The sequence below is a fragment of the Nonomuraea sp. NPDC049486 genome (assembly GCF_040676925.1).
GTDB lineage: Bacteria > Actinomycetota > Actinomycetes > Streptosporangiales > Streptosporangiaceae > Nonomuraea > Nonomuraea ferruginea.
This window is the reverse complement of record NZ_JBFAPV010000005.1, coordinates 449877-643470: the sequence shown is the minus strand read 5'-3', so window position 1 is coordinate 643470 and position 193594 is coordinate 449877. Positions and strand designations below refer to the sequence as shown.

General features: G+C 72.2%; 142 protein-coding genes, 1 tRNA gene and 1 pseudogene (1 of these 144 running past the window's edge). 81 read left to right on the top strand and 63 right to left on the bottom strand.

Going from position 1 to position 193594, the window contains the following annotated elements; genetic code table 11:
• The first annotated feature begins 4 nt into the window (after positions 1–4).
• The 9 genes from AB0K05_RS18810 to AB0K05_RS18770 all read left to right on the top strand — a co-directional run bounded on the left by AB0K05_RS18810 (position 5) and on the right by AB0K05_RS18770 (position 25016).
• On the top strand, positions 5–5080 hold the full coding sequence (locus AB0K05_RS18810; RefSeq protein ID WP_364230433.1) for a type I polyketide synthase: 5076 nt from the start codon (positions 5–7) through the stop codon (positions 5078–5080).
• Between the two features lie 33 nt (positions 5081–5113).
• Entirely contained in the window at positions 5114–10039 is a 4926-nt protein-coding gene (locus tag AB0K05_RS18805; RefSeq protein WP_271279997.1) for a type I polyketide synthase, read from the top strand.
• Between the two features lie 8 nt (positions 10040–10047).
• Positions 10048–19716 (top strand): SDR family NAD(P)-dependent oxidoreductase, encoded by a 9669-nt coding sequence (locus tag AB0K05_RS18800; RefSeq protein ID WP_364230397.1) that lies wholly within the window; start codon positions 10048–10050, stop codon positions 19714–19716.
• Positions 19717–19760: 44 nt separating this feature from the next.
• Positions 19761–20612 (top strand): 3-hydroxyacyl-CoA dehydrogenase NAD-binding domain-containing protein, encoded by an 852-nt coding sequence (locus AB0K05_RS18795; protein WP_148030048.1) that lies wholly within the window; start codon positions 19761–19763, stop codon positions 20610–20612.
• Between the two features lie 15 nt (positions 20613–20627).
• Positions 20628–20882 (top strand): acyl carrier protein, encoded by a 255-nt coding sequence (locus AB0K05_RS18790; RefSeq protein WP_148030049.1) that lies wholly within the window; start codon positions 20628–20630, stop codon positions 20880–20882.
• Positions 20879–22045, top strand: a complete 1167-nt coding sequence (locus tag AB0K05_RS18785; RefSeq protein WP_364230394.1) for an acyl-CoA dehydrogenase family protein — start codon at positions 20879–20881, stop codon at positions 22043–22045. Before AB0K05_RS18790 ends, AB0K05_RS18785 begins: the two co-directional genes overlap by 4 nt.
• Positions 22036–23115 (top strand): HAD family hydrolase, encoded by a 1080-nt coding sequence (locus tag AB0K05_RS18780; protein WP_148030051.1) that lies wholly within the window; start codon positions 22036–22038, stop codon positions 23113–23115. The genes AB0K05_RS18785 and AB0K05_RS18780 overlap by 10 nt, the downstream gene beginning before the upstream one ends.
• Positions 23116–23124: 9 nt before the next feature.
• Positions 23125–23919, top strand: coding sequence for a thioesterase domain-containing protein (locus AB0K05_RS18775; protein WP_219547797.1), 795 nt, complete (start codon positions 23125–23127; stop codon positions 23917–23919).
• A gap of 323 nt (positions 23920–24242) precedes the next feature.
• Entirely contained in the window at positions 24243–25016 is a 774-nt protein-coding gene (locus tag AB0K05_RS18770) for a 4'-phosphopantetheinyl transferase superfamily protein (protein ID WP_364230391.1), read from the top strand.
• Here the strand turns inward: AB0K05_RS18770 and AB0K05_RS18765 are convergent.
• From AB0K05_RS18765 to AB0K05_RS18745, 5 genes are read right to left on the bottom strand one after another with little or no spacing between them, the layout of a single operon-like run.
• Entirely contained in the window at positions 24979–26136 is a 1158-nt protein-coding gene (locus AB0K05_RS18765) for an acyl-CoA dehydrogenase family protein (RefSeq protein WP_219547799.1), read from the bottom strand. The genes AB0K05_RS18770 and AB0K05_RS18765 overlap by 38 nt on opposite strands.
• A gap of 7 nt (positions 26137–26143) precedes the next feature.
• Positions 26144–30064 (bottom strand): SDR family NAD(P)-dependent oxidoreductase, encoded by a 3921-nt coding sequence (locus tag AB0K05_RS18760; RefSeq protein WP_364230389.1) that lies wholly within the window; start codon positions 30062–30064, stop codon positions 26144–26146.
• The gene (locus AB0K05_RS18755) at positions 30061–34761 is read right to left on the bottom strand and encodes a type I polyketide synthase (RefSeq protein ID WP_148030056.1); all 4701 of its coding nucleotides are present in this window, start codon (positions 34759–34761) and stop codon (positions 30061–30063) included. The genes AB0K05_RS18760 and AB0K05_RS18755 overlap by 4 nt, the downstream gene beginning before the upstream one ends.
• A 43-nt stretch (positions 34762–34804) precedes the next feature.
• A complete protein-coding gene (locus tag AB0K05_RS18750; protein WP_219547802.1) occupies positions 34805–35590 on the bottom strand; it encodes an ABC transporter permease in 786 nt (261 codons plus the stop codon).
• The gene (locus AB0K05_RS18745) at positions 35580–36377 is read right to left on the bottom strand and encodes an ABC transporter ATP-binding protein (protein ID WP_261808843.1); all 798 of its coding nucleotides are present in this window, start codon (positions 36375–36377) and stop codon (positions 35580–35582) included. The genes AB0K05_RS18750 and AB0K05_RS18745 overlap by 11 nt, the downstream gene beginning before the upstream one ends.
• Before the next feature lie 220 nt (positions 36378–36597).
• Between AB0K05_RS18745 and AB0K05_RS18740 the strand changes: the two genes are divergently transcribed.
• From AB0K05_RS18740 to AB0K05_RS18730, 3 genes are all read left to right on the top strand, one after another.
• On the top strand, positions 36598–37335 hold the full coding sequence (locus AB0K05_RS18740) for a phosphotransferase (RefSeq protein ID WP_364230386.1): 738 nt from the start codon (positions 36598–36600) through the stop codon (positions 37333–37335).
• A 68-nt stretch (positions 37336–37403) separates the two neighbouring features.
• Positions 37404–38594: an acyltransferase family protein gene (locus tag AB0K05_RS18735; protein ID WP_364230384.1), complete on the top strand. Its 1191-nt coding sequence runs from the start codon at positions 37404–37406 to the stop codon at positions 38592–38594.
• Between the two features lie 460 nt (positions 38595–39054).
• Entirely contained in the window at positions 39055–40359 is a 1305-nt protein-coding gene (locus AB0K05_RS18730; RefSeq protein ID WP_345483182.1) for a hypothetical protein, read from the top strand.
• Between the two features lie 112 nt (positions 40360–40471).
• Here AB0K05_RS18730 and AB0K05_RS18725 read toward each other — a convergent pair whose 3' ends face one another.
• Positions 40472–41089: a hypothetical protein gene (locus AB0K05_RS18725; RefSeq protein WP_271280121.1), complete on the bottom strand. Its 618-nt coding sequence runs from the start codon at positions 41087–41089 to the stop codon at positions 40472–40474.
• 79 nt (positions 41090–41168) lie between these two features.
• On the opposite strand from AB0K05_RS18725, the gene AB0K05_RS18720 reads away from it, so the two are divergent.
• A complete protein-coding gene (locus AB0K05_RS18720) occupies positions 41169–42659 on the top strand; it encodes an MBL fold metallo-hydrolase (RefSeq protein WP_271280120.1) in 1491 nt (496 codons plus the stop codon).
• Complete coding sequence (locus tag AB0K05_RS18715) at positions 42656–43255, top strand: TetR/AcrR family transcriptional regulator (protein ID WP_261808377.1); 600 nt, start codon at positions 42656–42658, stop codon at positions 43253–43255. Before AB0K05_RS18720 ends, AB0K05_RS18715 begins: the two co-directional genes overlap by 4 nt.
• On the opposite strand, the gene AB0K05_RS18710 is transcribed toward AB0K05_RS18715, so the two are convergent.
• The 5 genes from AB0K05_RS18710 to AB0K05_RS18690 form a co-directional block, all read right to left on the bottom strand.
• Positions 43249–43443 (bottom strand): DUF4236 domain-containing protein, encoded by a 195-nt coding sequence (locus tag AB0K05_RS18710; protein WP_148030064.1) that lies wholly within the window; start codon positions 43441–43443, stop codon positions 43249–43251. The genes AB0K05_RS18715 and AB0K05_RS18710 overlap by 7 nt on opposite strands.
• Before the next feature lie 63 nt (positions 43444–43506).
• The gene (locus AB0K05_RS18705) at positions 43507–45339 is read right to left on the bottom strand and encodes a beta-L-arabinofuranosidase domain-containing protein (protein ID WP_364230379.1); all 1833 of its coding nucleotides are present in this window, start codon (positions 45337–45339) and stop codon (positions 43507–43509) included.
• Positions 45332–46096, bottom strand: coding sequence for a carbohydrate ABC transporter permease (locus AB0K05_RS18700; RefSeq protein ID WP_148030066.1), 765 nt, complete (start codon positions 46094–46096; stop codon positions 45332–45334). The genes AB0K05_RS18705 and AB0K05_RS18700 overlap by 8 nt, the downstream gene beginning before the upstream one ends.
• Positions 46093–47010, bottom strand: coding sequence for a sugar ABC transporter permease (locus AB0K05_RS18695; RefSeq protein ID WP_271280118.1), 918 nt, complete (start codon positions 47008–47010; stop codon positions 46093–46095). Before AB0K05_RS18695 ends, AB0K05_RS18700 begins: the two co-directional genes overlap by 4 nt.
• Positions 47007–48272: a sugar ABC transporter substrate-binding protein gene (locus tag AB0K05_RS18690; protein WP_271280117.1), complete on the bottom strand. Its 1266-nt coding sequence runs from the start codon at positions 48270–48272 to the stop codon at positions 47007–47009. The genes AB0K05_RS18695 and AB0K05_RS18690 overlap by 4 nt, the downstream gene beginning before the upstream one ends.
• Positions 48273–48392: 120 nt before the next feature.
• Here AB0K05_RS18690 and AB0K05_RS18685 point away from each other — a divergent pair, with 120 nt between their 5' ends.
• The gene (locus tag AB0K05_RS18685; protein WP_148030069.1) at positions 48393–49397 is read left to right on the top strand and encodes a LacI family DNA-binding transcriptional regulator; all 1005 of its coding nucleotides are present in this window, start codon (positions 48393–48395) and stop codon (positions 49395–49397) included.
• 41 nt (positions 49398–49438) lie between these two features.
• Here AB0K05_RS18685 and AB0K05_RS18680 read toward each other — a convergent pair whose 3' ends face one another.
• Positions 49439–52846 carry an alpha-L-arabinofuranosidase C-terminal domain-containing protein gene (locus AB0K05_RS18680; RefSeq protein ID WP_364230373.1) on the bottom strand — a complete coding sequence of 1136 codons (3408 nt, stop codon included), beginning with the start codon at positions 52844–52846 and terminating at the stop codon, positions 49439–49441.
• Between the two features lie 233 nt (positions 52847–53079).
• Between AB0K05_RS18680 and AB0K05_RS18675 the strand changes: the two genes are divergently transcribed.
• The 12 genes from AB0K05_RS18675 (at position 53080) to araA (ending at position 67760) form a co-directional block, all read left to right on the top strand.
• Entirely contained in the window at positions 53080–54063 is a 984-nt protein-coding gene (locus AB0K05_RS18675) for a LacI family DNA-binding transcriptional regulator (RefSeq protein ID WP_364230430.1), read from the top strand.
• A 74-nt stretch (positions 54064–54137) separates the two neighbouring features.
• The gene (locus tag AB0K05_RS18670) at positions 54138–55127 is read left to right on the top strand and encodes an ABC transporter substrate-binding protein (protein WP_222708856.1); all 990 of its coding nucleotides are present in this window, start codon (positions 54138–54140) and stop codon (positions 55125–55127) included.
• Positions 55128–55185: 58 nt separating this feature from the next.
• Positions 55186–56691 carry a sugar ABC transporter ATP-binding protein gene (locus AB0K05_RS18665; RefSeq protein ID WP_364230370.1) on the top strand — a complete coding sequence of 502 codons (1506 nt, stop codon included), beginning with the start codon at positions 55186–55188 and terminating at the stop codon, positions 56689–56691.
• On the top strand, positions 56691–57704 hold the full coding sequence (locus AB0K05_RS18660) for an ABC transporter permease (protein ID WP_364230367.1): 1014 nt from the start codon (positions 56691–56693) through the stop codon (positions 57702–57704). Before AB0K05_RS18665 ends, AB0K05_RS18660 begins: the two co-directional genes overlap by 1 nt.
• On the top strand, positions 57701–58687 hold the full coding sequence (gene yjfF, locus AB0K05_RS18655) for a galactofuranose ABC transporter, permease protein YjfF (RefSeq protein ID WP_148030074.1): 987 nt from the start codon (positions 57701–57703) through the stop codon (positions 58685–58687). Before AB0K05_RS18660 ends, yjfF begins: the two co-directional genes overlap by 4 nt.
• A 197-nt stretch (positions 58688–58884) precedes the next feature.
• Complete coding sequence (gene chvE / locus AB0K05_RS18650) at positions 58885–60003, top strand: multiple monosaccharide ABC transporter substrate-binding protein (protein ID WP_364230363.1); 1119 nt, start codon at positions 58885–58887, stop codon at positions 60001–60003.
• A 59-nt stretch (positions 60004–60062) separates the two neighbouring features.
• Positions 60063–61604, top strand: a complete 1542-nt coding sequence (mmsA, locus tag AB0K05_RS18645) for a multiple monosaccharide ABC transporter ATP-binding protein (protein WP_271277122.1) — start codon at positions 60063–60065, stop codon at positions 61602–61604.
• Between the two features lie 6 nt (positions 61605–61610).
• Positions 61611–62873 carry a multiple monosaccharide ABC transporter permease gene (gene mmsB, locus AB0K05_RS18640; protein WP_222708857.1) on the top strand — a complete coding sequence of 421 codons (1263 nt, stop codon included), beginning with the start codon at positions 61611–61613 and terminating at the stop codon, positions 62871–62873.
• Positions 62874–62947: 74 nt separating this feature from the next.
• A complete protein-coding gene (locus tag AB0K05_RS18635; protein ID WP_148034375.1) occupies positions 62948–63940 on the top strand; it encodes a LacI family DNA-binding transcriptional regulator in 993 nt (330 codons plus the stop codon).
• 45 nt (positions 63941–63985) lie between these two features.
• Complete coding sequence (gene araB, locus AB0K05_RS18630; RefSeq protein WP_364230427.1) at positions 63986–65665, top strand: ribulokinase; 1680 nt, start codon at positions 63986–63988, stop codon at positions 65663–65665.
• On the top strand, positions 65662–66309 hold the full coding sequence (locus tag AB0K05_RS18625) for an L-ribulose-5-phosphate 4-epimerase (RefSeq protein WP_148030078.1): 648 nt from the start codon (positions 65662–65664) through the stop codon (positions 66307–66309). The genes araB and AB0K05_RS18625 overlap by 4 nt, the downstream gene beginning before the upstream one ends.
• A complete protein-coding gene (gene araA, locus AB0K05_RS18620) occupies positions 66306–67760 on the top strand; it encodes an L-arabinose isomerase (protein WP_364230358.1) in 1455 nt (484 codons plus the stop codon). The genes AB0K05_RS18625 and araA overlap by 4 nt, the downstream gene beginning before the upstream one ends.
• Positions 67761–67802: 42 nt before the next feature.
• Here araA and AB0K05_RS18615 read toward each other — a convergent pair whose 3' ends face one another.
• Complete coding sequence (locus AB0K05_RS18615; RefSeq protein WP_364230356.1) at positions 67803–69179, bottom strand: DHA2 family efflux MFS transporter permease subunit; 1377 nt, start codon at positions 69177–69179, stop codon at positions 67803–67805.
• 80 nt (positions 69180–69259) lie between these two features.
• On the opposite strand from AB0K05_RS18615, the gene AB0K05_RS18610 reads away from it, so the two are divergent.
• On the top strand, positions 69260–69919 hold the full coding sequence (locus tag AB0K05_RS18610) for a TetR/AcrR family transcriptional regulator (protein ID WP_364230354.1): 660 nt from the start codon (positions 69260–69262) through the stop codon (positions 69917–69919).
• Here AB0K05_RS18610 and AB0K05_RS18605 read toward each other — a convergent pair.
• Together AB0K05_RS18605 and AB0K05_RS18600 are read right to left on the bottom strand one after the other, a co-directional pair.
• The gene (locus AB0K05_RS18605; protein WP_364230351.1) at positions 69880–70857 is read right to left on the bottom strand and encodes a pyridoxal-phosphate dependent enzyme; all 978 of its coding nucleotides are present in this window, start codon (positions 70855–70857) and stop codon (positions 69880–69882) included. The two genes, AB0K05_RS18610 and AB0K05_RS18605, sit on opposite strands and share 40 nt — an antisense overlap.
• Before the next feature lie 30 nt (positions 70858–70887).
• Positions 70888–71604, bottom strand: a complete 717-nt coding sequence (locus AB0K05_RS18600; protein ID WP_364230348.1) for a TetR/AcrR family transcriptional regulator — start codon at positions 71602–71604, stop codon at positions 70888–70890.
• A gap of 79 nt (positions 71605–71683) precedes the next feature.
• On the opposite strand from AB0K05_RS18600, the gene AB0K05_RS18595 reads away from it, so the two are divergent.
• On the top strand, positions 71684–73306 hold the full coding sequence (locus AB0K05_RS18595; protein ID WP_364230345.1) for an ATP-binding cassette domain-containing protein: 1623 nt from the start codon (positions 71684–71686) through the stop codon (positions 73304–73306).
• 14 nt (positions 73307–73320) lie between these two features.
• Here the strand turns inward: AB0K05_RS18595 and AB0K05_RS18590 are convergent.
• The 3 genes from AB0K05_RS18590 to AB0K05_RS18580 all read right to left on the bottom strand — a co-directional run bounded on the left by AB0K05_RS18590 (position 73321) and on the right by AB0K05_RS18580 (position 75764).
• Positions 73321–73393: transfer RNA gene (locus AB0K05_RS18590), tRNA-Ala, on the bottom strand.
• A 54-nt stretch (positions 73394–73447) separates the two neighbouring features.
• On the bottom strand, positions 73448–74296 hold the full coding sequence (locus tag AB0K05_RS18585) for an alpha/beta hydrolase (protein ID WP_219547848.1): 849 nt from the start codon (positions 74294–74296) through the stop codon (positions 73448–73450).
• Between the two features lie 40 nt (positions 74297–74336).
• On the bottom strand, positions 74337–75764 hold the full coding sequence (locus tag AB0K05_RS18580; protein WP_364230342.1) for a von Willebrand factor type A domain-containing protein: 1428 nt from the start codon (positions 75762–75764) through the stop codon (positions 74337–74339).
• 122 nt (positions 75765–75886) lie between these two features.
• Between AB0K05_RS18580 and AB0K05_RS18575 the strand changes: the two genes are divergently transcribed.
• On the top strand, positions 75887–77677 hold the full coding sequence (locus tag AB0K05_RS18575) for a hypothetical protein (protein WP_364230340.1): 1791 nt from the start codon (positions 75887–75889) through the stop codon (positions 77675–77677).
• On the opposite strand, the gene AB0K05_RS18570 is transcribed toward AB0K05_RS18575, so the two are convergent.
• Genes AB0K05_RS18570 through AB0K05_RS18555 form a run of 4 tightly spaced genes read right to left on the bottom strand, consistent with a single transcriptional unit; the run spans position 77678 to position 81960 of the window.
• Positions 77678–78733, bottom strand: a complete 1056-nt coding sequence (locus AB0K05_RS18570; RefSeq protein WP_364230337.1) for a 3-oxoacyl-[acyl-carrier-protein] synthase III C-terminal domain-containing protein — start codon at positions 78731–78733, stop codon at positions 77678–77680. It lies immediately after the preceding gene.
• 9 nt (positions 78734–78742) lie between these two features.
• Entirely contained in the window at positions 78743–80281 is a 1539-nt protein-coding gene (locus AB0K05_RS18565) for a carboxyl transferase domain-containing protein (RefSeq protein WP_364230334.1), read from the bottom strand.
• A gap of 33 nt (positions 80282–80314) precedes the next feature.
• On the bottom strand, positions 80315–80722 hold the full coding sequence (locus tag AB0K05_RS18560) for a DUF3224 domain-containing protein (protein WP_148030088.1): 408 nt from the start codon (positions 80720–80722) through the stop codon (positions 80315–80317).
• 35 nt (positions 80723–80757) lie between these two features.
• Positions 80758–81960: an FAD-binding protein gene (locus AB0K05_RS18555; RefSeq protein ID WP_308249102.1), complete on the bottom strand. Its 1203-nt coding sequence runs from the start codon at positions 81958–81960 to the stop codon at positions 80758–80760.
• Positions 81961–82017: 57 nt separating this feature from the next.
• Here AB0K05_RS18555 and AB0K05_RS18550 point away from each other — a divergent pair, with 57 nt between their 5' ends.
• Positions 82018–82953: a DUF5996 family protein gene (locus AB0K05_RS18550; protein ID WP_364230330.1), complete on the top strand. Its 936-nt coding sequence runs from the start codon at positions 82018–82020 to the stop codon at positions 82951–82953.
• Positions 82954–82976: 23 nt separating this feature from the next.
• Here the strand turns inward: AB0K05_RS18550 and AB0K05_RS18545 are convergent, their stop codons facing one another.
• Both AB0K05_RS18545 and AB0K05_RS18540 read right to left on the bottom strand, forming a co-directional pair.
• Positions 82977–83900: a DMT family transporter gene (locus AB0K05_RS18545; protein ID WP_364230327.1), complete on the bottom strand. Its 924-nt coding sequence runs from the start codon at positions 83898–83900 to the stop codon at positions 82977–82979.
• Positions 83901–83980: 80 nt separating this feature from the next.
• Positions 83981–84931 carry a helix-turn-helix domain-containing protein gene (locus AB0K05_RS18540; RefSeq protein ID WP_148030092.1) on the bottom strand — a complete coding sequence of 317 codons (951 nt, stop codon included), beginning with the start codon at positions 84929–84931 and terminating at the stop codon, positions 83981–83983.
• A gap of 71 nt (positions 84932–85002) precedes the next feature.
• On the opposite strand from AB0K05_RS18540, the gene AB0K05_RS18535 reads away from it, so the two are divergent.
• The 8 genes from AB0K05_RS18535 to AB0K05_RS18500 all read left to right on the top strand — a co-directional run bounded on the left by AB0K05_RS18535 (position 85003) and on the right by AB0K05_RS18500 (position 93405).
• The gene (locus AB0K05_RS18535) at positions 85003–86268 is read left to right on the top strand and encodes an MFS transporter (protein WP_219547866.1); all 1266 of its coding nucleotides are present in this window, start codon (positions 85003–85005) and stop codon (positions 86266–86268) included.
• Positions 86265–86945, top strand: coding sequence for a peptidyl-tRNA hydrolase (locus AB0K05_RS18530; protein ID WP_219547868.1), 681 nt, complete (start codon positions 86265–86267; stop codon positions 86943–86945). The genes AB0K05_RS18535 and AB0K05_RS18530 overlap by 4 nt, the downstream gene beginning before the upstream one ends.
• A gap of 164 nt (positions 86946–87109) precedes the next feature.
• Complete coding sequence (locus tag AB0K05_RS18525) at positions 87110–87970, top strand: hypothetical protein (RefSeq protein WP_364230324.1); 861 nt, start codon at positions 87110–87112, stop codon at positions 87968–87970.
• A gap of 38 nt (positions 87971–88008) precedes the next feature.
• Positions 88009–89952: an ATP-dependent zinc metalloprotease FtsH gene (gene ftsH / locus AB0K05_RS18520; RefSeq protein WP_148030096.1), complete on the top strand. Its 1944-nt coding sequence runs from the start codon at positions 88009–88011 to the stop codon at positions 89950–89952.
• Positions 89953–90019: 67 nt separating this feature from the next.
• Positions 90020–90568: a DUF937 domain-containing protein gene (locus AB0K05_RS18515; RefSeq protein ID WP_187281024.1), complete on the top strand. Its 549-nt coding sequence runs from the start codon at positions 90020–90022 to the stop codon at positions 90566–90568.
• A gap of 16 nt (positions 90569–90584) precedes the next feature.
• Positions 90585–91166 carry a nucleoside triphosphate pyrophosphatase gene (locus AB0K05_RS18510; RefSeq protein ID WP_271277107.1) on the top strand — a complete coding sequence of 194 codons (582 nt, stop codon included), beginning with the start codon at positions 90585–90587 and terminating at the stop codon, positions 91164–91166.
• A gap of 10 nt (positions 91167–91176) precedes the next feature.
• Positions 91177–91905, top strand: a complete 729-nt coding sequence (locus AB0K05_RS18505) for an EI24 domain-containing protein (RefSeq protein WP_187281025.1) — start codon at positions 91177–91179, stop codon at positions 91903–91905.
• Between the two features lie 144 nt (positions 91906–92049).
• Complete coding sequence (locus tag AB0K05_RS18500) at positions 92050–93405, top strand: DUF4192 domain-containing protein (protein ID WP_364230319.1); 1356 nt, start codon at positions 92050–92052, stop codon at positions 93403–93405.
• A gap of 909 nt (positions 93406–94314) precedes the next feature.
• Here AB0K05_RS18500 and AB0K05_RS18495 read toward each other — a convergent pair.
• The gene (locus tag AB0K05_RS18495) at positions 94315–94662 is read right to left on the bottom strand and encodes a hypothetical protein (RefSeq protein WP_148030100.1); all 348 of its coding nucleotides are present in this window, start codon (positions 94660–94662) and stop codon (positions 94315–94317) included.
• Between the two features lie 182 nt (positions 94663–94844).
• Here AB0K05_RS18495 and AB0K05_RS18490 point away from each other — a divergent pair, with 182 nt between their 5' ends.
• Complete coding sequence (locus tag AB0K05_RS18490; RefSeq protein ID WP_261808380.1) at positions 94845–95396, top strand: DUF1707 and DUF4870 domain-containing protein; 552 nt, start codon at positions 94845–94847, stop codon at positions 95394–95396.
• A gap of 205 nt (positions 95397–95601) precedes the next feature.
• The gene (locus tag AB0K05_RS18485) at positions 95602–96900 is read left to right on the top strand and encodes a transposase (RefSeq protein WP_364230316.1); all 1299 of its coding nucleotides are present in this window, start codon (positions 95602–95604) and stop codon (positions 96898–96900) included.
• On the opposite strand, the gene AB0K05_RS18480 is transcribed toward AB0K05_RS18485, so the two are convergent.
• Positions 96834–97610: an alpha/beta fold hydrolase gene (locus AB0K05_RS18480; RefSeq protein WP_345483199.1), complete on the bottom strand. Its 777-nt coding sequence runs from the start codon at positions 97608–97610 to the stop codon at positions 96834–96836. The two genes, AB0K05_RS18485 and AB0K05_RS18480, sit on opposite strands and share 67 nt — an antisense overlap.
• A gap of 57 nt (positions 97611–97667) precedes the next feature.
• On the opposite strand from AB0K05_RS18480, the gene AB0K05_RS18475 reads away from it, so the two are divergent.
• On the top strand, positions 97668–98132 hold the full coding sequence (locus AB0K05_RS18475) for a MarR family transcriptional regulator (RefSeq protein WP_148030103.1): 465 nt from the start codon (positions 97668–97670) through the stop codon (positions 98130–98132).
• Between the two features lie 48 nt (positions 98133–98180).
• On the opposite strand, the gene AB0K05_RS18470 is transcribed toward AB0K05_RS18475, so the two are convergent.
• The 4 genes from AB0K05_RS18470 to AB0K05_RS18455 all read right to left on the bottom strand — a co-directional run bounded on the left by AB0K05_RS18470 (position 98181) and on the right by AB0K05_RS18455 (position 102984).
• Positions 98181–99605 carry an L-fucose/L-arabinose isomerase family protein gene (locus tag AB0K05_RS18470; protein ID WP_364230311.1) on the bottom strand — a complete coding sequence of 475 codons (1425 nt, stop codon included), beginning with the start codon at positions 99603–99605 and terminating at the stop codon, positions 98181–98183.
• A gap of 14 nt (positions 99606–99619) precedes the next feature.
• Positions 99620–100525 carry a discoidin domain-containing protein gene (locus tag AB0K05_RS18465; protein WP_148030105.1) on the bottom strand — a complete coding sequence of 302 codons (906 nt, stop codon included), beginning with the start codon at positions 100523–100525 and terminating at the stop codon, positions 99620–99622.
• Between the two features lie 12 nt (positions 100526–100537).
• Complete coding sequence (locus AB0K05_RS18460) at positions 100538–102106, bottom strand: alkaline phosphatase D family protein (RefSeq protein WP_364230308.1); 1569 nt, start codon at positions 102104–102106, stop codon at positions 100538–100540.
• Between the two features lie 92 nt (positions 102107–102198).
• Positions 102199–102984: a DeoR/GlpR family DNA-binding transcription regulator gene (locus tag AB0K05_RS18455; protein ID WP_271279191.1), complete on the bottom strand. Its 786-nt coding sequence runs from the start codon at positions 102982–102984 to the stop codon at positions 102199–102201.
• A gap of 213 nt (positions 102985–103197) precedes the next feature.
• Here AB0K05_RS18455 and AB0K05_RS18450 point away from each other — a divergent pair, with 213 nt between their 5' ends.
• The 4 genes from AB0K05_RS18450 to AB0K05_RS18435 are packed head-to-tail and all read left to right on the top strand — an operon-like array spanning position 103198 to position 109899.
• Entirely contained in the window at positions 103198–104502 is a 1305-nt protein-coding gene (locus AB0K05_RS18450; protein ID WP_364230306.1) for an extracellular solute-binding protein, read from the top strand.
• The gene (locus AB0K05_RS18445) at positions 104499–105413 is read left to right on the top strand and encodes a sugar ABC transporter permease (protein ID WP_364230304.1); all 915 of its coding nucleotides are present in this window, start codon (positions 104499–104501) and stop codon (positions 105411–105413) included. The genes AB0K05_RS18450 and AB0K05_RS18445 overlap by 4 nt, the downstream gene beginning before the upstream one ends.
• Complete coding sequence (locus AB0K05_RS18440; protein WP_148030109.1) at positions 105410–106222, top strand: carbohydrate ABC transporter permease; 813 nt, start codon at positions 105410–105412, stop codon at positions 106220–106222. Before AB0K05_RS18445 ends, AB0K05_RS18440 begins: the two co-directional genes overlap by 4 nt.
• A complete protein-coding gene (locus AB0K05_RS18435; RefSeq protein WP_364230300.1) occupies positions 106219–109899 on the top strand; it encodes a hypothetical protein in 3681 nt (1226 codons plus the stop codon). The genes AB0K05_RS18440 and AB0K05_RS18435 overlap by 4 nt, the downstream gene beginning before the upstream one ends.
• Here AB0K05_RS18435 and AB0K05_RS18430 read toward each other — a convergent pair.
• Entirely contained in the window at positions 109889–111415 is a 1527-nt protein-coding gene (locus AB0K05_RS18430; RefSeq protein ID WP_364230297.1) for an ATP-dependent DNA ligase, read from the bottom strand. The two genes, AB0K05_RS18435 and AB0K05_RS18430, sit on opposite strands and share 11 nt — an antisense overlap.
• A 498-nt stretch (positions 111416–111913) precedes the next feature.
• Positions 111914–112288: an FKBP-type peptidyl-prolyl cis-trans isomerase gene (locus AB0K05_RS18425; protein ID WP_148030111.1), complete on the bottom strand. Its 375-nt coding sequence runs from the start codon at positions 112286–112288 to the stop codon at positions 111914–111916.
• Positions 112289–112355: 67 nt separating this feature from the next.
• Between AB0K05_RS18425 and AB0K05_RS18420 the strand changes: the two genes are divergently transcribed.
• On the top strand, positions 112356–112982 hold the full coding sequence (locus AB0K05_RS18420) for an SDR family oxidoreductase (RefSeq protein ID WP_364230294.1): 627 nt from the start codon (positions 112356–112358) through the stop codon (positions 112980–112982).
• A gap of 123 nt (positions 112983–113105) precedes the next feature.
• Here the strand turns inward: AB0K05_RS18420 and AB0K05_RS18415 are convergent, their stop codons facing one another.
• Positions 113106–114545: a GuaB1 family IMP dehydrogenase-related protein gene (locus tag AB0K05_RS18415; RefSeq protein ID WP_364230292.1), complete on the bottom strand. Its 1440-nt coding sequence runs from the start codon at positions 114543–114545 to the stop codon at positions 113106–113108.
• Between the two features lie 98 nt (positions 114546–114643).
• Here AB0K05_RS18415 and AB0K05_RS18410 point away from each other — a divergent pair, with 98 nt between their 5' ends.
• Positions 114644–115096: a GyrI-like domain-containing protein gene (locus tag AB0K05_RS18410; RefSeq protein WP_364230290.1), complete on the top strand. Its 453-nt coding sequence runs from the start codon at positions 114644–114646 to the stop codon at positions 115094–115096.
• Here the strand turns inward: AB0K05_RS18410 and AB0K05_RS18405 are convergent.
• Positions 115093–115620 carry a TetR/AcrR family transcriptional regulator gene (locus tag AB0K05_RS18405; RefSeq protein WP_148030115.1) on the bottom strand — a complete coding sequence of 176 codons (528 nt, stop codon included), beginning with the start codon at positions 115618–115620 and terminating at the stop codon, positions 115093–115095. The two genes, AB0K05_RS18410 and AB0K05_RS18405, sit on opposite strands and share 4 nt — an antisense overlap.
• Before the next feature lie 91 nt (positions 115621–115711).
• Between AB0K05_RS18405 and AB0K05_RS18400 the strand changes: the two genes are divergently transcribed.
• Positions 115712–116941 carry an FAD-dependent monooxygenase gene (locus AB0K05_RS18400; protein WP_364230288.1) on the top strand — a complete coding sequence of 410 codons (1230 nt, stop codon included), beginning with the start codon at positions 115712–115714 and terminating at the stop codon, positions 116939–116941.
• A gap of 71 nt (positions 116942–117012) precedes the next feature.
• On the opposite strand, the gene AB0K05_RS18395 is transcribed toward AB0K05_RS18400, so the two are convergent.
• Complete coding sequence (locus AB0K05_RS18395) at positions 117013–118134, bottom strand: CaiB/BaiF CoA-transferase family protein (protein WP_271279198.1); 1122 nt, start codon at positions 118132–118134, stop codon at positions 117013–117015.
• A gap of 152 nt (positions 118135–118286) precedes the next feature.
• On the opposite strand from AB0K05_RS18395, the gene AB0K05_RS18390 reads away from it, so the two are divergent.
• The 4 genes from AB0K05_RS18390 (at position 118287) to AB0K05_RS18375 (ending at position 123560) form a co-directional block, all read left to right on the top strand.
• On the top strand, positions 118287–119837 hold the full coding sequence (locus AB0K05_RS18390; RefSeq protein WP_364230286.1) for a protein kinase: 1551 nt from the start codon (positions 118287–118289) through the stop codon (positions 119835–119837).
• Positions 119834–120817, top strand: a complete 984-nt coding sequence (locus AB0K05_RS18385) for an NAD(P)-dependent oxidoreductase (protein WP_364230284.1) — start codon at positions 119834–119836, stop codon at positions 120815–120817. Before AB0K05_RS18390 ends, AB0K05_RS18385 begins: the two co-directional genes overlap by 4 nt.
• Before the next feature lie 129 nt (positions 120818–120946).
• A complete protein-coding gene (locus AB0K05_RS18380; RefSeq protein WP_271279376.1) occupies positions 120947–122296 on the top strand; it encodes an FAD-binding oxidoreductase in 1350 nt (449 codons plus the stop codon).
• A gap of 4 nt (positions 122297–122300) precedes the next feature.
• Entirely contained in the window at positions 122301–123560 is a 1260-nt protein-coding gene (locus AB0K05_RS18375) for a cyclopropane-fatty-acyl-phospholipid synthase family protein (RefSeq protein WP_364230282.1), read from the top strand.
• Here AB0K05_RS18375 and AB0K05_RS18370 read toward each other — a convergent pair whose 3' ends face one another.
• Both AB0K05_RS18370 and AB0K05_RS18365 read right to left on the bottom strand, forming a co-directional pair.
• The gene (locus AB0K05_RS18370) at positions 123561–124370 is read right to left on the bottom strand and encodes an alpha/beta hydrolase (RefSeq protein WP_148030122.1); all 810 of its coding nucleotides are present in this window, start codon (positions 124368–124370) and stop codon (positions 123561–123563) included.
• Between the two features lie 102 nt (positions 124371–124472).
• On the bottom strand, positions 124473–126008 hold the full coding sequence (locus tag AB0K05_RS18365; protein WP_364230279.1) for a long-chain fatty acid--CoA ligase: 1536 nt from the start codon (positions 126006–126008) through the stop codon (positions 124473–124475).
• Between the two features lie 148 nt (positions 126009–126156).
• On the opposite strand from AB0K05_RS18365, the gene AB0K05_RS18360 reads away from it, so the two are divergent.
• Both AB0K05_RS18360 and AB0K05_RS18355 read left to right on the top strand, forming a co-directional pair.
• Entirely contained in the window at positions 126157–127698 is a 1542-nt protein-coding gene (locus tag AB0K05_RS18360) for a GMC family oxidoreductase N-terminal domain-containing protein (protein ID WP_364230276.1), read from the top strand.
• A gap of 51 nt (positions 127699–127749) precedes the next feature.
• Positions 127750–128589 carry an alpha/beta hydrolase gene (locus tag AB0K05_RS18355; protein ID WP_364230274.1) on the top strand — a complete coding sequence of 280 codons (840 nt, stop codon included), beginning with the start codon at positions 127750–127752 and terminating at the stop codon, positions 128587–128589.
• Here the strand turns inward: AB0K05_RS18355 and AB0K05_RS18350 are convergent.
• The 5 genes from AB0K05_RS18350 to AB0K05_RS18330 form a co-directional block, all read right to left on the bottom strand.
• The gene (locus AB0K05_RS18350; protein ID WP_364230272.1) at positions 128549–129670 is read right to left on the bottom strand and encodes a methyltransferase domain-containing protein; all 1122 of its coding nucleotides are present in this window, start codon (positions 129668–129670) and stop codon (positions 128549–128551) included. The genes AB0K05_RS18355 and AB0K05_RS18350 overlap by 41 nt on opposite strands.
• A gap of 229 nt (positions 129671–129899) precedes the next feature.
• Positions 129900–132251, bottom strand: a complete 2352-nt coding sequence (locus AB0K05_RS18345) for a penicillin acylase family protein (RefSeq protein WP_364230269.1) — start codon at positions 132249–132251, stop codon at positions 129900–129902.
• An 8-nt stretch (positions 132252–132259) separates the two neighbouring features.
• Positions 132260–134536, bottom strand: a complete 2277-nt coding sequence (locus AB0K05_RS18340; protein WP_364230267.1) for an FtsX-like permease family protein — start codon at positions 134534–134536, stop codon at positions 132260–132262.
• Positions 134533–135243: an ABC transporter ATP-binding protein gene (locus AB0K05_RS18335; RefSeq protein WP_148030129.1), complete on the bottom strand. Its 711-nt coding sequence runs from the start codon at positions 135241–135243 to the stop codon at positions 134533–134535. The genes AB0K05_RS18340 and AB0K05_RS18335 overlap by 4 nt, the downstream gene beginning before the upstream one ends.
• Positions 135240–135767, bottom strand: coding sequence for a PadR family transcriptional regulator (locus tag AB0K05_RS18330; RefSeq protein ID WP_148030130.1), 528 nt, complete (start codon positions 135765–135767; stop codon positions 135240–135242). The genes AB0K05_RS18335 and AB0K05_RS18330 overlap by 4 nt, the downstream gene beginning before the upstream one ends.
• 120 nt (positions 135768–135887) lie before the next feature.
• On the opposite strand from AB0K05_RS18330, the gene AB0K05_RS18325 reads away from it, so the two are divergent.
• A complete protein-coding gene (locus AB0K05_RS18325; protein ID WP_271279369.1) occupies positions 135888–137129 on the top strand; it encodes a cytochrome P450 in 1242 nt (413 codons plus the stop codon).
• Positions 137130–137132: 3 nt separating this feature from the next.
• Here the strand turns inward: AB0K05_RS18325 and AB0K05_RS18320 are convergent, their stop codons facing one another.
• Positions 137133–139394: a hypothetical protein gene (locus AB0K05_RS18320; RefSeq protein ID WP_364230264.1), complete on the bottom strand. Its 2262-nt coding sequence runs from the start codon at positions 139392–139394 to the stop codon at positions 137133–137135.
• Between the two features lie 519 nt (positions 139395–139913).
• Between AB0K05_RS18320 and leuS the strand changes: the two genes are divergently transcribed.
• Together leuS and AB0K05_RS18310 are read left to right on the top strand one after the other, a co-directional pair.
• Positions 139914–142367 (top strand): leucine--tRNA ligase, encoded by a 2454-nt coding sequence (gene leuS / locus AB0K05_RS18315; protein ID WP_364230261.1) that lies wholly within the window; start codon positions 139914–139916, stop codon positions 142365–142367.
• A gap of 178 nt (positions 142368–142545) precedes the next feature.
• Positions 142546–144654, top strand: coding sequence for a transglycosylase domain-containing protein (locus AB0K05_RS18310; RefSeq protein ID WP_364230259.1), 2109 nt, complete (start codon positions 142546–142548; stop codon positions 144652–144654).
• A 2-nt stretch (positions 144655–144656) separates the two neighbouring features.
• Here the strand turns inward: AB0K05_RS18310 and AB0K05_RS18305 are convergent, their stop codons facing one another.
• Both AB0K05_RS18305 and AB0K05_RS18300 read right to left on the bottom strand, forming a co-directional pair.
• On the bottom strand, positions 144657–145625 hold the full coding sequence (locus tag AB0K05_RS18305) for a TIGR03557 family F420-dependent LLM class oxidoreductase (RefSeq protein WP_271280304.1): 969 nt from the start codon (positions 145623–145625) through the stop codon (positions 144657–144659).
• 7 nt (positions 145626–145632) lie between these two features.
• Complete coding sequence (locus AB0K05_RS18300) at positions 145633–146076, bottom strand: hypothetical protein (protein ID WP_148030135.1); 444 nt, start codon at positions 146074–146076, stop codon at positions 145633–145635.
• Between the two features lie 153 nt (positions 146077–146229).
• Between AB0K05_RS18300 and AB0K05_RS18295 the strand changes: the two genes are divergently transcribed.
• Positions 146230–149379 (top strand): PDZ domain-containing protein, encoded by a 3150-nt coding sequence (locus AB0K05_RS18295; RefSeq protein ID WP_364230255.1) that lies wholly within the window; start codon positions 146230–146232, stop codon positions 149377–149379.
• 50 nt (positions 149380–149429) lie between these two features.
• Here AB0K05_RS18295 and AB0K05_RS18290 read toward each other — a convergent pair whose 3' ends face one another.
• The 3 genes from AB0K05_RS18290 to lexA all read right to left on the bottom strand — a co-directional run bounded on the left by AB0K05_RS18290 (position 149430) and on the right by lexA (position 151940).
• Positions 149430–150542 (bottom strand): aminotransferase class I/II-fold pyridoxal phosphate-dependent enzyme, encoded by a 1113-nt coding sequence (locus AB0K05_RS18290; protein WP_364230252.1) that lies wholly within the window; start codon positions 150540–150542, stop codon positions 149430–149432.
• A 34-nt stretch (positions 150543–150576) separates the two neighbouring features.
• Complete coding sequence (locus AB0K05_RS18285; protein WP_271278978.1) at positions 150577–150984, bottom strand: DoxX family protein; 408 nt, start codon at positions 150982–150984, stop codon at positions 150577–150579.
• Positions 150985–151232: 248 nt separating this feature from the next.
• Positions 151233–151940 carry a transcriptional repressor LexA gene (gene lexA, locus AB0K05_RS18280; protein ID WP_148030138.1) on the bottom strand — a complete coding sequence of 236 codons (708 nt, stop codon included), beginning with the start codon at positions 151938–151940 and terminating at the stop codon, positions 151233–151235.
• A gap of 1266 nt (positions 151941–153206) precedes the next feature.
• Here lexA and AB0K05_RS18275 point away from each other — a divergent pair.
• From AB0K05_RS18275 to AB0K05_RS18265, 3 genes are all read left to right on the top strand, one after another.
• Positions 153207–153836 carry a hypothetical protein gene (locus AB0K05_RS18275; RefSeq protein ID WP_271278979.1) on the top strand — a complete coding sequence of 210 codons (630 nt, stop codon included), beginning with the start codon at positions 153207–153209 and terminating at the stop codon, positions 153834–153836.
• A gap of 328 nt (positions 153837–154164) precedes the next feature.
• Positions 154165–154620, top strand: a complete 456-nt coding sequence (gene nrdR / locus AB0K05_RS18270) for a transcriptional regulator NrdR (protein WP_148030140.1) — start codon at positions 154165–154167, stop codon at positions 154618–154620.
• The gene (locus AB0K05_RS18265) at positions 154617–158483 is read left to right on the top strand and encodes a vitamin B12-dependent ribonucleotide reductase (protein ID WP_271278980.1); all 3867 of its coding nucleotides are present in this window, start codon (positions 154617–154619) and stop codon (positions 158481–158483) included. The genes nrdR and AB0K05_RS18265 overlap by 4 nt, the downstream gene beginning before the upstream one ends.
• Before the next feature lie 95 nt (positions 158484–158578).
• Here the strand turns inward: AB0K05_RS18265 and AB0K05_RS18260 are convergent, their stop codons facing one another.
• Positions 158579–158977: an ester cyclase gene (locus tag AB0K05_RS18260; protein ID WP_271278981.1), complete on the bottom strand. Its 399-nt coding sequence runs from the start codon at positions 158975–158977 to the stop codon at positions 158579–158581.
• 137 nt (positions 158978–159114) lie between these two features.
• Between AB0K05_RS18260 and AB0K05_RS18255 the strand changes: the two genes are divergently transcribed.
• Both AB0K05_RS18255 and AB0K05_RS18250 read left to right on the top strand, forming a co-directional pair.
• Positions 159115–160212, top strand: a complete 1098-nt coding sequence (locus AB0K05_RS18255) for a PrsW family intramembrane metalloprotease (RefSeq protein ID WP_187281028.1) — start codon at positions 159115–159117, stop codon at positions 160210–160212.
• Positions 160213–160254: 42 nt separating this feature from the next.
• Positions 160255–160902 (top strand): pyridoxamine 5'-phosphate oxidase family protein, encoded by a 648-nt coding sequence (locus AB0K05_RS18250; RefSeq protein WP_271278982.1) that lies wholly within the window; start codon positions 160255–160257, stop codon positions 160900–160902.
• Here AB0K05_RS18250 and AB0K05_RS18245 read toward each other — a convergent pair.
• Positions 160899–161072, bottom strand: a complete 174-nt coding sequence (locus tag AB0K05_RS18245) for a hypothetical protein (protein WP_187281029.1) — start codon at positions 161070–161072, stop codon at positions 160899–160901. The two genes, AB0K05_RS18250 and AB0K05_RS18245, sit on opposite strands and share 4 nt — an antisense overlap.
• 281 nt (positions 161073–161353) lie before the next feature.
• On the bottom strand, positions 161354–161806 hold the full coding sequence (locus AB0K05_RS18240; protein WP_271278983.1) for a carboxymuconolactone decarboxylase family protein: 453 nt from the start codon (positions 161804–161806) through the stop codon (positions 161354–161356).
• 146 nt (positions 161807–161952) lie between these two features.
• On the opposite strand from AB0K05_RS18240, the gene AB0K05_RS18235 reads away from it, so the two are divergent.
• From AB0K05_RS18235 to AB0K05_RS18225, 3 genes and pseudogenes are all read left to right on the top strand, one after another.
• A complete protein-coding gene (locus AB0K05_RS18235; protein WP_271278984.1) occupies positions 161953–162204 on the top strand; it encodes a hypothetical protein in 252 nt (83 codons plus the stop codon).
• 163 nt (positions 162205–162367) lie between these two features.
• Positions 162368–163501: a Si-specific NAD(P)(+) transhydrogenase gene (gene sthA / locus AB0K05_RS18230; RefSeq protein ID WP_271278985.1), complete on the top strand. Its 1134-nt coding sequence runs from the start codon at positions 162368–162370 to the stop codon at positions 163499–163501.
• 213 nt (positions 163502–163714) lie between these two features.
• A pseudogene (locus AB0K05_RS18225) lies at positions 163715–163867 on the top strand (transposase domain-containing protein); the annotation flags it as partial.
• On the opposite strand, the gene AB0K05_RS18220 reads toward AB0K05_RS18225, so the two are convergent.
• Both AB0K05_RS18220 and AB0K05_RS18215 read right to left on the bottom strand, forming a co-directional pair.
• Entirely contained in the window at positions 163865–164614 is a 750-nt protein-coding gene (locus tag AB0K05_RS18220; protein ID WP_364230242.1) for a DoxX family membrane protein, read from the bottom strand. The pseudogene AB0K05_RS18225 and the gene AB0K05_RS18220 overlap by 3 nt on opposite strands.
• An 8-nt stretch (positions 164615–164622) precedes the next feature.
• Positions 164623–166152, bottom strand: a complete 1530-nt coding sequence (locus tag AB0K05_RS18215; protein ID WP_148030148.1) for an MFS transporter — start codon at positions 166150–166152, stop codon at positions 164623–164625.
• 209 nt (positions 166153–166361) lie between these two features.
• On the opposite strand from AB0K05_RS18215, the gene AB0K05_RS18210 reads away from it, so the two are divergent.
• The 8 genes from AB0K05_RS18210 to AB0K05_RS18175 all read left to right on the top strand — a co-directional run bounded on the left by AB0K05_RS18210 (position 166362) and on the right by AB0K05_RS18175 (position 177373).
• Positions 166362–167258, top strand: a complete 897-nt coding sequence (locus tag AB0K05_RS18210; protein ID WP_364230240.1) for a haloalkane dehalogenase — start codon at positions 166362–166364, stop codon at positions 167256–167258.
• Between the two features lie 66 nt (positions 167259–167324).
• Entirely contained in the window at positions 167325–169667 is a 2343-nt protein-coding gene (locus AB0K05_RS18205; RefSeq protein ID WP_364230237.1) for an AAA family ATPase, read from the top strand.
• Positions 169668–169751: 84 nt separating this feature from the next.
• A complete protein-coding gene (locus AB0K05_RS18200) occupies positions 169752–170738 on the top strand; it encodes an ABC transporter permease (RefSeq protein ID WP_364230235.1) in 987 nt (328 codons plus the stop codon).
• Positions 170735–171646, top strand: a complete 912-nt coding sequence (locus tag AB0K05_RS18195) for an ABC transporter permease (RefSeq protein ID WP_271278989.1) — start codon at positions 170735–170737, stop codon at positions 171644–171646. Before AB0K05_RS18200 ends, AB0K05_RS18195 begins: the two co-directional genes overlap by 4 nt.
• Positions 171643–173652: an ABC transporter ATP-binding protein gene (locus AB0K05_RS18190; protein WP_364230232.1), complete on the top strand. Its 2010-nt coding sequence runs from the start codon at positions 171643–171645 to the stop codon at positions 173650–173652. Before AB0K05_RS18195 ends, AB0K05_RS18190 begins: the two co-directional genes overlap by 4 nt.
• 32 nt (positions 173653–173684) lie before the next feature.
• Complete coding sequence (locus AB0K05_RS18185) at positions 173685–175373, top strand: ABC transporter family substrate-binding protein (protein WP_364230229.1); 1689 nt, start codon at positions 173685–173687, stop codon at positions 175371–175373.
• Between the two features lie 35 nt (positions 175374–175408).
• Entirely contained in the window at positions 175409–176518 is a 1110-nt protein-coding gene (locus AB0K05_RS18180) for a winged helix DNA-binding domain-containing protein (protein WP_364230227.1), read from the top strand.
• A gap of 27 nt (positions 176519–176545) precedes the next feature.
• Positions 176546–177373, top strand: a complete 828-nt coding sequence (locus AB0K05_RS18175; protein WP_364230224.1) for a PhzF family phenazine biosynthesis protein — start codon at positions 176546–176548, stop codon at positions 177371–177373.
• A gap of 21 nt (positions 177374–177394) precedes the next feature.
• On the opposite strand, the gene AB0K05_RS18170 is transcribed toward AB0K05_RS18175, so the two are convergent.
• The 7 genes from AB0K05_RS18170 to AB0K05_RS18140 all read right to left on the bottom strand — a co-directional run bounded on the left by AB0K05_RS18170 (position 177395) and on the right by AB0K05_RS18140 (position 182727).
• Positions 177395–178249, bottom strand: coding sequence for a biotin-dependent carboxyltransferase family protein (locus tag AB0K05_RS18170; RefSeq protein WP_364230222.1), 855 nt, complete (start codon positions 178247–178249; stop codon positions 177395–177397).
• A complete protein-coding gene (locus AB0K05_RS18165) occupies positions 178246–179091 on the bottom strand; it encodes an allophanate hydrolase subunit 1 (protein WP_364230220.1) in 846 nt (281 codons plus the stop codon). Before AB0K05_RS18165 ends, AB0K05_RS18170 begins: the two co-directional genes overlap by 4 nt.
• A complete protein-coding gene (locus AB0K05_RS18160) occupies positions 179088–179282 on the bottom strand; it encodes a hypothetical protein (RefSeq protein WP_364230218.1) in 195 nt (64 codons plus the stop codon). Before AB0K05_RS18160 ends, AB0K05_RS18165 begins: the two co-directional genes overlap by 4 nt.
• Complete coding sequence (locus tag AB0K05_RS18155) at positions 179279–180034, bottom strand: 5-oxoprolinase subunit PxpA (RefSeq protein ID WP_148034384.1); 756 nt, start codon at positions 180032–180034, stop codon at positions 179279–179281. The genes AB0K05_RS18160 and AB0K05_RS18155 overlap by 4 nt, the downstream gene beginning before the upstream one ends.
• A 70-nt stretch (positions 180035–180104) precedes the next feature.
• Positions 180105–180872 (bottom strand): thioesterase family protein, encoded by a 768-nt coding sequence (locus AB0K05_RS18150; RefSeq protein ID WP_364230216.1) that lies wholly within the window; start codon positions 180870–180872, stop codon positions 180105–180107.
• Positions 180873–180882: 10 nt separating this feature from the next.
• Positions 180883–182379, bottom strand: a complete 1497-nt coding sequence (locus AB0K05_RS18145) for a hypothetical protein (protein ID WP_148030159.1) — start codon at positions 182377–182379, stop codon at positions 180883–180885.
• Positions 182380–182502: 123 nt separating this feature from the next.
• Positions 182503–182727, bottom strand: a complete 225-nt coding sequence (locus AB0K05_RS18140) for a hypothetical protein (RefSeq protein WP_148030160.1) — start codon at positions 182725–182727, stop codon at positions 182503–182505.
• A 153-nt stretch (positions 182728–182880) separates the two neighbouring features.
• Here AB0K05_RS18140 and AB0K05_RS18135 point away from each other — a divergent pair, with 153 nt between their 5' ends.
• The 3 genes from AB0K05_RS18135 to AB0K05_RS18125 all read left to right on the top strand — a co-directional run bounded on the left by AB0K05_RS18135 (position 182881) and on the right by AB0K05_RS18125 (position 187641).
• The gene (locus AB0K05_RS18135; RefSeq protein WP_271279507.1) at positions 182881–183450 is read left to right on the top strand and encodes an HhH-GPD-type base excision DNA repair protein; all 570 of its coding nucleotides are present in this window, start codon (positions 182881–182883) and stop codon (positions 183448–183450) included.
• A gap of 194 nt (positions 183451–183644) precedes the next feature.
• Complete coding sequence (locus AB0K05_RS18130; RefSeq protein WP_148030162.1) at positions 183645–185738, top strand: SpoIIE family protein phosphatase; 2094 nt, start codon at positions 183645–183647, stop codon at positions 185736–185738.
• A gap of 241 nt (positions 185739–185979) precedes the next feature.
• Positions 185980–187641 carry an RNA polymerase sigma factor gene (locus tag AB0K05_RS18125; protein ID WP_148030163.1) on the top strand — a complete coding sequence of 554 codons (1662 nt, stop codon included), beginning with the start codon at positions 185980–185982 and terminating at the stop codon, positions 187639–187641.
• Between the two features lie 60 nt (positions 187642–187701).
• Here the strand turns inward: AB0K05_RS18125 and AB0K05_RS18120 are convergent, their stop codons facing one another.
• Positions 187702–188418: a peroxide stress protein YaaA gene (locus tag AB0K05_RS18120; protein ID WP_364230212.1), complete on the bottom strand. Its 717-nt coding sequence runs from the start codon at positions 188416–188418 to the stop codon at positions 187702–187704.
• A gap of 308 nt (positions 188419–188726) precedes the next feature.
• On the opposite strand from AB0K05_RS18120, the gene AB0K05_RS18115 reads away from it, so the two are divergent.
• Positions 188727–189503, top strand: a complete 777-nt coding sequence (locus tag AB0K05_RS18115; protein ID WP_271279510.1) for a GNAT family N-acetyltransferase — start codon at positions 188727–188729, stop codon at positions 189501–189503.
• 679 nt (positions 189504–190182) lie between these two features.
• Here AB0K05_RS18115 and AB0K05_RS18110 read toward each other — a convergent pair.
• A complete protein-coding gene (locus AB0K05_RS18110; protein WP_148030166.1) occupies positions 190183–190413 on the bottom strand; it encodes a hypothetical protein in 231 nt (76 codons plus the stop codon).
• 247 nt (positions 190414–190660) lie between these two features.
• On the opposite strand from AB0K05_RS18110, the gene AB0K05_RS18105 reads away from it, so the two are divergent.
• Entirely contained in the window at positions 190661–192727 is a 2067-nt protein-coding gene (locus tag AB0K05_RS18105) for a DNA topoisomerase IV subunit B (protein WP_148030167.1), read from the top strand.
• 15 nt (positions 192728–192742) lie between these two features.
• On the opposite strand, the gene AB0K05_RS18100 is transcribed toward AB0K05_RS18105, so the two are convergent.
• Positions 192743–193234: a carbonic anhydrase gene (locus AB0K05_RS18100; RefSeq protein ID WP_148030168.1), complete on the bottom strand. Its 492-nt coding sequence runs from the start codon at positions 193232–193234 to the stop codon at positions 192743–192745.
• Positions 193235–193376: 142 nt separating this feature from the next.
• On the opposite strand from AB0K05_RS18100, the gene AB0K05_RS18095 reads away from it, so the two are divergent.
• Positions 193377–193594: the 5' portion of a hypothetical protein gene (locus AB0K05_RS18095; protein ID WP_148030169.1), read on the top strand. It continues 133 nt past the right edge of the window; only the first 218 of its 351 coding nucleotides appear in the window; it begins with the start codon at positions 193377–193379; its stop codon lies off the right edge, out of view.

The window sequence follows — 193594 nt, the reverse complement described above, 5'->3', positions numbered from 1 at the left end:
TCGGTTGTTCTTGGAGTCGTGCTGGGAGGCGTTGGAGCGGGCGGGGATCGATCCGGTGACGCTGCGGGGCAGCCGTACCGGCGTCTACGCCGGCAGTATGTACGAGCACTACTCCACCCGATTCCTGCACAAGGCGCCGGAGTCGGTCGAAGGCACTCTGTTCACCTCCAGCGCGTCCAGCGTCCTGGCGGGCCGCGTCTCCTACACTCTCGGCCTGGAGGGCCCGGCCCTCACCACCGACACCGCCTGCTCCTCCTCTCTGGTCGCGCTGCACCTGGCGGTGCAGGCCCTGCGACGCGGCGAGTGCTCGATGGCCCTGGCGGGCGGCGTGTCGGTGATGGCGACCCCCGCGCCGTTCGTGGAGTTCTCGCGCCAGCGCGCGCTGGCCCCCGACGGCCGCTGCAAGTCCTTCTCCTCGACCGCCGATGGTGCGGCGTGGGCGGAGGGTGTGGGGGTGCTGGTGCTGGAGCGGTTGTCGGAGGCGCGGCGCAACGGCCGGCGGATCCTGGCGGTGGTGCGGGGTTCGGCGGTGAACCAGGACGGCGCCTCCAACGGGATGACGGCGCCGAGCGGTCCGGCCCAGGAGCGGGTGATCCGTCAGGCGCTGGCCGACGCGTTGCTGGATACGCGGGACGTCGACGTCGTGGAGGCGCACGGCACCGGCACGACGTTGGGCGACCCGATCGAGGCGCAGGCGTTGCTGGCCACGTACGGGCGTGGACGTCCGGCTGAGCGGCCGGTGTGGCTGGGCTCGCTGAAGTCGAACATCGGTCACACCCAGGCAGCAGCAGGGGTGGCCGGTGTGATCAAGATGGTGAAAGCGCTGGAGCACCGGACGATGCCGCCGACGCTGCACGTCAAGGAGCCGACCCCGCACGTGGACTGGGAGTCCGGTGGGGTGCGGCTGCTGACCCAGGCGGTGGAGGTGCCGGGCGAGCGTCCGTTGCGGGCCGGGGTCTCCTCGTTCGGGGTCAGCGGTACGAACGCGCACGTGATCCTGGAGGGCGCGCCGGCCGAGCCGGAGGTGCCGGCCGGCGATGGTCCGCTCGTGTGGCCGGTGTCCGCCAGGTCGGCGGAGTCACTGCGGGCACAGGCCGCGCGGCTGGTCGCGTACGCGGAAAGCGCTTCTGACCGGGACCTGCCAGGCGCGGGCCGGGCGCTGGCCCGGCGCGCGAGCTTCGAGCACCGAGCCGTGATCGTGGCCGGGGACCGGCGGGAGTTGCTGGCGGGGCTGGCCGCGCTGGCGGAAGGCGGGTCCGACGCCGCGGTGGTGAGCGGGGTCGCGGCGCCCAACGTCCAGCCGGTGTTCGTGTTCCCCGGTCAGGGCTCGCAGTGGGCGGGCATGGCCGTGGACCTGCTGGACGAGGACGAGACGTTCCGGGCCGCCCTCCGCCGCTGCGAGGAGGCGCTGCGCCCGCACACCGGCTGGTCGGTCGAGGACGTGCTGCGCGGCGCGCCCGGCGCGCGGTCCCTGGACGGCACCGACGTGATCCAGCCCGTCCTGTTCGCGGTCATGGTCGCGCTGGCCGAGCTGTGGCGCTCCCTCGGCGTGCGGCCGTCCGCGGTGCTCGGCCACTCCCAGGGCGAGATCGCCGCCGCGTACGTCGCGGGCGCGCTCTCGCTGGAGGACGCCGCCAAGGTCGTGGCCCTGCGCAGCCAGGTGCTGACCCGGCTCGGCGGCACCGGCGGCATGCTCGCCGTGGCGCTGCCCGCGGCCAGGGCCCAGGAGCGGATCGAACCGTGGGCGGACCGGCTGTGGGTGGCCGTGCACAGCAGCCCCACCGGCTCGGTGGTGGCAGGAGAGGTCGCCGCCCTGGAGGAGTTCGCCGCCACGTGCGAGAACACCGTGCGGGTGCGCCGCATCGCGGTCGACTACGCCTCCCACACCCCGCACGTCGAGGCGCTGCGCGACGAGCTGATGGCCGCGCTGCGCGACGTGCGGCCGCGCGCCGCCGACGTCCGCTTCTGCTCCGCCCTCGCCGGCGCGTTCATCGACCCGGCCGAGCTGACCACCCGCTACTGGTACGACAACCTGCGCAACCCGGTACGGTTCGAGCAGGCCGTCAGTGCCGTCGCCGGAGCGGGCACCCCGCTGTTCGTCGAGGTCAGCCCGCATCCGGTGCTGGGCCCCGACACCGAGGCCATCTGCGAGGCCGCCGGCGTGCCCGCGGGCGTCTGCCACACGCTGCGGCGCGACACGGGCGACCGTCGCCGCTTCCTCACGGCGCTGGCCCACGCCTGGGTGCTCGGCGCCAAGGTCTCCTGGAGCGACGCGCTGCCCTCCGCGCCGCGTCCCCGCCACGAGCCGCCGACCTACGCCTTCGCCCGGCGCAGGTTCTGGCTCACCGGCGACCAGACCGGCCCCGTGTCCGGCGCGGGCATCGACGGCTCCCGCCACCCGCTGCTCGACGCCGTCGTGCCGGTGGCCGGGGACGGCTACGTGCTCACCGGCCGGATCTCCCTGCGCGGCGCTCCCTGGCTGGCGGGCCACGCGGTCGCGGGCCGCGTACTGCTTCCCGGCGCCGCCTTCGCCGACCTGGCCCTGGAAGCCGGCGCCCAGGCGGGCTGCGCCCGGCTCGACGAACTGGTCATCGAGGCTCCGCTGTTCCTTCCCGAGCAGGGCGCGGTCACCGTACAGATCACCGTCGACCCCCCGGACGCGGGACGGCGCCAGATCGCCGTCTACTCCCGCACCGGCGACGAGGACGACGCCTGGACCCGCCACGCCTCCGGTGTGCTCGCCGGGGACGTCCCGGGCCGTGGTGCGTGCGAGTGGGCCGGGGTGTGGCCACCCGTCGACGCGGTGGTGGTGGAGGTCGAGGGGGGTTACGAGCGGCTGGGGGAGCGGGGTTACGAGTACGGTGCGGCGTTCCAGGGGTTGCGGGCGTTGTGGCGTCGTGGTGAGGAGCTGTTCGCGGAGGTGGTGGCGCCGGAGGGCGTGGACGTGACCGGCTTCGGCGTCCATCCCGCCCTGCTGGACGCGTCCTTCCACCCCCTCGTGCTGGCCGTGGAGGACGACGAGTTGCGGCTGCCGTTCGCGTTCGGTGACGTCCGCCTGCACGCCTCCGAGTCCGCCGCGCTGCGCGTACGCCTCACGACCAGCGGCGAGGACGCCGTCGTCGAGGTGGCCGACACCGATGGCGCGCCGGTCCTGTCCATCGGCGCACTGCGCGCACGACCCGCCGACGTCCGCCCGTCCGCCTCGACCGGTCTGCCGCTGTACGGGGTGGAGTGGGCCGAGGTGGCTCCCTCCGTGCCGGGCTCGGTGGAGCCGGAGGTGGTGTGGTGTGTGAGCGGGTCGGCGGACGTTCCGGTGGCGGTGCGGGAGTTGACCTCGCGTGTGCTTGCGGCGGTGAAGGGTGCCGGGGCGTCGCCGGTCGTGTTCGCGACGCGGCCGGGGGATGTGGCCGGTTCGGCGGTGTGGGGGCTGGTGCGGTCGGCGCAGAGTGAGCAGCCGGGCCGGTTCGTGCTGGCGGAGGTGCCGGAGGGGTTCTCGGGCTGGGACGCGGTGCTGGCTTCTGGCGAGCCCCAGGTACGGGTGGTCGACGGCCGCATCCTGGCCCCTCGCCTGACCCGCCGCCCGACACCCACCACTTCCGCCACTCCCGATCAGACCTCCGCCCCAGCTTCCGACCAGACCCCTGTTCCAGCCTCCGACCAGGCCTCTGCGACGGCCTCCGGCCGGACGCCTGCGTCGGCCTCCGACCGGCTGCTCGCTGCGGCGTCCGCTGGGGTTTCTTCCGTGATGGCTGGTGCGGCGTCCGGCGGGGCTTCTTCCGTCAGGTCGGGTGCGGTGCTGGTGACCGGTGGCACCGGGGGACTTGGTGCTCTGGTGGCGCTGCGGCTGGTCGAACTGCACGGGGTGCGGGATCTGGTGCTGGTGTCGCGGCGTGGTCCTCGGGCCGAGGGCGCGACGGAGCTGGTGGCGAAGCTGGAAGGGGCCGGTGCCCGGGTGCGGGTGGTGGCCTGTGACGTGTCCGATCGTGCGCAGCTCGCTGACGTGGTGGCCTCGGCCGGGCCGCTGGCTGGTGTGGTGCACGCCGCCGGGGTGCTGGACGACGGCTTGGTCGAAGGGCTGACTCCCGAGCGAATCAGCGGGGTGCTGGGGCCGAAGGCGGACGCGGCCTGGTTCCTGCACGAGCTGACCCGTGATCTGGGGTTCTTCGTGCTGTTCTCCTCGCTCGCCGGGGTGCTGGGCAACGCAGGCCAGGGCAGCTACGCGGCGGCGAACGCCTTCCTGGACGGCTTGGCCGCCGCCAGGCGTGCGGCAGGGCTGCCGGCGGTGTCCGTGGCCTGGGGGCTCTGGGACGTGGAGTCCGGCATGACCGGCGCGATGGGGGCGACGGACAGGGCACGGCTGGCGCGTGCGGGGATCGCCCCGCTCGCGGTGGAGGAAGGGCTGGCGCTGTTCGACGCCGCCCTCGCGGACGCGGAGTCCGCGGTGGTGGCCGCCCGCTGGGATCCCGCCGGTCTGCGGGCGCGGGCGGAGAACGGTGAACTGCCCGGAATGCTGCGCGGCCTCGTACGCGTGCCGCGCCGTGCGGCGGGAGCCGGGGCCGGGAACGCGGGCCCGCTGGCGGCCCGGCTGCCGGCGCTGGGCAGGGACGAGGCGCTGCGACTGCTCACCGACACCGTACGAGACCACGTCGCGGCCGTGCTCGCCCACGGCGACCCGGCCCAGGTGGACGTGGACCAGGCGTTCAACCAGCTCGGCTTCGACTCACTGACGGCCGTCGAACTCCGCAACCGGCTCAACACCGACACCGGGCTGCGGCTGCCCGCGACGCTGGTCTTCGACCAGCCCACGGTCCGCTCGCTCTCGGCGTACCTGGCCGGAGTGCTCGTCCCGGCGCCGCCCTCGGCCGAGGACACCCTGCGCACCGCCCTGGAACGGGTCGACGACCTGCTGGCCGCGGCCAACGGCGAGGCGGAGAGCATGCGCGACCGGCTCGCCACCATCCTCCAGGGCGCGCTCACCAAGCTCGGCGGCGGCGGACAGCACGATGTCGGCGGCGTCATGGAGAAGATCGACTCCGCTTCCGACGAGGAGATCTTCGCCCTGATCGACAACGACCTGTGACCCATGACCACCTCGACCGGAAAGGCACGAAAGATGGGGACAGAGGACAAGCTCCGCGCCTACCTCAAGCGCGCCACGGTCGAGCTGGCCCAGGCGCGCGGCCGGCTCGCCGAGGCGGAGGAGCGCGCCCACGAGCCCATCGCGATCGTCGGCATGGCCTGCCGCTATCCCGGCGGCGGCGACACGGCCGAGGGCCTCTGGGAGCTGCTCAGCGAGGGCCGCAGCGCGGTGCGCGAGGTGCCGGCGAGCCGGTGGGACATCGACGACTACTACCACCCCGACCCGCGCACCCCCGGCGGCGTCTACACCAGGTACGGCACCTTCCTGGACGACATCACCGGCTGGGACGCCGAGTTCTTCGGCCTCTCGCCGCGCGAGGCGCTGCGCATGGACCCCCACCAGCGCCTGCTGCTGGAGCTGGTGTGGGAGGGCCTGGAGAACGCGGGCCTGTCGCCCGCGCGGCTGGCCGGCAGCCGCACCGGCGTGATGATCGGGCTCATGGACACCCTGCAGTACGGCCGGCTGCAGATCGAGAGGCAGGGCGGCGCCGCGCTCGCCGACCCCTACCTGGGCCAGGGCTCGGTGCCCAGCGTCGCCGCCGGGCGCATCGCGTACCAGCTCGACCTGAACGGCCCCACCCTCACGGTCGACACGGCCTGCTCGTCGTCGCTCATCGCGGTCCACCTGGCCTCCGAGAGCCTGCGCAGGGGCGAGTGCGACCTGGCCGTCGCCGCGGGCGCCTCGCTGACCATGCACCCGTCCCTCTACATCCAGGCGTGCGCGGGCCTGATGATGTGCTCCGACGGCCGGTGCAAGACCTTCGACGAGAGCGCCGACGGCTACGTCATGGGCGAGGGCGGCGGCCTGGTCGTGCTGGAGCGGCTGTCCAGCGCCGTCGCCGCGGGCCGCCGCATCCACGCCGTGCTGCGCGGCTCGGCGGTCAACCAGGACGGGCGCAGCAACGGGCTCACCGCCCCGAGCCGGCGCGCGCAGGCCGACGTGATCGGCCGCGCGCTCGCCGCCGCCCGCGTCTCACCGGACGACGTCGCCTACGTGGAGGCGCACGGCTCCGGCACCCGACTCGGGGACGCCATCGAGCTGTCCGCGCTGCACGACGTCTTCGGCCGTCGCTCGCCCGACCGGCCGCTGCGCGTCGGCGCGATCAAGACCAACATCGGGCACACCCAGGCCGCGGCGGGAGTCGCCGGTCTCATCAAGTCAGTGCTGATCCTGAAAAATGGGCAGATTCCGCCCAGCCTGCACCTGACCAACCCGGCCGCCGCCTTCCCCGAGAACGGCGCCATCCGCCCGGTCACCGGCCTGGAGCCGTTGCCGCAGGGGGACGGGCCGGCCCTGGCCGGAGTCAGCTCGTTCGGGCTGTCCGGCACGAACGCCCACCTGATCGTGGAGAAGGCGCCCCCGCCCGCCCCGCCGGAGACACCGGCGCGCGACACCGTCCACCTCCTGCCGCTGTCGGCCGGCAGCGCCGCCGCGCTGCGCGAGCAGGCCACCCGGCTGGCGGACTGGGTGAGCGCCCACCCCGGTGCGACCGTGCCCGACCTCGCCCACACGCTGCAGACCGGCCGGGCCGAGCTGGACCACCGCCGCGCCCTGGTCTGCGCCGACCTGGACGACGCCGTACGCGGGCTGCGCGCCGCAGCCGACAGCGGCGGGGGCCACCGGGTGAAGGGCCGGCCCCGCGTCGCGTTCCTGCTCCCCGGGGTCGGCGACCAGTACGCGGGACTCGGCCGGGAGCTGTACGCCAAGGAGCCGGTGTACGCCGAGGCGGTGGACAACTGCGTCGAGCTGGTCCTGCGCCGCTCGGGCACGGACCTGCGGCCCCTGTTCCTCGCTGAGACCTCGGCCGCCCCCGGCGATCTCGCCGCCCTGCTCGGCCGCACCGGCGAGGCGCCCGAGGCTCCCGGCCCCCTGGACCACGCCGAGGTGGCCCACCCCTTCCTCTTCACCGCCGAGTACGCGCTGGCGCGGCTGCTCGGGCACTGGGGCGTCACCCCGGACCTGCTCATCGGCTACAGCCTCGGCGAGTACGTGGCCGCGTGCCTGGCCGGGGTCTTCACCTTGGAGGACGCGCTGCACGTCGTGCTCGAACGGGCGCACCTGATCAACGCCGTGCCCGCCGGGCGGATGATCGCCGTCGCCGCGCCCGAGGAGCGCATCGTCCCCGTGCTCGTGAGCGGCGGGATCGACGTGGACGTCGCCGCGGGCAACGGGCCGTCGATGACCGTGCTGAGCGGGAGCCCCGCCGAGATCGAGGCGGCGTCTGCCGCCCTGGCCGGGGAGGGCATCGCCTGCCGGGCGCTGCGCTCCGCCCACGCCTTCCACTCCAGGCTGCTGCAGCCGGCCAGGGAGAAGCTCGCCGCGGTGCTCGACACCGTGCCGAGGCGGGCGCCGGCCGTCCCCGTCGTCTCCAACCTCACCGGCCTGCCGCTCACCGCCGAGCAGGCCACAGGCACCTCCTACTGGGCCGACCAGCTCGTCAGCACAGTCCGCTTCGCCGACGGCGTGCGCCACTGCGTGGACCAGGACGTGGACGCGTTCGTCGAACTGGGGCCCGGCCAGACGCTCGGCGGGCTGGTCAGGCAGAACCTGGCCGGCGGCTCCGGCGTCGCCGTGCTCGGCACCCTGCCGCCCCGCTGGACCGGCGGCGCTCCCCGCGACCCCCACGACGAACTGCTCCGGACCTGCGCCCGGCTCTGGGAGCTCGGCGCCGAGGTCACCTGGGAACGCACCCGCGCCGACGCGGGCCGCGTGCTCAGCCTGCCCACCTACCCCTTCCAGCGCACCCGCTTCTGGCCGGAGCAGATCACCCCAGTCGCCACCAGCCGCAACGGCGTCCCGCCCGCCGGGCCGGACGCCGCTCACGGGGCTCCCGCTGAGTTGGATGCCGCCCGAGGTCCCGCCACTGGCTCGGACGCCGATCGGTACGCCGGGTCCGCTGGGCCGGACGTCGACCTGGACACCGCGTCCGGTGGGGCGGACGACCGGCGCGACGGGGCCGAGCCCGCGGACTACACCTTCGTCCCCTCCTGGCGGCAGGATCCGGTCCGGGAAGCGCCCGCGGCCGGTCTGGACCTGACCGGTCCGCTCGTCGTGTTCGCCGACTCCGGCGGTGTGGGCTCGGCGCTCGCCGACCTGGCCGGCGCCTCCGTGGTCGAGGTGGTCGCGGGCGACGGGCCGCCGCGCCGCGAAGGCCGCCGCCTGACCCTCGACCCCGCCGTCCCCGCCCACTACGGGGCCGTCTTCGCCGACCTGCCGTCCGACGGACCCGTGCACGTCGCGTACCTGTGGAGCCTGGACGCCGGGACCGGCGGCCTCCCCGGCGACGAGGAGCTGAGGGCAGCCGTCGCCCACGGCTTCGACAGCCTCATGCTGACCATCCAGGCACTCGGCGACCTGCCCGCCGAGCGGGAGGTGCGGCTGCTGACGGTGACCGGCGGCGCCGCCGAGATCCTCGGCGGCGACATCCCGGCTCCCCACCAAGCCCTGGCCCACGGCCTCGGCCGCGCGGCCAGGCACGAGTACCCCGCCCTGACCTGGCGAGGCCTCGACCTCGACCCCGAAACCGTCGGCACACCCGCCCACGGACCGGCCCCGGAAGCCGGCACGGCGGCGGGGCAGGTCGCTCGTGAGCTGCTTCGCGAGTGGGACTCCGGCGCGGCGGACGACGATCCGGTGGCCGGGTGGCGGCGCGGGCGGCGCTGGGTGCGGGCGTGGGCCGAGGTCACCGCAGAGCCGTCGGCGTCCCCGGTGTGGCGGGCCGACGGCTCGTACCTGATCACGGGCGGGACGCGCGGGCTGGGCATGGCGCTCGCCAAGCATCTCGTCCGCGCGGGCGTACGGCGGCTCGCCCTGGTCGGCCGCACCCCGCTGGACCGCGAAGCCGGCGGCGAGCGGGCGGAGGGCGTACAGCGGACCCTGCGTGACGTAGCCGAACTGGAGGCCAGCGGGGCGGAGGTGCTGCTGCTCACCGCCGACGCCGGGGTGCCCGAGCAGCTCAGGGAGGCGCTGCGGCGCGGCCGGGAGCGGTTCGGCTCACTGACCGGCGTGATCCACGCCGCCGGGCTGCCCGCCGCCGGCCTGCTGAGCCGGCGCACCGTCGCCGAGGCAGGCCGGGTGCTCGCGCCCAAGGTGCTGGCCATGGGGCCGCTGGCCGAGCTGGTCGGCCCCACGACCCCCGCCGCCGAACGGCCGGAACTGCTCGTGCTGTACTCCTCCGCGGTCACCGCGTTCGGCGGCATCGGCGAGGGCGACTACTGCGCCGCCAACACCGTCCTCGACGCGTACGGGGACGCGCTGGCCGCCACAGCCCCGTCGACCAGGGTCGTGTCGGTCGCCTGGGGCCCCTGGCAGCACGACGTGTGGCAGTCGGAGAACCTCAAGTCGGCGGGCGGGCTGGCCAACCGGGTGGCCGCCTACCGCGCCCGGTACGGCTTCGCCGAGGACGCCGGCTGCGCCCTGCTGGACCGGATCGTGGCAGGCGGCCACGGCAACGTGATGGCGGTGCGACAGCCGCTGCGCGAGGTGCTGGCCGCCTGGACGGGCATGCTCGACCTGGACGACCTGGTCGGCGCCGCCTCCGCCGTACCCGAAGGGGAGCGGTTCCCGCGCCCGCAGCTGCGCACCGACTTCGCCGCGCCGCGCACCGCCGCGGAGGCCGAGATGGCCGAGCTGTGGGGCGCCTACCTGGGCATCGACGGCGTCGGCGTGCACGACCCGTTCTTCGACCTCGGCGGAAACTCGCTGGTCGGCATGGCCATGGTGCTCGCGATCGAGCAGCGGCTGGGGCGCCCGGTGCCGCCCGCGCTGCTGTTCGAGCACCCGACCATCGCGGAGTTCGCCGCCGCGCTCGACGGCGGCGGGGGCCGCCAGGAATCGCTCACCACGAGTTCGGCACGGGGGCAGCGGCGGCGCCGGGCCCGTTCCAGTAACCGGAAATGAGGCCGGAAATGAGGTCCGCAGACGTGATCGACGACATCGAGGCCGAGAGCTCCGGTACCGACATCGCCATCGTCGGCATGTCGGGCCGCTTCCCGGGGGCGTCCGACGTCGCCGAGCTGTGGTCCGCCATCCGGGCCGGCGTGTCCGGGATCACCCGCTTCACCGACGACGAGCTGCGCGCCGCCGGCGTCCCCGACGACCTGCTGGCCGACCCCGCGTACGTGAAGGCCGCACCGGTGATCGAGGACGTCGAGCTGTTCGACGCGGCCTTCTTCGGGTTCAGCCCGAAGGAGGCGCAGATCCTCGACCCGCAGCACCGGCTGTTCCTGGAGCACAGCCACGCGGCCCTGGAGGACGCGGGCTGCGACCCCCGGCGCTTCGACGGCTCGATCGGGGTCTTCGGCGGCTGCGCGCACAGCTCGTACATGCAGAACAACCTGCTGCCCAGCGGCATCGGCGCGGTCATGGGCGACCTCGCGCTCGGGCTCGCCAACGACAAGGACTCGCTGACCACCCGCGTGGCGCACACGCTGGGGCTGTCCGGTCCGACCTACGGCGTGCAGAGCTACTGCTCGACGTCGCTGGTTGCCGTCTGCGCCGCCGCCACCAGCCTGGCCGGCTTCGAGTGCGACCTCGCCCTGGCCGGAGGCGTCGCGGTCAGCGTGCCGCAGCGCGTCGGCTACCTCTACCAGCAGGGCGGCATCTCCCCGCCGGACGGCGAGTGCCGCGCCTTCGACGCGACCGGACTCGGCGCCCCGCTCGGCAGCGGCGTCGGCGTGGTCGCGCTGCGCAGGCTGGAGGACGCGCTCGCCGACGGCGACCAGATCTACGCCGTCATGCGCGGCTGGGCGGTCAACAACGACGCCGGTCGCAAGGCCGGGTTCACCGCGCCCGGCGTGCAGGGCCAGGCCGCCGTGATGGCCGAGGCGCTGGCGAGCGCCGACCTGACGGCCGCCGACATCGACTACGTCGAGGCGCACGGCACCGGCACGGCGCTCGGCGACGCCGCCGAGCTGGCCGCGCTCCAGCAGGTCTTCCACGGGCAGTCGCTGCTGATCGGCTCGGTCAAGACCAATCTCGGCCACCTCGACCGGGCCGCCGGGGTCACCAACCTGATCAAGGCGGCGCTCGCGCTGCGCAACGACGAGATCCCCCCGACACTCAACCTCACCGAGCCCAACCAGCAGCTCGGCGCCGGTGACGCCCGGCTGGAGGTGGTCACCCGGCGGCGTGCCTGGCCGCGCGAGTCGGGACACATCCGCCGGGCCGGGGTGAGCGCGTTCGGCATCGGCGGCACCAACGCGCACGTCGTGCTGGAGGAGGCGCCGCTGGTCCCGAGGACGGAGGAGGAGCCGCGCCCCGAACCGCTGGTGTGGTCGGCCCGCACGGCCGCCGCCGCCGACGAGATGACCGAACGCCTCGCCGCGCACCTCGCCGGGCCGCTCGGCGGGACGCGCCTCGCCGACGTGGCCCACACGCTGCAGAGCGGGCGGCAGGTCTTCGGCCACCGCAGGATGCTGGTGGCCTCGTCCACCGCCGAGGCCGCCGAAGGCCTCCGCGACGGGGCGGTGCTGGGCCGGACGGAGAGCCGCGCCGACCGGCCCGTCGCCTTCCTCATCGCCGGGACCGGCGAGCAGTACCCGGGCATGGCCGCCGAGCTGTACCGCACCGAGCCCGTCTTCCGTAAGGCGCTCGACGAGTGCCGCACCGTCCTGCGGGGCCTGATGGGCGGGACCGACCCGCTCGCCGAGATGCTGGCCCCGCGCGCCGAGGCCGGCGGTCTGGGCGCGCTGCTCGGCCGCGGCCCGGCCACCGCGGCGACCCCGACCGCCGTGCTCCAGCCCGCGCTGTTCGCGGTCGAGTACGCGCTCGCCACCCTCGTGCAGTCGTGGGGCGTGCGGCCCGCCATCCTGGCCGGCTACAGCCTCGGGGAGTACGTCGCCGCGTGCCTGGCCGGGGTGCTGTCGCCGGAGTCGGCGCTGGCCCTGGTGGCGCACCGCGCGCGGCTCATCGGCGCGCTGCCCGAAGGCTCGATGAGCGCCGTCCCGCTGTCGGCCGCCGAGGCCCGCGAGCGCCTGGCGCGGGCCGGGATCGCCGGCGTGGACGTCGCCGCCGTGAGCGGTCCCGAGCTGACCGTGCTGGCGGGCGAACCGCACGCCATGGCGGCCGTGCGGGCCCTGCTGGAGGCCGACGCGGTGCCGTGCCGGCCGCTGGCCACCACGCACGCCTTCCACTCGGCCATGATGGAGCCTCTCCGCGAGCCGCTCACGGCGTGGATCGCGGAGAACGTGACGCTGCGCGCGCCGCGCGTGCCGTACGTGTCCAACGTGACCGGCACCCTGGCCACCGCCGAGCAGGTCACCGACCCTGCCTACTGGGCCGAGCACATGTGCGCGCCGGTCCAGTTCGACGCCGTGCTGGCCACCCTGCTGCGGGAGGAGGACGAGGCGGCGCTGCTGGAGATCGGGCCCGGCCAGTCGCTCGGCGCGATGGCCCGGGGGCACCGCGACTGCGCCCGCGAGCGCTGGCCGCTGGTCGTCGGCACGCTGCCGGGAGCCCAGGACCCGCGCCCGGCCACCGCCGTGCTGGCCGAGGCCGTAGGGCGGCTCTGGCTGGCGGGCGTGCCGGTCGACTGGGCCGGCTACCGTCAGGACCGGCCGGTCGCCAAGGTCGGCCTCCCCACCTACCCCTTCCAGCGCCTCCGCTACTGGGTCGACCCACCCGGTGCCGACCGCCCCGCCACCCCGCACACCGTCGTCCCTGGTGCCGCCACACGCACCGCCGCCGATCCCGCCTCGGGCGTCCTTGGTGTTTCCTCCGGCACCGCCTCGGGCGTCCTCTCCGGCACCGCCTCGGGCGTCCTCTCCAGTGCCGCGTCGGGCGTCGTCAGAGGTGCTGTCTCCGGCGATGGGTACGGTTCCGAGCCGCATGTGCGATTGATGGCCGCGCGGTGGAAGGCTGCGCCGGAGTCGCCGCCCCCGGCCGTGCCGGTTGCCCGCTGCGTGCTGCTGGCGGGCCGCGCCGAGGTGGCCGGGGTTCTGGCCCGTACGCTCGACGCCGACGGGCTCGACGTGGTGACCGTCACCTCGTCGGACGCCTTCGCCGAGACGCCGGACGGTTACGCCATCGACCCCGGGTCGGCGGCCTGCCATGCCGAGCTGGCGGGACGGCTGGCCGATGGCGCCCCCACCGTCCTGGTGGACCTGCGCATCCTCGACAGGGAAGATCCCTCCGCCGACGGCCGCGACGAGCTGCCGCCCCTGGCCCGCCTGCTCGACGCCTGGGGCGACTCCGGCGGCGGGGCCCGGATCATCCTGGCCACCTCGGGCGGCCAGGCCGTCACGGAGGGCGAGGTGCCCCACCCCGCCCAGGCCGCCGCCGCTGCCCTGCCGATGGTCGGCAACCAGGAGTACCTGAACCTCGACTGCGCCGCCGTGGACCTCGACCCGGCGGCGTCCCCCGCCGAGCTCGCCGCCGCCCTCGCCGCCGAGATCCGCCGCCCCTCCGGCGAGGTCTTCACCGCCTACCGCGACGGCCACCGCCTGATCCGCACCTTCACCCCCGAGATCCCCGCCCAGGCTCCGGAAGTCCCCGCCCAGGCTTTCGGAGAGCCCGGGCAGGCGGCCGCGCGGTCGACTGGGCCCGCTACAGCGCCCTCGCGCGCAGCCGCGGAGGTCGGCGCGGGGTTCGCGTCGGAGCCCAGCCAGGGCGGGTTCACGGTTCGCCGGGGTGGGGCGTATCTGATCACCGGTGGGCTCGGGGACGTGGGGTTGCTCGTGGCCGAGCACCTGGTCCGGGCCGGTGCGGGGAGGCTGATTCTGACGAGCCGGGGCGGGGTGCCCGAGGAGGACGGCGACCCCCGCCGGGAGGGGGTGCGCCGGTTGCGGGAGCTGGGCGCCGAGGTGCTCACCCCGCTGGTCGACGTGACGGACGCCGCCGCCATGCGCGCGATACTCGACGGCGACGTGCGGGTGGACGGCGTGGTGCACGCCGCCGCCGACACCGGCCAGGACACCTTCCGCCCGCTGCGCGACCTGGACGCCGAAGCCGTCGAGCGGCACTTCGCCGCCAAGGTGGGCGGCGCGCTGGTCCTGGAGCGGGTGCTGGACGAGCTGCCCGCCGACCGGGCGCCCGGCTTCTGCCTGCTGTTCTCGTCCACCTCCGCCGTGCTGGGCGGCATCGCCTTCGCGAGCTACGCGGCCGCCAACGCCGCGCTGACCGCGATCGGCCGCCGCAACCACTCCCGCCGCACCCGATGGCTGAGCGCCGCCTGGGACACCTGGTCGGTCACCCTCGGCCGGGTGGAAGGCGGCCTCGGCGCGGCGATGGCCGCCCACTCCATGACCGCCGAGCAGGCGCTCGCCGCCTTCGACGAGCTGCTGGCCGCCGCCCGGCCCAGCCTCGTGGTGGCCGCGGGCGGCCTGGACGACCGGCTGCCGCACGCCATGCCCGCCGACTTCGCCGGCCCGGAAACGGGTGCGGGGAGCGGCGACCGGTTTCCCCGCCCGGAACTGCCCCAGCCCTACACTCCGCCGCTGTCCCCGGTGGAACGCGACCTGGCCGGCCTGTGGTCGGAGGTGCTCGGCGTCGAGCCGGTGGGCACCCGGGACAACTTCTTCGACCTGGGCGGCAATTCGCTGGTCGCGCTCCAGATGCTCGCGCTGGTGAAGAAGCGGTTCGGCGTCGCGGTGCCGACCGTCTCGCTGTTCGAGGCGCCGACCGTGGCCACCCTGGCGGCGATCCTCGACGAGCGCGGCGCGAACAAGCCGGCCGCCGCCCGGCCCGCGCTCCGCGTCGCCGAGGCGCCTCCCCGCGACGCGGGCGAGCCCGCCGACGACCGGCGGATCGCGATCGTCGGCATGGCCGGCCGCTTCCCGGGCGCGTCCGACGTCGGCCAGTTCTGGCGCAACCTGCGCGAAGGCGTCGAGTCCATCACGTTCTTCTCCGAGGAGGAACTGCTCGCCGCCGGGGCCGACCCGGAGCAGATCAAGGACCCGGCGTACGTGCCCGCCCGGCCGGTGCTGGACGACATCAGCGGCTTCGACGCGTCCTTCTTCGGCATGAGCCCCCGGATGGCCGCGATCAACGATCCGCAGCAGCGCGCCTTCCTGGAGGTGTGCTGGGAGGCGCTGGAGCAGGCCGGGTACGCCGCGCCCGAGCACCGGGGCCGCGTCGGCGTGTTCGGCGGCGCCAACATCAGCACCTACCTGCTGCGGATGACCGACCACCTGCTCGGCGGCGGCCAGCAGGAGGTCAGCGACTTCGAGGTCATCATGGGCAACGACAAGGACGCCCTGACCACGACCGTCTCGTACCTGCTCGACCTGTACGGCCCGAGCGTGGCCGTACAGACCTTCTGCTCCACCTCACTGGTCGCCGCCCACCTGGCGGTGCGGAGCCTGCGCGACGGCGAGTGCGAGCTGGCGCTGGCGGGCGGCGTCTCGATCCGGGTGCCCGACCGGGTGGGCCACCTGTTCGGCCCCGGCGGGCAGGAGTCGCCGGACGGGCACGTGCGCGCCTTCGACGCCCGCGCCAGGGGCAGCATGTTCGGCGACGGCGCGGCGGCCGTGCTGCTCAAGCGGCTGCCCGACGCGGTGCGCGACGGCGACCACATCTGGGCGGTGATCCGCGGCTCCGCCATGAACAACGACGGCGCGCTCAAGGTCGGCTACACCGCGCCCAGCGTCGTCGGCCAGGCCAGGGTGATCGCCGACGCGATGGCCGACGCGGGCGTCACCGGCGAGGACATCAGCTACGTCGAGGCGCACGGCACGGCCACCGAGCTGGGCGACCCGATCGAGGTGGCCGCGCTGACCCGCGCCTTCGGCCCCACCAGGGACAAGGGGTACTGCCCCATCGGGTCGGTGAAGACCAACGTCGGGCACCTGGACCGGGCGGCCGGCGCGAGCGGCCTGATCAAGACGTCGCTCGCGGCCCGCGAGGGCGTGATCCCGCCCAGCCTGCACTACACCAGCCCCAACCCCGACATCGACTTCGACGACAGCCCGTTCTACGTCAACGCCGAGCTGTCCCCGTGGCGCACCCGCGACGGACGCCCGCGCATCGCGGGCCTCAACTCCCTGGGCATGGGAGGCACCAACGTGCACATGGTCATCGAGGAGCCGCCCCGCCGGCCCGATCCGGGGCCGTCGGCCCGCCGCTACCAGGTGCTGCCCGTCTCGGCCCGCAACGCCCCCGCGGCCGACGTCGCGGTGCGGCGGCTCGGCGAGCACCTGGCCGCCGAGCCGGGTGCGCGGCTGGCCGACGTGGCCTACACGCTCCAGGCCGGGCGCAAGACGTTCGAGCACCGGCGGGCGCTGGTCGCCGCCGACGGCGCCGCCGCCGCGGCCGTCCTCACCGGGTCGCGCCGGGAAGGACTGCTGGGCCGGGTGGAGACCGTGCAGGGCCGCCGGACGGGCTTCCTGCTGGCGGGTGTCGGCGAGCAGTACCCCGGCCTGGCCGGTGACCTCTACCGGCACGAACCCGCCTTCCGCGCCGCGCTGGACGAGTGCCTGGCGCTGCTGGAGAACCACCTCGGCGACGCCGGCCTCGCCGACCTCCTGACCGGCGACCGCGAGGCGGGCGCCGACCTGGCCACCTTGCTCGGCCGTACGCCCACCGGCGGGGCAAGCCCGAACGGCGCGCTCACGAACCGGTCGCCGGCCGGCGGGGAGGGCTCGAACGGCACGTTCGGGGATCGGGCGTCCGCTGGTAGGGAAGGGCGGAACGCGGCGCTGCAGCGCACTGAAGTGGTGCAGCCCGCGCTGTTCGCCGTCGAGTACGCGTTGGCGCGCACCCTGATGTCCTGGGGTCTGCAGCCCGCGATCATGCTGGGTTACAGCCTCGGCGAGTACGTCGCCGCCTGCCTCGCGGGAGTCCTGTCGCTGCCCGACGCCATCGCCCTGGTGACGCACCGGGCGCGGCTGATCTCGGGGCTGCCGCCGGGCGCCATGCTGGCGGTGTCGCTCCCGGCGGACGCCGTGCGCCGGCGTTTCCGGCTGGAGGAGCGCGGGCTCGACGTCGGCGCCGTGAACGGCCCAGGGACGGTCGTCGTCGCCGGGCCGGTGGACGCGGTCGAGTCGCTGGCCGCGGACCTGCGGAGGGCCGGGATCGCGTGCCGCCCGCTGGAGACCACCCACGCGTTCCACTCCCGCATGCTGGAGCCGCTGGGCGACGAGCTGACCCAGTGGATCAAGGCCGAGGTCACGCTCAACCCGCCCGCTCTCCCGTACGTCTCGAACGTGACCGGCGCCCTGGCCGACGCCGAGCTGGTGTGCGACCCCGGTTACTGGGCCAGGCACATGTGCGCGACCGTACGGTTCCAGGACGGGATCGAGACGCTGCTGGCCGAGCCGGAGCTCGCCCTGGTCGAGATCGGCCCCGGACAGTCGCTGGGCGCGCTGGTGCGCGCGGGTGGCTGCCCGGCGGAGCGCTGGCCCCTGATCACCCACACGCTGCCCGCCGCGAGCGACGCCAGGCCGGGCGACGAGGCGCTGGCGGACTGCCTCGCCCGGCTCTGGCTCGGCGGCGTCACCGTCGACTGGGACGCCTATCACGGGCGCGTCGAGGGCGCCGACCTCGCGGGGCTGCCCGGGCGGATCCCGCTGCCCACGTATCCGTTCCAGCGGCAGCGCTACTGGATCGACCCGCCCGCCCGGCGTGAGATCGACCGGGGGGCGGCCGAGCCTGAGGACCTGTTCGAGGCCATCACCAGCCTGCCCAAGCTGCCCGAGGACGAGTGGCTCTACCTGCCCGTGTGGCGGCAGACGGCGCCGCCCGCCCCGGTGGAGCGGACGCCCGGCTCGTGGCTGGTCTTCACCCGCGACGGGCTCGCCGACGAGGTGCTGGCGGCCCTGCGCGGGACCGGCGCCGCCGTCACGCCGGTCCGCCCGGGCGAGGCGTACGCGGCCACCGCCGACGGCCACACGGTCAGGCCGGGCCACGTCGCCGACATGCTCGCCGTACTGCGCGACCTGCGCACCGCAGGACGGCCCCTGGAGCGGGTCCTGCACCTGTGGAACCTGGAGCCTGCGACGCACGAGCCCGGCGTCCAGGACACCGGCGTCCGCGACACCGACATTGCGTACGGTCTGCACACGCTTGTCGCGCTTGCCCGGGCGGCCGGTGAGTCCGGTATCGGTGAATGGTCGCTCGACGTGGCCGTATCCGGGACCCAGCAGGTGCTGGGCCAGGAGGTGGCCCATCCCGCCGGCGCCACGCTGCTCGGGCCGTCCCTGGTGATCCCGCTGGAGTACCCAGGAGTGACCACCCGCCTGATTGACCTCCCGGCGGGCCCGTCCGCGCGTGACCTCAGCGGTCTGGCCGCCGAGCTGGCCCGCCCGCAGGAGGACCGCACGGTGGCGCTGCGCCACGGCCGCCGCTACGTCCCCGACTACGCCCGCATGCCCGCCCCGCCGCTCCCCGCCGGCCCGGCCGCCGACGTCACCGGGCTGCGCCGGGGAGGCGTCTACCTGATCACCGGCGGGCTGGGCGGCATCGCGCTCGGCCTGGCCGGGCACCTGGCCCGTGACTACGGGGCCAAGCTCGTGCTGCTGGCCAGGCGCGGCCTGCCACCGCGAGCCGACTGGCCCGCCGTCCTGTCCGGCGAACGCCCCGCGGACGAGGTCACCCGGGACAGGGTGCGGCAGGTGACCGAGCTGGTCGCGCTGGGAGCGGAGGTCGAGGTCGTCACCGGCGACGCCGCGAGCGCCCGGGACGTGCGCCGGGCCGTCGAGGCGGCGGCCGAGCGCTTCGGCGTGCTGCACGGCGTGCTGCACGCCGCCGGCGTCCCGGCCATGGGACTGATGCAGTTCAAACGGCCCGAAGAGCTGGACGAGGTGCTCGCCCCCAAGATCGGCGGAACGCTGGCGCTGGCCGAGGCGCTGCGCGTCGGCCGGCCGGACGAGGTCGAGCTGGACCTGCTGGTGCTGTTCTCCTCCATCACCTCCGCCACCGGCGGCGGCCCCGGCCAGGTGGACTACTGCGCCGCCAACGCCTTCCTGGACGGCTACGCCTGCCGTCTCGCCGCGACCGGGCGCCGGGTGGTGTCCGTCGGCTGGGGCGAGTGGACGTGGAACGCCTGGGAGGCCGGGCTCGACGGGTACGAGGAGGCGCTGCGCGACTTCTTCAGGAAGAACCGGGCCCGCGTCGGGATCGGGTTCGCCGACGGCTGGCGTTCGCTGCTGCGGGCGCTGGCGACCGGCGAGCCGCGGGTCGTCGTGTCCACGCAGGACTTCCCCACGCTGGTGTCCGGCAGTTCCCGCTTCACCCTGGAGGCGGTCACCTCTCCCGCCATCGGCGGCGGCGGCGAGCGCCATCCCCGGCCCGAGCTGGTCACGTCCTACCAGGAGCCCGACGGGGCCACCGAGGAGGCCATCGCCGCGATCTGGGGCGAGTCGCTCCGGCTCGACCAGGTCGGCGTGCTGGACAACTACTTCGAACTGGGCGGCAACTCGCTGCTCGGCGTCGCCATCGTGGCCGCGGTCCGGCGCGCGTTCGAGCTGCCGGAGCTGCCGCCGCACATCCTCTACGAGGCGCCGACCGTGGCCGCGCTGAGCCGCACCGTCGACGCGCTCGTCTCGGGCGCGGCCACGGCCGCCTCCGACGGCGGCAGCCAGGTGCGGGCCCAGCTGCGGCGTTCGGGCCTGGAGGCCTCGGCCGCCCGCAGACGCCGCTGACCACCGGACCCAAGGAGCGAAACGATGAGCAGAACGGAGATGACATGACTGTGACCGGGGTGATCGGCGCCGGCGTCATGGGAGTCGGCGTCGCCCAGAACCTCGCCGCGACGGGGCACGACGTCGTGCTCGTCGACAAGGACGAGGAGACGCTCGCCGCCGCGCTGGCGGCCATCACGCGCAACACCCGGATGAGCCGCCTCATGGGCGGTCCCGCCCTGGACCCCGACGAGGTGCTGTCCAGGATCACCACCGCCGTCGGGGCCGCAGGCGCGGCCAAGGCGGAGATCGTCATCGAGAACGTGACGGAGAACTGGGACGTCAAGCGGGAGGTGTACGAGACGCTCGACGCCGAGTGCGGCCCCGGCACCGTCTTCGTGGTCAACACCTCCGCCATCCCGATCACCAAGGTCGCCGCCGTCACCGGCCGCCCCGACAGGGTGATCGGCGTGCACTTCATGAACCCGGTGCCGGCCAAGCCGGTCGTGGAGCTGATCCCCGGCTTCCACACCTCGCCGGAGACGATCGAGCGCACCGAGAACCTGCTGCGCGCCATGGGCAAGAAGGCCGTGCGCGTCAAGGACTCGTCCGGCTTCGTCTCCAACCGGGTGCTCATGCTCACCGTGAACGAGGCGGCCTACCTCGTGCACGAGGGCGTGGCGGACGCCGCGTCGGTGGACGAGGTGTTCCGCGGCTGCTTCGGCCACCCCATGGGACCGCTGGAGACCGCCGACCTGATCGGCGTCGACACGATCCTCTACAGCGTCGAGGTGCTCTACGAGCACTACGCCGACAGCAAGTACCGCCCCTGCCCGCTGCTGAAGCAGATGACGGACGCGGGGCTGCACGGCCGCAAGTCCGGCAGGGGTTTCTACACGTACGCGTCAACGAACTGAAAGGGAGCCATATCCATGTCTGCTACCGCGAAGGACCAGATCCTCGCCTTCGTCCGCGAGCGTTACCCGCAGGCGGAGATCGACGCATCGCAGGACATCTTCGCCCTCGGCTTCGTCAACTCGCTGTTCGCGATGGAGCTGGTGATGTTCGTGGAGAAGACCTTCGAGCTCACCATCCCCAACGAGGAGCTGCGGATCGACAACTTCCGCACCGCCGAGTCGATGGCGAGCCTGGTGGCCAAGCTCTCGGCCGACCTGGCCGCCGCGTGACGCTCACCGACCCGGCGCCGGCCCTCGGGACGGGCGCCGGGCAGGTCACCGACCGCCGTTCGGCCCGCGCGTTCGTCGACACGCACGTCGTCCCGTACGCCGACGCGTACGACCGGGTGGGCCGCGTCCCCGAGGAGCTCATCGAACGGGTCGCCGAGGCGGGCCTGTGGGCGCCCTTCCTGCCGCCCGGCTCGGGCGGCGCCGGGATGGACATGGTCACGCTGGGGGAGGTGCACGAGGAGGTGGGGCGCGGCTGCTCCTCGCTGCGCAGCCTCCTCACCGTCCACACCATGGTGGCGTGGACGGTGCAGCGGTGGGGCACCGCCGCCCAGCGCGAACGGTGGACGCCCGCACTCGGCAGCGGCGACGTGCTCGGCGCGTTCTGCCTGTCGGAACCCGGCGCCGGCAGCGACACCTCGGCGATCACCACGACCGCCGTCGAGTCCGGCGGCGGCTGGGTGCTCAACGGGGTCAAGAAGTGGACCACGGGCGGCCAGCGGGCGGACCTGTTCCTGGTGTTCGCCCGCACGGCCGCCAGCATCGGCGCCTTCCTGGTGAGCAGGGACGCGCCGGGGGTCCGGGTCAAGCCCATCGACGACATGCTCGGCACCCGCGCCTCGATGCTGGCGGAGATCTCCTTCGACGACGTCGTGCTCGGGCCGGACGCGCTGCTCGGCCCGAGCGGCTTCACCGCCGGCATGGTGCTCACCGGCACCCTCGACCTGGGCCGCTACAGCGTGGCCGCGGGGTCGGTGGGCATCCTCCAGGCGTGCCTGGAGGCGTCCTCCGCGTACGCCGCGCACCGCAGGGTTGGCGGCTCGGCGCTGCGGGAGCTGCCGCTGATCCAGGCCAAGCTGTCCGACATGGTGACCGACGCGCGGGCGGCCAGGCTGCTGCTCGCCGAGGCCGGCCGCCTGAAGGACGCCGGCGACTCGGCGACGCTCATGGCCACCTGGATCGCGAAGTACTTCGCCTCCACGGCCGCCGTCCGGCACGCGGCCGAGGCCGTGCAGATCCACGGCGCCAACGGGTGCAGCCCGGACTTCCCGGTGGCGCGCCTGTACCGCGACGCCAAGGTGATGGAGATCATCGAGGGCAGCAACGAGATCCAGCGGATCACCATCGCCGGCCAGGCGGAAAGGGAGAAGACGACATGTCCGTGACAACCGCGGCCACCGCCGCGGCCCCGCTCCCGGAGAAGCCGAAACAGGGCCGCATCAAGTGCATCGTGTGGGACCTCGACAACACCCTGTGGAACGGGGTGCTCCTGGAGGACGGCGACGTCACCGTACGGCCCGCCGTCGTCGAGCGGATCCACGAGCTGGACCGCATGGGCATCCTGCACTCCGTCGCCAGCAAGAACGACAGGGACGCGGCCATGGAGAAGCTGCGTGCCCTCGGGCTGGAGGAGATGTTCCTCTATCCGCAGATCAACTGGAACCCGAAGTCCGACTCCATCCGGCACATCGCCAAGGCGCTCAACCTCGGCCTGGACGCCTTCGCGTTCGTCGACGACCAGGAGTTCGAGCGCGCCGAGGTGGCCCACGGGGTCCCCGAGGTGACCTGCGTGGACATCCTGGAGCTCGACGAGGCGCTGGCCCGGCCGGAGTTCCGGCCGCGCTTCGTCACCGACGAGTCGGCGCTGCGGCGCGGGATGTACCGCAGCCAGATCGCCAGGGACGAGCTCGAAGGCGATTTCGTCGGCACGAACGAGGAGTTCCTGGCCGGCCTGGAGATGTCCTTCACCATCGCGCCCGCCAGAAGGGAGGACCTGCAGCGGGCCGAGGAGCTGACGGTGCGCACCAACCAGCTGAACTCCACCGGGCGCACCTACTCCTACGAGGAGCTGGACGCGCTGCGGGAGTCGCCGGACCACCTGCTCCTGGTGGCCTCGCTCACCGACAGGTTCGGCGGCTACGGCAAGATCGGCCTGGCCCTGGTGGAGAAGGGCGAGGACGCCTGGTGGCTGCGCATGATGCTGATGTCGTGCCGGGTGATGTCGCGCGGGGTCGGCATGGTGCTGCTCAACCACATCCTCCGGCTGGCGGTGGACGCGGGCGTGGCCGTACGGGCCGACTTCGTGGAGACCGGCCGCAACCGCATGATGCAGATCACGTACGCGTTCGCCGGGTTCGGCGAGGTCAGCAGGGACGGCGCGCACGTCGTGCTGGAGGCCGACCTGACCGCGGTGCAGCCGCCGCCCGCGTACGTGAGAGTCGAGATCGTCGAGTGAGGGACCGAGATGACCGTCTATGACGAGACGACCGACGGCCTGCTGACCAGCTGGCTGCCGTTCCGCGCCCTGACCGGCGCGGAGCCCGGCGCGCTGCCGCTCTACTGCCTGCCGCACGCGGGCGGCTCGGCGTCGGCGTTCCGGCTGTGGCAGCGCGAGCTGCCGGGGATCGCGGTCCAGCCGGTGCAGCCGCCCGGACGGGAGAGCCGGCACAAGGAGCCGCCCTACCTGCGGATGGAGCCGCTGGTCTCCGACCTGGCCGACGCGGTGCTCGCCGACGTCGACCTGTCGGCGGCGGGCCACAGGTACGCCCTGTACGGGCACAGCCTGGGCGCCATCGTGGCCTTCGAACTGGTCAGGGAGATCAGGCGGCGCGGCGGTCCGCAGCCCGTGCACCTGTTCGTCTCCGGCTCCGACGCCCCGCACGTCACCTACGAGGGCGGGCCGCCGGTGCGCGAGATGACCAGGGCGCAGGTGGTCGCGCTGCTGCGCAAGCTGGGCGGCACGCCGGAGTGGCTGCTGGCCGACCCGGGGGCGCTGGAGATGATCCTGCCCGCCGTGCAGGCCGACTTCACCGTCAAGGAGACCTACCGCTACACGGACGAACCGCCGCTGGCCGTGCCGATCACGGCGATGCCGAGCGGCGCCGACCCGCGGGTCGCGCCGGCGAAGGTGGCGGCCTGGCGGGACCAGACCGCGGACGAGTTCGCCCTGCACCCCTTCGACGGCGGCCACTTCGCGGTCTTCGAACAGGCGGCCCGCACCCGCGGCATCGTGGCGGAGGCACTGCGACCGTGGGTGTGAAGGCGCACCGGGTCGGTCCGGACGGAGGCGCTGCGGCCGTGGGTGCCACGGCTTGGCAGGTCGGTTCGGACGGAGGCGTCGCGGCGGTGGGTGCCACGGCTTGGCGGGCCGGTCCGGACGGAGGCGGCGCGGCCGCGGGCGCGCGGGTCCGGCGGGTCGGTTCGGATGGAGGCGCTGCGGCCGTGGGTTCCACGGCTTGGCAGGCCAGTCTGGACGGAGGCGCTGCGGCCGGAGGTGCCACGGCTTGGCAGGTCGGCCCGGACGGAGGTGTCGCGGCCGGTGGTGCTCGGGTCTGGCAGGCCGGTTCGGGCGGAGATGGCGCGGTGGGTGCGCGGGTCTGGCGGGTCAACGTGGACCGTCCGGAGCGGCCGGGATGGTGGCACTGCCTGTCCGCCGCCGAGCGTGAGAAGGCCGCGGCGCTGGCCGAGCCGCTCGCGCGGCGGCGGTACGTGGCCGCGCACGCGGCCCTGCGCGCGGTCCTCGGCGAGCTGTGCGGCGTGCCCGCCGCACAGCTCGCCTTCGGCACCGACGCGTCGGGCCGCCCGTGCCTGCGGAGCTCGGGGGGAGGGTCCGACTTCAATCTGAAGGGCTCGGGGGGAGGATCCGACTTCAACCTGGAGGGCTCGAGGGAAGGGCCCGACTTCAACCTGTCCCACTCCGGGGAAGTGCCGGACTTCAACCTGTCCCACTCCGGGGAGTGGGCGCTGATCGCGGTGGCGGCGCCGGGCGGCAGGGTGGGGGTCGACGTGGAGCGCGTCCGGGACGACTTCGACCATCTGGAGATGGCGCGGCGGATGTACCAGCCCGAGGAGGCCGCCCGGGTGTGCGCGGCCGGGCCCGGCGCGGGCCTGGCGGAGTACTTCCGGCTGTGGACGGCCAAGGAGGCGTACGTCAAGGCGAGCGGGGCCGGGCTGGCCGGGCTGCGCGACGTCCTCGTGCGCCCGGAAGCCGGCACGTGCGCCGAGAGCCGGGGAGGGAGCGCGCTCTCGCGTTCCCTCCCCGGCTCCCAGGTTCCCGTCCGCTGGCTGGACGTCGCTCCCGGCTACGCCGCGGCGCTGGTCACGACCGCTTCGACACCGGCACCACGTACCGGCTGAAGACCAGGTCGCGCAGCACGTCGTCGCCGCCCTCCACGATCGAGACGTACCTCATGTCGCGCAGCAGCTTGCCGATCACCGCTTCGTGGGTGTAGCCGAGGCCGCCGAACATCTCCGACGCCGCCGAGGCGATCTGCCAGCCGGTCTGGCCGCAGAACATCTTCGTGGTGAGCGCCGACTTCAGCGTGCCCACCCGCATGAACTCCTCGCCGGCGTCGGGCCGGGCCGCGATGGCGTCGTAGGCGCGGGCCGCGGCCAGGCACTGGTTGGTCATGACCTCGATCTGCATCTCGAACTGGCCGAGCCGGCCGGCGAACACCGCGTTCGCCGTCAGCGGGGCGCCCTTCACCGACTTGGACTTGCCGTACTCCATGCACACGTCGCGGATGCGGCGGGCGATGCCCAGCGCGGTCGTGGCGATCAGGATGCGGCTGGCGTTCAGGCCGATCTCCAGCAGGCGCAGCCCGTTCCCGCGCAGGACGTTGCCCGCCGGGACCCGGACGCCGGACAGCGACACCTGGTAGGTCGCCGAGGAGCGCAGCCCGATCACGTCCCAGCGCTTCTCCACGGTCACGCCGGGCGCGTCGCCCGGCACCAGCACCGCCAGGTAACCGGACGGGTCGTCGGCGGCGCGGGCGATCACCACGAGGAACCGCGCGAAGGCGGTGTTGGTGGAGAACGCCTTCTGGCCGTCCAGCACCACGGTGTCGCCCTCGCGCCGCGCGGTCGTGCCGATCCTGGCCAGCTCGCTGCCGGCCGCGTGCTCGCTGCCCAGCGTGGCGGCGAAGCCGCCGCCGGCCAGCCCGCCGAGGTGTTCCTTGCGCAGCTCCTCGCTGCCGTACCACTGCACCATGCTCGTGGTGAGCACCGGGATGAACAGGGTGAACGCCACCCCGGCGTCGGCGTAGGCCAGCTCGGAGGTGATCCTGACGCTCTCCTCCAGGCCGAGGCCGAGCCCGCCGTACTCCTCGGGCAGCCACCAGCCGGCCAGCCCGGTGCCGCCGAACCGCTCGTACAGCGGCAGCGGCGCCTCGGCCAGCGAGTCGAGGTAGGCGTCCTTACCGGTCAGCTCCCGCCGTACGAAGCCCTGCAGGGCCCGGAGGTGGTCGGGACGGTTCATCGCCTGGTCACTCCTCTTCGTCGCGGGCGTCGAGCAGCTCGGCCAGCTGCCGCACGGTCGGGCACTCCAGGAGCCCGGTCACCGGCACCGACGCGTTGAGCGTCTTGCGGATGCGGGTCGTCAGCTCGATCGCCAGCAGGGAGTGCCCGCCCAGCTCGAAGAAGTTGTCCAGGGCCCCGATCGGCTCGATGGCGAGCACCCGCGACCAGATCTCGGCGAGTGTGGCCTCGGTGCCCTCCCGCGGCTCGACGTAGGGGTTGTTCAGCTCGGGGCGCGGGTGGCGCTCCTGGTCGTCGAGGTCCTCGCCGGCCTCGTGGATGTCGCCGGTGACCCACTGCGCGATCCTGCTGTCCAGCGAGCCGGTGGAGATGACCAGGTGCCCGACGCGGTCGGCGGCCGACAGCGCCCGTTCGAAGACGTCCACGCCCTCGGCGGGGGCCATCGCGAAGTCGATGACCGCGCCGCTGTGCCCCTCGACCCGGTCGGGGTCGATGTTCCAGGTGTCCCAGTCGACCGTGACCCACCGCGCCCCGCCCGCGGTGCGGGTGGCGCGGACGTACGCGTCCAGCGCGGCGTTGGCGGCCGCGTACGGCGCGAGCGTCATCCCGCCGAGCACCGCCGCGATCGACGACAGCGTGATCCGGCGGTCCTGGCAGTGGTCGCCGAGCACCTTCTGCAGCACGTGGAACCCGTTCACCTTGGCGGCCAGGTGGGCGTCGCACTGCCGCCGGTCCATGAGGTGGGCGAAGTTGAAGTACGCCCCGTCCTGCACGCCCGCGCCGTGCACCACCACGTCGATGCCGCCGAAACGCTCGACGGCCCGCTCGACGACGGCCCGCATCGCGTCCTCGTCGGCCACGTCGGCCGAGACGGCGAGCACGGTGGCGCCGCGTTCCTCCAGGTCCCTGATGTTGCGGATGTGCCGGGCCGTCCGGTCGCCCGGTGGCGCCGAGGCCAGGTGGTCGTCCCAACCTTCCCTGGGCGGCAGTTCGCTGCGGGCGGTGAGGACCAGGCGGCAGCCGTACGCGCTCGCCAGGTGCCGGGACAGGACCAGGCCGACGTCGCCGAGGCCGCCGGTGATGAGCACCGTGTCGCCGTCGCGGAACGGCCGCCGGTCCGGCTCGGGCGCCTCGATCGGGTACTGCTCGTAGTGCCGCACCCAGGTGTCGTCGCCGCGGATCGCGACCGGTCCCTCGTACGGGCAGACCGCCGCGGCCAGGATGCGGACCGCGGCCGCCGCGGGGTCGAGGCCGCCGCCCACGTCCACGGCGCGGCAGCGCAGCCGGGGGTTCTCCTGGGCGAGGCTGGGCGCGAGCGCCCCCAGCGTGGCGTGCTCGGGGTGGCGCAGGTCGGCCCCGGCCACGCTCACCGCCTCGGGGGTCAGCAGGACCAGCTCGGCGCGGGGGGCCGAGCCGGTGTTGTCGATCAGCTCCCTGGCCAGCGCCAGCGCCGAGGAGAAGCCGCGCCGCTGCTCGGCGGCGAAGTGCGCCACCGGGTCGTCGTCCGGTCCCGCCTCCTCGGCGGCCAGGCTGAACCCGTGCACGATCGCGCGCGGGGCGGCCACCAGCGAGTACATCAGCTCGGCGATGTCGTCGGCGGTGCCGATCCTGACCGCGAAGTCGCCGGCGTCGTCCTGCTCGAACCGGTCGCCAGGACGCACCGTCGTCACCTCGGCCCCGGCCTCGACCAGCCGTCCGACCAGCGCCTCGCCGTGCGGGTCGGCCGCGAACACCAGCCACGGGCCCGCCTCGCGCAGCCGCTCGTCCAGGCCCGCGACGGACAGCGGCCGCTGCCGCCAGCCGGGCAGGTACGTCCACCGCGCCCGGTCGAACGTCTTCCCGGTGCCCACCTGGGCCTGCGCCTGGTCCTTCGGCGGGTTCACCCAGTACCGGCGGCGCTGGAACGGATAGGTCGGCAGCTCGACCCGCCGCCCGGCCCCGCCGTGCAGCTTGACCCAGTCGACGGCGGCACCGGCCTGCCAGAGCCGCGCCACGGCGCCGAGCACCCACCCGGCCGCACCCACCCCGTCACCAGTCCTGTAGCCCGCCCCGTCACCAGCTCGATCGCCTGCCGCGTCACCAGCCCTGTAGCCCGCCGCGTCACCTGCTCGATCGCCTGCTCCACCGCCCGCCCAGTCGCCGGGCGCGACGGTGACCGTCTCGGCCGCGTCCTCGTCGTCGGTCACGTTCACGCCGATCCCGCGCAGCCCTTCGGCCAGCGCGGCCAGCGCCGCCTCGCGTCCCGGCTCGCGTGGCCCGCCCTGGGGAGAACCCGGGCGCAGCACCGCGCCGGCCGCCGCGTGCAGCTCGGCCCACCACTCCTCCGGTACGCCGGAGTCCGGCGCGACCAGCCGCACCCGGGGGTTGCGCCGCTGGGTCTTGCCGTCGATCCAGCGCTCCGGGTCGCCGAGCGCGGCGACGGCGTCCTCGCGATCCCGGCACACCACGGCGCGCCGCCGCGCGAAGCCGCCGCGCGAGACCTGCAATGTGAACGCCACGTCCGCGAGGTCCTCGCCGTCACCGGAGCCGAGGTGGTCGCGGAGCCGCTCGGTGAGCGCGGTCAGCGCGCCGTCGTCGGCGGCGGAGAACACCAGCAGGTGAGGGCCCGGCCGGGGAGGCCCCGCCGGCCGGAGCGGCGCCTGCTCCAGCACCACGTGCGCGTTGGTGCCGCCGAGCCCGAACGAGCTGACCCCGGCGCGGCGCGGGTGCGGGCCCGCGGGCCAGGGCCGGTGCTCCTTCAGCACGGTGAAGCGGTCGTGCGCGGTGGCCAGCGCCGGGTTCGGCGTCTCGTAGCCGGGGGTGCCGGGCAGCAGCTCGTGCTTGAGACTGAGCGCCGCGCGCATCAGGCCGGTGACGCCGGAGGCGCGGTCCAGGTGGCCCAGGCTCGGCTTGACCGACCCCAGCACGCACGGCGTCTCGCCGGCCTGGGTGAACACCCGGTTCATCGCCGCCAGCTCGATGGAGTCGCCCAGCATGGTGCCCGTCGCGTGGCACTCGACGTAGCCGACGGTCTCGGGCTTCACCCCGGCCACGCCCAGCGCCGACTCGATCACCTCGGCCTGCCCGTCCACGCCGGGCGCCGTGTAGCCGGCCCGCAGCCGGCCGTCGTTGTTGGACGCCGAGCCGAGGATCACCGCGTGGATGACGTCGCCGTCCGCGAGCGCGTCGGACATGCGCTTGAGCGCGACCGCGCCCGCGCCGCTGCCCATCACGGTGCCGCTCGCCTCGGCGTCGAAGCTGCGCACCCGCCCGTCGGGAGACATGATGCCGCCCTGCTCGTACAGGTAGCCGGACGGCTGGGGGAGCGGCGTGAACGCGCCGCCCGCCACCGCGACGTCGCACTCGTACGTCAGCAGGCTCTGGCAGGCCAGGTGCACCGAGACCAGCGAGGTGGAGCAGAACGTCTGCACCGACACGGCCGGCCCGCGCAGGCCCAGCTTGTAGGAGACCAGCGAGGCCAGCGAGTCGCGCTCGTTGCCGATCGCCGCCAGCAGCGCCCCGCCCGGCTGGGCGGACAGGTGGCGGATGTTCTGCACGATGTAGTCGGGGAAGCCGCAGCCGCCGAACACCGCGACCTGGCCGGGCACGTCGGTGGGGCAGTAGCCCGCGCTCTCCAGGGCTTCCCACGAGCACTCCAGGAACAACCGGTGCTGCGGGTCCATCATCTCGGCCTCGCGCGGGTTCACCCCGAAGACGGTGGCGTCGAAGGTGTCCAGGCCCTCCAGCGGGCCGCCGACGCGGACGTAGCGCGGGTCGGCCAGCATCCCCGGCTCGACCCCGGCGTCCCGCAGCTCCTCGTCGGTGATCGTACGCAGGCCCTTGACTCCGGCGAGCAGGTTGCGCCACAGGCCGGCGACGTCCGCGGCGCCGGGGAAGCGGCCGGACATGCCGATCAGCGCGACCGCGGAGTCGTAGTCGGTTTCAGTCATGAGGTCCTTCCGCTCCTGAGCATGTTGCGTCGCTGGGCGATGCGGGATCGCTGCTGTTCACGCTCCTCCGCCGGCGGTTCCCCGGACTCCTGGCCCGCGCGGGCCGCCTCGGCGAGCGAGGCGATGGTGGGCGCCTGGTAGAGGATGTGCGGAGGCAGGTACGACAGCTCCAGCGCCCGCCTGACCTCGGCGATGATCTCCATCCCGAGCAGCGAGTTGCCGCCCAGCTCGAAGAAGTTGTCGTGCACGCCGACCTGCTCCAGGCCGAGCGCCTCGGACCAGACACCGGCGATGGTCTCCTCGGTGGGCGACTGCGGCTCCACGTACGCCGTCGACAGGTCGGGTCTGGGGTGCCGCCCGAAGGCGTCCCTGATCTTCTTGACCGTCGCCTGGTGGCTCTCGATGGACGACTTGCGGCTCATCGCCACCATCGGGGCGAAGTCCTGCGTGGAGGCCACCACGTGCCGTTCGCCGCTGGCCAGCACCCGCAGCAGCGTCTGCCAGCCCTGGTCGAAGGTGAGGCCGAAGTTCTCGCGGTACCACTCGAAGTACTGCTTGGAGCCCTCGTCGTAGTTGTCCAGGCCGTCGGTCCAGCCGTTCCAGGTCCACTCGCACCAGTCGATCGAGGTGACCGCCACGCCGGGCAGGGTCCCGGCGAGGGCGAAGGAGTCCAGGAAGGCGTTGGCCGCGCAGTAGTCGACCTGGCCGGCGCCGCCGCCGGTGGCCGAGGTGGTGGAGGAGAACAGCGCCAGGAAGTCCACCGGCACCTCGCGCAGCACCCGCGCCAGGGCGAGGGTGCCGCCGACCTTGGGTGCCAGCACCCGCTCCATGTCGGCGACGGTCTTGAACTGCATCAGCCCGACCGCGGGCACCCCGGCGCAGTGCAGCACGCCGTTCAGCTCGCCGAACCGCTCGATCGCGGCGCCGACCGCGCGGCGCACGTCCTCGACCTTGGACACGTCGCCGGCGGCGGTGAGCACCTCGACGCCGGACGCCTCCAGACGGCGCAGGCCTTCCAGGCGCCTGCGGACCTCGCCCGCGGTGCTCTCCGCGCTCAGGATGGCGTCCCACTGCTCGCGTGGCGGCACCGGCGTGCGGCCGAGCAGCACCAGCCGCGCCTGGTACTGCTCGGCCAGCCGTTCGGCCATCGCCAGCCCGATGCCGCCGAGACCGCCGGTCACCAGGTAGACGCCGCCGCGCCGGACGCTCGCCGCCGGGGCGGCCGCCTCGATCACCGAGGCGTCCAGCGCCTCGTAGTCGGGGATCCAGCGGTGGCCGCCGCGCAGCGCGACGACCTGGTCCTCGGGCTCGGCCCGCAGTTCGGCCAGCAGAGCGGCGCCGCCGCCGGCGTCGAGGTCGATCAGCCGGGTCCGCACCCTCGGGTACTCCACCGGGATCAGCCGGGTCGGGCCGAGCAGGGTGCCGCGCTCGGCGTGCACCGCCTCGCCCGCGTGCACCCGGTGGCTGCCCGCCGTGACGATGTCCAGCGACCATCCGGGCAGGCCGAGGTCACCGGCCGCGCGGGCCAGCGCCACCAGCGTGTACAGGCCGCGCCGCAGGCACTCCTCGGCCGGCGGGTCCTCGGGGCGCGGCGCGGCGTCGTCCGCCGTCCACAGGTGCACGACCCGCTCGGGGAACCAGTCGCGGCCCGCCAGCTCGCGCAGCGCCGTCAGGGTGTCGTCCGGTGAGCCGGGGCGCAGCCGGAAGCCGTCGGGGCCGCTCTCGTAGCGCTCGCCCGGCCGCACCAGCACGACCTCGCGGCCCTGCGCCGCCAGGTGGGCCAGCAGCGGCGCGGCCAGCGTGTCGGCGAACCCCTCGTCGGTGTAGACCAGCCAGCGGGCGGCCTCCTCGGCGCGGGCCGGCCGCGTCGTGGTCTGCCGCCAGGTGGGCAGGTGGATCCAGCGGGTGTCGGGCAGCCTCGGGTACGCCTTGGCGATGCTCGTCGGATCGCTCTCGTCGAACGCGGGAGTCCCGCTCGCCAGCGCGCTCTCGTCGATGTCGAGCCAGTACTCCTGGTGCTCGAACGGGTAGGTAGGCAGCGGCACCCGGCCGGGCGACCAGCCCGCGTCGTCGTGCAGCGCGGCCCAGTCGACGGGCACGCCGGTCAGCCAGAGCTTGCCGACGGCGGTCGCCAGCGCCGCGCCGGCGTCCTGCGGGTCGTTGGCGGCCGGCAGGGTGGTCACGATCAGCGGCCACTGAGCGCGGTCGCAGCCGGGGTGGCCGCGCGTCAGCGCGCCCAGCGACTGCCCGGGGCCGATCTCGGCGAGCGCCAGGTCGGCGCCGAGCACGTGGCCGAGCCCCTGGCCGAACTCGACCGTCTCGCACATGTGCCTGGCCCAGTAGCCGGGGTCGCCCACCAGCTCCGCGGTGGCGAGCTCGCCGGTGACGTTGCTGACGTAGGGCAGCTCGGGCGCGCGCAGCGTCACGTTCTCCTTGATCCAGGCGGTCAGCTCCTCGGCGAGCGGAGCCAGCATCCGGGAGTGGTACGCGTGCGTGGTCTCCAGCCTGCGGTGGCCGATCCGCGCCTCCAGCAGCAGCGCGGCCGCCGCCTCCACGGTCTCGGCCGGGCCCGCGAGCACCACCTGCGAGCCGGTGCGCACCGCCACGTCCAGGTCGCGCATGATCGGCTCGCCCAGCACGACGCGCAGCCGGCGCTCGTCGGCGGAGATCGCGAGCATCGCGCCCTCGGGCTGCGAGGCGATCAGCCTGGCCCGGTGGGCGACCAGCCGCACCGCGTCGGGCAGGGACATGACACCCGCCAGGCAGGCTGCGACGTACTCGCCGAGGCTGTAGCCGATCATGATCTCCGGCGTCAGCCCCCAGCGGATCAGCTGCCGCGCCAGCGCGTACTCCGCGACGAAGATGGCCGGCTGGACCAGATGGGCGTCCGTCGTGGACGCCGGCGCGGGAGCGGCCCTGCCCAGCAGCCCTGCCAGGTCGCCGGCCGCCCGGTCGCGCTCCGCGGGCACGAACACGTCGGACAGCTGCGCGGCCTCGGTGAACCCGAGCACGGCCAGGCACTCGTCCACGTCGGCGCGGAAGGCGGGCTCCTCGGCGTACAGGGAGGCCACCATGCCGGGGTACTGCTCGCCCACCCCGGCGATCAGGAAGCCCACCTTCCTGCCCGTCGTCGCGTCGTTGCGTCCCAGCGGCCCGGCCGGGTCGGCGAGCCGCCCGGCGGCCTCGCCGGTGGAGCCGGCGACCACGAACCGGCGGTGGTTGAAGACCTTGCGGCCGACCTGCAGCGTGTACGCGACGTCGCCGAGGTCGTCCGGCGCGTCCGCCAGCCGCCCGGCGAGCCTGGCGCACGCCTGCTCGGCGGCGGCGGCGGACCGCGCCGACAGCGGCAGGATCTGCCAGCGGCGCGACCGGGTGGTGCGCTCGGCGGGCAGGGGCGCCTCGGTGACGATGGCGTGTGCATTGGTGCCGCCCATGCCGAGCGAGCTGATGCCGGCGATGCGCGGCCGGTCGGGGGTGCGCCGCCAGGGCGTGGTGCCGGCGGTGACCCGGAACGGGCTGTCGCCGAAGTCGATCTCCGGGTTCGGGGAGCGGTAGTGCAGGGTGCCGGGGATCAGCTCGTTCCGCAGCGACTGGACGACCTTGATCAGGCCGGTCACGCCGGACGCCCTGTCGAGGTGGCCGACGTTGGGCTTGATCGAGCCGAGCACGCAGTACTGCTTCTCCTTCGTCGGCCCGAAGGCCCTGGTCAGCGCCGCGACCTCCATGGGGTCGCCGACCTCGGTCGCGGTGCCGTGCGCCTCGACGTAGGAGATGTCGGACGGGTCCACGCCCGCCTTGGCGAGGGCGGCGGAGACGCAGCGGCGCTGGCCGTCGATGCTGGGCGCCAGGTAGCTGAACTTCATCGCGCCGTCGTTGTTGATGGCCGAGGCGCGGATCACCGCGAGCACGGTGTCGCGGTCGGCCACCGCGTCCGACAGCCGCTTCAGCGCCACGACCGCCGCTCCGTCGCCGAACATGCTGCCCCGGCCCTCGGCGTCGAAGGTCCGCACGTGCCCGTCGGGCGACTCCTGCCCGCCTTCCTCCCACAGGTAGCCGGTGCGGTCGGGGATGCGCACGGACACGCCCCCGGCCAGCGCCATGTCGCACTCGCCGCGGCGCAGGCTCTCGCTCGCCAGGTGCACCGCCACCAGGGACGTGGAGCAGAACGTCTGCACGGTGACGCTCGGCCCGCCGAGGTCCAGCCGGAAGGAGACGTTCGTGGCCAGCGAGTCCTTGTCGTTGCCGATCATCAGGGCGGAGGTGTCGATGCCCATCGCGAAGGCCCGCAGGCGGGTGAGCAGGTAGCCGCTGATGTTCATGCCGGCGAAGACGCCCACGGTGCCGCGGCCCTCGGGGGCGGCGTAGCCCGCCGACTCCAGCGCCTCCCACACGCATTCCAGGAAGATGCGCTGCTGCGGGTCGGCCAGGGTCGCCTCGCGCGGGTTGTAGCCGAAGAACCCGGCGTCGAAGCCCCGCACGTCGTCGAGGACGGGCCGTAGCCGGACGTAGTTGGGTTGCTGGTAGACCGCGGCGTCGACCCCGGCGGCGGAGAGCTCCTCGTCGGTGAACCGGGTGAAGGACTCCACACCTGTGCTGATGTTGCGCCAGAACGTCTCGACGTCGGACGCGCCGGGGAAGCGGCCGGCCATGCCGACGATCGCCACGTCTCCCGCGCCCGGTGGTCGGTGCTCATCCATTCGACGTGCCCCTCTTCACTGAAGTCGCCATTGCTTACTCGCCTCAGATCAGCCCGCCGCGGCCCCAGCCGCGGGCCAGCCGCCGGGCCGCGAACGCGCCCGCCGCCAGGCCGATCGCCAGCAGGATCGCGGCGGACGGCAGCATGCCCGCCAGGTCGCCGCGCACCGCGGCCTGCATCAGGGTCAGCGCCCAGTAGCCGGGCGAGGCGGGCGCCACGAGCTGCGCCCACTCGGGCATCAGGCTCAGCGGCACCAGGGCGCCGCCCAGGGAGCTGAGCGTCAGCGCGCCCACGTCGCAGATCACGCTGAGCTCGCCGTGGCTGCGCACGATCGCGGCGAGCAGCGCGCCGAGCGCGAGCAGCGCGAAGGCCCAGATCAGGATCGCCGCCAGCACGTAGTGCGGCGCGCTGGGCACGGGCAGCCCGATGACCAGGCACCCGTACGTCAGCAGCAGCACCTGCTGCACCACCATGATCGCGAAGATCGGCAGGATCTTGCCCACCAGCAGCTCGGCGGCCGCGGCCCGGCTCACGCGCAGCCTGTCCCAGGTGCGCCAGGTGCGCTCGGACAGGATCGCGTTGCCGGCCAGCGAGATCGCGAACACCGAGAACATCACCATGAGTCCGGTGGACACCTGGGTGGCGCCCCCGTCGACCGCCCGCACGTACAGGGGCTTGAGCACCAGCATGAGGACCATCGGCATGACCACGTAGCTGATCGCCTGGCCCGGGTCGCGCAGCCGGATGATCGTGTTGTGCCTGGCCATCGCGGAGATCCGGTAGAGCGCGTCGAACGCGCCCGCCGGGCGCGGCACGCTGTCAACAAGCATCGTGGACCGCCAGGGATCTGTAGAGGTCGTCGAGGGACGGGTGGCGCACGTCGACCGAGCTGATCGGGCGGTCGAGGCGGCCGAGCAGCTCGATCAGCGTCGCCGTGGGCTCGGTGGTGGAGACGGAGATCTCCTCCTCGTCCTCCAGCGTCACCCGGACCTCGCCCGGCAGGTCCTTGGCCAGGTCCTCGTAGGTGCCCCTGGCGATGACCCGGCCGTTCTGCGCGACCGCGATCGTCGCCTGCAGCTCGGTCAGCTCGGGGAGGTAGTGGGTGGTGTAGACGACCGCCGCGCCCTCGCCCGCGCGCTGCTTGACCACGTCGAGCATCGCCTGCCGCGTCTCCAGGTCGGCGCCCGCGGTCGGCTCGTCGAGCAGCAGCAGGGCCGGCCGGTGCACGAGCGCGGTCGCGGCCTGGGTGCGCCGCTGCTGGCCGCCGGAGAGCTTCCCGGTCCGCCTGTCCATGATCTCCGAGAGCCGCAGGATGCCGGCGAGGTCGTCGATGGCCGCGCTCAGCGCCGCCGGCCTCAGCCCGGCGAGCCTGCCGAACAGCTCCAGGTGCTCGCGCACCGTGACGGAGGGATAGAGGGCGATGTGCTGGGGTGCGACGCCGACCTGGCCGCGCGTGGCGGACGGCGGTTTACCGTCAATGGTCACGTGACCGCTGTCGGGGCGGATCAAATCGGAGACGATTTCCACAAAGGTCGTCTTGCCCGCACCATTGTGCCCGACCAGTCCCACGATTTCACCGGCTGCCACATTCAGTGTGAATCCGTCGAGGGCTTGCACCGTGCCGTACCGCTTGACGAGATCGGTTACCACCAGCAATGTGTCACCTCCTCAGATGCCACACCATTAGGATTTGAATAATCCGATATACGCGATCGCCGGATGTTCCCTCTCACGATAGCCACGAACGCGGGCATGGCCGGTGGCAACAAGTTGCCGCAAAAAGCGGTCAACGGCCGTCGATTCCGGCCCGGCATCCTTACTGACTAATCTGACAAATATGCGTGTGGGCACCCTGATCGCATCCGGGCACGACTGCCTCGTCTTCGAGGCGGGCGCGGGCAAGGTCGTCAAGCGTTCCAGGCACGGACGCAGCCTGGAGCAGGAGGCGTCGATCATGCGCCACGCCCGCAGGAACGGGATCCCGACGCCCGAGGTCTTCGACGCCGACGGGCCCGACCTGCTGATGGAGCGCCTGGAGGGCCCGAGCCTGAGGGAGACGGCGCTGCGGCGCCCCGACCGTCTCGCGTCGTACGGCCGGCTCCTGGCCGAGCTGCTGCGCACGGTGGCGCGGGTGCGCGCGCCCGGCTGGCTCCAGGGCGCCGGGGGCTGCCCCGGCAACCGGCTGCTCCACCTGGACCTGCATCCCGCCAACGTCATCGTCACCGCCGCCGGGCCGCGCATCGTCGACTGGGCCAACGCCGCCAGGGGAGCGCCGGGCGCCGACGTCGCCTGCACCTGGCTCATCCTCGCCACCACCGCCGTGCCCGAGGCGCCGGTGCCGAACTGGCAGGAGATCATGCTCGGCGCGTTCCTGGACGCCGTCGACGTCGCCGCCGCGCGGCCGTACCTGCGCGTGACCGCCGCCCGATGGCGCGCGGACCGCGCCATCGAGCCGGCGGAGCAGGCCGAGATCGACGCCTTCCTGTCCGGCGGGAAGCTCTGGGCCGAGGGAGGCAACACGATGAACGAGCAGCCAGGGGCGCCCGCCCGCTACGAGAAGGTCCGGGGCACGTGATCGTGGAACCGCGCCCGGCCTCACCCGCCGACGGGGAGACTGTGCCCCCCGTGCCCCCCGTGCCCCCCGTGCCCCCCGCATCCCCCGCGCGCCGGAGCGAGCTCGACTCGATCCGCGTGCTGGTGGTCGTCGGGCTGGTGTTCTTCCACGCGGCGCTGGTCTTCGACGCCTCCGACGACTTCTACGTACGCAACGCCGAGACCACCGGGGCGTCCATCGTCGTCTCCGCCCTCGGGGTGGTGTGGGCGATGCCGATCCTCTTCCTCATCGCGGGCTTCGGCGCCTGGCACTCGCTGCGCCGCCGCGGTCCGGCGGGCTTCACCGCCGAGCGGCTGCTGCGGCTGGGCGTGCCGCTGGTCTTCGGCACGCTCACGATCGTCCCGGTGCCGCAGTGGCTGCGGCTGCGCGCCGATCCCGGCTACCACGAGTCCTACCTGGCCTTCCTGCCGCGCTTCTTCGAGGCCCGGTTCGACCTGGCCGAGTTCCCCTTCGTGCTGCAGGGCGAGCACTTCGAGACCGGGCACCTGTGGTTCATGCTGCTGCTGCTGGTGTTCGCCCTCATGCTCGCGGCCGTGGCGCGCTGGTTCCCCGCCGGCCGGGCCCGCGCGATCGGCGACCGGCTCGCCGCCGTCGCCGCCGGGCGTCGCGGCGCGCTGCTGGCGGCCGCGGTGCCGGTGTCGCTGCTCAGCGCGCTGGCCGGGCTGGAGCAGGAGTACGCCGGGTGGAGCCGCTGGGCGTACCTGCTGTTCTTCTGCTACGGCTTCGTGCTCGCGGCCGACGACCGCTTCCGCGCCGCGATCCGCCGCGACGCGCCGCTGGCCGCCGCCGTCGGCCTGGCGCTGCCCGTGGCCGGCCTGCCCATGTTCCTGCTCGCCGGCGGCGACCCCTTCACCGACCTGACCCCCATGGCCGCCGTCGCGCGTGCCATGTACGGCGCGGCGGGCTGGTGCCTGCTGGTCGGCATCCTCGGCCTGCTCGACCGCCGCGCCGCCGCCCGGCCCCCCGCCACGCGCCCGCGGGGCGGGGCCCGCCGCCGCGTCTACGCCTATCTGGCGGCGGGCGTGCTTCCTCTGTACGTGCTGCACCAGCCCATCGTGGTCGCGGTCGCGTACGGGGTGGTCAGGCTGGACGCGCCGATCGCCGTCAAGTATCCGCTGATCGTGGCCGCGTCCCTGATCCTCACGGTGGTCGCCTACGACCTCCTGGTACGGCGCACCCGGGTCACCCGTTTCCTGTTCGGCATGCGCGACGGACGCTGACCCCGATCACCTTTTGTCGGGTGTTCACCTGACACGCCGGCATTCGCGCAGTCCGTAGGCTCTGCTGCGGTGCGGGGGTTGACGGCGGAGCGTGCCCGCCGGCCGAGAGACCGTCCGAACCGCTCAGCCGCTGGACGATTCGCGAAAGGTCCCGATGTCCACCCCATACCCGCCCTCCTACGGACAGGGCCCCGGTGCGCAGGGTATGCCCGGTGGGCCTCACGGACACCCCGGCGGTTTCCCGCCGGCCGGAGCAGGGGGACCGGGCGGCGGCCCCGGGGGACGGCACGCCGGGCCGGGAGGACCGGGCGGCGCGCCGGGGGGACGGCACGGCGGGCCGGGGGGATGGCACGGGGGACCGGCCGGGCCGGGCGGGGCCGGTGGGGGGTGGCGGCCTCCGCCGCCCAGAGGGGGCGGGAAGGGCCCGCTGATCGCCGTACTCGCCGGGCTGGCTGTGATCATGCTGATCGGCGCGGTGGTCGGCGGCTGGCTGCTCCTCCGTCCAGACGACGGCGGACGGCCACCCGGCGCCTTCGAGCGCGAGGACCGCCTCCCGACCCTGAAGCGCAAGCCGACGCCGTCGGTCGCGCCGGTGAAGCTGCGGGCGATCACCGGCGATCAGCTCTGCGCGGCCGTGCCGGACGCCTTCCGCAAGAGCCTGGTCACCGACGGCAGGTACGGCGGGAAGGACGCGTCCACCGGGGCGGCCACCGAGAGCGAGAAGCGGGCGGCCTGCTCGTGGAGCGACAACAAGATGGACGTCGGCGGCGGCGTCCTCGGCCACCGCAGCCTGAGCATCTCGGTGGAAGCCCGGAGCGGCGAGCGTGAGAACGCCGTCGAGCGGGCCAAGCGCCGGTTCGCCGACGACAAGAAGGCGCACGAGCGGCGGGTCAACGTCCGGGACGGCAAGCGGGTCGACGGCAGGACGTCCGGCTCCGCGTTCGGCGAGCTCACGCAGTTGCAGTACGGCGACGAGTCGTACAGCCAGAGTTCGATCGGCCACAGCGGGCTCAAGGCCGCCGTCCACATCCGGCAGGGTCCCTGGCTGATCAAGGTCGAGTACGGCGGCAGCAACAGGAGCGGCGCCAAGTACCCCACGGGCGACGAGGTGCGGGCCGCGGCGAACAAGGTCGCCGAGCACGTCACCGCCGAGATGGCCAAGGACGCCGGCAAGGTGAGGATCGACGGACCGTGCGGGATCCTCACGGTCAAGAACGTCGAGTCGGCGTTCTTCCCCGCGGTCTCAGGACCGTCCGTCGGCACCAACGACGGCAGGATCAAGCAGACGGCCTGCACCTGGAACATCCGCGAGCAGGTCAAGCACGAGCCGGGTCAGGAGTACACCGCCCGTGGCGGCGAGCTGACCGCCCGCGTGGTCGACTGGGGCGGCGGCGACACCGGATCGGCCTTCCAGTTCGACCGCGACGCCAAGAAGTACGACCGCTACCGAGCCCAGGGCGGCATCGGCAACGAGGTGACCCACACGACCTTCGAGGCCCGCGAGGAGATCTCCGGCCTCGGCGAGAAGGCGTTCGCCGTGGAGTCGGCCACCACCAGGCCGAAGGAGCCGGACCGCAAGCCCACGCGGGAGATCCTGGTCAAGGTGCTGTCCGGCGAGAAGACGATCGAGTTCACCTTCAGGGGTACGACGACCGGCGGGGGCGTCGTCGAGGCCCCGGGCTACCAGGAGCCGGTCTTCGACCCGGCCGCCGCGCGCAAGGCCGTGATGGAGGTGGCCAAGCCTTTCGTCGACGGCGTGAAGTGACCGCCGGCGCGGGCCGTGCCGGTCGCGCGCTGGATAGGCGCCGCGGTCCGTGGCCCGGTCAGGGCTCCGGCCATGAGGCCGTACCCGCCCGCGGCGGACTGTCGGGCACGCGTCACGGCCAGTAAGGGGCGGAGCGGCGGGCGGCGGAGACGACGGTGGCGCCGTCGAGTTCGGTGAAGGTCAGGCCGATGCCGCCGAGCGGCCATTCGACGGCGAACTCGAAGGGCTCGGCCGGGGGCAGCGGCCACAGCCACAGGGCCATGGAGTTGCCGGCGAGGTCATGCCCGCCGCGCATGGCGCCGCCGACGGGGAGCCAGGAGAGCAGGGGGCCGGCGGGCGGGCCCTGTCCGGGCAGGATGTGCCCGTTCGCCTCGATGGTGGTGGCCTTGGCGCCGCCGGGGTAGCGGACGCCGAACCGCAGCAGCCGGTCGGGCAGCCGGTCGCCCGCCGACCTGATGCGGGCGAAGGGGTAGAGGGACATCTGGAGGTCCCAGAAGACCTCGGGGGAGAGGTCGCCCTGCCGCAGCACCACCTCGACGTTCAGCAGGCAGCCGGTGGAGAACGCGCGGATCGTCGAGAGCGCGACGGCGACGTTCGGGCCGCGGGCGAGCACCCGGTCGGCCGTCGTCGCGGCGCCCAGCTCTGTCCCGGGCGGCGCGGACCAGGCGGGGAGTGCCGGGCGCGGCGGGCTCGTCAGTTCCTCCCGCGCCGGTGGCGGCTCGAAGAACATCTCCTGATCGTACGCGCCGGGCCGCGAAAGGCCTAATATGTAAACGCAGTCGTTTGCGTATACATATTGGAGGGTTCCGATGAAGACGCTGGGCAAGATCGCGCTCGCGGTGCTCGGGCTGCTGATGGCCGCCGTGTGGCTGGTCATCCTGCGGCTGAAGGACGTGCCGCCGGTCGCGCTCGTCACGTACGGGGCCGTGCTCGTCGCGTTCCTCGGCGGCGTGCTGTGGCCGGGGCGGCTCGGGCGGCGGCGGGCGCTGCTGTTCCTCGGCGTCCCGGCCGGGCTGGGCACGCTGGCCCTGTACTTCGCGGTCGTGTTCTACGTCACCGACGCGCCGGTGCTGCTCGGAGCCGTGGCCGTGGCGTGCCTGCTGGCCGCGCTGGCAGGCGGGGTCCGGCGCGGGCGCGGCGGGGCGGGGCCGTCGAGGCGCGCACTGCTGACGGGCGGGGCCGGGATCCTGCTGGGCGCGCTGGCCGGGCTGTCCACCGGCCCGGTCGCCCGCCACCGGAGCGAGATCGAGGCCAGGTGGCGGCGCGAGACGCAGGCGGCGCTGCGCGCGCCCGGGGGGCGGCGGCCCGTCGCCGACGGCCGGGTGCGGGTGTTCCCGCTGCACGTCGGCGACACGGTCGTGCCGTACGGCCAGTTCTACGGCGGACTCGACGGGTGGGAGGGGCTCCCCGGTTACGTCCGCACGCTGGTGGACAAGGCGCAGATCACGGTGCCGGTCCACGCGTACCTGATCGATCACCCGCGACACGGGCTGATGCTGGTCGACACGGGCGTCAACGGGGCGCAGGCCCACGATCATGACGGGTACTATCGGCACAACCTCGCCTCGCGCCTGCTGACCGAGCGGAACGAATACCGGCTGACCCCCGAGCAGGACCTGCGGGTGCGGGTGGCCCGCCTCGGCTACGACCTCAAGGACGTCACCACCGTGTTCCTCACCCACGTGCACGAGGACCACGCCGGCGGTCTCCGTCACCTGGCGCACGCCCGCGTCGTGCTGGACCGCCGCGACTGGGAGCAGGGCACGCTCTACGCGCACACGTTCGAGGAGGTCCAGGACGCCCTGGTGTTCCCCGCGTACGGGTCCGGGCCCTTCCACGCCTTCCCCGAGAGCCACGACCACTTCGGCGACGGCAGCGTCGTCCTGCTGCCCACGCCCGGTCACTCGCCCGGCCACCTGTGCGTGGCGCTGCGCATGGACGGCGGCACCGCGCTGTTCCTGGGCGACACCCTCTACACGCTGCCGCACCTGGCGGTCGGCCAGGTGCGGCAGATGACGGTCGGCGGGCAGGCCACCGCCGACCAGCTAAAGGCCGCCGAGCGGGTGCGGCGCACGCTGGCCGCCGACCCCGCCATGGCGCCGCTGTTCGCGCACGACAACACGGCCTACCAGACCGAGGCGGTCGCCACCGCCTTCCGCGAGGGGCTGCCGGAAGCGGACGGGTTCCGGCGGCTGCGCGACCACCTCGGCGGCGTGCTCACCCCCGACTGGCGGCTGCGGCCGGGGCACGCCCCGGCCTTCGCGCCGGGCGAGGGCGTGGGGCGGGTGGAGTTCCGGTGACGGGCGGCGGTCGCCCCCGCGGCAGGCCGCGCGACCCGGGGGCCGACGACCTGATCATGAAGGCGGCGCTGGAGCTGTTCGCCGAGCGCGGCCTGGAGGGCGCGAACTTCGAGCAGATCGCCAAGCGCGCCGGCGTGGCCAAGGTGACCGTCTACCGGCGCTGGTCGTCCAAGGAGGAGCTGCTCGTCCAGGCGATCGAGCGGGCCCGCACGGTCGCGCCCGAGGAGGAGATCTGGGCCGGCGCCGACGTCCCCGAGCAGGACGGGCGGCTGATGGACTCGTGGGCGACCACGTTCGGCGACGCCCGCTTCCGCGCCGTGCTGGCCCAGCTCATCGGGTCGAGCGTGACGCATCCTTCGCTGCTGGAGACATACCGCGAGACCTACATCGAGCCGCGGCGGCGGCTCGTCCTGGAGACGCTGGAGCGCGCCCGGCGCGACGGGCGGCTGGCCGCCGGCGCCGACGTGGAGGCGGCCGTCGACATGGTGGTGGGCGCGGCCATGTACCGCATGCTCGTCGGCCCCCGCGACGACGACACCCGCCGCTACCTGGAGCGCGTCATCCGCCAGGCCGGTCTGGCGCCCGGGGATCAGTAGCGGCGGCGCCCGCCGAACGTCTTGCCGAGGCGGAAGCCGCCCGGCAGGCGGAGGGTGACGTGACGGCGGCCGTCCGGCGAGGTGGACACGCGGATGCGGCGGTTGCCGACGCTGTGCCCGACGCCGCGCCGCGACAGGTTCACCCGGAAGGGTCCCACCTTGATCGACTTACGGTAGTGCCAGCCCATGTCTCTCCTCCGGCTCCGGATCGTCTATCGGAAGAACGACCGGGGAGCCGGTGAGGGTTCCCGTCAGTCGGCCACCGGGAGCCAGACGCGCATGGTGGCGGGGCCGCGGTTGCCCCAGCGGTGGTACGGGATCAGCCGCAGCGCCGCCGCCGGGCCGCCGTTCCATCCGTGGGGACGGTCGCGGTACGGCCACGGCCCCGCCGGGGAGGCGCCGAGCACCGCCTCGGTCTCCAGCTCGACCACCTCGCCGCGGGCGTGCTCGGTCAGCGGGGCGCCCGGCCGGACGGCCACCTCGGCGAGCGGCGGCTCGTCCCCGACGGACTCGGCGCAGTACACCAGCGGCCCCCGTTCGACGGTGACGCAGCCGCGCAGGGCGTCGATCCGCCGGTCGGGGTAGGTCCAGCGGGGTTCCATCGGCAGCTCCAGCACGAGCGCGTCACCGGCCCGCCACTCCCTCTCCACGTCCGCGTACCCGGGCGCGACCGTGCGGGTCTCGCGGGCGTCCAGGGAGGAGGCGGCGGCCTCCTGGTACGTGAGCGTGGCCGAGGAGGCCCAGGCCGGGACGCGCAGCGAGATCCGGCCCGCCCCGCCCTCCAGCACCCGTACGGTCACCGTGCCGTCCCACGGATAGCCGGTCTCCACCCGCAGCCGCAGGTCACCGTGGCTGATCTCGCCCGGCGTGTACTGGTGGATCCGCACCCCGTCCGCGCCGGACGTCGCCAGGTAGGCGGGCAGCGAGGCCAGCGTGCGGGCGACGTTGTTGGGGCAGCAGGACACGTCGAACCAGGGGGAGCGCAGCCCGCCCTCGGCGGCGTGGTTGACGCCGTCGTGCGGCACCGCGGGCACCCGCACCTGCAGGGGGTTGGCGTAGAAGAACGACCGGCCGTCCAGCGCGACGCCGGTGGCGAGCATGTTGTACAGCGTCCGCTCGGTGAGGTCGGCGTAGCGGACGTCGCCGGTGGCCAGCAGCAGACGGTGCGCCAGCATGATCGAGGCGATGCTCGCGCAGGTCTCGTTGTAGGCCCGGTCCGGCGGCAGCTCGTAGTCCTCGCCGAACGACTCGTCCTGGTGCCGCGACCCCATGCCGCCGGTCAGGTGGGTGCGGCGGGCGACCGTACGCTCCCACTGCGCCTCGACGGCCTTCAGCAACTCCTCGTCGCCGGTCTCGACGGCCACGTCCACCACGCCCGAGGCCAGGTAGAGCGCCCGCACGACGTGCCCGCGGAACACCTGCGCCTGCCGGACCGGCACGTCGTCCTGGAAGTAGCCGCGGCCGAACGGGATGTCGGCGAGGGCGGGCAGGCCGCGCCGCTCCACGAAGCGCCGGGCCATCTCCAGGTAGCGCTCGACCCCGGTCACCCGGTAGAGCTCGACGAGCGCCATCTCGATCACGGGGTGCCCGCAGGTCTCCGTGCCCTCCATGAACCGGCGGCAGACGTGGTCGGCGGCCCGCGTCGCCACCCGCGTCAGCCGGTCCTCGCCGTGCATGCGCAGCCTGGCGACGCCGGCCTGGATGAGGTGGCCGTAACAGTAGAGCTCGTGGCCCCACTCCAGGTCGGTGTAGCGGCTGCCCGACCAGCGGGTGTTGATGTAGCCGTCGCCTTCCTGGACCCGGGCCACGGTCTCGGCCAGCTCGGGCAGGTCCGGATGGTCCGCCCAGGCCATGGCCTCCAGCAGCTTGTAGATCTCCGAGTCGCTGAACTCCCGGCCCCGCCGCGGGCCTTCGCCGCGGAAGTTGCCGATCCAGCCTTCGCGTTCCTCCCACTCCCTGCAGTGCGCGATGGTGACCTCGCGGTTGAGCGCCACCCGGTCGCCCCAGAAACCGGGCGAGATCCGTACCGCGTCGAGGCCGAGGGGAGACAGCACGCCCGAGGAGGGCAGGACAGGGTTAGCCACGCAGAGCTCCTGACATGAATCCGCGCACGTAGTGGCGCTGCAGCACGATGAACAGGATGAGACAGGGGACGGCCATGACCATGACGCCGGCCTGGAGCATGCCGTAGTCGATCGCGCCCATGGTGCGCGAGGTCATGCTGACCACGGCCACCGGCAGGGTGAACGAGGCGCCGTCGTTGAGCAGGATGAGCGGCGCGAAGAAGTCGTTCCACGAGGCGAGGAACGCGAACAGGCCCACGGTGATCAGCGCCGGCCGCACGGCGTGCAGCAGGATCCTGGTGAACGCCAGGAACGTGCCGCACCCGTCCACCAGCGCCGCCTCCTCCAGCTCGCGCGGGATCGCCTCGAACGCGTTGCGCATCATGAACAGCGCGAACGGGAGCTGGAACATGACGAACACCAGCGAGAGCCCGACCAGCGAGTTCTGCAGCCCGAGATAGCCGAGCAGCACGTACAGCGGGATGAGGATCGTCGCGTACGGCACCATGAGGATGGCCAGCGTGGCCAGGAACAGCAGGTTCTTGCCGGGGAAGTCGAAGCGGGCGAAGGCGTAGCCGCCCAGCGCCGACACGACCAGCGTGCCGCCGACGGTCATGACGGCGACGAGCACGCTGTTGGCGGCGTAGGTGCCGACGCCCTCGCCGTAGGCGGCCATCTCGACGTAGTTGGACGGTTCCTCCAGCGAGGCGTAGCCGCTCCACAGCAGCGGGAACAGGAACAGCACCGCCAGCGCCGACAAGGTCGTGTAGTACCTCATCTGAGCCTCCGCATCATCAGGACGTTCAGCCCGACCAGCGCGACCAGCAGCACCACCGACATGGCCGCGGCGCCGCCGAGGTCGAAGCGGAAGAACGCGGCGCGGTAGATCACCATCACCATCGACACGGTGCTGTTGTCCGGGCCGCCGTTGGTGAAGATGAAGAACTGGTCGAAGGCGAGCAGGGAGCCGGTGATGCTGAGGATCAGCATCAGCGCGAGCGTCGGGCGCAGCAGCGGCAGCGTGATGCGGGTGAAGATCTGCCACCGGTTGGCGCCGTCGCTCCTGGCCGCCTCGTACACCTCGGTCGGGATCGCCTGCAGACCGGTCAGCAGGATCAGCATGTTGAACCCGGCGAAGCGCCACAGCACCAGCGCGATCGTGGAGAACAGCGCCATGTTCGGGGTGCCGGTCCACTTGACCGGCTCGTCGGTGACGCCCAGCGCGCGCAGCATCGGGTCGATCGGGCCGAAGTCGGCGTTCAGCATGCCGTAGAACAGCAGCGAGGTGGCGGCGAAGCCGACCGCGCCCGGCAGGAAGAACGCGGTGCGGAAGAACCCGACCCCCGGCCTGCTCTCCTGCACGAGCAGCGCCAGGCCGAGCGCGACCGCCGACAGCAGCACCGTGATGATCACGGTGTACTTGAGCGTGAAGAAGACCGAGTCCACGAAGAGCGCGTTGTCGGCGATCTTCGTGTAGTTGTCCGGCGCGTTGAACGTCGCCTGCCCCAGCAGGGGCCAGCGGTTCAGCGACATCCACAGCACCAGCAGCAGCGGCGCGATGAACAGGACGGCCACGATGACGGCGGTGGGCATGGCGTACAGCCAGCCCTGGGCCTTGCGGCCGCGCCACCATGAGACGGGCGGCGCGCCGTGCCCCGCCCGTCCCCTGGGCCCGCGGACGGTCAACGTCATTGCTGCAGGGACTTCGTGACCTCGGCGTTCAGCTCGCCCGCCTTGGCGGCGTCACCGAACACCGCCTCGCGGGCCAGCCGCAGCCACGGCCCCTGCGGGTCGTTGAACGTCTGCCCGAAACGCAGCGCGTACGGCGTCTCGCCCTTGCCGACCAGCGAGTTGATCAGCACCACGCGCGGGTCCTCGGCCGAGTACTTGTTGTCGGCCAGGTCGGTACGCGCGACCACGTCCTTGTTCTTGGCCATGACCTCGACCTGCGCCTCGTCCGAGACGGTCCAGGACAGGAACTCCCAGGCCGCGTCGGCGTTCTGCGAGGTGGAGGAGATGCCGATCGAGTCGCCGCCGACGAAGGTGGACTCGCCGCCGTCGGGGCCGGCGATCGCGGTGACGCCGATCTTCATGTCCGCCGGCATCGTGCCGAGCGTGGTCGAGGGCATCGGCATGACGCCGATCTCGCCCTTCGGGAAGAAGCCGGTCCAGGTCGGGCCCTGCTCCTCCTTGGTGGTGGGGCCGGTGGCGCCCTTCTCGTGCAGCTCCCGGTAGATCCTGAAGACGTCGGTCATCGCCGGCTGGTCGTTGAGCGACTCGGTGCCCTCCGCGTTCATCACCTGGGCGCCGGCCGCCCAGACCGAGGGCCAGAAGGTGAACACGTAGCAGCCGCCGCAGTTGCCGCCGAAGAACGTGCCGTGCACCTTGCCGTCCTTGCCGAGCTTCTCCTGGACGGTGGTGGCGTGCTGGGCGAACTCCTTGAGCGTCTTCGGCCCCTGCTCGGGGTCCAGCCCGGCCTTCTCGTACAGGTCCTTGTTCCAGAACCAGACCGAAAGGTCGAGCGTGTGCGGCAGCGTGTACTGGCGGCCGTCCTGGGTGCCGAGCTTCATGTGGGACGGGGCCAGGCCGTCCTTGAACGGCAGGGCGGCGATCCGGTCGGTGATGTCCAGGAACAGGCCCTGCGAGGTGTAGTTCGGCACGAAGATGACGTCGGCGGCGAACACGTCGGGCAGCTGCTTGGCGCCCGCGGCGGCGGCGATGCGCGGCTGGTAGTTGTCCGTCGGGATGACCGTCAGCTTCACCTGGTTCTTGTGGCTGCTGTTGTACGCCTTGACCAGCCGCTCGCTCTGCGCCTGGGTGGCGGCTCTGGTCCACATGGTGATCGTCACGGGCTCGTCGGCGGGCTGCTGCCCGCCTCCGCCTCCACCCCCGCCACAGGCGGCGGTGAGCGTTAACAACGCGAGGGTGGCCATTCCGGCCAGCCGTCGTCTCATGGTGACTCCTTCGGTCCCCGCGGACTAAAAGGTTTTCGGAAACGTAGAAGAAACCTCAGGCCATGTCAACGGTGTTAGGGTCTTCTCTAGCTGATCGGTGAGAGAAAAGGGTTTCGAGAGATGGCGGTTAGGCGGGCGACCATCAACGATGTGGCCTCGCTGGCGGGGGTGTCGGTCGCCACGGCGTCCAAGGCGCTCAACGGGCGGCAGGACGTGCGGGCCTCCACCCGGCAGCGGGTGCTGGCGGCCGCGGAGGAGCTGGCGTTCCAGCCGAGCCCGCTCGCGCGCGGGCTGTTGTCCGGGCAGACCCGCACGGTGGGGCTGCTCACTTCCGACAGCGCGGGCCGGTTCAGCATCCCGGTGCTGCTCGGTGCGGAGGACGCGTTCGGCGCGGGGGAGATGGCGGTGCTGCTGTGCGACGCCCGCGGCGACGCGATCAGGGAGCAGCACCACCTGCGGGCGCTGCTGTCGCGGCGCGTCGACGGGCTGATCGTGGTGGGGGAGAGCACCGACCCGCGGCCCTCGGTGAGCAAGGACCTGCCGGTGCCGGTCGTGTACGCGTACGGGCCGTCGGAGGATCCGTCGGACGTCTCGTTCGTGCCCGACGACGTGGGCGGGGCGATGCTCGCGGTGCGCCACCTGCTCGCGCTCGGGCGGCGCCGGATCGCGCACGTCACCGGCCCGGTCGACTACAAGGCCGCTGGCGACCGCGCCGAAGGGCTGGCCGCGGCGCTCGGCGAGGCCGGGGTGGCGCAGGCCGGGGAGACGCTGTGGGGGACGTGGTCGCAGCGGTGGGGGCGGCACGCCGCCGAGATGCTGCTGACGGCGGGCCCCGAGATCGACGCGGTCTTCTGCGGCAGCGACCAGATCGCGGCCGGGTTCGTGGAGGCGGCCCGCGAGCTGGGGCGGCGGGTGCCCGACGACCTCGCGGTGGTCGGCTACGACAACTGGGAAGTGCTGGCCGCCGAGACCCGGCCGCCGCTGACGACCGTCGACCCCAGCCTGGAGCGGCTGGGGCGCACGGCGGCCCAGCACCTGTTCGCGGCGATCGGCGGCAAGGCGACGCCGGGGGTCCACAAGATGGACTGCAAGCTCGTCATCAGGGACTCCACCGCCCGGATGTGAGAGGGCGGCCCGGGCGTGTGCCCCCGCCCGGGCCGCCCGGTTCACCGGTCCCCGCCCAGCCTGATGAAGGTGACCGAGTGGGCCGGGAAGTCGTAGGCGAACGAGCGGGAGAAGCCCGTCACCCGTTGCTCCACCGGCGCGATCCGGTCCGGGTCGGCGATGGAGTTGACGTCCGAGGGCGAGCCGGTCAGCGAGGTGACCGTGGCCGTGCGCCCGACGCGCGCCCGGCCCAGGTCCACCGTGCCGCGCACGGCGGTGTCCTGCGCGTTGACGGCCTTGATCACCAGATCGCCCGACTTCGCGTCCTTCGAGACCACCTGGTAGAGCGGCTCCACCATGGCGTGGTCGGTGAATTCGTTCACCTTCTGCCCGTCCAGCCAGAGCGTGATCTTCCGGCCGGACACCTCCACCTTCAGCCGGTAGTCGCGCCCGGTCTCGATCGTGGTGGCGGACGTCGCGATCGACGCCTTGGCGCCGTCGACCGCCTTCTCCACCGCCGACTGGGTGTTGTTCCAGCCGCCGAGGTTCCACCAGTAGAAGTTTCCGCTGTCGCGGACCCCGAACATCACCAGGAAGCCCTCCGCCCCGCCCACCTTGCGGGCGGTCAGCTCCATCGTGTAGTTCGACCAGTCCGCCGACCCGGCGGTGGACCGGGCGTCCTCCACGAGCGCCGTCTGCGCGTACGCCCCATCTTGGACGGCCCAGGTGCCGACGCCGGGCCGCCACCGGGCGGAGCCCTCGGCGAAGTCGTCCTCCAGCAGGACGGTCCCGTCGGCCGCCGTGACCTTGACGTCGTCGTACCGGACCGAGGTGTTCCAGGAGCCCAGCCCGACCGCGCCGGAGATGTCCTCGACGGGCCGGTTCGTGCCCTCGAACGCGCTCGGCAGCACCGTGTCGCCGACGTTCGTGGAGAACAGCTTCTGCACGTGGTAGCTGGGCGACCCGTACGCCTCGTCGTTGTCGAACCAGATGAGGTCCGGCGTCCAGTCCACGTAGTCGACGTTGGCCAGCAGCGGCGCGTACGCGGCCAGCTCCACCACGTCGGCGTTGCGCTCGATGCCGGTCAGGTAGGACGCCTCGGACAGCGCGTTGAAGAACGTGTTGCCGCGCGAGGCGTACTCGCCGACGAACACCTTCGGCCCCTCGCGGTCGTAGGAGTCGTAGCGCCGGTTGTTGGTCAGGAACCAGTCGGGGTTGTTGTAGTAGTGCTCGTCGACCAGGTCGGCCTTCTGGTCGCGGGCGAACTGCCACATCCGGTCGAACCAGGCGCCCTGCGAGGTCTGCCCCGCGTTACTGATGATCTTGATATCCGGATATTTCGCCTTTATCGCGTTCGCGAACTTCGGGTAGTTGTCGAAGAACTCCGGATAGATCTCCTCGTTGCCCAGCCCGATGTAGTCCAGCCCGAACGGCTTGGGATGCCCCAGCTCGGCCCGCTTCTTCCCCCAGGGGGAGGTGACCGACCCGTTGGCGAACTCGATCAGGTCCAGCGTGTCCTGGACCCAGCGGTCCAGCTTGGCCGGGTCGGTCAGCGGCCGGTTCTCGCCGCAGCCGTTCACGCCCACCGACAGCACCGGCAGCGCCTCGGCCCCGAGGTCCTCGGCGAACTGGAAGTACTCGTAGAAGCCGATCCCGTAGCTCTGGTTGTAGCCCCAGAAGTTGAAGTTCGCCGGCCGCTCCTCGACCGGGCCGATCGTCTCCTTCCACTGGTAGATGCGCCGCCGGTCCTGGTTCTCGCTGTACGGGTCGTACGTGCCGACATTGGTCACGCAGCCGCCCGGGAAGCGCAGGAAGCGCGGCTCCAGGTCGGCGATCAGCCGGGCCAGGTCCTCCCGCATGCCGTTCGGCCGGTTCTTGAACGTCTCACGCGGGAACAGCGAGACCATGTCGAGATCGGTCCTGCCCTCCGGGGCCAGCAGCACGAGCCGGCCGGCGTCGGTGGTGCCGGTCGCCCTGAACGAGGTCTCGTACTTGGTCCAGCCGCCCGCCCGCACCTTGACGGCCGCCTTCCCGTACGCGTCCGAACCGCTCTCGACGGTCACCGTCACCGTGCCGGGGGTGTCGCGGCGGGCCCAGAACGACAGGTCGTAGCGCGCGCCCCGCTTCAGCGGCAGACCGGTGTTGAAGCCCGCGTTCAGCACCCCGGCCGGGCCGCCGGTCACCTCCAGGCGCAGGTAGTTGCGGTTGGCGGGGTTGAGCGGCCGCTCGCCGGAGACCGCCGCTGCGGCGGTGCCGCCGCGCTCGACCTCGCTCCACGCGGTCAGGCCGTGGTAGCTCGGCTCGTCGACCCGGTCGAACTCGAACGAGCGGTTCTGAACCAGCTCGGCGTAGAGCCCGCCGTCGGCGGCGTGGTTGATGTCCTCGTAGAAGACCCCGTACAGGTCGCGGCCGACCTTCTTGCCCTTCGCCCCGGTGTCGACGGACAGCTCGCCGGTGGTGTAGCCCTCGACGCGGAACTTGCCGGCGCCGGCACCGGCCACGAGTCTGCCTCCGCTGACGGCGAGGTGGCGGTCGCCTGAGATGACCGTGACCTTGCCACCGCCCGCGTCGGTGAGCTGGAAAGCCGATCCGGTGGCGCCCAGGCGGACCCGGCTGCCCGAGACCTCCAGGTACTTCCCGGTGTCCGCGTCCTTGAGCTGCCCGCCCGGCTCGGCCGTCAGCGCGAGGCTGGTCATCGGAGGTTTCGCCGTCGCCCGCACGGCGCCGGAGGCGTCGGCCGACAGGTACGGGTCCTCGCCCGCGTGCCGGAGCGTGAACGTGCCCTCGGGCACGACCGGCCGGCCCGGCGCCGCCTTGACCGCGAAGTAGTCGAAGTCGGCCGCCATCGAGGTGCCGTTCTGCGCGGCCAGCGCGAACAGGCCGACCTGCCTGACGTCGATGTCCGCCGTAACCCGGGAGGCCTCCTGCCAGGCGGCGCCGTCCCAGGTGGACGAGACGAACTCGGCGCCGGTCCTGGTCAGCTTGACGATCTCGGCGGAGGAGCCCGGCCGGGCCGAGAAGGCCGCGGTGAAGGCCGCGCCGACCTCGGTGTCGGTCTCGATCACCTGCCCGCCGGCGGAGCCCACGTGGGCCAGCCCGGTCCGCACGTAGTTGTCCCAGTCCTGCCAGGCCAGGATGCCGGCGCTCTGGAAGTCGAGCGCGACCGGCGCGCGGACGCTCGTGACCACCTCGAAGTCGCCGGCGGGGATGTCCATGAGGAAGAGGTTCCTGGCCGTGTTCGTGCCCTGGTAGGTGTCGCCGGGCAGGGCGTGCACGCGCAGCGAGCCGGGCTGCTCGGTGAGCGACCACCGGCTGTCGTCGCGGGAAAGCACGGTCCAGTCGGGGCCGAGCGCGCCGGCGTCGAACTGGTCGACGGCCGCGCCGTCCGGGACCGGTTCCGCCGCCCGCGCGTGCGCCGGCGCGGTGAGCAGCCCCGCCACGAGCATGACGGCCAAGGCGAGTCGGGTCACATGGAGCTCCCTCGGGGGGTGAGATTTGTTAACGCTAACAACCAAGGTTTAGCGTTAACAATGAGCAACAGCGCTTAGTTAAGGGCGCGTCCGGCGGCCCGTCAAGAGTCCGCCGCGTAACGCGACCGTAATCGAAACGATCCTTGACGGACCGGCTTGTTAACGTTCACAGTCGTCCCAAGCCCGAAAGGAGCACGGCCGTGGGAGTTGACCGAGGACGCCGCCCGCCGGTGATGGCGGACGTGGCCAAGGAGGCCGGCGTCTCCCACCAGACGGTCTCGCGCGTCCTCAACGACCATCCCAACGTGCGCACCGAGACCCGGACCCGGGTGCTGGAGGCGATCGACAAGCTGGGCTACCGCCGCAACCTCGTCGCCCGCGCGCTGGTCACCAAGCACTCCAGGACCCTGGGCGTGGTGAGCTTCGACACCACGCTCTACGGGCCGGCCAGCACGGTGTACGGCATCGAGCAGGCGGCCAGGGCGGCCGGTTACTTCATCAGCATCGTCAGCCTCAAGTCCATCGACAGGACCGGCGTCCGCGACGCCCTCGACTACCTGGCCGACCAGGGCGTCGACGGCATCGTGGTGGTCGCGCCGCAGCGGTCGGCCGCCCAGGCGCTGGCCGACCTGCCGCTCGACATCCCGGTGGTCGCGGTCGAGGGCGGCGAGGCCGGCGAGGTGCCGGTCGTCTGCGTGGACCAGGTCGAGGGCGGCAGGCTCGCCACCCAGCACCTGCTGGACCTGGGCCACGAGACCGTCTGGCACGTGCGCGGGCCGGGCGACTGGCTGGAGGCCGAGGGACGGGTCGCCGGCTGGCGGTCCGCGCTCGAACGGGCCGGCCGGGAGGCGCCCGAGCCGCTGGCCGGCGACTGGAGTCCGCGCTCCGGCTACGAGGCCGGGCGCAGCCTGGCCAGCATGGCCGGCGTCACGGCGGTCTTCGTGGCCAACGACCAGATGGCGCTGGGCGTGCTGCGGGCCTTCACGGAGAAGGGGGTGAGAGTGCCCGGCCAGGTGAGCGTCGTCGGCTTCGACGACATCCCCGAGTCGGCGTTCTTCTCGCCCCCGCTCACCACCATCAGGCAGGATTTCGGCGCGGTCGGGCGGCACAGCATCGGGGTGCTGCTGCGGCAGATCGAGGCCGGCGGACCGCAGGCAAGCGGGCGGCTCGTCGTCCCTCCCATGTTCGTCCCCCGCGTCAGCACGGCCGGGCGCTGAGCCCGGCCACTTGCAGGACGGCGCTCGCACGCCCCAGGTGTTAGCGCTCACAACTCAGAAAGGACACCCCCCACGTGTTGAAGAGGATCTCGATGCTGGTCGTCGCCGGGCTCGCCGCGGCGACCCTGGCGGGATGCGGCTCCGAAAGCGGCGGCGGCTCCGAAGCGGGAGGAGGCGGCGGCGGCGACGCGATCGTCATGGGCTTCTCCCAGGTCGGCGCGGAGAGCGGCTGGCGGACCGCGAACACCAAGTCCGTCCAGGACTCGGCCAAGGAAGCCGGCATCACGCTCAAGTTCTCCGACGCCCAGCAGAAGCAGGAGAACCAGATCAAGGCGATCCGCTCCTACATCCAGCAGAAGGTGGACGTCATCGCCTTCTCGCCGGTCGTCGAGTCCGGCTGGGACACCGTGCTCAAGGAGGCCCAGGGCGCCAACATCCCGGTCATCCTGACCGACCGGGCCGTCGACTCGGCGGACACCTCCCTGTACAAGACCTTCCTCGGCTCCGACTTCGTCGAGGAGGGCAAGAAGGCCGGCCAGTGGCTGGTGGAGGAGTACAAGGACGCCTCCGACACCGTCAACATCGTCGAGCTGCAGGGCACGACCGGCTCGGCCCCGGCCAACGACCGCAAGTCGGGCTTCGCCGAGGTCATCGGCGCCGACCCGAAGTTCAAGATCATCGCTTCGCAGACCGGCGACTTCACCAGGGCCAAGGGCAAGGAGGTCATGGAGGCCTTCCTGAAGGCGCATCCGGACATCGACGTGCTCTACGCGCACAATGACGACATGGGCCTGGGCGCGATCGAGGCGATCGAGGGCGCGGGCAAGGTGCCCGGCAAGGACATCAAGATCATCACGGTCGACGCCGTCAAGGACGGGATGCAGGCGCTCGCCGACGGGAAGATCAACTACATCGTGGAGTGCTCGCCGCTGCTCGGCCCGCAGCTGATGGACCTGGCCAAGAAGGTCGTCGCCGGCGAGAGCGTACCCGCCCGCGTGGTGACGGAGGAGACCACCTTCACCCAGGAGCAGGCCAAGGAGGCCCTGCCCAGCCGGCAGTACTGATCGCTGACGACCGGGCCGGCCGCGCGGTCGGCCCGGTCGGGAAGGGAGGGGGCGCCGGATGGACGCACCCGCGCCGATCCTGCGGATGAGCGGGATCGGCAAAGAGTTCCCGGGCGTGCGCGCCCTCGACCGCGTGGACCTGCGGCTGCTGCCCGGCGAGGTGCACGCGCTCATGGGCGAGAACGGCGCGGGCAAGTCCACCCTGATCAAGGTGCTGACCGGCGTGCACACCGCCGACGAGGGCGCCGTCGAACTGGCCGGGAAACCCGTCGCCTTCGGCAGCCCGCTGGAGGCCAGGCAGGCCGGGATCAGCACCGTCTACCAGGAGGTCAACCTCTGCACGAACCTGTCGGTGGCCGAGAACATCCTCATCGGCCGCGAGCCGCGCCGCTTCGGGCGCATCGACTGGCAGCGGATGCGGGCCCGCGCCCGGGAGTTGCTGGCGCGGATGGACCTGGACCTGGACGTCTCGGCGCCGCTGTCGTCGTACTCGCTGGCCATCCAGCAGATGGTGGCCATCGCCCGCGCGCTCGACGTCGAGGCCCGCGTGCTCATCCTGGACGAGCCCACCTCCAGCCTGGACGCCGACGAGGTGGGCCAGCTCTTCCAGGTGATGCGCAGGCTCAAGGACGAGGGCATCGCCATCCTGTTCGTCACGCACTTCCTGGACCAGGTGTACGAGATCTCCGACCGGATGACGATCCTGCGCAACGGGCGGCTGGTGGGGGAGTACCTCACCCGCGAGCTCAGCCAGGTCGAGCTGGTCGCCAAGATGATCGGCCAGGAGCTGGAGGCGCTCGACAAGCTGCACGGCGAGGCGAGGAGCTTCGCCACGCCGCTGGTCGAGGCCCGCGATCTGGGCCGGCCGGGCGCGATCGAGCCGTTCACGCTGACCATCCACGAGGGCCAGGTGGTCGGGCTCGCCGGGCTGCTCGGCTCCGGCCGCACCGAGGTGGCCCGGCTGCTGTTCGGCGCCGACCACGCCGCCGGGCAGCTCTCGATCGGCGGCGAGCCGGTCACACTGCGCACGCCCAGGGCCGCGATGGGCCACAAGATCGCCTTCTGCTCGGAGAACCGCAAGCGCGACGGCCTCATCGAGGACCTCACCGTCCGCGAGAACATCGTCCTCGCCCTCCAGGCCACCCGCGGCTGGACCAGGCCGGTGCCCCGCGAGCAGCAGGACGAGCTGGTGGACAAGTACGTCAAGGCGCTGCGGATCAGCCCGCCCAACCCGGAGATCCCGGTGCGCAACCTCAGCGGCGGCAACCAGCAGAAGGTGCTGCTGGCCCGCTGGCTGATCCTGGAGCCGCGGCTGCTCATCCTCGACGAGCCCACCCGCGGCATCGACGTGGGCGCCAAGACGGAGATCCAGCGGCTGGTCGCCGAGCTGTCCGGTGGCGGCGTGGCGGTGCTGTTCATCTCCGCCGAGCTGGAGGAGGTGCTGAGGCTCAGCCACAAGGTCGCGGTGCTGCGCGACCGCCGGATGATCGCCGAGCTGCCCAACGACGACGAGCTGACCAAGGACGTGATCATGGAGACCATCGCGAGCGGAGGCAGGATCTGATGCGCCGTCTGCTCTGGCCGATCCTGGTCCTGGCCGCGCTGTTACTGGTCAACCTGATCTTCACGCCGGGCTTCTTCTCCATCCAGCTCCGCGAGGGCCACCTGTACGGGAGCCTCATCGACATCCTGCGGTTCGGTGCGCCGCTGATCCTGGTGTCGCTGGGCATGACGCTGGTCATCGCGACCGGCGGCATCGACCTGTCGGTCGGCTCGATCGTGGCCATCTCGGGGGCGCTCGCCTGCCTGCAGATCAGCCAGGACCAGGGCCTGTTCGCGGCCGTGGCGCTGGCGCTCGGCCTGTGCACGCTGCTCGGCGCCTGGAACGGGTTCCTGGTCGCGGCGGTCGGCATCCAGCCGATCATCGCCACCCTGATCCTCATGGTGGCCGGGCGCGGCCTGGCCCAGCTCATCACCGACGGGCAGATCATCACCGTCAACGACCCCGCCTTCAAGCTCATCGGCGGCGGCTACCTGCTGACGGTGCCGTTCGGCATCCTCATCGTGATGGCCGTGCTGGCGATCACCGCGTTCCTCACCCGGCGGCTGGCCCTCGGCATGCTCATCGAGTCGGTCGGCGGCAACGCGGAGGCGAGCCGGCTGGCCGGCATCCGGGCGCGCGGGATCATCGTCATGGTGTACGCGTTCGCCGCCCTGTGCGCGGGCGTGGCCGGCCTCATGATCAGCTCGAACGTGTCCAGCGCCGACGGCAACAACGCCGGCCTGTGGATCGAGCTGGACGCCATCCTGGCCGTGGTGATCGGCGGCACGTCGCTGGCCGGCGGCCGGTTCTCGCTCGGCGGCACGGTGATCGGCGCGCTGATCATCCAGACGCTGACCACCACGATCTACTCCATCGGCGTGCCGCCGGAGACCACGCTGCTGTTCAAGGCGCTCGTGGTGACCGCGGTCTGCCTGATCCAGTCTCAGGCCTTCCGCGACAAGGTGTTCCACCGGCGCGGCCGGGCCGCTCCACCCCGCCCCGTGACCGAGGAGAAAGTACGGGTGAGCACATGACGACGCTCAGCCTCGGTGGGGGCAGGACGATCCCCGCCAAGTACGTGCCGGTGCTGGTGACGGCCTGCCTGTTCGTCGCCATGTTCGTGGCGGGCGGCATCCGCTACGAGGGGTTCGCCACCGGGCAGATCGTGCTGAACGTCTTCATCGACAACGCCTTCCTGCTGATCGTGGCGGTCGGGATGACGTTCGTGATCCTCACCGGCGGCATCGACCTGTCGGTGGGCTCGGTGGTGGCGCTGTCGACGATGATCGCGGCGAGCCTGATGACCGGGCCGGGCTGGCCGCCGTACGTGGTGGTGCCGCTGGTGCTGCTCGTCGGCTCGGCACTGGGCCTGGTGATGGGCTATCTGATCCACGCCTTCGACATCCAGCCGTTCATCGTCACGCTGGCCGGGATGTTCCTGGCCAGAGGGCTCTGCTACACGATCGGCACCGAGTCCATCCCGATCACCGACCCCACGTTCACCGCGTTCGCGCAGACCAGGATCGACCTGGTCGCCGACATGTGGATCTCGCCGAGTGTGATCATCGCGGCGGTGGTGGTGCTGGTGGCCGCGTACGTGCTGCACTACACGCGGCTGGGCCGGGCGGTCTACGCCACCGGCGGCAGCGAGCAGTCGGCGCTGCTCATGGGCCTGCCCGTGGGCCGCACGAAGGTGGCGGTCTACACGATCTCCGGCTTCTGCTCGGCGCTCGGCGGCGTGGTGCTGTCGTTCTACATGCTCTCCGGGTACGGGCTGCACGCGGTCGGCATGGAGCTGGACGCGATCGCGGCGGTGGTCATCGGCGGCACCCTGCTCACGGGCGGAACCGGTTTCCTGCTGGGCACCGTGCTGGGTGTGCTGGTGCTCGGCCTCATCCAGACCGTCCTCAGTTTCGAGGGCACGCTGAGCTCCTGGTGGACCAAGATCGTCATCGGCATGCTGCTGTTCGCCTTCATCCTGCTGCAGCGGTTGTTCTCGGCCCGAACACGGTCCTGACCTGCGAGGAGCGTGCATGTGAACGTTACCAGGAGGTTACGCTCAGATGTTGACACCATGGTTGTTAGCGATAACAATCCTGGTCAACGGATGCGAGTTTTGTTCTGGTTCATCCCCCCTTGTGGTGAACCGTTTCGTTCATGGGCAGCCTTGGCGACTCGCGCTGCCGTGATCTTTCAAGCGAGGAGACACACACGATGAGGTTGGGACGGATCGGAGGCGTGGTCACCGCGATCGCGCTCGCCGCCACCATGACGGCCTGCGGCTCCAGCCAGAAGACCGTCGACGCCGAGGCGTCCTCCGGCGCGGCCGACGGCAACGCCGGCGCGCTGGTCGGCGTCACCATGCCGACCAAGTCGTCGGAGCGGTGGATCCACGACGGCGACAACGTCAAGAAGCAGCTTGAGGCGCTCGGCTACCAGGTCGACCTGCAGTACGCCGAGAACGACATCCCCACCCAGGCCAACCAGATCGAGAACCAGATCACCAAGGGCGCCAAGCTCCTGATCGTGGCCTCGATCGACGGCACGGCGCTCACCTCCCAGCTCCAGCAGGCGGCGGACAACAGCATCCCGGTCATCGCCTACGACCGGCTGATCCGTAACAGCCCGAACGTCGACTACTACGCCACCTTCGACAACTTCAAGGTCGGCGTCCAGCAGGCCACCTCCCTGCTCCAGGGCCTCGGCGTGGACAAGGGCGAGAAGGGCCCGTTCAACGTCGAGCTGTTCGGCGGCTCGCCCGACGACAACAACGCCACGTTCTTCTGGAACGGCGCCATGTCGATCCTCCAGCCGAAGATCGACGACGGCACGCTCGTGGTGAAGAGCGGCCAGACCGACTTCAAGACCGCCGCGATCCTCCGCTGGGACCCGGCCACCGCGCAGCGGCGCATGGAGGACATCCTCACCAAGACCTACACCGGCGACACCAAGGTCGACGGCGTGCTCTCCCCGTACGACGGACTGTCCATCGGCATCCTGTCGGCGCTCAAGAGCAGCGGCTACGGCACCAGCGGCCAGCCCTACCCGGTCGTGACCGGCCAGGACGCCGAGCTCGCCTCGGTCAAGTCGATCATCGCCGACGAGCAGTACTCGACGATCTTCAAGGACACCCGCAAGCTCGCCGAGACCACCGTCAAGATGGCCGACGCCGTGCTCAAGGGCCAGAAGCCCGAGGTGAACAACGAGAAGGACTACGACAACGGCAACAAGGTCGTTCCCTCGTTCCTGCTCGACCCGGTGATCGTCGACAAGACCAACTACGAAGAGATCATCATCGGCGGCGACTACTACACCGAGGACCAGCTCAAGTAGGCGCCGGCGCTCCGGGGGACGGCCCGTCCCCCGGAGCCCCTGACCGAGGGGCTTCGACCATGACCGATCACATTCTGCGGATGACCGGGATCACCAAGACGTTTCCCGGCGTCAAGGCGCTCCAGGACGTCAACCTGTCCGTGCGGCGCGGCGAGATCCACGCCATCTGCGGCGAGAACGGCGCCGGCAAGTCGACGCTGATGAAGGTGCTGTCCGGCGTCTACCCGCACGGCACGTACGAGGGAGACATCCACTTCGACGGGGAGCGGTGCGCGTTCGGCGGCATCCGCGACAGCGAGCACGCCGGCATCGTCATCATCCACCAGGAGCTGGCGCTCAGCCCGCAGCTGTCGATCGCCGAGAACGTCTTCCTCGGCAACGAGCGCGCCAAACGCGGCGTCATCGACTGGAACCGCACCAACTACGAGGCCGGCCTGCTGATGAAGCGGGTGGGCCTGCGGGAGAACCCGACCACCGTCGTCTCCGACATCGGCGTCGGCAAGCAGCAGCTCGTGGAGATCGCCAAGGCGCTGTCGAAGGAGGTGAAGCTGCTCATCCTCGACGAGCCCACCGCGGCGCTCAACGACGACGACTCCGCGCACCTGCTCGACCTGCTGCGCGGGCTGCGCGACGAGGGCATCACCTGCGTGATCATCTCCCACAAGCTGAACGAGGTCACCGCGATCGCCGACTCCGTCACGATCATCCGCGACGGCCGCACCATCGAGACGCTCGACATGGCCGCCGACGAGGTGACCGAGGACCGGATCATCTCCGGGATGGTCGGCCGCGCCCTCGACAACCGCTTCCCCCCGCACGAGCCGAAGATCGGCGAGGAGGCGCTGCGCATCGAGGACTGGACCGTCCACAGCCCCAGCCAGCCAGGCCGCAAGGTCGTCGACGGCGCCTCGCTCACGCTGCGCCGCGGGGAGATCGTCGGACTGGCCGGCCTCATGGGCGCCGGGCGCACCGAGCTGGCGATGAGCGTCTTCGGCCGCACGTACGGGGTCAACATCTCCGGCAAGATCTTCAAGAACGGCCGGCCGGTCGAGATCCGCACCGTGCAGGACGCGATCAGGCACGGCCTGGCCTACGCCACCGAGGACCGCAAGCGGTACGGGCTCAACCTCATCGAGGACATCAAGCGCAACGTCTCCGCCGCCGGCCTGAGCGGGCTGTCGCGGCGCGGCTGGGTGAACGAGCACGAGGAGTACGCGGTCGCCGAGCGCTTCCACAAGAGCATGAACATCAAGGCGCCCAGCGTGTCGAGCGTCGTCGGCAAGCTGAGCGGCGGCAACCAGCAGAAGGTCGTGCTCTCCAAGTGGATCCTCACCGAGCCCGACGTGCTCATCCTCGACGAGCCCACCCGGGGCATCGACGTCGGCGCCAAGTACGAGATCTACACGATCATCAACCGGCTGGCCGACGAGGGCAAGGCGGTGCTGGTGATCTCCTCGGAGCTGCCGGAGCTGCTGGGCCTGTGCGATCGCGTCTACGCGCTCTCCGAGGGGCGCATCACCGGTGAGCTGCCGCGAGGGGAAGCCACGCAGGAACGCCTCATGCAACTGATGACCCAAGCAACGACCACGGGACAGGAGTAGGTCCAGATGAGCAGCACCACGCCCGCCGCCGTGGCGGCCGGCGCCACGGGCGGCGAACCGGAAGAGCCGAAGCGGCCCGGCCGCGTCTCTCTGGGCGGACTCTCGCTCAACCTGCGGTCGAGCGGCATCTACATCGCGTTCGCGCTGATCGTCGCGCTGTTCTCGGTCCTCACCGACGGCGCGCTCCTCACGCCGCAGAACATCTCGAACATCATCGTCCAGAACTCCTACATCCTGATCCTCGCCATCGGGATGATCCTGGTCATCATCGCCGGGCACATCGACCTGTCGGTCGGCTCGGTGGTGGCGGTCACCGGCGCCATCTCGGCCGTGCTCATGGTCAACATGGGCGTGCCGTGGCCGCTGGCTCTGCTGATCACGATCGCGGCGGGCGCCCTCATCGGCGCCTGGCAGGGCTACTGGGTGGCCTACTTCGGCATCCCGGCGTTCATCGTGACGCTGGCGGGCATGCTGCTGTTCCGCGCGCTCACCCTGACCGTGCTCGGCAACCAGGGCATCGGCCCGTTCCCCGACCAGGTCCGCACCCTGGCCAACGGGTTCACCAGCGGCTATCTCGGCAACGTCGGGCTCGGCCCGCTAGGCGGCGCCGACCTGTTCAGCCTGCTGGTCGCGCTGGTCGCCATCGCGGGCATGGTCGTCTCGCAGTGGCGCACCCGGACGGCCAGGGCGGGTTACGGGCAGGCCGTGGAGCCGTTCGCGGTGTTCGTGGTCAAGATGGCCGCGGGGGCCGCGCTCATCCTGTTCCTGGTCGTGCAGCTCGCCCGGTTCAAGAACCTGCCCTGGGTGCTGGTGCTGCTCGCGGTGCTGGTGCTGGGCTACTCGCTGCTGGCCAACAAGACCGTGTTCGGCCGGCAGATCTACGCGATCGGCGGCAACCTGCAGGCCGCGGTCATGTCCGGCGTCAAGGTCAAGAAGGTCGTCTTCTGGATCTTCGTCAACATGGGCGTGCTGGCGGCCATCGCCGGCGTCATCTTCGCCGGCCGGCTCAACCAGGCGGGACCCACCGCGGGCAACATGTTCGAGCTCGACGCGATCGCCGCGGCCTTCATCGGCGGCGCGGCCGTCCAGGGCGGCGTCGGCAAGGTGGTCGGGGCCATCACCGGCGGTCTCATCATGGCCGTGATCAACAACGGCATGTCCCTGATCGGCTCGCCGAGTGAGCGGGTCATGCTCGTCAAGGGCCTCGTGCTGCTGGCCGCCGTCGCCTTCGACGTGTGGACCAAGCGCCGCGCGGGCGCCGCCGCCTGATCGTCCGCCCCGCTCGTCCGTACCGCTGGAAAGGAGAGACCGTGGTAGCGCCACCGAAGCGCCGCCCTCCGGTGATGGCCGACGTGGCCAGGGAGGCCGGCGTGTCGCACCAGACGGTCTCCCGGGTGCTCAACGACCATCCCAACGTCCGGCCCGACACCAGGGCCCGGGTGGAGGAGGCGATCACCAGGCTCGGCTACCGCCGCAACCTGGCCGCCCGCGCACTGGTCACCAAGCGGTCGCGGATGCTCGGCGTGGTCAGCTTCGACACCACGCTCTACGGACCGGCCAGCACGATCTACGGCATCGAGCAGGCGGCCAGGACGGCCGGCTACTTCGTGAGCATCGTGAGCCTGAAGACGCTCGACGTCGACAGCGTCCGCGACGCCATCGACTACCTGTCCGAGCAGGGCGTGGACGGGGTCGTGGTGGTGGCGCCGCGGCGCTCGGCGGGCCCGGCGCTGGAGAGCCTGCCGTCGGGCACCCCGGCGGTGGCGGTCGAGGGCACCCTGCGCGGCGACGTCTCGGTGGTCTGCATCGACCAGGCCGAGGGCGCCAGGCTCGCCACCCGGCACCTGCTGGAGCTGGGTCACCGGACCGTCCACCACGTCACCGGCCCGCCCGACTGGCTGGAGACCGAGGGGCGGCTGGAGGGCTGGCGGGCCGCGCTGGAGGAGGCGGGCCGGCCGGTGCCCGAGCCGCTGCCCGGCGACTGGAGCCCGCACGCCGGCTACGCGGCCGGCCGGAGCCTGGCCGCGATGGACGGCGTCACCGCCGTCTTCGCGGCCAACGACCAGATGGCGCTGGGCGTGCTGCGCGCGCTCTCCGAGGAAGGAGTGAAGGTACCCGACCAGATCAGCGTCGTGGGCTTCGACGACATCCCCGAGTCGGCGTTCTTCTCGCCCCCGCTCACCACGGTCAGGCAGGACTTCGACCAGGTGGGCAGGCACTGCATCGAGGTGCTGCTCCGGCAGCTCGACGCGGGGGCGGGCACGTGTGAGCGCCTCGTCGTGCCGCCCGGTTTCGTCGTCAGGTCCAGCACGGCTGCCGCCGCGCGGGTGCCGTGATATATGCCGTGTTATATCGCAAGGCCCCGTACGAATCCCCTGGAGATCAGTGTGAACGCTAACAAGTTCGTGGTCGGAGTGGACTTCGGCACGCTGTCCGGGCGTGCCGTCGTCGTCCGCGTGTCCGACGGCGCTGAGCTCGGCAGCGCCGTCCACGAGTACGCGCACGGCGTCATCGAGCGGGAGCTGCCCGGCTCCGGCGTGCGGCTCGGCCCCGACTGGGCGCTGCAGTCGCCGCAGGACTGGATCGACGTGCTCCGCGTGGCCGTGCCCGGCGCCCTCGCCGCGGCGGGCGTCCAGGCCGACGACGTGATCGGCATCGGCACCGACTTCACCGCTTGCACCGTGCTGCCCGCCACCGCCGACGGCACCCCCCTCTGCTTCCACACCCCCGAACGGCCGCACGCCTGGCCCAAGCTGTGGAAGCACCACGCCGCCCAGGCGCACGCCGACCGGATCAACGAGCTGGCCGCCCGGCGCGGGGAGAGCTGGCTGCCCCGGTACGGCGGCAAGATCTCCTCCGAGTGGGAGTTCGCCAAGGCGCTGCAGGTCCTGGAGGAGGACCCGGAGACGTACGCCGCGGCCGACCGGTGGATCGAGGCCGCCGACTGGATCATCTGGCAGCTCACCGGGGTGGAGAGCCGCAACATCTGCACTGCCGGATACAAGGGGATTTTTCAGGATGACGGCTACCCGTCCGAGGAGTTCCTCGCCGAGCTGAACCCCGGCTTCTCCGGCTTCGCCGCCAAGCTCGCCACCGGACAGGTCGGCGAGAAGACCGGCGGCGTCACGCTCGCCCCGCTCGGCGGCCTCGCCGGCCCCCTGTCCGCCGAGGCGGCCGCCTGGACCGGCCTGCCCGAGGGCATCGCCGTCGCCGTGGGCAACGTCGACGCGCACGTCACCGCTGCCGCCGCCGACGCCGTCAGGCCCGGCCAGATGGTCGCCATCATGGGCACCTCCACCTGCCACATCATGCCCAGCGACCGGCTCGCCGAGGTGCCCGGCATGTGCGGCGTCGTACGCGACGGCATAGTGCCCGGCCTGTGGGGGTACGAGGCCGGCCAGTCGGCCGTGGGCGACATCTTCGCCTGGTTCGCCGACGCCCACGTCCCCGCCGGGTACGCGGAGGCGGCGGCGGCCCAGGGCATGAACGCGCACGAGTACCTGACCTCGCTGGCCGAGAAGCAGGCCGTCGGACAGCACGGCCTGGTCGCGCTCGACTGGTTCGGCGGCAACCGCTCCGTGCTCGTCGACCACAACCTGTCCGGCGTCATCGTCGGCCAGACCCTCGCCACCCGGCCCGAGGACGTCTACCGGGCGCTCATCGAGTCCACCGCGTTCGGCGCCCGCATGATCGTGGAGACCTTCGAGCAGGCCGGAGTCCCGGTCGAGGAGTTCGTCGTGGCCGGCGGCCTGCTGAAGAACCGCTTTCTCATGCAGGTATACGCCGACGTGCTGCGCCGCCCGCTGTCGGCCATCGGCTCCGACCAGGGCCCGGCGCTCGGCTCGGCCATCCACGCCGCCGTCGCGGCCGGGGTCTACGCCGACATCGAGAAGGCCGCCGCCGCCATGGGCAAGCGCACCGAGGCCGCGTACGTGCCCGACCCGACCAGGGCCGACGCCTACGACCGGCTGTACGCCGAATACCGCAACCTGCACGACCACTTCGGAGACGGACGCATGCTGCACACCCTGCGCGCCATCAGGAACGAGGCCGCCTCATGAGGACCACGGTCGCCTCCCTGCACGCGGAACTGGTCCGCTACGGCCTCGTCGCCTGGACGGCCGGGAACGTCTCCGGCCGCGTCCCCGGCGAGGACCTGTTCGTCATCAAGCCCTCCGGCGTCTCCTACGACGAGCTGACCCCGGAGAGCATGGTCGTCTGCGACCTCGACGGCAACCTCGTCGAGGGCGACCACGCGCCGTCCAGCGACACCGCCGCGCACGCGTACGTCTACCGCCACATGCCGCACGTCGGCGGCGTCGTGCACACCCACTCCACCTACGCCTCGGCGTGGGCGGCCAGGGGCGAGCCGATCCCGTGCGTGCTGACCGCGATGGCCGACGAGTTCGGCGGCGACATCCCGGTGGGACCGTTCGCGCTGATCGGCGACGACTCCATCGGCCAGGGCATCGTGGCCACGCTCGACGGCCACCGCTCGCCCGCCGTGCTCATGCGGAACCACGGCGTCTTCACCATCGGCAAGGACCCCAAGGCGGCGGTGAAGGCGGCGGTGATGTGCGAGGACGTCGCCCGCACCGTCCACGTCGCCAGGCAGCTCGGCGAGCCTCTGCCGATCAAGCCGGAGCACATCGACCGCCTGTACGACCGCTACCAGAACGTCTACGGACAGAGGAGTCCACGTTGAACATCTGGTTTCTGACCGGCAGCCAGGGGCTGTACGGGGAAGACACGCTGCGGCAGGTGGCCGAGCAGTCGCGGCGCATCGCCGAGGCGCTGCCGGTGCCCGTGCAGTGGAAGCCGGTCCTGACCGACGCGGCCGCCATCCGGCGCGTGATGCTGGAGGCGAACGCCGACGACACCTGCGCCGGCGTGATCGCGTGGATGCACACGTTCTCCCCGGCGAAGATGTGGATCGCCGGCCTGGACGCGCTCCGCAAGCCGCTGCTCCACCTGCACACGCAGGCCAACGTGGAGCTGCCGTGGGCGAGCATCGACATGGACTTCATGAACCTCAACCAGGCCGCGCACGGCGACCGCGAGTTCGGGTACGCCCAGACCCGGCTCGGGGTGGCCCGCAAGACCGTGGCCGGGCACGTCAGCGACCCGGCCGTGGCCGAGCGCGTCCTGTCCTGGGTGCGCGCCGCCTCCGGCCTGGCCGAGCTGCGCACGCTCAAGCTGGCCAGGTTCGGCGACAACATGCGCGACGTGGCCGTCACCGAGGGCGACAAGGTGGAGGCCCAGCTCCGCTTCGGCGTCTCGGTCAACACCTACGGGGTGAACGACCTGGTCGAGGCCGTCGACGCGGCCGCCGACGCCGACGTCGACAAGCTGATCAAGGAGTACGAGGAGCTCTACCGGGTGGCGCCCGAGCTGCTCGGCGAACGGCGCGAGTCGCTGCGCTACGCGGCCAGGATCGAGCTGGGCCTGCGCCACTTCCTGGAGAGCGGCGGCTTCAAGGCGTTCACCACCAACTTCGAGGACCTCGGCGGGCTGCGCCAGCTGCCCGGCCTGGCGGTGCAGCGGCTCATGGCCGACGGCTACGGCTTCGGCGGCGAGGGCGACTGGAAGACGTCCGTGCTGCTGCGCACCCTCAAGGCGATGGCGCCCGGCGGCACCTCGTTCATGGAGGACTACACCTACCACCTGACGCCGGGCGAGGAGCTCATCCTCGGCGCCCACATGCTGGAGGTCTGCCCGACGATCGCCTCATGCACCCCGTCGTGCGAGATCCACCCGCTGGGCATCGGCGGCCGGGAGGACCCGGTCCGGCTCGTGTTCGACGCCACGCCCGGGCCGGGCGTCGTGGTGGGCCTGGCGGACATGGGGGACCGGTTCCGGCTGGTGGCCAACGAGATCGACCTGGTCGCGCCGCCGCAGCCGCTGCCCGCGCTGCCGGTCGCCCGCGCGGTCTGGCAGCCCCGCCCGAACCTGCGCACCTCGGCCGAGGCCTGGCTCACCGCCGGCGCCCCGCACCACACGGTGCTGTCCACGGCCGTCGGGGTCGAGGAGCTGACGGACCTGTCCGAGATGCTCGGCGTCGAGCTCCTCGTCATCGACGCCGACACCACCCCGCGCCAGTTCGCCAAGGAGATCCGCTGGAACCAGGCGTACTACCGCCTGGCCCAGGGATTCTGACGTCTTTCCTCCAGGCCACCGCTTCCCGGGGCGGTGGCCGCGTCAGGCTGATCCCGTCCGCTCCGGGGCCGCCCGTGCCTCGGGGGCCGGGCGGCCGGGGAGCAGGGGGGCCGCCGCCAGGATCACGACGACCATCGCCAGGGCGAACCAGAAGACGCCGCGCAGCCCGCGTTGCGGATCACCAGCGGTCTGCACGATGAGCGTGACCACCGCGATGCCCAGCGCCGCGCCGAGCTGGTTCAGCATGTACAGCACGGCGCTGCCCTGCGGGATCAGCGGCGCGGGCAGCAGCCGGTAGAGCGAGCCCATCGTCGGAGCGCCGACGAAGCCCAGCCCGAGCCCCATGGCGCAGCCCGCGAGCACCGGCCACGCCCACCCGGTCTCGGGACCGACCCGGGTGAAGGCCAGCCCGCTGAGCGCCGCCACCGCCGCGCCGCCCAGCGCCAGGCCGCGCGCGCCGAGCCGGTCCGACAGCCGTCCGGCCAGCGGCATCGCCACCGCGGCGCCCGCGCCGACCGGCGCCACCAGCAGCCCGGCGGCCAGCGCGCCCACCCCGTGCACCTGCCGGAAGAACAGCGGCAGCGCGAACAGGGTGGCGAACGTGGCCAGCCCGACCAGCCCCATGACCACCACGGCGGCGCTGAAGGAGCGCCGGGCGAACAGCCGCGGGTCGATCAGCGGCTGTCCACGGCGCGCGTGGAGGCCGTACCCCGCCAGCAGGGCCGTGCCGGCCGCGAGCGGGACGAGCACCTGCCACACCCCGAACGCGGCCTGCTCGGCCGCCTGCGACAGCGCCAGCACGAGCGCCGCGAACCCGGGCGCGAGCAGCACCACGCCGGTCACGTCCAGCCGGTTACGCCGCCCCGCCGGCGGGTCGTCGGCCGGGATCACGCGTAGCGCCAGCAGGTAGGCCACCATCCCGACCGGCACGTTCAGCAGGAACATCCACTGCCAGGAGAACGCCTGCAGCAGCGCGCCGCCGGCCAGCGGCCCGAGCACCGGACCCAGCGACAGCACCACGCCCATCAGCCCCATCACCTGCCCAGCCCGCCGCGGCCCCGCCGCGCGGGCGAGCAGGACGAGCACCAGCGGGTCGAGCACTCCCGCGCCCAGCCCCTGGACCGCACGGAAGGCGATGAGAGCGCCGGTGTCCCAGGCCAGCCCCGCGCCGAGCGACCCGGCGAGGAACACCAGCAGCCCGAAGAGCCACAGCCGCCGCGCGCCGAACCGCTCGACGGCCCACGAGGTGACCGGGATGGCGGCGGTCACGGCCAGCAGGAACCCGGTCGACACCCAGCCGACCGCGCTGAGCGACGTGCCGAACGAGGCGGCCAGGGTGTCGATCCCGACGGCGACCATCGTGCTGTTGAGAATGCCGAGCATCCCGCCCAGCAGGACGACCGAGACCAATCGCGACAAATTTGAACTCACTGGTTCAATCTAACAGCCTAGTCAGTAACACTGAACCCATGAGTTCAGTACGCACCTAGAATGACGTCATGCCCACCACCCGTGGCCGCATCGACAAGCGGCAGGCCATCCTCGACGCCGCGATCACCGTCTTCGCCCGTCGCGGCTACGACCAGGCCTGCGTCCAGGAGATCGCCGACGAGGCCGGGGTCGCCAAGCCCACCGTCTACAACCACCTCACCGACAAGGCCACCCTGTTCCGCGAGGCGATGACGGCCGCCGCCGGCACCGCCGTCGCCCGCCACCTGGCCACCCTCGACCGCCTCACCGACCCCGGCGACGACCTCCGCCCCGTCCTCCGGGAAGTGGCGCTCGACCTGCTCCGCTGCCACTGCGACGACCGCTCCCGCGCCGTCCGCCGCCTCCTCCACGCCGAACTCGCCCGCTTCCCCGACCTGCTCGCCCTCGTACGAGGCCCTTCCGGCCACCGCGTCACCGAAGCCCTCGCCGACCGCCTCGCCCGCCTGACCCTCGCGGGCCGCCTGCGCCAGGCCGACCCCTCGACGGCGGCCGAGCAGCTCCTCGCCCTCCTCACCGGCCCCGCCGACCTGCACTGGCCCCTGGAAACCCCCTCGGACGACGACCTCATCCGGATCACCGACGCGGCCGTGGACACCTTTCTCCGCGCCTTCGCCCCCGGCCCGCCGAGTCAGGACTCGCGGGCGGCCGGGCCGGTCCAGCGGCGGTAGGCGTCCGGGTCGACGTTGCCGCCGCACACGATGGTGACCACGTGCCGGCCGGCGAAGCGGTCACGGTCTTCGAGGATCGCCGCGATGCCGAGCGCGGCCGACGGTTCGACGACGAGGCCGGCATGGTCGAGGAGCAGCCGCATGCCGGCGATGATCGACCTCTCCTGGACGAGGACGGCGTCGTCGGCGACCTGGAGGAGGTCGTCCAGGACGGCCGCGATCGGCAGCCGGCCGGCGACGCCGTCGGCGATCGTGTCGGTCGTGTCGGTGGTGACGACGCGCCGCTGCCGCCAGGAGAGGGTCATCGCCGGCGCGCCCGCGGGCTGGACGCAGATCACCTCGACGCCGGGTGCCAGCGCCTTCACCACGTGGCCCACGCCGGTGGCCAGCGCCCCGCCGCCGAGGGCGATCAGCACGGCGTCGAACGACGGCGCGGCACCGGCCAGCTCCAGGCCGATGGTCGCCGCGCCCTCGCAGGTCTCGATGTCCAGGCTGTCCTCGACCAGCCGGATCCCCTCGTACCGCGCGATGCCGGCCGCCCGCTCACGAGCCAGGTCGAAGTCACCGTCCACCAGCTCCAGCCTGGCGTCCAGCGCGCGGATCCGATCAAGCTTGGCGGCGGGCGCGAAGCGGGACGCCACGACGGTGACGTCCAACCCCCGGCCGCGACCGGACCAGGCGAGGGCCTGGCCGAGGTTGCCCGCGCTGGCGCACACCACGGCTCGCGAGCCGCCGGCGGCGAGCGCGCTCGTCACGAGTTCGGTGCCGCGGGCCTTGAAGCTCCGGACCGGGTTCGCCGTTTCGAGCTTGACGCTCACCGCGCACCCGAGGCCGGGCTCCAGCGCCTCGCAGCGGTAGAGCGGAGTGTCGAGGAAGATCGGGTCGATCATCTCGCGGGCCGCCCGGATCCGGGCGGTGTCGAGGCGCGTCTCAGGCATGGCACAGCAGCGTAGCGCCGCCGGAGAGGATCACTTCCCGGCGATCCCGGCCTGGATGCCGTCGAGAAGCCAGGTCAGGCCGAGGGCGAAGCTGGTGTCCCAGTCGGCCTCCGCGACGTGCGGCCCGTGGGCGGCGAGGGCCGGGTAGCTGTCCCGATGGGCGCGCAGGTGCTCCTGAGCCGCCTGCCGCGCCTCCTGCCCCGCGCCGGTGGGCCAGGTGGCCTGCATCAGCCCGGATCCGATGACGTAGTTGGACAGCCCGTACGCGGCGGCCGTGAGGTGGGGTTCGACGGCCCCGGCCTTCAGCAGGGTCGCGTACAGGAACTCGCTGCGGGCCAGCACGTTGGGCCCCAGCATCGGACGGCTCAGCAGCGCAGCCGACCAGGGATGCCGCAGCAGGACCGCGCGCCATCCGTCGATCAGCGCGGTGATGTCGGCGCGCCACCCCCGGCTTTCCGCCGGTATCCGGACCTCGGCGAAGATCATGTCGAGGGCGAGGTCGAGCACGTCGTCCTTGGTCTTCACGTGCCAGTAGAGCGTGGTCGAGCCGGTGCCGAGCCGTTCGGCCAGGCGGCGCATGGTCAGCCGATCGGCGCCTTCGGCGTCCAAGAGCGCCACGGCCTCCTCGACGATCCGATCCCGGCTGAGCGGCGGGGCGTCGCGTCCCTTGCGCGCGGACGGGCGCAGCCACACGTCCCCCGCGGTCCCTGATCGGCGGGCTCCCGATTCTGCCTTGCTGATGTCCACGTACGTGAGTCTAGTATGGCGATCGGGCACCGGATCATTGATCCAGTGACCGGAACAGTGATCCGGTGAAGGAGGGACCGTGGCAGGACACGTCGAGGTGGACGGGCTGACCTACGTGCTGCCGGACGGGCGGCTGCTCCTGCACGAGGTGTCCTTCCGCGTCGGGGACGGCGTCAAGGCCGCCCTGGTGGGACCGAACGGCGCGGGCAAGACCACCCTGCTGAAGCTGATCGCCGGGGATCTGCGACCGGCCGACGGCCGGGTGGTCTCCTCAGGAGGGCTGGGGGTGATGCGGCAGTTCATCGGCGACATCCGCGACGACCGGAGCGTGCGCGACCTGCTGCTGTCGGTGGCGCCGGAGCGGGTCCGCGACGCCGCCGAGGCCCTGGCGCGGGCGGAGGAGGCGATCGCCGCCCGCGACGACGAGGCGTCGCAGCTGGCCTACGCGCAGGCCGTCGCCGACTACGCCGACGTCGGCGGCTACGACATGGAGGTCGTCTGGGACGTCTGCACCACCGAGGCCATGGGCCTGCCCTGCGACGCGGTCAGGGACCGCCCGGTGACCACCCTGTCGGGAGGCGAGCAGAAACGCCTCGCCCTGGAGGCCCTGCTCCGCGGCCCTGACGAGGTCCTGCTGCTGGACGAGCCGGACAACTATCTGGACGTGCCCGCCAAGCAGTGGCTCGAAGGCCGGTTGCGGGCCACGGACAAGACCGTCTTGCTCGTCTCCCACGACCGCCGGCTTCTGGCCGAGGCGGCCGACCGGATCGTGACCGTGGAGGACCGCGGCGTCTGGGTCCACGGCGGTGGCTTCGCCGCCTACGCCGAAGCGCGTGAGCAGCGCATCAGCCGGCTGGAAGAGCGGCGCCGCCGCTGGGACGAGGAGCACGCCAAGCTCAGGCGGATGGTGCACACCCTGCGGCAGACCGCGGCCAACAACGACGCGCTGGCCTCGGCCTACCGCGCCGCGCGCACCCGGCTGAGCCGCTTCGAGGAGGCCGGCCCGCCCCAGCGCCCGCCCAGGGCGCAGAACGTGCGGATCCGCCTGCGCGGCGGCCGCACCGGCAAGCGCGCCGTCATCTGCGAGAACCTGGAGCTCGTCGGCCTGATGCGGCCGTTCGACACCGAGATCTGGTACGGCGAGCGGGTCGGGATCCTCGGCTCCAACGGCTCGGGCAAGTCCACCTTTCTGGAGCTGCTGGAGCAGGCCGCCGACGGCGCGGCGCCCGCGGTGCGGCACAGCGGCTCGGCGCGGCTGGGGGCGCGGGTGGTCCCGGGGCGGTTCGTGCAGACCCACGCCCGGCCGGACCTGCACGGCCGCACCCCGGTCGAGCTGGTCACGACCGGTCACGCGTGCACGCTGAACGAGGCGATGGCCGCTCTGGCCCGCTACGAGCTCGCGCCCGCCGCCGGCCAGTTGTTCGAGACCCTCTCGGGCGGCCAGCAGGCCCGGCTGCAGATCCTGCTGCTGGAGCTGTCCGGCGCCACCCTGCTGTTGCTGGACGAGCCCACCGACAACCTCGACCTGGCCAGCGCGGAAGCCCTGCAGCAGGGTCTGGAATCCTTCTCCGGCACCGTGCTGGCCGTCACCCACGACCGCTGGTTCGCCGCCGATCTCGACCGTTTCCTGATCTTCGGCGCTGACGGGACCGTGCACGAGAGCGCCGAGCCGGTCTGGCACGAGCGGCAGGCCCGAAAATGACTACCTGTGTGAGGTGGAGCTATGGGGATTCGAACCCCAGACCTCTTCCATGCCATGGAAGCGCGCTACCAACTGCGCCATAGCCCCTCGCATCGCTGCGTGCCCCAGTGTATCGGACCCTAAGACCTCTCTCGTACCGCTTTATTCACCGGCCAGGCCGCCGAGGATCACCTCGGCGTGCGTCCACAGCAGCGCCCCGCCCACCCCCGCGACGAGGTGCCGCCGCGCCCCGGGGATGCGCCCGGCCAGCGTCGCCCCCTGGTCGGGCGAGTGCCCGTGGTCCAGCTCGCCGTACCAGAGCTCGGCCGGTACGGTGACGCGCCCGAGGTCGAACGGCCACCGTCCCATGGCAAGCAGCGTGTCGCGGGCGTAGCCGCCGGGCCCCTGCTGGAACGCCTCCGCCATGGCCCTGCGGTAGGCCCGTTCGAAGGCCGGGTCCTCGTACACGGCCCGGTCCTCGGGAGGGCTGCCGGGCACGATCATGTCCCACAGCGCGTCGGGGGTGAACCGGGAGAAGAACTCCTCGGCGGCCACGGGGTCGCCGGTCACCGAGTCGACGAGGCCGCGCAGCTCGGGCGGCAGCCCGTCGCGGAACTCGGGCGCGGCCACCTCGTCGGAGCCGGACACGATCGTGACCCGGGAGGCGACGCCGGCCGCGGCGCAGGCCAGCGCGAACGGCGCGCCCTGGGAGAACCCGACGACCGGGATGCCGTCGAGCCCGGAGGCGCGCACGTCGCGGGGCCAGTCCGCGAGGGTGCGGCCCGGGCTGGGATCGGAGGCGCCGAGCCCGGGACGGTCGAGCGAGACGAGCCGGATGCCGAGCCGGTCGACCGTCCCCGCGCCGAAGCCGAGCGTCCGGCTGGTGCCCGCGCCGGGGCAGAAGAGCACGGGCCTGCCGTCGTGCGGCCCCCACTCGGCCCAGCCGAGCCTGCGGCCGTCGGGGAGGGTCGTCTGCCCGAGCCTGGCGGGCGGTTCGACTTTCACGCTCACCCTCTCAAGATGCCCAGACGGCCACAATCCTCGCAATCGGTTATCGCACCTCGCCCGCCTTGCCGATGAGCCCGGCCAGCTCGGTGACCATCGGGTCCTCGGAGGACCGTGCCAGGCGGGCGGCGTGCTCGCCGAGCGCGGGCAGGTCCATGCCAAACGCCTCGCCGTCGCGCATCTGCAGGGCGAAGGCCGCGGCGACCACGTCCACCTGGAGCCGCAGCGGCGCGCCGGACCACAGTTCGCCGGCGAGGGCGCCCACGTCGACGGAGTCGGCGGCCTCGGCGGGCCGGCGGGTGTCGGGGTCCTGCCAGCGCACGGTGGCGGTGGCGAGGTGGCCCTCGGCGCCGGGCCTGAGCTTGAGCGCGTACAGGGCGGTGACGGAGTGGCCGGGCCCGACCTCGCCGCCGTCGGCGCTGTCGTCGCGGAACTCCTCCGCCTTCAGCGCCCGGTTCTCGTACCCGACGAGGTGGTGCTCCTCGACCACGTCCGGGTTGAACGCGACCTGGGCCTTGGCGTCGCGGGCGCGCAGTTCGAGGGTGGCGGGCAGCCGGGAGACGAACGCCCTCTCGGCCTCCTCGGGGCTCGACACGTAGATGGCGGCGCCGTCGCCGTTGTCGGCCAGCTGCTCCATCAGCTCGTCGCCGTACTCGCGGCCGACGCCGACGGTGAGCAGCGTGATCTCCTCGGCGGCGCTCTCCCCGACCCGGTCGAGGATGGCCTGCCAGGCGGTGCTGCCCTGGTTGGCGAGGCCGTCGGAGAGCAGGATGACCCGGTTCGTGGCGGCGGGCCGGAAGGCGCGCGAGGCTTCCTCGTACCCGAGGACGAGCCCGGACTCGAGGTTGGTGCCGCCCTGCACGGTGAGCCGGTCGACGGCGGCGTGCAGATCGGCCCGGGCGGCGAGCGGCGTCATGGCGGCGAGCAGCTGGGCCGTGTCGCTGAAGGCCACGACGGCGACCTGGTCGCCGGGGGTGAGCTGGTCGAGCAGCGTGCGCAGGGCCTGCTGGACGAGGTCGAGCCGGCCGGGCTCGGCCATGGAACCGGAGACGTCGATGACGAAGGTGAGGTTGGCCGGCCTGCGGGCCTGGGTGGTGGAGCCGAGCGTCTGCAGGCCGACCCGGAGCACGGCCCGGTCGCGGCCGGGGAGCCGGGCGCCGTCGGTGTGCACGGTGAAGCCGTTGTCGGGCGGTTCGGCGTAGTCCTGGCGGAAGGAGTTGACGAACTCCTCGGGCCGGATCTGGCCGGGTTCCGGCCGGCGCCCCTCCCGCAGGGTGCGGCGCGCGTAGGAGTACGAGGCGGTGTCGACGTCCAGCGCGAACGTGGAGATCCTGGCGCTGGTGGTCTCCGACAGCTCCGGGCGCATGGGCGCCGGGTTCTCCTGGGCGGCGGGCGCGTCCCCGGCCGGGCCGCCGCACGCGGTGAGCGTCAGCAGCGCCGCCAGTCCGATCGCCGCCAGCGAACGTTTCTTCATGTGCGTCACCTCCACGCCCTATGACGGGCCTGGAGAGCGGCCGGCCGGGCCGGTGACGCAAGCGAGCGCAAACCGCGACTCTTACGTGATCGATTGTCACGAAGTGGTCGTTTCCTGTAGGCATGGGTGCCGTGCGTATCTATGTGGGTCTGGCCGCCAAGGGCCGTGAGGTTCCGGCCAGGGTCCTGGAGAAGATCCGTTCCGTCGCCGAGACGGCCTTCCCGGTCCCGCCGGAGGTGATCCGCGGCAGCGAATGGCACGGCCGCGGCGTGTCCCTGTTCGGGTGGACGAACGAGCCGGACGACTCGCGGCGGCCGCCGCTGCTGACGGAGTCGGGCGGGCGGGTGCTCGGGCTGAACGGTCATCTGGCCGACCCGGACGACGCCGGCCGGCTGATCGGCGATCCGCTGGGCGAGGGGATCGGCGGCTGCTTCTCCGCCTGGGTGGCGGGCGACGGCGTGCTGTCCGCGGCCACCGCGATCAACCGGGTCTGCCCGGTGTTCTACGCCGAGACGCCCGAACTGCACGTCGTCGGCAGCCGGGCCCTGCTCGTGCACCTGGCGGCCCAGCAGGGCGACCGGGTGGAGCACGACGTGCTCGCCCTGCAGACGATGGTCCGCCAGGGGTTCTTCCTGTCGGACGAGACCCCGTACCGGGGGGTGACGGCGCTGCGCCCGAGCACGCGGCTGGACGTGCGGGACGGGCGGCGCGTCATCACCGAGACGCCGCTGCCGGCGTCGGCGCCCGCGCCCACGTCGGAGCGCGGCAAGCGGAAGGCGATCGGCGAGCTGGCCGAGGCGCTGCTGGCCACCGTCGCGCCGCTGCGCGGCCTGGGCGAGCCGGTGAACCTGGCGCTGACCGGCGGGCGCGACACCCGCATCCTCGGGGCGCTGCTGTACGCGGCGAAGGTGCCGTTCCGGGTGACCACGAACGGGCTCGACGCGCACCCGGACGTGATCCTGGCCCGGCAGATCGCCGGCCGGCTCGGCGTCGAGCACACGGTGATCGCGCCGCCGCAGACGGCCGGGCAGGACGCGGTGCTGGTGGAGCACCCGCTGGACCGGGTCTGGGAGACGCTGCGCACCTGCGAGGGCATGACGTCCGCGTACGAGTCGATCGTCGGCTACCTGCCCTACTCCGGCAAGCCGACCATGTCCGGGCAGAGCGGCGAGACGCTCCGGGCGGGCAGCCTGAACCTGCTGCAGAACGACCTGAGCGACAAGGCGCTGACGCGCCGCATCACCACCACGTTCGGCAAGGACGACAAGCTGTTCACCGACGAGGCGAACGAGCACGCCCGCGAGCTGGCCCGGCCGTGGCTGGCCAGGAAGGACCGGCTGGAGGCGCTGGACCACATCTACGTCTGGTACAAGGTGGGCCGCTGGCAGGCCAGCGCCCGCGCGGGGTCGCTGCGCCGCGGCGACCCGGTCCGGCCGTTCCTGGACAACCGCGTGGTACGGGCCGCGCTCGGGCTGGATCAGGCCTGGCGGCTGTCCGAAGAGGTGATCTACGCGCTGATCCTGCGGTTCGCGCCCCAGCTGCGTGACGTGCCGATCGAGGGCAAGCCGTGGCGGTTCGCCGCGGCGCTGGAGAGCCGGCCGTCGCACTGGTGGCGGCGGGCGCCGCGGCCCCCTGCGCACATGCCGACGCTCCGCACGGGCGGCGGCTGGAGCTGGCGGACCAGCCCCGGCCCGGTGCTGACGGACGTGCTGCGGCAGCAGGTGCTGGGCAGTCTGGACGCGCTGGCGCCGATCGTGCGGCCGGACGAGGTGCGCGCCCTGTTCGCCGACCCGGTGGTCAAGAAGCCGGCCCTGGCCTGGCACCTGTACACGGTGAGCGCGCTGCTGACCGGCGTCTACCCGGGCAAGCGGCCGGAGGGGCTGGAGCGGATCCCGGTGTCGAAGCCGTCCTGATCACCAGTGCAGCAGGAGCAGTTCGGCGGAGAAGCCCGGCCCGAGCGCCAGCAGCACGGCCGGCTGGTCCTTGCGCCCGCGCGTCTCCTGCAGCACGTGCAGCACCGACACCGACGACAGGTTGCCGTGCTCGCGCAGCGACCGCCAGGTGACCTCCAGCGCCTCCGGTGACAGCTCCAGCGCCCCGGCCAGCCTTTCGATCACCTTGGGGCCGCCGGGGTGGCAGATCCAGGTGCCGACCTGGCCGGGGGTGAGGCCGTTGTCGGCGAGGAAGGCCACGACGTCCCCGGCCAGCACCTGGTCCACGAACTCGGGCAGCCCGGCGTCGAGCACGATGCGGAAGCCGTGCTCGCCGACCTCCCAGCCCATCAGGTGCTCGGTGCCGGGGTACAGCTTGCTCCGGGTGGCCACCACCTCGCGTCCGTCGCCGTGCCCGGTGGCCACGACGGCCGCGGCGCCGTCGCCGAACAGGCCGCTGGCGATCAGGTTCGCGACCGAGGTGTCGTCACGCTGCACGGTGAGCGAGCACAGCTCCACGCAGACGAGCAGCGCCACCTGGTCCGGCCAGCCGCGCAGGTAGTCGTGCAGCCGCGACAGCCCGGCCGCCCCGGCGGCGCAGCCCAGCCCGAACACCGGCACCCGCTTGACGTCCTCGCGCAGCCCCGCGCGCTGGGCGAGCCGGGCGTCGAGCGACGGCGCGGCGAGCCCGGTGGTGGAGCAGAACACCAGGTGGTCGACCTTCCCCGGCGGCAGCCCGGCCTTGTCCAGCGCGCCGGCGATCGCCCGCTCACCCAGGTCGAGCGCGATCTCCACGTAGGCGTCGTTGGCCCGGCCGAACGACTGGAGCTTGGCGTAGTCGTCCAGCGGCAGCGCCAGGTTGCGGCCGGTCACGCCAGTAGCGGTGTGGAAGCGCTTGAGCAGCCCCTCGTCGGCCGCCGTGAGCCGGGCGAACGCCTCGGTGATCTCCTCCTGCTCGTACCGGTGGTCCGGCAGGACGGTCCGTACCCCCCAGATGTGCATGCCTGGTTTCTGCCGCTGAGAGCCGCTGGCTAACATTTCGCCTGGTCATGGCCTCGTGGTGGCCCGCGGTCCCGGCTCCAGCACCTCGTACGCGTCGCGCGCCCACGCGGTGAGCACGGGGCGCGTCTCCGCGGGGTCCACGATGTCCTCGACCAGGAACGCCTCGGCGGTGCGGAACGGCGACCTGACCGCCTCCAGCCGCGCCGCGATCTCCGCCTTCATGGCCTCCGCGTCCGGCCCGGCCTCCGCCAGCAGCCGCTTGAACGCCACCTCCAGCCCGCCCTCGATCGGCAGCGACCCCCAGTCACCCGACGGCCAGGCGACGCGCAGGCCGTAACGGTGGTGCGGCCGGTGCGCGGCCCCCGCCACCCCGAACACCCGCCGCACCAGCACCGACGCCCACGGCACCGTCGACTGGTAGACGGCGGCGAGCGCGCGGGCGCCGTGCCTGATGGTCGCGGCCCGCTCGGCGGCGCCCCCGATCACGAACCCCGGCTGGTCGACCAGGTGCACGACCGGCAGGTGGAAGGTCTCGGCGAAGTCCAGGAACCGGGTCGTCTTGTCCGCGCCCTGGGCGGTCATCCCGCCGCCGTAGAAGCGCGGGTCGCTCGCGAGCACCGCCACCGGCCGCCCCGCGAGCCGGGCCAGCGCGGTGATCGTGGAGCGCGCGTGGCGGCGGCCGAGCTCCAGCACGCTCCCCTCGTCGAACACGGTGTCCATGATCGCGCGCATGTCGTACGGCTTGCGCCGGTCACGCGGGACGGCGGCGCGCAGCTCGGGAGAGAGGCGGCGGGGGTCGTCGGCGCACTCGGCGACCGGCGGGAGCCGCCAGGCGCTGCGCGGCAGGTAGCCGAGCACCCGCCGGGTCAGCGCGAACGCCTCCTGCTCGGAGTCGGCCACCAGGTCGACGGTGCCGGCGGCGGCCACGGTGCGCCAGCCGCCCAGCTCCTCCTTGCCCAGGCTCTCGCCCATCCCCGCCTCGACCACGGCAGGGCCGGCCACGAACACCTGGGACAGCTCCTTGACCATGATCGAGACGTGGGAGGTGACCAGCCGGGCGGCGCCCAGCCCGGCCACCGGGCCGAGGGCGAGCGCGACCACCGGGACCCGCCCCAGGTTGGCGACCACCTGGTCCCAGCCCGGGTTGTACGGGACGTAGGTGCGGCCGTACTCCTCCAGCTGCTTGACGCTGCCGCCGCCGCCCGTGCCGTCGATCAGCCGGACGAGCGGCACCCGCATCTCGCCCGCCATCCGCTCGGCCAGGATCTGCTTCTCGTGGATGGCGGCGTCCGCCGCGCCGCCGCGCACGGTGAAGTCGTCGGCGGACACCACGACGCGGTGACCGTCGACCTCCGCCCGGCCGATGATCACGTTCGACGGGGTGAAGCTCTCCAGCCGGCCTTCCGCGTACTCGGCGCGCCCGGCCAGCGCGCCCACCTCCTGCCAGGAGTCGGTGAGCGCGGCCAGCCGCTCCCGGACGGTCAGCCGGCCGGTGGCGTGCTGACGGGCGACGCGCTCCTCGCCGCCCATGCGCGCGGCCAGGTCCTTGCGGTGCTTCAGCTCGGCGAGCTCCGGGTCCCACACGACGCCCTCCATCCGTACCGGCTGGTCGGTAGGTTAGTGGGCGGGACCCTCCAAGGTGTAGTCGAACACGTAGGAGTGCGCGCCGTCCTCGGTGATCTCGATGTCCATCTCGCCGCGCAGGCCGCGCAGCTCGCCGGTGGCGGAGTCGGGCACGACCGAGATCCGCAACGACTGCGTGCCCCGGTCGCTGGCGGCGTTGTGCTGCACGACGAAGCTGCCCGCCCGGCCGTTGAGCGTGCCCTCGATGCGCTCCACGGCCACGTACGCCTTCGACTCCTCCACCGGGGTCGTCACCACCGTCAGGTGGACGGTGCTGGTGGCGGTGAGGCCGCCGTGGAAGGTCTTGGTCATCGTGACGCGGCCGAGTGAGACGTCGTCATGCTGCTCGAACGGCTGCTCGGCGTGCCAGTCGGAGGTCTCGAAGGGCCCTTTGACAATCATGCTTCCATCGTGCCGCGCTTACCTGCCAGCTCCCGTCAGGTATCCAGCAGTGTCCGGGTGAAAGTGTTGCCGAACGTGCCGTCCGGGTCGTACCGGCGCACCAGCTCACGGAACCGGTCAGGGACCGCCGGGCGGCGGGTGAACAGCTTGCCCCAGTGCGGCCTGGGGTCGAACGGCGCCAGCACGTCCTCCACCAGCTTGATCACCGGCAGCACCGCCTCCGGGTTCTTCACCCAGGTGAAGTGGAACGCCACGCTGTCGCGCCCGTACGAGGGACTCAGCCACAGGTCGTCGGCCGCGACCGTGCGCACCTCCGAGATCTGCAGCACCGGCCGGATCCGGTCGCCCGCCGCGCGCAGCTCGCGCAGCGCGGCGGCGGCGTGCGAGCGCTCCAGCAGCCACTCCGACTGCAGCTCGTCCCCGGCGCTGCTGGGCGGCGCGTCCGCGCGGAAGTGCGGCAGCCGCTCGTGCCACGGCCCCGGCACGCCGAGCTGTACGGTGCAGCTCTCGGCGGGCATGCCGGGCACGGGATGCCGCGGGCCGTCCGCCGGCCGGGTGCCGTGCCAGTCGTCGCCGGGCGGCTCGCCGCGGGTCTTGATCCAGGCCCGCGTGTCGCGGTAGTCGGTGAACAGGCTGACGCTGTAGCCGTCGGCCATGACCTCGTCGAACGGGGCGTCGTCCGGCACGCCCTCGCGCACGTACTGGCGCAGCTCGAACGCCGGCACCAGGTCCAGGGTGAGCGCGGACACCACGCCGAGCGCGCCGAGCGCGACCACCGCGCCGGGGAAGTCGTCGTGGCCGCGTTCGAGGGTGACCATCGAGCCGTCGGCGGTGACCAGCTCCAGGCCGCGGACAGCGGCCGACAGGCTCGGGTTGCCCACCCCGGAGCCGTGGGTGCCGGTCGCGACCGAGCCCGCCACCGAGATGTGCGGCAGCGACGCCAGGTTGGCCAGCGCGAACCCGCGAGCGTGCAGCTCGGGGGCGAGCCGCGCGTACGTGGTGGCCGCGCCGACCCGCACCCGCGCCGCCGCGCCGTCGATCTCGATCAGGGGCGGCATCCGGTCGAGCCGCACCAGCTCACCGGGGGAGTCGGCGACGTCGTTGAAGGAGTGGCCGCTGCCGAGCGCGCGCACCCGCCGGGCGGCGGCGACCAGGCTCCGGAGCTCGTCGAGGGAGGTGGGGTGGTGGATCCGGGATGCCGTGAAGGCGGTGTTTCCCGCCCAGTTGGTCAGCGTCACCGCCCCACTTTGGCACAACCCCTCATGCATCGGACGGCCGTGGGGATGGTGAGGGACATGGAACTGTTTCCCGCGATCCCGCTGGCCGCATGGCAGGACACCAAGGCCACGCTGCACCGCTTCGCCCAGATCGTCGGCAAGATCCGCCTCGCGGCCGGGATCCGGCGCAACCACTGGTGGCACGTGCCGTTCCACCTGACCGGGCGGGGCATCACCACCCGCCCGACGGGACGGGCCGACGGCGGGCCGATCTTCACCATCGACTTCGACTTCGTCGCCCATCAGCTGATCGTCGCCACGATCGACGGCCGGGCGGTGACGTTCCCTCTCTACGGCCAGTCCGTGGCGTCGTTCTACAACGAGGTCATGCGGGCACTCGGGGACCTGGACGCGCCGGTCGACGTCGACATACCGCAGCCGTTCGACCTGCCCGACTCCGGCCGGCCGTTCGCCGAGGACACCGAGCACGCGGCCTACGACCCCGTCCACGCGACGCGCTACTGGCAGGTGCTCAGCCAGGTCAACCTGGTGCTGGAGGAGTTCGCCTCCGGTTACTCGGGCAAGATCAGCCCGGTCCACCACTTCTGGCACACCTTCGACATCGCCTGCACGAGGTTCTCCGACCGGGTGATCGACCAGCCTTCCGGCAACGACCCGGTGACCCGCGAGGCGTACTCCCGCGAGGTGATCAGCTCCGGCTTCTGGTTCGGCGACGACACCTTCCCGCAACCGGCCTTCTACTCCTACACCGCGCCGGAGCCCGCCGGGCTGGCCGGCCAACCGCTGCTCCCCGGGACCGCGGAGTGGGTCGAGCAGCGCGGGAGCCACCTGGCCATCCTGCGCTACGACGACGCCAGGGCCGAGCCCTCCCCGCGCGAGGCCGTCCTGGCCTTCTACCAGAGCGCCTACGAGGCAGGGGCGCGGCTCGCGGGCTGGGACGTCGGAGCCGTCGCCTGCCCTGGCGGGGTCACGGACCCGGTCGCCTCGTCCTGACCGCAGCCGCGCGGCGGTGGAGATCAGCTCAGCTGGATCGTGACGGCGCCGCCCAGGAGCAGGGCCAGGCCGAGCAGGCGGGAGGCGTCCATCGGCCTCCTGGGCATGCGGAACAGGCCGTAGTGGTCGATGACGGCGGAGGTCAGCTGCTGGCCGGTGACCGTCAGGGCGATCGTCACCGCCGCGCCGATGGCGGGCAGGAGCAGGAACGTCCCCGTCACGTACGCGGCCGCGCACGCCCCGCCCAGCCACCCCCACCAGGGCATCGCCCGCAGCCCCGCGAGGCGCGGGCGGGGCGTGCGGCGGGTGGCGGTCAGCACCAGCAGGAGGGCCGCGATGGTGAGCGTGGCGACGGTGAAGCTGACGGCGGCGACGGTGAGCGGCTCGTCCAGGCCGGCCCGGAGCCTGGCGTTGACGGCTCCCTGCACGGGGAGCGCCGCGCCGGCGACGAGCCCGAGGGCGAGCCAGCCGGGCCGCGTCCGGGTCCCGCCGGGGACGCCGCCGCCCAGGCCGCGGACGATGACGGTGATGCCCGCCAGCACCGCGAGGGCGCCCGCGACGATCCCGGCGTCCGGTTCCTCGCGCGCCAGCCCGAGGAGGCCGAACGAGTCCAGCCCGAGCGAGGCGAACATCTGGCCGGTGACGAACAGGCCGGCGGTCACCAGGGCGCCGAGCCGGGGGAACAGCAGGATGCCGCTGGTGATGTAGAGCGGGCTGGCCAGGCCGCCGAGCAGGTGCCAGACCGGGACGTCGGCCGTCCGGGCGAGCACGCCGAGGGCGCCGGTGGCCAGGGCGAGGACGGCCAGCAGGCCGGTCGCGACGCCCAGTTGCAGGGTCGAGGCGCCGTAGGGCGTGCCCACGGCCCGGTTGAGCTGCAGGTTCGCCGACGCCTGGACGGCGAGGAGGCAACCGGCCAGCAGCGCGGCACCCAGAAGAGCGGTCTCCATGAGACTCCTCCACGAGACAGAAGCGGACGACATGTCCACTTGACTGGCTCATGCAACTGGACGCTCTGTCCGGTTATTCCCTACTGGCGGCGGAACGTGTGCCGGTAGGCCAGGGGCGCCACGCCGACCACCGCGTGCAGGTGCTGGCGCAGCGAGACGGCGGTGCCGAAGCCGGCGCGCCTGGCCACCTCCTCCACGCCGAGGTCGGTGGTCTCCAGCAGGTGACGGGCGTGCTCGACCCGCTGCCTGGACAGCCAGCGGGCCGGGCTCATGCCGGTCTCCTCGCGGAAGCGCCTGGTGAACGTGCGCACGCTCATGCTGGCGTGCGCCGCCAGGGCCTCCAGGTCGAGCGGCGCGTCCAGGTGGGCCAGCATCCAGGTGCGGGTGGCGGCGGTGCCGTTGCCGGTGGCGGGCGGCAGCGGGCGCTCGATGTACTGGGCCTGGCCGCCTTCCCGCCAGGGCGGCATCACGCAGCGGCGGGCCGCCCTGTTGGCCACCTCGCTCCCGTGGTCGCGCCTGATCACGTGCAGGCAGAGGTCGAGCCCGGCCGCGACGCCGGCCGAGGTGAGCACGTCGCCGTCGTCGATGAACAGCACGTCCGGGTCCAGCTTCACCCGGGGGAACAGCCTGGCGAAGCGGGCCGCGTTGCGCCAGTGGGTGGTGGCCGGGCGGCCGTCGAGCAGTCCGGCGGCGGCCAGCACGAACGCGCCCGTGCAGATCGACATCACCCGGGGCCGCCCCTGGAGCGCCTCGCGCAGCTCGCCGGGGATGACGCCCTCCCGCAGGGCGGGCCCGCCGTGCACGCCGGGCACCAGCACCGTGTCGGCGGTGTCGAGCACGTCCAGGTCGTGGTCGGGGTGCACGCTGTAGCCGGCCGAGCAGCGCGCGGGGGCGCGGCCCGGCGAGCAGGTCACCACCTCGTACAGCGGCTCGCCCGACGCCGACTCGGCCGTGCTGAACACCTGTCCTGGCACTCCCAGGTCGAGCGGCGCGAACTGGTCGAGCACGACGACGGCGATCCGGTGCGGCATGGCCGGATTCTTTCATATATTGGCCTTCCGGCCACTCGTGCCCAGAAACCGCGATAAATCAGGATTGGCGGATGACCCTGACCACCCCCGCCAGGCGCGTCCGCGTGCACCGGGCCTGGTTCGTCGCGGCCGTCGCCTTCGTGGCGATCCTGGGCGCCGCCGGCTTCCGCGCCACCCCCGGCGTGCTGATCAACCCGCTCCGGGAGGAGTTCGGCTGGAGCACGGGCACGATCTCCCTGGCCGTCTCCGTCAACCTCGTGCTCTACGGCCTGATGGCGCCGTTCGCCGCCGCGCTCATGGACCGCTTCGGCATGCGCCGGGTGGTCGCCCTCGCCCTGCTGCTCGTCGCCGCCGGCAGCGGGCTCACCGTGTGGATGACCGCGAGCTGGCACCTGTTGCTGCTGTGGGGGGTTTTCGTCGGGCTCGGCACCGGGTCGATGGCCCTGGTGTTCGCGGCCACGCTGACCGACCGGTGGTTCGTGCGGCACCGCGGCCTGGTCACCGGCCTGCTGACGGCCGCCGGGGCGACCGGGCAGCTCGTCTTCCTGCCCGTGCTGGCCCAGCTCGCCCAGGGGCCGGGCTGGAGAGTGGCCTCGCTGACGGTGGCCGGCTCGGCGCTGGCCGTGGTGCCGTTCGTCTGGTGGCTGCTGCGCGACCGCCCGGAGGAGGTCGGCACGACGGCGCTCGGCGCCGACCCGGACGCGCCCCGTACCCCACCGGCCCCGGCCGCGAACGCGGCGGTGCGCGCGCTGACCGTGCTGCGGTCGGCGGCGCGCACCCGTCCCTTCTGGTATCTCGCGGGCGGGTTCGCCATCTGCGGAGCGAGCACGAACGGGCTGGTCGGCACCCACTTCATCCCGGCCGCGCACGACCACGGGATGGCCGAGCCGACCGCCGCCGGACTGCTCGCGGTGATCGGGGTCTTCGACATCGTGGGGACCGTCATGTCGGGCTGGCTGAGCGACCGGATCGACCCCCGGGTGCTGCTCGGCGTCTACTACGCGCTGCGCGGGCTGTCGCTGATGGTGCTGCCCGCCCTGTTCGCGGCCACCCCCGAGCCCAGCATGCTGGTGTTCATCGTCTTCTACGGGCTCGACTGGGTGGCGACCGTGCCGCCGACGGTGGCGCTGTGCCGCAGCCTGTACGGCGCGGACGGGCCCGTGGTGTTCGGCTGGGTGTTCGCCTCCCACCAGGTCGGGGCCGCCGTGGCCGCCGTCGGCGCCGGGCTCGCCCGCGACCAGCTGGGCCACTACGACGTGGCCTGGTACGCGGCCGGGGCGCTGTGCCTGCTCGCCGCCGGAATGTCGGTGGCGATCCGGCATGCTGGGAAGCGATGAACGACTCAGAAGAGATGGTCCTGCCCCTGGTGGTGCGGATCGAACGTGCCGGCCCGCCGGAGCGCGCCGACGCCCTTGAGGCCGCCGCCATGGCGGTGCTCTCCCTGCTCGACGACCCGGGGGAGTGGGCCGGAGAGCTGCGCGCCTGGCAGGCGGGCCGGATCCGCAAGGTGGTGCGGCGGGCCAGGGGCGCGGAGTGGAGGCGGGCCGTCGCGCTGCCCGGCCGCACGATCGAGCACCGCACCGCCGAGGTGCGCGTGCACCCGCCCGTCCCGCTCGACGCCTGGCCCAGGGACCTGGCGAGGCTGCAGGTGTCGGGCACCGAGCTGGCCGACACCGGCGAGCCGGGCCCGGCCACCCCGCCGGTCCTGTGGGAGAACCCCGCCCTGCGCATGTCCGCGGGCAAGGCCATGGCGCAGGCGGGGCACGCCGCCCAGCTCGCCTGGTGGGCCAGCGACGCCGCCGGACGCGCCGCCTGGCGGGCGCGGGGTCTCACGGTGTCCGTGCGCACCGCCCGGCCCGCCGTCTTCTCGGCGAAGGTGGACGAGGGGCTGCCGGTGGTGCGCGACGCCGGGTTCACCGAGATCGAGCCCGGCTCGTGCACCTTCGTGGCCGACGCGCCCTGGCTCGGCGGAGACCGGATCGGACCCCGAGTCCCACCTGTTACACCAACCTGAGATGACACTTCGGTAGCAATCGCCCGCAGATGGGTCGGTTTTGTCGTACGCTCCGGTTCGTGCTCGATGGGGTTGATGAGACCAGAGGTTCCCGCGTGAGAACCGAAGACCGCCCGGGAATCCCTGCCTCGCCGCCCAGACGCTCCCGCATCGGAGACATCCGGATGGGGGCGATCTACCGGGGACTCGCCGTGGTCGCGGCGGTGGCGGTCGCCGCCGTCGGGGTGGTCCTGGCGCTTCCCTCGCGGCCGGACGAGACCGGCGCCCGGCCGGTCGCCGCGCCATCGGCCGTGCCCGTCTCGTCCGGCCCGCCCACCGCCGAAGCCTCCGTCGGCGCCACTGTGGGTGCCACCGCCGAAGCCACCGCGGGCGCCACCGTAGAGGCCACCGCAGGGCCGACCGCGGAGGCCACCGTCGAGCCCGCCTCGGGCGTCTCGGGCGACGATCCGGCGCCGCGCCCCACTCCCACCCCCGGCACGTCGCTCGCGCCCGGCTACACCGCGATGGAGGCCCTGTACGCGGACGAGCGCCTGCCCCGCCTGCCCGCCAAGGTCAAGCGGCTGAAGCTGCCCCGCGCCGGCAAGAGCGTCATCAAGGACAAGCGCACCGGCCTCGCCGTGCCCAACCTGCCCAAGCCCTGGAAGTCGTACGGACCCGCCCCGTTCACCAGCCGGCAGGTGCTGCCCAAGCCGAGCAAGGGCCCGCGCGGCATGCTGGTCAGCTGCCCGGTGCCGATAGAGGCGCAGAAGTCCGACCGCGACACCGCCCTGCTGGCCGCCCGGTGGACGCTCAACCACCATCCCGAGGGCTCCAAGATCCGCTGGCTCGGCTCTCAGCGGATCAAGGACGGCTGGACGCTGCTCTACCAGGTCACGTACGGCAAGCGCAGCTCCCGCGCGGCCGTGATGGTCGTGGACGGCGGAATGAGCAAGCCGGGACTGGTGTTCATCACAGTGCCGGACACGCAACGCAACAGGTGGCGCGACATTCCTCACGCGATCGCCGGGGTGCGCGTCCTACGCTGAGATCATGAAGGGCGGCGATTTTGGGGAGTGACGACGCCGTGGAACGCTCTGGGGCGCCGCGATCATCGGAGAACGGCAAGACCAAGCGACCGTGGCGGGCCGAAGGGCTCCCCGGCACCCCCGGAGGCCGCCCCAAGATCAACTGGTGGCGGTTCGTGGCCACCCTGCTGGCCGTCTACGCCGTGTTCTTCCTGGTGTCGTCGTTCTTCGACAGCGGCGAGAGGGAGACGATCTCCTACACCCAGTTCACCCAGCAGGTGACCGCCAAGAACGTCAAGGAGATCTACGCCACCGGCCTGTCGGTGGAGGGCCAGCTCAAGTCGGCGGCCAACGACCCCGACAGCGGCAACCAGTCCTACACCGAGTTCCGCACCGAGATCCCCACCTTCGCCGACACCGACCAGCTCTCCCAGCAGCTGCAGACCGCCGCGGTGGAGATCAGGGCCGAGCCGCTCAGCACGGGCCGGGGCTTCTTCCTCAACCTGCTGCTGGCGTTCTTCCCCGTGCTGCTCCTGGCCGGCCTGTGGATCTGGATCATGCGGCGCGGCGCGGGCATGATGGGCGGCGGAGTCGGCGGCCTCGGCAAGTCGAAGGCCGCCAAGCCGGTCGAGGCGGGCAAGGTGCGCGTCACGTTCGACGACGTGGCCGGCATCGACGAGGTGGAGAACGAACTCGTCGAGATCGTCGACTACCTCAAGGACCCGGCCAAGTACCGCAGGCTCGGCGCCAAGCTGCCCAAGGGCGTGCTGCTCGCCGGCCCGCCGGGCACCGGCAAGACGCTGCTGGCCAGGGCCGTGGCCGGTGAGGCCAACGTGCCGTTCTTCTCGGCCAGCGCCTCCGAGTTCATCGAGATGATCGTCGGCGTCGGCGCCTCCCGCGTACGCGACCTGTTCGAGGAGGCGCGCAAGGTCGCGCCGTCGATCGTGTTCATCGACGAGATCGACGCCATCGGGCGCGCCCGCGGCGGCGCGGGCGGCATCGGCGGCCACGACGAGCGCGAGCAGACGCTCAACCAGATCCTCACCGAGATGGACGGCTTCTCCGGCGTCGAGGGCGTCATCGTCATCGGCGCCACCAACCGGCCCGAGGTCCTCGACCAGGCGCTGCTGCGCCCCGGCCGGTTCGACCGTACGGTGCAGGTCGGGCTGCCCGACGCGGCCGGCCGCGCGGCGATACTCGGCGTGCACACCCGGGGCGTGCCGCTGGAGGCGGACGTAAGCGCCGACCGGATCGCCAAGACCACGCCCGGCATGACCGGCGCCGACCTGGCCAACCTCGTCAACGAGGCGGCGCTGCTCGCCGCCAAGCGCGGCAAGGAGAAGGTCGGCACGGCCGACTTCGCCGACGCGCTGGAGAAGCTGCAGCTCGGCGCCGCCCGCAGCATCGTCATGCCGGAGGAGGAGCGGGTCAGGACCGCCTACCACGAGGCCGGTCACGCCCTGCTCGGCATGCTGCTGCCGGGCGCCGACCCTGTCAGGAAGATCTCCATCATCCCGCGCGGCCGGGCGCTCGGCGTCACCCTCTCCACGCCCGAGACCGACCGCTACGCCTACGACGAGCGCTACCTGCGCGGCCGCATCACGGGCGCGCTCGGCGGCATGGCGGCCGAGGACGTGATCTACGGCGTCATCACCACCGGCGCCGAGAGCGACCTCGAACAGGTCACCATGATCGCCCGCGGCATGGTGGGCCGCTGGGGCATGTCGCAGAAGGTCGGCCCGCTCACGATCCTGTCCAACGACGGCCAGCAGCCGCAGGCCTCGCCCGCCACGCTCGCCATCGTGGACGAGGAGGCGCGGCGGATCGTGGACGAGTGCTACGACGACGCCGTCCGCATCCTGCGCGAGAACCGAGCCAAGCTCGAAGGCATCGTGGCCGCCCTCCTGGAGCACGAGACGCTCGACGAGGACAGCGCCTACACCGCCGCCGGGCTGCGGGAGCCCGTCCTCGACGCCGAGCCGGGGGAGTTGGCCAAAAGTTAGGACGCCCCCGGACTTAACCGGGGGCCGGGCGGGGAAGGTCTCCCGGACGAGGATCAGGGGGACTGCCGTGAGATTGACCGACCGGCTGCTCGCCGAACTCGGCGATCCCGGCCTGGAGCAGATCGGCGGGATGCTGGCGACCGACGCCGGCAGGGCCCGCGACGCGATCGCGGCCGCCTCCGGGATGATCGTCGGTGGCATGGCCCGCGACGCCGAGCACCCTGACGGAGCCGAGGCCCTGCGCGCCGCGCTCGACGAGCACACCGACGCCGACCCGTTCAACGGGGACGTCGCCTCCCTGGCCCGCGACGGCCAGAACATCCTCGCGCACGTGCTCGGCGGCCAGGGCACCGAGACCGTCGCGTACGGGCTGGCCCGGCTGTCCGGCCTTGACCCCGGCGCTGTCATGCGGCTGCTGGCGCTGCTCGCGCCCATGGTGATGTCCCTGCTCGCCATCCGGGCGGGGGAGCTCGACATGACCACCGAGGAGATGGCCGCCGAGCTGGCCCGCGAGCGCGCCACCCTGCCCGACGAGCTGGCCGCCCTCCTCGCCGACGCCTTCGGCGACCTGCCCGAGCCGCACACCACCAGGGGCGCGCGGGGCCCCGCCTGGTGACGGGTAAGCTGGTCCGGTGATCGTTCTGGCCTCAGCGTCCGCCGCCCGCCTGGCCCTGCTGCGCAACGCGGGCCTCGACCCCAAAGTGATCGTGAGCGGGGTCGACGAAGACGCGTTCAGCGCTCACACCCCCGCCGCGCTCAGCCTCGTCCTGGCCAAGGCCAAGGCCGAGGCGGTCGCCGCCGGGCTGGGCGACGGCCTGGTCATCGGCTGCGACTCCATCCTGGAGCTCGACGGCCGCCCCTACGGCAAGCCCGCCACCCAGGAGGAGGCGCTCGACCGCTGGCGGATCATGCGCGGCCGCACCGGGCGGCTCGTCACCGGCCACTGCGTGATCGACGTGGCGGCGGGCAGGCAGGTCGCCGAGACCGCGACCACCGTCGTCCACTTCGGCAGCCCTTCCGAGGAGGAGATCGCCGCCTACGTCGGCACCGGCGAGCCGCTCAGCCTCGCCGGCGCGTTCAGCATCGAAGGGCGCGGCGGCTGGTTCGTCGAGGGCATCGAGGGCGACCACGGCACCGTGCTGGGCATCTCGCTGCCGCTGCTGCGCGAGCTTTTCGACGAGCTGGGTTACGCGGTCACCTCGTTCTGGCGCTAGCCTGCCGGACATGCGATCGCTGCGCGACTTCGGCTCCGGTGTCGGCTTTTTCCTGCGAGGCGTGGGCTGGGTGGCGAGGAACGGCCGGTGGTGGCTGTTCGGGCTCATCCCGGCGGTTATCGCGTTCGCCGTCTACGTGGTGGCGCTGATCCTGCTCGGCACCAACGCGCTGAGCCTCGCCGAGTTCATGACCCCGTTCGCCGACTCGTGGTCCTGGGCCCAGGCGTTCCGGGTGACGGTCGCGATCGCGCTGTTCCTCGGCGGGCTGGCGCTGGCGGTGGTCACCTTCGCGGCGATCACCCTCACCATCGGGGAGCCGTTCTACGAGAAGCTCTCCGCCAAGGTCGACGGCGTCGAGGAGGCCGACGGGCAGCCCTGGTGGCGCACCCTGCCGCGGTCCGTCAAGGACAGCCTCGTGACGCTGATGTTCGTGCTGATGTTCACCGTGCCGCTGTTCTTCCTCGGCTTCGTGCCCGTGCTCGGGCAGACCGTGGTGCCGGTGCTCGGGGCGGCCGTCTCGGGCTTCTTCCTGACGGTCGAGCTGAGCACGCTCGGCATGGAGCGGCGCGGGCTGCTCCGCAAGGACCGCTTCCGCCTGCTGCGCGGCAACCTGCCCGTGGCGCTCGGCTTCGGCGTGGCCGTGTTCCTGCTCTTCATGGTGCCGCTGGTGGCGGTCGTGGCGATGCCGGCGGCGGTCGCGGGCGCCGCGCTCATGGTACGGGAGCGTCTCGCGCCGTAGTCCACAGGCGGCGCCGCTCGTCCGCAGAACCGGTTGGCGGCGCTTTCCCCGTAGATCCACAGGCGTTCGGCCGCGGTGCTGCTTGTCCACAGAACCTGTTATCGACGCCTTCCCGGGGGCCGGCGCGCGGCACGCTCTGTGCCCATGACGACCGACATCTCCGCCACCTGCCTCACCCTCACCAGCCCGGCCGACATCCTCGCCGCCGTGCCCTACCTCGTCGGCTTCCACCCGGCCGACAGCCTCATCGTGGTCGGCCTGGCCCAGAGCCGGGCCAAGGTGGCCGCCCGCTGGAACGTCCCCATGCCGCCGGGCACCCTCGCCCCCCTGACCGCGCTGTTCCAACGGGAGGAGGTGTCCCAGGTGGTCGTCGTCGGCTACGGCCCGGGAGAGGCCGTCACCCCGGCCGTCGACGAGGCCACCGCGATCGCCGCCGGGGCGGGCGTCGAGGTGGCGGAAGCGCTGCGCGCCCACGACGGCCGCTACTGGTCCTACGTGTGCGACAGCGCCACCTGCTGCCCGCCGGAAGGCACCCCGTACGACCCGCGGAGCAGCCGCGTGGCCGCCGAGGCCACCGTCCGCGGCCTCGTCGCCCTCCCCGACCGCCAGACCCTCCAACGCACCATCGCCCCGGCCACCGGCCCCGTACGTCTCGCGATGCGCCGAGCGACAGCCGACGCGATCCACACCCTGCGCACAGCCCTCACCACGACCTCCGGCGGCGCGGTTTCCGCTGTTCATTCTGTCTCTGGTGGCGCTGTCTCCCCGATGGCGGGCGCTTGCGGCGTCGGGGCTGGGGCCGTCTCTGACGTCGCCGTTCCCGAGTCCGCCACCGGGGTGCCCAGTGTTTCTGGTGGCGCGGTTGCCGCTGGCGCTTGCGGCGTTGAGGCTCGGGCCGTTTCTGTCGTCTCCGCCTCTGATGAATTCGCCGGGGTGTTCGTGGCCGAAGGGCTCGCACGGGTCCGGGCGGCTCTGGCGCGTTCCGCCGCTGGTGACCGGCTCGATGACGCCGAGGCCGCGAGGCTGGGCCTCGCCCTCGCGGTCATCAGGGTTCGGGACGAAGCCTGGACTCTGATGGACGACTCCCACATAGGCCTGTGGAAGGACCTCACGCGTCGGCTGGAGCCCGCCTTCATTCCTCCGGCGGCGTCCCTTCTGGCCATGGCAGGGTGGCGGGCCGGTGACAGCACTCTGGCCACGATCGCTCTGGAGCGGGCCCTGGCGATCGATCCTCATTACTCGATGGCCAACCTGCTCATGCACGCCCTGCAACACCTGCTGCCGCCGGCCGTCCTCGATGGCCGGATGCCCGCCCCTGACGAACTCGACGCCGCGATGGGGGAACCCAAGGCGTCCTGGCTCCAGCCCCTCCTCGCCCTGATCGAGCACCATCCCGAGCCAGATGCGCTCCAGGCGGGCGATCTCGGCCCGTCCGCCTTCCCGAGTGACACGTGGCCCAGTACTGGTACTCCGGACCTCGCGGATGAGAAGACCACATGACGGTGCCGCAGGGTTGCGTCCTCGCCGAGTGAAATGACGCAGGGTGGTGCTCTCGCCCGTCGGGGTGGTTGGGGGTGTCTCAGCGACTCCCGGGTGGTCCGGCGATGTCTACGCGTCGTGCGGGGTGTGCCTGTTCGCGTAGTTCGCGGGATGGTTTATCAGCCTGTCCGCGTGGTTCGGGATGTCTACCCCAGCAGCGTCGTGCGGGTGTGCCTGCCTGAGTGGTTCGCGAAGGGGTGTCTCAGCCTGTCCCAGGTGGTTCGGGCGATGTCTACGCCCTTCAGGATCGTGCCGGGAGATGTCTACGCCTGTCAGGATCGTGCCGGGTGATGCCTCAGCCCGTCTCTGGGCGGTGCCCCGCCAAGTGAGATCAACGATCTCATCGTGCGTGACCTACCTGGGCGAACAGGGCTGTGCGGGTGAAGGATCGCACCGCCCTAAGGGACGCTACCCAGCCAGAGTGGGTCTTTAAGGACGTTGGGGGTTGGGTCTTCTAGGACGGTGGGGCGAGTGTTTTCGCTGAGGCGGCCAGGGTGGTGGCTCAGACGGCGGGGTGACAGTTCGGGTAGGCGACCGAGGTGGGGTGTCTTCGTCCGGCTGGGTGGCGGCGGGCCGGCAGGTCGGTGTGCCATGCTCTCGTCACGCCGGGCGGCGCTAATGCTGCTCGCCCCTTTGCGCGAGCAGAGCTGCTCCCTTTCGTGCGGGTAGTGCTGCTCGCACCCTTCGCGTGGACGGCGCTGGTTGCTCTCTTCGCGTGGACGGCGCTGGTTGCTCTCTTCGCGCGGACGGCGCTGCTCGCTGCCTTTCGCGTTGGGCGGCGCTAGTGCTACTCGCTCCCTCCGCGCGGACGGCGCTGGTTGCTCTCTTCGCGCCGGGTGGTGCTGCTTGCTCCCTTAGCGCCGGGTGGCGCTAGAGTTGCTCGCCTCCTTCGCGCTTGCGGCGCTCGTTGTAGCTGCGCATGCGCTGTGGATAGCCGGTCAGCTGGACGTCATAGACCGGCAACGCCAGGTCACGGGCCACCTTGTGGATCACCGCGGGTGATCCGACCCTGCGCCGGGTCCACTCGCCGTCGTCGGCTACCGCGACCGCGGTGGTGTCCGTCGCGAAGGTCTCGGGCTCGACGTAGAACTCGACGCCGCGCCGCGACTTGGCGAAGGCGATGAGCGCTTCGATGTCGGCGTCGGTGGCCTCGCGATCGAACTTCGCGATCTTTTTGCCACGCAGCCGCCGGAGGCCGTAGCGATCTCGCCATCTCATGAGTCCTTTTTATACCGTCAAACGCTTCGGCGCGTCGGGGAAGATCTCGGGGATACATCCGGGATTCTCCCGATGCCCACGACCACTCCCGGTCGAGCAGTATGGGAAGAGACCGTTCGTATCCCGTAGGGAGAGGCATGGCTGTGATGACTGGGGTACCCACACCCTCGAGGCCGGGACAGGTGCCGCAGACTGAGCTGCGCGTCACCGACCAGGATCGGGAGCACGTCGTGGAGCACGTCAAGGCCGCCTACGCCGAAGGCCGCTTCGACAAGATCGAGTTCGACGACCGGCTGGAGCGCGCCATGACGGCGCGTACGCACGGCGACCTCATGCCGATCATGAGGGAGCTCTACGGCCCCAACGGCGTGCCCCGCTTCGCCGCGCCGCAGGCGCCCGCGCCCCGCTTCACGGCCGAGCCCGAGAGCAACGAGCGACTCGGCGCCTCGGCGGCCCACCTGCTGACCCTGGTCGGGTTCCCGATCATCGGGCCGCTCATCCTGATGCTGACGGCCGGCAAGACCTCGCCGTACATCCGGCGTCACGCGGTCGAGGCGCTCAACTTCCAGCTCACGATCACGGGGGCGTCCATCCTGCTCCCGATCACGATCATCGGTCTGGTGCTGGTGCCGGTCATCTGGGTGGTCGGCGTCGTCCTGTCCATCGTGGCGGGCGTCTCGGCCCTGTCGGGCGGCGACTACCGCTACCCGATGACGATCCGCCTGGTGAAGTGACCACCGTCGAAACGCCCGGCGAACGACCACGGACCCGCCTTCACACGAAGGCGGGTTTTCCCTTTCCCGGCCGAGGCGCGCGGACGCGGTGTCACCGGACACCGACAGGCTGGAGGCCCCGTCCTTCAGGGCGGGGAGGAAAGCCGGAACGGCCGGACACTGCGGTCTCCCGGTTTTGTCGGTGGTGGTCGGTAGTTTGATCGGCGTGTCCCGCTACCGGCTCCAGCCGTCGCCTGCCCAGGAGGCAGGGTTGCTGGAGCACTGCGGGCACGCCCGGTATGTGTGGAATCTCGCAGTTGAGCAGCACATGCTCTGGAAGCCGGGCCGCAGGAGCGCGCCGGGGTTCGCCGAACAGTGCCGCCAGTTGACCGAGGCGCGGGCAGCGTTCGCGTGGTTGCGCACCGGGTCGATCATCATTCAGCAGCAGGCTCTGAAGGACTTCGCGCAAGCCATGGCGCACTACTTCGGCGGAACCCACAGGCGTCCGGCATGGCGCAGGCGCGGGCGGGGTGAGGGGTTCCGGATCGTCGCCGTCAAAGCGGGTGACGTGCGCCGCCTGTCCCGGCACGTGGGCGAGGTGAAGGTCCCGAAGGTGGGCTGGATCCGTTTCCGCTGGTCCCGCGCCGTCCCTGACGGGGTGAAGTCGTACCGCGTCACCCGCGACCGCGCCGGGCGGTGGCATGTGGCGTTCGCCGCCATCCCCGATCCCGTCCCGGCGCCGGGTACGGGCGAGGTCGTCGGCGTGGACCGGGGTGTGGCCGTGTCGGCCGCTTTGTCCACCGGAGAGATGCTGAACGCTCCCGGGCTGCGCGACACGGAGAAGGCGCGACTGCGGCGGCTGCTGCGCAAGCTCGCCAGGGCCACGCGCGGATCGAACCGGCGCGCCAAGGTCAAGGCCGCCATCGCCCGCGTGAAGGCGCGCGAGAGCGACCGGCGCAAGGACTGGGTGGAGAAGGTCAGCACCGATGTGGCGCGCCGGTTCGACGTGATCGCCGTCGAAAACCTGAAGATTCGTAACATGACCCGGTCGGCGCGCGGCACCGTCGAGGCGCCCGGCCGGAACGTTCGCGCCAAAGCCGGACTGAATCGGTCGATCATGGCCGCCGCATGGGGCGGTCTCGTCCGACGGCTCGAGGACAAGGCGCCCGGACGGGTGGTGAAGGTCAACCCCGCGTACACGAGCCAGCGGTGCTCGGCGTGCGGGATCGTGGACCGGGAAGCGCGCGAGAGCCAAGCGCGTTACCGGTGCCGATCGTGTGGATACGCCGGCAACGCCGATGTGAACGCGGCCAGGAACATCGCACACGCGGCAGGGCATGCCGTGTCTGCGCGGGAAGGCCACGGGTTGCCCGGCCGGTGCACCGCGAACCTCAACGCGACCTCCTCCTCGTGGGGTAGTTGCGGTTGGAATCCCCGTGCTTCAGCACGGGGAGGATGTCAAACGGTGCGCAGGAAGTCTCCGAGGATCCTGTTGAAGGCGTCCGGGCGTTCCATGTTGGGGTAGTGGGCGGCCCCGTCGATCGAGGTCGCGCGGCCGTCGGCCACCGCGCCGGCGAGGCGTTCCGCCATGCCGATGTGGTCGGGGGAGTCGGCGGCGCCGTTGACGGCCAGCACGGGGACGCCGATGGTGGGGACGCGTTCCCAGGTGTCGCGCACCGGGACGAGGTGGTCGGGCTCGCCGGCGCCGTGCTTGGACATGGTCTCCATGGCCATGCGGCGCAGGCGGCTCACGACCTCGGCATCGAGCTCGCCGAGCGAGCGGTGCGGACCGGCGGCGAAGAGCATGAACCCCTCGACCGAGGCGTCCAGATCCCCGGCGGCCATCCCGGCGTGCCACGTGGCCATGGCCCGGGTGGTCCACGGGTCGGTGAAGTAGGGCTCGCTGGTCCCCGCCCCGCTGACGACCACGGCGCTGACCAGGTCGGGGTGCTCCAGTGCGGTGTCTACGGCGAGGGCGCCTCCCATGGAGACCCCCACGAGGATCGCGGGGCCGGTGTCCAGGTGGCGCAGCAGGGCGGCGAGGTCGTCGGTGAGCCGGTACGGCCCGGTGGCGTTGGCGGACCGGCCGTGGCCGCGGGCGTCGGGCGCGATGACGCGGTACTCCTCCGCGAACACCGGGATCTGGTCCTCCCACATGCGGTGGTCCAGGAAGCCGCCGTGCAGGAGGACGAGCGGGCGGCCGGTGCCGGTGTCGATCCAGAACAAGTCATCCATGACAACCAAGGTGTCATTCTGTGGCGAGAATGGCAACCCAGGTGTCATCATGGTGGAGTGAGTGAGACAGCGGTTCCCGGAGAGCTGCCCGACCGGCTCATCGAGGTGTTCGACCTCGTGGGGCCGCTCTACCGGCGTGCCCACCGCAAGGTGGAGCAGGACGCGCCCGTCGAAGGGCTGTCGGTCGGGGTCCGGGCCGTGCTCAACATGCTGCGCGAGCACGGGCCCATGACCGTCCCCCAGATGGGCCGAGCCCAGGCGCTGAGCCGCCAGTTCGTGCAGCGCATGAGCAACGACGCGGCCGCGCTGGGGCTGGTGGAGTTCGTCGCCAACCCGGCGCACAAGCGGTCCTCGCTCGTACGGATGACCGAGGCTGGCCGCGCCGCCATCACCGCCCTGATCGACCGCGAGCGCGCGATGCTGGCCCCGGTCGGTGAGCACGTGACCGGCGCCGAGGTCGACGCCTGCGTCCGCGTGCTCTCCAGCCTGCTCCGGCTCCTCGACGACGTGGAGGTCGACTGAGGCGTCGGTGTCCGGCGGGCGGGCCGCCCGCCGGACACCGAGGGCGGGTCAAGGCTGGACGTGGATCAGGTCCGCGCCCAGGAGGTCGGCCGTGGCGCGCAGGTCCGCGGCCCGGTGACCGGTGCCCAGCGCCCAGTGGTGGGAGATGCCGGTGGCGCTCCACTCGTCGGTCCACTCGCCGGGGTCGCAGCCGAAGTCCACCCGGGAGGTGGTGTTGCCGATCCGCAGCAGCGGCCCGTCCACGACCTCGCCCTCCGAGACGACGAATCCGTAGCCGCCGTCACGCGCCTGGCGCAGCCCGAACACGGTGACCGGCCCGTGCTTGACGTCGAACTCGACCGACACGCCCCAGCCGCGCTTGCCGTGGTAGACGCCGAGCCCGCGCAGCAGCGGCTTGCGGGCGCTGATCGCCAGGTGGGCCGGGCCGTCGTGACCCATCTCGACGTGGCCGCGGTGGAAGTCGAGCGCCTGCAACTCGGTGAACGAGCCGCCGGCGCCGAGCCGGTCCATGATGAGCATCGCCAGGCTGGTGCGCAGCTCGTACTCGCCGGCGGCCGGGATGCCGCGGGCGGTGAGCAGCGACGAGCCGAGGATCATGCCCGCGCCGAGCCGCTCGTGGATCTCGCCGTCGAGGCCGCGGTGGTAGTAGGCGAGGCTGTCCAGCTCGAAGTCCTCGACCAGCCGGTCCAGGCCGACGGACACCCGGGCCGCCCAGGCCAGGTCGTCGTCGTCGACGGAGGCGTCCAGCTCGAACACCTCGCGGGCGAGCTTGACGCGCTCGTCCGCGTCGCCGTCGGTCACCTTCTCCACGCGGACGCGCAGGTCGTCGAACTCCAGCACCTCCACATGCCCGCCGAGGTTCGCGGTGACCAGGGTGAGGTCGGTCGCGACGTCCAGCATGCCGGGGTAGAGGTGGCCCATGAGGCCGTGCCGTCCCCGGCGCAGCGCGGCGCGCACGCCGGCCGCCCGCACCCAGCGGCCGATCTTCTGCCACGCCCGCTCGTCCTCCAGGTAGCCCGACACCGAGCGGAACGGGATGCCGAGCCGGGTGAACGCGTTGGCCATCTCCGGCAGCGGGCACGCCCCGCAGTAGGCCAGCCACTGGCCGGTGTCGAAGGTGGCGTGGTCCATCGACTCGGTCGGCTGCAGGTTGATCAGCAGCATCGGCGCGCCACTGCGCTGCGCGATCGGCGCCAGCATGGTGGCCGTCATGTACGTCGTGAGGAACCCGACGATGAGGTCACAGCCGGCGGCCCTGAGCTTCTCGGCCGCGGCCGCGCCCTCCTGGGCGTCCGAGATGAAGCCGACGTCGACGATCTCGGCGTCGAACTCCCCCATCCGCTCCGACACGCGCGCGGCCGAGCGCTGGAGCTGGGGGAGGAGGTCGGGGAACTGCGGCCAGTACGCTCCCAGCCCTCCGGCCACCAGCCCCACCTTGACGCGGGGCGGGGTGATGCGGGTGAACGTGCTCATCGGAGCCTCCTTCGTCAACGGACCTCGACTTCGACGATCCGGGTGTAGTCGTTGGCGCCGTTCGAGGCGAGCGCCACGATGCGGACGGCGTCCGCGGTGACGGCCGCGAAACCGGACTGCACGGCGCCCGTTGTGTTGCCGCGTACCTGGGCGACGGTCTGCCACTGGCCGGCCACCCGCGCCTGGACGTCCCAGTCGCGCAACCCGTAGCGCGCGGCCGGGTAGCGCTCGGAGTCGAGCGTGTACAGGTCCACGCGGGAGATCTGCCGGGCGCCGCCCAGTTCGACCGCGACGGTGTCGGGCCAGGAGCGGGAGGTGGCGTCGTTCCAGCCGTTGCCTCCGGCCCAGCCGCTGGAGGAGCGGTCGCCGTCCACGATGCTGCAGGCCGGGTAGTTGGCGTTGGCGTGCTGGGAGGAGGCGGTGACCGGGCGGCGCAGCGCGTGGTTGCCGCCGTTGTCGAGGCTGTCCACGGAGACGACCTCGACCGGCACCTTCACTGTCTGCGACGGGGTCCGCAGACGCAGTTCGTACGAGCCTTCCGCGGTGCCGGGAGGCGGGGTGACGAGCAGTTTCGTGCGGACCTCGTAGCCCGGCGGCAGGTAGCTGGTCAGCATGGTGCGGGAGGCGGTGAGCGGCCGGTCGATCTCCACGTCCATGGTGGCGTACCGGGCCTTCTTGGCGTCGCTGCGCAGGCCGATGTCCACCCGGGCGGGGCAGGAGGGGTCGGCGCCGAGGAGGGCGACGATCCGGTCGGCGCCCGCGACGGGGGTGAGCTTGCCGGAGCCCTTGGCGGATCCCGGCTTGACCTTCATCAGCACCGCGGGCGGCGGCTCGGGGGTGGGAGCGGGGGCGGGGTCCCAGGCGGCGGCGGTGGTGAGCGTGAGGGCGGCGGCGGCCAGCGCGGCGGTGAGGTGACGCATGATCGTTCCTTCCTAGAGCGCGTTGAGGCCGGGGGCGCCGTCGAGGGTGACCAGGCTGGCTCTGGTGGACACGGGGGCGCCGGGCCGGTCCACGTACGGGATGACCTTGTAGTCGGCCCGCCACTGGTCGCGGGTGACCTCGCAGGAGACGTAGCCGCGCTGGTAGCTGGAGAACCTCAGGTGCGGGTTGACGGGGTCGCTGCCGCCGGGCGGCAGTCCGGTGTCCGGGTTGCCGTTGCCGCCGCTGGTGATCGAGGTGCAGACGAACTCCACGCCGACGGTGCGGGAGGAGGGCTCGTCGAAGTTCTGCTTCAGCTCGCCGGCGAGGTTGTAGTGGATGTCGCCGGTCAGCACGACGGGGTTGCTCACCTGGCGGTCGACCATGCCGTTGACGACGCGGTCCTTGGCGGCCTCGTATCCGTCCCAGAGGTCCATGCTGAGCTGCTGGGCGGGGCCGGGGTCGAAGTCGAGCTGGATCATGGCGATCTGCTGGGCGAGCACGTTCCACTTGGCGGGGGAGGCGGCCAGGCCGTCGAGCAGCCACGTCTCCTGCTCGGCGCCGAGCATCTGCCGCGCGGGGTCGAGACGCTCCTCGCAGCCGATCCGCTGGCCGTCGCCGCAGACCTGGTCGTCGCGGTACTGCCGGGTGTCGAGCACGTTGAACTCGGCCAGGTCGCCGAAGGTGAACCTGCGGTAGATCCGGGCGTCGGGGCCCTCCACGGGAGGCACCCTGACGGGCATGTTCTCCCAGAAGGCGCGGAAGGCGTTGGCGCGGATCACCAGGTAGTCCTGCTCGGTCACGTCGCCGCCGGGACCGTGCTGGCTGGCCCAGTTGTCGAGCACCTCGTGGTCGTCCCAGGTGACGATCCACGGCGCCCGGTGGTGGGCGGCCTGCAGGTCTGGGTCGCTCTTGTAGAGGCCGTACTGGATCCGGTAGCGGTCGAGGGTGTCGCACTGCACCCGGTACTGCTCGGGTACGGGGATGTTGCGGTTCCCGCCCGTCGGCCGGATGCCGTACTCGTAGAGGTAGTCGCCGAGGTGGAAGACCACGTCGGGGTTCTCGTCGGCGAGATGGCGGTAGGCGGTGTAGTAGCCGTCGGGCCACGAGGCGCACGAGGCGAAGGCCAGCCGCAGCGAGTCCGGGCTGCTGCCGGGGGCCGGCGCGGTCTTGGTGCGGCCGGTGGGGCTGATCTCGCCGCCGGAGCGGAAGCGGTAGAAGTACTCGCGGCCCGGCTCCAGGCCCTTGGCGTCGATGTGGACGGAGTGGCCGTACTCGGGGCGGGCCCAGGCGGAGCCGTGGCGGGCGCGCCGGGTGAACCCCTCGTCCTCGGCGATCTCCCATTCGACCTTGAGCTTGGCGAACGGCAGCCCGCCGAGTGGCTGTAACGGGTCGGCCGCCAGGCGCGTCCAGAGGATGACCCGGTCGGGCAACGGGTCTCCGGAGGCGACGCCCAGCCGGAAGGGGTAGTCACCCTTCACGGCGGCCTGCGCGGTCCAGGGGTCGGCCAGGTTGGTGGTGAAGGCGAGGGCGAGTGCGGAGCCGCCGAGCCCAAGGAAAGATCGTCGCGAGGGACGGTGCATGTTGCTTCCTAAGGTGGGGGGCGAAAGCCCTCACTTTGTAGCAAGATGCAATCGTTTTAACAAGCCTCAAGTTACAAATAACAGCTCCGGCGTTACAACTGCGCCACCTCGACGTGCGCGTGGTGGTCGCGGAGCCGTTGGAGCAGGTCGGCGGGGGCGTTGGCGTCGACCACCACGACGTGGAAGTCATCCAGCGGAGCCACCCGGTGCAGCGCCACCCGGGCCAGCTTGGAGCCGTCGACGGCGAGGATCCGCCGGGTGCCCGAGCCCAGCATCGCCCGCTTGACCAGCACGATCTCCTGCTCCTGGTGGAAGGCGTACTTCTCGGAGATGGCCGAGGTCGAGACCACCACCACGTCGGTGCTCACCGCCTCGACCGCGTCGACGCAGCCGAGACCGAGAAAAGAGTCATGCGTGGCGTGATATTCGCCGCCGAGCGCGATGAGCCGGATGTCGGGATGGCCGGCCAGGAGCCTGATGGCCTCCAGGAAGTTGGTCACCACGGTCAGCGGGGCGAGCTCCTGGAGCTGGCGGGCCACGGCCAGCGCGGTGGTGGAGTCGTCGAGCATGACCGAGCTGCCCGGCTCGATCATGCCCGCCACCACGCGCGCGATGGCGTCCTTCTCCGCCGTGTGGGCCTTGAGCCGGTAGGCGATGTTGCTCTCCCACACGTTGCTGGCCTGCGCGGTGGCCCCGCCGCGGACCTTGCGCACCATCCCCTGGCGCTCCAGCTCGTCGAGGTCGCGGTGGACGGTCATCACGCTGACCCCGAAGCTCTCGGCGAGCTCGGTCACGGAGACGGAGCCCTGGCGCACGATGTGCTCGGCCATGCCCTGCCATCGCGCTGACCTGCTGGAGGTGTGGGGCCGCGACTTCACCTGAGTCTCCACCTGCTCGGAGGGCTGCGAATTCTACTCTTGACACCCAACTTGGGCGACTCGTAGTCTCCCGGCATCTCTCAGATTTAACAAGTTTGATTGGTAAGTTAACAAACTCGCGGCCCGCTGTCCTTCGCGCAGCCGTCGTTAAAACGTTCGCATCGGCTACCACCTCCCGGGGATCACAACCCTCCGCACGACCGAGGAGAGACAATGACCGACCTGCTGCGTGAGGCCCGGCTGAGCCGGGGGAACTTCCTGCGCATGATGGGCGGCCTGGCCGCCGCCACCCTCGTCACCGCCTGCTCCACCCGCCCCGAGACCACGACCACGACCACCGGCGGGCAGAGCACGACCGAGCTGAAGTTCATCGGCGTGTCCGACCAGAAGGCGCCGATGGACAAGCTGGCGGCCGCCTACCAGCAGGCCCAGCCATCGGTGCGGATCGCCGCCTCGTACGCCCCCACCGACCAGGTGCAGACGTCGGTGCGCACCCAGCTCGGCGCCGGGAACGCTCCCGACCTGTACGTCGTGTACCCCGGCAACGGCAGCGCGATGTCGATGACCCAGATCGCCCAGGCCGGGCTGCTGGCCGACCTGTCGGCCCAGGCGTGGACGAAGACCATCCCCGAGGGCTTCAAGCCCGCCTTCCAGCTCGACGGCAAGACCTACATCCACTCGGCGGGCTCGTCGGTCATCGGCGCGGTCTACAACAAGAAGGCGTTCCAGAAGGCCGGCATCGAGGAGCCGCCGGCCACCTGGAGCGAGTTCCTGTCGGTCTGCGACAAGCTGAAGAAGGCCGGCGTGGTGCCCATCGCGCTGGGCGCGCAGACCCCGTGGGTCACCCAGCTCATCACCTACGCGCTGGTGCCCTCCACCGTCTACGCCAAGGACCCGACCTTCGACGACAGGCAGCTCGCCGGGCAGGCCACCTTCGCCGACTCCGGCTGGCGCCAGGCCATGGAGATGTACCTGGAGCTGCAGAAGCGCGGCTTCTTCAACGACAACGTCAACGGCACCACGTTCGAGCAGCAGACCTCCATGGTCGCCTCGGGCAAGGCCGCCATGGCCGTGCAGGTGTCGGCCGTGCTGCCCGACTTCCGCAAGGCCGCCTCCGCGCCGGACGACCTGTCGATGTTCCCGCTGCCGGGAGCCGACCAGGCGTCCGAGGTGTGGATCCCGGCCGGCGTCGTGGTCGGGCTCGGCGCGAACGCCAAGGGCGAGCGCGTCGAGGAGGCCAAGGCGTTCGTCGACTTCCTCGGCCAGCAGGAGAACATCAACGCCTGGGCCGAGGCCATCGCCGCCATCCCGCTCACCCAGGACGCCTCCTCCAAGGTCGACCCGGCCGTGGAGTCGTTCCTGCCGTTCACCAAGGACCGGGCGGTGCCGTTCATGGACCAGCGCTGGCCCAACGCCGAGGTGCAGCCGGTGCACTTCGCGGTGGTCCAGGAGCTGCTCGCCGGCAAGTCCACGATCGACGAGGCTCTGAAGAAGATGGACGAGGCGTACCGGAAGTGACCCCCCTGACTGCCTTCCGCGCCCGCGCCGCCCGCGTCGCGGGGCGGCGGCGGGTCAGCGCGGATGCTCCGCCCTGGCTGTTCGCCGCGCCCGCGCTGCTGGTCTACGCGCTGGTGGTGCTCTATCCCGCGGCGAGCGGCGTGGTGTACGCGTTCACCGACTGGAGCGGGATCGGCCAGGACATGTCGTTCGTGGGCCTGGCCAACTTCCGCACGCTGCTCGGCGACGAGCAGGCCCTGGGTTCCATCGGCAACACGCTGCTGCTCACCGTGGCGATCGTGTTCGTGCAGAACGCCGTCGGCCTGCTGCTGGCGCTCGGCGTGCACGCGAAGCTGAAGAGCCGGGCGCTGCTCCGGGTGATCTTCTTCGCCCCTGTCGTGGTCAGCCCCGTCATGGTGGCGTTCCTGTGGAAGTACATCTACAACCCCGACCCCACCGCGGGGCTGAACGGCCTGCTCGGGCTGCGCGTGGACTGGCTGGGCGACCCGTCGGTGGCGCTGTGGTCGATCGCCGGCATGGTCGTGTGGCAGTACGCCGGATATTCCATGGTCATCTTCCTGGCCGGGCTGGAGGGCGTGCCCAAGGAGCTGCACGAGGCCGCCATGATCGACGGCGCGGGCACGTGGCAGCGCTTCCGGTACGTCACTTGGCCGCTGCTGGCCCCCGCCGTGACGATCAACCTGATGCTGTCCACGATCGGCGGGCTCAAGTTGTTCGACCAGGTCTTCGCGGCCACGAACGGCGGCCCCGGCTACGCCACCGAGACGCTGTCGACGGTGCTCTACAAGCAGGCGTTCGTGTTCGGCAAGTTCGGCTACAGCACGGCGATCGCGCTGGTGCTCGCCCTGTTCGTGGCGGCCGTCTCCCTCGTCCAGGTCTACTACCTGCGCAACCGCGAGGTGACCGTATGAGAAGGACCTTCCTGCTCGAGATCGTGATGATCGCGGCAGCGGTGGCGTTCATGTTCCCCGTCTACACGCTGGTGTCGCTGTCGCTGAAGGACCCCGCGCAGATCTCGCAGTCGCCGCTGGCCCTGCCGGACCCGCCCACGGCCGACAACTTCGCCAGCGCGTGGACGGCCGCGGCCCTGGGCCCCTCGCTGGTGAACAGCACGGTCATCACGGTGGTCAGCCTGGTGGCGCTCATCGCGCTCGGCTCGTTCGCGTCGTACTTCCTGGCCCGGGTGAAGACCCGCCTCGGGTACGGGCTCTACATCCTGTTCCTGCTGGGCATCGTGCTGCCGTTCCAGCTCGGCATGATCCCGCTCTACCAGCTGGTGACCGAGCTCGGGCTGATCGGCACGCACGCCGGGATGATCCTCTTCTACACCGGCATCCAGCTGCCCTTCACCGTCTTCCTCTACACGGGCTTCATCCGGGCGCTGCCCCGCGACTACGCCAGCGCCGCCCAGATCGACGGCGCCTCGCACCTCGTGGCGTTCACCCGGGTCGTCTTCCCGCTGCTGCGGCCCATCACCGGCACGGTGCTGATCCTCAACGCCGTCTTCATCTGGAACGACTTCTTCACGCCGCTGATCTACCTCGGCGGCTCCGGCTACGAGACGGTCCCGGTCAGCGTCTTCGCCTACGTGGGCCAGTACGTCTCCCAGCACGGCCTGGTCTTCGCCGGCCTGGTGCTCGGCGCGCTGCCGATCGTGCTGGTGTTCCTGGCGCTGCAGCGCTACGTCATCAAGGGCTTCGCGAGCGGACTCAAGGGATGAACGTCCACGACCTGCTGCGGGAGCCGCCCCCGGAGTTCTCCCCGGCCGCCATCTGGTGGTGGAGCGGGGAGCCGCTGCGCCGCGACCGGCTGCGCTGGCAGATGGAGCGCCTGGTCGCGGGCGGGGTGCGCAACCTGGTGATCCTCAACCTGGCGCCCTCGGGGCCGACGTTCGGCGCCGACGCCGACGACCCGCCCTTCATGTCGGACGCGTGGTGGGAGCTGCTCGACGGGGTCTGCGCCGACGCCGCCGAGCTGGGCGCGCACCTGTGGTTCTACGACCAGCTCGGCTTCTCCGGCGCCGATCTGCAGGCGCGGCTGGTGGCGGAGCGCCCGGAGTTCGCCGGTCAGTGGCTGGCCCCCGACGGCTCCGTGACCTCGCGCGGTTTCGACTACCTGTCGCCCGAGGCGTGCGCGGTGCTGCTCGACAAGGTGCACGGCGAGTTCGAGCGGCGGGTGGGACACTGGTTCGGCCGGGTGATCGCCGGGTCCTTCCAGGACGAGCTGCCCACCCTGCCCACCTGGTCGGCCCGTTTCGCCGAGGAGCACCTGGCCCGCCGCGGCGAGCCGTTCACGATCGAGGACCCTGACTGGCTGGCCTACCAGCGCACCCGCGCCGAGCTCGCCGAGGAGGCGTTCTTCCGGCCGCTGGCGCGCTGGCACGAACGGCACGGCCTGGTGAACGGCTGCGACCAGCAGGACCCGGCCCGCGCCGGACACCCGGTGGCGGGCGTGCAGCTGTACGCCGACTACGCCGGCACCCACCGCTGGTTCGGCGCGCCCGGCTCCGACCACCACGGCGACGCGCGCCTGCACGCCTCGCTCGCCCACCTGTACGGCAGGCCGCGCACCTGGATCGAGGCCTTCCACTCCAGCGGGTGGGGCGGCACGCTGGAGGAGACCCTCGACTGGCTGCTGCCCTGGCTGCGGGCCGGCGCCACCCTCTACAACCCGCACGCCGTCTACTACACGACCCGGCGCGGCTGGTGGGAGTGGGCGCCGCCGTCCACCGACTGGCGTCAGCCCTACTGGCGTCACCACCGCGTCTTCGCCGACGCGGTCACCCGTTTGTGCGCGGCCCTGTCGCAGGGCCGCCACGCCTGCGACGTCGCCGTGCTGCTGCCCACCGCCACCGCCCAGGCGGGCACCGGGACGGGCCACGTGGACGCGGCCGCCGCCCGCGCCGACGAGGTCTACCGGGAGATCGTCGGCGACATGGCGTGGTTCGCCACCCGTCCCGGCGTCCTCGACCGGCTCGGCCTCGACGCCGACGTCATCGACGAGGACTCGGTCCGGCGGGCGACCGTCGCGGACGGTCGCCTCACGGTGTCCACCGAGGCCTACCGCGCGATCATCCTGCCCGCCGTCACGGAGCTGGACCAGGACGTCGCCACCAGGCTCGCCGACTTCGCCGCGGGCGGCGGCCTCCTCATCACCGTAGGCGACCCCCCGCAGCCCTTCCTCGACGCCCACCCGGCCCGCCCCGCGGCGGCCTCGGCCGGATCTCAGGACCTCTCTTCGGGTACGGGCGCCGCTCCTGCGGCGACCCCGGCCGGGTTCAAGGACGTCTCCTCCGGTACGGGCACGGCCGCTCCTGCGGCGACCCCGGCTGGATCTCAGGACGTCTCCTCCGGTACGGGCGCCGCTCCTGCGGCGGCCTCGGCCGGATCTCAGGATGTTTCTTCCGGTACGGGCGCGGACGGTTCCGCGCGATCCTGGGGGCTCTTCTCCGACGTGGGCGGGGTTCGTCGTGTGGCGACTCCTACCGGGCTGGGGGAGGCGCTGGCGGAGTTGCCGCGTCGGGTCGAGGCGCCGGTTCCGGCGCTGGTGCGTGAGACCGGCGACGCCACGCTGGTGTTCCTGACGGCCGCACACCCCATGGCCAGCAGGATCAGCGTGGGCCGGCCCGACAAGCGCGGTGTGGACCTCGGCTGGCTGGACGCCGTCATCGACTTCGACCCCGCCAGGTACGCCCGCGACATGCGGATCACGGTCAGGGGCGTCTCGGGCACGCCGCTGCTGGCCCGCCTCTTCGACGGCGGTGAGCCACGCCCGCTCCCGCACACCCGCCACGGGGACGCCGTGGAGGTCGTGGTGCCGTTCGACGACGGCCCCGCCGCGCTGCTCGTGTTCGACGGCACCCCGGCCGAGCCCGTGCCGGACGCGCCCCCGTACCCGGTCGAAACCGATCTCGGGGAGGACTGGGAGGTCGAACTGGTCCCCACCCTGGACGACACCTGGCACGACTTCGGCGGCGGCGCGACGGTCGAGCGCTGGACGTTGCGGACGCCGGAGGGGGAGGCGGTGCACGTCACGTTCGGGCCCCGGGGGGAGCAGCGGGTCGGCGACGGCCCCTGGACCCCGTCGGTGTGGTCGCTCTCCCGGGGGCTGCGCAAGGATCCCGTGCACCGGGACACGCTCGGCCCCAAGGGCCGGGTGCCGGCCGAGTTCCTCGCCTTCGGCAGGGTCACGGCGGGCGCCGAGGCCCGCTTCCGTACTCTGCTCACCGTGCCGCAGGGCCGGCCCGCCTGGCTCGCGGTAGGGGCCGGGGCGGAGAAGGCTCTGTGGCTCGACGGCGAGCGGATCCCGCTGGACGACCGGGGTTACGCCGCCGTGACGGCGGCGCCTGTCACGGCCGGCGAGCACGTGCTGGAGCTGCGGCTGACGCCGGAGGAGGAGCTCGACCTGCGCGCCTACGTCTGCCTGGTCGCCGATCCCGCCGACGCCGCCGTCCCGGAGTGGATCGCCGGGACGCCGCTGGAGACCACCGTCAACCTCGGGGACGGGCCGTACGAGCTGCTCCAGGTCGCCTCGACCGCGTACTGCCGGGTCCTGGTCAACGGGCGGGAGGCGGGCAGGCAGGGCGGCTTCGACCCGTACGCGGAAGCGGACATCCCCAGGGTGCGCCGTTACGACGTCGCGCACCTGCTGCACCCTGGCGCCAACACGATCCGGGTGGAGTCCGGCGGCTGGGTGCTGGTGGACGGGCTGGCGGTGTCCGGCCCCGGATGGTCAGGGGACGTCCGGGTCCGGCGCCGCCAGCACGGCGACCCTCCCGCTCTCCACCTCCGGCCCCGCCCTCACCCGCTGCCGGAAGCCGGGTGGCTCGACGGCCGCCCGGTCGCGCTGCCCGCCGGGTTCGCCGTGCCGGGCGCGCGCCCTCGTACGGAGGTCTTCGTCGTGGAGGCGCCGCCCGGCGCGAGCGGCGTCGAGGCCGGCGGGGCCCGGGCGCGCTGGACGGAGGACGGCGCGGTCGAGCTGCACGCCGTCACGGCTCCGGGAGCCCAGGGCGGAGCCGCCTTCACCGGCCCGGTGCGGTTCACCTGCGGACCGGGCCGGATGCGGCTGGGCGACTGGGAGGAACGCGGCCTCGCCGGATACAGCGGCGGTGTCCGCTACCGCACCACCGTCACTGCGCGTTCCGGGCCGGGCGTGCTCGACCTCGGCAGGGTCAGGGGCACGGCGGAGGTGACGGTGAACGGGCGTCCGTGCGGGATCAGGGTGTGCTCGCCGTACGCCTTCGACGTCGACCTGGACGACGGCGACAACGTGGTGGAGATCCTCGTCCTCGGCACGCTGGGGCCCTATCTCGACGAGGTCAGCCCCACCCACTTCGTCTTCGCCGGCCAGCGCGTCAGCGGCCTCTTCGGGCCCGTACGGCTGCGTACTAGATCATGAGAGCGCGGACCGTCTCGACCGTGTCGGCGTCCTCGGCGCGCTTGTCGGGACGGTAGCGCAGGACCCTGGCGAAGCGGAGGGCCATGCCGCCCGGATAGCGGGGCGACCGCTGCACGCCGTCGAAGGCGACCTCCACCACCAGCTCGGGACGGACGCGGACCGTCCACTCCGTGGTGGGGCCGTCGGCGAGCGCCAGGAAACGCTCCGTCTGCCAGGCGAGCAGCTCGTCGGTCAGGCCCTTGAAGGTCTTGCCGAGCATGACGAACCCGCCCGTCTCCGGGTCGCGGGCACCGAGATGGAGGTTGGACAGCTTGCCCTCGCGGCGGCCGTGACCCCACTCGGCGGCCAGGACCACCAGGTCGAGCGTGTGGCGGGGCTTGACCTTGATCCAGCCCGCGCCGCGCCGGCCGGCCGCGTAGGCGGATGACAGCGCCTTGACCACCAGCCCCTCGTGGCCTGCCTTCACCACCTCGGCGAAGAACCGCTCCGCCTCCGCCACGTCGTCGGTGACGAGGCGCGGGGTGAGCAACGGCGGCGGAACGGTGGCCGCGAGCCTCTCCTGGCGGGCCGCGTACGGAAGATCGAGCAGGTCGGCGCCCTCGACCCGGAGCGCGTCGAAGAAGAAGACGCTCAGCGGCGTCTCCGCGCGCAGGCGATCGACATCGATCTTGCTGCCGGTGCGGGCGGCCGTCACCTGGAAGGGGTGGGGGCGGCCGTCGGGGCGGAGCGCGATCACCTCGCCGTCGAGCACCGCGTCTTCCACGGGGAGCGCCAGCACGGCCTCCACCAGCTCGGGGACCCGCGAGGTGAGGTCGTCGAGGGTACGGGTGAAGACCCTGACCTCCGAGCCCGAGCGGTGGGCCTGGACGCGGATGCCGTCGAGCTTCCACTCCAGCGCGGCGGGGGCGCCCGCCTTCGCCAGCGCGGCGGCGACGCCGGGGGCGCTGCCGGCGAGCATCGGCGAGACCGGGCGGCCCACCTCCAGCCGGAACTCCTTCAGGCGCGGCACGCCGCCCGCCAGCGCCGCCGCCCCGACCGCGGGCAACCAGCCGCGGAGCGTGAGCGCGCGGCGCACGTCGGCCGAGGGCGCCCCGGACGCCTTGGCGACCGCCTCGATCATCACGCCGTCGAGCGCGCCCTGCCGCAGCTCGCCGCCGAGCAGCTTGAGCATGAAGGCCTGCTCCTGGCTGGTCAGGCCGGCGAACAGCTCGTGCACCAGCGCCTTGCGGGCGGCCTGTGAGCCCTGGCCGGACACCGACTTGATCTTGGTGAGCAGGGCGTCGACGTCGGTCAGCGTGGCGGTCGCGGCCAGCTTCGGGCCGGGCAGGTCCTGGAGGGAGCGCCAGCCCACGCCGATCTGGCGCTGCGGCAGCTCACCCGACAGGTAGGCGATGGCGATCTCCGCCTCACCCGGGCCGACCCGGCCGAGCAGCTCGGCCAGATGGCCGATCTTCCCCAGCCGCGCAGGCGTGCGCGCCACCGCCTCGGACACCCGGACCACGTCGATCAGTAGCACACCGCTATCGTGCCTCACCACCACGACATTTCCGCAATCCCCCTTCGATTCGGCCCCCCGGAAGGGCGCGCGAATCCCGTACGAGAAAGAAAGAACCACATCACCGACCCCGGGAAGAACCCCGGCGAACGTACCCGGAGTCGGGACCTCGGGCGGATGTGGTGGACCCGGGGGAGAGGGCTCCGAGGTGGCGAGTGGCATCACCGGACGCGGGGAGCCGGGGATGTGGGGGATCCTGGCGGTCTGCTCGGAGTCGGGACACCGGGGGATAGGGCACTGAGGAGGCGTCACCGGACGCGGAGGACGGGGACGTGCGCGGTGGCCGGAGGACCGCGGCGGTCGTGCCCGGACGCTGGGGCCGGGGACGTGCGCGGTGGCGGGAGGACCGCGGCGGTCGTGCCCGGGACGTGGTGAATATCCCGGCGGGTGATGTCGTGAAGCTTCGGGTGGAGGACGTAGGCTCCCGGCGGGTGGGCCGGGAGCCGGGGGGTCGGCGGGTCAGCTGACGCCGAGGAGGTCCACGACGAAGATGAGGGTCTCGCCGGGCTTGATGCGGGCGCCCGCACCGGCGTTCCCGTAGCCGAGGTGCGGCGGGATGACGAGCTTGCGGCGGCCGCCCACCTTCATGCCGGCGACGCCCTGGTCCCAGCCCGCGATCACGCGCCCGCCGCCCAGCGGGAACTGGAACGCCTGGCCGCGGTTCCAGGACGCGTCGAACTCCTCGCCGGTGGAGAAGGCGACGCCGACGTAGTGGACGCTGACCTGATGGCCGGGCTTGGCCTCGGGACCGTCCCCGACGACGATGTCCTCGATCTCCAGGTCGGCGGGCGGGTTGCCGCCCGGGAAGTCGATCTCCGGCTTCGAGAGTGCCACGAAGTGCTCCTGTTGACGATGGCAATGAACCCGACGACTCTACGCGGTCGGGATATCGTCGGCTTCCATGACCGCCCCGACACCCGACGCGATCCTGCTCGACGGGCGCGTGGCCGTGGTCGCGGGGGCGGCGCGCGGGGCGGGACGGGCGATCGCCGAGGCGCTGGCGGCGTTCGGGGCGCGGGTGGCGGCGTGCGACCGTGACAGGCCGCGGGGTGATCTGGCGATGACGGTGAGGCCCGGCGACGCGATGGCGGCGGAGGTGTTCGCGCGGGCGGTGGCCGACCGGTGGGGCCGGGTGGACGTGCTGGTGACGAGCGCCGGCGGCTTCGACGAGCCGGCCGCGCGCGACGAGCGGGCGGTGTTCGAGGAGCACTTCGGCCAGGTCACGGAGCTGATCCGGCGGATGCTGCCGCTCATGCGCGCGGGCGGCGCGATCATCAACGTGAGCTCGGGCGAGGCCCGGCGGGCGGCGGTGTACGGGGCGATGAGGGCGGCCCTGGAGAGCCTCACCGCGACGCTGGCCGTGGAGCTGGCGCCGCGCGGGATCCGGGTCAACGCGATCGCGCTCGGCGGGCCGCCTCCCGGGGGGAAGCGGCCCGCGGAGGAGGCGGCCGGCGCGGCCGTCTTCCTGGCCGGCGACCTCGCCAGATCAGTCACCGGCACGACCGTACGGGTGACGACGACCGGCTGATGGCCGGACCGGCGGGTCGTCCGCACGACCGCGCGGGTGATTACGACCGGCGGGTCGTCCGCACGACTGCACGGGTGACCACGATCGGCTGATCACCGTACGACCGCGCGGGTACCACGAGGGTCACCAGCTGATGTGGACCGGCATGCCCTCCGAGTAGCCCGAGGAGCTCTGGACGCCGACGACGGCGCGCTCGTGGAACTCCTCCAGCGTGGTCGCCCCCGCGTACGTGCAGGCGGAGCGCAGCCCGGCCACGATCGCGTCGATCTGGTCCTCCACGCTGGGCCGGCGCGGGTCCAGGTACATGCGCGAGGTGGAGATCCCCTCCTCGAACAGCGCCTTCCTGGCCCGGTCGAAGGGGCTGTCGTCGGCGGTGCGCAGCCGGACGGCGCGCGCGGACGCCATCCCGTAGTTCTCCTTGTACTTACGCCCGTCGGCGTCGGTGTGGGCGTCGCCCGGCGACTCGTACGTGCCGGCGAACCACGAGCCGACCATCACGTTGGCCGCCCCCGCCGCCAGGGCCAGCGCCACGTCGCGGGGGTGGCGGACGCCGCCGTCGGCCCACGCGTGGCGGCCGAGCCTGCGCGCCTCGGCGGCGCACTCCAGCACGGCGGAGAACTGCGGCCGGCCCACCCCGGTCATCATCCTGGTGGTGCACATGGCGCCCGGCCCCACGCCGACCTTGACGATGTCGGCGCCCGCGTCGACCAGGTCGCGCACGCCGGCGGCGGTGACCACGTTGCCGGCCGCGACGGGCACGTGCGGCCCCAGCGCGCGCACCGCACGCAGCGCCGTGGCCATCTTGTCCTGGTGCCCGTGCGCCGTGTCGACGACCAGGCAGTCGACGCCGGCTTCGAGCAGTTCCTTGGCCTTGGCCGCCACGTCGCCGTTGACCCCGACGGCGGCGGCGACGCGCAGCCTGCCGCGGGAGTCCACGGCCGGCTGGTAGAGGGTGGCGCGCAGCGCGCCGGTACGGGTGAGGATGCCGACCAGGCGGCCCGACTCGTCGACGATGGGGGCCAGCCGGTGGCGCCCGTCGTGCAGCCGGTCGAACGCCTCGCGCGGGGCGAGCCCGGCGGGCAGCGTGAGCAGCTCGCTGGACATCACCTGGGCGAGCTGGGTGTACATGTCGACGCCCTGGCAGTCGGCCTCGGTCACCACGCCGACGGGGCGGTTCTCCCAGTCGACGACGATGACGGCGCCGTGCGCGCGCTTGGGCAGCAGTTGCAGCGCCTCGCCGACGGTATCGTGCGGGGTGAGCACGAGCGGGGTGTCGTGGACGAGGTCGCGCTTCTTCACCCAGTCGACCACGTCCGCGACGACGTCGAACGGGATGTCCTGGGGGATCACCACGATGCCGCCGCGGCGGGCGACGGTCTCGGCCATGCGCCGTCCGGCGACCGCGGTCATGTTGGCCACGACGAGCGGGATCGTGGTGCCGGTGCCGTCGTGCGTGGACAGGTCGACTTCGAGCCGGGACCCGACGGAGGAGCGGGACGGCGTCATGAAGACGTCGCTGTAGGTCAGGTCGTACGGCGGCGCCATGCCGTTGAGAAATTTCACGTTCATCCATCTTATGAGGTGACTGCTTCTACCAAACATTTCCCCCTTTCTCGGGGGCTTATGATCGGCCGGGATGCTCAATGGGGGAGGGAGGGCGTGTGGACGTCACCGAGCGGGACGAGATGATCGTCGTCGGATTCGCAGTACGCACCACGAACGCCGACGAAATGGACCAGGCGCGGGCGAAGCTGCCGGTCCTGTGGCAGCGGGCCGGTGCTCCGGGGGCCTTCGCCCACGTGCCCAACCGCGTGGGGGAGAACCTCTACGCGGTGCTCACCGACTACGAGAGCGATCATCACGGCGCCTACACACAGATCGTCGGCACGGCCGTGCGCACGGTGCCGCGGCTGCCTGAGGGCATGGTGGCGGTGCGGGTGCCGGCCGCCACGACGATCAAGGTGGAGGCGCGCGGCCCGATGCCGCAGGCGCTGGTCGAGGCCTGGCAGCAGGTGTGGAAGCACACCGAGTCGGGCGGCACGCCGGCCAGGGCGTTCACCACCGACGTGGAGGTGCACCACCCGGGGGGCGTCGACCTCTACGTCGCGGTCTAGAAACCGAGCGCGGCGGCCGCGACCTCGACCGCCGTCGGCTTGACCTCCTCTACGGGCAGGTGGGCGTACTCGACCGAGCAGTCGGCGAGGCCGCCCAGCGCGATCGTGGCCCGGATGCGCTGGGTGGTGGTGAGATCGTCGCCGAGCAGCAGGGCGACGAGCCGCTGCCGCCATTCGATCATGCGCTTGCCCAGGTCGAGGTAGGACAGCACGGACAGTTCGCGCACCACCATGACGATCACCTCGCGGTGCCGCCAGATCATGTCGAAGTAGTCGTCGAGCAGCTCGCGCGGATCCCCGCCGGGCTGCCGGCCGGCCACGAACCGCTCCATGTCGTCGACGAGCGGCTGGACGATGCTGCGCACCAGGTCGTCGCGTGAGGAGAAGTGGTAGTAGAGGGCCGGTTTGGTGATGCCGAGCCGGTCGGAGATCTGGCGCAGGCTGGTGTTCTGCACGCCCTGGCGCACGAACAGCTCGCGCGCCACCGCCTGGATGCGCGCCCTGGTGTCACTCGGCCTGGCCATGGATCAACCCTAATCCTTACCTATCGTTAAGTAAGCCCTTGTGGCGGCCGTCGCCGGTATTTTACCATCCGGTAAGTAAGGAGGGATGTCCATGCGCGTCCTCATCTCCGGCGCCAGCGTCGCCGGCCCCGTCCTCGCCTACTGGCTCACCCGCTACGGGTTCACCGTCACGGTCGTCGAACGCGCCCCCGCGCTGCGCAAGACCGGCGGCCACGCGGTCGACCTGTTCCGGCCCGCCGTCGACATCGCCGCCAAGATGGGCGTGCTCGACCGGATCAGGGCCAGGAAGACCGGCACCGAGCTGCTGACCTTCCACGTCCCCGGCCGGTCCCGCCCGGTGCGGATGAGCACCGGGAAGCTCATCGCCGCGTTCTCGGAGCGGCACGTCGAGATCATGCGCGACGACCTGGGCGAGATCTTCTACGAAGCCGGCCGCGACGACGTCGAGTACGTCTTCGACGACTCCATCACGGCCATCGGCGAGGACGGCGAGGTGGCGTTCGAGCGCGGGCCGTCGCGCCGGTTCGACCTGGTGGTCGGCGCGGACGGGCTGCACTCGAACGTGCGCCGCCTGGTGTTCGGCCCCGAGGAGCGCTTCGCCACCTGGATCGGCGCCTACCTGGCGGTGGCGTCCGTGCCGAACTACCTGGGCCTCGAAGGGCGCATGGAAGGCGTCTCGGCCGTCGACCGGATCATCGGCCTGTACTCGGCGGCCCACCTCCCGGACGCGCGGGCCGTCTTCCTCTTCCGCACCCGCGAGCCCCTCGACTACCACTACAGGGACGTGCCCAGGCAGAAGGAGCTGCTGCGCGAGCACTTCGCCGGCCTCGGCTGGGAGGTGCCCCGGCTGCTGGCCGAGCTGGACACCACGCCCGCGTTCTACTTCGACAGCATCACCCAGCTGCGCATGGACACCTGGTCGCGCGGGCGCGTCACGCTCGTCGGCGACGCCGGCTACTGCCCGGGACCGGCCGTCGGCGGCAGCACCAGCCTGGCCGTGGTGGGCGCGTACGTGCTGGCGGGCGAGCTCGCCGCGGCGGGCGGCGACCCCGCGCGGGCGTTCCCCGCGTACGAGGCCGAACTCGGCGCGTACGTGCGCGGCAGCCGCGACCTGGCGCTGGGCATGGCGAAACGGCTCGTCCCCGGAGGCCGGTTCGACCTGTGGGCGCTCGTCCAGGCGGCCCGCGTGCTCGACCACATCCCGGACGCGGTCATCAGGGCGGCCGGCCGGCTCGGCGGCAGGAGCGCGCGCCTGCACGACGCCGTCACCCTCAAGGACTACTCACCGTACGAGACGGCACGCGGCACGGCCCGCGCCTGACCAAGCGCGACCCGGGGAGCGGTGCCGCGCCCACGCCGCTTCGACGACCGGCTCGCGCGCGCGGCCCGCGCTCAGCCGAGCACGCCCTGGGCGCGCAGCTTCTCCGCCGCCTCAGCCGGGATGCCCCAGGCGGACAGGTCGTCCAGCCGGGTCGCCGGGGCCAGGTCGGGGTCCGGCGCGCCGAGCAGCCGGGGCGCGGGCATCGGCTGGCTCAGCCCGCCGACCTCGACGAAGCTGCGCCGGGCCGCGTTGTGCGGGTGCGCGGGGGCCTCGTCCATCGACAGCACCGGCGACACGCACGCGTCGGAGCCCTCGAACACCGCCTCCCACTCGGCCCTGGTCCGCTTGCGGAACTCCTCCGCCAGCCGCGCCCGCAGCGCCGGCCACTGCGCCTGGTCGTTGCGGTCCGGCAGGTCCGACAGGCCCATGAGGGACACCATCGCCTCCCAGAACTGCGGCTCCAGCGATCCCACCGCCAGGTAGCCGCCGTCGGCCGTCTCGTACGTGTCGTACATGGGGGCGCCGGTGTCGAGCAGGTTGGTGCCGCGCGGCCCCCACATGCCGCTGCTCACGCCCTGGTAGAACATCGCGAACAGGATCGCCGCCCCGTCGACCATGGCGGCGTCGATCACCCGTCCCAGGCCGGTGCGCTCCCGCTCGAACAGCGCCAGCAGCACCCCGTACGCGAGCATGAGGCCGCCGCCGGCGAAGTCGCCCAGGATGTTGATCGGCGGGGTCGGCTTGCCGCCCTCGCGGCCCAGCATCGACAGCACGCCGGAGACCGCGATGTAGTCGATGTCGTGCCCCGCCGTGGGCGCCAGCGGGCCGTCCTGGCCCCATCCGGTCATCCGGCCGTAGACGAGCCGCTCGTTGACCGCGTGCAGGTCGTCGGGCCCGATGCCGAGCCGTTCGGCCACGCCCGGCCGGAACACCTCGATCACCACGTCGGCGTGCCGGGCCAGTTCCTTGAACGCGGCCACGCCCTCGGGGGACTTCAGATCCAGCCCGACCGAGCGCTTGCCGCGGTCCATCACGTCGGTGCGCGGCCGGTCGGAGACCGCCTTCACCCGGTCGACCCGCAGCACCTCGGCGCCGTGGTCGGCGAGCATCATCCCGGCGAAAGGACCTGGTGCCAGCCCCGCCAGCTCCAGCACCCGAACCCCGGACAGCGGACCCTGACGAGCGTTCGACATCGGCGTCTCCTTCTCATGACCGGCAGGCGAACAGTCACCCAAGTAGAACAATATTCGGTGTGCTCTGGCAAGACGCCTTCCTGACCACCCCTCAGAGGCAGGTGAGGTATGGGAAACTTGCCCACTATTCGGGTGGTCAACAGGGGTAGGACATGGATGCGGATAGCGGCCGGCTGATCGCCAAGCGCTACGAGTTAGTACGCGCGCTTGGCCGCGGTGGGATGGGCGTGGTCTGGGAAGGCCACGACACGCTGCTCGACCGGCAGTGCGCGGTCAAAGAAGTGGTGCTGCCCGCGGGCCTGCCCGACGCCGACCAGGAGCGTCAGCTCGTCCGCACCGCGCGGGAGGCCCGCACCGCCGCCCAGTTCAACCACCCGTCCGTGGTCGCGGTGTACGACGTGGTGGAGGAGGACGGGCGGCCCTGGATCATCATGGAGCTGGTGCGCGCCCCGTCCGTCGAAGAGGTCGTGGCGACCATGGGCGCGCTGCCGGTGCGGCAGGCCGCCGACGTCGGGCGCCAGGTGCTGTCCGCGCTCGTCGCCGCGCACGGGCAGGGCATCCTGCACCGCGACGTGAAGCCGAGCAACGTGCTGCTCACCGACGACGGCCGGGCGGTGCTCACCGACTTCGGCATCGCCACGGCCGAGGGCGAGTCCTCGCTCACCAAGACCGGCATGGTGACCGGCTCGCCCGGATTCCTGGCCCCCGAGCGGGTGCGCGGCACCGAGGCGGGCCCGGCCTCCGACCTGTGGTCGCTGGGCGCCACCCTCTACGCCACGCTGGTCGGCCGCTCGCCGTTCGAACGCGGCGAGCCCATGGACACGCTCAAGGCCATCCTCGACGAGGAGCCCGACTACCGGCGCATCCCGCCGATCATGCACCCGGTGCTCCAGGGGCTGCTGCGCAAGGACCCGGCCGAGCGGGTGACCGCCCAGGAGGCGGACGAGCTGCTCGACGCCGTCCTCCAGGCCAGGCCGGCCGCCGCCGACCGGGACGCGCCCGGCCCCCGCGTGTCGCGCGGGCTCGGCCGCGCCGTCGTGGCGGCCGCCGCGGCCGCCGTCGTGGTCGTGGCGGCAGGCGCCGTCGCGTACTTCAGGTCCGCCGGACCGGCGGAGGGCACCGCGCAGCTCGCCCAGCGGGCCGCGGCGACCAGCCCGATGCCGAGCGCCCCGCCGTCCGCCACGCCGACGCCGACGGCCAGCTCCACGCTCGCGCCGACGCCCGCCCCGACCAGGACGAGGCCCGTGGTGCGGCCCTGGACCTCGCCCGCCGGCTGGTCGATCGAGCGGCCGGCCGGCTGGAAGGGCGCGCGCGGCGAGCACCACGCCGAGTGGACGCACCCGCACCGGATGGGGCACCTGGCCGTCGAGGCCGTCTACGCCAGCCTCGACCCGCACCAGCTCCTGCGCGACGAGGAGGAGGCGTTCAAGTCCGCCGGGGGCGCCGGCGTCCTGCGCGACGCCGGCCGCAGGAAGGTCAGCCACAACGGCGCGAAGGCCGTGGAGTGGGAGTTCACCTGGGTGGCCGAGGCGGGCGGCGGCACGCCGTGGGCCGCGCCCGGCATGAAGTACCACGAGGTGCGCCGGGCCGTGACGATCGGCGAGACCGCCTACATCCTGTCCTGGACCTTCACCGAGGCGCAGTGGCAGCGCAACACCGGCCTGATGCGCCAGGTGATGGAGAGCTTTACGGTGGGCGCATGACGCCCTGGAACCTGCTGGCGCTCCCGCCGCTCCCCGTGGACCTGATCCGCCGGCTGCTCGCCCCGCTCGGCGACCGGGTGAGCGTGCGCGCGCCCGCCACGCGCGACCGCGCGGCGCTGCTGGCCGCGCTGCCCGAGGCGGAGATCGTGCTGGGCGACTGGACGGGCGAGCTCACGCTGGACGCCGCGGCCGTGGCCGCCGCGCCCCGGCTGGCGTTCCTGCAGCAGCCCTCGGTCGGCGTCGACGGCCACGACCTGGCCGCGCTGGCCGCCGCCGGCGTGCCGGTGGCCAACACGGCGGGCGTCAGCGCGGGCGCGGTGGCCGAGTGGTGCGTGGCCGCCGCCCTGGCGGTGACCCGCAAGCTGGCCGCGGCCGACGCGGCCGTGCGCGCGGGGGAGTGGCCGCAGCAGGCGCTCCAGCCACGGGAGCTGGGGGCCGCCCGGGTGGGCGTGGTCGGCTACGGGCCGATCGGGGAGGCGTGCGCCCGCCTGTTCGGGGCGTTCGGCGGCAGGGTCTCCTACTGGACGCGCACGCCCCGGGAGGACCCCCGCTACACCGCGCTGGAGGACCTGCTGGAGACCAGTGACGTGGTGGTCGTGGTGATCGCGCTGTCGGAGGAGACCCGCGGCCTGATCGACCCGCGCCGGCTCAAGCGGGGCGCCGTGCTGGTCAACGCCGCCAGGGGCGGGGTCGTGGACCAGGACGGGCTGGTGGCGGCGCTGCGCTCGGGGCATCTCGGGGGCGCGGCGCTGGACGTGTTCGACGCCGAGCCGCTGCCTCCCGGCGACCCGCTGCGCGAGCTGCCCGGAGTGCTGCTGTCACCGCACGTCGCCGGCGTGACCCAGGAGGCCACCGGCCGCCTGATGACCGTCACGCTGGACAACCTGGCCGCGGCCGTCGAGGGCCGCGAAGTCGTCAACGTGGTGAATGGCGTTTGTCAGCCAATTACGCGGAAATACTCGGATTCACCGGCTTCTTAGGCTTGTAGCTGGCACGATGAACAGTTTTCGTGTCTTTAACGCCCCCGGTCTGTTCCATGTTGTCCCGGAGAGATAACGTTCTGTCGACGATCTCTGCCGGCTCCAGGGGGTGCTTGCGTGAAGACGACGATGTCGACACACCGACGGGCAGTAGAGCACATCCGGCGCTCCTACGCCGAGATTCCCGGCGACGCCGCGCCGCGCCTGGCCAAGGCCACGTCCAACCTGTTCAGGTTCCGCGACTCCGGCAAGACGGCCGGGCTTTCCGCCAGGGATCTCGACGAGGTCATCAGCGTCGACCCCGAGACGATGACCGCCGAGGTCCAGGGCATGACCACCTACGAGCACCTCGTGGACGCCACACTCCGCCACGGGTTGATGCCGTACGTCGTCCCCCAGCTCAAGACCATCACCCTGGGCGGGGCCGTGACCGGGCTCGGCATCGAGTCGACCAGCTTCCGCGACGGCCTGCCCCACGAGTCGGTCGAGGAGCTGGAGATCCTCACCGGTGACGGCCGCGTCATCGTCGCCCGTGACGACAACGAGCACCACGACCTCTTCCGGGCCTTCCCCAACTCCTACGGCACCCTCGGCTACGCGCTGCGCCTGCGCATCAAGCTGCGCAAGGTCCATCCGTACGTGCGGCTCACCCACGTCAGGTTCACCGACGCCGACAAGTGCATGCTGGCCATGCAGGAGATCTGCGAGAGCATGGAGCACGACGGCGAGCCGGTCGACTTCGTCGACGGGGTCTTCTTCGGCCCGCAGGAGCTCTACCTCACCGTCGGCCGCTTCGCCGACCGGGCGCCCTACACCTCCGACTACACCGGCATGCGCATCTACTACCAGTCGATCCGGCAGCGCGGCCGCGACTGGCTGACCGTGCGCGACTACCTGTGGCGCTGGGACACCGACTGGTTCTGGTGCTCGCGCGCGTTCGGCGTGCAGCAGCCGATGGTCCGCACGTTCATGCCGCGCCGCTGGATGCGCTCCGACGTCTACCGCAGGCTCGTGGCCCTCGACCGCAAGCACGGCGTCACCGCCCGCATCGACCGCTGGCGCGGCCGGCCGGTGCAGGAGTCGGTCATCCAGGACGTCGAGGTGCCGGTCGAGCGGGGCGCGGAGTTCCTGGAGTTCTTCCACGGCGAGGTCGGCATGACGCCGGTCTGGATGTGCCCGCTGCGGGCGAGCTCCCGCTGGCCGCTCTACCCCCTGGAGCCCGGGAAGCTGTACGTGAACTTCGGTTTCTGGGGCATGGTGCCGCTGCCGCGGGGGCGGTTCGACGGCCACCACAACCGGCTCATCGAGAACGCGGTGCACGAGCTCGACGGGCACAAGTCGCTCTACTCGACGTCCTTCTACGGCCGCGACGAGTTCTGGCGGCTGTACAACGGCGACACCTACTGGCCGGTCAAGCGGGAATACGATCCGAGCGGCCGCCTGCTTGATCTGTACGACAAGTGTGTGCGGGGAAGGTGATGTGATGGCTCTCGCGTCCATCTTCGAGAAGATCGTCGGCACGGACGCCGGCATCGCGTTCATGGCGTATGACGGCAGCAAGGCGGGACCCGACGGCGCCGACGTCACCCTTGAGGTGAAGTCGCCCATCGCGGTGGCCTACCTGGCGCAGGCCCCCGGCGAGCTGGGGCTGGCCCGGGCGTACGTGTCGGGCCACATCGACGTGCACGGCGACCTCTACACCCTGCTCGACCGGATGTGGAACATCACGACCAACGACCTGACCCCGGCCGAGAAGGTCGCCGCGGTCCGCTCGCTGGGGCTCAAGCCGCTGCTCATGCGCGTCCCTGTGCCGCCGCAGGAGGTGCGCACCAGCGCGCTGGCCAGGCTGGGCTCGCGCCACGCCAAGCAGCGCGACGCCGAGGCCATCCACCACCACTACGACGTGTCCAACCGGTTCTACTCGTGGGTGCTCGGCCCCTCCATGGCCTACACCTGCGCCACCTTCCCCTCCGAGGACGCGACGCTGGAGGAGGCCCAGTTCGCCAAGTTCGACCTGGTGGCCCGCAAGCTCGGGCTCCGGGAGGGCATGCGGCTGCTCGACGTCGGCTGCGGCTGGGGCGGCATGGTCATCCACGCCGCCCAGCACTACGGCGTCAAGGCGCTCGGCGTGACGCTCAGCCGCCAGCAGGCCGAGTACGCGCAGAAGGCCATCGCCGAGGCCGGGCTGCAGGACCTCGCCGAGGTCCGCCACATGGACTACCGCGACGTCACCGAGAGCGACTTCGACGCCGTCAGCTCCATCGGCCTGACCGAGCACATCGGCAAGGACAACCTGCCCGCCTACTTCGGTTTCCTCAACGGCAAGCTCAAGCCCGGCGGCCGGCTGCTCAACCACTGCATCACCCGCCCCACCGGCAAGGAGAAGACGTTCAACAAGGGCGGCTTCATCAACCGCTACGTCTTCCCCGACGGGGAGCTGGAGTCGGTCGGCTACCTGATCAGGCAGATGGAGGACAACGGGTTCGAGATCCGCCACGAGGAGAACCTGCGCGAGCACTACGCCAAGACGCTGAGCCACTGGTGCGACAACCTGGACGCCAACTGGGAGGACGCGGTCCAGGAGGTCGGCATGGGCACCGCCCGCGTCTGGGCCCTCTACATGGCGGGCTGCATCGTCGGCTTCGAGCGCAACAAGATCCAGCTCCACCAGGTGCTCGGCGTCAAGCTGGATGACCAGGGGCGCTCCGGCATGCCGCTGCGCCCGTCCCGCGACTGGCCCTGATCAGCTCTCCAGCACCTCGTACAACGTCTTGGCGAACTCGGCCGGGTGCGTGAGGAAACCCACGTGCCCGCCGGGGAAGCCGGCGATGTCCAGCCCGAGCTCCTCGGCGAGGGCGAGGGCGGTGCGGTGGCCGACGGTGGACCCCGTCTCGCCGCCCGTGGCCAGCGTGAACTTGCCGCCCCGCAACGCCTCCAGGTCGGGCACGTAACGGACGAACGACCGCAGCTCGTACGCCACGCAGAAGGACATGTTGGCCTGGACCCGCGCCAGCATGTCGGCGACCGGAGGCGGCAGCCCGGCCGACGCCTCCGGCGGCGCGGCGACGCCGAGCAGGGCGCTCAGCGCCCGGACCGCCGCCGGCGCGCCCTCCCGCTCGTACGTCTCGTACACCTCCTGGAAGGCGGCGTGCCAGCGGTCGGCGTCGGGCAGCAGCTCGATGAGGAGCGGCTCGTGCGCGACCGCCGCGCGCACCTGCTCGGGACGGGCGGCCAGCAGGTCCATCACGACCATGCCGCCGTAGCTCGTGCCGAAGAGGTAGGCGGGCTCCCGGCAGAGCGCGCGCAGCAGCAGGTGCGCGTCGCGGGCGTGCTGGGGGATGCGCTGCTCGCCGATCGGGGAGGTCAGCCGGCTCCGCGAGTTGCCGCGCGGATCGTAGGTGATCACGGTGTAGTGGTCGGCGAGCAGTGCGGCCAGCGGCGCGAACGCGCCCGCGTCCCCCTCGCCGCCGTTCACCAGCAGCAGGACCGGGCCGGACCCGCGCAGCTCGTAGTACAGCTCGGCGCCGGGAACGGCGAGCGTGCCAGCTTCCATGCGATCCTCCGATGTTCGTGAGCCGTACACGAACAGATCGCGGACGCGGGGGAAAGCGTTTCGCTCCTGGGCCCCCTCCCTCCGGAAGGGGGCCTGCGGGGCTCAGCGCAGCTCGCGCTTGAGGATCTTGCCGGTGGCCGTCATCGGCAGCGCGTCGCGGAACTCCACGATCCTCGGGTACTTGTAGGCCGCCATGTTGTCCCTGGCCCAGGCGACGAGCTCGTCCTCGGTGAGGCTCGCGCCCGCGTCGAGGATGACGTACGCCTTGACCTCCTCGCCGTGGGAGTCGTGCGGCACGCCCACCACCGCCGCGAGCGAGACCGCCTCGTGCGTCATGAGGATCTCTTCCACCTCGCGCGGGTAGACGTTGAACCCGCCGCGGATGATCATGTCCTTGGCCCTGTCGATGATCGAGTAGTAGCCGTCGGCGTCGCGGGTGGCGATGTCGCCGGTGCGGAACCAGCCGTCGCGCATCACCTCGGCGCTCGCCTCGGGCCGGCCGTAGTAGCCCTTCATGATGTTGTGGCCGCGGATCGCGATCTCGCCGGGGCCCTCGCCCTCGACCGTCTTCCAGTCGTTGTCGATCAGCTTCATCTCCACGCCCCAGATCGGGGTGCCGATCGTGCCGGGCTTGGCCGGGCGGCCCGGCTGGTTGAAGCTGGCCACCGGGGCGGTCTCGGACAGGCCGTAGCCCTCCAGGATGCCGATGCCGAAGGTCTGCTCGAAGTCCTTGAGCACCTCGACGGGGGAGGCGGAGCCGCCCGCCACCGCGACCTGCAGCGTGGCCGGGGGCTCCGCGCCCTCGGCGTGGATCTTGGTGAGCATGGCCCAGTACATGGTCGGCACGCCCGCGAAGAACGTGGCCTCCTCGCGGCGCATCAGCTCCAGCGCCTCGCCCGGCTCGAAGCGCGGCATGAGCACCAGCTTGGCGCCGCGCATGAACCCGGTGTTCATGACCACCGTCTGCCCGAAGGAGTGGAACAGCGGCAGCACGCCCATGTAGGTGTCGCCGTTCTCCGAGCGCGGGAACATCTTGTCGTTGACCATGACGTTCATCAGCATGTTCTGGTGGCTCAGCTCGGCGCCCTTGGGCTGGCCGGTGGTGCCCGAGGTGTAGAGGATGACGGCGGTGTCGTCGGCCGAGGTCTGCACGGTCTCGAACTCGCCGGACATGCCGTTCAGCGCCGCCCAGACCGACTCCCCGTACTCCGACTCGGTCGCCAGCGGCGTGGCCGGCAGCACGAAGAAGTGGTCGCAGCCCTCGGCCCCCTCGAACCCCGCCCGGCCGCGCTCGCCCAGCGGCAGCTCGGGCGTGCCCTCGAAGCAGAACAGCGCCTTGGCGTCGCTGTCGTCCAGGTGGTAAGTGATCTCCCTGGACTGCAGCAGCACGTTGAGCGGCACCACGGTCGCCCCGGCCTTGAGGATGCCGAAGTAGACGAACGGGAAGTACGGCAGGTTGGGACAGGCGATCGCGACCTTGTCGCCCTTGCCGATGCCCCGCGAGACCAGCAGGTTCGCGACCTGGTTGGCCACGGTGTCGATCATGGAGTACGGCAGCAGCATGTCGCCGAAGACGACGGCCGTGTTCTCCGGAGTGTTCCTGGCACTGTCTTCCAGGACGATCGACAGGTTGAGCATGACGCCTTCCCTCCTTGTTGGGCCTTCGGCCACATCTTCGCAGCGGGGGCATACCAACCGGTAGGTAGCTCAGGTTACAGATGCATATGGACGCGATGCCGCCGCTGGAGTAAGCAAGTAACAAGTTACTCGCCCCTGGGAGGGGTCCATGGAGTACGACTACGTGATCGTCGGAGCCGGTTCGGCGGGGTGCGTGCTGGCGGCCAGGCTCTCGGCCGACCCCGCGGTGTCCGTGGCGCTCGTCGAGGCCGGCGGCCAGGACGACAAGCTCGAGATCCGCATGCCCCTCGGGTTCCCCAAACTCTTCAAGACCCCGTACGACTGGGACTTCACCACCGCGAAGCAGGGCGAGATGGCCGGGCGCGAGCTCTACTGGCCGCGCGGGCGGGTCCTCGGCGGCTCCTCCTCGCTGAACGCCCAGATGTGGGTGCGCGGCTGCGCCCTGGACTACGACCAGTGGCGGATCCCCGGCTGGGGGTACGAGGACGTGCTGCCGTACTTCCACCGGGCCGAGCGCCGCGTCGGCAGCAACCACGGCGGCGTCTACGGGACCACCGGCCCGCTGCTCATCTCCGAGCTGCGCAGCCCCAACGTCACCACCGCCGCGTTCCTCAAGGCCTGCGAGGAGCTCGGGTTACGCCGCCTGGACGAGCTCAACGGCCCGTCCAACGAGGGCTACAGCCCCACCCCCGTGACCCAGGACCGGGGCCGCCGCTGGAGCGCCGCGGACGCGTACCTGCGCCCCGCGCTGCCCCGGCCGAACCTCACCGTGATCATCGAGGCCCCCGTGGACCGGATCACGATCGAGGACGGGCGCGCCACCGGCATCGAGCACAGCGGCGGCGCCCAGATCAGGGCGAGGCGCGAGGTCATCCTGTCGGCGGGCGCCATCGGCTCCCCCCACCTGCTCATGCGCTCCGGCGTCGGGGCCGGCGACGAACTGCGCGACGCCGGCGTGCCGGTCGTGCGCGACCTCCCCGAGGTCGGCAAGAACCTTCAGGACCACCTGTCCACCGGCGCCTTCGTCTCCTGCACCAAGCCCGTCACCCTCACCAGGGCGGAGTCCGTCGCCAACCTGCTGCGCTACCTGGTGTTCCGCTCCGGCATGCTCACCTCGAACGTGGGCGAGGCGGTCGCCTTCATCAGGACCTCCCCGGAGGAGCCGGCCCCCGACATCGAGCTGATCTACGCCCCGGTGCCGTTCAAGGACCACGGCCTCACCCCGCCCACCGGCCACGGGCTGACCGTCGGCGTCGTGCTGCTGCAGCCCGAGAGCCGGGGCAGGATCGGCCTGAACGGCCGCGAGGTGGTGGTCGACCCCGCCTACCTGAGCGCCGGCGTCGACGTCGAACGGCTGACGGCCGGGCTCAAGACGGCCAAGCAGGTGTTCGCCACCAACGCGATGAAGCAGTACGCGGGCGGGCCGATGCCCCCGTACACCATGCCGGAGAGCGACGAGGAGATCGCCCAGTGGATCAGGGAACGCGGCGAGACCCTCTACCACCCCGTCGGCACCTGCCGGATGGGCGTGGACGAGGCGTCGGTCGTGGACCCGTCGCTGCGCGTGCGCGGCGTGGCGGGGCTGCGGGTGGCGGACGCCTCCGTCATGCCGACCCTCAACCGGGGCCACACCCATGCCCCGGCGGTGATGATCGGTGAGAAGGCGGCCGACCTGATCGCCGAAAGCTGATCGGCCCCGGACGCCCCCGCACGGGCGTCCGGAATGTTAGGTTGCGCAGTCATGGAGATCAGAACCGTCCACGCCAACGGGGTGGAGTTCTCGTATCTGACCGTGGGGGACGGGCCGCTGGCGCTGTGCCTGCACGGCTTCCCCGACACCGCGCACACCTGGCGTCACCTGCTGCCCGAGCTCGCCGGGCGCGGCTACCGCGCGGTCGCGCCCTTCACCCGCGGCTACGCGCCGACCGAGATCCCCGCCGACGCCGCCTACGAGGGCGCCGCGCTCGCCGCCGACGTCCTCGCGCTGCACGAGGAGCTCGGCGGCGACGAGCGCGCGGTGCTCGTCGGGCACGACTGGGGGGCGTTCCCCGCGTACGCGGTCGCCGACCGGTTCCGGGCGGCCGTGACCATGGCGGTCCCGCCGCCCGCCGCGCTGCTCGCCGGGCTGATGGACTACGACCAGCTCAAGCGGTCGTTCTACGTGTTCCTCTTCCAGACGCCGCTGGCCGAGTCGGCCGCCGCCACCCCGGGGTTCCTGGACCGGCTCTGGCAGGACTGGTCGCCCGGCTACGACGCCTCCGACGACCTCGCCTTCGTGCGCCGCAGCATCGGGGAGCCGGCCAACCTGGCGGCGGCCATCGGCTACTACCGGGCCATGATGGGCACCACCCCGCCCTCCGGGCGCTACCCGGATCCGGGCAGGGCGGAGTCGACGCCCATCCTCTACCTGCACGGCGACCTCGACGGCTGCCTCGCGCCCGACGTGGTCAAGCAGGCACTGCCGCACCTGCCGCCGGGCTCCCGCGCCGAGCTGGTGCCCGGCGCGGGCCACTTCCTGCACCTGGAGCGGCCGGACGTGGTCAACCGGCTCGTCCTCGACTGGCTCGCCGCCGTTCCCTGAGCCGCAGCACGGCCAGTACGGGGTGCCGCCCCGAGAGGCTGACCTCCACCCGCTCCACGGTCTCGAACCCCGGCGGGTCCCCGCCTTCGTCGTACGACAACGCCACCACCAGCCCGTCGCGGGCCAGCACGCGGCGGATCTCCCGCCACAGCCGTTCCGGCTCCCGGGCGAGCTCACCGGCGGGCGGCACCTGACGCCCCCACGGCGGATTCACCAGCACCCGATCGACACTGCCCCCGGCCACCGGCACCCGCCCGGCGTCAGCCACCCCCCACCGGAACCTCGTGCCCCTGCCCGTGCGGATCCCGCCGGCCGGGCCGCGGAGGTCAGCCGTGCGGCGGGGTGCGCCGTCCGCGCCGTCCGCGCCGTTCTCGGCGTGGCGGGCGTTCTCGCGGGCGGCGGCGATGGCGGCCGGGTCGTGGTCGAGGCCCAATAGGAGGGCCTGCGGCGCGAGCGTGGCGGCCTCGATGAGGGTGGTGCCCGCGCCGCAGCACGGGTCCAGGACCGTGCGCGCCCCGGCGAGCCGGGCCAGACCGGCCATGGCGGCGGCCAGCGGCGGGTGCAGGGTGCCCCGGATCGAGGCCGTCTTGTACGGCCTGCGGTGCAGCGGCCGGCCCGCGATCCGTACCGCGATCACCGCCCGGTCGCCCTCGATCGTGACCCGCCACGCGACGCACCCGCCGGGCGGCGCCGCGCCGCCCGAGCGCGAGTGGTACGGCGACCCCAGCCGCCGCGCCAGCTCCGCCCCGACGGCGTCCTCGATCTCGAACCGCGTGTAGTTGCGCCGCCCCACGAACGACGCCGAGACCTCGATCCCCGGCTGCGCGGGGACGCCGGGGTGCGTGATCGTAAGGGCGGCGGCGGCCAGGCGGCGCAGGGCCGCGCGGGCGGGCCCGACACCGTCCACGACGGCCGCCACCAGCAGCACGTCGTCGGCCGTCCGCAGCCCTGTCAGCCCGGCCCAGGAGCCCGAGGGCTCGAACCACACCTCACGATGGCGCAGCCCGCTCACCCGGCCCAGCCGTGAATTCCGGATCTCCGCGGCGACCAGCGGTTCGATGCCACGAACCGACCGTGCCACGGCAAGAGTGTGCGCGGAAGAACGCGCCCGGCGTCCCTCCGCAGGTTGCGAATCTCGCACCTGTCTTCTCCCACGTCGCGACCCGGGACGGCGGCAGGCCGTCCCGCATCGCCGGCGGTGGGTCGTCCGCGACCCGCCGGCGGGTCGCTAACGCAGGTAGAAGAACGTCACGCGGTCACCTTAGCGATCATCCGCCGGCGACCACCACGGGTTTTCCACCAGGCCCGCGTCAACGCAGTGACACCGTCGTGAGCCCCGGATACGCCCTGATCTCGGCCTCGGTGAACCGCCCGGTCACCCACCGGCCGCGCGAGAACAGCTCGGTCTGGTCGGCGTGGTGCGGCGAGGTCGAGTCGGCCGACAGGGAGTACGTCAGCACGGTGCGGGCGCGCGGCCCGGACGGCGTCAGCTCCACGGCCATCAGGAAGCTGGAGCCGGTGTCGACGTCCTCATAGCGGCCTTCCTCGCCGAGCGCGCCGCGGGCGCGGATCCGGTCGAAGCACCCCTCCGCCTCGGTGCAGCCCGGCACCGGGACGGCGCCGTACCACTGGGCCTGCCCCGGCGTCAGCGTCAGCGGGAGGTCGTTGACCCTGAAGAACCGCACGGCGTCGGCCAGCGCGGCCGGCACCGCCGGGTCGGCGAGGTCGAGCCCGCGCGGTGTGGTGAGCGGGTGCTCGGGGTCGAACGGCACCTTCCACCAGCTCCTCGGCGGGATGACCCCGCCGTCGGGCCGTCTCCGCGGGCGGTGCAGGCCCAGGAAGAACTCACGCCACAGGATCGCGCCACGGCTGTCCAGGCGGGCCCGCCCGTCCCAGGCCGTCAGCGTGGCGCAGGCCCGGCGGACGTCGACCTTCTCGCCGTCGCTCGCCGTCATCACGGGCTTGGCCCGGCACAGCGCGCGCAGATCCGGGCGGAGCAGCTCGGCACTCAGGTTGCGCTTGCCCGTCGCCGTCCGCTGGAGAGTGTCCAGCGTGAAGCCGGGGGCGCCGAGCCCGTCGTCGCCCGACAGCCGCTGGGCGATCATGTCGAGGCCGACCCGGGTGCGCAGGTCCCGTTGTGTGCGGGTGTCGCCGAAGATGCGCGGATAGTCGGTGAGCGGGGCGTCCGGGTTGGTCAGCCAGGGGTCGGCGTTGGCGTTGGTCACGTAGTCGGCGCGGGCCAGCCGGGGCTGGGCGGCGGGGCCGAAGACGCCCGGCTCGATCGCGTCCGCGTCCTCGCCCCACAGGCAGGCCGACGTGGACCCGTCCAAAATGAGCGTCTCGGGGTCGTCCCCGGCGCGGCAGCGATCCGCCTGCTCGTCGGTGACGTGCGGGACCACCGAGGCGTCGGCGAAGTACGTCTCGCCGCCGGCGTCCGCGGCGAGCGTGTAGACGAAGGGCATCCCCTGGTAGGTGTCCTGCGCGCGGCGCAGCCCGGCCAGGTCGCGGGCGGCGCCGATGGCCAGCCACTCGTCGGCGAAGCGCAGATTGGCGGCGTTGACGTCGGCCAGGGCGATCGCCGTCCCCTCCGTCCAGCCGGCGGCCAGCACCGGGCCGTACCTGGAGGTGTACAGGGTGGTGGCGACGGCGCGGGTCGCGCCCCCGGCGTCCCGGACGGTGACCGACACCTCCTGCCGGCCCATCGGCTCGGGCCGGCCGTCCACCAGGTACGTGGTGCGCCGGCCCGGCACCAGCTTGAGCCGGTACAGGGTGAAGCGCTGGGCGTGGGAGACGGTGTGCGTCCAGGCCACGCTCGCGTTGTGGCCGATCTGGACCATGGGGGTGCCGTACAGGCTGCCGCCCGACACGTCGAGCACGCCCGGGATGGTCAGGTGGACCTGGTAGAAGCGGCGGCTGCCGTTCCACGGGAAGTGGGGGTCGGCCAGCAGCATGCCGTGACCGCTGCGGGTGGCCTCGCGCCCGAGGGCGTAGGCGTTGCTGCCGGGGGCGCTCACCTTCTTCTTCCTGTCCGGCTGCTTCGCCTCCTCTTCCTCCTGCCCGGAGGCGGCGATGGCCTCCTTGAACGAGGAGCTTCCGGCCAGGCGGCCGAGGTCGAGCAGGTTCATCCAGACGTCCGTGGCGGTGATGGGGCCGACCCAGTCCTTGCCCCGGCAGGCCGGGTCGGGCAACCCGGCCACGCCCGTCTCGCTCAGGTAGCGGTTGAACCCGGCCACGTAGCCGTCCACGAGCGCCCGCACCTCGGCACCGGGGCCGTGGGGCGCCGGGCGGGCGAGCACCCGGCGCAGCACGCCCGACGCGTGGACGCTCTTGTAGTACACGTCGCTGGCCAGGTTGGAGACCGGGTCGACGGCGTCGTCCGACATCGCCTCCGCGCCGAAGTGGCGCGACCGCTCGCCGCGCAGGGTGAGCGCCCACGAGGCCATGACGCACAGGTTGTCCTCCGCGAAGGCGTAACCGTAGCCGTAGCCGAGGCCGCCGTGGTCCTTCGCGGAGATGTGCGGAATGCCGTACTCGGTGCGCCTGATGTCGGCGGCGTAGCGGCCTTCGGCGGCCCCCGCCGGCCCGGGCGCCGCCACGAGGAGGGAGGCGGCCAGCGCGGCCGCGAGCGGCGCGGCCAGCCGCCGGACACATGTCTTGATCATCGGCGGTCCTATTCGAAGCGGGCGTTGTCGGGGGTGGTCACGCGCTTGAGCAGCGGCAGACCGGCGAGGGCGATCAGCAGGGCGGCCAGCAGCCCGCCGCCGACGGTGAGGAAGTAGGCGGGGCCCGGCATCGTCGCCGGGGCGCTCTTGATCGCCAGCTGGTCGATCACCGGCCCGGCCACGCCGAAGCCCGCGCCCGCCGCCACCAGGGCGGCCAGCACCACCGGGACGGCCGTCTCCAGCAGCATCACCCTGGAAAGCGTCCGTGTCGGCGTGCCGCACAGCCGCAGCAGCGTGAACGGCTGCCTGCGCTCCACCACGCCGCCGGCGACCGCCACCAGCAGGCCGCAGCCCGCCACCAGCAGGGTCAGCGCGACGATGGCCAGCGCGACGCGTTCCACCTGGTCCAGCAGCACCGCGCGGGCCCGGGTGACCTCGGCGAAGGTCTGCGGTGTCTCGGCGCTGCCGGAGAGGGCGACGTACGGGTTGAGCAGCGTACGGATCCGCTCACGGACGACCGGGTCGGCCGCGTGGATCAGCACCGCGGCCAGGGGCCGGTCGGCTGTGGCCGTGTCGGCCTTGTTGCCCGCGTCCACGACCGGCAGGTTGCGGTCGACGGAGAGCATGTTGTCGCTGGTCAGCAGTCGGTTGAGGTCGGCCGTCACCGCGTGGACGCCCGGGGCGCACCGGCCGAGCGCCGGGAAGGCGGCCAGGGCGTCGCATTCGACCACGTGCCCGAGCAGGAAGTCGAGCCTGCAGCCGGGGCCCGGGTCGCACGGCGGAGGGCCGTCGGGCAAGGCAGGCGTATCGGCCCTGCGGTAGATCGGCAGCACGGTGACGCCGGGATGGGCGCGTAACTTGGCCAGCAGCTCGGCCGCCGTGGCGGGCGGCAGAGGCTGACCCTCGGCGGCGTCGGCGTACCCGAACGGCGCCCGCATGACCTCGTTCAGCGTGCCGCCACCCGCCGCCTCCTGGCCCGAGACGACGGCGGGCACGATCCCGGCGACGGCCGTGCCGATGAAGACCGCCAGCACGATCCCGTTCACCGACCGGAAGGCCCCCTTCGGGTCGGCCGCCAGCCGCTGCGCTGCCAGCAACGTCGCCGCGCCGCGCGTGACGCGGGCGGCCAGCCGCGCGGCCAGCATCGTCAGCCACGGCCCGGCCACCACGAGACCGACCATGATCAGCGCCAGGCCGGCGTCGACGAGCACCGCGTCCGGGTCCTCGCCGCCCGCGAACACCGGGCCCGCGAACAGCCCCAGCCCCGCCAGCAGAGGGAGCACCCGCCACCATCCCGGGGCGGCGGCCCGCACCTTACGCGCCGCGCCGAGCGGTGTGATCCGCACCCGGCGCAGCGACCACAGCGCGGCGCCGGCGGCGGCGAACGGCACGCCCGCGACCACGGCGCCGTATTGGAGCGCGGTCGGCGCGACCACGTCGGGGAAGAAGCGGGAGCCGGTGACGGCGACGCCGGCCAGGGCGGGCCGCACCGCCTGGAAGACCGCGACGCCGGCGAGCGCGCCCAGCAGCGCGCCGAGCGCCGCGTCCACCGACGCGATCACGTTGATCTGCCGCGCGGTGGCGCCCGCCAGCCTGATCGCCGCGAAGCGCGCCTCGCGGCGGGCGGAGGCCAGCCGGGTGGCCGTGCCGACGAGGACGAACAGCGGGAAGATCAGGCCGATGGCGGCGATGCCGAAGCCGTGCTCGTAGAGGGCCGCGGTGTCGTCCGCGGGCGGGGTGGTGGCGACGGCGTCGACGGCCACGGTGCCGGCCATAGCGGCCAGCTCGCCGGGGGTCCGGCCGACGACCACGACCAGGTCATCAGGGCCGGACAGCGCCGCCCGCCCGATCAGCCCGGCGCGGTCGCCGGGGAAGCGGCCGGCGAGCTGCTCGCGCGGCACGGCGTCCATCAGCTCGGCGAGCGCGGGCGAGACGTAGTGGCGCCCCGCGCCGGGCAGCTCGGGGACGCCGGGCACGGCCGGCGTGGGCGTTCCGTCGAGGACGGCGACGTCGAGCCGCTTGATCGGGCGGCCGGCGTAGGAGTCCTGGCGGTGGTTCCACAGCACGGCGCCCGGGGTGGCGCCCAGGGCCCAGCCGCCCGGCGCGGAGCCGGTCGTGCACTCCCAGCACGGGCGGTCAGCGGTAACCTGGAAGGCGTTGAACAGCGCCACCGTGGACAGCAGCACCGTCACCCCCATCGCGACGGACGCGGTGACGAGCGCCAGCCGGACGGCCGCCTCCCGGCCGCCGCGCAGCGACAGCCGCAGGCCCAGCCAGAGCGTCATCGGACGGCCCCGCCGGCGTAGGGGTCGGTGACCTTGCCGTCACGCACCATGACCTCCCGGTCGGCGCAGGCGGCGACGCGGGCGTCGTGGGTCACCACGATCACGGTCACGCCCTCCTGACGGGCCAGGCCGACGAGCAGTTCCATGACCTTCTCGCCGGCGAGCGAGTCGAGCGCGCCGGTGGGCTCGTCCGCGAAGATCACCTGGGGCCGCGTCACCAGCGCCCTGGCGATCGCCACCCGCTGCGCCTGCCCTCCGGACAGCTCGCCGGTGCGCCGCTCGCCCAGGTCGTCCAGCTCCAGCCGCCGCAGCCAGCCGCGCGCCCGATGGTAGGCCTGCTTGCGCCCGGCCCTGCCGAGCAGCAGCGGCAGGGCGACGTTGTCGGCCACCGTGAGCTCCGGCACCAGCTGGCCGAACTGGAAGACGAAGCCGAACGCCGTGCGGCGCAGCTCGGACCGCCTGGCGTCGCTCAGGGTGTCCAGCCGCCGCCCGCCGAACCAGACCTCGCCCGCGTCGGGGGTGAAGACGCCGGCCAGACAGTGGAGCAGCGTGGACTTGCCGGAGCCGCTCGGGCCCATGATCGCCAGGATCTCCCCCGCGGTCACGGAGAGGTTCGCCTCGCGCAGCGCCCGCGTACGGCCGTGGGAGCGGTCGACGGAGCGGGCCTCCAGCAACGGTCCGGGCACAGGAAGGCCGTCGACGGTCATGACTGCCGCACCGTCTCCGCCAGCGCGCCCAGGCGGGCCGTGGTCACGTCGATCCAGCGCAGGTCGGCCTCCAGGTGGAACAGGGCGTGGTCGGCGAGCAGGGCGTCGACCAGGGCGCCGGAGCGTTTGATCTCCGACAGCTCACGCATGCGCCGCATGTGGGTGGCGCGCTGCGCGTCGAGATAGCCGTGCGCGTCGTGGCCCAGCATCAGCGCCAGCACGACCTTCGTGAACAGGACCGTCTGCAGCAGCGGCTCCGCGGCCACCGGCTCGGCCAGCCACGCCTCCACCTCCTGCCTGCCGACCGGGGTGATGGCGTAGCGCTTGCGGTCCGGGCCCTCACCGGGCTCGCTCTGACCGGCCGTGACCTTGCCGTCCCTGGCCAGGCGGCCGAGCGTGGAGTAGACCTGCCCGAAGGGGAGCGGCTTGCCCCGGCCGAAGTAGGTGTCGTAGGCGCGCTTCAGGTCGTATCCGTAGCTGGGCTCGCGATCCAGCAGGCCCAGGAGGGCCAGGGGGACTGTCATGGCGGACGACTATACACCGGAGGTATATACCCGGTGTATACGTGGCTCCGGATGAAAGGTACGTACGGTGTACGTGCAAAGTGTTGACGCGGAACCGCCCATGCTCGAATGATGGGCACCATGAGCGTCCTCGACTTCGACCTGTCGGACACCCACTTCTGGGCCAGGCCCATGTCGGAGCGGAGGCAGGCCTTCGACCTGCTGCGCCGGCGTGCGGCGCCGGCCTTCTTCGCGGAGCCGGAGATCTCCTTCGCGCCCAGGGGTCCCGGCTACCACGCCCTGGTCAAGCATGCCGACATCCTCGAAGCCAGCCGCAACCCGGAGGTCTTCTGCTCCGGCGACGGCGGCGCGACGAACATCCCCGACATGCCGGCGGAGTTCACCGAGTACTTCGGCTCCATGATCAACATGGACGACCCGCGCCACGCCCGCCTGCGCCGCATCGTCTCCCGGGCCTTCACGCCCAAGATGATCAAGCAGTTCGAGTCGGACGTCGACACCGCCGCCGCGAAGATCGTCGACGACCTCCTCGCCAACGGCACCGGCTGCGACTTCGTCACCGAGGTCGCAGCCCGCCTGCCCCTGAAGATCATCTGCGACATGATGGGCATCCCGGAGCGCGACTACCAGTTCGTCTTCGAGCGCTCCAACATGATCCTCGGCGGCTTCGACCCCGAGTACGTCGGCACCGACGTCGAGGGCATCGCCGAGCGCCTGCTCACCGCCGGCATGGAGCTCCAGCAGCTCGTCCAGGACCTGGCCGCCCACCGCGCCGACAACCCGACGAGCGACCTCACCTCCTCGCTGGTCAACGCCAACATCGACGGCGAGCGGCTGACCATGCAGGAGCTCGGCTCGTTCTTCATCCTGCTCGTCGTGGCGGGCAACGAGACCACCCGCAACGCCATCTCGTACGGACTGCGCCTGCTCACCAAGAACCCCGAGCAGCGCGAGCTCTGGAGCCAGGACTTCGACAAGCATGCGCCGACCGCGGTCGAGGAGATCGTCCGCCTCGCGTCACCGGTCAACTTCATGCGCCGCAAGGTCACCCGCGACCACGTCATGAACGGCAACCCGTACCGCGCGGGCGAGAAGATCGTGCTCTACTACTGGGCCGCCAACCGCGACCCCGAGGTGTTCGACGACCCCGAGCGCTTCGACATCACCCGCCACCCCAACCCGCACGTCGGCTTCGGCGGGCCGGGGCCGCACTTCTGCCTCGGCGCCCACCTGGCGCGCCGCGAGATCACGGTGATGTTCCGCGAGCTGCTGCGGCGCGTCCCCGGCATCGAGGGTCACAACCCGGACCGGCTGCACTCCAGCTTCATCAACGGGATCAAGCACATGGAGTGCAGGTTCTGACGGTCAGCCCTGGGAGATCAGGCGCAGCCGCTTGACGACGGTGTTGACGTCCGGCAGCAGCGCCTTGCCCTCCGCGGGCACCGACATGAAGACGATCGCCGGCACGTCGCCGCCCGTGTTGATCGCGGCGGCGACGACCGTGGCCTTCTCGGTGGGCGAGGTGAGCGAGTAGGCGATCAGCCTGCCCGTGCTGTCGCCCACCTTCAGCGACTGCTGGGCGATCTTGCGCACCTTGTTGCCGTCCGCGTAGAGCCGCTTGCGCGCGTCGACCACGACCGCCTTGATCACCGGCTCCAGGTCGTCCGGAGAGGTGTACCTGCCCGCCAGCTTGGCGGGCAGCGGGCCGGTCAGCACCTGGGCGGCCAGGTCGTCGCCGACCATGGCGTACTGGCGCGTGTCGTACCCGTAGGTGCCCTTGACCGTCGGCCGCTCGTCGAGCCGCCAGGTGCCGCCGAGCCGGGGGACCTGGATGCCCGCCTGCGGGTCCTGGACCGTGCCGGTCACCGGCGACGCGTTGCCCTTGTACGCGGGCAGCCTGCCGATCGTGACGGACGTCTTCCTCGGGGTGGCGGGGGCCGACTGGGACGGGGTGGCCTGCGCCGCGGACTTGCCCGGGTCCTCGCTCGCCAGCGGGCCGGCGATGAACGCCCACAGCAGCGCGATCACCAGGGCTACGGCCGCCGAGCTGGCCAGGGCGTAGATCCACAGCGGCTTGCCGGGCTCGTCCAGCGACTCCGGCTCGCCCATCGCCTGGTAGTTGTCGCCGAAGACGGTGTTCCAGAGCTCCTGCTGGCGCTCGGGGGGAGGGGTGCGGGAGCCGCTGATCTGACCGGCCGTCACGAACGGGCGGTCAGGGTCGGAGGGGTCCCGGCTGAGGTTCGCCCCGGGCCTGCCCTGCTCGGTCCCGGGCCCACCATGACCATGCCCTGCAGGCCCGCCAGGTCCGCTCGGACCGTACGGGCCGTCGGCCCCGCCGTACGGACCGTCTGTTCCGCCGTGACCCCCAGGTCCGTAGGGGCCGTCGGCTCCGCCGGGCCCGCCAGGTCCGTAAGGGCCGTCGGCTCCGCCGTGACCGCCAGGGCCGTAGGGCCCGTCGGGCCCGCTGGGACCGTAAGGGCCGTCGGCTCCGCCTCGTCCGCCGTGGCCCGGCCCTCCGGGGCCGCCCGGCCCGTGGGAGCCGCCGGACCCGCCGGGACCGTACGGTCCACCGGGCACGCCGCCAGGCCCCCCGGAACCACCGTGACTACCGGAACCACCGGAACCGCCAAGGCCGCCGGAACCGCCTGGGCCGCCTCCGCCTGGACCGGCCGGGGCTTCCACGCCCGCTCCGGCGTGCGCGGCCCGTGCGCCGGGGCCGGCGTAGCCCTCCGGGCCGCCCGCGCCGGGGTAGCCGTTGCGCGCGCCGGGGTCGGCGACACCCTGCCCGCCGTACCCGTCGGAACCCCCGGGGTTGCCGTACCGGTTGGCGCCGTATCCGTCCATGCCGCCGGAGCCGCCGGAGCCGCCGGAGCCGTAAGCGTCCGTGCGCCCGGAACCGCCGCCACCGGGGCTGCTGTATCCGTCCATGCCGCCGGAACCGGCGTGGCCGTCCGCGCCGCCGTACCTGTCGGAGCGTCCAGGACCGCCGTAGGTGTCCGGGTGGCTGGGTACGGGGTTGGCGCCGGAACCGGTGAGGCTTGCTCGTCCGTACATCATCGTGTGCTCGTCGGCGGCGGCGGCGGAGCTGCGCGCGCGTCCCGGGTGGTCGTCGAGCCCGCCAGGACCGTACGAGCCGAGGATCGCGGCGTCCGGGTCCACCGGGGCGGGCTGCAGGTCGGGCACCCGGTTCATGGTCATCGTCCCGTCCAGCGGGTCGCCGGGGCGGGAGGTGTCGGCCTGCTGCGGCCAGGGGGCGGGGGAGTTCAGGTTCGACCAGGCGTCGGAGTAGGACGAGGCCGGCGGCTCGGACCAGGCGGGCACCGGGTCCTTGACCGGCGGCGGCTCCGGCCACGAGGGCTGGGCGGCGGGCGGCGCCTCGGGCCAGGAGGCGCCCCGCGAGGCGGACGGGGCGTCCGGCCACGACGCGGGCGGGGACGACGGGCCCTGCGAGCCCGCGTCGGGCCAGGCGGGGGCGGACGGCGGCGTCTCGGGCCAGGACGGGCCGGGCGGCCGGGACGTGGGAGCGCCGCCCTGCCGGGCGTCCGGCCACGCGGTGGGAATGTCGTCGCGGGGCGGCTCCGGCCACGAGGGCTGAGAGCCTGGCGCCTCGGGCCACGCGGTGGGCACGTCCTGCCGCGGAACTTCGGGCCAGGAGGGTGGCCGGTGCGACGCTCCGGAATTCTCCGATGCCATGGGTTCCGGCCCTCCTGAGCGCTTGTCCGGACTCGACGTACCGTGCATGATCTCATGGGATTTTCCAAGAGAGTCAGCCGACTCCGCAGCGAAACGGGCGAAGCCATGCGGATCGGTCGGCGGATCCTGCATCGGCAGGTCGGCCCCCGAACGTTCCGGTCCAGCTGAGTGCACCACGGTGACGAGCGTATTCTAATGGGACATATGAGGTCACAACGGATAGATCACCATCAGGTCTCGCGAGCCTGAAGGGTCCATTGTGCCCTCGTACCTCGATCGGCCGCCCGCATTCAGCCGAAGACGTGCGCTAGGCTTGACGTATGCGTTCCGCGACCCTGCTCCTTACCGGGCCGCGACGGTTCTGAGTTCCTCGCCGTCGCGGCTGCCCCTCGTCCTGGTCACGGGGGGTTTTCTTATGGGTCCGAGTCCGAGTCAATCAGAAGGACAACCGCCGTGAGTGAGTACGACCCGCAGGCGCTGCAGGCCAAGTGGCAGCCGCGCTGGGAGGAGATGGACCCGTTCCGGGCGAGCGAGGACGCCGCCGATCCCCGTGAGCGGCGCTACCTGCTCGACATGTTCCCCTACCCGTCGGGTGACCTCCACATGGGCCACGGCGAGGTCTTCGCCCTGGCGGACGTCATCGCGCGCTACTGGTTCCAGCGCGGCTACAACGTCCTGCACCCCATCGGCTGGGACTCCTTCGGCCTGCCCGCCGAGAACGCCGCGATCAAGCGCGACGCCCACCCCGCGGAGTGGACCTACCGCAACATCGAGACGCAGGCCAACTCGTTCAAGCGCTACGGCATCTCCTTCGACTGGTCGCGCCGCCTGCACACGAGCGACCCCGACTACTTCCACTGGAACCAGTGGCTGTTCAACCGCTTCTTCGAGCGCGGCCTCGCCTACCGCAAGGGCGGCCTGGTCAACTGGTGCCCCAACGACCAGACCGTGCTGGCCAACGAGCAGGTCGTGGCCGGCAAGTGCGAGCGGTGCGGCGCCGACGTCATCAGGCGCGAGCTCACGCAGTGGTACTTCAAGATCACCGACTACGCGCAGCGCCTGCTCGACGACATGGACCAGCTGGAGGGCGGCTGGCCCGAGCGCGTGATGACCATGCAGCGCAACTGGATCGGCCGGTCCGAGGGCGCCGACGTGGTCTTCGAGATCGTGGGCCGCGACGAGCCGGTGCACGTCTTCACCACCCGGCCCGACACCCTGTTCGGCGCCACGTTCTTCGTGGTCGCCGTCGACGCGGCGCTGGCCGACGAGATCGTCACCGACGAGCACCGCCCGGCCTTCGAGGCCTACCGCGCCGAGGTCGCCAAGCTGAGCGACATCGAGCGGCTGTCCACCGAGAAGGAGAAGACGGGCGTCTTCCTGGGCCGCCACGCGATCAACCCGGTCAACGGCGAGCGCATCCCCGTCTGGGCGGCCGACTACGTGCTGTCCGACTACGGCCACGGCGCCATCATGGCGGTGCCCGCCCACGACCAGCGCGACCTCGACTTCGCCAGGAAGTTCGGCCTGCCGGTGCGGGTGGTGGTCCACACCGGGCTGGCCGACCCCGGCGAGACCGGCGTCGCCACCTCGGGCGAGGGCGAGATGGTCAACTCCGGGCCGCTCGACGGGCTGGGCAAGGCCGAGGCCATCGCCGAGATCATCCAGGTCCTGGAGGCCGAGGGCAGGGGCCGCGGCGCGGTCAACTTCCGGCTGCGCGACTGGCTGCTGTCCCGCCAGCGCTACTGGGGCACGCCGATCCCGATCATCCACTGCCCCGACTGCGGCGAGGTGCCCGTCCCCGACGAGCAGCTCCCCGTCACCCTGCCCGACCTGCGCGGCGAGGCGCTGGCGCCGAAGGGCGTCAGCCCGCTGGCCAGCGCGACCGACTGGGTCAACGTCGACTGCCCCAAGTGCGGCGGCCGCGCCCAGCGCGACACCGACACGATGGACACCTTCGTCGACTCGTCGTGGTACTTCCTGCGTTACTGCTCGCCGGGCTACACCGACGGCCCGTTCGACGTCGAGCAGGTGCGCAGGTGGGGCCCGATCGACCAGTACGTCGGCGGGGTCGAGCACGCCGTGCTCCACCTGCTCTACTCCCGGTTCTTCACCAAGGTCCTGTACGACATGGGCATGGTCGGCTTCACCGAGCCGTTCCTGCGCCTGCTCAACCAGGGCCAGGTCATCAACGGCGGCAAGGCGATGTCCAAGTCGCTGGGCAACGGCGTCGACCTGGGCAAGCAGATCGACGACTTCGGCGTCGACGCGGTGCGCCTGACCATGGTCTTCGCCGGCCCGCCCGAGGACGACATCGACTGGGCCGACGTCTCGCCCGCCGCGTCGCAGAAGTTCCTGGCCCGCGCGCTGCGCGTGATGTCGGAGGTGACCAGCGAGCCCGGCGTCCCGTTCGAGGGCGGCGACGTCGAGCTGCGCAAGGTCACCCACCGCACGATCGACGAGGTCACCAAGCTGGTCGACTCCCACCGCTTCAACGTCGCGGTGGCCCGCATGATGGAGCTGACCACCGCCGCCCGGCGGGCGATCGACTCCGGGCCCGGCGCCGCCGACCCGGCCGTCCGCGAGGCGGCCGAGACGCTGGCCGTCATGCTGTCGCTGGTGGCTCCCTACACCGCCGAGGAGGGCTGGGAGCGCCTCGGCCACCAGGGCGGCACCGTCTCCAAGGCGGGCTGGCCGAGCGCCGAGCCCGCGCTGCTGGTGCGCGACCTGGTGACCTGCGTGGTCCAGGTGGCGGGCAAGGTGCGCGACCGGCTGGAGGTCTCGCCGGAGATCGCCGAGGACGAGCTGCGGTCGATCGCGCTGGCTTCGGAGAAGGTGCGAGCCCATCTGCGGGGCGAGCCCCGGCGGGTGATCGTGCGCGCGCCGAAGCTGGTCAACATCGTCCCCTGACGCGAATCGCGAGGCCGCCGCACCCCTGGAGGCGCGGCGGCCTTCGTCGTGTATGGGCTGACCAGCGGTGATATGCACACCGATATCACCTGCTTTCCCATATCGCTATTGGACGCCATCCGATCAGGTCTGCTTTGCTCCTGCCCACTGCCGGGCGACAGAAGGACAAAGGGCACTGATGGCACGTCGGGGGACGAAGATCGTACGGCTCACCGCCGCAGGGGCGGCGGCGGGCGTGCTCGTGGCGGGGCTCGCGGCGCCGACCGTGGGCGGCGCGGGTCTCGGGTTCATGTCGGCCGCGGCGGTGGCCGACCTGCGGCCGGTCGAACTGGCCGAGCCGCCGCTGCCCGAGGTCTCGGTCGTGCTGGACGTACGGGGCAAGGAGATCGCCCGCTTCTACGAGGAGTACCGCGAGGTCGTCGGCCTCGACCGGGTCGCGGAGGTCATGCGGACGGCGATCGTCGCGATCGAGGACTACCGCTTCTACGAGCACGGCGCGATCGACCTCGAAGGCACGATCCGGGCGCTGGCCACGAACCTGCAGGCGGGCCGGGTGAGCCAGGGCGGGTCGAGCATCACCCAGCAGTACGTCAAGCAGGTGCTGCTCAACGCCGCCGGCACCGAGGAGGAGCGGAACGCCGCCCTGGAGTCCAGCTACGCGCGCAAGCTGAGAGAGCTCAGGTACGCCATGGGCGTGGAGGAGAAGTACACCAAGGACCAGATCCTCGAGAAATATCTGAACATCGCGTACTTCGGCGCCGGCGCCTACGGCGTCGAGGCGGCGGCCAAGCGGTTCTTCGGCGTCCGGGCGAGCCGGCTCACGCTGCCGCAGGCGGCCACCCTGGCCGGCGCCGTGCAGGACCCCAACGCCACGGACCCGAACCTCGGCGAGAAGCACCGCGCGCGATTGCTGAAGCGCCGCGACGTCGTGCTGAACCGGATGGCCGAACTGGGCGCGATCACCCCGGCTGAGGCGGCCAAGGCGAAGGCCACCAAACTGGGCTACAAAGGCAAGAAGCTCCCCGGTGGCTGCGAAGCCAGCACATATCCGTACTTCTGCATATATGTCCGCCAGGAGATCGCCAACAACCCCGCCTTCGGCAAGACCGCCAGGGCGCGCCTGCGCATGCTCAACGGCGGCGGCCTGACCATCAGGACCACGCTCGACCCGGCCATGCAGGCCGCCGCCGACCGGGCCGTCAAGAGGTACGTGCACGCCTCGGACCACCCCGTCGCCGCCGAAGCCCTCGTCGAGCCCGGCACCGGAGCGATCAGGGCCATGGCGGCGAGCAGGCCGTACGGGCGGAGCAAGGCCAGGAACGAGATCTCGTACAACGTCGTCGCGGACGCCGGGCACGGCGGCGGCGCCGGCTTCCAGGCGGGCTCCACGTTCAAGACCTTCACCCTGATCACCGCGCTGAAGCAGGGCATGAAGACCGGCGACGGACTGAGCGCGGGGGCGGGCTACCGGGCGCCGGGTCCCGCGGCGTTCAGGAACTGCGCGGGCGAGAACGTCGGCGACCCCGGCCACACGGTCACCAACGACGAGGGCTCGCCGGGATGGAAGACGCTGCGCACCGGCACCTGGAGCTCGGTCAACACGTTCTTCATGGAGCTGGAGCGGCGCGTGGGCCTGTGCGAGACGATCACCACGGCCGAGGACCTGGGCATCCGCCGGGCCGACGGCCGCCCGCTGAGCGAGTACGAGACGTTCACGCTCGGCATCGACGAGATGGACCCGGTGACGGTGGCCGGCGCGTACGCGGGCATCGCGGCACGCGGCCGCTACTGCGCGCCGATGGCGATCACCCGGATCACCGGCCGCGACGGCGAGGCCACCGCCTACCGGCCGAAGTGCCGTCAGGCGCTGGAGCCCGCCGTCGCTGACGCGACGGCCGACGTGCTGTCCGGCGTGTTCACCGACGGCACGATGCGCGGCGTCGGCGGCATCGGCCGCGACGCGGCGGGCAAGACCGGCACCACCGACGGCTACGCGACCGCCTGGTTCGCCGGCTTCACCCCCGACCTGGCGGCGGCGGTGAGCATCGGCGACCCGCGCGGCTCCCAGGCCCACAAGCTGGCCGGGGTGACGATCGGCGGGAGGTACTACGGCGCCGTCGACGGGGCCGCCCTGCCGGGCCCCATCTGGAAGGAGACGATGATCGGCGCGCTGGCCGGCTCGCCGCCGCAGCGGTTCACCCCGATCGACTCCGCCCGGTTCGGGGGGTGCTCCCAGGACTGCCGGCCGGAGCCCGAGCCCACGGACGAACCCCGCGACGCGGAGTGAGCTCAGAGGCGGCGCAGAGCGGGCAGGAGCTCCTTCTCCGCCCACTGGAAGAACGGTTCCTGCTGGTCGGCGCCGATCTGGACCAGGGCGACGTGCGTGTGGCCGGCCTCTAGGTAGGCGCGGACGGCCTCGACGACCGCGTCCACGTCGGCGCCGCACGGGACGCTCCCCGCCACGTCGTCGGGCCTGACCGTGCCTGCTGCGGCCCGGAAGTTCACCGGGCCGGGCAGCTCGGCCATCACCTTCCAGCCGCCGACCGCCGACCAGCGCCACAGCCGGTGGGCCCGCTCCTTCGCCGCCTCCGCGTCGGTGTCGTAGGCGATCGCGAGCTGCCCGTACACCGGCTTGCCGGAGCCGCCGTCGTTCTGGAAACTCCGCACCACGTCCGGCATCGGCTCGTTGACGACCAGGACGTCCCCGTACTCGGCCGCGAGCCGCGCCGAGGCGTCGCCGGAGGCGGCGATGCCGATGGGGACCGGATCGTCCGGCAGGTCGTAGAGCTTGGCCGAGTCGACATCGTAGAACTCGCCCTGGAAGGTGACGTAACCGCCGCCGAGCAGCTCCTTGATGATCCGCACCGCCTCGCGGAGCATGCGGTGGCGGACGTCGGCCGACGGCCAGCCCTCGCCGACGACGTGCTCGTTCAGGTTCTCGCCCGCGCCGAGCCCGAGCGAGAACCGGCCCTCGCTCAGCACCGCCATCGTGGCGGCCTTCTGCGCCACCACCGCCGGGTGGTAACGCATCAGCGGGCAGGTCACGTACGTCATCAGAGGCAGGCGTTCGGTCGCCTGCGCGGCGGCGCCGAGCACCGACCAGGCGTACGGTGAGTGACCCATCTCCTCCAGCCAGGGGAAGTAGTGGTCGGAGATGACCGCGTAGTCGAAGCCGGCCTGCTCGGACCTGGCGGCGAAGTCCACGAGCTGCCGTGCGGGCGTCTGCTCGCACATCAGGGTGTAGCCGAACTCTGCCATGGTGGCCCTACTTTCCGGCGTACGGGGACGCCATCCGGTCGCCCAGCTCCTCCAGCACCAGCCCGAGTCCGATGCCGAGCATCCAGACGTCCTTGGCCAGACCGATGCCCTCGGGCGTGGGCTTGAGGCTGCCTTCCTGACGCATGCCGGGGGTCTTGAGATAGAGGCCGAGCAGCCCTCCGGCGAAGGCGGTCAAAGCCGCCCCGGCCAGCAGCGAGGGCACCATCGGCAGCAGCAGCGCGGCGCCGAGCGCGATCTCGCTCTTGGCCAGCAGCCTGGTGAACTCCTGCGGCTCGTGCTTCTCCAGGAAGGGGTAGACGCCGACGGCCATCCCATGGGTGCCGGCGGCGGTCCCCTCGTCGGCGCCGGCCTTGCTCAGGCCGGAGTTCAGGATGAACGCCCCCGCCGCCACGCGGGGCGGGATCTGGTGAGGACGGGCGAAGATACGCATGCATGCCTCCCGACTATGCGTCGCAACACCCCCTTCCCGTGATTTTTCACGACATCCGGGAGTCTGTCCGGTTTTGACCGTGTCTTCATTCCTCGCAGTCCTCGGCGCGAAATCGTGTCATCCCCTCGGCGGAGCGCGCACTAGTGTCTACCTGTGACAACTGGCGCATACCTGAGATTCCCCCACCTGTGCGGTGACCTGGTCACCTTCGTCGCCGACGACGACGTCTGGCTCGCCCCGATCGCCGGCGGGCGCGCATGGCGGTTCACCGCCGACCGCACCCCCGTGTCGAACCCCCGTCTCTCACCCGATGGCGCCCGCATCGCCTGGACCAGCACCCGCGAGGGCGCCCCCGAGGCGTTCGCCGCCGAGCTCGACGGGCCGGAAGGCGAGCGGCTCACCCACTGGGGGAGCCCGTCGACCCAGGTGCGCGGATGGAGCGCCGACGGGCAGGTGCACGTCGTCAGCGCCGCCGGGCAGGGCGGCCGCACCAGGACGTGGGCCCACGCCGTCCCGCTCGACGGCGGCCCGGCCACCCGCCTGCCGTACGGGTGGGTGAGCGAAGTCGCCGTCAGCGGCGACCGGGTGGTGACCGTCTCGCCCATGTGGCGCGAGCCGTCCCAGTGGAAGCGCTACCGCGGCGGCACCGCCGGCAAGATCTGGATCGACGCCGAAGGCTCCGGAGAGTTCACCCGCCTGTTCGCCGACAACCCCGCCCAGCACTGGGCCGCCATGTGGATCGGCGACAGGATCGCCTTCCTCGCCGACACCGACGGCATCGGCAACCTCTACTCGACCCTGCCCGACGGCTCCGACCCGCGTAGGCACACCGGCCACGAGGAGTTCTACGCCCGCCACGCCACCACCGACGGCGAGCGGATCGTCTACAGCCACGCCGGCGACCTGTGGCTGCTGGAGAGCCTCGACGCCGAACCGTACCGGCTCGACATCAAGCTCGGCGGGCCGCGCCCGGCCCGCGCCAAGCGGCCGGCGCCCGCCCGCGCCGGCGGGTTCTCCCCGGACGCGACCGGCCGCGCCAGCGCGGTCGAGATCCGCGGCACCGCCCACTGGGTGACCCACCGCGACGGCCCCGCCGGCACGCTCCGCGCCGAGCCGGGCGTCCGGGTACGGCTGCCGCGCGTGCTCGACTCGGACGGCGGCGCCCTCTGGGTGTCCGACGCCACCGGCGAGGACGGCCTGGAGATCGGCACCCCCGGCGGTGAGATCCGCACCCTCGCCGCCGGCGAGCTGGGCCGCGTGCTCGACCTGGCCGCCTCGCCCGACGGCAAGCACGCCGCCGTCGCCACCCACGACGGCCGGCTCCTGGTCGTCGACGTCGAGACCGGCGCGCACCGCGAGCTCGACCGCACCGGCCACGGCGACATCAGCGGGCTCACGTTCTCGCCCGACTCCGCCTGGCTGGCCTGGGTGCATCCGCACCAGGAGCCGCTGTCGCAGATCAAGATGGGCCGCGTCGACGGCACCTCCACCATCGAGGTGACGCCGCTGCGCTTCGCCGACTACGACCCGGTCTTCACCCGCGACGGCAAGCACCTGGCGTTCCTGTCGGTGCGCACGTTCGACCCGGTGTACGACGCGCACGTGTTCGACCTGTCGTTCCCCGTCGGCTGCCGCCCGTACCTCGTGCCGCTGCGCGCCACCACCCCCTCCCCGTTCGACCCCAGCCTGCAGGGACGGGGCTTCAACGGCGAGGACGACCACCCGCAGGCGGAGGAGAAGAAGAAGGACGACGCGCCGCCGCGCACCGAGGTCGACCCCGAAGGGCTCGCCTCCCGCGTGGTGCCGGTCCCGGTGCCCGCCGGCCGTTACGTGAACCTGCGCACCGCCAAGGACGCGCTGCTGTGGCTGCGGCACCCGCTCGCCGGCCGGCTCGGCGACGGCACCGAACCCGCCGGCGAGATCACGCTGGAACGCTACGACCTGAAGAAGCGCGCCAAGAGCGAGCTGGGCAAGGAGTTCCGCGCCTTCGAGGTGAGCGGCGACGGCACCCGGCTCGTGCTCAACGGCAAGAACGGCCTGCAGACCCGATCCGCGAGCGAGGGCGACGAGGTCGTCACCATCGAGCTCGACCGGGTCGCCGTCCAGCTCGACCCCGTCGCCGAATGGCGGCAGGGCTACCGCGAGGCCGGCCGGCTCATGCGCGACCACTTCTGGCGCGCCGACATGAACGGCGTCGACTGGCAGGGCGTCCTCGACCGCTACGCGCCCTTCGCCGAGCGCATCGGCGCCTACTCGGAGCTGATCGACCTGCTCTGGGAGGTGCAGGGCGAGCTCGGCACCTCCCACGCGTACGCCATCGGCAACGGCCCCACGGTCGACCCGCGCCGCCGCCAGGGCCTGCTCGGCGCCGACCTGGCCCGCGACGAGGACGGCACCTGGCGGGTCGAGCGCGTCATCGCGGGCGAGTCGTCCGACCACGACGCGCGCTCGCCGCTGCTCGCGCCCGGCGTCGCGGTCCGCCAGGGCGACGCCCTCGTCGCCGTCAACGGCCGCCCCGTCGATCCGGTACGCGGGCCGCTCCCGCTCCTGGCGGGCACCGCGAACCAGCCGATCCAGCTGACCGTCCGCCCGGCCGCCGGCGGCGAGACCCGCAAGGTCGTGGTCACCCCGATCGCCGACGAGACCCGGCTGCGCTACCACGACTGGGTCGAGGGCCGGCGCGCGTTCGTCCGGGAGGCGTCCGGCGGGCGGCTCGGCTACCTGCACGTGCCCGACATGGTGGCGTCCGGGTGGGCGCAGTTCCACCGCGACCTGCGTACCGAGATGGCGTACGAGGGACTCGTCGTGGACGTGCGCGAGAACGGCGGCGGGCACGTGTCCGAGCTCATCCTGGAGAAGCTGTCGCGCAAGGTCACCGGCTGGATCCGGGTCCGCGGCCACCAGCCGATGCGCTATCCCGAGGACTCCCCGCGCGGGCCCGTCGTCACGGTGACCGACGAGTTCGCCGGCTCCGACGGCGACATCGTCAGCGCCGGCATCAAGAACCGCGGCATCGGCCCCCTCGTCGGCGTCCGCACCTGGGGCGGCGTGATCGGCATCGACTCGCGCTACTCGCTGGTCGACGGCACCGTCGTCACCCAGCCGCGCTACTCGTTCTGGCTGGAAGGGCACGGCTGGGGAGTGGAGAACCACGGCGTCGACCCGGACATCGAGGTCGTCATGACACCCCAGGACCGCGCGGCCGGCCGCGACCCCCAGCTGGAGAAGGCCGTGGAGCTGGCACTCTCCGCCCTGGAGGAGCGCCCCGCCGCCACCCCGCCCGACCTCCCGCCCCTGCCGTAACGACCCCGGGGGACGGCTCCTCGTCCGGAGAGCCGTCCCCGCCCGGCCGATCAGGGGGTCACGGTGGCGATCCTCCGCAGGATCTCGGCGAGAACGGGCTCGGAGGTGGCGAAGTTCAGCCGGACGAACGTCTCGCCGCCCGGCCCGAACACGGCGCCGTCGCTGAGGAGGACCTTCGCCTCCCGCTCCAGCTGCTCCGCCACCCCGGGACGGCCGTAGTCGAGCCATGCCAGGTAGGTGGCCTCCGGCACGCGGTACGTGACGCCCTCGGGCAGGTGTGCGGCGATGGCGCGCCGGTTCCGGTCGAGCAGCGCGACCGTGTCCGCCAGCCAGGCGTCACCGTGCCGCCAGGCGGCCACGGTCGCCTCCACGCCGAACACGTTCGCCGAGCCGAAGAGGAACGGCGGCTGGGCGTCCAGCGCCCCGCGCAGCCCGGGGGAGCCGAGGTGCGCCACCGAGCAGCGGATCCCGCCCAGGTTGAACGCCTTGGTGGCCGAGGTCAGGGTGACCGTCCGGTGAGGCAGGATCGTGCCGAACGGGATGTGCCGGTTCGGCTCGTACACCAGGTCCGCGTGGATCTCGTCGGAGATGACCAGCAGGTCGTGCCGTTCGGCCAGCTCGGCGAGCTCCTCCAGCTCGGCCCGGGTGAAGACGCGGCCGGTCGGGTTCTGCGGGTTGACCAGCAGCAGCACCTTGCACCCGGACAGGTCGGGGATCTCGGCGCGCCACGAGTCGCCGTCCGGCACGAGCCGGATGGGGCGCAGCGGCCGGTCCATGGTCTCCAGCGTGCCGAGGAACGGATGATAGGCCGGGGTGTGCAGCGCCACCCCGTCTCCCGGGGCCGTCCACACGTGCAGGAGCACCTGCAGGGCCTGGTTGATGTCGGAGTAGGAGCGGACCAGGCCCGGATCGGGCTCCCACCTGTATCGGGCGGCCATCCGCTCCGCGAACGCCTCGGCGAGCGGCCCGCTCTGGGGGCTGTCGAGCCACGAGGGATAGCCGAGGTCGCCTTCCGCCCGGCGGCGCAGCGCCTCGACCACCTCGGGAGCGGACGGCAGGTCCATGTCGGCCACCCACGCGGGGATGACCCCCGGGTCGGCCTTCGCCCACTTCAGCCCGTCATTGCGTGCTTTGAACGCTTCACCCACGAATGTGTCGCTCACCCAGACATTCTAGGAATGTCGGCCTTCGTACGGATCAGCCGCCGGCCAGCGACCGCCACAGCCGGTCCGTACGATCACGCCGCCCCCACGCGATCACCCCGCTCACCACGAGCAGGACCAGCGGCAACGCCACAGGCCCGCCGCTCACGAACGCCTCGGTCAGCACCGCACCGGCCATCAGCCCGGCGCCCGCCAGCGCGGCCGCTCCGGCCACCGGGGGCGCCAGCAGGCACACCGCCACCGCGACCTCCAGCACCGCGACCAGGTAGCGGAACCAGTCGCCCCACCCGATCGCCTCGAACGTGGACACCGACGGCTCAGCCCCGGTGAACTTGCCCATCGCCGCCATCAGCAGCATGCCGGCCATGACCACCTGGAGCACCCACAGGCCGGCCCCGGCCAGCCGCCGCCCGGCACTCGGCCTCGTCTCGATCTTCTCCATGCCGCCGACATTATGGACTGCGATCAACCGCCGGAATGCGGCTGGTTACCGGACAAGGGTGGAGGTAGGTGCACTTGCCCGGAGACGCGCCGTGTGCGACGGAACCATGGAACCCGGGCAGCCGGAGAGGCGCCCGCCGGACAGGACGCGCGTGGAGAGGAGGACGGCGACCATCGGCGGGCTGGTGCGCGAGAGCCGGTGAGGAGCGCGGTGCGGCACGGCCGCACCGCGTCTCACGCGGCGAGTGGTCAGAGGCGGCGCAGGACCGCCACGACCTTGCCCAGGACGCTGGCCTCGTCGCCGGGGATGGGCTCGTAGTTGTCGTTGTGCGGCACCAGCCAGACGTGGCCGTCCTTGCGCTTGAAGGTCTTGACCGTGGCCTCGCCCTCGATCATCGCGGCCACGATGTCGCCGCTCTCGGCGACCGGCTGCTGGCGGACCACGACCCAGTCGCCGTCGGCGATCGCGGCGTCGATCATCGAGTCACCGGTGACCTGCAGGAGGAAGAGCGTGCCCTCGCCGACCAACTGCTTGGGAAGCGCGAAGACGTCTTCGACGCTCTCCTCGGCCAGAATCGGGCCACCGGCGGCGATGCGGCCGACCAGCGGGACGTAGGCCGCGGTGGGCCTGTTGACGGGGGCGTCGTCTGTGGCGGTGTCGGGGTCGACCCACAGCACCGGCTCACCCGGCAGCCGCACCTCCAGCGCGCGCGGGCGGTGGGGGTCACGCCGCAGATAGCCCTTGCGCTGCAAAGCCGTCAACTGGTGCGACACGCTGGACGTGCTGGTCAACTGGACGGCCTCGCCGATCTCGCGCATGGACGGCGGATAGCCGCGCTGCTGCACCGAGTCGCGGATCACCTCGAGGATCTTGCGTTGCCTGGGGGTCAGCCCCAGTGAGTCACGCCTTCGCACCGCGAGGTCACTGACCCCATTGGCGTCATCCCGCTCGCTCATGCCTCTCCTCCTCGCCCGGCAACCCGCCCCGCGGGCGAGGCTCCCGGTCCGTGGTCCTGATGTCGCACACAGCGACCGTATCTCTGTTGAAGATCATCTTCAAACAGTTGTTCGAGTCTTCCTCGAAAATGTCGGCAGTGTGGTGTAGAACATCGTACGGGAGTTCGATCGACACCGTGTTCGATTTGCCGATCTTTCTACGGCCGTTTCCGGGGGCCACGACGGCGGGAGGTCCATCATGCGAACGACCAGACGGAGCCATCGCGCAGCGGGCTCACCCACGGGCCGCATCCACGGGATGATCTGATGGCGGATCCGACCGGCGACCACGTCAAGCGCCTCACCCTCATCGTCGACGCCACCCAGGAGGGGAGCCCTCAGGGGCGCCACCCTCGCCCCGACGCGCCCAGGCGGAAGAACGACGGCGGAGCGGGCCCTCGGTCGCGATGGGCCGCCGACGGCAAGCGCCCCCACCTGTACCTCGTCCCCCCAGCCCGCCCCGACTCGGACGCCGGCCCTGGCAGGTGGGGGAGAAGCGACGGTGGACCCGTCCGAGGGGGAGAGCGCGCCCCCGGAAACGGTCAGGTCGTCAACGGCGGGTCCGTCCGAGAGCGAGCGCCCGGAGCCGGTCAGGTCGTCAACGGCGGGCGCCAGGCGGCGGGCGAGCGTGCGCCGGGAGGCGTCGTCAATGGCGGGTCCGTCCGTACGGAAGAGTGTGCGTCCGGACCCGGTCAGGTCGTCAACGGTGGACCCGTTCGAGGGGGAGAGCGTGGGCCGGGAGTTGGCCAAGCCGTCAATGGCAGGCGCCGGGCGGCAGGCGAGCGCGCGCCCGGAGCCGGTCAGGTCGTCAATGGCGGGCCCGTTCGGACGGGAAAGCGAGTGCCGGGAGACGGCCCGGCCGTCAACGGAAGGCCCGTCCGTACGGGAGGGCGAGCGCCCGGAGACGGTCAGGTCGTCAACGGTGGGCGCCAGGCGGGGGGCGAGCGGCGGGTCGTGGAGCGGCGCCGGAGGCAGGGTGCGCCGGAAAGGCGCCTGACGGACGACGGCCCTCTGCGGCGTTCCGGCCTCACCGGCGAAGACGGGCCCGGCGGCGGTCGCGCTGAGCGGTCGCCGGTTTCCCCGGCCCGGGTGCGGGGGCTCAGGCGGGACGGGGCGTCGATGGTGCCCAAGGGGAGTGCGCGCGTAGTGCAAGGGGAGCGGATCCCGGTGGACCAGGCGCCGAGGCGCCGGACGCGTAAGGGGGACGGCGCGATTGAAGGGGACGCGGTGCGGGCGCGTCGCCGCGTCGTCGTGCCCGGGACTCCAGCGCAGCTCGGCCGGCCAAGGATGGGCTGGTTCCCGAGGTTCGCGCGGATCGACAGGGCCGGTCGCGCCGCACAGATCGACAGGGCCGGTCGCGTTACGCAGATCGATAGGGCCGGTCGCGCCGCACAGGTTGACAGGACCGGCCGCGCCACGCAGGTCGGCAGGACCGGCGGCACCACGCAGGCCGACGGGGTGGGCCGCTCCGCGGGGGCCGACAGTGGGCGGCGTGCGCGGGCAAGGAAGAGGCTGCGGGGTGGCGCGGCCGAGACCGCGCCGGTGCGGTTGACGCGGCGGGGCCGCGCGGCGCTGGTGCTGGTCATGGCGCTGCTGTCGCTGGGCGGGTTCTGGCTCGGCACCAGGGCGGCCGGCCACGCAGGGGTCGAGCGCTCGCCGGGCGCCGTCGGCCTGTCGTGGGCACAGGTGCGTGAAGTCGATAACCTGAGCGGCGCCGGCGTCCACCCCGGCGAGGACCTAGGCGCCGTCGCGGACGAGGCCAAGCGGTTCGACAGGCTGACGAGTCCGCCCAGACGGACGGGCACCCGCCTCCACGGCCCCGATGGCGTCGGCACCCCTTTACACCAGGGACAATAGGTGACCGTGCGATGCCCGCGAGCCTCCTGTGAACAAACATCACGTACGTGACGCGTACCAACAAAAGTGACACGTCCCGGACGACACGCCGAGGCGGGGCGGGGACGCGGGGGCTGATCAGCGACTTCGGCCGGGCGGGCCCGGCCAACTTGCGTTCATGGTCGCGCGCTTCTACGGTTGGACCACAACATCTAGTAGTTACACCGATGTAGTTCACCACACCTTGTGTTTCGGCGACCGCACCAGACAGAAGCTCCGGTGCGTGCGCGAGCGTCCCCAGAGGCGGATGCCGTGCCTGTGGTGACCCCTGAAACGAGGAGGCGTAAGCGTGCATTGTCCGTTCTGCCGCCACCCCGACACCAGGGTCATCGACAGCCGCTCCACAGAGGACGGCGCGGCGATCAGGCGCAGGCGCACCTGCCCGGAATGCGGGCGGCGATTCACCACCCAGGAGACCGTGCTCCTCATGGTCAGCAAGCGCAGCGGAGTCACCGAGCCGTTCTCGCGTGACAAGGTCGTCGCGGGCGTGCGGCGAGCCTGCCAGGGCAGACCGGTCAGCGAGGACTCACTGGCGCAGCTGGGGCAGAGGGTGGAGGAGGCCATCAGGGCCAAGGGCGCGGCCGAGATCGCCTCCAACGAAGTGGGGCTGGCGATCCTCGGGCCGCTGCGCGAGCTCGACGAGGTGGCCTACCTGCGGTTCGCATCGGTTTACCGCGGTTTCGAGAGCCTGGCGGACTTCGAGGCCGAGATCAAACAGTTGAAGGCGGAGAAGGGGGAGTCATGACGGAGACGTCCAGCGGATCAGTGGCGCGCGGAGGCAAGCGTCCCCGCAAGGGTCTGAAGATGAAGCGGATCTTCACCACGCCCGGCGTGCACCCGTACGACGAGATCGCGTGGGAGCGCCGCGACGTCGTCATGACCAACTGGCGCGACGGCTCGGTCAACTTCGAGCAGCGGGGCGTCGAGTTCCCCGACTTCTGGTCGATCAACGCGACCAACATCGTGACCACCAAATACTTCCGCGGCGCGGTCGGCACACCCCAGCGCGAGCACAGCCTGAAGCAGCTCGTCGACCGGGTCGTCGGCGTCTACACGCGGACCGGCCTGGACCACGGCTACTTCGCCAGTGACGAGGACGCCGAGATCTTCGACCACGAGCTGAAGTACGCCCTGGTCCACCAGATCTTCGCCTTCAACTCCCCGGTCTGGTTCAACGTCGGCACCCAGTCGCCCCAGCAGGTGAGCGCCTGCCAGCCGTACGACGCGCTGGTGAGCACGCCCGACGGGCTCGTCCCGATCGGCAAGCTCGTCCAGGACAACGCGATCGGCGCCAAGGTCTACGACGCCCACGGCCTCACCCGCGTCATCGCCACCAAGGCCAACGGCGTGAAGAACGTGCTGCGCCTGCACACCAAGGCGGGCTACACGCTTGACGTCACCGGCGACCACCTGGTGTGGAAGGCCACCGGCGACGGCACCGGCCACTTCGTGGAGGCCGCCACCCTCAATCCCGGAGACCAGCTCGAGTGGCACCGGCGCGAAGCGTTCGGCGAAGGCGAGATCGACTTCACCGAGGTGGCGGAGGCGGCCCTCGCCGGCTGGCTGCAGTCCGACGGCTTCGTCGGACAGTACGAAGGGACCAACGAGTCCCTCACCATCGAGGCGATGACCGTCAACGACGCCGAGCTCGCCTGGGTGACCCGAGCCCTCGACGTCGTGTTCCCCGACGTGCACCGCAAGGAGCGCACGGTGGAGACGCAGGACACCTCGCTCGACTGCCGGCGCACCCGCCTCTACGGCAAGTCGCTGGAAGGCTTCGTGGACAAGTGGGACCTGCGTCGGCGCGGCGTCGACATGTCCGTCCCCGCTGGCCTCTTCACCGCTCCGCTGCCGGTGGTGGCCGCCTATCTCCGCAGCGTCTTCCAGGCCGAGGGCTTCGTCTCCGCGAGGGAGAGCTCCACCGTCGTCGAGGTCGACATGATCTCCGAGGAGCTGATCCGCGGCATGCAGCGCCTGCTGCTGCGCTTCGGCATCTACGCCCGCGTCGGCTTCAAGAAGGACGCCCGCGACGACCGCAAGGGCTGCTGGACGCTGCGCATCCAGTCCGCCGGCGACCGGCGCACCTTCGCCGACGAGATCGGCTTCGTCGACGAGACCAAGTCCGGCAAGCTCGAGACGAGCTTCGACAAGCCGGGACACCCGTCGAAGGCGACCAAGCGGCTGGAGATCGACCGGGTCGAGGACCTCGGGCCGATGGAGGTCTACGACATTCAGACCGAGAGCGGCGAATACCTCTCGGGCAACCTCCGGGTGCACAACTGCTTCATCCTCGCCGTGGACGACACGATGGAGTCGATCCTGGAGTGGTACAAGGAAGAGGGTGTGATCTTCAAGGGCGGCTCCGGGTCGGGCGTCAACCTGTCGCGCATCCGCTCGTCCAAGGAGCTGCTCTCCAGCGGCGGCACCGCCAGCGGTCCCGTGTCGTTCATGCGCGGCGCCGACGCCAGCGCCGGCACGATCAAGTCCGGTGGCGCGACCCGCAGGGCCGCCAAGATGGTGGTGCTCGACGTCGACCACCCCGACATCGAGGAGTTCATCGAGACCAAGGCGCGCGAGGAGGACAAGGTCCGCGCGCTGCGTGACGCCGGGTTCGACATGGACCTCGGCGGCAAGGACATCGTCTCGGTGCAGTACCAGAACGCCAACAACTCGGTGCGGGTCTCCGACGAGTTCATGCGCGCGGTGGAGAAGGGCGAGAAGTTCGGCCTGCGCGCCCGGCTCACCGGCGAGGTGATCGAGACCGTCGACGCCCGCGACCTGTTCCGCAAGATGGCGAAGGCCGCGTGGGAGTGCGCCGACCCCGGCGTGCAGTACGACGACACGATCAACGACTGGCACACCACCCCGGAGACCGGGCGGATCACGGCCAGCAACCCCTGCTCCGAGTACGTCCACCTGGACAACTCGTCCTGCAACCTGGCCAGCATCAACCTGCTGAAGTTCCTCAAGGACGACGGCTCGTTCGACGTGTCCAACTTCGTCAAGCTGACCGAGCTGATCATCACGGCGATGGACGTCTCGATCACGTTCGCCGACTTCCCGACGGAGAAGATCGGTGAGACGACGCGCGCCTACCGGCAGCTCGGCATCGGCTACGCCAACCTGGGCGCCCTGCTGATGGCGACGGGTCACGCCTACGACTCCGACGGCGGCCGCGCGGTGGCCGGGGCGATCACGTCGCTGATGACCGGCGTGTCCTACCGCCGCAGCGCGGAGCTGGCCGGGGTGGTCGGCCCGTACGACGGCTACGCGCGCAACGCCGAGCCGCACAAGCGGGTGATGCGCAAGCACGCGGCGGCCAACGACAACCTGCGCGCGATCGGCGCGATGGACTCCAAGATCCACGCCGAGGCGTCGCGGCAGTGGGCCGAGTGCCTCAAGCTGGGCGAGCGGAACGGCTACCGCAACGCCCAGGCCAGCCTGCTCGCGCCCACGGGCACCATCGGCCTGATGATGGACTGCGACACGACCGGCATCGAGCCCGACCTGGCGCTGGTCAAGTTCAAGAAGCTCGTCGGCGGCGGGTCGATGCAGATCGTCAACCAGACGGTCCCCCGGGCGCTGGTGAAGCTCGGCTACCAGCAGGAGCAGATAGAGGCGATCGTCGAGTACATCGCCGAGCACGGCCACGTGGTCGACGCCCCCGGCCTGCGGCAGGAGCACTACGAGGTGTTCGACTGCGCGATGGGCGAGCGGGCGATCGCGCCGATGGGTCACGTGCGGATGATGGCGGCGACGCAGCCCTTCCTGTCGGGCGCGATCTCCAAGACGGTCAACCTGCCCGAGTCGGCCACGATCGACGACATCGAGCAGGTCTACCGTGAGGGCTGGGAGCTCGGCCTGAAGGCGCTGGCGGTCTACCGCGACAACTGCAAGGTGGGCCAGCCGCTGTCGGCAGGCGGCAGCAAGAAGGAGGAGCCGAAGGCCGCCGAGCCGGAGGTCAAGGTCGTGGAGGTGGCGCGGCCGACCAGGCGGCGCATGCCCAACCAGCGGCCGAGCACCACGACGCGGTTCACGGTCGGCGGCGCCAAGGGCTACATGACCGCCTCCTCCTACCCCGATGACGGGCTGGGCGAGGTCTTCCTGAAGATGTCCAAGCAGGGCTCGACGCTGGCGGGCGTCATGGACGCCTTCTCGGTGGCGATCTCGATCGGGCTCCAGTACGGGGTGCCGCTGGAGACGTACATGAGCAAGTTCGTCAACATGCGCTTCGAGCCGGCGGGCATGACGGACGACCCGGATGTCCGGATGGCGACGTCGGTGATGGACTACATCTTCCGGCGGCTGGCGCTCGACCACCTGCCCTACGAGGAGCGGGCGGCGCTCGGCATCTTCTCGGCGGCCGAGCGGGCGGCGCAGCAGCGCGGCGAGGACCCGGCGGCGCTGCAGGAGACGGTGGAGTCGCTGGCCCAGTCGGCGCCGATCGAGGAGAAGCCGAAGCAGGAGCCCAGCAAGGAGCTGACGCTGGAGAGCCACCAGCGCTTCACCGCCGACGCGCCGCTCTGCATGACGTGCGGCACCAAGATGCGCCCGGCGGGCAGCTGCTACGTCTGCGAGGGCTGCGGCTCGACCAGCGGCTGCAGCTGAGCGAGGGGTAGATCGTCCGCTAACGAGGTGCCGGTGCCGATCCGGCACCTCGTTCGCGCTTCCGGCCGCGGCGCCGTCACCAGGATCGGGGCGTGTCAGCCCGTCCCGAGCTGGCGGGAGAGCGACTGGATGTCGGAGATGACCCAGTACTCGGCGAACCTGCCGTCCTCGGCGCGCAGGATGTCGTGGCCGCTGAAGGCGATCCGGGTGCCGGGGGCCGCGGTGGCGCCGGGCATGCCGCCCCGGTAGGCGCCGGCGAAGGTCCAGCGGGCGGCCACGTGGTCGCCGTCGACGAGGGGGCCGACGTCGAGGGTGATCGTGACGTCGTCGAACGGCTCGTGTCCCTGCCGGAGCGTCTCGATCAGCTGGTCGGGGCCGTGCACGTCCATGCCCGGCCAGTGGCCGACGAAGCCGGGGGTGACGAGTTCGTGGGCGAGGGAGAATTCGCCCTGCCACAGGTGGAGCAGCCATCGCTCGTACAGTTTCGCCATCATGCCGGTGACCTCTACCCGGGTACGGGGCTTCGATAGATTGCTCGGCGCGTGTTCGCCATGGTTTCGTCAACCGTTCTGAAACCGGGCGTCGATCAGGACGCGGCATGCTGGGTGTCCATGGAAAGGGAGGGCCTGCCATGACGGTTCCGCCGCAAACCCCGATGCTCGACCAGCGGCCCAGCAAGGCGCTGATCATCGCCCTGGTGCTGTCCGGCCTGCTGGCGTTGGGCGTGCTCGCGGTGCTGCTGCTGAGCGGCGGGCCCGTCGGCTTCGGTCTGTCGGCGCTGCTGGCCATCGCGCCGCTGCCGGTGCTGCTGGCGGCGGTGCTCTCGCTCGACCGGCTGGAGCCGGAGCCGAAGCTGCATCTGGCGTTCTCGTTCAGCTGGGGCGCGGGGGTGGCGGTGGGGCTGGCCATCCTGCTGAGCGTCGTGGGCATCGAGCTGTTCGCCCGCGCCGGTTACGGCCAGCAGGCCGTGAACCTCATCAGCGCGGTGGTGCTCGCGCCGGTCATCGAGGAGGCGCTGAAGGGCGCCGCGCTGCTGCTGCTCCTGCGCCGGCGGCGGGAGATCGACGGGCTGACGGACGGCATCGTGTACGCGTCCATGGCCGGGCTGGGCTTCGCGACCGTGGAGAACGTCGGCTACTACCTGACGGCCTTCGGTGAGGAAGGGGCGGGCGCGGCCTTCCAGCTGTTCGTCATCCGCGGGCTGATCGACCCGCTCGGCCACCCGGTCTACACGTCGATGATCGGGGTCGGGGTGGCGTACGCGCTGACGCGCCGCAACGCCGCCCGGTTCGCCGCGATCCCGCTCGGCTATCTGGGCGCGGTCTTCCTGCACGCCCTGTGGAACGGCGCGGCCTCCAGCGGGTCGCTGGCGGCGGTCGCCGGCGCGTACCTGGTGATCATGCTGGTGCTCATCGGGCTGATCGTCATCACGGTGGTGGAGCGCAGGCAGCTCGTCTCACGGATGGGCGCCTATCTTCCCTTGTACGGTCACACCGGCCTGGTCACCGAGCAGGACGTGGGGATGCTGACGACGATCGCGGCCCGTCGCGCGGCCCGTAAGTGGGCCAGGGGCGCCGGGCTGGGCCGTGAGATGAGCGACTACCAGCAGGCGGCCACCGAACTGACGATGCTCCACCTGCGCGCGGAGCGGGAGAGGACGGATCCGGCCCGGTTCGCGGTCGAGCGTGATCTGCTGCTGGGCGCGATGGCCCGGGCCCGCCGCTGGTGACCCTCTCTGGCCCGGAAGCGCTTTCCTGACACAATGTCCGGGATGGGCGTGAAAGGAGAGCGGATGAGCTGGGTGGAGATCGAGTCCGAGGCCGAGCTGCGCGAGCTGCTGGGTGAAGTGATGCCGCGGGCGGCGACGAAGGAGCGCACCCGCCTGCACGAGCGTGACCGTCAGTGGCTGGCGACCTCGCCGTTCTGCCTGATCGCCACGGCCGACGCCGATGGCAACTGCGACGTCTCGCCCAAGGGCGACCCTGCCGGGTTCGCCCACGTGATCGACGACACCATGATCGCCATCCCCGAGCGCCCCGGCAACCGCAGGGCCGACGGGTTCCGCAACATCCTGTCCAACCCGCACGTCGGCCTGATCTTCCTGATCCCCGGCCGCAACGAGACGTTGCGTGTGAACGGCCGTGCCCGGCTCGTGCGGGAGGCGCCGTTCTTCGACGAGATGATCGTCAAGGGTCACCGGCCCAAGCTCGCCCTGGTCGTGGAGATCGAGCAGATCATGTTCCACTGTGCCAAGGCGTTCATGCGCAGCGCGCTCTGGCGGCCGGAGAAGTGGGGCCCCGACGCGCTGCCGTCGCACGCCACCCTGGTCAAGGAGCTGCAGACCACACCGGAGACCCTTGAGGAGCTGGAGACGTACTACTCGGACGCCGCCTACCGCAAGAAGCTCTACGAGGTCTAGGCCGCGGGGGTGGGGCCGTCGGGGAAGCGGATCACGTTGCGGCCCGTGTAGGCCCGCAGGTCGACGACCTTCGGATCGACGGCCGCCTGCTTGCGGTGCACGGCCACTGATCGGATGTCGCGGATCTTGTGCGTGGCGATGCGCGGCGGGACCGTCACCAGCCTTCTCATCGTCCTCCCCCCGTGATGTTCCTGTTACCTATGTTATTAACAGAAACCCGGGTAAGGGCGGTGTAAGACAGAAATTCAGTAGGGCAGGCGGCGGCCCGACGGGGACCGCAGGTCCAGGTCCGCGGCGCGGACCGGACGCCGCCTGGTCGTCGTCCTGACGATGCGCACGCGCTTCATGGGTGTGCCCCCTCTCGCCTGGCGCCAACCTAACCGGGCGCGCGTCGTACGCTCAACGCATTTGTGCGCACCGGGCGGGCGCCGTGACGCCCGCCCGGTGAGTGTCAGACGCCGCCGCCGGGGACGGCCCGGGTCGTGACGGCGAGCCGGTTCCACGCATTGATCATCGCGACGGCCACCACCAGCGACGCGAGCTGCTTGTCGTCGTAGTGCTCGGCCGCCTCCTGCCAGACCTCGTCGGAGACGCCCTTGCCGTGGTCGGCGAGCCTGGTCGCCTCCTCCGTCAGGGCCAGCGCCGCCCGCTCGGCGGGGGTGTAGAACGTGGTCTCGCGCCAGGCGGCCACCGACCAGATCCGCTCGTCGCTCTCGCCGTCCTTCTTCAGCTCGCGGTTGTGCATGTCCACGCAGAACGCGCACCCGTTGATCTGGCTGGCGCGCAGCTTCATGAACCCGATCGTGGCGTGCGGGATCCCGCAGCCGTCGAGGTACTTCTCGACGGAGAGGAACGCCCGGTAGGGCTCGGGGGCGAGGGCCGCGACGTTGAGCCGCTGAGTCATCGATACCTCCATGGTGAGTCGTTGCCGACGCGTCATGGACGGGACAGCCCCGCCGGATGTGACAGTCCGGAAAAATCTGAATAGGGCAGCCTTCTGCGGATATGAGACCTCTGCACGGACATCACTAATGATCAGGGGGGATCATCATGGCTGTCTGCGAGACATGCGGCAACGACTACGACATGGCGTTCGAGGTCCGCGCCCAGGGCAGAACCCACACCTTCGACTCCTTCCAGTGCGCGATCGACAAGATGGCGCCGGTATGCGAGCACTGCGGCACCAAGGTCATCGGCCATGGCGTCCAGTCGGGCGACCACTGGTACTGCTGCGCCCACTGCGCCCGGCAGGAAGGCTCCAGCGGCATCGTCGACCGCGTCCCGGCGGGCGCCACCGCCTGACAGCCGGGATTCGGGCTTCTCCAGATCGTCACCGGCACGCACACTGGCGGTGTGGCCGACTTCGATGTGGTTGTCATAGGTTCCGGGCCCGGTGGGCAGAAGGCGGCCATCGCCGCCGCCAAGCGACATCACCGTCGGCGACCTGGGCATCAGGACTTAGCACGTGATCGGCCGCGAGGTCGACGTGATCCGCAGCCAGCTCTCGCGCAACCACGTGGCCGTCTTCACCGGCACCGCCAGTTTCACCGACCCGCACACCCTGGACGTCACCGACGAGCAGGGACGGGCCGTCAAGATCAGCGGACGGAAGATCATCATCGCCACCGGCACCCGCCCGGCCAGGCCGGAGTCGGTGGAGTTCGACGAGCAGACGATCATCGACTCCGACGGCATACTCAACCTCCAGCGGGTCCCGGAGTCGCTGGTGGTCGTCGGCGCCGGGGTGATCGGGATCGAGTACGCCTCGATGTTCGCCGCCCTCGGCACCAAGGTGACGGTGGTGGAGCGGCGGGAGCGGATGCTCGACTTCTGCGACCTGGAGATCGTGGAGGCGCTCAAGTACCACCTGCGCGACCTGGCCGTCACCTTCCGGTTCGGGGAGACGGTCGCCGCCGTGGAACGCCGGCCGAGAGGCGCCATCACGCTGCTGGAGAGCGGCAAGAAGATCCCCGCCGAGACCGTCATGTACTCGGCCGGGCGCCAGGGCATGACCGACCGCCTCGGGCTGGAGCAGGCCGGGCTGGCCGCCGACGACCGGGGGCGGATCGCGGTGGACGCGCACTACCGCACCGCGGTGGAGCACATCTACGCGGTCGGCGACGTGATCGGCTTCCCGTCGCTCGCCGCCACCTCCATGGAACAGGGCAGGATCGCCGCCCAGCACGCCTGCGACGAGCCGCTGGCCGGCATGACCCCGCTGCAGCCGATCGGCATCTACACCATCCCCGAGATCTCCTTCATCGGCCGCACCGAGGACGAGCTGACCAAGGCGCAGGTGCCGTTCGAGGTCGGCGTCTCCCGCTACCGCGAACTGGCCCGCGGCCAGATCATCGGCGACACGTACGGGATGCTCAAGCTGCTCGTCTCACCCGAGGACCGCTCGCTGCTGGGCGTGCACGTGTTCGGCACCGGGGCGACGGAGCTGCTGCACATCGGCCAGGCGGTGATGGGCTGCGGCGGCGCCATCGACTATCTGGTGGATGCGGTCTTCAACTACCCGACGCTGGCGGAGTCGTACAAGGTCGCGGCCCTGGACGCGATGAACAAGCTGCGCCGCGTCGCCCGCTTCGAGCTCTAGCCCCAACGCCGTTCAGTTAAGGCGAGGGATGTTCGTCAAGAGCAGTGAACGAAGCAGCGGAGCTGCTGTAGAAGAGGTCTGTCAATCCAAGACATCCTCACCACAGGAGCTCCGCTGTTGGAACAGGTTGCCACAGTCAGAACGGTCGGGGTAGCAGCCGGTGTGTTCGCGCCCGGACATCTGGGTGAACTGACCCGGATCATCCCGTTCGAGATGGTCGATGAGGTGCTGACGCAGACCCGTGCGCTGCAGCGCAGGGTCCGGCTGGTACCAGCACGGGTCACGGTGTATCTGCTGCTGGCCGCGGCATTGTTCACCGGGCTGGGCTACCGGCAGGTGTTCGACCGGTTAACGGCGTTGGCTCTAGCCCTCCGTGGCGCGCCGCGACCGGGGCGCCGGCTTCTTGCGGCCCGCCACCAGCGTGTCGCCGGGGGAGGGGGAGGGCTCCTCGGTGGTCGCCGCGCGCGGCCTCGGGTGCGGCGCGGTGTCTTCGAGGGCGGGCTCCGTTTCCTTGGAGGTACGAGGGCGCGCCGGCTTCTCGGCGGGCGGTTCCTTCTTCCCCGTGGTCTCCGGCTTCCCGGTGGCCTCGGGCTTGGCCGGGGCGGGCGGGCCGGTGGGCTTGTCGGGGTCGCGCAGTGAGGCGATGACCGCGTCCGCCTCCTTGTCGGCGGCGAACTCGTCGGCCGCCGCGGACTCCCGCCGCCTGATCACCACCATGTGGTCGACCGAGACGCGGCCCGCGCCCACCACGGCGAGCAGCAGCGAGGCCGCGCCGAGCAGGATCAGCTCGTTCAGCGTGATTGGGTTCAGCGGCGGGGCCACCCACAACACCGCGACCGCCTCCGCGAACAGGACCAGCCCCATCACCGACACCATCAGCCCGGCGATCAGCAGCGCGCCGCCCACCAATTCGACCAGCATGGTGACTGTGGCCCAGGCGCGCGGGGCGGGGGCTCCCTGGGACTGGAACTGGACGCCGGTCTCCATCAGCCCGATTTCCAGCTTGCGCCAGCCGTTGGCGAAGAAGATGCCGCCCACACCCAGGCGGGCCACCAGCGCGGCGAGATCACGGAGGGACTGTCTCACGGTTGTTGACTGCCCTAAGGGGGACATCGCACACCTCAATCACGGCGGAGCAGCATGGCCACCGCGACGGCGGTCAGGCTGAGCAGGACGACGCTCACGACCACGGTCGTGTGCAGGGCGTTGACGAAGGCCCAGCGGGCCGCGTTCAGCAGGGCGCCGCCGGCGCTGCCGCCTATCTCCTCGGCGACGTGGGCGGCTCCCGCGAGTGACTGCCTGGCCTGGTCCATGCCCCCGCCGGGGATGCCCCGCACGTCGGGCACCGCGGGCGCGTACGCGATGGTGGTGATCGTGCCGAGCACCGCGACGCCGAGCCCGGCGCCGAGCTCGTAGGCGGTGCCCTCGATGGCGGCGGCGCCGCCCGCGTGGGAGGCGGGCGCGGCGGACATGATCGTGTCGGAGGCGGCCAGCAGCGCCACCTGCACACCGAAGCCGATGCCCACGAAGCAGCACGCCAGCATCACGGGATGGCCCTCGACGCCCCAGGTCAGCGTGGGGGTGAGGGCGAGCGCGACGAGCGCGAGGCCGCCGCTCATGGTGGCGCGCATGCCGAGCCTCGGCAGGATGTGCGCGGCGACCAGCCCGCCCGCGACAGCCGACAGCACCAGCGGGAGCATCCGGAACGCGGCGCGCACCGGGGTGTCGCCGAGCACGAGCTGCAGGTACTGGGCGAGCATCAGCTGCAGCCCGACCAGCGCGAACACGCCGAGCAGCACGCCCAGCACGCCGGTGGTGAACTCCCGCCGCCGGAACAGCGAGACGTCGAGCAGCGGCGTCTCCAGCCGGGTCTGCCGCCGGGCGAACCACACCAGCAGCCCCGCGCCCGTCAGGAAGACCGCGACGGCGGCCGGGAACGGCATCAGGCTGCCCGACCCGGCCTCCTTCAGCCCGAAGGCCAGCGCCAGGATGCCGAACACGGACAGCACGGCGCTGGTCACGTCCCACGGGCGCGGCTCGGGGTCTCGGTACTCGGGGAGCATGCGCAGGGCGGCGGGCAGCAGCACGAGCAGGATCGGCACGTTGATCAGGAAGACCGCGCCCCACCACCAGCCGACCAGCAGGCCGCCGATGAGCGGCCCCACGGCGGCCCCGGCGGCGGCGACCGCGCTCCACACGCCGAGCGCGATGGCGCGCTCGCGGCGGTCGGTGAACACCTGGCGGATCAGCGACAGCGTGGCCGGCATGATCATCGCGCCGCCGACGCCGAGCAGTGCCCTGGCCAGGACGAGCGCCAGCGGCGTGGGGGCGAAGGCCGCCCCGGCCGAGGCCACGCCGAACAGCACGAAGCCCGCGATGACCAGGCGTTTGCGCCCGTAGCGGTCGCCGAGCGTGCCGAAGAGGATGAGCAGCGGGGCCACGATCAGCGAGTAGACGTCGATGATCCACAGCAGCTGGACCGCTGACGGCTCCAGGGCGGCGGTGAGTGCGGGGACCGCGATGTGCAGGACCGTCGCGTCGACCGTGATGAGCAGGAGGCTCACGCAGAGCAGCACCAGGATCTTCCAGCGGTTTTCCTGATGCTCGCGGCCGGCGCGGCGTGCGAAGGGCACGGCCTGGGTGACGGTCATGGACCTCCTTGCGGGCCGATCCCTTCACAGCGGGCCCGCACGAAACTTGCGTGGCAGCTTATGGCATGCCGCGGGATGGGTGCAGCGGTATCGAATGATCCAGGAATGGCTGTCCGTCTATTGACCGAAATGCCACCATTTATCGGGATCGGCATTCATGGTATCCGGACTCCACGCGCCGGGCCGCCCGCGGACTAGAATCATGTTCTATGCGGATCCTGCGTACACCCGACGACCGCTTCACCGACCTGCCCGGCTTCCCGTACGAGCCCCGCTACGCCGAGATCGGCGACGGGCTGCGGATGGCCTACGTCGAGACCGGCCCCGCGACCGGGGAACCCGTCGTGCTCCTGCACGGCGAGCCGTCCTGGTCGTTCCTCTACCGCCACGTCATGCCCGAGCTGGCCGCGGCCGGACTGCGCGCCATCGCCCCCGACCTCGTCGGGTTCGGCCGCTCCGACAAACCCGCCGAGCCGTCCGACCACACCTACGCCCGCCACGTCGAGTGGACCCGCGCCCTGCTGTACGACGCGCTCGGCCTGACCGGCGTCACCCTCGTCGGCCAGGACTGGGGCGGGCTCATCGGCCTGCGCCTGGCGGCCGAGCACCCCGGCCGGGTGGCCAGGATCGTCGCCGCCAACACCGGCTTGCCGACCGGTGACATTCCCATGCCCGAGGTGTGGCACCGCTTCAAGGACGCGGTGGCCAGCGCCCCCGCTCTGGACGTCGCCCGGTTCGTGCAGTCCGGCTGCGCCACCCGGCTCTCCCCGGAGGTGCGCGCCGCCTACGACGCCCCCTTCCCGGACGAGTCGTACAAGGCGGGCCCGCGCGCCATGCCGGGACTCGTCCCGCACACCCCCGGCGACCCGGCCGGGCCGGCCAACCGCGCCGCCTGGCAGGTGCTCACCACCCTCGACCGGCCGTTCCTCGTCGCGTTCTCCGACGGCGACCCGATCACCGGCGGCATGGCGCCGATCCTGCGCTCGTCCATGGCCGGCGCCGCGGGCCTGGACCATCCCGTCATCAAGGGCGCCGGTCACTTCCTCCAGGAGGACGCGGGCACCGAACTCGGCCGGCACATAGCCGCTTTCGTGACCTCCACCTAGCGTGTCAGGTCCGCCCACACCGGGGTTCCGTACGGTATAACCGGGGGCGGACACCGGGGAGGCGTGATGCAGGAGTCCGGCAGGGCCCGTCCCGCGGGCCGAGCCGCGGTGCGAGATCTGTTCGAGCAGGTGCGGCTGCGCTATTTCCGGCTTCCCCCCGCCGTGCGCAGAGTGCTCTACGCGGCGATCCTCATCGGGGCGGTCGGCACCGGCGCGGCGCTCGGCTGGGACCTGCTCGACACGTTCCTCACCACCGCGCTGATCCTCTGCTTCGTCGCGCTCACCCTCCGCTTCCCGCAGGCCGCGGCGACCGTGCTCGTCCTGGCGGGCTGGATCGCGCTGCTGCCGCTCTTCTCCCCACTCTTCCCCGCGCAGCCGATGGCGCCGACCCTGCTCATGCTGCTCGCCGTGCCGGTCGCCGTCGCCGCCCACCTGATCCGCTGGGTCACCCCGTGGGTGTCCGCGCTGCTCGCGCTCGTGCCCGCCGGCGCGCTGGCCGCCGCGCTCTCGCTCGTCTCGGAGAACCTCGCCGTCTGGGTCGCCTACGGCGCCGCCGCGGTCGTGCTCGGCTACCGTTTCCTGCTCGCCCGCCGGGCCAGGGCCGAGCTGGGCGCGGAGGAGCGGGTACGGGTGCGCGCCCGCGAGGGCAGGCCCGAGGCGCAGCCGGAGAAGGCCCAGGGCCTGCCGCAGATCTCGGTCGAGGAGGCGCTCGCCGAGCTCGACGCCATGATCGGCCTCGCCCCTGTCAAAGAGCAGGTCCGCTCGATCGCCGCCTCTATCGAGGCCTCCCGGCTGCGCGCCGAGGCCGGCTACACCGCGGGCCGTCCGGTGCGCCACTTCGTGTTCGTCGGCCCGCCGGGCACCGGCAAGACCAGCGTCGCCCGCACCCTCGCCAAGATCTTCTACGCCTTCGGCCTGCTGGAGACCCCTTACGTCGTCGAAGGGCAGCGCGCCGACCTGGTCGGCGAGTACCTCGGCGCGACCGCGATCAAGACCAACGAGCTGGTCGACCGGGCCCTGGGCGGCGTGCTCTTCATCGACGAGGCGTACGGTCTGATCAACTCCTCCGACGGCCAGCCCGACCGGTTCGGCGCCGAGGCCGTGCAGACCCTGCTCAAGCGCGCCGAGGACGACCGCGACCGGCTGATCATCATCCTGGCGGGCTACGAGCAGGAGATGACCTCGTTCCTGTCCAGCAACCCCGGGCTGGCCAGCCGGTTCGCCACCCGCGTGCGCTTCCCCGCCTACTCCGCCGCCGAGCTGGCCCAGATCACCGAGCTCCTGCAGCGCAGGCGCGGCGACACCATGGGCGACGACGCCAAGGCCGCGCTGCTCGGCCTGTACGAGGACGTCCACCGCCGCGGGCTGGTCGACGAGCTGGGCAACGCCAGGTTCGCCCGCAGCCTGGTCGAGGCCGCGGCCCAGGCCCGCGACGTGCGGGTGGTGGGCGCGGGCGGCACACCGACCACCCAGGACCTGGTGACCACCACCACCGCCGACGTGACCAAGGCGTTCGACGAGCTCACCGCCCGCTTCCGCGGCTACGTCGCCACCCCCACACTGGAGGAGGCGCTCGCCGACCTCGACCGGATGGCCGGGCTCGCCCCCGTCAAACGGCAGGTCCACGCCATCGCCGCGCAGCTCCAGGTGGCCCGCATGCGGCAGGAGCGCGGGCTGCCCACCCCGCCGCAGATGCGCCACTTCGTGTTCGCCGGCCCGCCCGGCACCGGCAAGACCAGCGTCGCGAGGGTGCTGGGCCGCGTCTTCGCCGCGCTCGGCCTGCTCGCCCGGCCCGACGTGGTCGAGGCGCACCGCGCCGACCTGGTCGGCCAGCACCTCGGCGCGACCGCGATCAAGACCAACGAGCTGGTCGACCGGGCGCTGGGCGGCGTGCTCTTCATCGACGAGGCCTACAGCCTGGTCAACCCCGGCTACTCCGGCGGCGACGCGTTCGGCGCCGAGGCCGTGCAGACGCTGCTCAAACGCGCCGAGGACGACCGCGACCGGCTGGTCATCGTGCTGGCCGGCTACGAGCGCGAGATGGACGCCTTCCTCGCCACCAACCCCGGCCTGTCCAGCCGCTTCAACCAGCGGGTCGCCTTCCCCAGCTACGCGCCGCGCGAGCTGACCGAGATCGCCGTGCTGCTCGCTGAGCAGGCCGGCGACCGCTTCGACGACGACGCGCTCAACGACCTCGACGAGGTCTTCACCTGGGTGTGCGAGGAACGGCTGATCGACGGGCTGGGCAACGGCCGGTTCGCCAGGTCGCTGTTCGAGCGCGCCGCGATGCGCCGCGACGTGCGGCTGGCCGCGGGCGCCTCGGCGGAGGAGCCGGCCAGCGCCGCCGAGCTGACGACGATCACCAGCGACGACGTCCGCACCGCCGTCGACGAGCTTTCCGGACGTTAACCAGACCCCTCCTTGGCACTCGCCTGCGCGGCCCCCGTCGCATGCTGTAGCAATATGGCTACACAGTGTTGCGGAGGAGGGGAGATGGCCGGGTTCCTGGCGCGCAGGCTGGTCAGCTCGGTGGTGCTGGTCGCCGTCGCGGCCTCCCTCGCCTACCTGCTCGCCGCCGCCGCGCTCGACCCGCGCGCCAACTACGCGGGCCGCACTCCCGCCCCGCCGCCCGCCGTCGTCGACGCGCAGCTCACCGCGCTCAACCTGAACGACCGCACCCCCCTGACCGAGCGCTACCTCACCTGGGCGGGCGGAGTCCTGCGCGGCGACTTCGGCAAGAGCGTCAGCGGCGCGCCGGTCGGTGACGACCTCAAGCGGCGGGCCGGTGTCACCCTCCGGCTGGTCCTGCTCGGGCTGGTGTGCGGCAGCGTGCTGGGCGTCATGGCGGGAGCGCTCGCCGCCGCCCGGCAGTACGGCTGGTTCGACCGGCTTTCGGCGGCCGTGTCGTTCCTGCTGCTCGCGGTGCCCGTGGTGGTGCTGGCCAACGTGCTGATCCTGGCCGGCACGTGGGCCAACGACCACCTGTTCGGCGCCCGGGTGCTGCTCGTGGCGGGGGAGGCGAGCGCGGGGCTGGAGGCCGGGCTCTGGGAGACGCTCCTCGACCGGGCCCAGCACCTCGTCCTGCCGACCGTCACGATCACGCTCGGGCTCGCCGCCGTGTTCAGCCGCTACCAGCGCAACACGATGCTCGACGTGCTCGGCGCCGACTACCTGCGCACCGCCATGGCCAAGGGCCTGACCAGACGGCGGGCGCTGATCCGCCACGGGCTGCGCACCGCGCTCATCCCGGTCGCGACCTACTTCGCCTTCACCTTCGGCGCCCTGCTCACCGGGGCCACGTTCGCCGAGAAGATCTTCGGCTGGCACGGGCTGGGGGAGCGGCTGATCAGCTCGATCTTCACCAACGACGTCAACACCGTGGCCGCCATCTCCTGCCTGGCCGCGGTCGCCGTGCTGGTCGCGTCCATGGCCGCCGGACTGCTGCAGGCCGTGCTCGACCCCAGGGTGCGGGCCGGATGACGCTGTCGGAGGAGGTCGCCGAGGAGTCCGCCGGCGACGACGCCGGCCGGCCGCCCCCGCCGTCCAGGGCCAGGGCGGTGACCGGCCGCTTCCTCTCCTCGTGGCAGGGCAGGGCAGGCGCGCTGGTGCTGGCGCTGGTGTTCCTGTTCGCGTTCGCGGGCCCGCTGGTCAGCCCGTGGTCCCACACCGACAAGGACTTCGCCGCGTTCCTCGCCCCGCCGTCGGCCGCCCACTGGTTCGGCACGCTGCAGACCGGCGCCGACGTGTTCGCCGTCACGCTGCGCGGCCTGCAGCGGTCGCTGGTCGTCGGGCTGCTCGCGGCCGTGGTGTGCACGGCGCTGGCCGCGCTCGCCGGGGCGTTCGCCGGCTACTTCCTCGGCTGGACCGACCGGGTCATCACCTGGGTGACCGACCTGCTGCTGGTGTTGCCCGCGTTCCTCATCCTGGCCGTCATGTCGCCGCTGTTCGGGTCCGGGCAGTGGCCGCTGTTCGTGCTCATGCTGGCGCTGTTCCTGTGGATGGTGACCGCCAAGATGGCCCGCGGGATGACGATCTCGCTGCGCGAGCGCGAGTTCGTGCGGGCCGCCCGCTACCTGGGGGTGCCGCCCGTGCGGATCGTGCTCTCGCACGTGCTGCCCAACCTGTCGTCGCTGCTGATCGTCGACGCCACGCTGAACGTCAGCGCCGCCATCCTCACCGAGACCTCGCTGTCGTACTTCGGGTTCGGCATCCAGCCGCCCGACGTGTCGCTCGGCACGCTCATCGCCGACGGCTCCAGGACCGCCGTGTACGCGCCGTGGACGTTCTGGTTCGCCGCCGGGCTGCTCGTGGTCACCGTGCTCGCGGTCAACCTCATCGGCGACGCGCTGCGCGACGCCTTCGACCCGACGGCGAGGGAGCCGCGATGACCCCCGCGCTGGAGGTGACCGACCTGCGGGTCACGCTCGGCGGGGCGCCCGTCGTGCGCGGCCTCGGCTACGCCGTGCGCAAGGGCGAGGTGCTCGGCCTCGTCGGCGAGTCGGGCTGCGGCAAGTCGGTGTCGGCGGCCGCGGTGATGGGCCTGCTGCCGCCCGGCGCCCGGGTGACCGGTTCGATCCGGCTGGGAGGCAGGGAGCTCGTCGGCCTGCGCGAGCGGGAACTCGCCGCCGTCCGCGGCAGCGCCGTCTCGATGGTGTTCCAGGACCCGCTCTCCGCGCTCACCCCGGTCTACCGCGTCGGCGACCAGATCGCCGAGGCCGTCCGCACCCACCAGAAGGTGACCAAGGAGCAGGCCGCGGTCCGCGCCGTCGACCTGCTCGACCTGGTCGGCATCCCCGACCCGGCCCGGCGGGCGCTGGCCTTCCCGCACGAGTTCTCCGGCGGCATGCGCCAGCGGGTGCTGATCGCCATGGCCATGGCCAACGACCCCGACGTGATCATCTGCGACGAGCCGACGACCGCGCTCGACGTCACCGTCCAGGCCCAGGTGCTGGAGGTGCTCAAGACCGCGCAGCGCCGGACCGGCGCCGCCATCGTCATGATCACGCACGATCTGGGGGTCGTGGCCGGCTTCGCCGACCGGGTGCTCGTCATGTACGCGGGCCGCCCGGTCGAGTCCGGCGACGTGGACGACGTCTTCTACCACGCCCGCATGCCGTACACCGCCGGGCTGCTCGGCGCGGTGCCGCGCATCGACGCGGCCGGCCGGGCCGCGCCCGCGCCGATCGACGGCGCCCCGCCCGCGCCCGGCGACCTGCCGCCGGGCTGCCCGTTCGCGCCACGCTGCCCGCTGCGGGTGGAGGCGTGCGACGAACGCGAGCCGCCGCTGTTCGAGGTGGGCCCGGGACACCGCGCCGCGTGCATCAGGTGGGACGAGGTGAGCCCGCCGCTCCCCGCGCCCCCGGTCAGGACAGGGCCGGGCGCCCGCGGGCCGCGCACGGTCCTGGCCGTCGACGGGCTGGCCAGGCAGTACCCGCTGGTCAAGGGCGCCGTGTTCAGGAGACGCGTCGGCACCGTCCACGCGGTCGCCGGCATCAGCTTCGACATCCGCGAGGGCGAGACGCTCGGCCTCGTCGGCGAGTCCGGCTCCGGCAAGACCACCGCGCTGACCGAGATCCTGGAGCTGACCCGCCCGCAGCAGGGCCGCGTCGTGGTGCTCGGCCGCGACACCGCCGCGCTCACCGCCGCCCAGCGGATGGAGATCAGGCGTGACGTGCAGGTCGTCTTCCAGGACCCGCTGGCCTCGCTCGACCCGCGGATGACGGTCCACGACATCCTGGCCGAGCCGCTGCGCACGCATCGGCGCGGCGATCCCCGGCGGCGGGTCGGCGAGCTGCTCGCCCTCGTCGGGCTGGACCCGGCGCACGCCGCCCGCTACCCGAAGGACTTCTCCGGCGGCCAGCGGCAGCGCATCGCCATCGCCCGCGCGCTCGCGCTGGAGCCGCGCCTGCTGGTGCTCGACGAGCCGGTCTCCGCGCTCGACGTGTCGGTCCAGGCCGGGGTGCTCGGGCTGCTCGGCGCGCTCAAGACCGAGCTCGGGCTGTCCTACCTGCTGGTGGCGCACGACCTGGCCGTGGTGCGGCACATCGCCGACCGGGTGGCCGTCATGTACCTGGGCAGGATCGCCGAGATCGGCCGCGCCGACGCCGTCTACACCGCGCCCGCTCACCCGTACACGCAGGCGCTGCTGTCGGCGATCCCGCTGCCCGACCCGGCCCGCGAGCGCGCCCGCGAGCGGATCCTGCTCACCGGCGAGCGGCCCGACCCGGCCTCCCCGCCGTCCGGTTGCCGGTTCCGCACGCGGTGCCCGACGTTCCGTTCGGTGCTGACGGAGACGGAGCGCGGCCTGTGCGCCGACACCGAGCCCGAGATGCGGCCGCTGGGCGAGGACCAGTCGGCCGCCTGCCACTACGCGGAGAGGCTCGCCGTCGTCTGACCCGGCTCGTACCCATTGGAGGAGAACCACCCATGAAAGCCCCGTTGACAGGCGTGCGGCTCGTCGTCGCCGCCGTACTCGCGCTGACCCAGGCCGGCTGCGGCACGCGCGGCCCCTCCGGCGGCGCGGGGCAGGGCGACGACACCATCAAGGCGTCCGACATCAACCTCCAGCCGCGCGACAAGGTCAAGGAGGGCGGCACGCTCCGCTGGGGCATCAACGAGTTCCCCACCCAGTGGAACCGCAACCACATCGACGGCAACCTCGCCGTGGCCGCGGTGGTCAGCAACGCGCTGCTGCCGTCGGCGTTCACCTCCGACGGCAACGCCAGGCTCTCGGTCAACCGCGACTACGTGCTCGAAGCCCGCATCACCGACCGCAGCCCCCACCAGGTCGTCACCTACACCCTCAACCCCAAGGCCCGCTGGTCCGACGGCAAGCCCATCACCTGGGCCGACTACCGCGCCCAGTGGGAGGTCATGCGCGGCGCCGACCCGGCCTTCCGCATCGTCTCCGCCACCGGCTACCAGGACATCGCGAAGGTCGAGCGGGGCGCGGGCGAGCACGAGGTGGTGGTGACGTTCACCCGGCCGTTCGGCGACTGGCAGGCGCTGTTCGGCCCGCTGCTGCCCGCCTCCGTGAACGAGAACGCCGAGGCGTTCAACTCCTCCTGGGTGAACGCGATCCCGCTGACCGCCGGGCCGTTCAAGGTCGGCGCGCTCGACCAGACCGCCAAGACCGTCACGCTCGTCCGCGACCCCGCCTGGTGGGGGGACCGCGCCAAGCTGGACCGGATCGTCTACCGTGCCGCCGAGCAGGACTCCCTCACCGGCATGTTCGGCAACGGCGAGCTGGACGTGGCCGACATCGGGCCGTCCGCCCCCGACTACGCCAGGGCCAGGAGCGCCACCGGCGCCCAGGTGCGGCTCGCCGCGGGGCCCGACTTCCGCCACTTCACCCTCAACGGTTCCAGCGAGAAGCTCCGCGACGTGCGTGTGCGGCAGGCGATCCAGCTCGGCGTCGACCGGATGTCCATCGCCCGATCGGACCTCCAGGGTCTCGACTGGCCCGCCACGCCGCTCGGCAACCACTTCTTCATGCCGACCCAGGAGGGCTACCGCGACAACGCGGGCAGCTTCGGCGCCTACGACCCTGAGCGGGCCAAGCGGCTGCTGGACGAGGCCGGGTGGAAGCTGGACGGGACCGTACGGAGTAAGGACGGACACCCTCTGGACCTGCGGTTCGTGGTGCCGGCCGGGTCGCAGCTCAGCAAGTCGGAAGGCGAGCTGGCGCAGAGCATGCTCGCCAAGATCGGGGTCAAGCTGACCATCCAGGCGGTCCCGGGCGACGACTTCTTCACCAAGTACGTGATCCCCGGCGACTTCGACATCGCGCCGTTCGCGTACATCGGCACCCCGTTTCCCGTGTCGAGCAGCTACGGCGCTTACGTGAACAGCCCCGACGGCAAGACCTGGAACGCCAACCTGGGGCGGTCCGGCTCGGACGACATCGACGCCGCGCTGGACCGCGCGGTGGCCGCGCTGGACCCCGCCAGGGCCCGCGCCGGGGTCAACGCCGCCGACCGGCTCATCTGGGCGCAGGCCAACGTGCTGCCCCTCTACCAGCGGCCGCAGGTGGTGGCGGTCAAGGACACCCTGGCCAACGTGGGCGCCCGCGGCTTCCACGACCTCCGCTACCAGGACATCGGCTTCACGCGCTGACGTCGTTGTCGGGGGCGGCTGGTAGAAGTGTCCGGGTGACCACTTCCGTGACCTGGCCGCAGATCCTGGCGTGGCGGCTGCGCCGTCAGTTCGTGAGCGAGCCCTGCGACGGCGGGCCGGTGGAGGTGGCCCGGCGGCTCTGCGGGGTGCAGGCGCAGGTGGCGTCCTCCGCCCAGCTCGCCGTCGCGGTGCGGAGCGACCGGCCCGACCCCGGCGCGATCGACCGCGCGCTGTGGGCCGATCGCACGCTCGCCAAGACGTGGATCATGCGCGGCACCCTCCACCTGGTGCCCGCCGACACCCTGCCCGACCACTGCGCGGCCCTGAGCACGCTGCGCTTCTGGGAGAAGGGTTCCTGGCAGCGCGGCCACGGCGTCACCGCGGGCGAGATCGAGGCTATCGTCGACACCGTCCCGAAGATTCTCGGCGAGCGCCCGATGACCAGGGAAGAAGTGGTCGACGCGGTCGTGGCGGCCACCGGCGACCGGCATCTGCGCGAGGCGCTCGGCTCCGGCTGGGGCGCCCTGCTCAAGCCGCTCAGCCGCCTGGGCGAGCTGTGCTACGGCCCGCCCCGCGAGGGCCGCGTCACCTTCGTCGCCCCGAGAGCCTGGCTGTCGGGCTGGCCCGGGGCCCTCCCGCCGCCCGAGGAGGCCGGGGTCCGGGTGGTCCGCGCCTTCCTGGGCGCCCACGGCCCGGCGACGCCGGAGATGCTCGACGGCTGGCTGTTCGGCGGCGTCGCCAGGAAGGCCGTGCTCAAGGGCTGGTTCCGCGACCTGGCCCCCGAGCTGGCCGAGGTGGAGACCGGCGACGGCCGCACCCTCCTGGCCCTCGCCGAGCACCTCGACGACCTGGCCACCACCCGGCCCTCCGAAGAGGTCCACCTGCTGCCCGGCTTCGACCCGTACATCCTGGGCGCCCCGCGCGCCCTGGAGCCGCTCGTCCCGGCCGCCGCCAAGCCCAAGGTGAGCCGTCAGGCCGGCTGGATCTCCCCGGTCGTGGTCCACCGGGGCCGGGTGGCCGGCGTCTGGAAGGCCGAGGCGGGCCGGGTGGAGGCCGAGCTGTTCGAGGACGTCCCCGAGCCGCCGCTCGCCGCCGCGGCGGCCCGCGTCGAGGCCCTGCTCACGACCGTCCGCACCGCGGAGTGACCGGTCCGCCGTGCGACACTCGCGTGCATGGGACGAGCCTTCCGCCAGGTCGACGTGTTCACCGACACCGCCTATCACGGCAACCCGCTGGCCGTCGTGGTCGACGGCGCCGGGCTGACCGACGAGGAGATGGGGCGCTTCGCCAACTGGACCAACCTGTCCGAGACCACCTTCCTGCTGCCGCCCTCCACCGGCGAGGCCGACTATCGCGTGCGGATCTTCACGCCGTCGGGCGAGCTGCCGTTCGCCGGGCATCCCACGATCGGCAGCTGCCACGCCTGGCTGGAGACCGGCGGCGCGCCCCGTGACCCCGGCATGATCGTCCAGGAGTGCGCGGCGGGCCTGGTGCGCGTCCGGCGCGACGGTTCCGGGCTGGCCTTCGCCGCGCCGCCGCTGCTGCGCTCAGGGCCCGTCGACGAAGACCTGCTCGGGCGGCTCGCCGACGGGCTGGGCATCGGCCGGGGTGAGATCGCCGACGCCGAGTGGGCCGACAACGGGCCCGGCTGGGTGGCGCTCCTGCTCCGCGACGCCGACGCCGTGCTCGCCCTAAGGCCCGGCCGCCTTCCCGTCGACACCGGCGTCGCCGGGCTCTACCCCGAGGGCTCTCCTTACGCGTACGAGGTGCGCGCGTTCTGCCCGTACGAGGGCGGCATCATCGAGGACCCGGTGACCGGCAGCCTCAACGCCTCCCTCGCCCAGTGGCTGCTGCGCACCGGCCGCGTCACCGCGCCGTACGCGGCGAGCCAGGGCACCGCGCTCGGCCGCGCCGGCCGCGTCCGGATCTCCGCCGACGACACCGGCGTCTGGGTGGGCGGCTCCGCGGTCACCTGCGTGACCGGCGAGGTCACGCTGTGAGGTCACGGTTCGCACCTGACCTCAGCGGTGCGGCACGACCTTGAACCGCACCGCGTCGCCGGGGCACAGCTGGGCCGCGACAGGCAGGTCCGCGCTCGACACGACCGCGATCACCGGATAGCCGCCGGTCGGCGGATGGTCGCTGAGGAACACGATCGGCTGGCCGCTCGGCGGCACCTGCACCGCGCCCGTCACCATGCCCTCGCTCGGCAGCTCGCCCGCCCGGGCCCGCGCCGGCTCCGCGCCGCGCAGCCGCACCCCCACGCGGTTGCTGTCCTGGCTCACCGTGTACGGGGACGCGCACAGGGTCTCCAGCGCCCCGGGGGCGAACCAGTCGTCGCGCGGCCCGGGCAGCACCCGCAGCACCGGCGGCCGGGGACCGGCGGGCGGCGCCAGATCCACCGTGATCTCCCCCAGCCCCGCGCCCGGGCCGACCGGCAGCACCGTGCCCGCCCGCAGCGGCGGCGGGCCCAGCCCTGACAGCGAGTCGGTCGAACGGCTGCCCAGCACCGGCTCCACCGCGATGCCGCCGCGCACCGCGAGGTAGGTGCGCAGCCCCCACTCCGGTGTGCCCAGCCGCACCTCGGCCCCCTTCGGCACCCAGAACGGCACCCCCATGCCCGCCCCCGCCGCGCCGGACACCGGGCACGGCGCGCCCGCGAGCGCCGCCCACGCCCCTGTCAGGAAGCGCAGCCTGGCCAGCCCGAACGTGACCTCCACGCCCGCCAGCCGCTCCGGGTTGCCGACCAGCCGGTTCGCCAGCCGCAGGCTCGCCGCGTCGGCCGCGCCCGAGGACGGCACGCCGAGGTGCGCGTACCCGTGCCGGCCCAGATCCTGCACGGTCGCGTACGGGCCGGGCGCCAGAACCTCGATCATGCGACCTCGAACCGCACCCGCGTGCCGGGCCGGAACGGCGTCGGCGGCTCGGCCGACACGTCCCACACCCGCGCGTCCGTACGCCCGAGCAGCCGCCACCCGCCGGGCGACGCGCTCGGGTAGACCGCCGAGTACGGGCCGGCGATCGCGACCGACCCGGCCGGCACCGACGTGCGCGGCGTCGCCAGCCTGGGCACGTGCAGCACCGGATCCAGACCGATCAGGTAGGCGAACCCCGGCGCGAACCCCAGCCAGCCGACCACCAGCTCCCGGCCGGCGTGCCGGGACACCACCTCGTCCACCGAGATCCCGGCCGCCTCCGCCACCGACTCCAGATCCGCACCGTCGTACACCACAGGAATCGTCAACACCTCCGCACCCCCAAGAGCCGCCCCCGACCTCACCGTCGGCTCCCCACCCGCGCCCACAACGTCGAGCGGCACGGGAGTGGTCCCCTCAGCCGTACCGCGCCCCGTGGTTCGCTCGGTCGTACCGTCGCGCCCGGTGGGGGTCGTCTGTGGAGTCGCGGTGTCGTGCCCGGTGGGGGTGGTTCGCTCGGTCGTACCGTCGAGGGCTGTGCGGGGTGCTGTTGTGGTCGTGTCGTCTCGCACGGACTGGTCGTCTGACGGGACGTCGTGGCAGTGGGACAGCAGCGTCTCCAGCAGGCCGCGCAATCTGGACTGGTCGGCGCCGGGGGCCACGACGAGGACCGTCTCGGGTCCCGGCACCACTTCCAGCACCTCCGGAGGCCGCTCGGCGCGCAGGGCCGCGTCGAGCCGGTGAGAGACCTCCAGTGCGCCCGTCTCCACGAGCAGCCCGTGCTCCCCGGCCCGCCGGATCATGCGTACTCCACGACACCCGCGTCACGACTCCCGGCGAAGCCAGGCCCGCTCGCGGCGGCCACCCGGGACGGCAGTTCCGCGACCGGACGAACGGCGGGAGGCGGCGCGTCCGTCGTACGGGTGGTGCCCGCGAACCGCCCGCCACGACGGGAGGTCTCGCCGGACGCGCGGCCGAGGGCGGGAGGTGTCATGCGAACGCCTGCAGGACCACACCGGCCTCCAGGAGCCGGTCGCGGACGGCGCGGGCCAGGGCGACCGCGTCGGGCGTGTCGCCGTGGACGCAGATCGACCGGGCGGCCACCGGAACCTCGGTGCCGTCGGCGGAGGTCACCAGCCCTTCCTTCGCCATCCGCACCGCGCGCGCGGACACCGTCTCCACGTCGTGGACGACCGCCCCCGCCGCCCGCCGTGACACCAGCGTGCCGGCGGCGGTGTAGGCGCGGTCGGCGAACGCCTCGCTGACCGTCGGCACCCCGGCCGCCGCCGCCACCTCGTGCACCACCGACCCCGGCAGCGTCAGCACCGGCAGCGAAGGGTTGTAGTCGGCCACCGCGTCGACCACCGCCGCGGCCTGCTCCCGGTCGCGGCAGACCCGGTTGTAGAGCGCGCCGTGCGGCTTGACGTACGAGACCCGCCCGCCCATCGCCCTGGCGATGCCGTCGACCGCGGCGAGCTGGTAGAGCACCTCGGCGCAGAGCTCCTCGGGCTCCACGTCCATCTCCCGGCGCCCGAAGCCGGCCAGGTCGCGGTAGGACACCTGCGCCCCGATCGCCACCCCCCGGTCGACCGCCGCCGCGCAGGTGCGCCTGATCGTCACCGGGTCGCCGGCGTGGAAGCCGCAGGCGACGTTGGCGCTCGTGACGATGTCGAGCAGGGCGAGGTCGTCACCGAGGCGCCAGATGCCGAAGCCTTCGCCGAGATCCGCGTTGAGGTCGATCACCATGGGGTCCATCGTGGCTCCTCCGCGCCCCCGAGGGAGCGGATTCCGCCCTCACGGGCATGCGGAAACGCTATCAGGACGCCTCTCGCGGGGCGACGAACAGGGTCTGGGATGCCGAGCCGACCTCGCCGGCCGAGTCGTACAGCGTGGAACGGACCAGGCCGCGCCCGGACGGGCCGACGACGGTCTCCGCGTCCATGCAGATCCACTCGCCCTCGGGCGCCCGGAACAGCGAGATCACCAGGTCGACGTTGACGAACAGGTGGGTGTCGAAGTCGAGCGCGTAGCTGATGCCGTTGCCGCTGTCGGCGAACATCGCCAGCCGCTCCAGCGGGGTGGTCTCCTCGTCGCTCACCAGCGGCACCCGCGACCGGCCCCAGGCGGTGGCGGGACCGGTCTCCGCCGCGCTGCCGCGGGTGAAACGCCATTCGGTCGCGCGCCCGTACCCGAAGCCCGTCGTCAGCCACGACGGCTCGCTCTCGGACGGCGGCAAGGGCGGCGGCGGGCTGGAAGTGCCCGGCGTCCCGGCCTCGCGGATGCGCCAGGCGGTGGCCCTGACGTGCTCGCGGCCGCCGGAGGAGACGGACGCGGCCAGGCACTGCACGCGCTTGCCGTCGCGCACGACCTCGGTGCGCACCTCCAGCTCGCCCACCGGCACCGGCCCGAACACATCCACCGCGAGCCTGGCCAGATCGAGGCCGGGGCGCGGCGCGGTCCGCGCCAGCTCGTGCGCGATCAGGGCCGTGACGGGGCCGAGGTGCTGGGTGCGCGGGTCCCAAGGGCCCTGGGTGTGCTCCGTCGCGCGGTAGCGACCTTCGCTCAGGGGGATGTACATCGCCATACGGGGCAGCCTAGATCCCGTCGGGTATGTCGGCGATGTCGTCGAGGGCGGCGGCGAGCTCGTCGGGGTCGCCGCCGATCCGCTCGGCGATCTCGATCAGCACGTGCAGCACGTCGTGGCGGTCGTGGCCCAGGTCCAGCAGGCGCTGGGCGGCCTCCCACAGCTGCGGCGGGTCGCCCTCCCACAGCCGGGTGGCGATCTCCTCGTGCCAGGCGAGGTGTTCCTGGTCGATGCCGCCCACGTGGTCGATCTCCAGCAGCACCCGCCGGTCGGCCTCGTCGGCGGGGTTGAGCCGGTCGAGGTCGACGCCGTTGTGGGTGCCCTGCAGGAACGGGAACGCGAAGGCCCGCCTGGCCAGCGCCGACAGGTCGCCGTCGGGCAGCAGCCGCACCAGCAGCGACCGGTCCAGCCCGAACGAGGCGGGGTCGCGGTACGCCTCGGGGAACTTGCCCGTCGCCTCCCACACCGCGTCCAGCGTGGCCTTCAGTCCCTCGTCGGGCAGGCCCGTGCGGTGCGCGGCGAAGCGCGCCCACGCCGCCAGCACGTGCGGCATCGCCTCCTGCTCGGCCTCCGACAGCATCACCTTGCGCGGCAGCCAGTCGAGCAGGAACGTCTCGCACTTGGTCGGGCTCACCCGCAGCGGCCTGCTGAAGTCCTGGTCGCACCCGTAGTCGATGATGTGGTCGGCGCACCGGGAGGCGGCCGACGGGTCCGACAGGTGCTCGGCGTCGTCGGAGGCGAGGAACTCGGCCGCCAGCATCGCCCGCCGCTCCCTGTTGTACGGGGCCTCGATGTGGAGCGGCGCCGGCCGCTTGCGCCCCGGCGGCAGCGCCTTGAGCCGCGCCCGCGCGAAGGCGTGGTAGGCGCTGTAGCTGTCGCTGACGGGCGGTGGCGTCTTCGGCTCGCCGGTGGCCTTCATGGCCGACTCCAACAGCGCCCTGGCCTGCTGCGGCTCGATCTCCTCGAACAGCAGCATCGCGTTGCCCGCCGCCTCGGCCCTGGCCTGGTCGAGCAGCTTGTCGACCTGGGAGGACACCCAGGCGTCGCGGGCCATGCCGGACATGTTGTAGTCGACGACCATCACCAGCGCGTGGCGGTCCTGCCGGTTGCGGGCCTCGTCGCCGTTCCACCGGTAGCCGAACGTGCAGATCACCGTGTCCTGGTCGCCGTAGGCGTCGCGCGAGACGTAACAGCCGGTCGGCTTGACCGCGCCCACCCGGTCGGCCCAGCCGGGCCTGGCCACGCCGGACTCCATCATCGCCAGCGCCGCGCCCTCCGCCTTCGCGCCCTGGCGGGCGGTGCCGAGGTAGGCCAGGCAGATCAGCAGCGTCAGCGAGGCGGGAGTGCCGGTCTTGGCGGCGTAGTCGACCAGCCCTTCACCGAGCACCTGTTCGACGTCGCCACCCCGGACCCGGCTGCCCCACCAGGCGCCGATCATGTCGGAGACCATCAGCTCCGCGTCGAGCGGGCTCCGCACGGCGAGCAGCTCGCGTGCGGCTTGGACCATCTCCTTGAAGACGTCGTCAGGCGGAACGCTCTCCCGGGGGTCTCGTCGGTGTCGGCGCACGCCCTCACTCTCTCGCATTCCAGGCGCAAACGGTGCGTAGAACGCGGCCTGATGACTTCGATGTTATCGATGGCTTCGGGGCGGTGGTGCGGAGTTGACGATGGCGAGCAGATGCTCACGCGCGACGCGTTCCACGATCTCGGGCGTCGCCGTGATGCCGAGGTGCTGCGCGCACGCGCACACGTCGGCTACACACCGGTCGATGGTGTCCACCGGCACGGTGAGGAACTCTTCGGCCAGCCGTAGACTGACCGGCTCCCGCAGGAGGCGAGTGGCCAGAGCGAGCATAGGTGTCAAATTCCTCTGGAGACCGGGGGGCAAACCCCCAGGAGTGGACGCAGGCGACTTGCGCTCCCATTTCATCTTTTATCGAGGCAGTGTCAAGGCTCCGAGGCGACTGTGTTCGCTTCTCCGCGGCGGCTTTCGTGCGAAGCTGTCTCCATGCGCATCCAGCTCACGCAGCGCGCCGATGCCGACGAGCTCCTCGGCCGCAGCCCGCTCGCCCTGCTCGTCGGCATGCTGCTCGACCAGCAGGTGCCGATGGAGTGGGCGTTCACGGGTCCGCAGACCATCTCGGAGCGGCTGGGGCACGACCTGACCGCAGAGGAGATAGCCTCCTATGACCCCGAGGCGTTCGCCGCGCTGCTCGCCCAGAAGCCGGCCGTCCACCGCTACCCCAAGTCGATGGCGGCCCGGGTCCAGCAGCTCGCGGCCTACCTCGTGGCGCAGTACGACGGCAAGGCCGAGCTCATCTGGGCCGACGCCGCCGATGGCCAAGAGTTGCTGAAGCGCCTGCTGGCTCTGCCGGGTTACGGCAAGCAGAAGGCCCAGATCTTTTTGGCATTGCTCGGCAAGCAACTGGGGGTCCGGCCGCCAGGATGGCGCGAGGCGGCCGGCGCGTACGGCGAGGAGGAGTCCTACCGATCGGTGGCGGATGTGGTCGACGCCGACAGCCTGGCGCGGGTGCGTGCTTACAAGCAGGCTGCCAAGCAGGCGGCGAAGGCCGAGTAGCCTGATCTTGCTGCGCAACGTGGAGCGATTTTGACAGGATGCGTTGACCGTATGGCGGCCGGGGCTTCCGTCCGCGCATGCCCATCGCCGATGATGTACTGCAGAATCCGGTCGCCCGGAGCTGCGCTACGCCGATACACGATTATGGAGATGTGCCGCGTGGGAGACCCTGGCACGCGACGGAGGTACGGACCATGAGCGCCGAGACCTCCGTTCCCCGTCCCCGGGAGTCGGATGTGGACATCTCAGACTCCGCCCTCCTGAAGGGCCTGCTGTCCGAAGCAGAGTTCGCCTTCGCCTTCTTCGACGTCGAGGGCCGCATCCAGCGGGTCAACGACGTGTTCAGCGATCTTGTCGGCGTGCCCGCCGACCGGCTGGCCGGCCGCGCCCCCGTGGAGGCGCTCGCCGCCGACCTCAGCCAGGCCGTGACGCAGGGCGTCCAGGCCGTCATCGAGAGCGAGGGGCCGGTCGCCGAGCGGCGGCTGCGGGTCCGCTCGACCGAGGGCTCCGACCGTCACTGGTCGATGTCGTTCTCGCCGATCCACGACGAGGGCGGCGAACTGCGGGCCGTCACCCTGGTCGGGCTCGACGTGACCGAGAGCCGCCAGATCGAGGAGGATCTGCGCCGCAGCGAGGAGCGCTACCGCTCGCTGGTCGAGGCGCAGTCCCAGCTCGTGTGGATCACCACGCCGACCGGCACGGTCGCCGAGGACGCGCCGCAGTGGCGCGCCATCACCGGTCAGGGGCTGGAGGAGTACCTCGCCTACGGCTGGCTGGACGTCGTCCACCCCGACGAGCGCCCGGCCACCGAGGAGGCGTGGAAGGAGGCGCTGCGCGGCCGCACCATGTTCGAGTGGAACTACCGGGTGCGCACCCGCGCCAGCGGCTACCGCCACTTCGAGGTGCGCGCGGTGCCCATCATCCGCCACGGCCGGGTGGTCGAGTGGGTCGGCGCCAACACCGACGTGACCCCGCAGCGCGAGGCCGAGGAGATGCGCGGCAGGCTGACCGACCAGCTCGGCGCCGCCGCCCTGCGCACCGCCAGGCTCCAGGGCGCCACCGCCCAGCTCGCCGAGGCGCTGACGGTCGAGCAGGTGGTGCAGGTCATCATAGATGTCGGCCGCACGGCCCTGGCCGCGGACCGGTCCGCCGTCGCGCTGCTCGACACCGACCGGGCCGCGCTCAAGCTGATCAACGGCGAGGGCATCCCGGAGGCGTCCGGCTCCTCCGGCGAGGAGATCCCGCTGTCCCACTCCAGCGTGATGACCATGGCCGTCAACAGCCGCAGGCCGGTCTTCGCCGAGTCGCCGGTGAGCCTGAAGATGCAGCTCCTGGAGGCCGGCGGCGACGAGCAGGTGCTCGCCCACTACCTCGCCAGCAGCGACGAGCAGGCCTGGGTGGGCCTGCCGCTGCTGGCCGCCGGCCGCGCCCTGGGCGCGCTCCGGTTCTCGTTCACCAGGCCGCAGAAGATCTCCCAGGAGGACGGCGTCTTCCTGGAGGCGCTGGCCGGCCAGTGCGCACTGGCGGTGGAGCGGGCGACGCTGTTCGAACGCGAGCACCGCACCGCCGAGACGCTCCAGCGCAGCCTGCTGCCCGACCACCTGCCCGTGGTCAAGGGCCTGGAGCTGGCCCAGCGGTTCCGCTCCGGCAGCCGCCACGTGCAGGTCGGCGGCGACTGGTACGACGCGTTCGTGCTGCAGGACGGGCGGGTCGCGGCCGTCGTGGGCGACGTCATGGGCAAAGGCGTCAAGGCGGCGGCCGGGATGGGCCGCATCCGCAACGCGATGCGGGCGCTGGCGCTGACCAACCCGCCGCCCGCCGCGGTGCTGGCCGGGCTCGACCGGGTCTTCGACGCGACCGAGGAGGAAGACCAGGTCACGACCCTGGCATACATGGTCGTCGAGCCGGCCACCGGCGAGGGCACGCTCGCCCTGGCGGGCCACCCGCCGCCCGTGCTGGTCTCACCGCAGGGCACGGCGATCCTCTGCGACGCCGAGCCCGGCACGCCGCTGGGCTGGCCGACCAGCCGCCGGCAGTTCCGGTTCGTGGTGCCGCCGGGACACACCGCTGTGCTCTACTCCGACGGTCTCGTGGAGAACCGCAAGCGTGGCTTGGACGCCGGCCTGACAGAGATTTGCAGTGTTGTGACCGAAGCGCCGCCTGAGGTGGTGGCAAATCCGCACATGCTGCTGGATTTCCTGGTTGACGGGATGTTGTCGGGATATGAACAGGATGATGACGTTACTGCGCTGGCCATCCACGTCCCGGCCATCACGAAGAGTGACTGAATGAAACAGTCATAAGGGTTGCTTTCGGGTATCAGTGCCGCCCTTGCGTACGCACTACTCTCTCCGTCGGCCTAGGGTGGAGGACAACCGCCGGGAGGTGGCCGTATGGAGTGCGTGGGCGTGCCAGAATGCTGGAAGGTCCGTAGCGGTCCGCACGGCCTCACCGATCTCCGAGAGAGGCAACAGCCCCCTAGCGGGCATCTGGGTCCATTGTCGCCACGCGTTCGTTCGAGAGGTGTTCGTGTCGCCTGCAAGTTCGACTCGCTCGAAGCCACAAGAGCTGAACGAGCCCGTCATTCAGCGACTGCTCGAGCGTGGGCGCTCGCAGGGTTTCCTCGAGTCTGAGGATGTCCGTCAGGCCTTCGAGGAGGCGGACATCCCCATGTCGCACGCCGCCGCGTTCTTGCGGAACCTCAGCAAAGAGGGCGTGACCGTGGTGGTGACCGCCGCGGATTCGGCTGCGCCGAAGAAGAAGTCTCGAGGTTCAGCAAAGCGCCAGACCGCCGCGCCCGTCAAGAGCAAGACGGCGGCGGCCGCCAAAGAGCAGCAGCCGGAGACCGTGACCGCGGTCGTCGGCACCGCCGAAGCCGAGCCCGCGCCGAAGAAGCCGGCCCCCGCCAAGAAGGCCGCTCCCGCGGCCAAGAAGGCGGCCCCGGTCAAGGGCGCCCCCGCCAAGAAGGCCAAGCCGGAGAGCGCTGGGCCTGCCGAGACCAAGCAGAAGACCTCCGACGGCGTCAAGTCCGAGGTCGACGACGACGACATCGAGCTCGACGGCGACGTGGAGCTGGAAGACCTCGAAGACATCGAGGTCGACGACGAGGAGATCGTCGCCGAGGGCGACTCCGAGTCCGAGGGCGACTCCGACGACGACACCGAGGACGAGCCGAAGGCCGAGACCGCCCCGGTGGTCAAGGAGAAGAGCGAGGACGAGGTCCTCATCCTCTCCGATGACGACGACGACGCGCCCGTGGCGCAGGTCGCCGCCGCCGGAGCGACCGCCGACCCGGTCAAGGACTATCTGAAGCAGATCGGCAAGGTCCCCCTGCTCAACGCCGAGCAGGAGGTCGAGCTCGCCAAGCGCATCGAGGCGGGCCTGTTCGCCGAGGAGCAGCTCGCCAGCGACGGCGACGGCCTCCCGGTCGACGTCCGCGCCGAGCTGGAGTGGATCGCCGAAGACGGCCGCCGGGCCAAGAACCACCTGCTGGAGGCCAACCTCCGCCTCGTGGTCTCGCTGGCCAAGCGCTACACCGGCCGCGGCATGCTCTTCCTGGACCTGATCCAGGAGGGCAACCTGGGCCTGATCCGCGCGGTCGAGAAGTTCGACTACACCAAGGGCTACAAGTTCTCCACCTACGCCACCTGGTGGATCCGGCAGGCGATCACCCGGGCCATGGCCGACCAGGCGCGGACCATCCGCATCCCGGTCCACATGGTCGAAGTGATCAACAAGCTGGCCCGCGTCCAGCGGCAGATGCTCCAGGACCTCGGCCGCGAGCCGACCCCGGAGGAGCTGGCGCGCGAGCTCGACATGACCCCCGAGAAGGTCGTCGAGGTCCAGAAGTACGGCCGCGAGCCGATCTCCCTCCACACGCCCCTGGGCGAGGAGGGCGACAGCGAGTTCGGTGACCTCATCGAGGACTCCGAGGCCATCGTCCCGGCCGACGCGGTCAGCTTCACGCTGCTGCAGGAGCAGCTCCACTCGGTGCTCGACACCCTGTCGGAGCGCGAGGCCGGTGTGGTGTCGATGCGCTTCGGCCTCACCGACGGGCAGCCCAAGACGCTGGACGAGATCGGCAAGGTCTACGGGGTGACGCGCGAGCGCATCCGGCAGATCGAGTCGAAGACGATGTCCAAGCTCCGCCACCCGTCCCGTTCGCAGGTTCTGCGCGACTACCTCGATTAGGCCGACGCGCGGGAAAGGGCACGGCCACTCGCGGGCCGTGCCCTTTCCGCTGCCCGGCGTTCAGGGCAGGAGGACGTCGAGTCTGCCGCCCGTGAGCGTCACCTGGTAGCCGAGGTCCTCCAGGGTCTTGACCAGCTCGTCCGGGGTCTCCGGCGCGAGCCCGCTCTCCAGGAGCCGCCTGGCGACCTCGCCGCGGGTGGCCTTGGCCATGTGGCTGACGACCTTGCCGCCCTTGAGCACCCGTACGGACACGCCGCGCGAGCCCGGCCGCCAGGCGGCCGCGTACGCGGAGGAGCGCAGGTCCACCACCAGCCCGGGCAGCCGCTCCAGCTCCGGGGTGATCAGGGGCCTCCAGAATGCCGCCAGAGGGCCGATCGGCGGCAGACTGACCCCCATGGCCAGCCGGTAGGGCGGGATGCGGTCAGCGAGCCGTAGCACGCCCCACAGGCCCGAGAAGATCAGCACGTGCTCCTCGGCCCTGGCCCGGGCCTCAGGGGAGAACTCGCTCAGGGCCAGGTTGTCGTACAGCACCCCGGTGTAGAGCTCGCCGGCGGGTAGCGTCGGCGCCGTCTGGAGTTCCAGATTTTTCGCGAGTTCCGGTGCCAGGCCGGGGGACAGCCCGAGCACCTCCAGGGCGTTCCGCCGGCGGGACGCGCGGACGAGGGCGTTCAGCACCCGCTTGCGGGGGCGGTCCAGCTTGGGGAACGACAGGTCGCCGACGGGCGGCCCGTCGCCTGCCGGAGCCTTGCCCTCCGACGGGGGCAGCAGAATGAGCACGTCCCGCAGCTTACTGGCGGTGAATCGCCGCTGTGCCTGGTCAGGGGGGTGGTGGCGACCTGCTGGGCCGATTTCCGCCACTCACGTCCGGGGGTGGTGCCGGGGAGGTGCGGATCCGTTCGGCCGGTTCCCGTCACCGGGGTTCGGCTGGGGGTGGTGCCGGGAGGTGCGGGTCTGCTGGGCCGGTTTCCGTTACCGGGGTCCGGGCGGGGGTGGTGCCGGGAGGTGTGGGTCCGCTGGGCCGGTTTTCGTTACCCGCGTCCGGCTGGGGGCGGTGGCGGGAGGTGCTGGTCAGCTAGGCTGCGCGGGTGGATGTCGATCTTCTGGTGGACGGGGCGTGGCCGGCCTGGGAGCGGCGGGTGCTCGGCGGCTGGGTGTTGCGCTACGCGGGAGGTGTGACGAAGCGGGCGAACTCGGTGCTCGCCGTGGGGGAGCCGCCTGTGCCGGATGATCTTTTCGCCGCCATCCGGGTCGCCGAGGAGTTCTACGCGGAGCGCGGGGCTCCGTGCGCCTTCTCGATCGGCGCCGGCGCGCCGCCGGGACTGGACCGCGCGCTGGACGCGCGTGGGTACGCGCTGGTGGATCCCACTGTCGTGATGTCCGGCACGATCTCCGGTGAACCCGTGGTGCCGGTACGGGTCGAGCCGCGGCTCTGGCGGGGCTGGCTGGAGGCGTGGTGGGAGGTCGACGGCCGCTACGGCACCGGGCTGGAGGCGGCCGAGCGGATCGTGACCGGCGTGCCGGCGCTCTACGCGGCCGTCGAGGAGGACGGGGCTCCGGTGGCCGTCGGACGGGGCGTGCCGCAGGGCGACACGCTCGGCGTCTACTGCATGGCCACGCTGCCGTCGGCCCGCCGTCGCGGCCTGGCCCGTGCCGTGCTGCGCGCCCTGGCCGTTGAGAGCGGGATGCGGAGCGCGTACCTGGTCGTCACGGAGCGCAACACGGCCGCGCGGAACCTCTACCGGAGCGAGGGCCTGGAACAGAAGGGCGGCTACCACTACCGTGTCCGCTCAACCACGGACCCGCGCCCTCCGGCCCCGGAAGCTGGCGCCGCGCGTGTCCGGTCGCGGACGGTGGGTGCGTGATTTGTGCGGGATCGGCCTTAGACGTCCGGCGTGTGCGGCGCAGGTGTCCGGTCCCGGATGGCGGGTGCGTGATTTGTGTGGGTTCAGTCTGGGGCGTCCGTTGTCTGCGGCGTTCGTGTCCGGTCCCGGGCGGGTGGGGGACTCGTACGAGTGCAGTTTCGGGGATCCGGCGCACACGCCTCGCCCGCCCGGTCGCGGACGGCAGGTGCGTGACTCGTACGGGTTCGGTCTGGGGCGTCCGGCGCACGCGCCTCGCGTGTCCGCTTTCGAACGGAGGGTGCGTGACTCGTGCGGGTGTTTCGGGCATCCGGCGTGCCGCACGTGTCCGCGCCCAGAGGTGGGATGTGGGCCGCATGGGGCGAATGCGTGCGCGCCCGGCCCTCGTGCGGCGGGAGCGTCATATGCCCGGCCTTGTGCGGCGGGAGTGTCACATGTACGTGCTCGTGCGGCGGGAGCGCATACGTACGTGCTCGGCTTGGGGAGCCCGGAGCGTGAGCCGCTCGTGTTCGTGCGCGGGTGCCGGGGGTGTGCGCCGCGTGTGGCCGCCGGCGGGCCCTGTGGGCGTGCTGCTGTCTGGGCGGAGGGCGGGCTGGGTCGTGGAGGCAAGACGGCGATCCCGGTTGAGCCGGGATCGCCGTCTTGTCGAGATATATGTGGTTATGTCATCACGGCGAGCACGTCAGCGCTCGTCGTTGGGGCTTATCTTCGGTGTTTCGCTGAGACGTGCCGACTCGTCCAGGATGTCAGCGCCCTTCTCGCGCAGCGCCGCGATGTGCTTACGCCCATGGTGGGCGCAGAACAGCAGCTCCCCACCTACCGGCAGGGTCGCGCGAATGTACGCCTGGGCACCGCAACGGTCGCAGCGGTCGAGGGCCGTCAGCGGCTTAACGGGGGCAAGAGCTCCAGTCACGTATCGCCTTTCGGGTCACCCCCGCCGAAGCGAGGATCTGGCGTCAGTCACTTGGAACAACATCTAACCGGACGTGGACGTTCCCAACCCACAGGTCTCTACGCCCAGAGCGGAATGTGTCCGAAAGTAATGGGGATCACCCTGCTGGTAACGGCAAACATGGCGCCATGGCAAGCTTGTACGCGTGCGTAAGGGAAGAACGGTAAGCTACGCACACGTGTTCGAACTATAGACCCGGAGGGCTGGAGTGACGGTAGTGGAGGCGGGTTACACGGCTCGGCACCTCTCGGTGCTCGAGGGCCTCGAGGCCGTCCGCAAGCGCCCGGGGATGTACATCGGATCCACCGACAGCCGCGGGCTCATGCACTGCCTCTGGGAGATCGTCGACAACGGCGTCGACGAGGCGCTGGGCGGCCACTGCGACCGCATCGAGGTCGAGCTCCACGCCGACGGCTCCATCGAGGTGCGCGACAACGGCCGCGGCATCCCCGTCGACGTCGAGCCCAAGAGCGGCCTGGCGGGCGTCGAGCTGGTCTACACCAAGCTCCACGCGGGCGGCAAGTTCGGCGGCGGCTCCTACACCGCCTCGGGCGGCCTCCACGGCGTGGGCGCCTCCGTGGTCAACGCGCTGTCGGCGCGGCTCGACATCCAGGTCGACCGCGACGGCAAGGTCCACGAGATGAGCTTCCGGCGCGGCGTGCCCGGCGTGTTCGACGGGCCGGAGCCGACCGCCAAGTTCAAGAAGAAGTCCGGCCTGCGCGACGGCGGCAAGCTGCCCGAGAAGGTCACCGGCACCCGCGTGCGCTTCTGGGCCGACAAGCAGATCTTCCTGCCCGACGCCGAGGTGTCGCTCGACGAGATCCACGTCCGGCTCCGCCAGACCGCCTTCCTGGTGCCCGGCCTCACCCTCGCCGTCGTCGACAGCCGCCACGAGGAGCAGGTCCGCGACGAGTTCCGCTTCGAGGGCGGCATCTCCGAGTTCACCGAGTTCCTCGCCCGCGACGAGGCCGTCTGCGACGTGCTGCGGCTGCAGGGCGTGGGCCACTTCCGCGAGACCGTGCCCGTCCTCGACGACCAGGGCCACATGACCTCCACCGAGGTCCAGCGCGAGCTCAGCGTCGACGTGGCCGTGCGCTGGGGCAAGGGGTACGAGTCCACGGTCCGCTCCTTCGTCAACGTGATCGCCACCCCCAAGGGCGGCACCCACGTCAACGGCTTCGAGCGCGGCCTCGTCCGCACGATCAACGAGCAGCTCCGCGAGACCCGCCTGCTCAAGAACGGCGACGACCCCGTCACCAAGGAAGACATCCTCGAAGGGCTCACCGCGGTCGTCACCGTCCGCGTGCCGGAGCCGCAGTTCGAGGGCCAGACCAAGGAGGTCCTCGGCACCTCCGCCGCCGCCCGCATCGTCTCCCACGTCGTCAGCCGCGATCTCAAGGAGCTGTTCGACAACCCGCCGCGCGGCTACAAGCAGCCGCTGCGCGCGGTGCTGGAGAAGATCGTCGCCGCCGCCAAGGCCCGCATCGCCGCCCGCGAGCACCGCGAGAACCAGCGCCGCAAGAGCGCACTGGAGAACTCCGCGCTGCCCGCCAAGCTCGTCGACTGCCGCAGCGACGACGTCGACCGCAGCGAGCTGTTCATCGTCGAGGGCGACTCGGCCCTCGGCACCGCCAAGCTGGCCCGCGACTCCGAGTTCCAGGCCCTGCTGCCGATCCGCGGCAAGATCCTCAACGTGCAGAAGGCGTCCGTCAGCGACATGCTGAAGAACGCCGAGTGCGCCGCCATCATCCAGGTCGTCGGCGCCGGCTCCGGCCGCTCCTTCGACATCGACGCCGCCCGCTATGGCAAGATCATCCTCATGGCCGACGCCGACGTCGACGGCGCCCACATCCGCTGCCTGCTGCTCACGCTCTTCCACCGCTACATGCGGCCCATGGTGGAGGCGGGCAGGGTCTTCGCCGCGGTTCCCCCGCTCCATCGCATCGAGCTGACCAACCCCGGGCGCGGCAAGGACAAGTACATCTACTGCTACTCCGACGCCGAGCTGCACAAGGTGCTGCGCGACCTGGAGCGGCGCGGCAAGCGCTGGAAGGACCCGGTCCAGCGCTACAAGGGCCTCGGCGAGATGGACGCCGACCAGCTGGCCGAGACCACCATGGACCCGCGCCACCGCATCCTGCGCCGCGTCCGCATCGAGGCCGCCGAGGAGGCGGAGCAGATCTTCAGCCTGCTGATGGGCAGCGACGTGGCCCCGCGCCGCGAGTTCATCGTCAAGAGCGCCGCCGAGGTCGACCGCGACCACATCGACGCCTGACCCCGCGCCCGGGGGTCAGCCGAGCGGGATCAGGCGGCCCGTCTTCACGTCGTAGACGGCGCCCACGACCGGCATGCCCGCCGGCAGGAACGGTGACGACGTGATGCGGGTCAGGTCGTGCACGAGAGCCTCGGTCTGGTCCGGCACCATGTGGAACTCCAGGCTCCGGGTGTCCACGCCCTGGTCACGGGTCAGCTGGTGCACGTCCGCGTCGGTGGCCTTGGTCATGCCGCAGTCGGTGTGCGGCATGACCAGCACCCGCTCCACCCCCAGCAGGTAGACCGCCAGCACGAGCGTACGCAGGACGTCGTCCGTGACCCGCGCGCCGGCGTTCCTGAGGATCTTCGCGTCGCCCGGCTCCAGCCCCAGCAGGCCGAGCGGGTCGATACGCGAGTCCATGCAGGTGACGACTGCCAGCCCACGTGCCGCGCGCCCGGTCAGATCGGACCCGCGGAAGGTGCGGGCGAACTCGGCGTTGGCGGCAAAGAGGTCGTCGAACGCATCCATGCCAAAGATGATCCCCCATGACCGTTTCGTCGATGCGTCCGGGGGCCACGAATTCGCCGGAGGTGAGCAAGCTCACGCGATCACTGCTAACTTTGCGTGATGATTCCGTAGCCCATTGTGCGCATGATCGAAGAAGGTCGTCTTGAGCAGGTCCGAATCGCTTGCCGCGTATCTCCGTGCCCAGGCCCGGCGCTGTCTGGATCGAGTGGAGTCCGACGACGGCGGACGCAACGCCAGGCGCACGCTGGCCCTGCTCGACGCCGCCGCCTACGCCGGCGGGCTGGCCGACGACGACCCGCTGATCCTCATGCTCGACCAGGCCGGCTGCTACGGGCCGCTCGGCTGCGAGGCGTTCGACCC

Excerpts from the sequence above, each read along its gene's own strand:
- AB0K05_RS18805 (WP_271279997.1), top strand. The coding sequence starts at position 5,114 with ATGGGGACAGAGGACAAGCTCCGCGCCTACCTCAAGCGCGCCACGGTC.
- AB0K05_RS18800 (WP_364230397.1), top strand. The coding sequence starts at position 10,048 with ATGAGGTCCGCAGACGTGATCGACGACATCGAGGCCGAGAGCTCCGGT.
- AB0K05_RS18795 (WP_148030048.1), top strand. The coding sequence starts at position 19,761 with ATGACTGTGACCGGGGTGATCGGCGCCGGCGTCATGGGAGTCGGCGTC.
- AB0K05_RS18790 (WP_148030049.1), top strand. The coding sequence starts at position 20,628 with ATGTCTGCTACCGCGAAGGACCAGATCCTCGCCTTCGTCCGCGAGCGT.
- AB0K05_RS18780 (WP_148030051.1), top strand. The coding sequence starts at position 22,036 with ATGTCCGTGACAACCGCGGCCACCGCCGCGGCCCCGCTCCCGGAGAAG.
- AB0K05_RS18775 (WP_219547797.1), top strand. The coding sequence starts at position 23,125 with ATGACCGTCTATGACGAGACGACCGACGGCCTGCTGACCAGCTGGCTG.
- AB0K05_RS18765 (WP_219547799.1), bottom strand. The coding sequence starts at position 26,136 with ATGAACCGTCCCGACCACCTCCGGGCCCTGCAGGGCTTCGTACGGCGG.
- AB0K05_RS18760 (WP_364230389.1), bottom strand. The coding sequence starts at position 30,064 with ATGACTGAAACCGACTACGACTCCGCGGTCGCGCTGATCGGCATGTCC.
- AB0K05_RS18755 (WP_148030056.1), bottom strand. The coding sequence starts at position 34,761 with ATGGATGAGCACCGACCACCGGGCGCGGGAGACGTGGCGATCGTCGGC.
- AB0K05_RS18750 (WP_219547802.1), bottom strand. The coding sequence starts at position 35,590 with ATGCTTGTTGACAGCGTGCCGCGCCCGGCGGGCGCGTTCGACGCGCTC.
- AB0K05_RS18740 (WP_364230386.1), top strand. The coding sequence starts at position 36,598 with ATGCGTGTGGGCACCCTGATCGCATCCGGGCACGACTGCCTCGTCTTC.
- AB0K05_RS18730 (WP_345483182.1), top strand. The coding sequence starts at position 39,055 with ATGCTGATCGGCGCGGTGGTCGGCGGCTGGCTGCTCCTCCGTCCAGAC.
- AB0K05_RS18725 (WP_271280121.1), bottom strand. The coding sequence starts at position 41,089 with ATGTTCTTCGAGCCGCCACCGGCGCGGGAGGAACTGACGAGCCCGCCG.
- AB0K05_RS18720 (WP_271280120.1), top strand. The coding sequence starts at position 41,169 with ATGAAGACGCTGGGCAAGATCGCGCTCGCGGTGCTCGGGCTGCTGATG.
- AB0K05_RS18710 (WP_148030064.1), bottom strand. The coding sequence starts at position 43,443 with ATGGGCTGGCACTACCGTAAGTCGATCAAGGTGGGACCCTTCCGGGTG.
- AB0K05_RS18700 (WP_148030066.1), bottom strand. The coding sequence starts at position 46,096 with ATGAGGTACTACACGACCTTGTCGGCGCTGGCGGTGCTGTTCCTGTTC.
- AB0K05_RS18695 (WP_271280118.1), bottom strand. The coding sequence starts at position 47,010 with ATGACGTTGACCGTCCGCGGGCCCAGGGGACGGGCGGGGCACGGCGCG.
- AB0K05_RS18690 (WP_271280117.1), bottom strand. The coding sequence starts at position 48,272 with ATGAGACGACGGCTGGCCGGAATGGCCACCCTCGCGTTGTTAACGCTC.
- AB0K05_RS18685 (WP_148030069.1), top strand. The coding sequence starts at position 48,393 with ATGGCGGTTAGGCGGGCGACCATCAACGATGTGGCCTCGCTGGCGGGG.
- AB0K05_RS18675 (WP_364230430.1), top strand. The coding sequence starts at position 53,080 with ATGGCGGACGTGGCCAAGGAGGCCGGCGTCTCCCACCAGACGGTCTCG.
- AB0K05_RS18665 (WP_364230370.1), top strand. The coding sequence starts at position 55,186 with ATGGACGCACCCGCGCCGATCCTGCGGATGAGCGGGATCGGCAAAGAG.
- AB0K05_RS18660 (WP_364230367.1), top strand. The coding sequence starts at position 56,691 with ATGCGCCGTCTGCTCTGGCCGATCCTGGTCCTGGCCGCGCTGTTACTG.
- yjfF (WP_148030074.1), top strand. The coding sequence starts at position 57,701 with ATGACGACGCTCAGCCTCGGTGGGGGCAGGACGATCCCCGCCAAGTAC.
- chvE (WP_364230363.1), top strand. The coding sequence starts at position 58,885 with ATGAGGTTGGGACGGATCGGAGGCGTGGTCACCGCGATCGCGCTCGCC.
- mmsA (WP_271277122.1), top strand. The coding sequence starts at position 60,063 with ATGACCGATCACATTCTGCGGATGACCGGGATCACCAAGACGTTTCCC.
- mmsB (WP_222708857.1), top strand. The coding sequence starts at position 61,611 with ATGAGCAGCACCACGCCCGCCGCCGTGGCGGCCGGCGCCACGGGCGGC.
- AB0K05_RS18635 (WP_148034375.1), top strand. The coding sequence starts at position 62,948 with ATGGCCGACGTGGCCAGGGAGGCCGGCGTGTCGCACCAGACGGTCTCC.
- AB0K05_RS18625 (WP_148030078.1), top strand. The coding sequence starts at position 65,662 with ATGAGGACCACGGTCGCCTCCCTGCACGCGGAACTGGTCCGCTACGGC.
- AB0K05_RS18610 (WP_364230354.1), top strand. The coding sequence starts at position 69,260 with ATGCCCACCACCCGTGGCCGCATCGACAAGCGGCAGGCCATCCTCGAC.
- AB0K05_RS18605 (WP_364230351.1), bottom strand. The coding sequence starts at position 70,857 with ATGCCTGAGACGCGCCTCGACACCGCCCGGATCCGGGCGGCCCGCGAG.
- AB0K05_RS18580 (WP_364230342.1), bottom strand. The coding sequence starts at position 75,764 with ATGAAGAAACGTTCGCTGGCGGCGATCGGACTGGCGGCGCTGCTGACG.
- AB0K05_RS18575 (WP_364230340.1), top strand. The coding sequence starts at position 75,887 with ATGGGTGCCGTGCGTATCTATGTGGGTCTGGCCGCCAAGGGCCGTGAG.
- AB0K05_RS18570 (WP_364230337.1), bottom strand. The coding sequence starts at position 78,733 with ATGTTAGCCAGCGGCTCTCAGCGGCAGAAACCAGGCATGCACATCTGG.
- AB0K05_RS18560 (WP_148030088.1), bottom strand. The coding sequence starts at position 80,722 with ATGATTGTCAAAGGGCCCTTCGAGACCTCCGACTGGCACGCCGAGCAG.
- AB0K05_RS18550 (WP_364230330.1), top strand. The coding sequence starts at position 82,018 with ATGGAACTGTTTCCCGCGATCCCGCTGGCCGCATGGCAGGACACCAAG.
- AB0K05_RS18545 (WP_364230327.1), bottom strand. The coding sequence starts at position 83,900 with ATGGAGACCGCTCTTCTGGGTGCCGCGCTGCTGGCCGGTTGCCTCCTC.
- AB0K05_RS18540 (WP_148030092.1), bottom strand. The coding sequence starts at position 84,931 with ATGCCGCACCGGATCGCCGTCGTCGTGCTCGACCAGTTCGCGCCGCTC.
- AB0K05_RS18535 (WP_219547866.1), top strand. The coding sequence starts at position 85,003 with ATGACCCTGACCACCCCCGCCAGGCGCGTCCGCGTGCACCGGGCCTGG.
- AB0K05_RS18530 (WP_219547868.1), top strand. The coding sequence starts at position 86,265 with ATGAACGACTCAGAAGAGATGGTCCTGCCCCTGGTGGTGCGGATCGAA.
- AB0K05_RS18525 (WP_364230324.1), top strand. The coding sequence starts at position 87,110 with ATGGGGGCGATCTACCGGGGACTCGCCGTGGTCGCGGCGGTGGCGGTC.
- AB0K05_RS18505 (WP_187281025.1), top strand. The coding sequence starts at position 91,177 with ATGCGATCGCTGCGCGACTTCGGCTCCGGTGTCGGCTTTTTCCTGCGA.
- AB0K05_RS18500 (WP_364230319.1), top strand. The coding sequence starts at position 92,050 with ATGACGACCGACATCTCCGCCACCTGCCTCACCCTCACCAGCCCGGCC.
- AB0K05_RS18495 (WP_148030100.1), bottom strand. The coding sequence starts at position 94,662 with ATGAGATGGCGAGATCGCTACGGCCTCCGGCGGCTGCGTGGCAAAAAG.
- AB0K05_RS18480 (WP_345483199.1), bottom strand. The coding sequence starts at position 97,610 with ATGGATGACTTGTTCTGGATCGACACCGGCACCGGCCGCCCGCTCGTC.
- AB0K05_RS18470 (WP_364230311.1), bottom strand. The coding sequence starts at position 99,605 with ATGAGCACGTTCACCCGCATCACCCCGCCCCGCGTCAAGGTGGGGCTG.
- AB0K05_RS18465 (WP_148030105.1), bottom strand. The coding sequence starts at position 100,525 with ATGCGTCACCTCACCGCCGCGCTGGCCGCCGCCGCCCTCACGCTCACC.
- AB0K05_RS18460 (WP_364230308.1), bottom strand. The coding sequence starts at position 102,106 with ATGCACCGTCCCTCGCGACGATCTTTCCTTGGGCTCGGCGGCTCCGCA.
- AB0K05_RS18450 (WP_364230306.1), top strand. The coding sequence starts at position 103,198 with ATGACCGACCTGCTGCGTGAGGCCCGGCTGAGCCGGGGGAACTTCCTG.
- AB0K05_RS18440 (WP_148030109.1), top strand. The coding sequence starts at position 105,410 with ATGAGAAGGACCTTCCTGCTCGAGATCGTGATGATCGCGGCAGCGGTG.
- AB0K05_RS18435 (WP_364230300.1), top strand. The coding sequence starts at position 106,219 with ATGAACGTCCACGACCTGCTGCGGGAGCCGCCCCCGGAGTTCTCCCCG.
- AB0K05_RS18420 (WP_364230294.1), top strand. The coding sequence starts at position 112,356 with ATGACCGCCCCGACACCCGACGCGATCCTGCTCGACGGGCGCGTGGCC.
- AB0K05_RS18405 (WP_148030115.1), bottom strand. The coding sequence starts at position 115,620 with ATGGCCAGGCCGAGTGACACCAGGGCGCGCATCCAGGCGGTGGCGCGC.
- AB0K05_RS18400 (WP_364230288.1), top strand. The coding sequence starts at position 115,712 with ATGCGCGTCCTCATCTCCGGCGCCAGCGTCGCCGGCCCCGTCCTCGCC.
- AB0K05_RS18395 (WP_271279198.1), bottom strand. The coding sequence starts at position 118,134 with ATGTCGAACGCTCGTCAGGGTCCGCTGTCCGGGGTTCGGGTGCTGGAG.
- AB0K05_RS18390 (WP_364230286.1), top strand. The coding sequence starts at position 118,287 with ATGGATGCGGATAGCGGCCGGCTGATCGCCAAGCGCTACGAGTTAGTA.
- AB0K05_RS18385 (WP_364230284.1), top strand. The coding sequence starts at position 119,834 with ATGACGCCCTGGAACCTGCTGGCGCTCCCGCCGCTCCCCGTGGACCTG.
- AB0K05_RS18380 (WP_271279376.1), top strand. The coding sequence starts at position 120,947 with ATGTCGACACACCGACGGGCAGTAGAGCACATCCGGCGCTCCTACGCC.
- AB0K05_RS18375 (WP_364230282.1), top strand. The coding sequence starts at position 122,301 with ATGGCTCTCGCGTCCATCTTCGAGAAGATCGTCGGCACGGACGCCGGC.
- AB0K05_RS18370 (WP_148030122.1), bottom strand. The coding sequence starts at position 124,370 with ATGGAAGCTGGCACGCTCGCCGTTCCCGGCGCCGAGCTGTACTACGAG.
- AB0K05_RS18365 (WP_364230279.1), bottom strand. The coding sequence starts at position 126,008 with ATGCTCAACCTGTCGATCGTCCTGGAAGACAGTGCCAGGAACACTCCG.
- AB0K05_RS18360 (WP_364230276.1), top strand. The coding sequence starts at position 126,157 with ATGGAGTACGACTACGTGATCGTCGGAGCCGGTTCGGCGGGGTGCGTG.
- AB0K05_RS18355 (WP_364230274.1), top strand. The coding sequence starts at position 127,750 with ATGGAGATCAGAACCGTCCACGCCAACGGGGTGGAGTTCTCGTATCTG.
- AB0K05_RS18345 (WP_364230269.1), bottom strand. The coding sequence starts at position 132,251 with ATGATCAAGACATGTGTCCGGCGGCTGGCCGCGCCGCTCGCGGCCGCG.
- AB0K05_RS18340 (WP_364230267.1), bottom strand. The coding sequence starts at position 134,536 with ATGACGCTCTGGCTGGGCCTGCGGCTGTCGCTGCGCGGCGGCCGGGAG.
- AB0K05_RS18335 (WP_148030129.1), bottom strand. The coding sequence starts at position 135,243 with ATGACCGTCGACGGCCTTCCTGTGCCCGGACCGTTGCTGGAGGCCCGC.
- AB0K05_RS18330 (WP_148030130.1), bottom strand. The coding sequence starts at position 135,767 with ATGACAGTCCCCCTGGCCCTCCTGGGCCTGCTGGATCGCGAGCCCAGC.
- AB0K05_RS18325 (WP_271279369.1), top strand. The coding sequence starts at position 135,888 with ATGAGCGTCCTCGACTTCGACCTGTCGGACACCCACTTCTGGGCCAGG.
- AB0K05_RS18310 (WP_364230259.1), top strand. The coding sequence starts at position 142,546 with ATGGCACGTCGGGGGACGAAGATCGTACGGCTCACCGCCGCAGGGGCG.
- AB0K05_RS18305 (WP_271280304.1), bottom strand. The coding sequence starts at position 145,625 with ATGGCAGAGTTCGGCTACACCCTGATGTGCGAGCAGACGCCCGCACGG.
- AB0K05_RS18300 (WP_148030135.1), bottom strand. The coding sequence starts at position 146,076 with ATGCGTATCTTCGCCCGTCCTCACCAGATCCCGCCCCGCGTGGCGGCG.
- AB0K05_RS18285 (WP_271278978.1), bottom strand. The coding sequence starts at position 150,984 with ATGGAGAAGATCGAGACGAGGCCGAGTGCCGGGCGGCGGCTGGCCGGG.
- lexA (WP_148030138.1), bottom strand. The coding sequence starts at position 151,940 with ATGAGCGAGCGGGATGACGCCAATGGGGTCAGTGACCTCGCGGTGCGA.
- AB0K05_RS18265 (WP_271278980.1), top strand. The coding sequence starts at position 154,617 with ATGACGGAGACGTCCAGCGGATCAGTGGCGCGCGGAGGCAAGCGTCCC.
- AB0K05_RS18260 (WP_271278981.1), bottom strand. The coding sequence starts at position 158,977 with ATGATGGCGAAACTGTACGAGCGATGGCTGCTCCACCTGTGGCAGGGC.
- AB0K05_RS18255 (WP_187281028.1), top strand. The coding sequence starts at position 159,115 with ATGACGGTTCCGCCGCAAACCCCGATGCTCGACCAGCGGCCCAGCAAG.
- AB0K05_RS18250 (WP_271278982.1), top strand. The coding sequence starts at position 160,255 with ATGGGCGTGAAAGGAGAGCGGATGAGCTGGGTGGAGATCGAGTCCGAG.
- AB0K05_RS18245 (WP_187281029.1), bottom strand. The coding sequence starts at position 161,072 with ATGAGAAGGCTGGTGACGGTCCCGCCGCGCATCGCCACGCACAAGATC.
- AB0K05_RS18240 (WP_271278983.1), bottom strand. The coding sequence starts at position 161,806 with ATGACTCAGCGGCTCAACGTCGCGGCCCTCGCCCCCGAGCCCTACCGG.
- AB0K05_RS18235 (WP_271278984.1), top strand. The coding sequence starts at position 161,953 with ATGGCTGTCTGCGAGACATGCGGCAACGACTACGACATGGCGTTCGAG.
- AB0K05_RS18220 (WP_364230242.1), bottom strand. The coding sequence starts at position 164,614 with ATGTCCCCCTTAGGGCAGTCAACAACCGTGAGACAGTCCCTCCGTGAT.
- AB0K05_RS18215 (WP_148030148.1), bottom strand. The coding sequence starts at position 166,152 with ATGACCGTCACCCAGGCCGTGCCCTTCGCACGCCGCGCCGGCCGCGAG.
- AB0K05_RS18210 (WP_364230240.1), top strand. The coding sequence starts at position 166,362 with ATGCGGATCCTGCGTACACCCGACGACCGCTTCACCGACCTGCCCGGC.
- AB0K05_RS18205 (WP_364230237.1), top strand. The coding sequence starts at position 167,325 with ATGCAGGAGTCCGGCAGGGCCCGTCCCGCGGGCCGAGCCGCGGTGCGA.
- AB0K05_RS18200 (WP_364230235.1), top strand. The coding sequence starts at position 169,752 with ATGGCCGGGTTCCTGGCGCGCAGGCTGGTCAGCTCGGTGGTGCTGGTC.
- AB0K05_RS18195 (WP_271278989.1), top strand. The coding sequence starts at position 170,735 with ATGACGCTGTCGGAGGAGGTCGCCGAGGAGTCCGCCGGCGACGACGCC.
- AB0K05_RS18190 (WP_364230232.1), top strand. The coding sequence starts at position 171,643 with ATGACCCCCGCGCTGGAGGTGACCGACCTGCGGGTCACGCTCGGCGGG.
- AB0K05_RS18185 (WP_364230229.1), top strand. The coding sequence starts at position 173,685 with ATGAAAGCCCCGTTGACAGGCGTGCGGCTCGTCGTCGCCGCCGTACTC.
- AB0K05_RS18175 (WP_364230224.1), top strand. The coding sequence starts at position 176,546 with ATGGGACGAGCCTTCCGCCAGGTCGACGTGTTCACCGACACCGCCTAT.
- AB0K05_RS18170 (WP_364230222.1), bottom strand. The coding sequence starts at position 178,249 with ATGATCGAGGTTCTGGCGCCCGGCCCGTACGCGACCGTGCAGGATCTG.
- AB0K05_RS18165 (WP_364230220.1), bottom strand. The coding sequence starts at position 179,091 with ATGATCCGGCGGGCCGGGGAGCACGGGCTGCTCGTGGAGACGGGCGCA.
- AB0K05_RS18160 (WP_364230218.1), bottom strand. The coding sequence starts at position 179,282 with ATGACACCTCCCGCCCTCGGCCGCGCGTCCGGCGAGACCTCCCGTCGT.
- AB0K05_RS18155 (WP_148034384.1), bottom strand. The coding sequence starts at position 180,034 with ATGGTGATCGACCTCAACGCGGATCTCGGCGAAGGCTTCGGCATCTGG.
- AB0K05_RS18150 (WP_364230216.1), bottom strand. The coding sequence starts at position 180,872 with ATGGCGATGTACATCCCCCTGAGCGAAGGTCGCTACCGCGCGACGGAG.
- AB0K05_RS18145 (WP_148030159.1), bottom strand. The coding sequence starts at position 182,379 with ATGGTCCAAGCCGCACGCGAGCTGCTCGCCGTGCGGAGCCCGCTCGAC.
- AB0K05_RS18140 (WP_148030160.1), bottom strand. The coding sequence starts at position 182,727 with ATGCTCGCTCTGGCCACTCGCCTCCTGCGGGAGCCGGTCAGTCTACGG.
- AB0K05_RS18135 (WP_271279507.1), top strand. The coding sequence starts at position 182,881 with ATGCGCATCCAGCTCACGCAGCGCGCCGATGCCGACGAGCTCCTCGGC.
- AB0K05_RS18130 (WP_148030162.1), top strand. The coding sequence starts at position 183,645 with ATGAGCGCCGAGACCTCCGTTCCCCGTCCCCGGGAGTCGGATGTGGAC.
- AB0K05_RS18100 (WP_148030168.1), bottom strand. The coding sequence starts at position 193,234 with ATGGATGCGTTCGACGACCTCTTTGCCGCCAACGCCGAGTTCGCCCGC.